The 215310-nt window shown below is 62.3% G+C and carries 255 protein-coding genes, 3 tRNA genes and 2 pseudogenes (2 of these 260 cut by a window edge); 125 read left to right on the top strand and 135 right to left on the bottom strand.

The annotated features are described in order from the left end of the window. Positions 1 to 178: the 3' end of a vitamin B12-dependent ribonucleotide reductase gene (locus tag NKJ72_RS12905; RefSeq protein ID WP_352477396.1), read on the top strand. The gene continues 3587 nt to the left of window position 1, outside the view; the window shows 178 of its 3765 coding nt (coding positions 3588–3765); the start codon falls outside the window, past its left edge; the stop codon is at positions 176 to 178. A 127-nt stretch (positions 179 to 305) separates the two neighbouring features. On the opposite strand, the gene NKJ72_RS12900 is transcribed toward NKJ72_RS12905, so the two are convergent. After that, positions 306 to 1316, bottom strand: coding sequence for an MBL fold metallo-hydrolase (locus NKJ72_RS12900; protein WP_254817680.1), 1011 nt, complete (start codon positions 1314 to 1316; stop codon positions 306 to 308). Positions 1317 to 1671: 355 nt separating this feature from the next. Between NKJ72_RS12900 and NKJ72_RS12895 the strand changes: the two genes are divergently transcribed. Then, positions 1672 to 1872 carry a type II toxin-antitoxin system HicB family antitoxin gene (locus NKJ72_RS12895; RefSeq protein ID WP_352477395.1) on the top strand — a complete coding sequence of 67 codons (201 nt, stop codon included), beginning with the start codon at positions 1672 to 1674 and terminating at the stop codon, positions 1870 to 1872. 170 nt (positions 1873 to 2042) lie between these two features. Here NKJ72_RS12895 and NKJ72_RS12890 read toward each other — a convergent pair whose 3' ends face one another. Continuing rightward, positions 2043 to 3062 (bottom strand): GH25 family lysozyme, encoded by a 1020-nt coding sequence (locus NKJ72_RS12890; RefSeq protein WP_352477394.1) that lies wholly within the window; start codon positions 3060 to 3062, stop codon positions 2043 to 2045. A 258-nt stretch (positions 3063 to 3320) separates the two neighbouring features. Here NKJ72_RS12890 and NKJ72_RS12885 point away from each other — a divergent pair, with 258 nt between their 5' ends. Beyond that, positions 3321 to 4235 carry a hypothetical protein gene (locus NKJ72_RS12885; RefSeq protein ID WP_352477393.1) on the top strand — a complete coding sequence of 305 codons (915 nt, stop codon included), beginning with the start codon at positions 3321 to 3323 and terminating at the stop codon, positions 4233 to 4235. 13 nt (positions 4236 to 4248) lie between these two features. On the opposite strand, the gene NKJ72_RS12880 is transcribed toward NKJ72_RS12885, so the two are convergent. From NKJ72_RS12880 to NKJ72_RS12860, 5 genes are all read right to left on the bottom strand, one after another. After that, positions 4249 to 4461 (bottom strand): hypothetical protein, encoded by a 213-nt coding sequence (locus tag NKJ72_RS12880; RefSeq protein WP_023717422.1) that lies wholly within the window; start codon positions 4459 to 4461, stop codon positions 4249 to 4251. A 118-nt stretch (positions 4462 to 4579) separates the two neighbouring features. Then, complete coding sequence (locus tag NKJ72_RS12875) at positions 4580 to 4978, bottom strand: GFA family protein (RefSeq protein WP_352477392.1); 399 nt, start codon at positions 4976 to 4978, stop codon at positions 4580 to 4582. Between the two features lie 194 nt (positions 4979 to 5172). Continuing rightward, on the bottom strand, positions 5173 to 6129 hold the full coding sequence (locus NKJ72_RS12870) for an alpha/beta fold hydrolase (protein ID WP_352477391.1): 957 nt from the start codon (positions 6127 to 6129) through the stop codon (positions 5173 to 5175). Positions 6130 to 6170: 41 nt separating this feature from the next. Next, positions 6171 to 6656, bottom strand: a complete 486-nt coding sequence (locus NKJ72_RS12865) for an SRPBCC family protein (RefSeq protein WP_352477390.1) — start codon at positions 6654 to 6656, stop codon at positions 6171 to 6173. Between the two features lie 123 nt (positions 6657 to 6779). Then, on the bottom strand, positions 6780 to 7028 hold the full coding sequence (locus tag NKJ72_RS12860) for a ParB N-terminal domain-containing protein (protein WP_023674751.1): 249 nt from the start codon (positions 7026 to 7028) through the stop codon (positions 6780 to 6782). Between the two features lie 156 nt (positions 7029 to 7184). Between NKJ72_RS12860 and NKJ72_RS12855 the strand changes: the two genes are divergently transcribed. Genes NKJ72_RS12855 through NKJ72_RS12835 form a run of 5 tightly spaced genes read left to right on the top strand, consistent with a single transcriptional unit; the run spans position 7185 to position 12684 of the window. Beyond that, complete coding sequence (locus NKJ72_RS12855) at positions 7185 to 8825, top strand: N,N-dimethylformamidase beta subunit family domain-containing protein (RefSeq protein WP_352477389.1); 1641 nt, start codon at positions 7185 to 7187, stop codon at positions 8823 to 8825. 1 nt (position 8826) lies between these two features. Further along, positions 8827 to 10194: an aminotransferase family protein gene (locus NKJ72_RS12850; RefSeq protein ID WP_352477388.1), complete on the top strand. Its 1368-nt coding sequence runs from the start codon at positions 8827 to 8829 to the stop codon at positions 10192 to 10194. A 10-nt stretch (positions 10195 to 10204) separates the two neighbouring features. Beyond that, positions 10205 to 11134 (top strand): 3,5-dioxohexanoate:acetyl-CoA acetone transferase, encoded by a 930-nt coding sequence (gene kce, locus NKJ72_RS12845; RefSeq protein ID WP_352477387.1) that lies wholly within the window; start codon positions 10205 to 10207, stop codon positions 11132 to 11134. Between the two features lie 9 nt (positions 11135 to 11143). After that, positions 11144 to 11656, top strand: a complete 513-nt coding sequence (locus tag NKJ72_RS12840; RefSeq protein WP_352477386.1) for a GNAT family N-acetyltransferase — start codon at positions 11144 to 11146, stop codon at positions 11654 to 11656. After that, the gene (locus NKJ72_RS12835) at positions 11653 to 12684 is read left to right on the top strand and encodes a histone deacetylase family protein (RefSeq protein ID WP_352477385.1); all 1032 of its coding nucleotides are present in this window, start codon (positions 11653 to 11655) and stop codon (positions 12682 to 12684) included. Before NKJ72_RS12840 ends, NKJ72_RS12835 begins: the two co-directional genes overlap by 4 nt. Before the next feature lie 18 nt (positions 12685 to 12702). Here NKJ72_RS12835 and NKJ72_RS12830 read toward each other — a convergent pair whose 3' ends face one another. Both NKJ72_RS12830 and NKJ72_RS12825 read right to left on the bottom strand, forming a co-directional pair. After that, a complete protein-coding gene (locus NKJ72_RS12830; RefSeq protein WP_352477384.1) occupies positions 12703 to 13968 on the bottom strand; it encodes a cysteine desulfurase-like protein in 1266 nt (421 codons plus the stop codon). A gap of 48 nt (positions 13969 to 14016) precedes the next feature. Then, positions 14017 to 15084, bottom strand: coding sequence for an aldo/keto reductase (locus NKJ72_RS12825; RefSeq protein WP_352477383.1), 1068 nt, complete (start codon positions 15082 to 15084; stop codon positions 14017 to 14019). A gap of 385 nt (positions 15085 to 15469) precedes the next feature. On the opposite strand from NKJ72_RS12825, the gene NKJ72_RS12820 reads away from it, so the two are divergent. After that, positions 15470 to 15634, top strand: coding sequence for a hypothetical protein (locus NKJ72_RS12820; RefSeq protein WP_023674744.1), 165 nt, complete (start codon positions 15470 to 15472; stop codon positions 15632 to 15634). A gap of 51 nt (positions 15635 to 15685) precedes the next feature. Here NKJ72_RS12820 and NKJ72_RS12815 read toward each other — a convergent pair whose 3' ends face one another. Next, positions 15686 to 16192 (bottom strand): DUF1993 domain-containing protein, encoded by a 507-nt coding sequence (locus tag NKJ72_RS12815; RefSeq protein WP_352477382.1) that lies wholly within the window; start codon positions 16190 to 16192, stop codon positions 15686 to 15688. Between the two features lie 123 nt (positions 16193 to 16315). Between NKJ72_RS12815 and NKJ72_RS12810 the strand changes: the two genes are divergently transcribed. Then, complete coding sequence (locus NKJ72_RS12810) at positions 16316 to 17353, top strand: DUF1176 domain-containing protein (RefSeq protein ID WP_352477381.1); 1038 nt, start codon at positions 16316 to 16318, stop codon at positions 17351 to 17353. Here NKJ72_RS12810 and NKJ72_RS12805 read toward each other — a convergent pair. The 6 genes and pseudogenes from NKJ72_RS12805 to NKJ72_RS12780 all read right to left on the bottom strand — a co-directional run bounded on the left by NKJ72_RS12805 (position 17350) and on the right by NKJ72_RS12780 (position 21676). After that, entirely contained in the window at positions 17350 to 18207 is an 858-nt protein-coding gene (locus NKJ72_RS12805; protein ID WP_352477380.1) for an alpha/beta hydrolase family protein, read from the bottom strand. The genes NKJ72_RS12810 and NKJ72_RS12805 overlap by 4 nt on opposite strands. Before the next feature lie 92 nt (positions 18208 to 18299). Continuing rightward, positions 18300 to 19910 carry an NTP transferase domain-containing protein gene (locus NKJ72_RS12800; RefSeq protein WP_352477379.1) on the bottom strand — a complete coding sequence of 537 codons (1611 nt, stop codon included), beginning with the start codon at positions 19908 to 19910 and terminating at the stop codon, positions 18300 to 18302. Further along, positions 19907 to 20611, bottom strand: a complete 705-nt coding sequence (locus NKJ72_RS12795; RefSeq protein ID WP_352477377.1) for an XdhC family protein — start codon at positions 20609 to 20611, stop codon at positions 19907 to 19909. The genes NKJ72_RS12800 and NKJ72_RS12795 overlap by 4 nt, the downstream gene beginning before the upstream one ends. Before the next feature lie 6 nt (positions 20612 to 20617). Next, complete coding sequence (locus NKJ72_RS12790; RefSeq protein ID WP_352477376.1) at positions 20618 to 20956, bottom strand: XdhC family protein; 339 nt, start codon at positions 20954 to 20956, stop codon at positions 20618 to 20620. 62 nt (positions 20957 to 21018) lie between these two features. Continuing rightward, positions 21019 to 21114, bottom strand: a pseudogene (locus NKJ72_RS12785) (AAA family ATPase); the annotation flags it as partial. Positions 21115 to 21181: 67 nt separating this feature from the next. Next, positions 21182 to 21676, bottom strand: coding sequence for a flavin reductase (locus tag NKJ72_RS12780; RefSeq protein WP_254817660.1), 495 nt, complete (start codon positions 21674 to 21676; stop codon positions 21182 to 21184). 180 nt (positions 21677 to 21856) lie between these two features. Here NKJ72_RS12780 and NKJ72_RS12775 point away from each other — a divergent pair, with 180 nt between their 5' ends. Further along, complete coding sequence (locus NKJ72_RS12775) at positions 21857 to 22930, top strand: branched-chain amino acid ABC transporter substrate-binding protein (RefSeq protein WP_352477374.1); 1074 nt, start codon at positions 21857 to 21859, stop codon at positions 22928 to 22930. Between the two features lie 14 nt (positions 22931 to 22944). Further along, entirely contained in the window at positions 22945 to 23964 is a 1020-nt protein-coding gene (locus NKJ72_RS12770; protein WP_352477511.1) for a P1 family peptidase, read from the top strand. 47 nt (positions 23965 to 24011) lie between these two features. On the opposite strand, the gene NKJ72_RS12765 is transcribed toward NKJ72_RS12770, so the two are convergent. Further along, positions 24012 to 24266: a DUF2171 domain-containing protein gene (locus NKJ72_RS12765; protein WP_254817658.1), complete on the bottom strand. Its 255-nt coding sequence runs from the start codon at positions 24264 to 24266 to the stop codon at positions 24012 to 24014. A 245-nt stretch (positions 24267 to 24511) separates the two neighbouring features. Here NKJ72_RS12765 and NKJ72_RS12760 point away from each other — a divergent pair, with 245 nt between their 5' ends. The 4 genes from NKJ72_RS12760 to NKJ72_RS12745 are packed head-to-tail and all read left to right on the top strand — an operon-like array spanning position 24512 to position 27688. Next, positions 24512 to 25237: a DUF2259 domain-containing protein gene (locus NKJ72_RS12760; RefSeq protein ID WP_352477373.1), complete on the top strand. Its 726-nt coding sequence runs from the start codon at positions 24512 to 24514 to the stop codon at positions 25235 to 25237. A gap of 11 nt (positions 25238 to 25248) precedes the next feature. After that, positions 25249 to 25749: a hypothetical protein gene (locus NKJ72_RS12755; protein ID WP_352477372.1), complete on the top strand. Its 501-nt coding sequence runs from the start codon at positions 25249 to 25251 to the stop codon at positions 25747 to 25749. Positions 25750 to 25808: 59 nt separating this feature from the next. Next, positions 25809 to 27116 carry an adenylosuccinate lyase gene (gene purB, locus NKJ72_RS12750; RefSeq protein ID WP_352477371.1) on the top strand — a complete coding sequence of 436 codons (1308 nt, stop codon included), beginning with the start codon at positions 25809 to 25811 and terminating at the stop codon, positions 27114 to 27116. Beyond that, on the top strand, positions 27116 to 27688 hold the full coding sequence (locus NKJ72_RS12745; RefSeq protein WP_254817654.1) for an RBBP9/YdeN family alpha/beta hydrolase: 573 nt from the start codon (positions 27116 to 27118) through the stop codon (positions 27686 to 27688). Before purB ends, NKJ72_RS12745 begins: the two co-directional genes overlap by 1 nt. Positions 27689 to 27693: 5 nt before the next feature. Here the strand turns inward: NKJ72_RS12745 and NKJ72_RS12740 are convergent, their stop codons facing one another. Beyond that, positions 27694 to 28506, bottom strand: a complete 813-nt coding sequence (locus NKJ72_RS12740; protein ID WP_352477370.1) for a VOC family protein — start codon at positions 28504 to 28506, stop codon at positions 27694 to 27696. A 271-nt stretch (positions 28507 to 28777) separates the two neighbouring features. Here NKJ72_RS12740 and NKJ72_RS12735 point away from each other — a divergent pair, with 271 nt between their 5' ends. Then, positions 28778 to 29326, top strand: coding sequence for an RBBP9/YdeN family alpha/beta hydrolase (locus NKJ72_RS12735; protein ID WP_352477510.1), 549 nt, complete (start codon positions 28778 to 28780; stop codon positions 29324 to 29326). Here NKJ72_RS12735 and NKJ72_RS12730 read toward each other — a convergent pair. Beyond that, complete coding sequence (locus NKJ72_RS12730; RefSeq protein WP_352477369.1) at positions 29323 to 30096, bottom strand: HpcH/HpaI aldolase family protein; 774 nt, start codon at positions 30094 to 30096, stop codon at positions 29323 to 29325. The genes NKJ72_RS12735 and NKJ72_RS12730 overlap by 4 nt on opposite strands. 118 nt (positions 30097 to 30214) lie before the next feature. After that, positions 30215 to 30535, bottom strand: coding sequence for a DUF1476 domain-containing protein (locus NKJ72_RS12725; RefSeq protein ID WP_254817651.1), 321 nt, complete (start codon positions 30533 to 30535; stop codon positions 30215 to 30217). A gap of 270 nt (positions 30536 to 30805) precedes the next feature. Here NKJ72_RS12725 and purC point away from each other — a divergent pair, with 270 nt between their 5' ends. From purC to NKJ72_RS12695, 6 genes are read left to right on the top strand one after another with little or no spacing between them, the layout of a single operon-like run. After that, complete coding sequence (gene purC / locus NKJ72_RS12720; protein ID WP_023674725.1) at positions 30806 to 31600, top strand: phosphoribosylaminoimidazolesuccinocarboxamide synthase; 795 nt, start codon at positions 30806 to 30808, stop codon at positions 31598 to 31600. A 40-nt stretch (positions 31601 to 31640) separates the two neighbouring features. Beyond that, positions 31641 to 31883 carry a phosphoribosylformylglycinamidine synthase subunit PurS gene (gene purS / locus NKJ72_RS12715; protein WP_352477508.1) on the top strand — a complete coding sequence of 81 codons (243 nt, stop codon included), beginning with the start codon at positions 31641 to 31643 and terminating at the stop codon, positions 31881 to 31883. Between the two features lies 1 nt (position 31884). Continuing rightward, the gene (purQ, locus tag NKJ72_RS12710) at positions 31885 to 32553 is read left to right on the top strand and encodes a phosphoribosylformylglycinamidine synthase subunit PurQ (RefSeq protein WP_352477368.1); all 669 of its coding nucleotides are present in this window, start codon (positions 31885 to 31887) and stop codon (positions 32551 to 32553) included. A gap of 31 nt (positions 32554 to 32584) precedes the next feature. Further along, entirely contained in the window at positions 32585 to 33250 is a 666-nt protein-coding gene (locus NKJ72_RS12705; protein ID WP_352477367.1) for a glutathione S-transferase family protein, read from the top strand. A gap of 2 nt (positions 33251 to 33252) precedes the next feature. Beyond that, complete coding sequence (locus NKJ72_RS12700) at positions 33253 to 33663, top strand: hypothetical protein (RefSeq protein ID WP_352477366.1); 411 nt, start codon at positions 33253 to 33255, stop codon at positions 33661 to 33663. 4 nt (positions 33664 to 33667) lie between these two features. Beyond that, entirely contained in the window at positions 33668 to 34387 is a 720-nt protein-coding gene (locus NKJ72_RS12695) for a Pr6Pr family membrane protein (protein ID WP_352477365.1), read from the top strand. Here the strand turns inward: NKJ72_RS12695 and NKJ72_RS12690 are convergent. Beyond that, a complete protein-coding gene (locus NKJ72_RS12690) occupies positions 34323 to 34568 on the bottom strand; it encodes a DUF1127 domain-containing protein (protein ID WP_352477364.1) in 246 nt (81 codons plus the stop codon). The genes NKJ72_RS12695 and NKJ72_RS12690 overlap by 65 nt on opposite strands. Before the next feature lie 92 nt (positions 34569 to 34660). Here NKJ72_RS12690 and NKJ72_RS12685 point away from each other — a divergent pair, with 92 nt between their 5' ends. From NKJ72_RS12685 to NKJ72_RS12675, 3 genes are all read left to right on the top strand, one after another. Then, positions 34661 to 36073, top strand: a complete 1413-nt coding sequence (locus NKJ72_RS12685) for an aminotransferase-like domain-containing protein (RefSeq protein WP_352477362.1) — start codon at positions 34661 to 34663, stop codon at positions 36071 to 36073. A 148-nt stretch (positions 36074 to 36221) separates the two neighbouring features. Continuing rightward, positions 36222 to 38459, top strand: coding sequence for a phosphoribosylformylglycinamidine synthase subunit PurL (gene purL / locus NKJ72_RS12680; protein ID WP_352477361.1), 2238 nt, complete (start codon positions 36222 to 36224; stop codon positions 38457 to 38459). Positions 38460 to 38543: 84 nt separating this feature from the next. Continuing rightward, positions 38544 to 38777 (top strand): BolA/IbaG family iron-sulfur metabolism protein, encoded by a 234-nt coding sequence (locus tag NKJ72_RS12675; protein WP_023674714.1) that lies wholly within the window; start codon positions 38544 to 38546, stop codon positions 38775 to 38777. A 12-nt stretch (positions 38778 to 38789) separates the two neighbouring features. On the opposite strand, the gene NKJ72_RS12670 is transcribed toward NKJ72_RS12675, so the two are convergent. After that, entirely contained in the window at positions 38790 to 39596 is an 807-nt protein-coding gene (locus tag NKJ72_RS12670; RefSeq protein WP_352477360.1) for a phosphodiester glycosidase family protein, read from the bottom strand. Positions 39597 to 39758: 162 nt separating this feature from the next. Between NKJ72_RS12670 and grxD the strand changes: the two genes are divergently transcribed. Both grxD and NKJ72_RS12660 read left to right on the top strand, forming a co-directional pair. Next, on the top strand, positions 39759 to 40094 hold the full coding sequence (gene grxD, locus NKJ72_RS12665; RefSeq protein ID WP_023674712.1) for a Grx4 family monothiol glutaredoxin: 336 nt from the start codon (positions 39759 to 39761) through the stop codon (positions 40092 to 40094). Positions 40095 to 40301: 207 nt separating this feature from the next. After that, complete coding sequence (locus NKJ72_RS12660) at positions 40302 to 41501, top strand: multidrug effflux MFS transporter (protein ID WP_254817732.1); 1200 nt, start codon at positions 40302 to 40304, stop codon at positions 41499 to 41501. A gap of 18 nt (positions 41502 to 41519) precedes the next feature. Here the strand turns inward: NKJ72_RS12660 and NKJ72_RS30965 are convergent, their stop codons facing one another. The 4 genes from NKJ72_RS30965 to rpsD all read right to left on the bottom strand — a co-directional run bounded on the left by NKJ72_RS30965 (position 41520) and on the right by rpsD (position 44449). Then, complete coding sequence (locus NKJ72_RS30965) at positions 41520 to 41927, bottom strand: UCP034077 family protein (protein WP_502901846.1); 408 nt, start codon at positions 41925 to 41927, stop codon at positions 41520 to 41522. 49 nt (positions 41928 to 41976) lie between these two features. Next, positions 41977 to 42804 carry an inositol monophosphatase family protein gene (locus NKJ72_RS12650; protein WP_352477356.1) on the bottom strand — a complete coding sequence of 276 codons (828 nt, stop codon included), beginning with the start codon at positions 42802 to 42804 and terminating at the stop codon, positions 41977 to 41979. Next, positions 42794 to 43681: a tRNA 2-thiocytidine(32) synthetase TtcA gene (gene ttcA, locus NKJ72_RS12645; protein ID WP_023674708.1), complete on the bottom strand. Its 888-nt coding sequence runs from the start codon at positions 43679 to 43681 to the stop codon at positions 42794 to 42796. The genes NKJ72_RS12650 and ttcA overlap by 11 nt, the downstream gene beginning before the upstream one ends. A 150-nt stretch (positions 43682 to 43831) precedes the next feature. Further along, positions 43832 to 44449 (bottom strand): 30S ribosomal protein S4, encoded by a 618-nt coding sequence (rpsD, locus tag NKJ72_RS12640; RefSeq protein ID WP_254817640.1) that lies wholly within the window; start codon positions 44447 to 44449, stop codon positions 43832 to 43834. Positions 44450 to 44830: 381 nt separating this feature from the next. Here rpsD and NKJ72_RS12635 point away from each other — a divergent pair, with 381 nt between their 5' ends. Then, on the top strand, positions 44831 to 45043 hold the full coding sequence (locus NKJ72_RS12635) for a hypothetical protein (RefSeq protein ID WP_352477355.1): 213 nt from the start codon (positions 44831 to 44833) through the stop codon (positions 45041 to 45043). A 90-nt stretch (positions 45044 to 45133) separates the two neighbouring features. Here the strand turns inward: NKJ72_RS12635 and NKJ72_RS12630 are convergent, their stop codons facing one another. From NKJ72_RS12630 to NKJ72_RS12615, 4 genes are all read right to left on the bottom strand, one after another. Continuing rightward, entirely contained in the window at positions 45134 to 45322 is a 189-nt protein-coding gene (locus tag NKJ72_RS12630; protein ID WP_023674705.1) for a DUF3008 family protein, read from the bottom strand. Positions 45323 to 45398: 76 nt separating this feature from the next. Continuing rightward, positions 45399 to 46211 carry a glutamate racemase gene (murI, locus tag NKJ72_RS12625; protein ID WP_352477507.1) on the bottom strand — a complete coding sequence of 271 codons (813 nt, stop codon included), beginning with the start codon at positions 46209 to 46211 and terminating at the stop codon, positions 45399 to 45401. 158 nt (positions 46212 to 46369) lie between these two features. Further along, positions 46370 to 47014: a DUF805 domain-containing protein gene (locus NKJ72_RS12620; protein WP_352477354.1), complete on the bottom strand. Its 645-nt coding sequence runs from the start codon at positions 47012 to 47014 to the stop codon at positions 46370 to 46372. Between the two features lie 78 nt (positions 47015 to 47092). Next, entirely contained in the window at positions 47093 to 47959 is an 867-nt protein-coding gene (locus NKJ72_RS12615; protein ID WP_352477353.1) for an RNA methyltransferase, read from the bottom strand. 206 nt (positions 47960 to 48165) lie between these two features. Between NKJ72_RS12615 and NKJ72_RS12610 the strand changes: the two genes are divergently transcribed. Next, entirely contained in the window at positions 48166 to 49377 is a 1212-nt protein-coding gene (locus tag NKJ72_RS12610; protein ID WP_352477351.1) for an NADP-dependent isocitrate dehydrogenase, read from the top strand. 9 nt (positions 49378 to 49386) lie between these two features. Next, a complete protein-coding gene (locus tag NKJ72_RS12605; RefSeq protein ID WP_352477350.1) occupies positions 49387 to 50013 on the top strand; it encodes a glutathione S-transferase family protein in 627 nt (208 codons plus the stop codon). A gap of 278 nt (positions 50014 to 50291) precedes the next feature. Here the strand turns inward: NKJ72_RS12605 and NKJ72_RS12600 are convergent, their stop codons facing one another. The 3 genes from NKJ72_RS12600 to recA all read right to left on the bottom strand — a co-directional run bounded on the left by NKJ72_RS12600 (position 50292) and on the right by recA (position 55154). Then, positions 50292 to 51071, bottom strand: coding sequence for a PhzF family phenazine biosynthesis protein (locus NKJ72_RS12600; protein ID WP_352477349.1), 780 nt, complete (start codon positions 51069 to 51071; stop codon positions 50292 to 50294). A 58-nt stretch (positions 51072 to 51129) separates the two neighbouring features. After that, on the bottom strand, positions 51130 to 53796 hold the full coding sequence (alaS, locus tag NKJ72_RS12595) for an alanine--tRNA ligase (protein WP_352477348.1): 2667 nt from the start codon (positions 53794 to 53796) through the stop codon (positions 51130 to 51132). Between the two features lie 260 nt (positions 53797 to 54056). After that, on the bottom strand, positions 54057 to 55154 hold the full coding sequence (recA, locus tag NKJ72_RS12590) for a recombinase RecA (RefSeq protein WP_023674696.1): 1098 nt from the start codon (positions 55152 to 55154) through the stop codon (positions 54057 to 54059). Positions 55155 to 55431: 277 nt separating this feature from the next. Here recA and NKJ72_RS12585 point away from each other — a divergent pair, with 277 nt between their 5' ends. Continuing rightward, positions 55432 to 56364, top strand: a complete 933-nt coding sequence (locus NKJ72_RS12585) for a PfkB family carbohydrate kinase (RefSeq protein ID WP_352477347.1) — start codon at positions 55432 to 55434, stop codon at positions 56362 to 56364. A 34-nt stretch (positions 56365 to 56398) separates the two neighbouring features. On the opposite strand, the gene NKJ72_RS12580 is transcribed toward NKJ72_RS12585, so the two are convergent. After that, positions 56399 to 56722 carry a TfoX/Sxy family protein gene (locus NKJ72_RS12580; protein WP_254817632.1) on the bottom strand — a complete coding sequence of 108 codons (324 nt, stop codon included), beginning with the start codon at positions 56720 to 56722 and terminating at the stop codon, positions 56399 to 56401. Between the two features lie 90 nt (positions 56723 to 56812). Between NKJ72_RS12580 and NKJ72_RS12575 the strand changes: the two genes are divergently transcribed. Further along, positions 56813 to 57310: a GFA family protein gene (locus NKJ72_RS12575; protein ID WP_352477346.1), complete on the top strand. Its 498-nt coding sequence runs from the start codon at positions 56813 to 56815 to the stop codon at positions 57308 to 57310. A gap of 35 nt (positions 57311 to 57345) precedes the next feature. Here the strand turns inward: NKJ72_RS12575 and sufA are convergent, their stop codons facing one another. From sufA to NKJ72_RS12535, 8 genes are all read right to left on the bottom strand, one after another. Then, on the bottom strand, positions 57346 to 57726 hold the full coding sequence (gene sufA / locus NKJ72_RS12570; protein ID WP_006206001.1) for a Fe-S cluster assembly scaffold SufA: 381 nt from the start codon (positions 57724 to 57726) through the stop codon (positions 57346 to 57348). 109 nt (positions 57727 to 57835) lie between these two features. Then, positions 57836 to 58231 (bottom strand): SUF system Fe-S cluster assembly protein, encoded by a 396-nt coding sequence (locus NKJ72_RS12565; RefSeq protein ID WP_352477345.1) that lies wholly within the window; start codon positions 58229 to 58231, stop codon positions 57836 to 57838. A gap of 5 nt (positions 58232 to 58236) precedes the next feature. Then, positions 58237 to 59478 carry a cysteine desulfurase gene (locus NKJ72_RS12560; protein ID WP_352477506.1) on the bottom strand — a complete coding sequence of 414 codons (1242 nt, stop codon included), beginning with the start codon at positions 59476 to 59478 and terminating at the stop codon, positions 58237 to 58239. A 124-nt stretch (positions 59479 to 59602) separates the two neighbouring features. Then, the gene (gene sufD, locus NKJ72_RS12555; RefSeq protein ID WP_352477344.1) at positions 59603 to 60871 is read right to left on the bottom strand and encodes a Fe-S cluster assembly protein SufD; all 1269 of its coding nucleotides are present in this window, start codon (positions 60869 to 60871) and stop codon (positions 59603 to 59605) included. Positions 60872 to 60914: 43 nt separating this feature from the next. Then, entirely contained in the window at positions 60915 to 61670 is a 756-nt protein-coding gene (gene sufC / locus NKJ72_RS12550) for a Fe-S cluster assembly ATPase SufC (protein ID WP_254817628.1), read from the bottom strand. Between the two features lie 102 nt (positions 61671 to 61772). Beyond that, positions 61773 to 62114 carry a GIY-YIG nuclease family protein gene (locus tag NKJ72_RS12545; protein ID WP_352477343.1) on the bottom strand — a complete coding sequence of 114 codons (342 nt, stop codon included), beginning with the start codon at positions 62112 to 62114 and terminating at the stop codon, positions 61773 to 61775. A gap of 295 nt (positions 62115 to 62409) precedes the next feature. Next, entirely contained in the window at positions 62410 to 63927 is a 1518-nt protein-coding gene (gene sufB / locus NKJ72_RS12540; protein ID WP_352477341.1) for a Fe-S cluster assembly protein SufB, read from the bottom strand. Between the two features lie 187 nt (positions 63928 to 64114). Next, complete coding sequence (locus NKJ72_RS12535) at positions 64115 to 65293, bottom strand: cysteine desulfurase family protein (protein WP_352477340.1); 1179 nt, start codon at positions 65291 to 65293, stop codon at positions 64115 to 64117. Positions 65294 to 65547: 254 nt separating this feature from the next. On the opposite strand from NKJ72_RS12535, the gene NKJ72_RS12530 reads away from it, so the two are divergent. Together NKJ72_RS12530 and NKJ72_RS12525 are read left to right on the top strand one after the other, a co-directional pair. Further along, a complete protein-coding gene (locus NKJ72_RS12530; protein ID WP_023674683.1) occupies positions 65548 to 66222 on the top strand; it encodes an alpha/beta hydrolase in 675 nt (224 codons plus the stop codon). Positions 66223 to 66228: 6 nt separating this feature from the next. Next, on the top strand, positions 66229 to 66897 hold the full coding sequence (locus tag NKJ72_RS12525) for an FMN-binding negative transcriptional regulator (protein WP_352477339.1): 669 nt from the start codon (positions 66229 to 66231) through the stop codon (positions 66895 to 66897). 37 nt (positions 66898 to 66934) lie between these two features. Here the strand turns inward: NKJ72_RS12525 and NKJ72_RS12520 are convergent, their stop codons facing one another. Further along, positions 66935 to 67267, bottom strand: coding sequence for a lipid-A-disaccharide synthase N-terminal domain-containing protein (locus NKJ72_RS12520; RefSeq protein ID WP_023674681.1), 333 nt, complete (start codon positions 67265 to 67267; stop codon positions 66935 to 66937). Further along, the gene (locus tag NKJ72_RS12515) at positions 67260 to 67988 is read right to left on the bottom strand and encodes a glycosyltransferase family 2 protein (RefSeq protein WP_352477338.1); all 729 of its coding nucleotides are present in this window, start codon (positions 67986 to 67988) and stop codon (positions 67260 to 67262) included. Before NKJ72_RS12515 ends, NKJ72_RS12520 begins: the two co-directional genes overlap by 8 nt. A gap of 287 nt (positions 67989 to 68275) precedes the next feature. On the opposite strand from NKJ72_RS12515, the gene tyrS reads away from it, so the two are divergent. After that, a complete protein-coding gene (gene tyrS / locus NKJ72_RS12510) occupies positions 68276 to 69529 on the top strand; it encodes a tyrosine--tRNA ligase (protein ID WP_352477337.1) in 1254 nt (417 codons plus the stop codon). A 477-nt stretch (positions 69530 to 70006) separates the two neighbouring features. Here the strand turns inward: tyrS and NKJ72_RS12505 are convergent, their stop codons facing one another. Then, complete coding sequence (locus tag NKJ72_RS12505; protein ID WP_352477336.1) at positions 70007 to 70669, bottom strand: FMN-dependent NADH-azoreductase; 663 nt, start codon at positions 70667 to 70669, stop codon at positions 70007 to 70009. Positions 70670 to 70767: 98 nt separating this feature from the next. Here NKJ72_RS12505 and NKJ72_RS12500 point away from each other — a divergent pair, with 98 nt between their 5' ends. Continuing rightward, entirely contained in the window at positions 70768 to 71631 is an 864-nt protein-coding gene (locus tag NKJ72_RS12500; RefSeq protein WP_352477335.1) for a LysR family transcriptional regulator, read from the top strand. A 262-nt stretch (positions 71632 to 71893) separates the two neighbouring features. Here the strand turns inward: NKJ72_RS12500 and NKJ72_RS12495 are convergent, their stop codons facing one another. Then, a complete protein-coding gene (locus NKJ72_RS12495; protein ID WP_352477334.1) occupies positions 71894 to 75268 on the bottom strand; it encodes a hypothetical protein in 3375 nt (1124 codons plus the stop codon). A gap of 96 nt (positions 75269 to 75364) precedes the next feature. On the opposite strand from NKJ72_RS12495, the gene NKJ72_RS12490 reads away from it, so the two are divergent. The 8 genes from NKJ72_RS12490 (at position 75365) to NKJ72_RS12455 (ending at position 82983) form a co-directional block, all read left to right on the top strand. After that, entirely contained in the window at positions 75365 to 75832 is a 468-nt protein-coding gene (locus NKJ72_RS12490) for a peroxiredoxin (RefSeq protein ID WP_352477333.1), read from the top strand. Between the two features lie 138 nt (positions 75833 to 75970). Continuing rightward, the gene (locus tag NKJ72_RS12485) at positions 75971 to 77263 is read left to right on the top strand and encodes a M23 family metallopeptidase (RefSeq protein ID WP_352477332.1); all 1293 of its coding nucleotides are present in this window, start codon (positions 75971 to 75973) and stop codon (positions 77261 to 77263) included. 134 nt (positions 77264 to 77397) lie between these two features. After that, the gene (locus tag NKJ72_RS12480) at positions 77398 to 78564 is read left to right on the top strand and encodes an ROK family transcriptional regulator (RefSeq protein ID WP_352477331.1); all 1167 of its coding nucleotides are present in this window, start codon (positions 77398 to 77400) and stop codon (positions 78562 to 78564) included. Continuing rightward, positions 78561 to 79325: an ATP-binding cassette domain-containing protein gene (locus tag NKJ72_RS12475; protein ID WP_352477330.1), complete on the top strand. Its 765-nt coding sequence runs from the start codon at positions 78561 to 78563 to the stop codon at positions 79323 to 79325. The genes NKJ72_RS12480 and NKJ72_RS12475 overlap by 4 nt, the downstream gene beginning before the upstream one ends. A 39-nt stretch (positions 79326 to 79364) precedes the next feature. Then, a complete protein-coding gene (locus NKJ72_RS12470) occupies positions 79365 to 80405 on the top strand; it encodes a sugar ABC transporter substrate-binding protein (RefSeq protein WP_352477329.1) in 1041 nt (346 codons plus the stop codon). Between the two features lie 162 nt (positions 80406 to 80567). Beyond that, entirely contained in the window at positions 80568 to 81563 is a 996-nt protein-coding gene (locus tag NKJ72_RS12465; protein WP_352477328.1) for an ABC transporter permease, read from the top strand. Next, positions 81560 to 82330, top strand: a complete 771-nt coding sequence (locus tag NKJ72_RS12460; protein ID WP_352477327.1) for an SDR family oxidoreductase — start codon at positions 81560 to 81562, stop codon at positions 82328 to 82330. The genes NKJ72_RS12465 and NKJ72_RS12460 overlap by 4 nt, the downstream gene beginning before the upstream one ends. Then, positions 82327 to 82983, top strand: a complete 657-nt coding sequence (locus NKJ72_RS12455; protein WP_352477325.1) for a GNAT family N-acetyltransferase — start codon at positions 82327 to 82329, stop codon at positions 82981 to 82983. Before NKJ72_RS12460 ends, NKJ72_RS12455 begins: the two co-directional genes overlap by 4 nt. Before the next feature lie 201 nt (positions 82984 to 83184). Here NKJ72_RS12455 and NKJ72_RS12450 read toward each other — a convergent pair whose 3' ends face one another. Together NKJ72_RS12450 and NKJ72_RS12445 are read right to left on the bottom strand one after the other, a co-directional pair. After that, complete coding sequence (locus NKJ72_RS12450; RefSeq protein ID WP_254817609.1) at positions 83185 to 83511, bottom strand: hypothetical protein; 327 nt, start codon at positions 83509 to 83511, stop codon at positions 83185 to 83187. 739 nt (positions 83512 to 84250) lie between these two features. After that, positions 84251 to 84326, bottom strand: a tRNA-Val gene (locus tag NKJ72_RS12445). Positions 84327 to 84543: 217 nt separating this feature from the next. Here NKJ72_RS12445 and NKJ72_RS12440 point away from each other — a divergent pair. Further along, positions 84544 to 84620 (top strand) — tRNA-Asp (locus NKJ72_RS12440). Positions 84621 to 84833: 213 nt separating this feature from the next. On the opposite strand, the gene rbsK is transcribed toward NKJ72_RS12440, so the two are convergent. The 3 genes from rbsK to NKJ72_RS12425 are packed head-to-tail and all read right to left on the bottom strand — an operon-like array spanning position 84834 to position 87323. Further along, positions 84834 to 85775, bottom strand: a complete 942-nt coding sequence (rbsK, locus tag NKJ72_RS12435) for a ribokinase (protein WP_352477324.1) — start codon at positions 85773 to 85775, stop codon at positions 84834 to 84836. Between the two features lie 4 nt (positions 85776 to 85779). Beyond that, complete coding sequence (locus NKJ72_RS12430; protein WP_352477323.1) at positions 85780 to 86232, bottom strand: RbsD/FucU family protein; 453 nt, start codon at positions 86230 to 86232, stop codon at positions 85780 to 85782. A gap of 32 nt (positions 86233 to 86264) precedes the next feature. Beyond that, entirely contained in the window at positions 86265 to 87323 is a 1059-nt protein-coding gene (locus NKJ72_RS12425; protein ID WP_352477322.1) for an ABC transporter ATP-binding protein, read from the bottom strand. Between the two features lie 293 nt (positions 87324 to 87616). Between NKJ72_RS12425 and NKJ72_RS12420 the strand changes: the two genes are divergently transcribed. The 3 genes from NKJ72_RS12420 (at position 87617) to NKJ72_RS12410 (ending at position 91461) form a co-directional block, all read left to right on the top strand. Next, complete coding sequence (locus NKJ72_RS12420) at positions 87617 to 89281, top strand: ABC transporter substrate-binding protein (protein WP_352477321.1); 1665 nt, start codon at positions 87617 to 87619, stop codon at positions 89279 to 89281. A 127-nt stretch (positions 89282 to 89408) separates the two neighbouring features. Continuing rightward, a complete protein-coding gene (locus NKJ72_RS12415) occupies positions 89409 to 90530 on the top strand; it encodes a carbohydrate ABC transporter permease (RefSeq protein ID WP_352477504.1) in 1122 nt (373 codons plus the stop codon). A gap of 13 nt (positions 90531 to 90543) precedes the next feature. Beyond that, the gene (locus NKJ72_RS12410; protein WP_352477320.1) at positions 90544 to 91461 is read left to right on the top strand and encodes a carbohydrate ABC transporter permease; all 918 of its coding nucleotides are present in this window, start codon (positions 90544 to 90546) and stop codon (positions 91459 to 91461) included. Between the two features lie 60 nt (positions 91462 to 91521). On the opposite strand, the gene NKJ72_RS12405 is transcribed toward NKJ72_RS12410, so the two are convergent. Then, positions 91522 to 92265, bottom strand: a complete 744-nt coding sequence (locus tag NKJ72_RS12405) for a creatininase family protein (protein ID WP_254817603.1) — start codon at positions 92263 to 92265, stop codon at positions 91522 to 91524. A gap of 5 nt (positions 92266 to 92270) precedes the next feature. After that, positions 92271 to 92837 carry a 6-phospho-3-hexuloisomerase gene (gene hxlB / locus NKJ72_RS12400; protein ID WP_352477319.1) on the bottom strand — a complete coding sequence of 189 codons (567 nt, stop codon included), beginning with the start codon at positions 92835 to 92837 and terminating at the stop codon, positions 92271 to 92273. A 184-nt stretch (positions 92838 to 93021) separates the two neighbouring features. Between hxlB and NKJ72_RS12395 the strand changes: the two genes are divergently transcribed. Further along, positions 93022 to 94044, top strand: a complete 1023-nt coding sequence (locus NKJ72_RS12395; protein ID WP_352477317.1) for an aldo/keto reductase — start codon at positions 93022 to 93024, stop codon at positions 94042 to 94044. Positions 94045 to 94118: 74 nt separating this feature from the next. On the opposite strand, the gene NKJ72_RS12390 is transcribed toward NKJ72_RS12395, so the two are convergent. The 4 genes from NKJ72_RS12390 to NKJ72_RS12375 all read right to left on the bottom strand — a co-directional run bounded on the left by NKJ72_RS12390 (position 94119) and on the right by NKJ72_RS12375 (position 99488). Continuing rightward, positions 94119 to 94391 (bottom strand): HU family DNA-binding protein, encoded by a 273-nt coding sequence (locus NKJ72_RS12390; RefSeq protein ID WP_006201846.1) that lies wholly within the window; start codon positions 94389 to 94391, stop codon positions 94119 to 94121. Positions 94392 to 94587: 196 nt separating this feature from the next. Next, entirely contained in the window at positions 94588 to 96999 is a 2412-nt protein-coding gene (lon, locus tag NKJ72_RS12385) for an endopeptidase La (RefSeq protein ID WP_352477503.1), read from the bottom strand. 280 nt (positions 97000 to 97279) lie between these two features. Further along, positions 97280 to 98554, bottom strand: coding sequence for an ATP-dependent Clp protease ATP-binding subunit ClpX (gene clpX, locus NKJ72_RS12380; RefSeq protein WP_006332719.1), 1275 nt, complete (start codon positions 98552 to 98554; stop codon positions 97280 to 97282). A 304-nt stretch (positions 98555 to 98858) separates the two neighbouring features. Continuing rightward, positions 98859 to 99488: an ATP-dependent Clp protease proteolytic subunit gene (locus tag NKJ72_RS12375; protein WP_254817601.1), complete on the bottom strand. Its 630-nt coding sequence runs from the start codon at positions 99486 to 99488 to the stop codon at positions 98859 to 98861. 346 nt (positions 99489 to 99834) lie between these two features. On the opposite strand from NKJ72_RS12375, the gene NKJ72_RS12370 reads away from it, so the two are divergent. After that, a complete protein-coding gene (locus NKJ72_RS12370; RefSeq protein ID WP_352477314.1) occupies positions 99835 to 100425 on the top strand; it encodes a hypothetical protein in 591 nt (196 codons plus the stop codon). Positions 100426 to 100429: 4 nt separating this feature from the next. Here the strand turns inward: NKJ72_RS12370 and NKJ72_RS12365 are convergent, their stop codons facing one another. Then, on the bottom strand, positions 100430 to 101533 hold the full coding sequence (locus tag NKJ72_RS12365) for an NAD(P)/FAD-dependent oxidoreductase (protein ID WP_352477313.1): 1104 nt from the start codon (positions 101531 to 101533) through the stop codon (positions 100430 to 100432). Positions 101534 to 101629: 96 nt separating this feature from the next. Here NKJ72_RS12365 and NKJ72_RS12360 point away from each other — a divergent pair, with 96 nt between their 5' ends. Further along, positions 101630 to 102877 (top strand): cytochrome P450, encoded by a 1248-nt coding sequence (locus tag NKJ72_RS12360; protein WP_352477311.1) that lies wholly within the window; start codon positions 101630 to 101632, stop codon positions 102875 to 102877. A gap of 34 nt (positions 102878 to 102911) precedes the next feature. Here NKJ72_RS12360 and NKJ72_RS12355 read toward each other — a convergent pair whose 3' ends face one another. From NKJ72_RS12355 to NKJ72_RS12335, 5 genes are all read right to left on the bottom strand, one after another. After that, positions 102912 to 103262 (bottom strand): cupin domain-containing protein, encoded by a 351-nt coding sequence (locus NKJ72_RS12355; RefSeq protein WP_254817597.1) that lies wholly within the window; start codon positions 103260 to 103262, stop codon positions 102912 to 102914. Positions 103263 to 103267: 5 nt separating this feature from the next. Beyond that, the gene (locus NKJ72_RS12350; RefSeq protein WP_254817596.1) at positions 103268 to 104548 is read right to left on the bottom strand and encodes an O-acetylhomoserine aminocarboxypropyltransferase; all 1281 of its coding nucleotides are present in this window, start codon (positions 104546 to 104548) and stop codon (positions 103268 to 103270) included. A 136-nt stretch (positions 104549 to 104684) separates the two neighbouring features. Beyond that, positions 104685 to 105206 (bottom strand): CoA-binding protein, encoded by a 522-nt coding sequence (locus NKJ72_RS12345; protein WP_352477310.1) that lies wholly within the window; start codon positions 105204 to 105206, stop codon positions 104685 to 104687. 77 nt (positions 105207 to 105283) lie between these two features. Beyond that, positions 105284 to 105706: a VOC family protein gene (locus NKJ72_RS12340; protein WP_352477309.1), complete on the bottom strand. Its 423-nt coding sequence runs from the start codon at positions 105704 to 105706 to the stop codon at positions 105284 to 105286. Between the two features lie 9 nt (positions 105707 to 105715). Continuing rightward, positions 105716 to 106537: an enoyl-CoA hydratase gene (locus tag NKJ72_RS12335; RefSeq protein ID WP_352477307.1), complete on the bottom strand. Its 822-nt coding sequence runs from the start codon at positions 106535 to 106537 to the stop codon at positions 105716 to 105718. A 156-nt stretch (positions 106538 to 106693) separates the two neighbouring features. Between NKJ72_RS12335 and NKJ72_RS12330 the strand changes: the two genes are divergently transcribed. From NKJ72_RS12330 to rpsI, 5 genes are all read left to right on the top strand, one after another. Next, entirely contained in the window at positions 106694 to 107149 is a 456-nt protein-coding gene (locus NKJ72_RS12330) for a PaaI family thioesterase (protein WP_352477306.1), read from the top strand. A 33-nt stretch (positions 107150 to 107182) separates the two neighbouring features. After that, positions 107183 to 107386 (top strand): type II toxin-antitoxin system HicA family toxin, encoded by a 204-nt coding sequence (locus tag NKJ72_RS12325; RefSeq protein WP_352477305.1) that lies wholly within the window; start codon positions 107183 to 107185, stop codon positions 107384 to 107386. Positions 107387 to 107413: 27 nt separating this feature from the next. Further along, positions 107414 to 107812 carry a type II toxin-antitoxin system HicB family antitoxin gene (locus NKJ72_RS12320; protein WP_352477304.1) on the top strand — a complete coding sequence of 133 codons (399 nt, stop codon included), beginning with the start codon at positions 107414 to 107416 and terminating at the stop codon, positions 107810 to 107812. A 278-nt stretch (positions 107813 to 108090) separates the two neighbouring features. After that, positions 108091 to 108555, top strand: a complete 465-nt coding sequence (rplM, locus tag NKJ72_RS12315; protein WP_023674645.1) for a 50S ribosomal protein L13 — start codon at positions 108091 to 108093, stop codon at positions 108553 to 108555. Position 108556: 1 nt separating this feature from the next. Next, the gene (rpsI, locus tag NKJ72_RS12310) at positions 108557 to 109039 is read left to right on the top strand and encodes a 30S ribosomal protein S9 (RefSeq protein WP_023717316.1); all 483 of its coding nucleotides are present in this window, start codon (positions 108557 to 108559) and stop codon (positions 109037 to 109039) included. A gap of 110 nt (positions 109040 to 109149) precedes the next feature. On the opposite strand, the gene NKJ72_RS12305 is transcribed toward rpsI, so the two are convergent. Further along, on the bottom strand, positions 109150 to 110043 hold the full coding sequence (locus NKJ72_RS12305; protein ID WP_254817589.1) for a LysR family transcriptional regulator: 894 nt from the start codon (positions 110041 to 110043) through the stop codon (positions 109150 to 109152). 94 nt (positions 110044 to 110137) lie between these two features. Here NKJ72_RS12305 and NKJ72_RS12300 point away from each other — a divergent pair, with 94 nt between their 5' ends. Next, positions 110138 to 111022: an aldo/keto reductase family oxidoreductase gene (locus NKJ72_RS12300; protein WP_352477303.1), complete on the top strand. Its 885-nt coding sequence runs from the start codon at positions 110138 to 110140 to the stop codon at positions 111020 to 111022. Between the two features lie 30 nt (positions 111023 to 111052). On the opposite strand, the gene NKJ72_RS12295 is transcribed toward NKJ72_RS12300, so the two are convergent. Continuing rightward, positions 111053 to 112111, bottom strand: coding sequence for a glycerophosphodiester phosphodiesterase family protein (locus NKJ72_RS12295; protein ID WP_352477302.1), 1059 nt, complete (start codon positions 112109 to 112111; stop codon positions 111053 to 111055). Positions 112112 to 112416: 305 nt separating this feature from the next. Here NKJ72_RS12295 and speB point away from each other — a divergent pair, with 305 nt between their 5' ends. From speB to NKJ72_RS12280, 3 genes are read left to right on the top strand one after another with little or no spacing between them, the layout of a single operon-like run. Next, the gene (gene speB / locus NKJ72_RS12290; protein ID WP_352477301.1) at positions 112417 to 113424 is read left to right on the top strand and encodes an agmatinase; all 1008 of its coding nucleotides are present in this window, start codon (positions 112417 to 112419) and stop codon (positions 113422 to 113424) included. A 29-nt stretch (positions 113425 to 113453) separates the two neighbouring features. Continuing rightward, positions 113454 to 114380, top strand: coding sequence for an N-acetyl-gamma-glutamyl-phosphate reductase (gene argC, locus NKJ72_RS12285; RefSeq protein ID WP_352477300.1), 927 nt, complete (start codon positions 113454 to 113456; stop codon positions 114378 to 114380). After that, on the top strand, positions 114381 to 115220 hold the full coding sequence (locus NKJ72_RS12280; RefSeq protein WP_352477298.1) for an aminoglycoside phosphotransferase family protein: 840 nt from the start codon (positions 114381 to 114383) through the stop codon (positions 115218 to 115220). On the opposite strand, the gene NKJ72_RS12275 is transcribed toward NKJ72_RS12280, so the two are convergent. Continuing rightward, positions 115210 to 116304, bottom strand: coding sequence for a COX15/CtaA family protein (locus tag NKJ72_RS12275; RefSeq protein ID WP_352477297.1), 1095 nt, complete (start codon positions 116302 to 116304; stop codon positions 115210 to 115212). The genes NKJ72_RS12280 and NKJ72_RS12275 overlap by 11 nt on opposite strands. A 151-nt stretch (positions 116305 to 116455) precedes the next feature. Here NKJ72_RS12275 and NKJ72_RS12270 point away from each other — a divergent pair, with 151 nt between their 5' ends. Beyond that, the gene (locus NKJ72_RS12270) at positions 116456 to 116683 is read left to right on the top strand and encodes a DUF2842 domain-containing protein (protein WP_254817582.1); all 228 of its coding nucleotides are present in this window, start codon (positions 116456 to 116458) and stop codon (positions 116681 to 116683) included. Here NKJ72_RS12270 and NKJ72_RS12265 read toward each other — a convergent pair. Then, positions 116680 to 117738, bottom strand: a complete 1059-nt coding sequence (locus NKJ72_RS12265) for a polysaccharide deacetylase family protein (protein WP_352477296.1) — start codon at positions 117736 to 117738, stop codon at positions 116680 to 116682. The genes NKJ72_RS12270 and NKJ72_RS12265 overlap by 4 nt on opposite strands. A gap of 89 nt (positions 117739 to 117827) precedes the next feature. Between NKJ72_RS12265 and NKJ72_RS12260 the strand changes: the two genes are divergently transcribed. Next, a complete protein-coding gene (locus NKJ72_RS12260) occupies positions 117828 to 119057 on the top strand; it encodes a GNAT family N-acetyltransferase (protein WP_352477295.1) in 1230 nt (409 codons plus the stop codon). Positions 119058 to 119078: 21 nt separating this feature from the next. Here NKJ72_RS12260 and NKJ72_RS12255 read toward each other — a convergent pair whose 3' ends face one another. After that, the gene (locus NKJ72_RS12255; protein ID WP_352477294.1) at positions 119079 to 121325 is read right to left on the bottom strand and encodes a GumC family protein; all 2247 of its coding nucleotides are present in this window, start codon (positions 121323 to 121325) and stop codon (positions 119079 to 119081) included. Positions 121326 to 121580: 255 nt separating this feature from the next. Between NKJ72_RS12255 and NKJ72_RS12250 the strand changes: the two genes are divergently transcribed. The 4 genes from NKJ72_RS12250 (at position 121581) to NKJ72_RS12235 (ending at position 126219) form a co-directional block, all read left to right on the top strand. Beyond that, positions 121581 to 122144 (top strand): polysaccharide biosynthesis/export family protein, encoded by a 564-nt coding sequence (locus NKJ72_RS12250; RefSeq protein WP_254817578.1) that lies wholly within the window; start codon positions 121581 to 121583, stop codon positions 122142 to 122144. Between the two features lie 12 nt (positions 122145 to 122156). Next, the gene (locus tag NKJ72_RS12245) at positions 122157 to 123281 is read left to right on the top strand and encodes a glycosyltransferase family 4 protein (RefSeq protein ID WP_352477293.1); all 1125 of its coding nucleotides are present in this window, start codon (positions 122157 to 122159) and stop codon (positions 123279 to 123281) included. A 116-nt stretch (positions 123282 to 123397) separates the two neighbouring features. After that, entirely contained in the window at positions 123398 to 124933 is a 1536-nt protein-coding gene (locus NKJ72_RS12240; RefSeq protein WP_352477292.1) for an undecaprenyl-phosphate glucose phosphotransferase, read from the top strand. Further along, positions 124930 to 126219 (top strand): O-antigen ligase family protein, encoded by a 1290-nt coding sequence (locus NKJ72_RS12235; protein WP_352477291.1) that lies wholly within the window; start codon positions 124930 to 124932, stop codon positions 126217 to 126219. The genes NKJ72_RS12240 and NKJ72_RS12235 overlap by 4 nt, the downstream gene beginning before the upstream one ends. Before the next feature lie 129 nt (positions 126220 to 126348). Here the strand turns inward: NKJ72_RS12235 and NKJ72_RS12230 are convergent, their stop codons facing one another. From NKJ72_RS12230 to NKJ72_RS12075, 32 genes and pseudogenes are all read right to left on the bottom strand, one after another. Further along, positions 126349 to 126855 carry a GIY-YIG nuclease family protein gene (locus tag NKJ72_RS12230; protein ID WP_352477290.1) on the bottom strand — a complete coding sequence of 169 codons (507 nt, stop codon included), beginning with the start codon at positions 126853 to 126855 and terminating at the stop codon, positions 126349 to 126351. After that, positions 126852 to 127889: a tyrosine-type recombinase/integrase gene (locus NKJ72_RS12225; RefSeq protein WP_352477288.1), complete on the bottom strand. Its 1038-nt coding sequence runs from the start codon at positions 127887 to 127889 to the stop codon at positions 126852 to 126854. Before NKJ72_RS12225 ends, NKJ72_RS12230 begins: the two co-directional genes overlap by 4 nt. Positions 127890 to 127894: 5 nt before the next feature. Continuing rightward, positions 127895 to 128200, bottom strand: a complete 306-nt coding sequence (locus NKJ72_RS12220; protein ID WP_051406079.1) for a helix-turn-helix domain-containing protein — start codon at positions 128198 to 128200, stop codon at positions 127895 to 127897. A 16-nt stretch (positions 128201 to 128216) separates the two neighbouring features. Beyond that, positions 128217 to 128657: a hypothetical protein gene (locus tag NKJ72_RS12215; RefSeq protein ID WP_352477287.1), complete on the bottom strand. Its 441-nt coding sequence runs from the start codon at positions 128655 to 128657 to the stop codon at positions 128217 to 128219. Next, positions 128654 to 128860, bottom strand: coding sequence for a hypothetical protein (locus tag NKJ72_RS12210; RefSeq protein WP_352477286.1), 207 nt, complete (start codon positions 128858 to 128860; stop codon positions 128654 to 128656). Before NKJ72_RS12210 ends, NKJ72_RS12215 begins: the two co-directional genes overlap by 4 nt. After that, complete coding sequence (locus NKJ72_RS12205; RefSeq protein WP_352477285.1) at positions 128857 to 129189, bottom strand: hypothetical protein; 333 nt, start codon at positions 129187 to 129189, stop codon at positions 128857 to 128859. Before NKJ72_RS12205 ends, NKJ72_RS12210 begins: the two co-directional genes overlap by 4 nt. Beyond that, positions 129186 to 129452 carry a hypothetical protein gene (locus NKJ72_RS12200; RefSeq protein ID WP_352477284.1) on the bottom strand — a complete coding sequence of 89 codons (267 nt, stop codon included), beginning with the start codon at positions 129450 to 129452 and terminating at the stop codon, positions 129186 to 129188. Before NKJ72_RS12200 ends, NKJ72_RS12205 begins: the two co-directional genes overlap by 4 nt. Then, positions 129449 to 129694 carry a hypothetical protein gene (locus NKJ72_RS12195; protein ID WP_352477283.1) on the bottom strand — a complete coding sequence of 82 codons (246 nt, stop codon included), beginning with the start codon at positions 129692 to 129694 and terminating at the stop codon, positions 129449 to 129451. The genes NKJ72_RS12200 and NKJ72_RS12195 overlap by 4 nt, the downstream gene beginning before the upstream one ends. Then, entirely contained in the window at positions 129691 to 130872 is a 1182-nt protein-coding gene (locus NKJ72_RS12190) for a vWA domain-containing protein (protein ID WP_352477282.1), read from the bottom strand. The genes NKJ72_RS12195 and NKJ72_RS12190 overlap by 4 nt, the downstream gene beginning before the upstream one ends. Next, on the bottom strand, positions 130839 to 131123 hold the full coding sequence (locus NKJ72_RS12185) for a hypothetical protein (protein ID WP_352477281.1): 285 nt from the start codon (positions 131121 to 131123) through the stop codon (positions 130839 to 130841). Before NKJ72_RS12185 ends, NKJ72_RS12190 begins: the two co-directional genes overlap by 34 nt. Beyond that, the gene (locus NKJ72_RS12180; protein WP_352477280.1) at positions 131114 to 131746 is read right to left on the bottom strand and encodes a hypothetical protein; all 633 of its coding nucleotides are present in this window, start codon (positions 131744 to 131746) and stop codon (positions 131114 to 131116) included. The genes NKJ72_RS12185 and NKJ72_RS12180 overlap by 10 nt, the downstream gene beginning before the upstream one ends. Before the next feature lie 2 nt (positions 131747 to 131748). Further along, positions 131749 to 132084, bottom strand: coding sequence for a hypothetical protein (locus tag NKJ72_RS12175; RefSeq protein ID WP_352477279.1), 336 nt, complete (start codon positions 132082 to 132084; stop codon positions 131749 to 131751). Next, entirely contained in the window at positions 132081 to 133067 is a 987-nt protein-coding gene (locus NKJ72_RS12170; RefSeq protein WP_352477278.1) for a P-loop NTPase family protein, read from the bottom strand. Before NKJ72_RS12170 ends, NKJ72_RS12175 begins: the two co-directional genes overlap by 4 nt. Beyond that, positions 133064 to 133570, bottom strand: a complete 507-nt coding sequence (ybiA, locus tag NKJ72_RS12165) for a riboflavin biosynthesis intermediates N-glycosidase (protein ID WP_352477277.1) — start codon at positions 133568 to 133570, stop codon at positions 133064 to 133066. The genes NKJ72_RS12170 and ybiA overlap by 4 nt, the downstream gene beginning before the upstream one ends. Further along, positions 133567 to 133932, bottom strand: coding sequence for an HNH endonuclease (locus NKJ72_RS12160; protein ID WP_352477276.1), 366 nt, complete (start codon positions 133930 to 133932; stop codon positions 133567 to 133569). The genes ybiA and NKJ72_RS12160 overlap by 4 nt, the downstream gene beginning before the upstream one ends. Beyond that, positions 133932 to 134399 carry a single-stranded DNA-binding protein gene (ssb, locus tag NKJ72_RS12155; protein ID WP_352477274.1) on the bottom strand — a complete coding sequence of 156 codons (468 nt, stop codon included), beginning with the start codon at positions 134397 to 134399 and terminating at the stop codon, positions 133932 to 133934. Before ssb ends, NKJ72_RS12160 begins: the two co-directional genes overlap by 1 nt. After that, complete coding sequence (locus tag NKJ72_RS12150; RefSeq protein WP_352477515.1) at positions 134399 to 135781, bottom strand: ATP-binding protein; 1383 nt, start codon at positions 135779 to 135781, stop codon at positions 134399 to 134401. The genes ssb and NKJ72_RS12150 overlap by 1 nt, the downstream gene beginning before the upstream one ends. A gap of 180 nt (positions 135782 to 135961) precedes the next feature. After that, positions 135962 to 136099 (bottom strand): annotated as a pseudogene (locus NKJ72_RS12145) (helicase HerA domain-containing protein); the annotation flags it as partial. An 8-nt stretch (positions 136100 to 136107) separates the two neighbouring features. Next, a complete protein-coding gene (locus NKJ72_RS12140; protein ID WP_352477273.1) occupies positions 136108 to 137229 on the bottom strand; it encodes an ATP-dependent DNA helicase in 1122 nt (373 codons plus the stop codon). Further along, positions 137222 to 137437 (bottom strand): HTH domain-containing protein, encoded by a 216-nt coding sequence (locus tag NKJ72_RS12135; RefSeq protein ID WP_352477272.1) that lies wholly within the window; start codon positions 137435 to 137437, stop codon positions 137222 to 137224. Before NKJ72_RS12135 ends, NKJ72_RS12140 begins: the two co-directional genes overlap by 8 nt. Then, a complete protein-coding gene (locus NKJ72_RS12130; protein WP_352477271.1) occupies positions 137430 to 137687 on the bottom strand; it encodes a hypothetical protein in 258 nt (85 codons plus the stop codon). The genes NKJ72_RS12135 and NKJ72_RS12130 overlap by 8 nt, the downstream gene beginning before the upstream one ends. Then, the gene (locus NKJ72_RS12125) at positions 137687 to 138478 is read right to left on the bottom strand and encodes a hypothetical protein (RefSeq protein ID WP_352477269.1); all 792 of its coding nucleotides are present in this window, start codon (positions 138476 to 138478) and stop codon (positions 137687 to 137689) included. Before NKJ72_RS12125 ends, NKJ72_RS12130 begins: the two co-directional genes overlap by 1 nt. Beyond that, entirely contained in the window at positions 138471 to 138626 is a 156-nt protein-coding gene (locus NKJ72_RS12120; protein WP_352477268.1) for a hypothetical protein, read from the bottom strand. Before NKJ72_RS12120 ends, NKJ72_RS12125 begins: the two co-directional genes overlap by 8 nt. Beyond that, a complete protein-coding gene (locus tag NKJ72_RS12115; protein ID WP_352477266.1) occupies positions 138623 to 138928 on the bottom strand; it encodes a hypothetical protein in 306 nt (101 codons plus the stop codon). The genes NKJ72_RS12120 and NKJ72_RS12115 overlap by 4 nt, the downstream gene beginning before the upstream one ends. Before the next feature lie 2 nt (positions 138929 to 138930). Then, positions 138931 to 139953, bottom strand: coding sequence for a recombinase RecT (locus tag NKJ72_RS12110; RefSeq protein WP_352477264.1), 1023 nt, complete (start codon positions 139951 to 139953; stop codon positions 138931 to 138933). A gap of 91 nt (positions 139954 to 140044) precedes the next feature. Then, positions 140045 to 140821: a hypothetical protein gene (locus tag NKJ72_RS12105; RefSeq protein WP_352477263.1), complete on the bottom strand. Its 777-nt coding sequence runs from the start codon at positions 140819 to 140821 to the stop codon at positions 140045 to 140047. Then, a complete protein-coding gene (locus tag NKJ72_RS12100) occupies positions 140805 to 141761 on the bottom strand; it encodes a YqaJ viral recombinase family nuclease (protein ID WP_352477262.1) in 957 nt (318 codons plus the stop codon). Before NKJ72_RS12100 ends, NKJ72_RS12105 begins: the two co-directional genes overlap by 17 nt. Next, the gene (locus NKJ72_RS12095) at positions 141758 to 142006 is read right to left on the bottom strand and encodes a hypothetical protein (RefSeq protein ID WP_352477261.1); all 249 of its coding nucleotides are present in this window, start codon (positions 142004 to 142006) and stop codon (positions 141758 to 141760) included. Before NKJ72_RS12095 ends, NKJ72_RS12100 begins: the two co-directional genes overlap by 4 nt. Beyond that, positions 142003 to 142176, bottom strand: a complete 174-nt coding sequence (locus NKJ72_RS12090) for a hypothetical protein (protein WP_352477259.1) — start codon at positions 142174 to 142176, stop codon at positions 142003 to 142005. Before NKJ72_RS12090 ends, NKJ72_RS12095 begins: the two co-directional genes overlap by 4 nt. A gap of 368 nt (positions 142177 to 142544) precedes the next feature. Next, on the bottom strand, positions 142545 to 142862 hold the full coding sequence (locus tag NKJ72_RS12085) for a hypothetical protein (protein ID WP_023674593.1): 318 nt from the start codon (positions 142860 to 142862) through the stop codon (positions 142545 to 142547). Between the two features lie 65 nt (positions 142863 to 142927). After that, the gene (locus NKJ72_RS12080) at positions 142928 to 143191 is read right to left on the bottom strand and encodes a hypothetical protein (protein ID WP_352477257.1); all 264 of its coding nucleotides are present in this window, start codon (positions 143189 to 143191) and stop codon (positions 142928 to 142930) included. Between the two features lie 371 nt (positions 143192 to 143562). Beyond that, positions 143563 to 144018 carry a helix-turn-helix domain-containing protein gene (locus NKJ72_RS12075; protein ID WP_352477255.1) on the bottom strand — a complete coding sequence of 152 codons (456 nt, stop codon included), beginning with the start codon at positions 144016 to 144018 and terminating at the stop codon, positions 143563 to 143565. A gap of 75 nt (positions 144019 to 144093) precedes the next feature. Between NKJ72_RS12075 and NKJ72_RS12070 the strand changes: the two genes are divergently transcribed. The 14 genes from NKJ72_RS12070 (at position 144094) to NKJ72_RS12005 (ending at position 154789) form a co-directional block, all read left to right on the top strand. Beyond that, entirely contained in the window at positions 144094 to 144312 is a 219-nt protein-coding gene (locus tag NKJ72_RS12070; RefSeq protein ID WP_023674590.1) for a transcriptional regulator, read from the top strand. A 258-nt stretch (positions 144313 to 144570) separates the two neighbouring features. Further along, on the top strand, positions 144571 to 145098 hold the full coding sequence (locus NKJ72_RS12065) for a hypothetical protein (protein WP_352477253.1): 528 nt from the start codon (positions 144571 to 144573) through the stop codon (positions 145096 to 145098). A gap of 56 nt (positions 145099 to 145154) precedes the next feature. After that, positions 145155 to 145655 carry a GcrA family cell cycle regulator gene (locus NKJ72_RS12060; RefSeq protein ID WP_502901845.1) on the top strand — a complete coding sequence of 167 codons (501 nt, stop codon included), beginning with the start codon at positions 145155 to 145157 and terminating at the stop codon, positions 145653 to 145655. Then, entirely contained in the window at positions 145639 to 146097 is a 459-nt protein-coding gene (locus NKJ72_RS12055; RefSeq protein WP_352477249.1) for a hypothetical protein, read from the top strand. Before NKJ72_RS12060 ends, NKJ72_RS12055 begins: the two co-directional genes overlap by 17 nt. 218 nt (positions 146098 to 146315) lie before the next feature. Next, positions 146316 to 146936, top strand: coding sequence for a hypothetical protein (locus tag NKJ72_RS12050; RefSeq protein WP_352477248.1), 621 nt, complete (start codon positions 146316 to 146318; stop codon positions 146934 to 146936). Beyond that, on the top strand, positions 146936 to 147301 hold the full coding sequence (locus tag NKJ72_RS12045) for a hypothetical protein (RefSeq protein ID WP_352477247.1): 366 nt from the start codon (positions 146936 to 146938) through the stop codon (positions 147299 to 147301). The genes NKJ72_RS12050 and NKJ72_RS12045 overlap by 1 nt, the downstream gene beginning before the upstream one ends. Next, positions 147301 to 148065: a winged helix-turn-helix domain-containing protein gene (locus NKJ72_RS12040; protein WP_352477245.1), complete on the top strand. Its 765-nt coding sequence runs from the start codon at positions 147301 to 147303 to the stop codon at positions 148063 to 148065. The genes NKJ72_RS12045 and NKJ72_RS12040 overlap by 1 nt, the downstream gene beginning before the upstream one ends. A gap of 2 nt (positions 148066 to 148067) precedes the next feature. Beyond that, on the top strand, positions 148068 to 148655 hold the full coding sequence (locus NKJ72_RS12035; RefSeq protein WP_352477244.1) for an MT-A70 family methyltransferase: 588 nt from the start codon (positions 148068 to 148070) through the stop codon (positions 148653 to 148655). Then, positions 148652 to 149134 carry a hypothetical protein gene (locus tag NKJ72_RS12030; protein WP_352477242.1) on the top strand — a complete coding sequence of 161 codons (483 nt, stop codon included), beginning with the start codon at positions 148652 to 148654 and terminating at the stop codon, positions 149132 to 149134. The genes NKJ72_RS12035 and NKJ72_RS12030 overlap by 4 nt, the downstream gene beginning before the upstream one ends. Then, complete coding sequence (locus tag NKJ72_RS12025; protein ID WP_352477241.1) at positions 149131 to 150882, top strand: DNA cytosine methyltransferase; 1752 nt, start codon at positions 149131 to 149133, stop codon at positions 150880 to 150882. Before NKJ72_RS12030 ends, NKJ72_RS12025 begins: the two co-directional genes overlap by 4 nt. Beyond that, complete coding sequence (locus NKJ72_RS12020; RefSeq protein WP_352477240.1) at positions 150879 to 151163, top strand: hypothetical protein; 285 nt, start codon at positions 150879 to 150881, stop codon at positions 151161 to 151163. Before NKJ72_RS12025 ends, NKJ72_RS12020 begins: the two co-directional genes overlap by 4 nt. A 538-nt stretch (positions 151164 to 151701) precedes the next feature. After that, complete coding sequence (locus tag NKJ72_RS12015) at positions 151702 to 153921, top strand: AAA family ATPase (protein WP_352477239.1); 2220 nt, start codon at positions 151702 to 151704, stop codon at positions 153919 to 153921. Then, positions 153921 to 154322 (top strand): hypothetical protein, encoded by a 402-nt coding sequence (locus NKJ72_RS12010; RefSeq protein ID WP_352477238.1) that lies wholly within the window; start codon positions 153921 to 153923, stop codon positions 154320 to 154322. The genes NKJ72_RS12015 and NKJ72_RS12010 overlap by 1 nt, the downstream gene beginning before the upstream one ends. Then, entirely contained in the window at positions 154322 to 154789 is a 468-nt protein-coding gene (locus tag NKJ72_RS12005) for a hypothetical protein (RefSeq protein ID WP_352477237.1), read from the top strand. Before NKJ72_RS12010 ends, NKJ72_RS12005 begins: the two co-directional genes overlap by 1 nt. A gap of 16 nt (positions 154790 to 154805) precedes the next feature. Here the strand turns inward: NKJ72_RS12005 and NKJ72_RS12000 are convergent, their stop codons facing one another. From NKJ72_RS12000 to NKJ72_RS11940, 13 genes are all read right to left on the bottom strand, one after another. Further along, the gene (locus tag NKJ72_RS12000) at positions 154806 to 155636 is read right to left on the bottom strand and encodes a hypothetical protein (RefSeq protein ID WP_352477236.1); all 831 of its coding nucleotides are present in this window, start codon (positions 155634 to 155636) and stop codon (positions 154806 to 154808) included. Positions 155637 to 155715: 79 nt separating this feature from the next. After that, positions 155716 to 157116 (bottom strand): helicase HerA-like domain-containing protein, encoded by a 1401-nt coding sequence (locus NKJ72_RS11995; protein WP_352477235.1) that lies wholly within the window; start codon positions 157114 to 157116, stop codon positions 155716 to 155718. Beyond that, on the bottom strand, positions 157103 to 157459 hold the full coding sequence (locus NKJ72_RS11990) for a hypothetical protein (RefSeq protein WP_352477234.1): 357 nt from the start codon (positions 157457 to 157459) through the stop codon (positions 157103 to 157105). Before NKJ72_RS11990 ends, NKJ72_RS11995 begins: the two co-directional genes overlap by 14 nt. A 20-nt stretch (positions 157460 to 157479) precedes the next feature. After that, positions 157480 to 157713 (bottom strand): hypothetical protein, encoded by a 234-nt coding sequence (locus NKJ72_RS11985; RefSeq protein ID WP_352477233.1) that lies wholly within the window; start codon positions 157711 to 157713, stop codon positions 157480 to 157482. A 188-nt stretch (positions 157714 to 157901) separates the two neighbouring features. Beyond that, positions 157902 to 158396 carry a hypothetical protein gene (locus tag NKJ72_RS11980; protein WP_352477232.1) on the bottom strand — a complete coding sequence of 165 codons (495 nt, stop codon included), beginning with the start codon at positions 158394 to 158396 and terminating at the stop codon, positions 157902 to 157904. A gap of 47 nt (positions 158397 to 158443) precedes the next feature. Next, positions 158444 to 158884, bottom strand: a complete 441-nt coding sequence (locus tag NKJ72_RS11975) for an XkdD/Y8K6 family phage-associated protein (protein ID WP_352477231.1) — start codon at positions 158882 to 158884, stop codon at positions 158444 to 158446. 15 nt (positions 158885 to 158899) lie between these two features. Beyond that, positions 158900 to 159022, bottom strand: coding sequence for a hypothetical protein (locus tag NKJ72_RS11970; protein ID WP_352477230.1), 123 nt, complete (start codon positions 159020 to 159022; stop codon positions 158900 to 158902). Between the two features lie 163 nt (positions 159023 to 159185). Beyond that, entirely contained in the window at positions 159186 to 159443 is a 258-nt protein-coding gene (locus tag NKJ72_RS11965; RefSeq protein WP_352477229.1) for a hypothetical protein, read from the bottom strand. A 2-nt stretch (positions 159444 to 159445) separates the two neighbouring features. Then, on the bottom strand, positions 159446 to 159832 hold the full coding sequence (locus NKJ72_RS11960) for a hypothetical protein (RefSeq protein ID WP_352477228.1): 387 nt from the start codon (positions 159830 to 159832) through the stop codon (positions 159446 to 159448). A gap of 130 nt (positions 159833 to 159962) precedes the next feature. Continuing rightward, complete coding sequence (locus NKJ72_RS11955; protein ID WP_352477227.1) at positions 159963 to 160151, bottom strand: hypothetical protein; 189 nt, start codon at positions 160149 to 160151, stop codon at positions 159963 to 159965. Then, the gene (locus tag NKJ72_RS11950; RefSeq protein ID WP_352477226.1) at positions 160148 to 160360 is read right to left on the bottom strand and encodes a hypothetical protein; all 213 of its coding nucleotides are present in this window, start codon (positions 160358 to 160360) and stop codon (positions 160148 to 160150) included. Before NKJ72_RS11950 ends, NKJ72_RS11955 begins: the two co-directional genes overlap by 4 nt. Positions 160361 to 160551: 191 nt before the next feature. Next, on the bottom strand, positions 160552 to 160797 hold the full coding sequence (locus NKJ72_RS11945; protein WP_352477225.1) for a hypothetical protein: 246 nt from the start codon (positions 160795 to 160797) through the stop codon (positions 160552 to 160554). A gap of 1 nt (position 160798) precedes the next feature. Continuing rightward, positions 160799 to 161014, bottom strand: a complete 216-nt coding sequence (locus NKJ72_RS11940; RefSeq protein ID WP_352477224.1) for a hypothetical protein — start codon at positions 161012 to 161014, stop codon at positions 160799 to 160801. A 912-nt stretch (positions 161015 to 161926) separates the two neighbouring features. Between NKJ72_RS11940 and NKJ72_RS11935 the strand changes: the two genes are divergently transcribed. From NKJ72_RS11935 to NKJ72_RS11835, 21 genes are all read left to right on the top strand, one after another. Then, positions 161927 to 162511, top strand: a complete 585-nt coding sequence (locus NKJ72_RS11935) for a phage tail protein (RefSeq protein WP_352477223.1) — start codon at positions 161927 to 161929, stop codon at positions 162509 to 162511. A 91-nt stretch (positions 162512 to 162602) separates the two neighbouring features. Continuing rightward, positions 162603 to 163061: a hypothetical protein gene (locus NKJ72_RS11930; protein WP_352477222.1), complete on the top strand. Its 459-nt coding sequence runs from the start codon at positions 162603 to 162605 to the stop codon at positions 163059 to 163061. Beyond that, positions 163051 to 164877, top strand: coding sequence for a phage terminase large subunit family protein (locus NKJ72_RS11925; protein WP_352477221.1), 1827 nt, complete (start codon positions 163051 to 163053; stop codon positions 164875 to 164877). The genes NKJ72_RS11930 and NKJ72_RS11925 overlap by 11 nt, the downstream gene beginning before the upstream one ends. Positions 164878 to 164884: 7 nt before the next feature. Next, on the top strand, positions 164885 to 166579 hold the full coding sequence (locus NKJ72_RS11920; protein ID WP_352477220.1) for a phage portal protein: 1695 nt from the start codon (positions 164885 to 164887) through the stop codon (positions 166577 to 166579). A 4-nt stretch (positions 166580 to 166583) separates the two neighbouring features. Then, positions 166584 to 166871, top strand: a complete 288-nt coding sequence (locus NKJ72_RS11915; protein WP_352477218.1) for a gpW family head-tail joining protein — start codon at positions 166584 to 166586, stop codon at positions 166869 to 166871. After that, complete coding sequence (locus NKJ72_RS11910; protein ID WP_352477217.1) at positions 166868 to 168130, top strand: S49 family peptidase; 1263 nt, start codon at positions 166868 to 166870, stop codon at positions 168128 to 168130. The genes NKJ72_RS11915 and NKJ72_RS11910 overlap by 4 nt, the downstream gene beginning before the upstream one ends. Positions 168131 to 168177: 47 nt before the next feature. Continuing rightward, on the top strand, positions 168178 to 168849 hold the full coding sequence (locus NKJ72_RS11905; protein WP_352477216.1) for a head decoration protein: 672 nt from the start codon (positions 168178 to 168180) through the stop codon (positions 168847 to 168849). Positions 168850 to 168947: 98 nt separating this feature from the next. After that, on the top strand, positions 168948 to 169991 hold the full coding sequence (locus tag NKJ72_RS11900; protein ID WP_352477215.1) for a major capsid protein: 1044 nt from the start codon (positions 168948 to 168950) through the stop codon (positions 169989 to 169991). 14 nt (positions 169992 to 170005) lie between these two features. Next, positions 170006 to 170407 carry a hypothetical protein gene (locus NKJ72_RS11895; RefSeq protein ID WP_352477214.1) on the top strand — a complete coding sequence of 134 codons (402 nt, stop codon included), beginning with the start codon at positions 170006 to 170008 and terminating at the stop codon, positions 170405 to 170407. Continuing rightward, positions 170404 to 171204, top strand: a complete 801-nt coding sequence (locus NKJ72_RS11890) for a hypothetical protein (protein WP_352477213.1) — start codon at positions 170404 to 170406, stop codon at positions 171202 to 171204. Before NKJ72_RS11895 ends, NKJ72_RS11890 begins: the two co-directional genes overlap by 4 nt. Beyond that, entirely contained in the window at positions 171201 to 171758 is a 558-nt protein-coding gene (locus NKJ72_RS11885; RefSeq protein ID WP_352477212.1) for a phage baseplate assembly protein V, read from the top strand. The genes NKJ72_RS11890 and NKJ72_RS11885 overlap by 4 nt, the downstream gene beginning before the upstream one ends. A gap of 9 nt (positions 171759 to 171767) precedes the next feature. Next, positions 171768 to 171953 carry a hypothetical protein gene (locus NKJ72_RS11880; protein WP_352477211.1) on the top strand — a complete coding sequence of 62 codons (186 nt, stop codon included), beginning with the start codon at positions 171768 to 171770 and terminating at the stop codon, positions 171951 to 171953. Between the two features lie 2 nt (positions 171954 to 171955). Beyond that, complete coding sequence (locus NKJ72_RS11875) at positions 171956 to 172336, top strand: GPW/gp25 family protein (RefSeq protein ID WP_023674545.1); 381 nt, start codon at positions 171956 to 171958, stop codon at positions 172334 to 172336. 9 nt (positions 172337 to 172345) lie between these two features. Beyond that, a complete protein-coding gene (locus NKJ72_RS11870) occupies positions 172346 to 173200 on the top strand; it encodes a baseplate J/gp47 family protein (protein ID WP_352477210.1) in 855 nt (284 codons plus the stop codon). Further along, positions 173200 to 174288 carry a phage tail protein gene (locus NKJ72_RS11865; protein ID WP_352477208.1) on the top strand — a complete coding sequence of 363 codons (1089 nt, stop codon included), beginning with the start codon at positions 173200 to 173202 and terminating at the stop codon, positions 174286 to 174288. The genes NKJ72_RS11870 and NKJ72_RS11865 overlap by 1 nt, the downstream gene beginning before the upstream one ends. A gap of 4 nt (positions 174289 to 174292) precedes the next feature. Then, positions 174293 to 177487, top strand: a complete 3195-nt coding sequence (locus tag NKJ72_RS11860) for a DUF4815 domain-containing protein (protein ID WP_352477207.1) — start codon at positions 174293 to 174295, stop codon at positions 177485 to 177487. A gap of 11 nt (positions 177488 to 177498) precedes the next feature. Further along, positions 177499 to 178575: a hypothetical protein gene (locus NKJ72_RS11855; protein ID WP_352477206.1), complete on the top strand. Its 1077-nt coding sequence runs from the start codon at positions 177499 to 177501 to the stop codon at positions 178573 to 178575. Then, on the top strand, positions 178572 to 179075 hold the full coding sequence (locus tag NKJ72_RS11850) for a DUF4376 domain-containing protein (protein ID WP_352477205.1): 504 nt from the start codon (positions 178572 to 178574) through the stop codon (positions 179073 to 179075). Before NKJ72_RS11855 ends, NKJ72_RS11850 begins: the two co-directional genes overlap by 4 nt. Then, positions 179072 to 179419 (top strand): hypothetical protein, encoded by a 348-nt coding sequence (locus NKJ72_RS11845; RefSeq protein WP_352477204.1) that lies wholly within the window; start codon positions 179072 to 179074, stop codon positions 179417 to 179419. The genes NKJ72_RS11850 and NKJ72_RS11845 overlap by 4 nt, the downstream gene beginning before the upstream one ends. After that, entirely contained in the window at positions 179412 to 181514 is a 2103-nt protein-coding gene (locus tag NKJ72_RS11840; protein WP_352477202.1) for an SGNH/GDSL hydrolase family protein, read from the top strand. The genes NKJ72_RS11845 and NKJ72_RS11840 overlap by 8 nt, the downstream gene beginning before the upstream one ends. A gap of 15 nt (positions 181515 to 181529) precedes the next feature. Further along, positions 181530 to 182366 carry a hypothetical protein gene (locus NKJ72_RS11835; RefSeq protein ID WP_352477201.1) on the top strand — a complete coding sequence of 279 codons (837 nt, stop codon included), beginning with the start codon at positions 181530 to 181532 and terminating at the stop codon, positions 182364 to 182366. Between the two features lie 60 nt (positions 182367 to 182426). Here NKJ72_RS11835 and NKJ72_RS11830 read toward each other — a convergent pair whose 3' ends face one another. Beyond that, complete coding sequence (locus NKJ72_RS11830; RefSeq protein ID WP_352477199.1) at positions 182427 to 183215, bottom strand: class I SAM-dependent methyltransferase; 789 nt, start codon at positions 183213 to 183215, stop codon at positions 182427 to 182429. 242 nt (positions 183216 to 183457) lie between these two features. On the opposite strand from NKJ72_RS11830, the gene NKJ72_RS11825 reads away from it, so the two are divergent. The 18 genes from NKJ72_RS11825 to NKJ72_RS11740 all read left to right on the top strand — a co-directional run bounded on the left by NKJ72_RS11825 (position 183458) and on the right by NKJ72_RS11740 (position 195149). Then, complete coding sequence (locus NKJ72_RS11825) at positions 183458 to 184954, top strand: phage tail protein (RefSeq protein ID WP_352477198.1); 1497 nt, start codon at positions 183458 to 183460, stop codon at positions 184952 to 184954. Positions 184955 to 184986: 32 nt separating this feature from the next. Continuing rightward, complete coding sequence (locus NKJ72_RS11820) at positions 184987 to 185526, top strand: phage major tail tube protein (RefSeq protein ID WP_023674536.1); 540 nt, start codon at positions 184987 to 184989, stop codon at positions 185524 to 185526. Between the two features lie 9 nt (positions 185527 to 185535). Next, complete coding sequence (locus tag NKJ72_RS11815; RefSeq protein ID WP_352477197.1) at positions 185536 to 185871, top strand: phage tail assembly protein; 336 nt, start codon at positions 185536 to 185538, stop codon at positions 185869 to 185871. 147 nt (positions 185872 to 186018) lie between these two features. Further along, positions 186019 to 188157 (top strand): hypothetical protein, encoded by a 2139-nt coding sequence (locus tag NKJ72_RS11810; protein WP_352477196.1) that lies wholly within the window; start codon positions 186019 to 186021, stop codon positions 188155 to 188157. Next, positions 188154 to 188576: a phage tail protein gene (locus NKJ72_RS11805; protein ID WP_352477195.1), complete on the top strand. Its 423-nt coding sequence runs from the start codon at positions 188154 to 188156 to the stop codon at positions 188574 to 188576. The genes NKJ72_RS11810 and NKJ72_RS11805 overlap by 4 nt, the downstream gene beginning before the upstream one ends. Then, a complete protein-coding gene (locus tag NKJ72_RS11800; protein WP_352477194.1) occupies positions 188573 to 188806 on the top strand; it encodes a tail protein X in 234 nt (77 codons plus the stop codon). Before NKJ72_RS11805 ends, NKJ72_RS11800 begins: the two co-directional genes overlap by 4 nt. Positions 188807 to 188809: 3 nt before the next feature. Next, the gene (locus NKJ72_RS11795; RefSeq protein WP_352477193.1) at positions 188810 to 189829 is read left to right on the top strand and encodes a phage late control D family protein; all 1020 of its coding nucleotides are present in this window, start codon (positions 188810 to 188812) and stop codon (positions 189827 to 189829) included. Between the two features lie 22 nt (positions 189830 to 189851). Beyond that, positions 189852 to 190367, top strand: a complete 516-nt coding sequence (locus tag NKJ72_RS11790; protein ID WP_352477192.1) for a TIGR02594 family protein — start codon at positions 189852 to 189854, stop codon at positions 190365 to 190367. Position 190368: 1 nt separating this feature from the next. Next, positions 190369 to 190704 carry a hypothetical protein gene (locus NKJ72_RS11785; protein ID WP_352477191.1) on the top strand — a complete coding sequence of 112 codons (336 nt, stop codon included), beginning with the start codon at positions 190369 to 190371 and terminating at the stop codon, positions 190702 to 190704. Then, the gene (locus NKJ72_RS11780) at positions 190701 to 191177 is read left to right on the top strand and encodes a hypothetical protein (protein WP_352477190.1); all 477 of its coding nucleotides are present in this window, start codon (positions 190701 to 190703) and stop codon (positions 191175 to 191177) included. Before NKJ72_RS11785 ends, NKJ72_RS11780 begins: the two co-directional genes overlap by 4 nt. Positions 191178 to 191380: 203 nt before the next feature. Beyond that, positions 191381 to 191701, top strand: coding sequence for a hypothetical protein (locus NKJ72_RS11775; protein WP_352477189.1), 321 nt, complete (start codon positions 191381 to 191383; stop codon positions 191699 to 191701). Next, positions 191698 to 192234 (top strand): hypothetical protein, encoded by a 537-nt coding sequence (locus NKJ72_RS11770; protein ID WP_352477188.1) that lies wholly within the window; start codon positions 191698 to 191700, stop codon positions 192232 to 192234. The genes NKJ72_RS11775 and NKJ72_RS11770 overlap by 4 nt, the downstream gene beginning before the upstream one ends. A 46-nt stretch (positions 192235 to 192280) precedes the next feature. Continuing rightward, positions 192281 to 192493, top strand: a complete 213-nt coding sequence (locus NKJ72_RS11765; RefSeq protein ID WP_352477187.1) for a hypothetical protein — start codon at positions 192281 to 192283, stop codon at positions 192491 to 192493. Between the two features lie 135 nt (positions 192494 to 192628). Continuing rightward, positions 192629 to 192946: a hypothetical protein gene (locus NKJ72_RS11760; RefSeq protein WP_352477186.1), complete on the top strand. Its 318-nt coding sequence runs from the start codon at positions 192629 to 192631 to the stop codon at positions 192944 to 192946. A gap of 200 nt (positions 192947 to 193146) precedes the next feature. After that, complete coding sequence (locus tag NKJ72_RS11755; RefSeq protein ID WP_352477185.1) at positions 193147 to 194025, top strand: ATP-dependent DNA ligase; 879 nt, start codon at positions 193147 to 193149, stop codon at positions 194023 to 194025. A gap of 101 nt (positions 194026 to 194126) precedes the next feature. Continuing rightward, a complete protein-coding gene (locus NKJ72_RS11750) occupies positions 194127 to 194288 on the top strand; it encodes a hypothetical protein (RefSeq protein WP_352477184.1) in 162 nt (53 codons plus the stop codon). A 253-nt stretch (positions 194289 to 194541) separates the two neighbouring features. After that, a complete protein-coding gene (locus tag NKJ72_RS11745) occupies positions 194542 to 194916 on the top strand; it encodes a hypothetical protein (protein ID WP_352477183.1) in 375 nt (124 codons plus the stop codon). 156 nt (positions 194917 to 195072) lie between these two features. Further along, a tRNA-Pro gene (locus NKJ72_RS11740) sits at positions 195073 to 195149 on the top strand. A 386-nt stretch (positions 195150 to 195535) separates the two neighbouring features. Here NKJ72_RS11740 and NKJ72_RS11735 read toward each other — a convergent pair. Beyond that, complete coding sequence (locus NKJ72_RS11735; RefSeq protein WP_352477182.1) at positions 195536 to 196033, bottom strand: hypothetical protein; 498 nt, start codon at positions 196031 to 196033, stop codon at positions 195536 to 195538. A gap of 785 nt (positions 196034 to 196818) precedes the next feature. Here NKJ72_RS11735 and NKJ72_RS11730 point away from each other — a divergent pair. Together NKJ72_RS11730 and NKJ72_RS11725 are read left to right on the top strand one after the other, a co-directional pair. Next, the gene (locus NKJ72_RS11730) at positions 196819 to 197052 is read left to right on the top strand and encodes a hypothetical protein (RefSeq protein WP_352477181.1); all 234 of its coding nucleotides are present in this window, start codon (positions 196819 to 196821) and stop codon (positions 197050 to 197052) included. A 121-nt stretch (positions 197053 to 197173) separates the two neighbouring features. Beyond that, positions 197174 to 197365, top strand: coding sequence for a hypothetical protein (locus tag NKJ72_RS11725; RefSeq protein WP_352477180.1), 192 nt, complete (start codon positions 197174 to 197176; stop codon positions 197363 to 197365). Positions 197366 to 197403: 38 nt separating this feature from the next. On the opposite strand, the gene NKJ72_RS11720 is transcribed toward NKJ72_RS11725, so the two are convergent. Then, positions 197404 to 197862, bottom strand: a complete 459-nt coding sequence (locus NKJ72_RS11720) for a YbaK/EbsC family protein (protein ID WP_352477179.1) — start codon at positions 197860 to 197862, stop codon at positions 197404 to 197406. 119 nt (positions 197863 to 197981) lie between these two features. After that, positions 197982 to 198260, bottom strand: coding sequence for a helix-turn-helix domain-containing protein (locus NKJ72_RS11715; RefSeq protein ID WP_254817571.1), 279 nt, complete (start codon positions 198258 to 198260; stop codon positions 197982 to 197984). A gap of 317 nt (positions 198261 to 198577) precedes the next feature. On the opposite strand from NKJ72_RS11715, the gene NKJ72_RS11710 reads away from it, so the two are divergent. Next, entirely contained in the window at positions 198578 to 198772 is a 195-nt protein-coding gene (locus NKJ72_RS11710; RefSeq protein WP_352477178.1) for a hypothetical protein, read from the top strand. Positions 198773 to 198900: 128 nt separating this feature from the next. On the opposite strand, the gene NKJ72_RS11705 is transcribed toward NKJ72_RS11710, so the two are convergent. The 7 genes from NKJ72_RS11705 to NKJ72_RS11675 all read right to left on the bottom strand — a co-directional run bounded on the left by NKJ72_RS11705 (position 198901) and on the right by NKJ72_RS11675 (position 203831). Further along, positions 198901 to 199242 (bottom strand): hypothetical protein, encoded by a 342-nt coding sequence (locus NKJ72_RS11705; protein ID WP_352477177.1) that lies wholly within the window; start codon positions 199240 to 199242, stop codon positions 198901 to 198903. 71 nt (positions 199243 to 199313) lie between these two features. Continuing rightward, the gene (locus NKJ72_RS11700) at positions 199314 to 199856 is read right to left on the bottom strand and encodes a MerR family transcriptional regulator (RefSeq protein ID WP_023674511.1); all 543 of its coding nucleotides are present in this window, start codon (positions 199854 to 199856) and stop codon (positions 199314 to 199316) included. A 242-nt stretch (positions 199857 to 200098) separates the two neighbouring features. Further along, the gene (locus NKJ72_RS11695; RefSeq protein ID WP_023717292.1) at positions 200099 to 200422 is read right to left on the bottom strand and encodes an integration host factor subunit alpha; all 324 of its coding nucleotides are present in this window, start codon (positions 200420 to 200422) and stop codon (positions 200099 to 200101) included. Between the two features lie 104 nt (positions 200423 to 200526). Then, a complete protein-coding gene (locus tag NKJ72_RS11690; protein ID WP_352477176.1) occupies positions 200527 to 201498 on the bottom strand; it encodes a beta-ketoacyl-ACP synthase III in 972 nt (323 codons plus the stop codon). Between the two features lie 9 nt (positions 201499 to 201507). Then, positions 201508 to 202578: a phosphate acyltransferase PlsX gene (gene plsX / locus NKJ72_RS11685; RefSeq protein WP_352477175.1), complete on the bottom strand. Its 1071-nt coding sequence runs from the start codon at positions 202576 to 202578 to the stop codon at positions 201508 to 201510. Between the two features lie 123 nt (positions 202579 to 202701). Continuing rightward, on the bottom strand, positions 202702 to 203250 hold the full coding sequence (locus tag NKJ72_RS11680; RefSeq protein ID WP_352477174.1) for a YceD family protein: 549 nt from the start codon (positions 203248 to 203250) through the stop codon (positions 202702 to 202704). Positions 203251 to 203291: 41 nt separating this feature from the next. After that, positions 203292 to 203831, bottom strand: coding sequence for a ubiquinol-cytochrome C chaperone family protein (locus NKJ72_RS11675; RefSeq protein WP_352477173.1), 540 nt, complete (start codon positions 203829 to 203831; stop codon positions 203292 to 203294). 114 nt (positions 203832 to 203945) lie between these two features. Here NKJ72_RS11675 and NKJ72_RS11670 point away from each other — a divergent pair, with 114 nt between their 5' ends. After that, a complete protein-coding gene (locus NKJ72_RS11670; protein WP_352477172.1) occupies positions 203946 to 204479 on the top strand; it encodes an outer membrane protein assembly factor BamE in 534 nt (177 codons plus the stop codon). 128 nt (positions 204480 to 204607) lie between these two features. Here NKJ72_RS11670 and NKJ72_RS11665 read toward each other — a convergent pair whose 3' ends face one another. Further along, complete coding sequence (locus NKJ72_RS11665; RefSeq protein WP_352477171.1) at positions 204608 to 206749, bottom strand: sodium-translocating pyrophosphatase; 2142 nt, start codon at positions 206747 to 206749, stop codon at positions 204608 to 204610. Between the two features lie 252 nt (positions 206750 to 207001). Further along, positions 207002 to 207502 carry a DUF2165 family protein gene (locus tag NKJ72_RS11660; protein ID WP_352477170.1) on the bottom strand — a complete coding sequence of 167 codons (501 nt, stop codon included), beginning with the start codon at positions 207500 to 207502 and terminating at the stop codon, positions 207002 to 207004. Between the two features lie 79 nt (positions 207503 to 207581). Between NKJ72_RS11660 and NKJ72_RS11655 the strand changes: the two genes are divergently transcribed. After that, positions 207582 to 207815 carry a hypothetical protein gene (locus NKJ72_RS11655; protein ID WP_254817560.1) on the top strand — a complete coding sequence of 78 codons (234 nt, stop codon included), beginning with the start codon at positions 207582 to 207584 and terminating at the stop codon, positions 207813 to 207815. A gap of 26 nt (positions 207816 to 207841) precedes the next feature. Here the strand turns inward: NKJ72_RS11655 and NKJ72_RS11650 are convergent, their stop codons facing one another. The 9 genes from NKJ72_RS11650 to ribD all read right to left on the bottom strand — a co-directional run. Then, positions 207842 to 208606 carry an ABC transporter permease gene (locus NKJ72_RS11650; RefSeq protein WP_352477169.1) on the bottom strand — a complete coding sequence of 255 codons (765 nt, stop codon included), beginning with the start codon at positions 208604 to 208606 and terminating at the stop codon, positions 207842 to 207844. Continuing rightward, positions 208603 to 209541, bottom strand: coding sequence for an ABC transporter ATP-binding protein (locus NKJ72_RS11645; RefSeq protein ID WP_352477168.1), 939 nt, complete (start codon positions 209539 to 209541; stop codon positions 208603 to 208605). The genes NKJ72_RS11650 and NKJ72_RS11645 overlap by 4 nt, the downstream gene beginning before the upstream one ends. Beyond that, positions 209538 to 210713 (bottom strand): ABC transporter permease, encoded by a 1176-nt coding sequence (locus tag NKJ72_RS11640; protein WP_254817557.1) that lies wholly within the window; start codon positions 210711 to 210713, stop codon positions 209538 to 209540. The genes NKJ72_RS11645 and NKJ72_RS11640 overlap by 4 nt, the downstream gene beginning before the upstream one ends. A gap of 43 nt (positions 210714 to 210756) precedes the next feature. After that, complete coding sequence (osmF, locus tag NKJ72_RS11635) at positions 210757 to 211668, bottom strand: glycine betaine ABC transporter substrate-binding protein OsmF (protein ID WP_352477167.1); 912 nt, start codon at positions 211666 to 211668, stop codon at positions 210757 to 210759. A 159-nt stretch (positions 211669 to 211827) separates the two neighbouring features. Then, positions 211828 to 213045, bottom strand: coding sequence for an MFS transporter (locus tag NKJ72_RS11630; protein ID WP_352477166.1), 1218 nt, complete (start codon positions 213043 to 213045; stop codon positions 211828 to 211830). After that, positions 213042 to 213542 carry a transcription antitermination factor NusB gene (gene nusB / locus NKJ72_RS11625; protein WP_352456584.1) on the bottom strand — a complete coding sequence of 167 codons (501 nt, stop codon included), beginning with the start codon at positions 213540 to 213542 and terminating at the stop codon, positions 213042 to 213044. The genes NKJ72_RS11630 and nusB overlap by 4 nt, the downstream gene beginning before the upstream one ends. Next, entirely contained in the window at positions 213539 to 214033 is a 495-nt protein-coding gene (gene ribH / locus NKJ72_RS11620) for a 6,7-dimethyl-8-ribityllumazine synthase (RefSeq protein WP_352477165.1), read from the bottom strand. The genes nusB and ribH overlap by 4 nt, the downstream gene beginning before the upstream one ends. 130 nt (positions 214034 to 214163) lie before the next feature. Then, complete coding sequence (locus NKJ72_RS11615; protein ID WP_254817552.1) at positions 214164 to 214781, bottom strand: riboflavin synthase; 618 nt, start codon at positions 214779 to 214781, stop codon at positions 214164 to 214166. A gap of 30 nt (positions 214782 to 214811) precedes the next feature. Continuing rightward, positions 214812 to 215310, bottom strand: partial view of a bifunctional diaminohydroxyphosphoribosylaminopyrimidine deaminase/5-amino-6-(5-phosphoribosylamino)uracil reductase RibD gene (ribD, locus tag NKJ72_RS11610; RefSeq protein WP_352477164.1) — the final stretch only. 632 nt of this gene lie beyond the right edge of the window; only the last 499 of its 1131 coding nucleotides appear in the window; the start codon falls outside the window, past its right edge; the stop codon is at positions 214812 to 214814.

The following is a 215310-nucleotide window of genomic DNA, read 5'->3' as shown; positions in this document are numbered from 1 at the left end:
CGACGAGGCCGCCAAAGAAGCCGCCGAAGCCAAAGCGCTCGCCGCCAACCGGCGCCAGCAATCATTGATGCAGGGCTACACCGGCAACGAATGCTCGGAATGCCATAACTTCACGATGGTGCGGAACGGGACTTGCGAGAAGTGCGATACCTGTGGGGCGACGAGCGGGTGTAGTTGAGATAGCTGATAGGCAAGTTCATCGCTTGGAGGTGGGTTGACGGCAACCCACCTCTAACGGCCAAAGCTCGCGACGTTGCTCGTGCGGTCGTTCAAACGCTGTGCTCGGCCCTAACCCAATACGCGGGTCAGTAGTCCCAGACAGCCGGCACGCAACGAAAGACATCGCCGTCCACCGCCACATGGCAGATAGACGGGAACGGCAGGTGAGTGGCCACCAGCGGCTCGCGGGTCGCCGCCAGCTCCCGCAAAAGATTGATCCGGACGCGGGCTGCCTCCTCGGGGTCGTGTTCGAAGCCGTTGTGCCAGTCGGGTTGGTCGAACCCGACCTGGAACACGGCGTCGCCGGCGAAGGTCAGCCGATCGCCGCCGGACGCTAGGCGGACCACGCTGTGCCCGGGGGTGTGGCCGCCGGTGAGCGTGACGACCACCCCCGGCGCCACCTCATGCTCCGTCTCAAACGGCCGCAACTGGCTGTGGTAGTCGTTCACGAACCGCTTGGCCGCCCGCCGCAGCGCATCCGGGAACCCCGTTGGCATGGAGACGCGGGAGAAATCGGGCGACTCCCAGAACTTGAGCTCGGCGGCCGCCACGTGAATCCGCAGATCCGGACGCAGCCGGTCCTTCACCCCGTCGATGAGGAGCCCGCCAATGTGGTCCATGTGCATATGGGTCAGCACCACGTCGGTGACGGATGCGAGATCGATGCCGGCGGCCTCCAGTCGCGAGACCAACCGCCCGGCCCTCGGCAAGTGCAAGTCCGGGTCCATCCCCAGCCCGGCGTCCACGAGTATGGTCCGGTCGCCGCTGCGTACGACGACCACGTTCAGCGGCCACTCGAGCACGTCCGGCGGCAGGAACATGTCGTCCAGCCAGGCCGCCCGGAGGGCCGGGTCGACGTTGTATGCCATAACCGGCGCTGGTATCGGCAGCACTCCATCGCTGACCACCAGCACGTCGATGTCGCCGACCTGCAGCGCGTAGCGCGACGGAACCAATTCGGGCTCCGGTCTACCGTTGCTGTGCTTGGCGTTCAGGCTGTCGGCGCAGTGCTGGATCGAGGGGTGTGAAATGTTGTCCAAGCTCATGTTTGTCTCCTGCTGACCAGTCGTGCGGGTTTTTGTTTCTGCCTGCGACATGATGCGCTCCTGTTTTGCGTGATCGAGACGTGTGGGTCACAAGCCACGTCGGGGACCCTATGGGGAAGCGTGTCGGCTATCGAGCTACACCTGAGGATGGGTCAGCCTGTGCTCTCAGTGGACCGCAGCGAGGATTTGGTGGTGAAGAGGCTGGCATGAGGGAGTAGACGCTCTCGCCCACCGAACCGCGCCCCGCGCTCAGCGTTGACTCGAAGCCGTCCTCAATATCCGTGACGATGTGCTCATTAGAGCAGGAAAGATCTCAGGAGGAGCTGCTGTTCAACTACGTCGGTGTAGATGATCGGCCGCTGGCCATAATGACATTTCCAACCGAAGAGGTCGCGCAATGCGTTACGTGGCAGTCATCGAAAAGCCGGAAACAATTTTTCCGCTTAGCTGCCGGACCTACCCGGCTGCATTGCGATCGGTGCTCGAGGTGGAAAAACCGAAATTCGCGACGCAATACGCTTTCACATCGAAGGCCTCGCGCGCCGATGGACTGGATGTGCCCAAAGGTGTCAGCCTGGCGGAATATGCGGAATATATTGAGGCGTAAAAGCTGCGCCTCCCCTTCTCCCCTTGTGGGAGAAGGTGGCCGAGCGAAGCTCGGTCGGATGAGGGGTGCTCCAGCTTGGCACGGCGGCACTCCGTCCAACACCCCTCATCCGGCTCGGCGCTGCGCGCCGATCCGCCTTCTCCCACAAGGGGAGAAGGCAAGAGCTGCCGCTACTCCGCCTCCGCTACCATCTGCCGGCCGCCAACCCAGTCGCGCCATGCCCGCTCATCGCCATGGAACACGTTGAGGTCGATGCGGCCCCTCACCCCGTGCGACAGGCCGGAGCCGGAATATTGCCAGAACAGCCATTTGCGGCCGGGATAGACCTTTGACGGATGCGCGGCCACGGCGCGCAGCCAGAATGGATAATCGGGGAAGGCGCCGCGCAGATTGTCACGGTAGAAATCGGGCGCGGTGTAGATGATCGGGCGCTGGCCGTAGTGGCGCTCGAGCTTGTCCATGAACACCTGCATCTTTTCCAGCACCTTTTGCCGCGACGGGCGGCGCTTGCAGCTGGATTCGCCGTTCCACTCGACGTCGATCACCGGCGGCAGCGCGCCCTCGACCCTCGGCACGTTGCGGATGAACCAGTCGGCCTGCTCGCCGGCGGTGCGGCACCAGTAGAAGAAGTGATAGGCGCCGCGCTTCAAGCCGGCGGCGTCGGCATTGCGCCAGTTCCTGGTAAACATCGGGTCGATATGATCGCCGCCGTCGGTCGCCTTGATGTAGGCGAAGTTGGCGCCCTGGGCGCGCAGCTTTCCCCAGTTCACATTGCCCTGCCAGCGCGAAACGTCGACGCCATGGACGGCAAGGCGCCTCGGCGAGGAGGACTTACCGAAATTGATCGGCTTGGCGTCGCGAAAACCATAGCGCGTGACCGGCTCGGCAAGCATCGCCGGTGCTGCGCGTGTCAGGCGCTTCGACGGCGACATCAGCGCGATGACCTCGGCCGGCGGTTCGACGTCCTGATCGGGTACGCCCATCGCGACCGGCTGTTCGTCCTGCTCCTGTTCGGCAAAAGCGGGCGCAGCATCAGTTTTCGCCACGGATGCCACTGGCGCGGGTGGCCGCACAACCGAGCTGGTGGTCTCGCTGGACGGCACTTGCAGCGCATCGACGCCGGAGGTCGACGTACAGCCGGCAAGGCACAGCGCTGCGATCGAAAAGATGACGACGCCTGATAACCGCATCTGGACCTGTACGCAAAACACAACAGACCGAAGGCAGGACAACGCCGCCGGACAAACCAAGCTGGATTCCTAACAAGAAACTACCAACAAAGTTTGAATCGAATTGTTAGGGGGTTTGCATCGGGACGTTCGCCCGGACGGGGTGCGCTATCCCCAACGTTCGACCACGTGGCTGCCTCGCAATCCCGCTTGACAACTCACTGCATGAGATTAGTCTCCACTAATCTTACGGTGTAAGGCCATACTTGGGAGGAAGTCATGCAGCCCGCCGCCCTGTCAGAATTGCAGCCCGTAGCCCCGCCCGAGCCACGCTCGCCCGCCATCGGGATCGACGAGATATCTGGCGATCTCAGCCGCGTCATCGAACGCGCCGAGGTCAATGCCTGGCTCGATCTCTATCGCGCCGCCCCGGCAGACTTTGCCGCAAGGCAGGGCCTGGCGATCGCCGAAGATGGCGATCTCGTCTGGACCACCTGCACGACGATCCCGTTCATCCATTTCAACTGCGTCAAGAATCTCGGTGTCGATAGCGCTGCCACCGAGAGCCGGCTCGACGCGCTTCTGGCGCATTATCGCGAGGCCGGTATTCTGCGGCCCTGGTTCTACACCAATCCGCATACCGAGCCCGCGACGCTCAGCTGCTGGCTCGAGGCACGCGGCCTGCAGCGTCAGGGCGGCTGGGAACGCATCTTTCGCGATGCCACGCCATTGCCAACGGAGCCGCTTTTCCCGTCGAAGGGTGTCTCGGTCGAGCGGGTAACGTCGGCAACGGCAAGGGAATGGGCTGGGTTCATCGACAGCCAATATCGGTTGCCGACCTCACCGTGGTTGCGGGCGCTGGCCGGCCGACGCGGCTGGCATCATTACATGCTGCGGCGGGACGGCGCGGTGGCGGCGGTGCGCTCGATGTTCATCGGTGCCGACGGCATGGCCTGGAGCGGCATCGACGCGCCGGTTCCCGGCATCATGGCGCCGAGCTTCGACCTCGATGCAATGCTCGGCGAAGCGATGGTGCGCGACGGACTTGCGGCCGGTGCAAAACTGTTCGTGGCCGACATCGAGGCGCCGCAGTCCGAACGCGACGGGCCGGCGTATCGCAACTATGCGCGCCTCGGCTTCAGGCTCGCTTATTTCCGCAGCCATTACAGCTATTTGCCGGCAAATTCCGGCTGACCGCTTCAAGACCCTAGCCGCACAGCCACAGCTTGTGGCAGGTCGTGGCCATAAGGTGGGCCGGCGGTACAAAACGATCGTTGACCGCCACATCATCGTCCGCCCGGCGGACCTTTTCCTCGAGCAGCGTGCGAAGTTCTGCCGGCTGCACGCGGTCGCGCTCCATCACCAGCTTGATCATCGGATCACTCAAGAGCTCGTCCAGGGTGTTGATGCTGTCGTTCATTCCGTCGCCTCCTCGACTGCCGCCCGCACGCAATAGATAGGCAGCAATGATGGCCCGCCAATGACGCTTTGCCGGCTATCTCGTGTCGCTTTGGATTAAATTTTATCCAGACTTCACCTCAAGCCGGAGGTGGCGCGCCTTCATATTGCGGCAGGCCGTCGTCGATCTGGACCCAGGGCTGCTTCGAGGCGGTCCAGATATGCATCTCAGGCCTGAACACCGAAGGATCATCGAGCGAGCCGGTCGTGATGCCGATGATGCCGGCGGAATCGCGCCGAGAAAACATCGTCGTGCCGCAACGCGGGCAAAAGCCGCGCTTGAGATCGGGCGAGGAATTCACCGTCGCCAGCGGACCGTCGACCGTCACATCGTCGATGCGGAACAGCACGCGCGCGTTGAAGGCGGCACCCAGTGCCTTCTGGCAGAGCCGGCAATGGCAGACGCGCTCATTGATCGGTGTCGCCTCGACATGGTAGCGCACCGCACCGCACAAACACCCGCCCTGATATCTTGCCATCGCCCATGTCCCTTCCTGCGAGGATAGGCGATACCTATCGATAGGCGTGGCACCGTCAATTGAAAAGCTTTGATGGCGTTATCTAAAGCTGTGATCCGGCCGATGGGCGATCGGCTGGATGCGCCGAGCCAAGGCCTCATCAACGAAATGCCGGCCATCTCGCGGGAGACGGCCGGCAGACAATTGACTGAGCGTCAGTTCGTTTCGTTGACCACCTCATCCCAAGTCTTGACCTTGGTCTCGCCATTGAGGAACGGCAGCGTGGCAGCTGTCAGTTCCGGCGCGAAGAACACGTCATAGTGCGTGCGGTTCGGCAGGATCGCCAGGCGGTTTTGCGACAGGTTCTCGCGCATCCAGCCGGCGTCCTTCAACCCGCCGCCAAGCATCTGGTAGAACTTGATCTCGTGCTCGGGCCGGTACATGTCACTGTCGCCGAACAACAGCATGACCGGCATTTTCAGATTCGGCACGTCGGCAGAATAATCGTAGTCCTTGCGCATATAGGCGCCGAGTTGGTCGAGCAGTTTCGGAAAATCCTCCGGATGCGGCGCGACCGCGACGTAGGATTTGTACATCGGCGTGTCCTTCATCATGTCGGCCATCGCCGCGCCGACTTGTGCCTGCTGGCCACGCATCTCGGCATAGAAGCCGTCCGCGGCGTAGCCGGTCGAGACCAGGACGAGCCGGCGCACCACGTCGGGATGCTGCACGGCCATGCGGAAGGCGACGCCCCCACCCAGCGAATATCCCATGACGTCGACCTTGTCGTAGCCGAGCGCCTTGACGATCGCCGCCATGTCGTCGCCCATCGCCTCCAAGCTGAGCGGCCGGTCGCCGAGCGCGGTGCGGCCATGGCCCTGCAGGTCGACCCCGATGACGGTGCGGTTTTCGGTAAGCTTCGGCAGGATCGGCGCGAACATGTCGGTTGTGCCGAGACCGCCATGCAGCAGAAGCAACGGCTCGCCCTTGCCATAGACGGCGTAATAATAGTTCAGGCCGTTGATCGGCAGCAGGCCGGACTTTTGCGGCTTCGGCAGTGTTGCGGTTGCGGTCGTCATGGCGGGCTTGGCCTCCTCTGCGTTGATGGTGCCCGGCGCGGCAAAGAGCGCGGCGGCCGAGGCGAAAATGGCAAAAAATATCGATCTGGACATATCAGTCTCCCTCTCTCGTTTGCATCAAAGTCGCTTGTGCATCAAAGTAGCTTGGCGACCTCCTCGAGCTGTTCGGCGCACTGGCCCCAGCCGTCGTGAAAACCCATTTTCTCGTGCTGTTCGCGGTCGGCGACCGACCAATGCGCAACCCGGGCGATGTAGCGGGTCTTGCCCTCGCCCTCGTCGTCGAAGGTCAGCACGACCGTCATGAACGGCTTTTCGGACGGCTCCCACGCCTTGGTATAGGCATCGGTGAAGACGAGCTTTTTGCCTGGTACGACTTCGAGGAAGATGCCTGGATTCGGGAACTCCTTGCCGTCGGGATCGGCCATGACGACAAGGGTGGAGCCACCGGTCCGCACATCCATTTCGGCGCGCGGCGTCGTCCACGGCTTCGGCGAGAACCATTGCGTCAACAGGTTCGGCTCGGTCCAGCAGCGATAGACGTTCTCGCGCGGCGCATCGATGATGCGGGCGAGAACCAGCTCGCGGTCGGAGTTGGGGGCGATGTCCAGCTTGGTGGTCATGGTGTTCCCTCACATGTCGGTTTTGGCTTTCGTGTCTAGGACGAACCAACAAGACGCAAGCCGACACGGTCCGCGAGAAAAAATCCGCGGGACCGGAGATTCGAACGAAGGAACTGAGTGGCTTCAGTGGCGCTTGGCTTGCACCAGATAGGCGTCGATCTCGGTCTCGCCGAGCCACTTGGCCGCTTCCAGCCGATGCAACCCTTCGACCAGGATATGGCGCTTGCCGTCATGGCGCACCTGGATCGGCATCTTCATGCCGTTTTCCAGAATGTCCTCGGCCAGATGGCGGACGGTCTCGGGATGCAGCGTCTTCTTGCGCGCGGTCGGCACGTAGATATCGTTGACCCTGACCTTTTGCACTCTCAGCATATCGACTCCCGTGGCGGACAACGCCGCCCTTTGTGAGATAGTCTGTTTGTCAGGCAAGGCCAAGTGAGCAGCCCGGCAATGGCTGGTCCGATCGTTTCCAATTGACGCTTGGCCGGCGGATGGCCGAAATGGCGGCCTTCGACCTTAGCGGTGTCCATGAACCATCTGCCGACCGAGTTTCCCGATTTCGGACTGACGCCGGAGCAGCGACGCCAGGCGGTGCGCAGCCATTACTGGGAATGGCCCGGTATGGATGGCGGGCGTGGCGAAATCTGGTGCTACAGCGACCGTTTTTCCTATCGCCCCGGCGAGATGGTGGCGCTGCATGTCAGTTCGACGGCCACCAGTTTCGGCATCGCGATCATCCGCGACGGCGGCGCGGAAACGACAATGTTCGAAAGGACCGGAATCGCGGCGCGCTGGCAAGATACGCCGGATCAATGTTCGGTCGAAGGCTGCGGCTGGCAGGCGTCGTTCGAGTTTCGCATCGGCGACGACTGGCCATCCGGCGCCTATCGCGTCACGCTTGAAGCGGACGGTCGCGACGGCAAGCCGATCCGCTGTCATCACCTTTTCATCGTCTCGCCGCAGCCCGGCAAGAAACCCGGCCGCGTGCTGCAGGTCGCGGCCACCGGCACCTGGCTCGCCTACAACACATGGGGCGGTTCCAACCATTACGAAGGCATCACCGGGCCGGCCCGCGACCAGTATGCACGAATGGTGTCGACGCAGCGGCCTTGGTGCCGCGGCTTCGTCGTGCTGCCCAAGGATGCGCCGCGCGTGCCGCTCGAAGTTGCGGTGCCGCCGAAAACCGTGCCGCGCTATCCGCACATGGAATGGGCCTTTGCCACCGGCCATTCGAAGAAATACGCCTCAGCCGGCTGGGCAAGCTACGACAGCCATTTCTTCCGCTTCGCTGAGCGTTCCGGCTACGCCGTCGATCTCGCCAGCCAGCACGATCTGCATTTTTCGCCCGACATTCTCGACGGCTATGACTGCGTCGTCTTCGTCGGCCACGACGAATATTGGACCTGGGAAATGCGTGATGCGGTCGACAGCTATGTCGAGCGCGGCGGTCATGCGGCGCGCTTTGCCGGCAACTTCATGTGGCAGACCAGGCTGGAGGACGAAGGCCGCCGGCAGGTCTGCTACAAATACCGCGCCCGCGCCGAGGACCCGGCCTATCGCGGCGGCGATATAAGGCGCGCCACCAATTCCTGGGAAGCGCCGGAAATCGGCCGGCCGGGTGCGGCGACCTTCGGCCTCAACGCGACAAGAGGCGTCTATGCCGGCTGGGGCGGCTGTGCGCCGCGCGGTGTGCGCGGCTTTCCGGTCTACCGGCCGGAGCATTGGGCCTTTGCCGGTACCGGCATCTACTATGGCGACCTGCTCGGCGCCGACAGCCATGTCTATGGCTATGAGGTCGATGGGCTCGATTTCGAGATCCGCGGCGGCCTGCCCTACCCCACGCCCGACAGCGGCGCACCGGACGGCCTGCAGGTGCTCGCGGTCGGCATGGCTGCCCAGGTCGAGGAAAGCGCCGACATTCCGTTCGAGGACCAGTTCCTCGGCGACGAGGACGGTCGCTTCACCGCCGAAACGCTGTTCGGCGAGGCAAGCGATGCCAATCTCGACAAGGTCAAACGCGGCAACGGCATGATCGTCAATTTCCGGCGCGGCAAAGGCGAGGTGTTTCACGCCGGAAGCTGCGAATGGGTTGCCGGCCTGCTAGGGCAGGATGCGATGGTCGAGCGTGTTACCAGAAATGTCCTCGACCGCTATCTCGGAAAGTCATGACATGCTGAAGTCCCCTGCCCCGGAAGCCCGCGAAGCCTCGCATCTGTTCTATCTGTCCAGCCTGCGCCGGCCGCTGATCGACCGCGCCGAAGGCATCTACATGTGGACGCAGGATGGCCGCCGCTTCATCGACGGATCGAGCGGCCCGATGGTCGCCAATATCGGCCACTCCAATCGCAACGTGCTCGACGCGATGAAACGGCAGATGGACCGCGCCACCTTCGCCTACCGCCTGCATTTCGAGAACGAACCGGCAGAGGAGCTCGCGCGGCAACTGGCGGCCAAACTCCCCGAGGGCCTGGACCGCATCTTTTTCGTCTCCGGCGGCTCTGAAGCGACGGAATCCTGCGTCAAGCTGGCGCGGCAATGGGCGGTCGCCACCGGCCAGCCCAGCCGCTGGAAGGTGATCACGCGCTTTCCGTCCTATCATGGCGGCACGCTTGGCGCGCTCGCCGTCACCGGCGACGATGCGCTGGCCGAAACTTTTGCGCCGATGATGCAGCTCATGCCGACGGTGCCGGCGCCTGCCGCCTGGCGCGACCGCGACAATCTTTCGATGGAACAGCGCGGCACCCGCTACGCCGACATGCTGGAGGAAAAGATCCTCGCCGAGGGACCGCAGAGCGTGCTCGCCTTCATTTTGGAGCCGGTCGGCGGCGCTGCCACGGCTGCATTGGTGGCGCCCGACAGCTATTATCCGCGCATCCGCGAGATCTGCAATCGCTACGGCATCCTGCTCATTCATGACGAAGTGATGAGTGGTGCCGGCCGCACCGGAAAATTCCTTGGCGGCGACCACTGGAACTGCAAGCCAGACATCGTCGCGCTGTCGAAGGGGCTGGGCTCGGGCTATGCCCCGCTCGGTGCGCTGGCGGCACCGATGCGGCTGGTGCAGCCATTGCTCGCGTCGGGCGGCTTCCAGCACGGCCATACCTATGCCGGCAATCCGCTCGCCTGCGTCGCCGGGCTCGCCGTGCTCGGCGAGATGGACCGTCTCGGCCTGATCGCCAACGCGGCTGTCATGGGCGAGCTATTGATGGCCGAGCTGAAGGGATTGGCGAAGCGGTTTCCGTTCATCGCCGACGTCCGCGGCAAGGGCCTGCTCACCGGTGCCGAAATGGTCGCCGATCCGGACACGCTGAGGCCGATCGAGCCGGCGAAAAAGGCCACTCAGCGCCTGCTCGACCTCGCTTATGAGCGCGGCCTGATCATCTACGGACGCAAGGTCAAGGGCGGTGTCGACGGCGACAATTTCATGGTCGCGCCGCCGATGATCGTCACCGCCGCGCAGATCGGCGAGATCATATCCATCATCGGTGACGCGCTCGAGGTGCTGGCCGGCGAGCTCGACCTGCCGGTCGAAGGCTGAGGAACGAACCATGGCACCGCGCAAAGTCATCATCACCTGCGCCGTCACCGGGTCGGTGCACACCCCGTCGATGTCGCCGCATCTGCCAGTGACGCCGGACCAGATCGCCGCAGACGCAATCGCCGCCGCCGAGGCGGGCGCTTCGATCCTGCATCTTCATGCCCGCGACCCTAAGGATGGGCGGCCGACCGCCGACCCCGAGGTGTTCATGCAGTTCCTGCCGCGCATCAAGCAGGCGACCGATGCGGTGATCAACATCACCACCGGCGGATCGTCGCTGATGACGCTCGACCAGCGGCTGGCCGCGCCGCTCAGGGCCGAGCCGGAAATGTGTTCGCTCAATATGGGTTCGATGAACTTTGCGCTGTTCCCGATGCTCGAGCGGCCGCGGGAATGGCAGCACGAATGGGAGCCGAAACTGCTTGAGGCCACCCGCGACACGATCTTCAAAAACACCTTTGCCGACATGGAGACGGTGCTCGAGAACCTCGGGCGCGGTTGCGGCACGCGCTTCGAATTCGAGTGCTACGATGTCGGCCATCTCTATTCGCTGGCGCATTTTCGCGATCGTCGGCTGGTGTCTGGACCTTTGTTCATCCAGTTTGTTTTGGGCATCCTTGGCGGCATCGGCGCCGATCCAGAAAACCTGATCCACATGAAGCGCATCGCCGACAAACTGTTCGGCGATAGCTACCAATTTTCGGTGCTGGCCGCCGGACGCCACCAGATGCCGATGGTCTCGATTGCGGCGGCGATGGGCGGCAATGTCCGCGTCGGGCTGGAGGACAGCCTCTACGACGGGCGCCAACTCGCCAAGTCCAATGCCGACCAGGTGCGCCGCATCCGCAGCGTGCTCGACGGATTGTCGCTGGACGTCGCGACGCCGGCCGAGGCGCGGCAGATGCTGGCGCTCAAGGGCGGCGACCGCGTGGCGTTCTGAGATGCGGCCGTGACCAACCCACCGTCAAGAGACATTGTCATCCGGCCCGGCCGGGTGGAGGACGTCGAAACCATCCACGCCGCGCTCCTACGGCTCGGCGCGCATGTCGGCGCACATCAGGAGATCACCTCGACAGCTCGGGATCTCCGCACCTATGGCTTTGGCGAGAAGCCTGCCTTCTCGACCCTGATCGCCGAGGTCGGCGGCGAGTTTGCCGGGCTTTGCCTGCATTTTCCAATCTTCTCGACATGGATGGGACGGCCCGGCGTCTATGTGCAGGACCTCTATGTCGAGGACCGTTTTCGCGGCCGCAGGATCGGCGAGCGCCTGCTGCGCCAGGTCGCGGCGCAATGCCGGAAGGACGGCGGCGTCTATCTCAAGCTGTCCGTCGATACCGACAACGAGACCGCCAAGGCTTTTTACGAACGGTTGGGCATTGCCTGGTCCAGCTACGAGCAGGTGCAGAAGATCGTCGGCGACGCCTTTTTTGCTTTCGCCGATGCACCGGAGGAGCCAACATGAAAGCCTTCTATGCCGAAGAACAGAAGCGCCACGACCCGAAGGCGTTCCTCTCCAGCGGCACGCCGCAGCCCAATCCGGAAAAGCCGGAACGGGTCGAGCGATTGTTGGCCGGCGCAAAGGCTGCCGGCTGCACGATCGAACGGCCGCGGGATCACGGACTCGGCCCTATTGCCGCGGTACATACGCCGGAATATCTCGATTTCCTTCACCATATCTTCGCGCGCTGGCAGCGCATCGAGGGCGCCTCGGCCGAGGTCATCCCCAACATCCACCCGATCGCGCGGAACGGCTCCTATCCGGCCTCGGCGGTCGGCCAAGCCGGCTACCACATGGCCGACACAGCCTGCCCGATCTCCGGCGAGACGTGGCAGAGCGCGCTTTGGAGCGCCTGGAGCGCGGTTGAAACCGCCGAGGCGGTGATGTTGGGAGCGCCGGCCGCCTACGCGCTATGCCGGCCGCCCGGCCATCACGCCTTTGCCGACGTCGCCGGCGGCTTCTGCTTCATCAACAATTCGGCGGTCGCCGCACAGGCTCTACGCAAGCAGGCAGCGCGGGTGGCGATCCTCGATGTCGACCTGCATCACGGCAACGGGACGCAAGGCATCTTCTATGCCCGGCCGGACGTGCTCACCGTGTCGCTGCATGCCGACCCGGTGCGGTTCTATCCGTTTTTCTGGGGCTATGCGGACGAGCGCGGCGAAGGCGCCGGCCTCGGCTACAATCTCAACCTGCCGCTGCCGCGCAAATCCGGCGATGCGGCTTTCCTCGAAGCACTGGCGGCAGCGTTCCAGCGCATCAACGCCTTCTCGCCCGATGCGCTTGTGGTCGCGCTGGGGCTGGACGCCTTCGAAGGTGATCCGTTCGGCGGGCTGTCGGTGAGCACGCCTGGTTTTTCGCGCATCGGCGAGGCGATCGCCGGGCTCGGGCTGCCGACGGTCATCGTCCAGGAAGGCGGCTATCTCTGCGACGAGCTCGGCGACAATCTCACCGCCTTCCTCACCGGTTTTGGCGGGGCCCACAAGCGATGATCCGTCGGCGTGGCCCGCTCAGGATCGCTCGTGCCTCAGCATGGCGACAACGCGGTGCACGCTCTCCAGCGTCTCGTCGATCTCGGCTGCAGTGTTGTAATGGGCGATGCCGATGCGCACCACGCCCTGCTCGGCCGGGATGCCGAGCTGGTGGACGATCTCCCAGGCGTAGTTGTGGCCGGACCACAGGAAGATGTTTTCCGCATTCATCTGCCGCACGATCGTCTCCGGCGCTATGCCTTCGACAGTGAACGACACCGTCGGCACACGCTCATTGATCCGCTTCGGATCGGTGATGCCGTGGATGGTCAGGCCGGCAATATCCGACAGACCGTCGATCAACTGTTGCGTTAGCGGGTTCTCGTAAGCGATTGAGACTTCGAAGGCCTTGGCGATTTTCCGCCGACGCGACCCTTGCGCACCAGCTGCCGCTCCCAACTCGGCAAAATAATCGACAGCCGCCGACAGGCCGGCCATCAATTCAATTTGCGGCGTGCCGAGCTCGAAGCGCTCCGGCAAGGCATTGGACGAGCAACGGCATTTATACGGCTTAAGCGCATCGATAACGTCCAGCCTGCCCCACAAAATTCCCATATGCGGGCCGAAGAACTTGTACGCCGAGCAGATCAGGAAATCGCAGCCGAGGTTTTGGACGTCGATGAGACCATGCGGCGCGAACTGGACGGCATCGACGTAGACCAACGCACCAGCCCGCCTGGCGATGCCGGTCAACGCCTTCACCCGGTTGATCGACCCGGTGAGATTGCTGGCGTAGTTGAGCGCGACGAGCCGCGTCCTCTCGGAAAGCAACGCGGCGAGCGCCGCCTCCTCGATCTGCCAGCTCTGCTGGTCGAAAGGCAGCCAGCGCACGACAAGGCCAAGGTCTTCAGCCAGCTGCAGCCAGGGTGAGACGTTGCCCTCATGGTCCATGCGGGTGAGGATGATCTCGTCCCCGGGCTTCATCGTGCGGCCGAGCGTTCGCGACATGTGGTAGGTCAATGTCGTCATGTTGGCACCGATGATAATTTCCTGCGGGCTCGCAGCGCCGAGGAAATCCGCCATCGCCAGATGGGCCTCGTCGACAATGTCCTGTGCCGCAATACTGGTCTCGAAGAAGCCGCCGAGATTGGCATTGGTGGTCAGCAGACAGCGTGACACCGCGTCCGCCACCGCCTGCGGCACCTGCGTGCCGGCAGGATTGTCGAGATAAATGCGCCGGCGGCCCTTATCGGTCAACGACAAGGCCGGAAATTTCGCGCGCACCGCATCGATCCGGAAGCCCATGGCTGTCCCCCTCTCCTTATGACGATCGGACAACCACGTCCCGACGCATCAAGGGCACGGATTGCCGACGCGCTGATGGATCGCATCAACGGCCTTCTGCATCTCCTCGGTCCAGACCACGTCGGCGGAAGAGAGCGCCATTTCGAGTTGCGAAATGGTGGTGGTGCCGATGATGTTCGAGGTGACCAAGGGCCGGTTCGAGACATAGGCATTGGCAAACAGCGCCGGCTCCATGCCGAAGGTGCGCGCCAACCGGTTGTATTCGAGCTGCACCTCGGCAGCATTCGGCGTCTCGTAGCGCTGGCCGCGGTTGAACAACTGCGAGCGCGAGCCCTGCGGCCGCGCGCCATGATCGTATTTGCCGGTCAAATAGCCTTGCGCCAGCGGTGAATAGGCAAGCAGCGACACCTGCTCGCGCTCGCAGACTTCGGCAAGGTTCACTTCGAAGGTGCGATTGACGAAATTATAGGCGTTCTGCAGCGAGGCGACGCGCGGGCCGAGGCCCTTGTCGGCTTCGGCAATGAAACGCATGACGCCCCAGGAATTCTCGTTCGACAGGCCGAAATGGCGGATCTTGCCGGCCTTCACCAGTTCATCGAATACGGCAAGCGTCTCGGCGATCGGCGTCTCGCCTTCCGGCACGCCGGTGGCATCGGAGCGTCGCGGCAAGGTGCCGATGCGGTTCGGATTGGCACCCCACGGCACGTCGCGTTCCGGCCAATGGATCTGATATAGGTCGATGTAATCGGTGTTGAGCCTAGCGAGTGACTTATCAATAGCGTCGAAGATATCGGCGCGCACCAGTTTAGACGGGCGGTCGCCGCGAAACCAAGTGTTGGCGGTGCGACCAACTACCTTCGAGGCGATGATCACTTGGTCCCGATTGCGCTTCTCCTTCATCCAATTGCCGATGATTGTCTCGGTACGGCCTTGTGTCTCCGCCTTGGGCGGGATCGGATAGAGTTCGGCGGTGTCGATGAAATTGACGCCGCGAGCAAACGCCAGATCCATCTGGGCGTGACCGTCCGCCTCGGTGTTCTGCTGGCCCCAAGTCATCGATCCGAGGCAGATTTGCGACACGAAAAGCTCGGTCTGGCCGAGACGGCGTTTGTGCATGGAGTTTCTCCGGCGGGAATTTTGCGCGGCTGCGCGAGGAGGAAGCAATAGCATACAGGAAAGCGCCGCCCGCTTCCAAGCCCACCGACGGCAGGCCAGGCGACTTTCCCAGGATGCCGGCGAACGGAGTTTTTCGCCGCAGCTAACAAAAAAGACCGGACTGCATGTGAATGCAGTCCGGAAGTTCGCCAGGAATGGCGAGGAAAAACCGGCCAAGTGCCGGCACTGAGGCCTACGGTCGAAGCACCGCAGAAGTTTCGCCGGAACAGCCGAATTATGTCAAAAAAGATCAGGGCAGCATGGCTGCCATGCGAATGCTGCACTGCACAATTGTCATGATCTGCCTATATTGACGGCCGTGGAGGTTCCATAAGGGGCTTGAATCGTGGGATTCTTCACTGAAATGTTCGCCCGTCCGCGTCCGCGGGAACAGCTGCGTTATCGTGCGGCACTGGCGCTGCTCCATTCGATGAGCAATGCCGATCGCGCCGATATCGGCGTCAAGCCGGCCGATTTCCCGCGCATCGCCCGGGAAATGTCCCTGCGCTAAACAGCGCGCCGTGAGATATCCCGCCGCAGCAGGATATCTCACAAGCTGATCTCAACGCAATCCGAGGAAGATCGACTTGCCCAATGGCACGCCGTTGTGGCGCAGGATGTCGTAGGCGGTGGTCAGGTGGAAGTAGAAATTGGGCATGGCGGCATGCAGCAGATACTGCATTCCCGGCATCGAAACCTCGCGCCCCGCAAGCCGCAGTTCGACCATCCTGTCATCTGAACCATCGAATTCGGCCGCCGAAAATCTCGCGAGATAGTCGAGCGTTTTGGTAAGGCGGGCCTGCAGATCAACGAAACTCGTCTCATTATCCTCGTATTTTGGCACCTCACGCCCGGCAAGCCGCGATGGCGCGCCCTTGGCGTGATCGGTGGCAATCTGTACCTGCCTGGTCAGCGCAAACATGTCCGGCGCCAGCCTCGCCGTCAGATACACCTGCGGATCGATCTTGCGATCAGCCGCATTTTGCTCGGCAATGTTCAGCACATTGGCCAGTGACTTCAGCCTCGCCGAAAATACCGGCACGGATGCTTCATACATTGATATGGTCACAAGAAATCTCCACGCAGCCCTACTGCCTATGGCGAGAGGTAGCGCTTTCGCAGGCGATTGTTCAAGCGTCACCACGTCGCCGCAATCGATATGATAGGATTTTTTATCGAGTGGAGGTTCCCCATGAGACGCGCCCTTTTTGCAGCGACCGCCTTTATCTCTCTTGCCGTTGCCGGCCAATCGGCGCTCGCCGCAGACGCGCCTTATATCGACGACAGGTCGAATGCCGAAGCGGTGATCCGGTCGCTTTATAGTGCCATCAGCCGGCACGAATTCGCGCGCGCCTGGGACTATTTCGGCGACACCAAGCCGGCCAAGGATTTCAATTCCTTCGTCAAAGGCTATGACGGCACGGACACGGTCGAAGTCAAAACCGGTGGCGTATCCGAAGACGGGGCTGCCGGCAGCATCTACTACAGCGTTCCGGTCGCCATCCGGGCGACGGCCAAGGACGGCAGCGAGAATGTCTTTGCCGGCTGCTATACGCTGCGCCAGATCAACGCCTCGATCCAGGAACCGCCATTTCGCTCGATCTTCATCGACAAGGGTGCGCTGAAACCCTCAAAGGCCGATTTCGAGGATGCCGTGCCGGCAAGCTGCGGCGAAGGACCGCCGCCGCCGAAGAAGGACGCAGCGCTTGAGCAGGCCAACAAGGCGTTTGCCGCGACCTATGGCGACCAGTGCGACAAGGATCTTTTGGCGCAGAAGCCGGATATTTTCTCGATCCACTATAAGGACAAGGATGCGGCTACCAGCGATCCCGAAAGCGAAACGCGGCTTTTCCATTTCGCCTGCTCGGCCGCAGCCTACAACGAAAACTCGATCTATTACATGAGCGACGACGTGCTTGGCGTAAGACAATTGCAGTTCGCCGAACCTGAAATGGACATCCGCTACGAGAACAATGACAGCGACGGCAAATTGCTGGGCATGACCATAGTTGGCTTCCAGACCTCCGGCTGGGCAACCAATTCCGATTACGACGAAGAGACCAAGACGATCACCACCTTCAACAAATGGCGCGGCATCGGCGATGCCTCTTCGTCGGGGACCTATCTGTTTCGCAACGGCGATTTTTCCCTGGTCCAGTACGACGTCGACGCGTCTTATGACGGCGAGGAAAATCCGCAGACGGTCGTCGACTACAATACCGCGCCTTAAGGGGCCTCCGACAACATCCAGTTGAGCGTGCCGCGCCAGTCGGTCATGCGGATGGGCGTGCCGTGCGTGCCGGTCTCGAAGCGGACGAAGCGTGTGGGATAGCTCTTCGATTTGGCCAGGATGGAGCGGAAGAAGGCTTCCTGTTTCTCGATTGGAAACACCGGGTCCTTGCTGCCTTGGCCGAAGAAGACCGGCACACGACGCTTGAAGGCGGGGCTTGAGAAGAAACTCTCGTCCCATAGCGAGCCGAGCAGCAGCAGCCCGTCGATGCGCCGGCCGGTATCATTGCGGGCGGCCAGCTTCCAGCATAATGAGCCGCCCATCGAGCCGCAGGCGACGAAGATTTTTGCGCTCGGCGATTGTTCGGCATAGTGGTCGATCAGCGCGGCGATCTGGGCGGCACCTGTGTCGCCGAAATCGGAAAAGTCCGGCGATAGATAGAGACCGCCATTGCCCGCCATCAGGTTCTTGATGCGGTTGAAATTACCGCCGAAGGTGAAGTCGTCGGTGCCCTGCTTACGGCTGCCGCCCTGCCCGTGCAGATAAAGCACGATGATGCTGGCGCCCCCGGTCTTGCCGACGGCAATGTGGCGGACATCGCCGGCGTCGGTCTTCAGCAAGAGATCCTGCTGCACCTTGCGCACGCCGGTTTCGGTGTATTGCGCGTGCACACGACGCTCAGGCACTTCGTCACGAGCGTTGATGTCGCGCAGCTCACGATAATCGACCACCGTATAGGCGCCGTTGCTCTCGGACGAGAGGGTGACCGGATAGGCGAACAGATCGTCCTTGAAGGGTTTGAGTTCGAGAGCGTTGGCATAGGCGACACAAAAGAGCTGCAAAAGAATCGCCATCAGCAGGGCCGGGAGGCCCGAGGGGGGCAAGCGGAACCGGAAGCAGGAACGAAAGGCCATCCCTCAGCCATGCGTTTTTCGGCTTCGGTTTGTCAATCCTGCAGCACGCCGCCGGCGCCTTCCAGCGCCTCGCGCGTGTCGACATCGATCGCTGCCCCTTCGCCGATCTCGACATCGATGACGTCGAGCCCTTCGGCCTCGACCAGATGGCGGGCGCCGGTATCGCCTTGGAGGTGAGCGATCGCGGCAAACAGCGGACGCGGCAGCAGCACCGGATTGCCGCGCCGCCCAGCGTGCGAGGCCCGCACCACCGATCGGCCTTCTGACCTGCGGAACGCCTCGATCAGCCTGTCGAGGTCGGCCGAGGCGACGCCGGGCATATCGCCGAGGACAATCATGGCGCCGGCGGCGTCGCCGGAAATCTTGGCGATGCCGGCCTTTAGCGACGAAGACAGACCCTCGGCGAAATCCGGATTGTCGGCGAAGGTCACATCGAGGCCAGACAGTGCACTGCGCACGCGCTCGCTCTGGTGGCCGGTGACTACGATGGTGGCCGCGGCTTTCGAACCGACCGCGCGTTCGGCGGTGCGGCGGACCAGAGGCTTGCCATCGAACAGTGCCAAGAGCTTGTTCGGCCCGCCCATGCGGCTGGAGCGGCCGGCGGCCAGAAGCACAATCTCGACCTTTGGTTCGGCTTTGGCCGGCAACGGCTCGCGCGGTTGCGGCCGCGTCGGAATTTCCATCAACAGACCGCCGACACCCATGCCGGCAATATCCCTGGCGGTCACGTCGAGACCGGCGATCAGCCGGTCGAGCACCCAGTCGAAGCCGTTCTCCTTGGGACTGCGGGCGCAGCCCGGCGCACCGATGATGCGCTTGCCGCCGAGTGTGCCGAGCACCAGCAGATTGCCGGGATCGACCGGCATACCGGCGCGGACGACAGTGCCGCCCGCCCTTTCGATCGCAGCAGGAACGACGTCGCCGAAATCGGCCATCGCCGAAGCGCCGAAGATCACCACCATATCGTTGTCGCGGATCAGCGAGGCCGCAGCCTCGGCGACGGGGATAATTTCATGCGGCGTTCGACGCTCCGCCGTCAGCCTGCCGCCCGAACGCGCCAGGCGTGCTTCGGTGACGCGCAGCGTCTTGTCGAGCACGCTGGGTTTGATGCCGGGCAGCACCGTCTGGATGACGCCGACGCGCACCGGCTGATAGGCGTTGACCGCAAAGATCTCGCCGCCCGCGCAGATCCTTGCCACCGCATCGACCAAAACGGAGGCGGCCGCAAACGGAATGATCTTCACCGTTGCTACCATCTGACCTTTTTCGACCGGCGCATGCTGCGCGAGCGTGGCGATGGTGATCGTCGGATCGACGGCGTTGATGGCGTCGATCATCGCCGCGTCGACGGTGAACATGCCGGCAGCCTGCGCGTGGAGGTTGACCCTACCTGTCGCGGCAGGCTTCGCCTCGATGTTGCGATGGATCATACATGCGGCGATCTTTTCAGCGGCGACGTCCTCGCTGAGATCATCGGGCGCCAGCACCGCCGCGACGACCTCGGAAATGCCAGCGGCCTTCAACAGGGACACATCTCCGGCGCTTAACCGGTGCGCCTTGCGGAAGCGGCGCTCTCCGGCTGTAGTGGCGTGCGCAAGCACTGCCCCTTCGGCCGCATCGATCGCAACGGGACCAAATTTCACGCGACTGCGCCTTTGGATTCGAGGCCGCGGGAGCGAAAGGCGTGGATCGCTTGCGCCAACACCGCGACGGCTATCTCGGCCGGGCTGGCAGCTCCAATGTCGAGGCCGATCGGCGCATGAATGCGGGCGATCTGGTCGGCTGTCGCCCCCGAAGCCAGCAGGCGTTCCACACGTTTGGCGTGGGTCTTGCGGCTGCCGAGCGCGCCGACATAAAAGCAGCCGGCGTCGAGCGCCGCCTTCAACGCGAAATCGTCGATCTTCGGATCGTGGGTGAGAGCAGCCAGCGCCGTATAGTTATCGAGCGGCTGACGCGTCAGCACATCCTCTGGCCATTCGGCATGCAGCGCGATATCGGGAAAACGATTGGGCGTGGCAAAGGCCGTGCGCGGATCGATGATCTCGACAGGATAGCCGGCGATCCTAGCCATCGGTGCCAGCGCCTGGCTGATGTGGACGGCGCCGATCACCACCAGGCGCGGCTGCGGCAGATGTGCGTTGAGGAAGAACGTGCGCCCCTCAGCTTCGACCGAACCGGAATTGCCCGTGCGAAATGCCTTGGCGACGGCCGCCCCGAGTTCACCGGCTACCCGGTCTCCCTCGCGCACGACACGGTCGCGGCCGTCGCCGAGATCGGTGACCAGGATTGCCGCGCGGCGGGCGCGGCGTTCGGCGTTGAGTGTCTTCAGCGCATAGGGATCCATTCGAGATCAACCCAATCTTTCTACATAGACCTTGATGCGGCCGCCGCATGACAGGCCGACTTGCCAGGCGGTCTCGTCTGCGACGCCGAATTCGAGCATTTTGGCCTTGCCGCTGTCGATAACCTCGACCGCCTCGGTGACTACGGCGCCTTCGACGCAGCCGCCCGAGACGGAGCCGTGGAAATTGCCTTGGGCGTCGATGACCAGGTGGCTGCCGACCGGGCGCGGCGCGGAGCCCCAGGTCTCGACCACGGTGGCAATGGCGACATCCTTGCCGTCCTTCATCCAGCCCTCCGCGATGATTAGCGGGTCGCGAGCCTCATCGAGATAGATACTGCGTTCCATGATTCCTCCTTGGGAGACATGTGGTTACGCGACGCGCTTCACGCCAGCCTCGATCCATCGGCGCGGGTCGACCGAACCCATAAAAACAGCACGGTTGCCAGCGACCGGTCCGCCACATAATCCGCACGGGTCAACAGATCGAGCGTCTCGTCGATCATCCGCGGCGCCGGACGCGGTTTTCCACTCGGTCATTCTGTCTCCGCGGGCGCGGCCACCTGAAAGCCTCTACAAAGCGTGGTAGCCGCGGTTGTGATAGATCAGCGGCCGCAAGTTATCGCCCATACGCAAACCTGTAACCTTGCCAAAAAGCACACGGTGGGTGGCCAGATCCTTGGAGTCGATCAGTTCGCAGTCGAAGACGGCGAGCGCGCCCTTCAGCGTCGGCGCACCAGTCGAGATCACATCCCATTCGGCCAACGCGAAACGCTCCTCGACCGGCAGGCCGGTCATGCCGGAAAAGCCGATCGACAGCGGCTCCTGATCCGAAGCCAGCGTGTTCAGGGCAAATTTGCCGTTTTCCACGAACGGCTCATTCTTGGGATTTTCGCGATTGAGGCAGACCAGGATGGTTGGCGGCGTGTCCGACACCGAGCAGGCCGCGATCACCGTCGCGCCGCGCCTGCCGGCGGGGCCATCGGTGGTGACTACATGCACATGACCGGCAAAATGGGCCATCGCGTCGCGGTAGGCCTGCGGCCCGATGTCATTCTTCTTCAGCACCGATGATTTTCCACTAGTCAGAACCAACCGTTATATATGGGGGGATATTGCAGCCCACAAGCGAAGTGCTTGACGTATATCCTGGATTCCCGTGTTGCGCCAAAGCTGGCCAGCCTTTAGGTCTTGACGGCATTGGCGCCGGCAGAACACGCGACCGGCGCGGAGGAATTCTTCGCTCGCATGCGACCTTGGACAACCACAATAGCGGTGCTGGCCTGGCTCTCGGTCGCCGGGGGTGCGAGCGCCGAGAGGCTGCTGGTCGGCGTCGCGGCACCGCTGTCGGGGCCGTCGGCGATCCTCGGCAAACAGATCGAGGCAGGCGCGACAATGGCGGCTGAAGCGAACGACGCCGAAATCACGACGATCGATGACGCCTGCACGGCCGATGGTGGCGCCGCCGCCGCGCGGGAGTTCGCCGCGGCCAAGGTCAACGTCGTCATCGGGTTTTTGTGCACCGACGCAATCGAGGCGGCTCTGCCGATCCTCAAGGATGCCGGCATACCGGTGATCACAGTCGGCGTTCGCACGGAAAGCCTGACCGACCGGCGCGCCAAGACGGGATGGCCGATCTATCGTCTCGGGCCGCGCGGCGACGACGAGCGCAATGCCGTCGCTGCCATCCTCACCCGCCTATGGCAGACCGAGCTGTTCGCCATCGTCGACGACGGCACGATCTATGGCCGCGAAATGGCCGAGACGTTTCGGGCAGCCGCCGAGCAAGCGGCCCTGAAGCCGGTGTTCGTCGACACGTTCCGGCCGCAGCTCGACAACCAGATCGGCCTGATCGGCCGACTTAAGAAAGCCGGCGCAACGCATGTCTTTGCCGGCGGCGACGGCGATGATGTCGCCATTATGGGCCGGGATGCTGGCCAGCTAAATACCGGCATGGTGTTTGCGGGCGGCGAAGCGTTGCGCGCGCCGCTCGGCGATGTGCCTTATGCCATCGGCACGCTGATGATCGCGCCGCCCGAATGGGCCGATGTCGCCGACCCCAAGGTGCTGCAGAGCTTTGCCGGGCAAAACATCGTGCCGGAAGGTTACACCCTGCCCGCCTATGCCGCGGTCGAGATCGCCAAGTCGGCTTCGGCATTGACGCAAAGCTCCGGCGAGAGACTGGCCAACGTGCTGACCGCGCATGACTTCGCCACGGCGATCGGACCGATCCGCTTTGACGAAAAAGGTGACCTGACGCAAAATCCTTATCGAGCCTACCGTTTCGACGGCGGCCGTTTCGTGCCGGCGGAGAGCCAATGATGTCCAGCACGGGGATGTTCCGTACGGGTCCGCGCAATCTCATCACCGACGTCGCCGGCCTGCGTGTCGGCAATGCGGCGAATGCGAAGCTGAAATCCGGTGTGACCACCGTCATCTGCGACGAACCGGCCGTGGCCGGCGTGCAAATCCTGGGCGGTGCGCCAGGCACCCGCGAAACCGACCTGCTCGAGCCGCACAATTCGATCCACGCCATCCATGCCGTGGTGCTTTCGGGCGGCTCGGCTTTTGGCCTTGACGCCGCGTCGGGGGTGCAGGCGGCCTTGCGCGAAAGAGGCATCGGCGTCGAGGTCGGCGGCTTTCGGGTGCCGATCGTGCCGGCGGCGATCCTGTTCGACCTGCGCAATGGCGGTGACAAGGATTGGGGCCGGTATCCGCCTTACCGCGACCTTGGCTACGAAGCCGCGCAAGCCGCCGCGATCGACTTTGCGCTCGGCACTGCCGGCGCTGGTAGTGGGGCTTTGAGCTCCGGCCTGAAGGGCGGGCTCGGCTCGGCCTCGACAGTGCTGGACAGCGGCGTCACCATCGGCGCGCTCGCCGCCGTCAACCCGACGGGCTCGGTGACGGTCGCCGGGACCCGCCATTTCTGGGCGGCGCCGTTCGAGATCGGCGACGAGTTCGGCGGCTTAGGCTTTCCCCACCCAATGCCTGACGATGCCAGAAAGATCCTGCTGAAGTTCCGTGACAAGCATGCCGCAGAGCAGGCGGAAACCGGCGCCAATACGACCATCGCCGTGATCGCCACCGACGCGGTACTCACGAAGGCCGCCGCCAAACGCCTGGCGATATCAGCGCATGACGGCTTTGTCCGTGCCATTTGGCCGACGCACACGCCCGCAGACGGCGATCTGGTCTTCGCGCTGGCAACGGGCAAGAGTGGCATCGAGCTCAGGCCCAACGATGCGATCGATCTCTACGCCGCCGCCGGCGCCACGATGGCGCGCGCCATCAGCCGCGGCGTCTTTGCCGCGACGCCGGCCGAGAGCGATCTGTTCCCGGTCTGGTCGTCGCGCTGACCGCGCAGGGCTCATTCGGATTTGCCGTAACCGGACTGGACTTATGATCAAGTGGGGTCGGATTTTTCTTCCTCGAACGTGACCGCAACGTCCGAGTTTGCCGACAGCCGCACCTTCTGGCCCTCGACCTCGGCGACAAGGCTGAGAGGAATGAAGTGGTGATGACCCCTGTGAGCGCCCTCACCGCTGTCGCGCTTGGTCAGCTTGATGCGATCTCCGTCAACCTTGTCGACGGTACCGACATGGACCCCGTCGGCGCCGATCACTTCCATACGTTCGCGAATCTTGGCTGCATCTGTCATGGGGGTCTCCCTTATAGCGCCGCGCGCTTTTGGACGCGCAAAGGACGCTCTAAAACATTTTGAATCAATGCGCCGTACCTTCCGAAATCGATCCTGATTTTCGGAAGGCACGATGCGGTGAAGCTGCCGACAATAACAAACGACAGCCGGATTGGATGCATCGACTTTGTGTTTCAGTCAGCACGATCTTTTGACGGCATCGTGATAGGAATTTAACGGCGTCCACCGCCTGAATGGAATTCCCCATGCGAAATCTTGCTCTGTTTGCCGTCTGCCTGCTTGCCCAGCTTGCAACTTTGGCCGCCGCCCACGCAGGCGATGTCGCCGAGCTTGAGATCCTCGGCTTCAGCCGCGATGGCGGGGTCTTTGCCTTCGAGGAATACGGCGTCCAGGACGGATCGGGATTTCCCTATGCAAACCGCTATTATATCGACACGGCCGACGACAGTTTCCTGAAGGGCTCGCCGATCCGTGTCCGGCTCGACGACGAGAATGCCCCGGTGGACGCGGCGCGGCTGCAGGCCCGGCAAAAGGGCGAAGCGATCGTCAGTCAAGCGGAACTGAAGGCAAATCGCGGCATCACCGCCGGCTTCAACCCGGTGACCGAGCTTTCCGCCGATCCCTTCCGCATGGTGGTCAATCCGCGCCCGATCTTTTCGCCGGTCGACGAGCCGCTCGAGTTCCGGCTCGACCAGATCGGCATGAATGACACCGAGCGCTGCCAGAGCCAGGGCGAGATCAATGGCTTTCGCCTGCTGCGCATCGATGCGAAGGACGGCGGTCAGACGAGCATTATTCACGAGGACAAATCGATCCCGCAAAGCAGAGGCTGTCCGAATGGCTACCAGATCGGCGCGGTTCAGACATTTTCACTGGATAGCCTCAGCGCCTATGCCGTGCTGATCGCAGTGCGCCAATACGGGTTCGAGGGGCCGGACTATCGCTGGATCGCGGTAACCGGTCGCCTGTGACGTTCCCCGCCATGCGCTATCGCGCCCTGTATCGTCTCCGCCGCGCTCTGCCGTCGCTGCGCACGGCATTTGCCGGTGCCTTGCTGTGGGCCATGGCGATGGGCGCCAGCGCGCTGCTCAATTTGCTGCAGTACAATTGGGAGACCCCGGCAAAGATCCGCTTCGTCTCGCTGCTTTATGCAGCCGGCGGTGCGCTCGCTTTCCCGATTGGGCTGTTCCTGGCGCGGCTCGTCTCGCTCGGACGCCACTGGGAGATCGCCCTCGCCGCCGCCTTCGTCTGCCTTCTCGCAGCGACGATTGTCTTCACCGGCGGCCTCTTTGGGCTGCAATACCGCTCCTACTATGTCCAATGGCATGCGCCCGCGTTCACCATCACCTGGGTTTTCCAGTTCGTGTTCACGATGTTGACGGCACTCTACCAGTTCGTCGTCCTTGGCATCCGGCTGTATTTTCCGCTCGGTTTCATTGCGCTCGCTGTCGCCAGTGTCTGGTTTGCGCGCCAGCAACGTTGAGCATTTTGCCTGCCTCTGTTAGGACGCGGGCAAATGCTCTCGCAAGTCAGGACCGACTGATGATCCCTCGCTACTCCCGGCCGGAAATGGTGGCCATCTGGTCGCCCGAAACCCGGTTCCGCATCTGGTTCGAGATCGAGGCCTACGCCTGCGACGCATTGGCCGAGCTCGGCGTCATCCCGAAGGAGGCCGCTAAGACCATCTGGGAGAAAGGCGGGGCGGCGAAATTCGATGTCGAAGCCATCGACGAGATCGAGCGCGTCACCAAGCATGACGTCATCGCCTTCCTCACCCATCTTGCCGAATTCGTCGGCCCGGATGCCCGCTTCATCCACCAGGGCATGACATCCTCCGACGTTCTCGACACCTGTTTTGCCGTGCAACTCACCAGGGCCAGCGATATCCTCCTGGCCGATATTGACGGGCTGCTTGCGGCGCTCAAGCGCCGCGCCTTCGAGCACAAGGATACGATTACCATCGGCCGCAGCCACGGCATCCATGCCGAGCCGACCACCTTCGGCGTCAAGCTGGCGCAGGCCTATGCCGAATTCTCGCGTTGCCGCGAGAGGCTGGTGCACGCGCGCGAGGACATCGCCACCTGCGCCATATCCGGTGCGGTCGGCACCTTTGCCAATATCGACCCATATGTCGAAGAATACGTGGCCAAGAAACTCGGACTGAAGCCGGAGCCGGTGTCGACGCAGGTGATCCCGCGCGACCGCCACGCGATGTTCTTCGCCACGCTCGGCGTGATCGCCTCGTCGATCGAGCGGCTGGCGATCGAGGTGCGCCATCTGCAGCGCACGGAGGTACTCGAAGCAGAAGAGTACTTTTCACCCGGCCAGAAGGGTTCGTCGGCGATGCCGCACAAGCGCAACCCGGTGCTGACCGAGAATCTAACCGGCCTTGCCCGCATGGTGCGCTCGTTCGCATTGCCGGCAATGGAGAATGTGGCGCTGTGGCACGAGCGCGACATCTCGCATTCCTCGGTCGAGCGCATGATCGGGCCCGACGCGACGGTGACGCTCGATTTCGCGCTCTCACGGCTGACCAGCGTTGTCGACAAACTGCTCGTCTACCCCGACAACATGCTGAAGAACATGAACAAATTCCGTGGCCTTGTGCATTCGCAGCGCGTGCTGCTGGCGCTGACGCAAGCTGGCGTTTCGCGCGAGGACGCCTACCGGCTGGTGCAGCGCAACGCGATGAAGGTGTGGGAGCAAGGCGCTGATTTTCTTGAGGAACTTTTGGCCGACAAGGACGTTGTCGCTGCCCTGCCCGAGGCCGAGATCCGCGAGAAATTCGACTTGGGCTATCATACCAAGCACGTCGATACGATCTTCAGCCGAGTGTTCGGAGAGGCCTGATGATTTCGTCGGCCGGAGATTTCGATTTCCTTGCCCTGCCCGGGCGCGGCAACTCCGGGCCGGATCATTGGATGTCGCATTGGTGCCGGGTGTTCCCCAATTCGAGCCGCGTGCTGCAGGCCGAGTGGGACCGGCCTAAGCCCGGGGACTGGATCGGCCAGGTGGATGCGGCGGTGGCCGCCGCACCGCGCCGCGTCGTGCTACTTGCGCATTCGCTGGCGGTGGCGACGGCGGTGAAGTGGGCTGCTAGTGCCAGTCAAAGCCAACTCGACAAGGTCGCGGCGGCATTCCTGGTTGCCGCGACCAATGTCGAGGATACCGATCCCTCATTCGACGCGGTGCGCCCGTTCGCGCCGATGCCGCTGAAGCGCCTGCCCTTCCCGGCATTGGTGGTGGCGAGTCGCAGCGACCCGCGCGTCACTTTCGACAAGGCGACCGCTTTTGCCGCAGCCTGGGGCGCGGATATCGCCGATGCCGGCGATCTCGGCCACATGGGAAACGAGGCCGGCCTCGGCCTATGGCCGGCGGGCCTGCTGATGCTTGGCCGCTTGCTTGAAAAGGCCAAGCTCTAACCGAACTACGCCTTGCCGGGAACGGTCCTGATCACCGTGCCCCACGGATCCTCGCGGGTCGTTGCATCAGCCACATTGTCCGAACGCATCTCGACCCAGGCCAAGCCGGAGCGGGCGGGATCGCGGCGACCGGCGCTCGCGCTCTGCCACGCATTTGCGCCAATGTGGTGATGATAGCCGCCGGACGACAGGAACACCGCCGCGCCACCGTATTTTGCCACGGTGTCGAAACCGAACTCCTGATGCCACCATGCTTCGGCTTCTTCCGGCCGGCCGACCCGCAGATGGACGTGGCCGATAATGCTGTTTTCCGGCGCGCCCTGCCAGCCGACGTCACCGGCCGGCACTTCGGCAATGACCGACGGAATGTTCAGCCGCTCCGTCGCCATCGCGATCTTGTCGCCATTCCATTTCCAATCCTGGGGGCGGCGGTCGGCATAGATCTCGATGCCGTTGCCTTCCGGGTCGGTAAGATAAAGCGCCTCGCTGACCAGATGATCGGACGCGCCCTCGATGCCAATCTTGCCCGCGATGGCGTGGTTGATCCAGCGGCCGAGATCGACCCGGCTAGGGAGCAGGAAGGCGGTGTGGAAAAGACCGGCGCTGCGCGGGTCATCGGGTTTCGCAGCCGGATCCGCTTCGATGTCGAGCAAAGGGCGATTGACTGCGCCGAGCGTAATCGTGCCGCCGGCGCGGCTCAGTTCCTGTAAACCGACGACTTTGCGATAGTAGGCAGCGAGATTTTCTGCATCGCGCGCCCGCAAGCCGACGCGGGCAACGCTGACCGGGGTCGTTGCGGCAAAAGGCAGTTCGCTCATCAAAGTGCTCCGTTCAGCCGGCGCTCGACAAGCTTCCAACGGAGGAACCCGGCGCCATCGATCATTCTACGCCGTGTCCGTGCCAAAATCTCGGAACAGCCATTCTTTCCTGGCGACAGATCGTCGATCGCTATCGTTCACACAAGAGCGCAAGAAGCGAACAAGGTGTTCACAATGGCGAGCAGACCGGGCTCATGAGAGGTGCGTTTGCATGTCGCTGTTGAGTTTATACCCGGTTGCACCCGACAGCGCCTCTCGCTACATGCGCGCCATGAAAGTCAGGGAAGCAGATATTCTCATCGTGCCGGGCTACACCAATTCCGGCCCCGATCATTGGCAGAGCCGCTGGCAGTCGAAACTATCGACAGCGCGCCGCGTCGAACAGACGGAATGGTCGAAGCCGGTGCGCGAGGATTGGACGGCCGGTGTCGCCAAGGCGGTTAACGAGGCCGAGCGGCCGGTCGTCATTGTCGCTCACTCGCTTGGCGTCGCCGCGGTCATCCAGGCATTGTCTCGGTTCGAGCGACCGGTCGCCGGCGCTTTCTTCGTGGCGCCGCCCGATGTCGCCAATCCAAAGATAAAGCCGAGGCACCTGATGACCTTCGGTCCCTATCCGCGCGATCCTCTGCCATTTCCGTCGGTGGTGATCGCCAGCCGCAACGACCCGTTCTGCGCCTTTGGCGTCGCCGAGGACATTGCCGCGGCCTGGGGCTCGCTATTCATCGACGCCGGCGATGCCGGTCATCTCAACGCGGATTCCGGCTTCGGCCCCTGGCCCGAAGGTTCGATGACGTTCGCGAAATTCCTGACGGATCTCTAGGAAGCGATCGAATCCCTGACGCTGCTCAGCAGAGTCTTTGCCCCAAGCGAAATCAGCGAATGCTCCGAACCCATCGCCAGCAGCCGGTAACCCATCGACACCACACGACCGGCAATGGCCGGTTCCATCACATAGATCGCCGCATGCTTGCCGGCCTTGCGGGTGCGCTCGGCGATCGAGGCGACGGTCTCCATCATGCTCTCCAGCGTCGAACTGACGGTGGTCCCCTTCGACCAGGCGATCGAGAAATCCGACGGGCCGAGGAAGATCCCGTCGATACCCGGCGTGTCGAGGATGCCGTCGAGTGCATCAAGCGCGGCGCGCGTTTCGACCATGGCGAACGCCATGGTGCGCTGGTTGCTGTCGCGCAGCCAGTCCGCATGATCGCCCTTGTCGTGGCGCGGAAAGGCATAGGTGGGGCCCCAGGAGCGCTCGCCGAGCGGCGGGTATTTCATGGCGGCGGCAAACAGCCTTGCGTCCGCCACTGAATTCACCATCGGCGCAATCACAGCCTCGGCGCCGAAGTCGAGCGCGCGGCTGGCCATGTCGAAGCGGCCGACCGGGATGCGCACCAAAGCCGGCTTGTTGGCGGCCAGCACCGGTACAAGCCCGCGTAGCACGCTGTCCTCGTGATGGCCACCATGCTGCATGTCGAGCGTAACCGCGTCGAATCCTTGTCTGGCCAGTATCTCGACCGTCAAAGCATCCGGCACGCCTGACCATGCGGTGAACAGTGTCTCGTCGGCCGCAAGGCGTGACTTCAGGGACATTGGCGATTTCCTCTTTGGTTGCAACAATTCAGCCGGAAATGACCGCAAAGGCAAAGAAAAACCGCCCGGTTGGGCCGAGCGGTCGATTGGTCCAGCATTCGATCGGTATCGAAAAGGGTCAGGTGTTCTTGATCTGCTCGATCGCCTGCGCCATCAATTCATCCATGGTGCGGCGGATCTGATGGTCCGATTGGTCAATGCCGGCCGCATCAAAATCCTTGCGTATCTTGCGGAAAACGTCGTGATCGCCGGCTTCCTCAATGTCGCTGACGACCACTTCCCTGGCATAAGCGTCGGCATCGGTGCCTGACTTGCCGAGCTTTTCGGCAGCCCACAGGCCGAGCGCTCTGTTGCGGCGTGCCGCGGCCTTGAACCGAAGTTCCTCGTCGAATGCGAATTTGCGCTCAAAGCCCTCTTCGCGGTCTTTCATGCTGCTCATGGCATCCCTCCGTGAAATCCGATTCGTCGTGCCAATATGTGTTGCCGGAGCACAAACCAAAAGGGCGCCGGCCGGTCAATATGCTACATTGCTTGCTGCGCTGCGGCATTTCGGTCCCCGAAAGCGGTTGATTGGAAGGATTTGCCGATTGAGCAAACAGTGCGATTGGGATAGACACCGGCATTGAACCCCACCGTCGCCATCTTATTTTAGGCAGACGGACAGGAACTGGTCGCTTGCCGCCTGCCCGCAAATCCAGAGAAAAATCAGATGAAAAATCGCCGCCGCATTTATGAAGGCAAGGCCAAGATCCTTTATGAGGGACCGGAGCCTGGCACGCTGATCCAGTTCTTCAAGGACGACGCTACCGCTTTCAACAAGAAGAAGCATGAAATCGTCGATGGCAAAGGCGTGCTCAACAACCGCATTTCCGAGCACATCTTCAATCATCTCAACCGGATGGGCATTCCGACCCACTTCATCCGCCGGCTCAACATGCGTGAACAGCTGATCAAGGAAGTCGAGATCATTCCACTCGAAGTGGTGGTGCGCAACGTCGCCGCCGGCTCGCTGGCCAAGCGTCTCGGCATCGAGGAAGGCACCGTGCTGCCGCGCTCGATCATCGAATTCTATTACAAGGCCGATGCGCTCGACGATCCGATGGTCTCGGAAGAGCACATCACCGCCTTCGGCTGGGCGAGCCCGCAGGAGATCGACGATGTCATGGCGCTGGCCATTCGCGTCAACGACTTCCTTTCCGGACTGTTCATGGGCGTCGGCATCCAGCTCGTCGATTTCAAAATCGAATGCGGCCGCCTGTTCGAAGGCGACATGATGCGCATCGTCGTCGCCGACGAGATTTCGCCGGATTCCTGCCGGCTGTGGGATGTGGCGACGCAGGACAAGCTCGACAAGGATCGTTTCCGCCGCGACATGGGCGGGCTGGTCGAAGCCTATCAGGAAGTTGCCCGCCGCCTCGGCATCATGAACGAGAACGAACCGCCGCGTCCGGCCGGGCCGGTGCTGGTCGCATCGACCGACGGCGTCAAAGGCAAGCCGCACTGATGGCTTGCCCGCTCAACAGGTGAACAGGAGCATGTCCAGCGTGATCAAGGCCCGCATTACCGTAACCCTCAAGAACGGCGTGCTAGACCCACAAGGCAAGGCAATCGAGCATGCGCTGTCCGCAATGGGTTTCGGCGGCGTCGGCCAGGTGCGGCAAGGCAAGGTTTTCGATGTCGAGCTTGCCGAGGGCGACAGGGCCAAGGCCGAGGCCGATCTGAAAGCCATGTGCGACAAGCTTCTGGCGAATACGGTGATTGAGAATTACGCGGTGGAGATCGCCTGAGGTGAAATCAGCCGTCGTCCTGCTCCCCGGCCTCAATCGCGACCGCGACATGATCGCGGCGCTGACCAAGATTTCCGGCACGCCGCCGGTCACCGTCTGGCAGACGGACACCGAAATTCCCGATGTCGACCTGATCGCCATTCCCGGCGGCTTTTCCTTTGGCGATTATCTGCGCTGCGGCGCCATTGCCGCGCGCATGCCGGTACTGCGGGCTGTCGCCGAAAAGGCAGCCAAGGGCGTCATGGTCATCGGCGTCTGCAATGGCTTCCAGATCCTGGTCGAGGCCGGCCTGCTGCCGGGCGCTTTGATGCGCAACACCTCGCTGAAATTCGTCTGCCGCCAGGTGAAGCTGCAGATCGCCAATGCCAACACGATGTTCACCCGCCGCTACCAGCCGGGCCAGATCATCCGCGCGCCGGTGGCGCACCATGACGGCAATTATTTTGCCGACGCCGAAACTTTGGCCCGCCTCGAAGGCGAAGGCCAGGTGGTGTTCCGCTATGCCGAAGGCACCAATCCCAACGGCTCGATCAACGACATTGCCGGCATCGTTAACGGCCGCGGCAACGTGCTCGGCCTGATGCCGCATCCCGAGAACCTGATCGAAGTGGCGCATGGCGGCAGCGACGGCCGGGCGCTGTTCGAAAGCGCCTTGGGCATCGCCGCTTGATGCCTTCAATTTTCCTCCTGGAGCGACGGTCATGAAACTCTATTCGCGGCCGTTGTCGCCCTATTCGTCGATCGTGCGGGCGCTGGCCTACATCAAGAACGTGCCGCTGAAGGTCATTGCACCGCCGCCTGGGTTTCCCATCCCCGAGGCATTTCGTGCCATCTCGCCGCTGAACCGGATTCCGGTGCTGATCACCGGCTCGGGCGAAACGATCGTCGAATCGGTGGTGATTGCCGAATATCTGGAGGAGCGCTTTCCCGAGCCAGCGCTGCTGCCCAAGGATTCGAAGGACCGGGCACTGGTGCGCATGTTCGCTCGCATCACCGACCTTGACGTGCTCGCCCCCACCATGAAGCTGTTTGAGCTCTATTTCGTGCCGCAGCGCAACGAGGCCGAGATCAAGGCACAGTTCGCCCGACTGCATCACGGGCTTGCGGCAATCGAGGCCCGCATGGCGCATGGCCCGTTTGCACTCGGCGACGACATCTCATTCGCCGATGCGTGGCTGACGCCGACCCGCTTCGTCTTCAACAATTTTAGGGCGACGATCGGCCGCCCCGACCTGCTTGATGCCTATCCGAAATTCGATGCCTATGAGCAAATCGCCTTGCAGCATCCGGCGCTGTCGCGCGTCTGGGGTGAGATGACAGACGGTCTGAAGATCTTTCTGTCCGAACTCGAGATGGGCGCCGCTTGACCATGCGATCGACACTGGCCCGCCTCGCCCTCGCCGCTTCCGCCGGTCTTGTACTCGCCTCCTGCCAGTCAGGCCCGAAGAGCACGCCAGCGCCGGCGGGCAAGAGCGCGTCACTGCTTGCCATGGAGCAGGTGGCAATAGCTGCCCACAAATGCTGGATCGCCAGCAAGGACCCTGCGTTCAAATCCTACCAGATGGCCAACGAACTGAATTCGTTCAGCGGCACGCCGCGCTTCCTGCTGGTGCCGGCCAAACACTATGGCGGAAAGCCGTTGCTGGTCGTGCAGGCGCAAGGCAATTCGAGCCGCGTCGACGTGTTCGGCCCATTGATGTCGGAACCGCTCGGCGCCCGCATCGGCTCGGACATTGCCCGCTGGCAGGCGGGCAATCCGGCCTGCGCTGCTGCTGCCTAGCCCAATGGGTCGCTTGCTGCAGATCACCGGTCTGGTCGTCGGCCTGGCCGGGCTCGTCCTGCAGCTCTGCATCACCGTCCCGGCATCAATGGAAGCCGGCCGCGGCTTTGTCGGCTCGCTGGTCTTCTATTTCAGCTTCTTCACCATCCTGACCAATATCGGCGCGGTGCTCGTCCATGCCTCGTTGCTGTCGTCAGCGGGTTATGCCTGGTTTCCGGCTTTTGCCGCCCCACGGATGCGGGCGGGCGTAGCCGTCGCCATAACGCTGGTTCTCATCGTTTATGCAACGGTCTTGGCGCAGCTTTGGCAGCCGCGAGGGCTGTTCCTGCTCTGCGATGTGCTCTTGCACTATGTGACGCCGGTGTTGTTCGTGCTGTGGTGGCTTGTGGCGGGCGCCGACGGCTCGACGCGGTGGCGTGACATCTCCTGGTGGATGATTTATCCGATCGCGTATCTGGCCTACGCGCTGCTGCGGGCGCCGATTGCCGGTGAAGTGCCCTACCCGTTCCTAGATCTCGCCAAGAACGGCGCGACCAGCGTCGCCGTCTCGGCCGTGGCCATCACGGGGCTTTTTCTCGTGCTATGTATTGTGGCGGTGCTTGTGACCGTGGCGTCGCGCGGCTCAGGACGGCGAGCGTCCGCTGAAGCGCTCGAACGCATCAGTCCCAGAACGGCCTCAGACCTTCACGATGGGCATCGCAGCGCGAGATACCGATGTCCTTGAGCTGATCGTCGGTCATCTCGAGCAGGACCAGCCGACTGCGCCGGCGCTCCAGCAGACCGTCGATCCATCGGACGAATGACGTGACCACTTGCGCGATCCGGCGAACATAGGATCTCCGGCCCGACGAGCGGCTTCCGGTCAATTCAACTGCCGCGTAGCGGATTGTCTCTATTGCGCCCATTGTCTTTCTGCCAAGATTGCAATTGTGCCTTTCGTGCGGCCCGCTTCATATGTATTGACTCTCATTTCGGTGCAATGTAAAAAATTGTCACCATGACAAGTTGGCTTCCAGACCTGACCGCCCGCACCGGCCCGCTCTATCAGCGGCTTGCCGATTCCATCGAGACGGACATCGACCGCGGCCTGATCGGTGCAGGGGCAAAGCTGCCGCCGCAGCGCGATCTGGCATACGACATCGGCACGACCGTCGGCACGGTCGGCAGGGCCTATCAATTGCTGCGCGAGCGGGGATTGGTCAGCGGCGAGGTCGGCCGCGGAACCTACGTTATCGCTCAACAGTCGGAGAGCGCAAAGCCGGATTTCCTAGGGCCGGTCGAACAAGGCACACGCTATATGGATGCGCCCGGCGACAAGCTGCGCTTCGATAGCACGGCCGCACCGGATGTCGGCCAGGGTGCCATCGTCGCCGACGTGTTGACACGCACGGCGCAAGACCATCCGCATGAGATTTCAAGCTATACTCGTGATTTCCCGGACCGCTGGTTGGAAGCGGGCAGGCGCTGGCTGTCGCGCAATTCCTATCGCCCGGCGGCGGATGCAATCGTTCCCACGCTCGGCACCCACGCCGCGGTGATGGCAACCATTGCGGGACTCACCGCCCCAGGCGACTATGTCGTCTTCGAGCACCTCACCTATTCGCAGATCTCCCGCAGTGCCGGCCTGATCGGTCGCCGGACCGCACTGGTGGCGGCTGACGACGAGGGCATAGATCCCCAGGATTTCGAGCGCGTCTGCGCACAAAAGCATCCGAAGATGATGTTTTTGATGCCGACGGCCAAGAACCCGACGCTGACAACGCTGTCGGCATCGCGCCGCGAAGCAATCGCGCATGTCGCCCGTCAATATAACGTCGTCCTGATCGAGGACGATCTCTATGGCGGACTGACCGATGACCCAACGCCTTTAATGGCCGAATATGCTCCCGAACGGACCATCGTTGCCGGCGGCCTGTCGAAATCGGTCGCGGCGGGTGTTCGCGGCGGTTGGCTCGCTTGCCCGCCGGCCTACCGTCACCGCATCCGGGTCGCCCATAAGATGATGACGGGCGGCCTGCCCTTTCTGCTGGCGGAGGTGGGCAGCCGGCTGGTGCTGTCCGGTCAGGCCGCCGAGATGCGCAAGCGCAGCATTGCCGAGATCGGTGCGCGCATCGCGATCGTGCGCGAGACACTCGACGGCTTCGACTTCCAGGCGCTGGACAATGTGCCGTTCGTCTGGCTCACTTTGCCCGACCCGTGGCTGTCCGGCACTTTCAAACAGGCTTGCCTCGAACATAGCGTGCTCATCGACGACGAGGATGAGTTCAAGGCAGGGCGTTCCGAACAGGCCTTTCACGGCGTGCGGTTTGGCATCTCGCAGCCGCGACAGCGGGACGATATCGCGCACGGCGTCGCGGTGATCCGGCGGCTTCTGGACGAGGGCCGCGCCGGCTACGACAGCTTTTCCTGAACCGGCTTGAAACCGGCGGGTCGAGTGGCGATCTTTCGCTACTTGCCGTCAGCTGTTGCTTTCCATCGTTTTAGTCATCCGACGGGGTGTATCGGCTGCAAAGCTTGCGATAAGACGAGACTCGATCCCGAGGACACAATTGCCGATCATGACCATTTCCAATTCCGTGCCGATCACTCCTGAACTCATTGCCGCGCACGGGCTGAAGCCCGACGAGTACCAGCGCATCCTCGACCTGGTCGGGCGCGAACCGAGCTTTACCGAACTTGGTATTTTTTCGGCTATGTGGAACGAGCATTGTTCCTACAAATCCTCGAAGAAGTGGCTGCGCACGCTGCCGACCACCGGGCCGCAAGTCATCCAGGGCCCGGGCGAGAATGCCGGTGTGGTCGACATCGGCGACGGCGACTGCGTCGTCTTCAAGATGGAGAGCCATAACCACCCCTCCTATATCGAGCCTTATCAGGGAGCTGCGACCGGCGTCGGCGGCATCCTGCGCGATGTCTTCACCATGGGCGCGCGGCCGATCGCGGCGATGAACGCGCTGCGCTTCGGCGCGCCGGATCATCCCAAAACCAGGCACCTCGTTGCCGGCGTCGTTTCTGGCGTCGGCGGCTATGGCAATTCCTTCGGCGTGCCGACGGTCGGCGGCGAGGTCAATTTCGACGCCCGCTACAATAGCAACATCCTGGTCAATGCGTTTGCCGCGGGCCTCGCGAAGACAGACGCAATCTTTCTGTCCGAGGCCAAGGGCGTCGGCCTGCCGGTGGTCTATCTCGGCGCCAAGACCGGCCGCGACGGCGTCGGCGGCGCCACCATGGCTTCGGCTGAGTTCGACGACAAGATCGACGAGAAGCGCCCCACCGTGCAGGTTGGCGATCCGTTCACCGAAAAATGCCTGCTCGAAGCCTGCCTCGAACTGATGGCGTCCGGCGCCGTTATCGCCATCCAGGATATGGGTGCGGCCGGCCTCACCTGCTCGGCGGTCGAGATGGGCGCCAAGGGCGACCTCGGCATCGAGCTCGATCTCGACAAGGTGCCGGTGCGTGAAGAGCGCATGAGCGCCTATGAGATGATGCTTTCGGAGAGCCAGGAGCGCATGCTGATGGTGCTGCGCCCCGAAAAGGAAAAACAGGCCGAGGCGATCTTCCACAAATGGGGCCTAGACTTTGCCATCGTCGGCAAGACCACCGACGATCTGCGCTTCCGCGTGCTGCACCAGGGCGATGAAGTCGCCAATCTGCCGATCAAGGATCTCGGCGACCAGGCGCCGGAATATGACCGTCCCTGGGTCGAACCGAAGAAGCCGGCGCCGCTGGTCGGCGATGCACCTCAAGCCGATGTGGCCGACGCACTGCTCAAGCTGCTGGGGGGACCGGACCTTTCCTCGCGCCGCTGGGTGTGGGAGCAGTACGACACGCTGATCCAGGGCAATTCGCTGCAGCTTCCCGGCGGCGACGCCGGTGTCGTGCGCGTCGATGGCCACCCGACCAAGGCGCTCGCCTTCTCCTCCGACGTGACGCCGCGCTATTGCGAGGCCGACCCTTACGAGGGCGGCAAGCAGGCCGTTGCCGAATGCTGGCGCAATCTTACCGCCACCGGCGCTCTGCCGCTCGCGGCCACCGACAACCTCAATTTCGGCAATCCGGAACGGCCGGAGATCATGGGCCAGCTGGTTGGTGCCGTGAAAGGCATCGGCGATGCCTGCCGGGCGCTTGGCTTTCCGATCGTCTCCGGCAACGTCTCCCTCTACAATGAGACCAACGGCCAAGGCATCCTGCCGACACCAACCATCGGCGGCGTCGGGCTGATTGCCGACTGGTCGAAAATGGTGCGGATCGGCTTTGCCGCCGAAGGCCAGATGATCGTGCTGGTCGGCGCGCCGACCATGTGGGGCAGGCATCTTGGCCAGTCCGCCTATATGCGCGACATCCATGGCCGCGCCGACGGCCCGCCGCCGCCGGTCGATCTCGACCACGAGAAGCGGGTCGGCGACCATGTGCGGGCGCTGATCGGCTCCGGTGTCGTCAGCGCGGCGCATGACGTTTCCGACGGCGGCATCGCGGTGGCGCTGGCCGAGATGGCGATGGCCTCCGGCATCGGCGCGACCATTCCCGGCCTGATCGGTACGGATCCGATCCCCGTCTGGTTCGGCGAGGATCAGGGCCGCTACCTGCTGACGCTGTCGATCGATCCGCAGAGCGAGGAATGGGACGCCATTCGCGAACAACAAAGCAAACTCGGCATTTTTGCACCGTGGATCGGCTCGACCGGCGGCAGCGAATTGAAGCTGGGCGAGGCGCGTGCGATACCGGTCAGCGAATTGACCGCCGCCCACGAATCCTGGTTCCCTCGCTTCATGGCAAATGAGGTCGTGGACCCGTGATGTGATCAAGCGGGGCCGTTTCGGTGTGGTTCATCCGCCTTTTCGACCATATATGAGATCACGACCTGAACAAGGAATCCTCATATGGCAATGGACGCCCACGACATCGAACGGCTGATCAAGGAAGGCATTCCGGACGCCAAGGTGACCATTCGCGACCTGGCCGGCGACGGCGACCATTATGCGGCTGAGGTTGTGGCCGAAAGCTTTCGCGGGAAAAGCCGCGTCCAGCAGCACCAGATGGTCTATGACGCGCTGAAGGGCAACATGGGCGGCGTGCTGCACGCGCTTGCCCTGCAGACCAGCGTGCCGGACTGAGCTCTCTTGCAGTTACCGGCTCGCAAGCTTCTTACCGGTCACGGCGATGATCGGCCCGGCTGGATAGTTTCCACCCACAATCATCCGCTCGCCGTTCGACAGCGCCGAAACGGCCCCGTCGAAGAAAAGCGCGCTGGGACAATCGAGCGCGTCTCGAAACAGTCGGGCGAAGCTGCCGAGGCTGACCTCAGAGCGCGAGATCGCCAGCACGACAGTGTTTTCGTCACGCACGCCGACGCCATTGCGGATATAGCGCGATGTGCCGTTTTGCTCGAAGCGGGGATGAAGCCGGCCGTCGATCACCAGCATCGGGCCGGATTGCGTGGCAAACATCACGTCCAGTCTGGTCGCAACATAGGCGCTTGTCTCGATGACCGCCGCCTTGCCATCCTTCCGGACCAGGAAGACGCCGTTCGGTTTCAGGAAGAAATTGCCTTCGCTGTCGGCGAGGTTGATCGGCGCCTTCTCCCGGCCGTCCTCGACGAGAAGGCCGACCGGAGTCAGGTCTTGGTGATACATGCCGGCGTTCATGGCGAGCAGCACCGGCCGGCCCTGATCCGCCATCGCCTTGTCGAATTTGTCCAGTGAACCGAAAGCCTTGCCGTCAATGCCTGCGTGGAACACACCGATGTCATAGCGGCGCAGATCGATTTCGCAGACGACATAGGCGACCGCCTCGAAGCTCGCGTCGCGGCACGGCGCCGGTAATCCACCGCCGACGACGAGAGGTGGCTGCCTCGGCGACTTGGCCCACCAGATCAAGGACAGTGCGGCGAACAGAACGGCGAGGACGACCCCGGCGAGATACCGTCTTTTCATCACGCCTCGGGACAAATGGTGGCCAACGGCTTGGCCCAAGATCAGACCTTCCTTTGCGCCATTTGCATGGCAAGGCGGCAAACATCTTGTTTCGCGCAACCCATGGGTTTATTTGAAGGGTAATGTTCGAGCCTGACTCCCACAGGCATGAAAGGGTATTCCATGAGCGGCATCAACGATTACATTGACAATGAGGTGAAGGGCAACGACGTCGTTCTCTTCATGAAGGGCACCCCCGGCTTTCCGCAATGCGGATTTTCCGGCCAGGTCGTGCAGATCCTCGACTATATCGGCGCCGACTATAAGGGCGTCGACGTGCTGACGTCGGCCGAACTGCGGCAAGGCATCAAGGACTACTCCAACTGGCCAACCATCCCGCAGCTCTACGTCAAGGGCGAGTTCGTCGGCGGCTGCGACATCATCCGCGAGATGTTCCAGGCGGGCGAATTGCAGACCTTCCTCGTCGAAAAAGGCGTCAGCGTCAAAGGCGCCGCCTGACTTCTGTTTCTGCGTATGACCTTCCGACTGCGATTTTCGGGGGTCAAGCGATAAGCGCCGGGGCAGCCCCCACCTTGGCAAAAAGTTCTGCCCGACATCGGGGCAATCAACGAATGGATGCGTCGGCCAGCCGGCGCATTTTCGTTGAGGATCGGACTGGCCGTGGATCAGCAAGCACAAGCGCAGCAAAAGGCAAGCACCTTGCCCATTCCGCGCTGGGAATTCATTGCGCTGTGCGCGGCGCTGATGGCGCTCAATTCGCTGGCCATCGACATTATTTTGCCGGCGCTGCAGCAGATCGGCGCTTCGCTTGGCGTCGAAAATGAAAACCACCGGCAATATGTGGTCACCGCCTATATCCTTGGCTTTGGGGGCGGACAGCTGTTCTTCGGGCCGATCTCGGACCGTTTCGGGCGCCGCGCGCCTCTTGTCGCAGGGCTGGTGATCTACGTCGTCGCGGCCGGCGCTGCGGCAATCGCCCCGTCATTCGCCACGCTTCTGCTATGCCGGGCCGTGCAAGGCATCGGCGCGGCGGCGACGCGCGTCATTGCCGTCTCGATCGTGCGCGATACGTTCGACGGAAGGCGCATGGCCGAAGTCATGTCCTTGATCTTCATGGTGTTCATGGCCATTCCGGTGGTCGCGCCCGGTATCGGCCAGTTCATCATGCTGTTTGCGACCTGGCATGTGATCTTCGTCACCATGGCAGCCGGCGCGCTGATCGTGTCCGCCTGGTCGCTGCTGCGCCTGCCCGAGACATTACATCCCGAATATCGCCGGCCGCTGACGCTGTCCTCCATCATCGGCGGCTTCCGCATCGTTCTCACCAACCGCATCGCGCTCTGCTACGCCTTCGCCAGCACCTTCATCTTCGGCGCCATGTTCGGCTTCATCGCCTCGGCCCAGCAGATCTATGTCAGCGTGTTCAATGTCGGTGAGATGTTCCCGGTCATCTTCGCGGGGGTTGCCGGCGTGCTTGCGTTTTCGAACTACCTCAATTCGCGCCTCGTCGGCCGTATCGGCATGCGCCGCCTGTCGCAAAGCGCGCTGCTGCTGTTTCTGGCAATCAGCCTTGCCTGGCTGGTCGTTTCCATCGAAATGAAGATGCCGCTATGGCTCTTCATTGCCTTCTTTGCCTGCGCCATGGTCCCGTTCGGCGCGCTCGGCGCGAACTTCAACGCGCTCGCTATGGAGCCGCTGGGGCACCTGGCCGGCACTGCGTCGTCGATCCTTGGGTTCATGCAGACATTTCTTGGCGGCATTCTCGGCACGCTGATCGGCCAAGCCTTCAACGGCACGGTGACGCCGCTGGCCGCCGGGTTCTGCAGCGTGTCGGTGGCGGCGCTGCTGATGATCCTGCTGGCCGAGCGCGGCAGACTATTCCAGCCGCATAACCCGCCGGTTTAATGCACATTGCGCGTGCGCCTAGGATGCACCCTCATTGACCGCGGTGAAGCGAGGGAACAGCGTACGTCCTGCGATTGCTCCACCCATGCTGTCGGAAACGGGCAGTGGAAGAGCCTTGTCGAGCGCCTCGAGGACGGAAGCCACGAAGGCCCGGTTGAGCGGACCATCGTCCCCTAGATGGGAGAAAGTGGCGCGCGGCTTGCCAATAAGCGTGCCGTTTCGGCGAATTGAGAACTGCAGCGTCAGGGTCATGCCCGCGGTTCCGGGCGGCGGCTTCCAACAGGCGAAGATCGCGGAGAACATCTCGTCTATGGTGTCGACGGAGTCGGGACTGCGACATGCGCGTTCCCCAGCTCTTGCTTCATTGACACCGGCAACCAAGGCAAGGGCAAAGGCCGTTGCAACAATTGCGGACCGAGGTTTCATTCGAGATCTCCGGTTTCGCACAAGATTGGACACCTTTGGCAGCGAAGAGCTATTCCGCCCAGAGCTCGCGGCGCAGCTCCCGCCAGCTCTCACGGTCCGGCGCGACCAGCAGGCCACCCCCGACATGCGACGGCAGATAGGCGCTGCCGTCGAAGCGCGCGGCATGGCCGCCGGCCTCCGCATGGATCAGCACGCCGGCCAAGTGGTCCCAAGGCATCAGCTTGTTGTAGACGACGAAATGGCCGTGGCCGCTGGCCAGCAGGCGGTATTCGTGGGCGGCGCAGCGATAATTGAACTGCGATAGCGACTTGGTCTGGTTGCGCGCCAAACGTGAGCGGTCCGGCTCCGGCACATAGTGCCATGAGACCGCACCGGTCATTTCCGACATCGGCGCCGGTTTGGCGACATGGACCTTTTCCAGATTGCCATGGGCATGGCGGATATGGCTGCCGGCGCCACTAACGCCGATCAGCCAATCCTTGCCGACGGGATCGTGAATGATGCCGGCGACCGTCTCGCCCTTGACCACGACGCCAAGCATGACGCCGAACAGCGGCACGCCGGAGGCGAAGTTGAAAGTGCCGTCGACCGGGTCGATAACGAAGGCGAGTTCGGCATCGCCGAGACCGTCGAGCAGCGTCGGGTCGTCGGAGCAGGCCTCCTCGCCGACGATCATTGCGTGGGGATAACGCTGGCGCAGCATGGTGGTGATGAGCCGTTCGGCATTGACGTCGGCCTCGGTGACGAGATCGGCGGCCGAGGTCTTGCGACGGACGTCGCTCTCGCTCAACCGGCGAAAGCGCGGCATGATCTCGGCGACGGCGGCTTCCGACAGAAGGGCGGCAAGCCAGTCGACTGCGCTATCGTCAAATGTCATCGGGACGCCTGGTGGTGAGGGTTTCGTTGAGGGCGGCGAAATCGAACAGTTTCCTGTCGAGCAGATGCGAACGCCGCACATTGGTCATGGCGCGGATCATCGTGTCCTTGCGGCCGGGCATGCGCTTCTCGATGTCGTCGAGCATCGCCTTCATGGCGTTGCGCTGCAGACCTTCCTGGCTACCGCACAGATCGCACGGAATGATCGGGAATTTCATGGCGCCGGCGAATTTCTCGAGATCGGCTTCCGCACAATAGGCGAGCGGCCGCAGCACCATGACATCGCCTTCGTCATTGAGCAGCTTCGGCGGCATGGCGGCCAGGCGCCCGCCATGGAACAGGTTCATGAAGAAGGTTTCCAGTATGTCCTCGCGGTGGTGGCCGAGCACCAGCGCCGAGCAGCCCTCCTCGCGGGCAATGCGATAGAGATGGCCGCGCCGCAGCCGCGAGCACAGCGAGCAATAAGTGCTGCCCTCGGCCAGCTTGTCGGTGACCACCGAATAGGTGTCCTGATATTCGATGCGATGCGGAATGGCATAGCTGTCGAGATAATCGGGCAATATGTGCTTGGGAAAGTTCGGCTGGCCCTGGTCGAGATTGCAGGCCAACAGCTCGACCGGCAGCAGCCCGCGCCATTTGAGATCAAGCAGCACGGCAAGCAAGCCGTAGGAATCCTTGCCGCCCGACAGAGCGATCAGCCAACGGTCGCCGGGTCTCACCATGGCGAAATCGTCGATCGCCTGGCGGGCAAGCCGCAACAGCCGCTTGCGCAGCTTGTTGAACTCGACGGAGGACGGCACATCGGCAAACAGCGGATGAAAGCCGCCTTCGGCGTCGGCGATCGGGTCAAGCGTTTTGGCGTCTGGCTGCATGTTCACGGCGCGTCGGCCCTAAAGTCCTGTTGCCGCCCGCAGTAGCGCATCGGATCGAAAATCGAAATCGATTTCCGACTCACGTCCCTGAAAAGGACGAAGAAAGAAAAGGCCGCCTGGAGGGGCGGCCTTCGGTTGTGTCGTGGCGAACGCCGATCAGCGCGAATAGAATTCGACGACCAGATTCGGTTCCATCTGCACGGCAAACGGAACATCCGCCAAGCCGGGGATGCGCGTGAAAGTCGCGGTCATCTTGTTGTGGTCGGCCTCGATGTAATCGGGCACGTCGCGCTCGGCCAGGCCCACCGATTCCAGCACGATGACCAGCTGCTTCGACTTCTCGCGCACTTCGATGACATCGCCCGGCTTGCAACGGTACGAGCCGATGTTGACGCGCTTGCCATTGACGTTGACGTGGCCGTGATTGACGAACTGGCGCGCCGCAAAGATGGTCGGCACGAATTTGGAGCGGTAGACGACGGCGTCGAGGCGCGATTCGAGCAGGCCGATCAGGTTCTCCGAGGTGTCGCCCTTGCGGCGGTCCGCCTCTTCATAGACCTTGCGGAACTGCTTCTCCGAAACGTCGCCATAGTGGCCCTTCAGCTTCTGCTTGGCGCGCAGCTGCAGGCCGAAATCGGAAAGCTTGCCCTTGCGGCGCTGGCCATGCTGGCCGGGGCCGTATTCACGCTTGTTGACTGGGGACTTCGGGCGGCCCCAGATGTTTTCGCCAAGACGGCGGTCGATCTTGTACTTCGCGGATTCGCGCTTGCTCATCGCATTCCCTTTCAAAACAACGCACCCGGAACCTTATGGTCCGGGTGAAGGAAACGCGCCCTCCTCTGGCCTCCGTTTTCGAGACCTGACAGGGTTTTCGACGCAACGCGACGGAAAACCCACGGGACACGTCATTTCAAACAAGACATAGGGAAAGTAAAACCGGCTTCCCCAAACGTCTTGCACACATAAAGAAAACCACCGGGCATTGCGGCCCGGTGTTGATGGGCTGGTTAAACGGAGATTTAACCGCTGTCAAGCTTCTGGCTGGCGCGAGTCGCCGAACCGGATAGTGTTACGGTTGTAGAACGTGCCGGATGTGGCGGGAGGTTGCGCCAGCGGCATCAGGAAGGGACTGAAGTCAGAGGAGCAGGAATTCGCATGAAGAAGTTCTTCCTTACGTTGGTGGGAGCCGCGGTGATGGCCGGCACGATGGCGGTTGTGCCCGAGCCAGCGCAGGCCCGGCATTGGCATGGGCACAGGCATCACCAGGTCTGCCGCATCGTGGTCAAGAAGAAGGTGGTGTGGCGCCACGGTCATCGCAAGGTCATCCGCTACAAAGTGCGGCGCTGCGGGTGGGGCTGGAACTGGTAATTTTCGCCCTCGCCCGTTGAGACGTCATGGCCTGCGGCTCAGCCGCGGGCCTTTTATTGACCGGCATCCGCCGCCAGAATGGTCAGTCGATCAGTGTTTCGACTTCTTTTCCGGCAGGCCTTTGCGCTTGGTCTCGGCGAACTCCTCGAGCTGTTTTTCGCTCATGGATTTATACATTCCCTTCGACGCACCTTTGAGCGCGCCCTTCTTGGTCTCGCCGCGCTTGGCTGACAATGCCGCGCCGGCCGCTTTCTGCTGGGCTTTTGAGGTGGCTGGCATGATGGTTTCTCCCGTTTCCGATGAGAGGAAAACGCATTGTCTGGTGTGATGTTCCCAAAGCGAAAATTGCTTGCGGTCAGGATATCGCCAGGCCAAATCCCTGCATCAGCCGGCGCGTCGGAAAATCGGCGCTGTTCGAGGTGAAGAACGCAAGGTCGGCCCCTTCCGGCAGTGCCTCTCTGCGATAAGCGGCCTCGGTATCGGCAAGCAGCGACAGCGCGCGGCGTGCGATCGCCTCGGCCGGGTCGAGCCAGTCGACCGGCCAAGGTGCTGTCTTGCGCATGCGGTTGGCCAAAAAAGGATAATGGGTGCAGGCAAGCACGACGATGTCGGTGCGCAGCCCGTCATGCTCAACGAAGCACGGCGCGATCTCGGCGCGCACGGCGTCCTCGTCGACAAAACCATCGCGCATATAGGCTTCGGCCAATCCAGCCAGCCTGTCGCTGCCGACCAGGCGGACGTGGCATTTCTGCGCCCATTTGCTGATCAGGTCGCGCGTGTACTGGCGCTTGACGGTGCCGGGCGTCGCCAGCACCGAAACGAGGCCTGAGCGCGTGCGTTCCGCCGCCGGCTTGATGGCCGGCACGGTGCCGACGAAAGGGTGGCCGGGAAACCGCTCGCGCAACGCATCGATGACCAGTGTCGAGGCGGTGTTGCAGGCGATGACCGAAATGGCCGGCGAAAACCGTTCGAGCAGCCTGGCGAACAACTCCAGAATATGTGTTCTCAGCGCCGTTTCCTCCCAGGCGCCGAAGGGGAACGCCGCGTCGTCGGCGACATAGATGAAGCGGCGGTCAGGCATCAGGACGCGCGCCTCACGCAGCACGGTGAGGCCGCCAATGCCGGAATCGAACATCAGGATCGGACGGGCGCTCGACGGATCGGTCATGGTCATTGAGTCACTAAGGGCTGGGAATCACTAAGGGCTGGGGAATTACAAACGAGATCACGAGAGAAGGCCGGCCTATGCATTTTGCTTCGGCCAATGATGCTTTGTCCCGGCCGCTTCTATGTGGAACCATCATGGCCTTGATGCGGCGAGACAGGTCACACAAGGCCCCGCTTGCCGAAGCCGCCGGCCCGCGGCCGGCCGGTTGCCGGAGATGCAGGTTGAGATGCAGCATGGTTCGACGGCACCGGCGCGGCGCGCATGGCGTAGGCTGGAGCCAGGGCCGTCACGCCCGCGGCTGACGCTGAATGGGGCGCCGCGGTGCGGCGCAGCGGCCCGGGCGGGTCGAAATCGTCGAAACTCAGGGATGATGCCATATCCGAAGAGCCACCGCCCGCCGGCCTGGCCGCCAAGATGACGGCCCACAGCCCGACAAGAGCTAATCCCAGCAGGTTAAGACCGGAATGCGAATCTTCGCCGTCGAATTTTACGACAAGAACAGTGCCGGCCTGCAGGATCGCGAACAGGGTCGAGAACACGATATACGACCAAAGGATCCAACCGGACCCTTGCGCGTCGCGGCTTCGACGCCAGGCGAAATTCGCGCGGAACAGAACGATCACCAGCGAGGCGACGAGAACGGCCGCGGCCAGCCCTTCCCTGGAAGGACCTGGTTTCGAATTGGCCAAGCCCTCGATGCCGATGGTCAGCACGACACACAGCACAAAGGTCGCGATTTCCGCAACCAGCAGAGCCACGGAATAGAAGAAAAAGCGAAGACGACCGATATTTGAGCTAAACATCCGAGATCCATCGTTTCGAAAACCATGGATCAAACCAAATAAAATTCGGTTACTGGTAAGACAGCTGCATTTGCGCGCCTAGTCTTTGTCTTTCGCCCTCGCAGCGCGTGCCGCGGCCGCCGGGAGCCGCCTTGGATCGTCGCCGGGCGATCCGTCGCCGCGCGGCATGGCCGGCGAGAACCTGTCCAGCGATGATATTATTCCGCGCAGCACCTTGAGCTCCGGCTCGGCAAAGCCGGGGCGGGTCAGAACAGCGCGCAAATTGTCGACCATCTTCGGCTTCTTCGCTGCCGGGCGGAAATAGCCGCGCGCCTCCAGTGCACCTTCCAGATACGCAAACAGGCCGTGCAATTCTTCCTTGGCAGCCGGCGGCATTTCAGGGCCGGAAAAGTTGGTCATGGTCTCGTGTTCCAGGCCGGACTTCATCCATTCATAGGACATCAGCAGGGCGGCCTGGGCGATGTTGAGCGAGGAGAAGGCTGGATCCACGGGGAAGGTGACGATCTCGTCGGCAAGGCCGACCTCGTCATTATAGAGGCCGAAGCGCTCGCGGCCGAACAGGATGCCGGTGCGCTGGCCGGCCCGCTGCCGCGCCCGCAGCGCCCTGCCCGCCTCGACCGGACCGCGCACGGGCTTGAAATTGTCGCGCGCGCGCGCCGTGGTGGCGAAGACGAAGTTCAAATCGCCGACCGCCGAGGCCAGGTCGTCGAACACCGTGACGGCATCGATGACGTGGTCGGCGCGGCTTGCGGCGGCACGCGCCTTGTCGCTCGGCCAGCCGTCGCGCGGATTGACGAGCCGCAGCTCGGCAAGGCCGAAATTGGCCATGGCGCGCGCAACCATGCCGATATTCTCGCCGAGCTGCGGCTCGACCAGGATGATCGCCGGTCCGGACGCAGGCGTTCCGGAGGCAAGAGGGGTGTCGGGATCCTGGGTAGCGGCCATGGTTGTCAGTGAACTGCTGTTTGCGGCATTTCGCAGTCCCCTGCCACATTTGGCGGCGAAAATGAAGCTTTGGCAAAGAATGCCGGCACTACGGCGCGGTTCGCCGTTTGCGCGGCCAAAAAGCCTTTGATATACGGGCCGCATCCCAGGGCCGGCAGCCGTGCGGGCAAGGCCGTTCCGTTCCCCAAAAGCGAGGCATTCTTTCCATGGCGAAGATCAAGGTGGCGAACCCGGTCGTCGAACTCGACGGCGACGAGATGACCCGCATCATCTGGCAGTTCATCAAGGACAAGCTGATCCACCCTTATCTCGACCTCAAGCTCGAATATTACGACCTCGGCATAGAGCACCGCGACGCCACCAACGACCAGGTGACCATCGATTCGGCCAACGCCATCAAGAAATACGGCGTCGGCGTGAAATGCGCGACGATCACACCCGACGAGCAGCGCGTCGAGGAATTCAAGCTGAAGAAGATGTGGAAGTCGCCGAACGGCACCATCCGCAACATCCTCGGCGGCACCATCTTCCGCGAGCCGATCATCATGAAGAACGTGCCGCGGCTGGTGCCCGGCTGGACCAAGCCGATCATCGTCGGCCGCCACGCCTTCGGCGACCAGTACCGCGCCACCGACTTCCGCTTTCCCGGCAAGGGCAAGCTGACGATCAAATTCGTCGGCGAGGACGGCCAGGTGATCGAGCACGATGTGTTCGACGCACCCAGCGCCGGCGTCGCCATGGCCATGTACAATCTCGACGAATCTATCCGCGAATTCGCCCGCGCCTCGCTGAACTATGGCCTGCTGCGTAATTACCCCGTCTACCTCTCGACCAAGAACACAATCCTCAAGGCTTATGACGGCCGCTTCAAGGACATCTTCCAGGAGGTCTACGAGGCTGAGTTCGAAGCCGAATTCAAGGCGAAGAAGCTCTGGTACGAGCACCGGCTGATCGACGACATGGTGGCCTCCAGCCTGAAATGGTCGGGCGGCTATGTCTGGGCCTGCAAGAACTATGACGGCGACGTTCAGTCCGACACGGTGGCGCAAGGCTTCGGCTCGCTCGGCCTGATGACCTCGGTGCTGATGACGCCGGACGGCAAGACCGTCGAGGCGGAAGCCGCGCACGGCACCGTTACCCGCCACTATCGCCAGCACCAGAAGGGCGAGGAGACCTCGACCAATTCGATCGCCTCGATCTTCGCCTGGACGCGCGGCCTCGCGCATCGTGCCAAGCTCGACGACAATGCCGAACTGAAGCGCTTTGCCGAGACCCTGGAAAGGGTCTGCATCCAGACGGTCGAGTCCGGCTTCATGACAAAGGATCTGTCGCTGCTGATCGGTCCCGACCAGCCATGGCTTTCGACCACCGGCTTCCTCGACAAGATCGACGAGAATTTGCAGAAGGCGATGGCCTGAGCCCGCGACATGGGCAAGCCCGTCGTCTACGGCGCGGACTACAGCGTCTATGTGCGCATCGTGCGGCTGGTGCTCGAGGAAAAGGGCGTCGGCTACGAGCTGGTGCCCGTCGACGTCTTTGCCGCGGACGGCATTCCCGGCTGGTACTTCGAGCACCAGCCGTTCGGCCGCATCCCGGCCTTCGAACATGACGGCTTTCGCCTCTACGAGACCGGCGCGATTGCCCGTTATGTCGACGAAGCCTTTGACGGCCCGGCGCTGCAGCCGGTCGAAGCCCGGCCTCGATCACGCATGAACCAGATCACCGGCCTGCTCGACGCCTACGCTTACAGGGCCATGGTCTGGGATGTCGCGGTCGAGCGGCTGGAGAAAACGCCACCCGACGAAGCCGTGATCGCCAACGGGTTGCGGCAGGCGAGAACGGCATTGCAGGCGCTGTCGTCGCTGAAAGCCGAAGGGCCTTGGCTGTTGGGGACGGACCTGACGCTGGCCGATCTGCACGCTGCGCCAATCATCAGCTATTTCGTCAAGGCCGCCGAGGGGCATGCCCTGCTGGCGGAGTTTGCGCACATTCAAAATTGGTATGCGCGCATCGCCGGGCGCGAGAGTTTTGCGAAGACCGAAAAGGCAGAGTGAGGAGATAAGCATTCGGCAATAGGCCTTCTGGTGATTAGCGAAAGCCGAAGTGACATCCAATCTCCCCCCTTGCGGGGGAGATGTCCGGCAGGACAGAGGGGGGTGTGAAGGATCTCTAACCTTCGACTGATCCTTTCCAATTGGGAACGGCCTGAGAACGTGGCTCCGATTGGGCTGGCAGTCGGAGGGACAGCACCCCCCTCTGCCCTGCCGGGCATCTCCCCCGCAAGGGGGGAGATCGGCAGCTTCGCCGAAGGCGACCCACTGCGAAATACCGCTCAATCGGGAAGGTAAATCTCCGCCTTCATGTAGGTCTTCGCACGGCCTGTGATCAGCACGCGATCTCCGGCCAGCTCGCATAGCAAATGCCCGCCGCGCTGCGAGCATTGGAATGCCGACACATGCGTCTTGCCGAGCTTTTCAGCCCAGTACGGCACCAATGTCGCATGAATGGAGCCAGTCACCGGGTCCTCGGGAATGCCAGCTCCGGGTACGAAATAACGCGAGACGAAATCATGGGCTCGCCCAGGCGCGGTAATGACCAGGCCGAGAGGATGAAAACGTCCGATCCTAAGCAGATCGGGAACGAAAGATCGCACGGTTGTCTCGTCGGCAAGCTCGACAAACAGGTTCTCGAAATTGCGGAAGCTCGCAGCCGGCCGCTGAGGCAATATCGCTTGCAGCGCCGAGTTCAGCTCGTCCTCGACGGGCTGCGGCGGAAAACACGGCAGATCGAGCTGATAGGCGCCTTCCCGCCGGGAAACCCGCAGCGCGCCCACCCGGGTGGCGAAGGCCATTTCGCCCTGACCATTGTATTCCGTAGTCAGCACATGGGCGGCCGCAAGTGTAGCATGGCCACAGAAGTCGACTTCATGAACCGGTGTGAACCAGCGCAAATCCCAACCCTCGCCACTCGGCCGCGCAAACGCGGTTTCAGCAAGATTGTTCTCGTTTGCGATGGCCTGCATCACGTCGTCCGATAGCCAGTCCTCCAAAATGAGAACGGCAGCAGGGTTGCCCTGGAAAGCCCGTTCGGCAAAAGCGTCGACTTGATACATAGTCAACGTTGCCACATCATCCCCGCTGCCACTTCGGTCTGGCCTTACTGGTGCAGATTCACGCAGCTTCCAGCGCCGCCTTCACCGCAGCGATCGCGTCTTCGGCCTTCGACGCGTCCGGGCCGCCGGCCTGGGCCATATCGGGTCGCCCGCCGCCGCCCTGCCCGCCCAATGCCGCGGACGCGACACGCACCAGATCGATGGCGCTGAAGCGGCCGGTCAGATCATCGGTAACGGCGACGACGACGCTCGCCTTGTTGTCCTCGCCGGCGCCGACAAAGACGACAACGCCGGAGCCGAGGGACTTCTTGCCGGCATCGGCCAGCGGTTTCAGATCCTTTGGCGTGACGCCCGATACCGCCTTGCCGAGAAAACCGACACCGGCAATGGTTTCGTTTTCCGCAGGCACACCAGCTGGCGAGCGATCGCCCAGCGCCAGCTTCTTGCGCGCCTCGGTCAGCTCCTTTTCGAGCTTCTTGCGCTCGTCGAGCAGCGCCTCGACGCGGGCCGGCACATCGGCCGCCGAAATCCTCAGCGCGGCGGCGGCCGCCTTCAGCCGCTTGTCCTGTTCGTCGAGATGCTTTCTGGCGGCCTCGCCGGTCAACGCCTCGATGCGGCGCACGCCGGCAGCGACCGCGCTGTCGGACACAATGCGCACCAGGCCGATATCGCCGGTCGCCCTGACATGCGTGCCGCCGCATAGCTCGACCGAATAAGGCCGGTTGGCCTTGGCGCCATGCAAGCCCGTGCCCATCGAAACGACGCGCACTTCATCGCCATACTTCTCGCCAAACAGCGCCATGGCGCCCTCGGCGATGGCGTCATCGACAGACATCAGTCGCGTGATCACCGGGCCGTTCTGAACGACGATCTCGTTTGCCATGCGCTCGACCTCTTCGAGCTCGTCCGGCGAGATCGGCTTGTTGTGCGAAATGTCGAAGCGCAGACGCTCGGGCGCGACCAGCGAGCCCTTCTGCGCCACATGGGTACCCAGGACCTCGCGCAGCGCCTCATGGATCAGATGTGTGGCGGAATGGTTCGCGCGCAGCCTGGAGCGCCGCGCGTGGTCCACCTTCAGCTCGACGGTCGCGCCCGTCTTGACAGTGCCATTGGCCACCCTGCCGAGATGGACGAAAAGCCCATCGGCCTTCTTCTGGGTATCGGATATCTCGATCGAGAACCCGTCGCCCGAAATGACGCCGGTATCGCCCACCTGGCCACCGGACTCGCCATAGAACGGCGTCTGGTTGACAACCACGGCAACGGCGTCGCCTTTGCCGGCACTGTCGACGGTCTTGCCGTCCTTGACCAGCGCCTGGATAAGGCCTTCGGCCTGCTCGGTCTCATAACCCAGGAATTCGGTGGCGCCGGTCTCCTCACGCACCGCGAACCATACCGTCTCGGTTGCGGCCTCACCGGAACCAGCCCAGCTTTTGCGTGCCTCCGCCTTCTGCCGCTCCATTGCCTCGGTGAAGCCGGCAAGGTTGACCGAGATGTTGCGCCGGCGCAGCGCGTCCTGCGTCAGGTCGAGCGGAAAGCCATAGGTGTCGTAGAGCTTGAACGCTGTCTCGCCATCCAGCATGTCGCCGGAGGCCAGCTTTTCCGTCGCCTCCGAAAGCAAGCCCAAGCCGCGCACCAGCGTCTTGCGGAAACGAGTTTCCTCAAGCTTCAGCGTCTCGGTGATCATCTGTTCGCCGCGCACCAGTTCCGGGTAGGCTTGCCCCATCTCGCGGACCAGCGCCGGCACCAGGCGCCACATCAGCGGATCGCGGGCGCCGAGCAACTGCGCGTGGCGCATGGCGCGGCGCATGATGCGACGAAGCACGTAGCCGCGTCCTTCGTTGGACGGCAGCACGCCGTCGGCGACCAGGAAGCAGGACGAACGCAAATGGTCGGCGATGACCCGGAACGATGCGACGATGTCCGCATCCGGACCTTTGCCGAGCGCCGACGATGCAGCGTCGATCAGGTGGCGGAACAGGTCGGTTTCGAAGACGCTTTCAACCCCTTGCAGGATGGAGGCCATGCGCTCGAGGCCCATGCCCGTGTCGATCGACGGACGCGGCAGGTCGACGCGCTGTTCCTTCGTCACCTGTTCATACTGCATGAACACCAGGTTCCAGAATTCGAGGAAACGGTCGCCATCCTCCTCGGGGCTGCCGGGGGGGCCGCCCCAGATATGCTCGCCACGGTCGATGAATATCTCCGAACACGGCCCGCAAGGCCCGGTGTCACCCATTGCCCAGAAGTTGTCCGAAGTCGCGATGCGGATGATGCGATCGTCCGAAAGGCCGGCGATCTTCTTCCAGTACGAGGCCGCCTCGTCGTCGGTGTGGTAGACGGTGACCAGCAGCTTGTCCTTCTTCAGCCCGAACTCCCTGGTGATCAGGTTCCAGGCAAGCTCTATGGCGCGCTCCTTGAAATAGTCGCCGAAGGAGAAATTGCCGAGCATCTCGAAGAAAGTCAGGTGGCGCGCAGTGTAGCCGACATTGTCGAGGTCGTTGTGCTTGCCGCCGGCGCGAACACTCTTCTGGGCAGTCGTGGCGCGCGAATAGGGCCGCTTCTCCAGACCGGTGAAAACGTTCTTGAACTGCACCATGCCAGCATTGGTGAACATCAGCGTCGGGTCGTTGCGCGGCACCAGCGGGCTTGATGCGACGACCTCGTGACCTTCCTTGCGAAAATAGTCGAGAAATGCCGACCGGATCTCGTTGACGCCACTCATGAATACTGCCTTTTCGAGAGAACCGCCGGCTGCCGGCGGAAAATAGACATGGCCTTTTAGCGGTCGCACCGCAGCCTGTCCAGAAACACCAAATGGGCTCAAATCCCCGCTTTCACCAGCGCTTTGAAATGGCTTCTGCCCCGCCGTCAAACGCAAACCGCCGGCACGGGGCCGGCGGTTCGAAACGCATCGATTACGCAAACTCAAAATCAAAACATCAAATCGAAACCCGGCTGAGGCTCGGCGAGGCGTCGCCTGCCCTACATCACCCCGGCGTCGTCCTCGAAACCGTCGTCGCTGCTTTCGGAGCCGCCGTTTTCAAGGAATTTCTCGGCGATCAGCCCGGCATTCTGTCGCAGCGCCAGCTCGATCTCGCGCGCCGTGTCGGGATTATCGCGCAGGAACAGCTTTGCGTTTTCGCGGCCCTGGCCAAGACGCTGCGAATTGTAGGAGAACCAGGCGCCCGACTTTTCGACCACGCCGGCCTTGACGCCGAGATCGACCAGCTCGCCGGTCTTGGAGACGCCCTCACCATACATGATGTCGAACTCGACCACCTTGAAGGGCGGCGCCAGCTTGTTCTTGACCACCTTGACGCGGGTCTGGTTGCCGACGACCTCGTCGCGATCCTTGACCGAGCCGATGCGGCGGATGTCGAGGCGAACCGAAGCATAGAATTTCAGCGCATTGCCGCCGGTCGTCGTCTCGGGCGACCCGAACATGACGCCGATCTTCATGCGGATCTGGTTGATGAAGATGACCATGGTGTTGGAGCGCGAGATCGAGGCGGTGAGCTTGCGCAGTGCCTGGCTCATCAGGCGCGCCTGCAGGCCGGGCAGCGAATCGCCCATCTCGCCTTCGATTTCCGCCCGCGGCGTCAGCGCCGCCACCGAATCGACCACCAGCACGTCGATGGCGCCGGAGCGCACCAGCGTGTCGCAGATCTCCAGCGCCTGCTCGCCGGTATCGGGCTGCGAGATCAACAGGTTTTCGAGATCGACGCCGAGCTTGCGGGCATAGACCGGGTCGAGCGCGTGCTCGGCATCGACGAAGGCGCAGATGCCGCCCTTCTTCTGGGCTTCGGCCACCGTGTGCAGCGCCAGCGTCGTCTTGCCCGAGCTTTCCGGCCCGTAGATCTCGACGATGCGGCCGCGCGGCAGGCCACCGACGCCAAGCGCGATGTCCAGCCCAAGCGAGCCGGTCGGCACTGTTTCGATCTCGACGACCTGCTCGTTTGCGCCGAGCCGCATGATCGAGCCTTTGCCGAAGGCACGCTCGATTTGCGACAGCGCCGCATCCAGAGCCTTTGATTTGTCCACCGCTTTGTCCTCTACAAGCCGCAAAGAATTCTGAGCCATGATACATCACCCCGTGGTCGTCAATGGAGGCCGGACAATCCCGCAATCCTTAAAAGAATGTACCTCGTTTGTTCTCATTTGTCAATGAGCGGCAAGGATTTGAAAAATAACGGATATCCATATTTGTTCTATTTTTGTTTCGTAAATTTGCTTCCCAATGCCTCCCGCCTCGCATGCGGCGCCGCTGCCGTCACCAACCGAATCGCACCCGCGATTGCAGGGTTCCGCCCAGCGACCTAGTCTCCTCCCGGGCAACAGCAAAGGGCATTTTGCCGGCATGATGAACTCCCCGACGATCCTGGCCGTGGGCGGCGCCTATATCGAGCGGCGCGGCCGGGTTGCCGGCGCCTTCGTGCCAGCCGCCTTGAACCCCGGCACGATGCGCGAGCATGTTGGCGGCGCCGTCTTCAACGCCTTGCGCTTTGCGGTGCGACGCGGCGCCTCGGCCTCGCTGCTTTCGGTGCGCGGCGGCGATGCCCTTGCCGACACGGTTTTACACGCCGTCACCGAGGCCGGCATTGCCGACCTGTCGGCGGTGTTCCTCGACCGGGCAACGCCAAGCCATACGATGCTGATCGATAGCGATGGCGGGCTGATCGCCGGCCTTGCCGACATGGTGCTCTACGAGCTGGCGCTTCCCAAGCAAATCCGCCGCGCCAAGGTGCGCGAAGCGATCGGTTCGGCCAACGCGGTGCTGTGCGACGCCAACCTGCCGTCTTCCGCGTTGGAGCGGCTGGCGGCACTCGCCGCCGGCAAGCCGGTGTTTGCGCTTGCCGTCTCGCCCAGCAGAGCGGCGCGGCTGACGCCGGTGCTCGGACTTCTAGCGTTGGCCTTCATGAACCGGCACGAGGCCGGCGTGATCGCCGGCGTTGACATCGATGCTGACGATCAAGGCGTCGTCGACGGGCTGAGACGCGCCGGCCTGAAGAGCGGCGTGGTGACCGCCGGCGACGGACCGGTGCTCGGTTTCGACCAAACCGGCGCCTTTTCGGTCCTGCCTCCGCCACTGCAAAAGCGGACCGATGCCACCGGCGCCGGCGACGCTCTGGCCGGCGCCACGGTCGCCACCCTGCTGCGCGGCCTGACGCTGCGCGAAGCGTTGCGTGAAGGCGTCGCCGCCGCGGCGCTCGCCATCGAGAGCGCCGCCTTCACCAGTGCCAGCTTTGTCGAGGCGCTGGCGCTCGTGCCCGAGGCGCGGGACCTGGCATGAAGTGCGGCGCGGAATTGCCGAAGCATAACGCAGCCTATTTTCCGGCGCGCCGTCCTGCCTCGTAGGCGCGGCGTGCCCAGATCGCCATCTCATCCGGATCATCGAAGGCACTGTCGGGAACGCTCCAATACGGCATAGACACCAGCTTGCCGTGCCGTGAGCCGGTATAGGTCCATTGCCGGCAGCCGGCCGCTTCGAATTCAGGCGCGCTTTCCGCGTCGGCCTTCAGCATCAATTCGTCACGGATGACGACGGCGACGATCACGCCGTCGAAATAGATGCCCTTGCCGCCGAACATCTTGCGGATGCTAACCGGGCCAAGGCCTTCGAAAAGCTCTTCGATGCGCTCATTGTCCATGCGGCGATCATGTCATCCGGATTTCCCCTTGTCATCGCCGCAACCGGCACCATCCTGACAAGTTCGGAACCAGTTTCGTCGGAGTTTCTCATGCCGCTTCTGCTCAAAGGGTCCTGCCGGTGCAATGCCGTGCGTTTCGAGGTGGAAAGCCACACGCCGGTGCCGTTCATGCTGTGCTACTGCTCGATCTGCCGCAAGCAGCAGGGCGGTGGCGGTTTCGCCATCAATCTCGGCGCCGATTACAAGACGTTGAAAATCCGGGGCAAGCGCCATCTCGGCGTCTACCGCGCCGAGATCGAGGACGACGAGCACCCGCACCGCGAAACCTCGACGGGCGAGCGGAACTTCTGCACGAAATGCGGGACGGCGCTCTGGCTCTACGACCCGACCTGGCCGGAGCTGGTGCACCCCTTCGCCTCGGCGATCGACACAGACCTGCCAAAGCCGCCGGAGAAGGTGCATCTCATGCTGAAATACAAGGCGAACTGGGTCGAGCCGGAGATCGGCAAAGGGGACAAGGTCTTCGACGTCTACCCGGAAGAATCGATTGCCGACTGGCACAAACGAACAGGAATGTGGGTGGATTAGGTCCTTTCTCCCCGTGAACGGGGGAGAAGGAAAAATCAGGCCGAAGCGCGCGCTTCAGCCAAGGCCTTCAAATCGGCCGGCTTCAGTTCGACCGATTCGCCGCAGCCACAGGCCGAACTCTGGTTTGGGTTGCGGAAGGTGAAGCCGGTGCGCAGCGTCGTCTGCTCGAAATCCATCTCGGTGCCGAAAAGGAAAAGTGCTGCTTCGGGCGCGACATAGACATGGGCGCCGTCGCGCTCGATGTGATCGTCCTTGGTGTTGGGTTCGGTCACCAGGTCGACCGTATATTCCATGCCGGCACAGCCGCCCTTCTTGATGCCAAGGCGAATGCCATGCGCGTTTTCACGCGTGGCGACGATCTCGCGCACCCGGTCGGCGGCCTTTTCGGTCATCGTGATGACGGCAAAGCGTCCCATGTTTTCCTTCTCCATTCTTGCAGGTTCAAGGCCTGCCGAATGATTCCTCACCTAAAATGGTGAAGTTTTGTACCCGGCGCAAGTGCGCCAGTCTCTGTCTGGTCGGATGCTAGTACCAGCCAACCGCCACCTGTGCCTCTTCCGACATGCGGTCAGGCGACCAGGGCGGGTCGAAGGTCATGTTGACCTCGACACCGGAAACGCCTTCGACGGCGCCGACGGCATTTTCCACCCAACCCGGCATTTCGCCGGCCACCGGGCAGCCGGGTGCAGTCAACGTCATGTCGATCTTGACCGAGCGGTCGTCCTCGATGTCGATCTTGTAGACGAGGCCGAGCTCATAGATGTCGGCCGGGATTTCCGGGTCGTAGACCGTCTTCAGCGCCGAGACGATATCGTCGGTCAGCCGCGCCAGTTCGTCGGCAGGAATAGTTGACCCGGAAACCGCCGCGTTGGTGGTGGAATCCGGAACTGTGCTCTCGGCGGTGTGGCTGGCATCATCCATAATCGTCACCCGAAGAACTTTCGCGCCTTCTCCAGCGCATCGGCCAAAGCGTCGACTTCGGCCCTGGTATTATACATGCCGAACGATGCCCTGCATGTGGATGTTACGCCGAAGCGTTTCAACAGCGGCTGGGCGCAATGCGTGCCGGCGCGGACCGCCACGCCCTGCCGATCGATAACCATCGACACGTCATGAGCGTGGATGCCCTGCAGCTCGAACGAGATGATGGCGCCCTTGCCAGGCGCATCGCCGAAGATGCGCAGCGAGTTGATGGCGCGCAGTCGCTGATGCGCATAGTCCTTCAAATCGGCCTCGTGCGCTGCGATGCGCTCACGGCCGATCTTTTCCATGTACTCCAGCGCAGCACCAAGCCCGATCGCCTGCACGATCGGCGGCGTACCGGCCTCGAAACGGTGCGGCGGGTCGTTGTAGGTGACGATGTCTTGCGTCACCTCCTCGATCATCTCGCCGCCGCCCATGAACGGGCGCATGCGCTCCAGAATATCCTTCTTGCCGTAGAGCACGCCGATGCCCGACGGGCCATAAAGCTTGTGGCCGGTGAGGACGAAGAAATCACAGTCGAGGTCCTGCACGTCGATCGGCATGTGCACGGCGCTCTGGCTGCCGTCGACCAGCACCGGAATGCCGCGGGCATGGGCAATGCGCACGATCTCCTTGATCGGCGTCACCGTGCCCAGCGCGTTCGACATATGGGTGATGGCAACCAGTTTTGTGCGGTCGGTCAGCCGCTTCTCGAATTCCTCGATGTGGAAGACACCGAGATCGTCGACCGGCACCCAGACCAGTTTCGCGCCCTGCCGTTCGCGGATGAAATGCCACGGCACGATGTTGGAATGGTGCTCCATGATCGAGAGCACGATCTCGTCGCCTTCGCCGATATTGGGCATGCCGAAACCGTAGGCGACCGTGTTGATCGCCGCCGTGGTGTTCGAGGTGAAGACGATGTTGTCGGTGCTCGGTGCGTTGAGGAAACGGCGCACCGTCTCGCGCGCCTTCTCATAGGCGTCGGTCGCGGCATTGGACAGGAAATGCAGGCCGCGGTGGACGTTGGCATATTCCTGGGAATAGGCGTGCTGGATAGCGTCGAGCACGGCCTGCGGCTTCTGCGCCGAGGCGCCATTGTCGAGATAGACCAGCGGTTTGCCGTAGACTTGCCGCGACAGGATCGGGAAGTCGCGGCGGATCGCCTCGACGTCGTAAGGAATGTTTTCGACTTTCTGGTCCATCGTCTCGACCGTCATCCTTGGGCTTGTTCCGAGGATCTACTAGCCCTCGGATTTTGCCAGTTCCTGGTCCCACGCGGCAGATCCTCGGGACAAGCCCGAGGATGACGCCGGAATCTTAAGCCACTCACCCGTGCGCCACGAACCAGTTGTCGAGCCGTGCTTCCAGCGCCTCGACGATGGCCTCGTCGTCCAGTTCCTCGATCACTTCGGCGACGAAGGCTTTGACCAGCAGGCCGCGCGCGGTCTTCTCGTCTATGCCGCGCGCCATCAGATAGAACAGATGGCCGTGGTCGATCTCGGTGACGGTCGCGCCATGGCCGCAGACGACGTCGTCGGCGAAGATTTCAAGCTCCGGTTTGGTCGAGAACTCGCCGTCATCCGACAGAAGCAGCGTGTTGCAGGCCATCTTGGCGTTGGTCTTCTGCGCATATTGGTGGACATTGATGCGGCCTTGGAAGACGCCGCGCGCTCTGCCGGTTACCACGTTGCGGATGACTTCGGTCGAGGCGGTGTGCGGCACGGCATGGTCGAGCACCATGGTGACGTCGGTATGGGTGTCGCCGGCGAGCAGATTGATGCCGCGCAGCGTGAAGTCGGCGCCCTCGCCGGTCGTCTTCACAACGACCTCCTGGCGGACCAGCTTGCCGCCGGCATTCATCACAAACAGCGTCAGTTTCGAATTCTTGCCGAGATGCGCCTTGAACTGGGCGAGATGCGTCGCCGTATCCGGCTGCTCCTGCACGACCAGCCATGTCACTTCGGCTCTCTCGCCAAGCACAAGCTGGCTGACCGAGCTGACCAGTGCTGCCCCCTCGCCCGTCTGGCGCTCGACGACGATAGCCTTGGCGCCGGCGCCGACGCGGACGGTCAGCCGCACATGCGACTGTCCGCCGGCCTGCAAATTCTGCAATTCGACCGGCTTATCCAGTTGAGCATCTTCGGCGATGTCGACGAAATAGCCGTCGGCGACAAAGGCGGTATTGAGCGCGCCGATGGCGTCGTCGCTGCCATAAGAATCAAGCCCAGATGCTGCGCTGCCGTCGGTCAGCTTGTCCGACAGGCGCTGCACGGCAACGCCTTCGATATCGGGCAGTTTCATACTCGAAACGCCGTTCAGCACCGGCAAAACGCTGGAGCCCTCGACGATCGGCGCAATGGCTTTCGCAACCGCTGCCGGATCGAAGTCCGGCACCGAAATCAGCAGCCGGCGCAGGTCCGTATAGTGCCAGGATTCGACGCGCCGCGTCGGCAGGCCGCTCTTGATCGCTTCGATGGCGTCGTCGCGCTTCAGCATCACCGCGCCGTCGCCGGGCAGCAGCGACAGCCGCTCGCCAAAGGCGTCGATCAGCGCCGTTTCGGCCGGTGTCCGCTGGGGTGTCGTGTGCATATTCATCAGTATCGCCTTGTTTGGCTTGCCTTCCGGGCCTGCTGGCATCTCACGCGGCTTGCCCGATCACGCCGGCATAACCATTGGCCTCGAGATCGAGCGCAAGCGACTTGTCGCCCGACTTGATCACCTGGCCCCTGTAGAGCACATGCACCGTATCCGGCACGATGTATTGGAGCAGGCGCTGGTAGTGGGTGATGACGACGATGGCGCGGTCCGGCGAGCGCAGCGTGTTGACGCCGTCCGCGACGATCTTCAGCGCGTCGATATCGAGGCCGGAATCGGTCTCGTCGAGGACGCAAAGCTTCGGCTCGAGAAGCTTCATCTGCAAGATCTCGGCGCGCTTCTTCTCGCCGCCGGAAAAGCCGACATTGAGCGGCCGCTTCAGCATCGCCATGTCCATGTTGAGCGAGGCGGCAGCTTCCTTCACGCGCTTCAGAAATTCCGGGATCTTCAGCGGTTCCTCGCCGCGCGCCTTGCGCTGCTCGTTCATCGCCACTTTCAGGAATTCCATCGTCGCCACGCCCGGTATCTCCATCGGGTACTGGAAGGCGAGAAAGATGCCGGCGGTAGCGCGCTCGGCCGGATCCATGTCGAGGATCGACTGGCCGTTGTAGAGGATGTCGCCCTCGGTGACCTCATAATCCTCGCGCCCGGCAAGGATATAGGACAGCGTCGATTTTCCCGAGCCGTTCGGCCCCATGATGGCGGCGACCTCACCGGCCTTCACCGAAAGATTCAGGCCGCGGATGATCTCGGTGCCGTCATCGACGATACGGGCATGGAGGTTTCTGATTTCAAGCATTCCATTCGTCCTATCCGTAGCCGTCTGCCCGGCTAAACTCGATTTAACAACTGCTCCAAGGCTTCGGCGCCCGGCCGCAGTACTCAAACATCCACCGGTCTTTTAATTGTAGTTACTCCACATCATCGTGCTCGGATGAGGCTGATAGACATTCTCAATCTCATCAATGCTCTCATACAAATCCAGCCAAGTCGGGTTTAGACCTTCAATCAGATTCGTCTTCCATTCGCGGAGATAGCGCTTCAAAGACTTTTCGCGCTGAATCGCGAGAACGATGTTCGGGTGCCGCTCAAACCAAACCAGATTCTTTGCCTTGTATTTCGAGGTAAAACCCCGGTGCACAGCATTACGGTGTTCCCACACTCGCGCATGCAAATCACTGGTTACGCCAGTGTAGATAACTCCACGCGGCTTATCGGACATCATGTAAACAAAGCCGGTCATTTTCCTGCTGACGACCTACGCAAGGCACCGCCATCCTTAAAATTTGTGCGGTCATCTTTGAACTTCGCGCCGACGTTACTGAGTTTCGCTCCGTCATCCTCGGGCTTGTCCCGAGGATCTACCGGCCTCTCAATACGGATCGCGCCACACCTCTGTTGGACAGCGGATCCTCGGGACAAGCCCGAGGATGACGGCGCAAAACTCAGTGACGACGGCGCCAAATCCGAGGGTGACGGCGCAAGGCCCGAGGATGACAGTGCCAAGCTCAGAGATGACAACGCAAAGCCAGAGCTCATCACCCCACGCTCCCCTCGAGGCTGATGCCGATCAGTTTCTGCGCCTCGACGGCGAATTCCATCGGCAGCTGCTGGATGACGTCCTTGACGAAACCGTTGACGATCAGCGCGATCGCCTCTTCTTCCGGAATGCCACGCTGCATGACGTAGAATTTCTGATCCTCGGAAATCTTCGACGTCGTCGCCTCATGCTCGAACTGTGCGGTCGAATTCTTGGCTTCCATGTAGGGCACGGTGTGCGCGCCGCACTGGTCGCCGATCAAGAGCGAGTCACAGTTGGTGAAGTTGCGGGCGTTGGTCGCCTTGCGGTGCGCCGAGACCTGGCCGCGATAGGTATTCTGCGAGAAGCCGGCGGCAATGCCCTTGGAGATGATGCGGCTCGACGTGTTCTTGCCGAGATGGATCATCTTGGTGCCGCTGTCGACCTGCTGGTAGCCGTTCGACACCGCGATCGAATAGAACTCGCCGCTGGAATCGTCGCCGCGCAGGATGCAGCTCGGATATTTCCAGGTGATGGCCGAACCGGTCTCGACCTGCGTCCACGAAATCTTCGACCGATGGCCGCGGCAGTCGCCGCGCTTGGTGACGAAATTATAGATGCCGCCCTTGCCTTCGGCGTCGCCGGGATACCAGTTCTGCACCGTCGAATATTTGATCTCGGCATCGTCGAGCGCGATCAGTTCGACCACCGCGGCGTGAAGCTGGTTCTCGTCACGCTGCGGCGCCGTGCAGCCTTCGAGATAGGAGACGTAAGCCCCCTCCTCGGCGATGATCAGCGTGCGCTCGAACTGACCGGTGTTCTTCTCGTTCATGCGGAAATAGGTCGACAATTCCATCGGGCAGCGCACGCCCTTGGGCACGAAGACGAACGAACCGTCGGTGAACACGGCTGAATTCAGCGTGGCGTAAAAATTGTCGGTGGTCGGCACCACCGAGCCGAGATATTTCTTCACCAGCTCCGGATGCTCGCGGATCGCTTCCGAGATCGAGCAGAAGATGACGCCGGCCTGCGCCAGTTCCTTCTTGAAAGTGGTCACGACCGAGACGGAATCGAACACCGCATCGACGGCGACGCGGCCGGACTTGTAAACGTTGTCGCTGCCTTCCTCGAGCTCCGACGCATCGGTCTTCTGCACGCCGGCGAGGATTTCCTGTTCCCTGAGCGGAATGCCGAGCTTCTCGTAGACCTTCAGCAGTTCGGGATCAACCTCGCTGAGCGAAGTCGGGCCGGGCGTGCTCTTGGGCGCCGCGTAATAATAGATGTCCTGGAAATCGATTTTGGGATAGTGGACGCGCGCCCATTTCGGCTCGTCCAGCGTCAGCCAGCGGCGATAGGCTTCCAGGCGCCATTCCAGCATCCAGGACGGCTCGCCCTTCTTCGCCGAAATGAAGCGGATAATGTCTTCACTCAGGCCCTTGGGGGCCTTGTCCATCGCGATTTCGGTCTGGAATCCATATTTATACTGGTCGACATCGATCTTTCGAACTCGATCGATCGTCTCCTGCACAGCAGGCATCAGCGTTCTCCATCCACGCCGGGGTCAAGGCCCGACAGTTTTCAAACTATGGCACCGCGAACGAGCACCCTTGGGCACCCGCGGCGGCGTAAGTTTCATATAGTGCGTTCATGCCGGAAATTCACCCGGCCAAATTCGAACGCACGGCTCTACCAGGCCACAAGGCCCAAATATTCCTTCGCCGCGCTCAGGCGGCCTTTTCCCTGTTCGCCTTTTCCCTACCGCCTTGCCGTGCAACGATCGTCGCCAGCGCCGCGCGAAACAGCTCGATATCCTCGGTGCTGGTCGCGTGGCCGATGGACACGCGCAACGCGCCAACGCCATCGCCGTAATCCATGGCTTTCAGCACGTGACTCGGCCCGACTTTGCCCGACGAACAGGCCGATCCGGCCGACAGCGCCACACCGGCGAGGTCGAAGGCGATCTGCGCCGTCTCGGCCTTGATGCCGGGAATAGCGAAGAATGTGGTATTGGCAAGCCTTGCAGCGCCGGTCCCGAAGATTTCGGCGTCCGGAACAAGCGTTTTAACGATCGCCTCGATTTCGTCGCGACGCTGCCGCACCGCTTCGATCGTTTGCAAGCCGGCAGACGCCTCGCTAGCGGCCGCGCCAAACCCGGCAATCGCCGCAAGGTTTTCGGTGCCGCCGCGATGGCCTTTTTCCTGGCCACCGCCGCTGACCAGCGGTTTTGGCATCATCAGATCCGACGCCGCGACCATGGCGCCGACGCCCTTGGGGCCGCCGATCTTGTGCGAGGAAAGAATCAGATAATCACCGTAACCCGCCGAGATATCGAGCGGAATGCGGCCGGCTGCCTGCACGGCATCGACGACCAGGATGCCACCCGCCGCCTTGACGATTTCGGCAATGCGGCCGACCGGCTGGATCACGCCGGTTTCATTGTTGGCAGCGTGGATGGCCACCAGCGGCAAGCCTTCGGCCTTGTCATGCTGGGCGAGAGCCTCGGCCAAAACGTCGAGCCTGACGACGCCGTCGGCGTCGACGCCGATCCGTGTCACCTGCGCCGCTGGGAAATGCCCACCGTTCAGCAAGCAAGGATGATCGGCCTCGGACACATAGAGCCGGCTCATACGGACAGCACCGCGCCCCATCTGCCAGTCCGGCGTCAGCAGCGTCGAGGCCGCTTCCGTCGCGCCGGAGGTGAATACGACATGCTCGGCCCTGGCGTTGACCAGTCGCGCCACATTGCGCCTGGCATCCTCGATCAGCCGCCGCGCAGCGCGGCCCTCGGCATGGACGGAGGACGGGTTGGCGGCGACGTCGAGCGCGGCGACCACCGCCGCGCGCGCGGCGGCAAGCAGCGGCGCGCTGGCATTGTAGTCGAGATAGGCGCGTGCTCCGGCCATTTCCGTCCAACTGGTCCCTTCAAAAGCCGTTCCGCGAAGATAGCGCGTTATTTCCTTGAAATTGCAAGGCAAGACGTCCTATTTACGCGGCTTGCGGCGCGGGTGGCCGAGCCACAGTTTTGGCCGCCCAGTTTTGAACAATTCTAAACTAGCTTCTAGAAAGACGCTCGCCCTGCGTCAAGGCCTAGGGAAAACTGGGGCCAGAGGAAAAGTTGTTCCGGGCGCCGCGCAATTTATGCCAAGTGGAGTATTTCATGCCTGAGGTCATTTTCACCGGTCCGGCCGGCCGTCTGGAGGGTCGCTATCAGCCCTCGAAGGAAAAGAGCGCGCCGATTGCCATCGTCCTGCACCCGCACCCCCAGTTCGGCGGCACGATGAACAACAAGATCGTCTACGACCTCTTCTACATGTTCCAGAAGCGCAATTTCACCACGCTGCGCTTCAATTTCCGCGGCATCGGCCGCAGCCAGGGAGAGTTCGACCACGGCACCGGCGAGTTGTCCGACGCCGCGGCGGCGCTCGACTGGGTGCAGTCGCTGCATCCCGATTCGAAGAGTTGCTGGGTTGCCGGCTATTCGTTCGGCTCGTGGATCGGCATGCAACTTCTCATGCGCCGGCCGGAGATCGAGGGCTTTATCTCGGTCGCGCCCCAGCCCAATACCTATGATTTCTCGTTCCTGGCGCCATGCCCGTCGTCCGGCCTGATCATCCACGGCGACGCCGACAAGGTCGCGCCGCCCAAGGACGTGCAGGGCCTGGTCGACAAGCTGCACACGCAAAAAGGCATTACCATCACCCAGAAGACCTTGCCCGGCGCCAACCATTTCTTTGCCAACCATGCGGAGCTTCTGATCGAGGAATGCGCGGACTACCTCGACCGCCGGCTGGCGGGGGAACTGTCCGACCCACGGCCGAAGCGGCTGAGATAGTCGGCGATGTACCAACCGCCCCACTTCCAGGAAACCCGGCAGGACGTCCTGCACGGGCTGATCCGGTCGCATCCGCTTGGCCTGCTGGTCTCGAACGGCGCCGAGGGGCCAATCGCCAACGCAATTCCCTTTCTTCTAGATGCGCCCTCCCTGCTCAACGCGGATGTGCCGCCGAACGGCAGGCTGCGCGCCCATCTGGCCAAGGCCAATCCGCAATGGCGGCTTTTGGCCGACAATCCCCTGGCGCCGGTGCTGGTCGTCTTCCAGGGCGCCGATGCCTATGTGACGCCGTCCTGGTATGAGACCAAGCGTGAAACCGGCAAGGTGGTACCGACCTGGAACTACGCCATCGTCCAGGTGCGCGGCATCGTCACGGTGATCGAAGACCAGGATTGGCTGGCCGGGCAGATTTCCGATCTGACGATGTCGCAGGAGGGCAGCCGCTCGGCGCCATGGGCGGTGACCGACGCGCCGGCACCCTTCATCCAGTCACAGATCAAGGGCATCGTCGGCCTGGAAATCGAAATCACCGAAATCAGCGGCAAGTGGAAAGTCAGCCAGAACCGCCCGGCCGCCGACCGCATCGGTGTCGCCGAGGGGCTCGAGAGCGAGACCGCCAACTCGGCCGACATGGTCCAGCTGGTAAGGTCCTACGGCGGGCTGGACGGCAAGTAGTCTTGCTTGCTCGACCGGGTGCAGGCCGGTGGCGGGCTCAATCGACCTTGGTCATCGCCGCCTTGCGCTCGTTGGCGATCAGCCAGAGATTGCGGATATAGATCAACAGGCCCATGGCCTGGCCGGCGATGAACACCGGATCCTGACGCTGGATGGCGTAGATCAGCAGCAGGCCGCCGCCGAACAGCGAAAAGAACCAGAAGGCAATCGGCACGACGCTGCGCTTGGCTTTTTCCGACGCCACCCACTGCACCAGAAAGCGCATGGTGAAGAAGAACTGGGCGACGAAGCCGAGCAGCACCCAGGCATCGAATTGCTTGACGAAAACATCGTGAAGCCAGGTCGCCAATTCCTGAAGCACGTTACCCATGCCTGATTTCCTCTACTTTGGGCATTCTGCGGCGCCTGCGGCGCAGCCACCAGACGCCGGCAAGATCGAGCACGCCCTGAAGGCCGCGATCGAAGATGCCGTAATTCGATTTGCCGTGACGGCGGGAGCGGTCGACGACATCGCAATGGACGACGCGGTAGCCCTCCTGGATGACCAGCGCTGGAACAAAGCGATGGGTGCCGTCGAAGAAGGGCAATTTCCGCAAAATGTCGGTGTGAATCGCCTTAAGGCCGCAGCCGGTATCCCGCGTCTCGTCGTGCAGGATGGCTTTTCTCAGCCCGTTGGCAAAACGCGACGCCAGTTGCTTGATCTTGCTGTCGCGGCGCTTCAGACGCTGTCCCTGCGCGGCCCCGACTTCGGGACCAGCCTGCCGCAGCGCGTCGATCAACACCGGAATGTAACCGGGGTCGTTCTGACCGTCGCCGTCAATGGTGGCGACGATATCGCCACGCGCCGCCCAGGCGCCTGAGCGCACCGAGAGCGACTGTCCGGCGGATTTTTCATGCCTGAGATGGCGCAGCGGAAACCGGCGAAGCGCTGCCTCTGCGGCAAGCACCGAAGGCGTGTCGTCTGTCGAGCCATCGTCGACGACGATGACCTCGAAGTCCCGCCCGGCCATGGCAGTGCCGATCTCGTCGAGCAGAAGCGGCAGGTTCGCCGCCTCGTTCCGGCAAGGAATGACGATGGATATCTCCGGCATCTCGACTCTGTCACAGGATATGGCATTCGATCGATGCCGCGCGGTCCAGAGGAAAAGCCCTGCTGGCGCGGCGCCTCATTACGCCAGCCGAAACAACGACGCAAGCAGGCCCCACGCTATCCGCGCGGACGCAAATCCTGATTCCACTTTTGCTGATCGCGCAAAGCCATCCAAAGCGCGATCGGACGCAAAACCGGATTCCACTTTTGCTGATTGCGCTTGAGTGCTAAACGCCGGCCTTCACGCATACCGTGCCGCGTTCGGCCGGAAGCTTTTCGGGAAAGAAAATGTCCGCCTTCAAATCCGATTTCCTGCGCACCATGAGCGAGCGTGGTTTCATCCACCAGACCTCGGACGATGCCGGCCTCGACCAGCTTTTCGCCACGGAAACGGTGAGCGCCTATATCGGCTTCGACGCCACCGCGAGGAGCCTGCATGCCGGGTCGCTGATCCAGATCATGATGCTTTACTGGCTGCAGCAGACCGGCCACCGGCCGATCGCGCTGATGGGCGGCGGCACCTCGATGATTGGCGATCCGTCGTTCAAGGACGAGGCGCGCAAGCTTTTGACGCCGCAGGATATCGAGAACAATCTCGCCGGCATCCGCCGCAACTTCACGCCCTATCTCAAATTCGGCAGCGGCCCGAACGACGCCGTCATGATCAACAATGCCGACTGGCTGATGGATATCAACTACGTCAATTTCCTGCGCGATGTCGGCCGGCATTTTTCGGTCAACCGCATGCTGGCCTTCGATTCGGTCAAGCTCCGGCTGGATCGCGAGCAGTCGCTGTCGTTCCTCGAATTCAACTACATGATCCTGCAGGCCTACGACTTCGTCGAGCTCTACAAGCGCCTCGGTTGCCGGCTGCAGATGGGCGGCTCCGACCAGTGGGGCAACATCGTCAACGGTATCGATCTCGGCCATCGCATGGAAGGCGCGCAGCTCTATGCGCTGACGACGCCGCTGCTCACCACCTCCTCTGGCGCCAAGATGGGCAAGTCCGCCTCGGGCGCGGTCTGGCTCGATGCGGAGATGTTGAGCCCGTACGCGTTCTGGCAATATTGGCGCAACACCGAGGATGCCGATGTCGGCCGTTTCCTCAAGCTCTACACGACCTTACCGCTCGCCGAGGTCGCGCGCCTCGAACGGCTCGGCGGCTCGGAGATCAACGAAGCCAAGAAGATCCTCGCCACCGAAATCACCGCCATGCGACATGGCCGCGAGGCGGCAGAGGAGGCCAGCGAAACGGCGCGCAAGACGTTCGAAGAAGGGGCGCTCGCCGAAACACTGCCAACAGTCGAGGTGGGCAGGGCCGATCTTGAAGCCGGCGTCGGCATATTGTCGCTGTTCGTCACCGCCGGGCTGGCTGCGTCCAACGGCGAGGCACGGCGGCATATCCAGGGCGGCGCCATGCGCCTTAACGATCAGCCCGTGTCAGACGATCGCAGGATGGTGACGCTGCAGGATCTGGGGCCGGAAAACGTCGCAAAGCTGTCCCTCGGCAAGAAGAAGCACGTTCTGGTGCGGCCGGTCTGACCAGGGCCCGCCCTTCCTGTTAGATCTTTTCCGAAACCGGTTTCATCTTGCGGCGCTGGACCTTAGGTTCGGAATCACGGCCGAGGTTAATCAGCTAGCTCCCGAGAATGGCCGAGATGCCATTCGTCTCATCGATCGGAAGGAGCAGGTAGCGCAAATTGCGGACGTTCTGCGGCGCTTCGATGAACGTCTTGTTCGGGGCCGGAAGCGGACCGCCTGCTCGTAGAAGCGAGATTTATACAAGCTGACATTAAGTTCCGCGCGAGCAGCCTCCTGATCTGATCCAAAACGGTCCTTGCCGGGACTGATCCATTGCCTGAAAGCGGACGTAGGTAGAATCGGTGCGCCTGCCCCGGCTTAGGCGACGTTGCGGACGTCCGTTCTCCAAAGTTGTTATGCCGGGTGGACGGGGATGCACGTGCAAGCTGGGGTCAGAACGGGTTATCAACGCGCTTGTCCGCAGCAAGCGCTTCATAATCATGCAATCGCCTCTGTTGTGCGTGACAGGAGGTCTTCCGCCAGCCGTGACGCGGCCTCTCGCGCATCCTGGCGAGCCGCATGATCAATATCGGGTCCAAAGAGGGTCTTCTGGATAATTAGACTGCGGACATCTTCGATACCGATGAAGCGCAACCACGCTTCTATATAAGGTTTTTGAAAATCGAAGCGCTGCGCCGGAGTGATAGATTGCGCTGCATAGTCGAGACCTCGCGCGTAGACGACCACTGCGATCTTATCCCGGAGCAGTCCTCCGAACCCGCGTTCAGGATCGAACGAGAAAAGGATGTCCTTCTGCGATACCAGGTCGATGAAGTGCTTGAGCTTGTAGGGAATGCTGAAATTCCACAGAGGCGTCGACAGCAGGACAATATCCGCCCAGTGCAGTTGTTGCGCCAACTCTTGCAATGTGGCCCATGCCTGCTGTTGAGAAGGGGTAAGCGGCGCGCCGCTGAGCCCCGCATATTTGGCCAACATCGCGTCCTCACCGAATTCGGGGAGGTCGACATCCCATAGGCTGAGCGTTGAAATCTCCAAGTCGGGTCGCCGAGCACGATAGGTTTGAACAAAGGCGTCGGCGACCTCACGCGAGGCGGAACGCTCTTTGCGGGGCGAGGAAACGATATGCAGTAGCTTGGTCATGGACCACCCTTGCTCATTGTGATGAACCACATTGCGTCATATTTCAATTCGATATAGAAATTGAGATTATCGACGATATTCATCATGGATCACAATATATGTTGGAATTGGTCCTGCTCAGGACGTTCGTCGCCGTGTCCGACGAAGGCGGCTTCAGTCGGGCAGGAGCGCGACTGAACCTTACGCAGTCGGCCGTCAGTGGGCACCTGCGCCGTCTCGAGGAGCAGGTCGGAAAGCCCTTACTCAACAGGACGACGCGCTCGCTGGAGATGACACCCGATGGCGAGCGCCTGCTCGCCTATGCCCGGGCGATGCTCGCCCTTAACCGGGATGCTTTGGCCGATCTGGCGCAGGCACCCTTTCACGGCAGAGTTCGCGTCGGCCTCTCGGAAGACTTCGCACAGGTCCCCATCCTTCGCGCCTTGCAGGCATTCGGCGCTGATCGCCCCGGATTGCAGGTCGAGGTGCAAGTCGGGATTCCGAGTGCGCTCCTCTCGAAGATGAAGGAGGGCAACATCGAACTGGTGCTCGGATCACAATGTGAGGGTGAGGAGATGGGGCGCCTCCTGTGGCGCGAGCCTCTTGTCTGGGCATGGGCGGATCGTACCGGCGTGAATCTTCCGGACCCGCTGCCGTTGGCTGTGTTGCCGGAACCTTGCCCCTACAGGGAAGTTGCTCTTGAACGGCTTGCCAAGGCCGGGATCAGCCAGCGCACGGTGATGATCTGCGCAAGCAACTCCAGCCTGAGGGCGGCTGCCATCTCAGGCTTTGCTGTAGCGCCGATGATCGCCAGTCAGCTGAGAAACGGCCTGGTCAGGGTACCCGAAAGCCACGGTCTGCCAGAGTTACCAGAAGCGGAGTTCAGGCTATTTGCCGCATCGAACGGCGATACCTCCGTCCTCGAAGAACTGGCGGAGGCCATCATGAATGCCGTTCCTCGAAGGCACGCTGGCGAGGAGTGATCTGAACTCGCACCGACGTCTGCTTTATGGCTAGTTCCGAATGTCCAGAAATGGCGCAACCGCGACCTCCATCATGGTCACTAACTATGTCTGCTGTCAGGCAATGGTAACAGTCACCTCAATGGCCGAGATTGCGGCGCAAAGCAGCCATTTAAGCCCGGGCTGACGTCAGTCGCCTTTGGATCATGGGCGTGAATTCGCGGGCGGACGAGCGGCCGGTTGAGATCAAAACTCGGTCGCTCGAGGTAATTGGGTTTTGACCTCACCGATACTCGAAGATCGACCTGAAAATCCCGGGCGCTATCACCGATAGCGGATTGACCTCCAGGTTAGGCTTGTTGGCGTTGCCCTTGAGCCTGTAGGTGACGCCGATCAGGCCGCGGTCGCGGCCGTTGCCGAGCAGCGCACCGATCAGCGGCAGTTCGCCGAAGATGCGGTTTACGCCGTACGCCGGCATGAACGTGCCGGTCATATCCATGTTGTTGTTCTGGTCGTAGAGCGTGCCCTGGAAGGTGGTGCCGATGCGCGAGCCGCGCAGCACGCCGTTGCGCAGCTTCAGATAGCCACTGCCCTTGTCGATCTCGCTGAAGCCGCGCTCGAATTTCACCCTCGACGTGTCGAGATTGCCTTTGACCGCCTCGTTGAGGCTGCGGCTGTCGCCAGCCGGCGTCGTCGACACGATCGAGGCGAGCTTCGGCTCATTGACGACAACGAAATTCCTGGCGTCGACCTGGCCTTTCATCGGCCCGTCGGCAGCCCCGGTGAGCGCCAGCGTGATCGAGCCGCCTTCCATGTGCTCGTAGATGTTGAGGAAGCGCAGTATGGCGCCGGCGTCGGCCGACTTCATGTTGAGCGTTCGCAGGCCGCCGCCGGTCGTGTTGCTCACGGTGATCGCGGCTCCCGAACTTGCGGTGGCGCTCACCTTGAGCCCGTTCACTCTGGAGCCGGCGGCGCTGTAGTCGAGCTTCAAATTCGACAGCACCTCGTCGTGGAAGCCGGTCAGGGAGCTGACGTCGGCGCTGACCGAGATCGCATCGACGCCGGTGGTCTTGGTGGCGGTATCGACATCGGACGTGAATTGCTTGATCAGCGAGCGTGCGTCCAACGCGCTGCCGCTGACCTCGACCGCATAGGCCTTGCCCGACCGCTTCACCGAGACGGCGACGTCGTCGCCCCTGTTCAACGTGACCTTGCTGAAGCGGGCCGAGGACAAGGTGCCGTTAACCAGCACGGCGCTGCCGTCGATGGAGAAGGTCTTGCCGTCGAGTTCGAAATTGGACAGCGTCGTGGTGTCGCCGGTCTTCGCCATGGCGAAGACGACCTTGGCGGGAATGCCGGGGCCCTTGCTCCAGCCGGCCCAGGGAATGTCCAGCCTGGCATTGGTCAGGTCGGCCGACACGTTCTGGTTGCCGGCGCCGCTCTTGTCGATCGCCACCTTGATGGTTCCGGAAAGCAGCGTCGACAGGCCAGGCATGGCGCTGGCGCGCGTCTTGTCGTCGAGCACCAGCGCTACTTTACGACTGCGCGGCGGGCCGCCATCCCGCAGCGGCTCAATCAGGTCGAGCTCGGCCGGAATCCCGTTGAGCAGTGCCTTGGCCGAGATCACCGCCCGGTCGGGCGCGACCGTGATCGAGCCGTCGGCTCGGCTGACCGTCTGGCCCTCGAACGGCTTGCCCAGCGACAGGTCCTTGTAGTCGAGCGCCACCAGCCAATCGAGTTTGGACGAGTCGACACCGGACTGCAGCGGAATATCAGCCTTGACGTGGCCGGTCACCGTGCCGGACAGGTCGTCCGGCAGCAGGCCGACATGGCGCATGGCGTTGATCGGGTCAAACGATGCCAGTTCGGCGATTGCCGGCGCCTCGCCGGCGACATCGATGTCGAGCGCGCCGATCACCGGCGGATGGTTCGCCGCCTTGACGGTAAGCGTGCCGTTGCTTGCCGCCACGGTGCGGCCGCTCGGCATATAGACGCTGCCCGAGGACAGCGCGACGTCGACGTCGTTGCCGTGGAAGCCGACAACGCCGACGGCATCGCGGATCGGCGGAATGCGGCCGGCCGTATCGAAGCGCGATCCTTCGACCTGGAAACGGCCGAACACTTCATCGGCGGAAAGCGGCACGCCGTTGCCGAGCCGTCCGGGCACGACCTGGAATTGCAGGCTGCCATTGGCGACGCGGCCGCCGAACAGGTTCTTAAGCACCCACAGCCTGGCATTGCGCGCCGAAAACCACGGCCATAATTGCTTGACGTGCGAGACCGGCATGTCGTGGACATTGAGCGCCAGCGATATGCCCGGCGCCTGGTTGGCGACGAATGAAACCGAAGCCGTGCCCAGCACTTCGCTGCCGGGTCCGGACCGGACGCCGATCTGCTCGGCGATCAGCTTTTGGCTCGTCGGCTGGTAGACGCCGGCAATACGGGCGATGAAGCTGAGCGCCGGCTCCGGCGAATCCGAAGGCGCCAGGGTCGAACCGTCGCTGGTGAGGTCGTAACGATAGGATGGCTCCTCGCCGGCTGTGCCGGTAGCCGGCTTCGGCCCGATCGAACCGGCGAAATCGAAGGTCGAGCGGCCGGTTTTCAGCAGCAAACTGTCGACCTGGATCTTGTTCGACCCGGCGACGAGCGTCGCATCGAGATCGATATCGGCCGGAAGCAGGCCGCGCGAACCGAGATCGAGCACCGATCCGGTCAGCGACAGGGCAGCGGTCAGCCGCGAACCGTTGTCGCCGGTTCCTTCCGACCCCGCCAGCTTCAAGGCGATCGCACCCAATTTGCCACCTGCCGCAGTGTCGGCGTCCGCTGCCTGGATGCTGGCGTCCAGCGTGGTGATGCGTCGCGTCGCCGGATCGCGGGTGGCGGAAGCGGCGATGGTGAGCGCCCTGCCGTCGACATCCGCGTCGGATGAAAACTCCATGCTTCCCGGTCCCGATTGCGAGACTGAGGCGTCGGCGATGGTGACCGACTCGACCGATCCGGCCTCGGGCAGTGCCAGCTCGACGTTGCGCAGATCGATCTGGCGCATCGAATCCTCGCGCACCGCATCGAGCGCACGGTTGAGGTTGGCGAAGACGGCGGCGGAAAGTTTTTCCGGATCGATGAGGCCGTCCTGGTTGCGCAGCTCCGCCGTCCAGTCACCGCCGGACGGCATTGCCGCCATGACGATGTGCGCGTCGGAAATCCGGGCGCTGGTCAGCCGCACCTCGCCCGAAAGCAACGGGATCAGCCGGATGCCAAAGCGGACCCGGCCGGCGTCGGCCATCGGTTTTCCGTCGGCGGTCTTGAGGCTGACGTCGCTGACCTGCAGCGCAATGAAGCTCGACCCGTCAAGCGTCAGCCGGGCCGGCCCGACGGCAACGTCGACATCGAAGCCTGCCAACTTCTCGATTGCCGTTTCGGCTTCCGCGCGAAGCCGCTCCGAGCCGAAGCCGGACACGCCGATCGCGTAGACGCCGGCGGCAACCAGCAGCACAAGGGCGACGAGGCCGGCAAACAGCCGCGCCATCAAACGGACGCCGCGACCGATCGACGCCTGGCCGAGCGGCGGGACGCGGCACGCGGACGGAAAGGTTCCCAGGTCGGTGATCTCGTCACGCCTGAACCTGATCTTCTCGTGCTGCGGTAGCTCCTGATCCACGCAATCTTCCGTTGAAACGAATTCGATCGTGGACGAATCCCCGCTCGACATTATATCGGTGCAGCCTGGCGCGTAACTTCAAACAAGGGCATCGGTATGGCTGACCTCGACGTGGGCGATGTTGCGCCGCAATTCGATCTTCCGCGCGACGGCGGCGGTTCACTCAGCCTCGCCGCATTGCTGGGAAAACCCATCGTACTCTATTTCTACCCACAGGACGACACCACAAGCTGCACCAACGAGGCGATCGGCTTTTCGCAGTTGAAGCCAGAGTTCGAAAAGGCCGGTGCTGTCGTCATCGGGCTCTCGCCGGACAGCGCCAAGAAACACGACAAATTCAAGGCGAAGTACGATCTGAGCGTCGATCTTGTTGCCGACGAAGAGCGCAAAGTGATCGAGGCTTACTATTTGTGGGTGGAAAAGAAGCTCTACGGCCGCACCTATATGGGCGTCGAGCGGGCGACGTTCCTGATCGGCCGCGACGGGCGCATCGCCAGGATCTGGCGCAACGTCCGCGTCAAGGGGCACGCCGAAGAGGTGCTGAACGCGGTTCGCGCTCTTTGATATCTGCGCCAGGCCGCCGCAATTCGATACCCGTTTTGCGCGAAGACCTTTGCCTGTCGTTCGATCCGGCAAAACTTTGTTAACCCTAATAATGTGTAATCAGGCTCGTCGTTGGTGTCGTAACGAAAGCTTGGTCCCGTGAACGTAGCCAGTCAGTCAGCGGTCTTCGGCAGACGCAAAGAGCCCCACACGGTCATCATCGCCCGGGGCGACCAGATAAGGCATTTCACCATACGCCCGTGGCTTGCGGCATTTTGCGGCTCGGCGCTGGCGGCGATCGTCATTGGCTACCTGCTGGCGACGTCTTATCTGGTGCTGCGCGACGACCTGATCGGCGCCACGACGGCGCGGCAGGCGCGCATGCAGCAGGCCTACGAAGACCGCATCTCCGCACTGCGCAGCCAGGTCGACCGCATCACCAGCCGCCAGCTACTCGATCAGCAGCTGATGGAAACCAAGGTCAGCGAGCTGCTGGAACGACAGAGCCAGCTCAGCCTGCGTCACGGCCGCCTCGGCCCGATCCTCGAACGAGCCGAAAACCAGGTCGCAACGCCGCCCGTGCCGACGGCAAAGCCGGACGAACATGCCGACGCGACAGGCAGCATCCAGCCGATGGCCTATTCCGTCGCCAGCCTTGCTGCCCCCCTTGCCGCTCCTGTGGGCGTTGACGACACCAGGCCGTTCTCACTGTGGTCGACCCGCGCCGATCCGCTGCCGAGCGAAAGCGCGGCCGACCGGGCAGACAAGCTCTTCGTCTCGATCAACAACTCGCTGAAGGCCATCGAGAGCCAGCAGCTTACCCGCATCGCCACACTTGCCGACAATGCCTACAAGAGCGCCGACGCGATCTCGCAGGCGCTCGAGGCCGCAGGCCTGCCCGTCGACAGCGAATTCGAAAAGAGCGACGTCGGCGGCCCGCTGATACCACTCGACAGCTCGTTGGTCTTCGACAGCAAGGTCAAGGAGTTGGACGAGGCTCTTGACGCGCTGGATCATCTTAAAAAGGAAGCGCGGCGGCTGCCGCTCGCCAACCCCGCGCCCGGCCATAGCGTCACCAGCCCGTTCGGCGTGCGCACCGATCCCATCCTCGGAACGGCCGCCTTGCATTCCGGCATGGATTTCAGGGCGCCGGTCGGTATGCCGGCCAAGGTCACGGCAGCCGGCGTGGTCGTCAAGGCCGGCTGGAACGGCGGCTACGGCCGCATGATTGAGGTCGACCACGGCAACGGTTTTGTGACGCGTTACGGGCATCTCAGCGAAATCGACGTCGCCGTCGGACAGAAGCTCGATACCGGAGACATCATCGGCAAGACCGGCAACAGCGGCCGCTCAACCGGCCCGCATCTGCATTACGAGGTCCGCCACAACGGCGAGGCAATCGATCCGCTACGGTTTCTGACCATCGGCAAGAAGGTCGAGCGGTACCTCTAGGGAGCCGGGCTGCTCCCTTCGGGCTCGGCATGACGCCAGATTCGCTCTGCACGGGCTGGTCAATTTTATTTTTGAATTCCATTTGACTGAATAAATCTTCGGTGCCAGTCTAGCCTCTCTCGGGGGCACAAGGCATGGCACTGCGGGGAACCAATCAGGAGTTCGGGCGGCCATATAATCGGCGTATCGTGCTCGAATCCATCCGCCTTCACGGACCGATTGCCCGCGGCGACATTGCAAGACGCGTCGGGCTCACCGTGCAGACGGTGTCGACTATCGTTCGCGAGCTGGAAGAGCACGGTTACGTGTTGTCGCTCCGCGAAGAGCCCAAGGGGCGCGGCCTGCCACCGGCGACGCTGCGCATCAATCCGGAAGGCGGCTATGCCGTCGGTATCCACGTCACCCCGCTGGGCATCAATGCCGCCCTGATCAACCTAAGCGGCGATGTTATCGAGAGCACCTACCGCGAAGCCCCAAATGCAACGCCCGACCACGCTTTCGAGCTGATCGGCGCCATGGTGCTCGAATTGACGGCATTGCGGCCCGGTGGCCGCGTTCTCGGCATCGGCATGGCGCTGCCCGGACCGTTCGGCGTGGAGTCCATGAGCTTTGTGGGGCCGACCACCATGACCGGCTGGAAGGATGTGGCGCTGCGCGAGCGGCTGGCCGCCTCAACCGGGCTGCCGGCCTTTTTCGAAACCGACATGGCGGCGGCGGCTATCGGCGAGCGCCTCTACGGCCTCGGGACGGCGTATTCCGAATATTACTATCTCTATTTCGGTGTCGGCCTCGGCGGCGTCATGGTGCATGATGGGGCCGCATTGCGCGGCGCCTGGGGAAATGCCGGCGAGATCGGCCACATTCCCGCTGTGCCGGGCGGCGAGCCGTGCCCGTGCGGCAATCGCGGCTGCCTCGAACGGTATCTCTCGCTCGAGGCGCTGCGGCGCCGCAAAATCGCCGACGCCGCGTGGGTGAGCGAGATTGCGCCGATCTTCCGCAACGCCGTCACCATCATCGAAAACCTGTTCGACCCCGAAACCATCATCCTCGGCGGGCTGGCGTCCACCGACCTGCTCGAAAGGCTTGCCGGCGCGGCCGCGCACCTGCCCAATTCGGTCTCGGCGCGAAGCGATCGCACGACGCCCCGCGTCAGCGTCGCACGCGGCGGCCAGCATGCGGTGTTGCGCGGCGCCGCCGCACTTGCCGTTTCGGGGGTGCTTTCGCCGCGCTTCGGCCAGATCTTCACCGCCGAACGCGAACGCGGTCGGGATCTCTTGCATAACAAGGGGATCGCGGCATGAGTGAACCGCTGCTGGTGCTCGACAACGTCGCCAAGAATTACGGCGCCATCGAAGCGCTGAAAGGCATCAGCTTTTCGATCGGCAAGGGCGAAGTGGTGGCGCTTCTGGGCGACAACGGCGCCGGCAAATCGACGCTGGTCAAGATCATTGCCGGCGGCCTCGAGCCGACCTCCGGCCGCATGCTGTTCGAAGGCAAGGAATTCCTGGCCAAATCTCCCGCCGAGGCCAAGGCCGCTGGGATCGAGACGGTCTACCAGGACCTGTCGCTTTGCACCAACGTCGACGTGGTCGCCAATTTCTTCATGGGCCGCGAGATCACCAGGAAGGTTCTCGGCATTCCGGTACTCGACGAGCGCGCGATGGAGCAGGTGGTACAAAAGGCACTGGCCAGCGCCGGCACTCGCATTCCCTCGCTTCGCACCAATGTCGAGCATCTTTCCGGCGGCCAGCGGCAGGCCATCGAGCTCAATCGGTTCGTGCATTTTGGCGGCAAGCTGGTGCTTCTCGACGAGCCGTTCGCGGCGCTCGGCGTCGAGCAGACGCGGCGCGGCCTTGACATGATCCGCCAGGTGGCGAGCCAGGGCATCGGCGTCGTCATCATCACCCATATCATGCAACAGGCCTTCCAGGTCGCCGATCGGATCGTGGTGATCCGGCAAGGTGTCGTGGCTGGCGATGTCGCACGCAACAAAACAAGTCCCGACGCGGTGATCAACATGATCACCGGAGAGACGCTCGCCGGTGCCGGACCGGCGAACTGAGGGACAAATGAGGGGTCCGGCGCAAGAGGAGCGAACGACATGAAGAAAATACTTCTTTCCGTCTTCGGTATCCTGGCACTGGCCTTTGCCACGCTCACGCCGGCATTCGCTCAGTCGAAGGGCACCGTCTACTACATGGTGCCGACATTGCTCGATGAGTTCCAGACCGGCTCGGTGAGCGCGCTGGAACTGTTCCTGAAGCAGGTCGGTTACGAGATGAAGACGCTGAACGCCGACAACAAGACCGACGCGCAGCAATCGCAGATGAACGACGTCATCGCGCTGAAGCCGGCGGCGATCATCCTTGCCGCCGTCGATTTCAATGCGCTGAAGCCGTCGGTCGAGGCGGCCCGTGCCGCCGGCATCCCGGTCGTCGAGTTCGACCGCCAGATAACCTCGACCCCGTCCGACTTCACCTCGGTGGCCGGAACCGTCGAGATCGGCTACGTCGCCGCCGATCAGGCGCAAAAGCTCCTGACCGCGAAGAACGGCTCGGTGAAGGGCAAGATCCTGCAGGTGCTCGGCGATCCGGGCGACCCCTACACGCTCGACATCCAGAAGGGTTTCGAGGAGAAGATGAAGGCGTTCCCGGACGTCAAGATCATCTCGCTGCCGGCCATGCAATGGGAGGCCAGTAACGCCGGCACCATCGTTGCCGACCAGATGCTCGCCAACCCCGACATCGACCTGATCTTCAGCCACGCCGCGCATCTTTCGGTCGCCGCCGTCGCCTCGCTCGAGGCCGCCGGCAAGAAAGCGGGCGACGTCATGCTGATGAGCTCGAACGGCGCTCCGGTCGGCCTCGACCTGATCCGCAAGGGCTGGCTCAATGTCGAAGTCGAGCAGCCGCTCTACGCTCAGGCTGCGGCGGTCGCGATGTTCATGGACAAGGTGGTCAGCAAGCAGGAGATCAAGCCAGGCGAATATGATGTGCTTGGCCTGAAATCGACCCTGACCAAGGAAGCGTGGGGGCCGAACATCAAGATCCCCGGCGCTGCGATCACCAAGGAAAACGTCGATAACCCGGCCTTCTGGGGCAACATGAAGCCGCCGACCGAAACCATAAAGCCGGTCGAATAGCGAACTCACCAGAAGCTCCGGGCCATGCCGGCCCGGAGCCCTGCCCTGCAGCTCCGGTGCGTTCGAATGGACGCGCACGGGAATGCTGCAGCAATTTTCAACCGCGCCTGATAGTCCGAAAACCGGGTGGTTTTTCGGGGTCGGCGCCAACCGGATCCTGAGATGAACCCCCGCACGCGCCAAACCCTCGAGTTCATCCTCGACAATCTCGTCTGGTTCATGCTGGTCTTCGTGCTGGTGGTCTTTTCCATCCTTATCCCGAACTATTTTCAGCTCGGCATTTTCGCGAACATCATCGAGGCGTCGAGCGTGCTCGGCGTCATGTCGATCGGCTTGGCGCTGGTCATCATCGCCGGCCATATGGACCTGTCTGTCGAATCGGTGGCGGCGCTCAGCGCCATGGCGGTCGGCATTCTGTTCTGCTCGTCGGGCATCGGCCTTGGCATCCAGTTGCAGCCGCAATGGCTGATGGTTCCGGTTTCGCTGCTCATCGCCCTTGCCGTCGGCGGCCTCATCGGCGTCATCAACGGCTACCTGGTGGTCAAGGTGAAGATGAGTGCCTTCATCATCACGCTGGCCTCCTACATCTGGGTGCGCGGCCTGGTGCTGGTCATTTCCGGCGGCCGGTCGGCACAGGACCTTGCGCCGGCAATCCGCTGGTTCGCCATCCAGCGCCTGGGCGGCCTGCCGCTGACCGCCTGGATCGCCATCGCCTGTTTCATCGTCTTCTCGCTGATCATGGCCAAGACGCCCTTCGGCCGGCACCTGGTCATGATCGGCGGCAACGAGACTGCGACCTTTCGCGCCGGCATCCGCGTCAACCGCAACCTGGTCATAGCCTTCGTTCTCGCCGGCGCCATTGCCGGTCTTGCTGGCTGGCTGCTGGTAATCCGCACCTCCGGCGCAACCGCCAATCTCGGCGTCGGCCTGTTGTTCAATGCCTTCGCCGCGGTCGTCATCGGCGGCGTCAGCCTGAAGGGCGGCGTCGGCACCTTGCCCGGCGTCTATGCCGGCGTGCTGCTGCTCTCGGCCATCAACACGGCGATCAATTTGATGGGCCTGCCGGCCAACTTCACCCAGGTGATCCACGGCCTGCTGGTGCTCGCCGCCGTGCTGCTCGACGCATTCAAGCAGACCATTCGCCAGAGGCTGGCATGACCGGCCGTCTGGAAGATAAGGTCGCGCTGATCGTCGGAAGCGCACGCGGGATCGGCAAGGCGATCGCACAGCGCTTTGCCGAGGAGGGCGCGAAGCTGGTCCTGGCCGATACCGAGGTTGAGGCCGGGCAAGCGACTGCGGACGAGCTTGGCGCCGCCTTCATTCGCACCGACATCTCGCAGATGGCCGATGCCGAGGCTGCTGTTGCACTGGCGCTCGACCGTCACGGCCGCCTCGACATCATGGTGCAGAATGCCGGAATCTATCCTTGGCAATTGCTGGAAAACACGAGTCCCGACGATTGGGACCGGGTCATGGCGGTGAACTTGCGTGGCAGCTTCATCGCCGCACGCGCGGTGCTGGTGCCGATGAAGGCACAGCATTTTGGCCGCATGCTGTTCACCTCCTCCATCACCGGCCCGCACGTCACCAGCCCCGGTCATGGCCACTATTCGGCGACCAAGGCCGGTATCAACGGCCTCATCCGTTCGGCGGCTCTCGAATTCTCGGGGTACGGCATCACCGTGAACGGCGTCGAGCCCGGCAACATCCTCACCGAAGGCATAGAGCAGCATCGCGGTGCGGCCTTCATCAAGAACATGGAAGACGCCATCCCGCTCGGCCGTCTCGGCAGCCCACGCGATGTGGCCAATGCCTTCCTGTTCCTGGCCTCGGATGACGCCGGCTACATCACCGGCACGACCATCATCGTCGACGGCGGGCAGCTTTTGCCCGAGGGCAAGGATTTCCGGCTGCTACCGCCATGATCCTCGATTTCGGCGGCGGTTTCTTCCTGCGCCGGGCGACCGCCGCCGATCATCCGGCACTTGCGATGATCTGTCTCAAGACCGGCGATGCTGGCAAGGACGCCAGCGGCCGACAGGACGACCCGGACCTGCTCGGCCTGCTCTACACCATTCCCTACCAGGCCCTCGAACCCGATCTGGCCTTTATTATCGATAGCCCGACAGGTGCGGCCGGCTATCTGCTTGGCGCAGCCGAAACAGCCGCTTTCAATGCCAGCCTGGCATCAGACTGGTACCCGGACCTACAGCGGCGCGTGGCAGACCCGGGACCCGACAGCTCGCGCTGGCGTGGCAGCGACTGGGCGCGGCACCGGGTCCATCATCCCGATTTCGCTGTCCCGCCTGCGCTGACCGCCTATCCGTCGCACGGCCATATCGACCTGTTGCCGCAAGCGCGCGGGAAAGGCATCGGCAGGCGCGCGATGGCGTTCCTCGAGCAGCGCCTTGCCGCGAGCGGCTCGACCGGCATTCACCTCGAAGTCATGCCGGAGAACGATGCTGCGCTGAAGTTCTATAAGGCGATTGGATTTGAGGTGGTGCAGGACGCTGATTCATCGAAGCGTTGTGTTTATGTGGCGAAACTGATTGCTCACGCTCCGGCGATTGCAGGCTGATCTGCGACAAGCCAATCGCCCAAGTTGCAAAGAACCGGGAGGCCGATGGAAGTACAATGCTGCCGTTCTGCAGCAGCCAGTTGCCCCGTGTGAACACCTTTGCCGCGGGAACGAAACCTTCCTCGCGTGCTCCACCGCAGACACGAAAGTCACCAGCATCAACACAGTGCGGGGCTAATTCGAGTGTTGGCGGAGCGGCTACTAGTTCACTGTGGGCGGCAGGGGAACATTCGCAACCGTTTCCCCGGCCACGATCGAGAACACATAAAGCAGATAGATCGCTAACACCAACAGCGCGAGGAATGAGCCGCTGGCCAAGATTCCCGCAATCGTGGCGCGGCGATACGGTTCGCCTTTTTCCTTCTTGAAGGTGTCTTCTGCGCTACGGGTTGTCTCCACAACCCGTTCGCCCGGAAGCCGGTTTCCTTCAGCCTCCTTAGATATCTTATCGGCGAGATCTCCTGCGATCACCGCATCATCCGGAAGATGACTCGCAAGCCATCCAGGAATATTTTCGCGCCCACCCATGCCCATGTGCAGTAAGATTTTAGCTTTCTTTTGTGCTCCCTTAAATTACTGTAAGCTTTAACTTTCGGCAATCGTTTGCCACCCAAGGAGCCAGCAGATCAGACTTAGGTCCCATGGCAAAGACAAGTTCGATCAGACCAAAGTCCTACTGTTTATGCGCCCACCCCGGACTGTGAAGCGTTTGGCAGCGGAGATACCGCAACAACCACGAAACCACTAGTTGCGTCGATCGCTGGTTTGTTTGCCGGGACAACTCAGTATCGAAGGGTCCATCTGCACTACGGGGGGACCTTAGCGTCGACAGACCACGTGCCTGTTAGCCAATCTCGATACCATCACTCTCGAGAGGCCTGCCCTGGCTCTGCGACCTCTTCACCAGCGAATGTGACGCCTCGATCAGCCGACGCGATAGGGCGATCGTGTAGCGAAGCTCTTCAATCAGCGCGGTTCCGTGTTCAGTGGCCTGACGAGCACGTGCTACTTGGTTATTGTCGGGCTTCCGAGGGAATTCTTTCACGCTCCGACCTCCAAACCACGCCGACATTATCGCGAAGACCAGTGCCTGGCAACGAAGAAGCCCGCCGCGTCTTTCCGATGCGGCGGGGCGATCAAGCAGAAATGATAAGGGATGCCAGATAGTTGCGTCTACCAACCGCCAGTTGGACGATTTCTGACAGTGCAGGCGTGTGAACCGGACATTGCAAAAAGACAATGCCTGAATGAACACGTCGATGGAAAGTGGTGGGCGATGACGGGCTCGAACCGCCGACATCTTCGGTGTAAACGAAGCGCTCTACCAACTGAGCTAATCGCCCGCTCCGGGCCGGACCTTTAAGCAGTTAGGACCGGCTTCGCAAGGCCAAATGAACGGCCAGTGGCTTGGCCGGGAGCCGGTTTCGGCAACAAAGTTCGGCTTGTCAAAAAACCTTCTCCTGTTTGCTGTTATGCTGTCCGGGTCCGCTTGACACCCGGTGGCTTACCCCTTATCCACCGCCCCAACGACGAACACGGCTGACACGTGCTCGTCTATGCGCGGGTGTAGCTCAGTTGGTTAGAGTGCCGGCCTGTCACGCCGGAGGTCGCGGGTTCGAGCCCCGTCACTCGCGCCATTTCTCCTTAGGGCCACGTGCCCTTGATGTCGGAGAAATGTCGACGTTGATTTGTCAAAAATCATCTTCTTTCGTGACCCAGTCCAGGTCCATTCCTTTCGAATTCTGGCATTGATCCTCATCCATCGACCTGCCCGCCTGTTGTGGTCAAGCCAGAAGACAATAGCTTCTCGGACAAGAGCCGGGTCTAACCCATTCGCTCCCGCTCGGGCTTCACCCCTTGGCGAGCAGTGCCTCGACTTCCTGCAGCGTCGGCATGGACGGCGCGGTGCCCGGGCGCGTCACCGAAATGCCTGCGACGGCGCAAGCGAAGCGCACCGCCTGCAGGGGTTCGATCCCGCTCGACAGCGCTGCGGCCAGGCCGCCATTGAAGGCGTCGCCCGCGCCGGTGGTCTCGATGACCGGGCCGGCGGCGACCGCAGCGACATGCTCGGAACGGTCGGCCGTGTGCAGCAGCGCGCCCTTTTCGCCGAGCGTCACGACGACAGCGCCCACGCCCTTCTCGAGCAGGCTGTCGGCGGCACGGCGGGCATCGTCGATGGAGGATACCTTGATGCCGGTCAGTTCCTCGGCCTCAGTCTCGTTCGGCGTCACATAGTCGCAAAGTGTATAGATGCGGTCCGGAAGCTTGGCCGCCGGCGCCGGGTTGAGAATGGTGGTCACCCCTGCCCCGCGCGCGATCTCCAGCGCCCGCATCGCCGCCTCGATCGGCTGCTCAAGCTGGGTGACGAAGACGCCGGCCGCGCGGATCAGGCCGGCATTTGCCTCGATATCGGCGGGCGAGATCAGCATCGCCGCACCGGGGCTGACGATGATCGCGTTGTTGCCGCTCGTCTCCTCGATGAAGATATAGGCGGCACCGGTGTAGCTTTCCGGCGTGTCGATGACGGCGCTCTTCACGCCGGCCTGCGACCAGGTCTGTCTCGCCATATCGGCAAAGGGGTCGACCCCGAGGCGGGTAAGGAAGGTGACATCGGCGCCGAGCCGGCCGGCTGCCACCGCCTGGTTCGAGCCCTTGCCGCCGGGGCCGAGCGTGAAGGACGTGCCCAGGATCGTCTCGCCCATCCGCGGCTGGCGGGCGGCGCGGTAGGCCGTGTCGGCGACGAAGACGCCCAATATGACAACCGGCTTCATGACGATCGGTTTCGCCGGCATGCCCCTACTCCGCATCCGGTGGCACGACGCCCTTGCGGAAGGCAAAACAGCCATAGAAGCGGCGCTCGCCGGTCTGGATGACGCAATAGGCCTTCTTGGCGCGTTCGTAGAAGGCGTAGCGCTCGACCGAGATCATCGGCCAGGCCTTGCCCTCGGCGGCATCGATCTCTTTTTGCACTTCCTGCTGCACGGCGGGAATGTCGTCCGGCTTGCCGACGATCTCCATGCGCGCGGCCGCGTCGTCGACGAAGGTGTCCAGCGGATAGAGCGAAAGCACCGCCTTGACCACGTCGGCCGCCGGCGCATCGATGCGCAGCAACCGGCCAAGCACGGTCTGGCGCGCCACCGAATCGGACGGGAAATTGGTGTCGGCGATAATCAGATCGTCGCCGTGGCCCATCGCCCGCAGCGCCTGCAGCACATCGGCATTGAGCAGGGGATTGATTCCTTTGAGCATGGTATTCCTCGCGAAGTTTTGCTGGGGCGAAATCAGAGACGCTTGCCGGTCTCTGCGTCGAAGAGATGCACCTGGTCGAGCCGCGGTTTCAGGTGCAGTGTGTCGCCCGGCTTGAAGTCGTGGCGCTCACGGAACAGCGCCACCATCTCGCCCTCGCCGAAGCGCAGGAACACCAAAGTCTCGGAACCGGTCGGCTCGACCACCGAAATCTTCGCCGGAACACCATCTGGATGGATTTCGAGATGCTCGGGCCGCACGCCGTAGACGACATTGCGGCCATCTTCCACGGCACTCTTGGCAGCAATCGGGAACGGCGTCCCGGCGATCTCGACGACGGGCTTGTCGCCCTTGCGCACGACCCCCCTGAGCAGGTTCATCGAGGGCGAGCCGATGAAGCCGGCGACAAACAGGTTGGCGGGCCGGTCGAACAACTCCAGCGGCGCGCCGACCTGCTCGATGCGACCGTCGCGCATCACCACGATCTTGTCGGCCATGGTCATGGCCTCGATCTGGTCGTGGGTGACGTAGATGGTGGTGGTCTTCAGTCGTTGGTGCAGTTCCTTGATCTCCGTGCGCATCTGGACACGCAGCTTGGCATCGAGATTGGAGAGCGGCTCGTCGAACAGGAACACCTGCGGGTTGCGCACGATGGCGCGGCCCATGGCGACCCGCTGGCGCTGGCCGCCCGAGAGTTGGCGCGGATAGCGCTTGAGGTAGGGATTGAGGTCGAGGATGTCGGCGGCCCGTTTGACCCGCTCAGTGACCACCGCCGGGTCGGTTTTGCGCAGCTTGAGAGCAAAGGCCATATTCTGCTCGACCGTCTTGTGCGGATAGAGCGCGTAGTTCTGGAACACCATGGCAATGTCGCGCTTGGCCGGCGGCAAATGGTTGACGACGCGCTCGCCGATGGCGATGGTGCCGCCGGAGACTGTCTCCAGCCCCGCTACCATCCTCAACAACGTGGATTTGCCGCAGCCGGAAGGCCCGACCAGCACCACGAACTGCCCATCGGCGATGTCGACGCTGACATCGTGCAGAACCTTGACGGTTCCGAACGCCTTGGCCACATTGCGGATCGCGACTTGAGCCATCATTCCCCCTTTGGTTGCCGTGAAGCTAAACAACGCAAACGGCGAGGGCAAGTCGGTCTCTTATAGATAAAAAACCCATTCACGTTGACACCGCACTTCGTTGTGCGAATAGTGACAGTGTCCGGCTTATGACCCTGTTCCGGGCGCACCGGTACGCTTGTCCGGTACTGAATGCCAAGCGTCGCGGGAGGGAGAATTCGGGCCGCTATTTACGGAGTCGCTGTCGTTGGGGAACATAATCGGCGCTCCATCATCTGAACCAAATTCACGATTGACCTTCTGGGAGGAACGAGATGAAAGTCAGCCTTTATAACCAACTTGTCCGCGCCGGGGCCACCCGCCGCGACGTGCTGAAGGGAGCGGCCAGCATGGCCGCCCTCGCCGCGGCGTCTGGCGCCGGGCTTGGCGCCCTGACGCGCCCGGCCGCGGCCGCGGATGACCTGCGCGCGCAGATCCTGCAGATTCCGGGCGTCGGCAAGGGTCAGCCGACCGATGCCGATTTCCAGCAGGTCGGCGAGCTTTGCCTGGGAGCCACCAAGGCCAATGTCAAGGAAGGCGAATTCGCCGGCGTCGAACTCACCTTCATGGGCCTCAACAACCAGAATCTGCACAATGTGCTGTTTCGCGGCTTTCTGAAGCCGTGGGAGACCTATACCGGCGCCAAGATCAACTGGATCGACCTGGCGCAGGCTGACTACAACGCCCGCCTGCAGCAGTCGATCGCGACAGGCACCGTCGATTTCGACATAATCGAGATGGGAGCACCGTTCGAAGGCGACGTCTGCGGCAAGGGTCTCACCTCCGAAATGCCGGACTGGGTCAAGGACCAGATCGACATGAAGGACGTCGTGGCCTATCTGCAGCCGCCAGTCGGCACCTGGGAGGGCAAGCAGTACCGCGTGACCGTCGACGGCGATGCACATAATTTCAACTATCGCACCGACGTGTTCGCCGATGCCGACCTCGCCAAGGCCTGGAAGGACGGCGGAGGTGAAGGCGAATGGGGCGTGCCGAAGACCTGGCAGCAGGTGCAGGCGGTGACCAAGTTCCTCAAGGGCAAGCAGGTGAAGGGCCAGGACGTCTTTGGCTATCTCGACGCGCCGAAGCCCTGGGGCGGCTTCGGCTTCTACTTCCTCGGCAGCCGCGCCAGCGCCTATGCCAAGCATCCCGACGACAAGGCCTGGCTGTTCGACGCCGACACGATGAAGCCGCGCATCAACAATCCGGCATGGGTGCGGGCGATCCAAGACGTCATCGATGCGCTGCCATCCGAGCCTGCCGACCAGATCAACGCCGACCCGAACACCACCGCCTTCCAGCAATTCCTGGCAGGCACCGGTTCGATGGTCACCTGGTGGGGCGACGTTGGTTCGAACGTCAAGACAAACGACTCCTCGGTCGTCGGCGACGTCACCGGCTTCTCGATCCTGCCGGGCTCGGACGATGTCTACAACTCCAAGACCGGCCAGTGGGACAAGCTGGCCAGCGGGCCGAACCATGCGCCGAACTGCGCCTATCTCGGCTGGGGCGTTTATGTCATGGAGCGTGTCGACAGCGACGAAAAGAAAAAGAAGGCGGCATGGTCGGCCGCTGCCCATCTCGGCGGCAAGGACCTGTCGCTCTGGTGCGCGGCCTATCCGTCGGGTTTCCAGCCCTATCGCAACTCGCATTTCAACATTCCGGAATGGGTGGCGGCGGGCTACGACGAGGCGTTCATCACCTCGTATCTGAAGTCGGAAGCCGACAGCTACAACCATCCCAACGCCGCGATCGAGCCACGCATCCCCGGCATCTTCCAGTACTACAGCGCCGCCGAGGACATTTTGGCCAACACTTTTGCCGGCAAGATGAAGGCGCAGGAAGGCGCCGACGCCATCGCAGCCGCCTGGGAGAAGCTGACCGACCAGATCGGCCGTGACAACCAGATCAAGCTCTACAAGGCCTCGCTCGGCGTGTAGGCTGAGATCGTGAACCTGGTTCGGCGGCGCACAGCCGCCGGACCTCCCCTTGACCGACTTGGCCTCGACCGGCTCGGCCGGTCATCGAGCCTCCTGTGAACAGGCAAGACGCGTGGCTGACCGGACCCTGGCTGACCAGACTTTGTCGACAAGTGAATGGCCGGCAGGCGCCGTGCCATCCGACCTGATATCGCGGAGCCGCAAAAGGCTTGGCTGGGCGCTGATGGTTGCTGCGACGCTCGGCCTTCTGGCGGGGATTACGCTGCAAATCCTCTACAAGAGCGAGGTCGACACCGTCGGGTTCGAGAACTGGCGGCCGGTGGTCTACGCCTATGTGCTGTGGGGTGTCGCACTCGGCATCGGCCAGGTGCTGACGCGCGGCGAGGACGGCCAGCGCGCGCTGTTCCTGCTGCCGGCGCTGCTGTTCACCATTGCCATGGTAATCTTCCCGACATTGTTCGGCTTCTACATCGCGCTGACCGACTGGAACCTCAGTTCCTTCAGCGGACGGCAGTTCAACGGGCTCGACAATTTCTGGCAGATGCTGAACGACGCCTATTATCGCAACGCGCTGTTCAACATGGTGCTCTACGTGCTGGCGGTGTTGGTCGAATATGTCATCGCCTTCGGCCTGGCGCTGCTGCTCAACGCGCAGATTAGGGCACGAAAATTCTTCCGCGTCGTCTTTCTCATGCCCCTGATGCTGTCGCCGGTCGCGGTGTCGTGGATGATCGGCAAGTCGCTGATGGAATACCGCTTCGGGCCGGCCGCGACGCTGGCGCGCCATCTCGGCTGGGAAAACCCGGCCTTCTTCTCCAACCCGATCACCGCCCGCATCTCGATCATGGTGCTCGACGCCTGGACCTTCATCCCGTTCATGATGATCATGCTGCTCGCCGGCCTGCAGGCGATGTCGCGCGAAGTGCTCGAGGCGGCGCGTGTCGATGGCGCCACCCCATGGCAGACCTTCTGGCAGGTCACCTTCCCGCTGATGCTGCCGGTGTCGGTGACGGCAGTCATCCTGCGCATTATCTTCAAGCTGAAGCTCGCCGATATCATCATCACCGTCACCTCCGGCGGCCCGGGCGGCGCGACCGATTCAGTGTCGAGCTTCATCTACCGCGAATATCGCGATCGATCGAATGTCGGCTACGGCACGATGCTGGCGATGGCCTATTTGATCATCATCATTGTGTTCGTGACCTGGCTGCTGAAATTCGCCAGCCGCTTCGTGCGCAACGTCAACTGATCGGGCCGGCAAGATGAGCGTTCAGACCACGGACTATGCAGCTTCCGAAATTCGTTCGCCGGCGAGCTTCGTCGCCCACCGCGTCTTCATCTACGGCGCGCTCATCTTCTGGGCCTTCATCTGTCTGTTCCCGATCTATTGGACGATAACCACTTCGTTCAAGACCGCGGTCGACGTCACCCAGGGCCATCTGATTCCGTTCGTCGACTTCCAGCCCGACTGGAAAGGCTGGCGGTCACTAGGCCTCTCTCCAGACTCGATCTTTCGGACGTCGACGGTTCGCGACGAATTTATCAAGCGCTTCATGAATTCGGTCATCACTTCGGTCGGCGCCTCGAGCCTGGCGATCGTCATTGGCAGCCTCGCCGCCTACGGGCTGACCCGCTATCGTTACAAGTTCGCCTGGTTCAGGAACGAGGACATCTCCTTCTTCTTCCTGTCGCAGCTGATCCTGCCGCCGGTGGTACTGGCCTTGCCCTTTCTCGTGCTCTACCGGGAAGTCGGCCTGCTCGACACACGCGTCGGGCTGATCCTGCTCTATACGCTGATGGTGCTGCCGATCGTCATCTGGATCATGCGCGACCAGTTCAATTCCATTCCCGTAGAACTGGAGGAAGCAGCACTCGTCGACGGCCTGTCGATTTGGGGCGCTTTCTTGCGCATCGTCATGCCGATCGCCCTGCCGGGCATGGTAGCCGCTTTCATCCTGGCGATGGTGCTGTGCTGGAACGAGTATTTCTTCGCCGCGCTTCTGACCTCGACCGACGCCAAAACCATCCCTGTCATGGTGGCGAGCCAGACCGGCTCACAAGGCATCAATTGGTGGTCGATGGCAGCGCTCGCCACCGCGGCCATCACACCGCTCGCCGTTATCGGCATCGCGCTCGAGCGTTACCTGATCATGGGCATGACGGCGGGCGCGGTGAAATAAGTGCGCCAGCCTTCCCTTCTTCCACAACAAGGGAACAACAAGGGGAGAGGGAAAACCGCGCTAACCCGAAAGGGTTGCCCGCAAATGATCGAGGATCATGGCGATCCCTTTTTGCCCCAATTCGGCCGAGGCTTCGGAAGCACTTGCCGTGTACCAGCCGGTGTTGTCGGCGAAGCGGTCGGCATCGACCGCTTCCGGGCACAACGCCAGCATCAGCGACGTCTCGCCGATGCCGGCATGGTCAAACGGGTATTGGGTGTGCATTGAAGCCGGCATCAGCGGATGCACCTGCACCCAGTTGAAGAAATTGCTGCCCTCGGCGTGCTCGGCATAATAGTCGGCCATCGCCGCAGAGCCCCACCAGCCTTCGCCACGTTCTTTCTCCAGGAAGCGGAAGATCGCCTGCCGGCCGGCGGCCTTGAAGGCGAGATCGGTTGGCATGCCGGCAGCAAAATTTTCGGTCTGGTGGTGAATGATGGCGTGGATGTTGCGGAAGCCGATACGCAGCAGGCTGTAGAACAATTCTTCCGCAAATGGCGCCAGCACATTGCCGCCGACCTGCACCGAACCACTGCCCTCCGGTGCTGCAACCGCATAGCTCGCCGCGCCGTAATAGAAGGGCGGCAGAATGACGATCTCGGCTTCTTTTTCGAACAGCTCCAGGCTCTTGATCACCGCCAGCGTGTCCATGCCGACGGCCATGTGCTCGCCATGGTATTCAAGCACACCGAGCGGCAACACGACCGGCCGGTTCTCGACGATCGCCTTGCGGATCTGGTGCGGCAGCATCAATTCGTACCGCATGACAACTACTCCATATTGGTGTGGCGGGCGCGCATCGCTTCAGGCGAGACGCCGGTCAGGTCCCGGAGCTTCAGCACCATCACTTCGAAGAGAACGAACAGCGCGCCTTCGAAGACCGAGCCCATCGGCAGCACGGACGTCTTTTCCGGGCCCTGGTCGTTGGCCATAGTCTGAGCCGGGATATGCAGTGTGAAGTCGGCCAGCTTCGCGGCAGTGCTGTCGGATTGCGCGGTGAGCAGCAGGACTGTGGCACCGGCCTCGCGCGCTACCCGCATCAAAGTCAGCACCGTCGAGGTCTCGCCCGGGCCGGAACTGGCGAGGAAGACATCGCCCGCGCCCAGCGGCGGCGTCGTCATATCGCCGACAACCGAAACCGGCAGACCGAGGTGATAGAGCCGCATGGCAAAACCCTTGACCTGCAGCGCCTCGCGGCCGCAGCCATAGGTGACGATCTTTCTCGCGCCCGCCAAGATGGCGCAAGCGGCGTCGATGCGGCTTTCGTCGATACGTTCCAGAACGGTACCAAGCTCGTTCAGCGCAATCCCAAACAGGTTTTCGCCGGCGTCCCTCATGACATTTGCACCAGCTTGCAGTTGCCGGAGAACCACTTGAATATGTCAGTCACATCGGCCCCGAACAGCTTGTTTTCATTCATGCTATCACCGCGAAAATCGGTGTCCAACGACACGCAGTGCTTTTGATGTGCCACAGCCGTGATAGTGTCACGGCAAATCGCAAATGAGGAAACGACTGTATATGAAGACACGGCATTTCGACCGCATCGGCAATGGCGGCATCATCTTCACCGAGCTCGGCTTCGGCACCGCGCCGCTCGGCAATCTCTACCGCGCCGTCTCAGACGAGGATGCCAATGCCACGCTGGAGGCGGCATGGCGGGTCGGCTGCCGCTACTTCGACACCGCGCCGCTTTATGGGCTAGGCCTAGCCGAAACGCGGCTCAATCCGTTCCTGCGTTCGAAGAAGCGCGACGACTACGTGCTGTCCAGTAAAGTCGGACGCATCATGCGCGCCTGTCCGCCGGATCAGCGCACCGGCGTCGGCAAATTCTTCGACACCCCTTCGCGCCGCGAGGTCTACGACTATAGCTATGACGGTATCATGCGCTCCTTCGAGGCCTCGCTGGAACGGCTCGGTGTCGACCGCATCGACATCCTCTTCGTGCACGATGTCGACATCTTCACGCATGGCAGCAAGGAAGCCTCGGACCAGCGCATCCAGGAATTCATGAGTTCCGGCTACTATGGATTGCTGGCATTGCGCGACCAGGGCGTGGTCAAGGCGTTCGGCGGCGGCATCAACGAGTGGCAGGTTGCCCAGACGCTGGCCGAGCGCGGCGATTTCGATCTGTTCCTGCTTGCCGGGCGCTACACACTGCTGGAGCAGGAGGCGCTGCAGTCTTTCCTGCCGCTATGCCAGCAACGCGGCATCGGCATCGTTCTCGGCGGGCCTTACAATTCCGGCATCCTGGCAACCGGGCCGAAGCCCGGCGCCTACTACAACTATTCGAAGGCGCCGCAGGACATCATCGACCGCGTCACCCGTATCGAGGCCGTCTGCAAGCGCCACGGCGCGCGCCTGATCGAGGCGGCGCTGCAGTTCCCGCTGCTGCATCCTTCCGTCGTCTCGGTAATCCCCGGCGGCCAGCGGCCTGGCGAAGTCGAAAGCAATCGCTCGCTGCTCGACGCGAAGCTGCCATCGGCGCTTTGGGCCGATCTCAAGAAAGAAGGCTTGATGCGCACGGACGCGCCGACGGCGTAGCGCCGCCCTTTCCAACAGAAAAGAAAAACCGGATATGCCGGTTCTTCTTTTCTCTGAAAGACTTAAGGAGGCGCTTAGTTGACCGCGTCCTTGAGGCCCTTGCCGGCCGAGAACTTCGGCACGGTGCGCGCCGGGATCTTCACTTCCGCACCGGTCTGCGGATTGCGGCCGGTCGACGCGGCGCGTTTTGACACGGTGAAATTTCCGAAGCCGACAAGCCGGACATCGCCGCCCTTTTTCAGTTCGCCGGTGATGACGGAAAACACCGCATCAACCGCCGACTGCGCGTCACCCTTCGAAATACTCGCGGCATCGGCGACAGCGGATACCAGTTCGTTCTTGTTCATAAAAATTCCCTTCCATGAGAAAACCGGAACACTCGACTCATCCGGCAGGAAACGGACTTTAGAAAGAAGCGCCCCGGCAACCAAGTCGAAAAGCGCCAAGAAAGTTGAAAAAAGCCCGGAAATCTGCGGTTCTTCACATGAAAAAGCCGGGCTCAAGGCCCGGCTCTCTCTTTGTGCATTGCAACTTTAGCAAGCGCTAATGCGCCAGCGATTTACCAGCTTCGTCTGCGACATCGACCACGGCCGGCGCATTAACGGGTTCGACCCACTGGATCGGTTCCGGCATACGCACCAGCGCATGGCGCAACACTTCACCGACGCGTGAGACCGGAATGATTTCCATGCCGCTCTTCACGTTTTCCGGAATCTCCGCCAGATCCTTGGCGTTCTCTTCCGGGATCAGCACCTTCTTGATGCCGCCGCGCAGTGCGGCAAGCAGCTTTTCCTTAAGGCCGCCGATCGGCAGCACCCTTCCGCGCAGCGTGATCTCGCCGGTCATCGCCACATCGGCCCTGACCGGGATACCGGTCAGCACCGAAACGATTGCCGTCGCCATCGCCACGCCAGCAGACGGTCCGTCCTTCGGGGTTGCGCCCTCCGGCACGTGGACGTGGATATCGCGCTTGTCGAACAGCGGCGGCTCGACGCCGAAATCGATGGCCCGCGAGCGGACGTAAGAGGCCGCCGCAGAGATCGATTCCTTCATCACGTCGCGCAGATTGCCGGTCACGGTCATGCGGCCCTTGCCGGGCATCATGACGCCTTCCACCGTCAACAGCTCGCCGCCGACTTCCGTCCAGGCGAGCCCGGTGACCACGCCGACCTGATCGTCGCTCTCGACCTGGCCGAAGCGGAAGCGCGGAACACCAAGGTAATCGGCAAGATTGTCCGCCGTGATGTTGATCGTCTTCTTCTTCGTCTTCAGGATCTCGGTCACCGCCTTGCGCCCGAGCTTCATCAGCTCGCGCTCCAGGCTCCTGACGCCCGCTTCACGGGTGTAGGTCTGGATGATGCCGCGGATCGCGTCCTCGCCGACGGAGAACTCCTTCGGCTGCAACGCGTGGTCGCGGATCACCTTGGGCATCAGGTGACGCTTGGCGATTTCGATCTTCTCGTCCTCGGTATAACCGGCGATACGGATGATCTCCATGCGGTCCATCAAGGGCGCAGGGATGTTCAGCGTGTTCGCCGTCGTCACGAACATCACGCTCGACAGGTCGTATTCGACCTCGAGGTAATGGTCCATGAACGTCGAGTTCTGCTCGGGATCGAGCACCTCGAGCAAAGCCGATGACGGATCGCCGCGGAAATCCTGGCCCATCTTGTCGATCTCGTCGAGCAGGAAGAGCGGATTGGATTTCTTCGCCTTCTTCATCGACTGGATGACCTTGCCGGGCATCGAGCCGATGTAGGTGCGCCGGTGACCGCGGATCTCGGCCTCGTCGCGCACGCCGCCCAGCGCCATGCGGATGAACTCGCGACCGGTCGCCTTGGCGATCGACTTGCCGAGCGAGGTCTTGCCGACACCGGGAGGTCCGACGAGGCACAGGATCGGCCCCTTCAGCTTCTTCTGGCGGCTCTGCACGGCGAGGTATTCGACGATGCGGTCCTTGACCTTGTCGAGGCCGAAATGATCCGTATCGAGCACGTTCTGGGCAAAGGCCAGATCCTGCTTGACCTTGGAGTTCCTGCCCCACGGGATCGACAGCAGCCAGTCGAGATAGTTGCGCACCACGGTCGATTCAGCCGACATCGGCGACATCGTCCGCAGCTTCTTCAGTTCGGCTTCCGCCTTTTCGCGGGCCTCCTTGGAAAGCTTGGTCTTCTTGATACGCGCCTCGATCTCGGCGGCCTCGTCGCGGCCGTCCTCGCCCTCGCCGAGCTCCTTCTGGATCGCCTTCATCTGCTCGTTGAGGTAGTATTCGCGCTGTGTCTTCTCCATCTGGCGCTTGACGCGCGAGCGGATGCGCTTCTCGACCTGCAGCACCGAGATTTCGGCTTCCATGAACCCCATCGCCTTTTCCAGCCGTTCCTTGACGGACAGCGTGGCGAGCATTTCCTGCTTCTCGGGGATCTTGATGGCAAGATGCGAAGCGACCGTGTCGGCGAGCTTGGAATAGTCGTCGATCTGGCTGGCGGCACCCACCACTTCGGGCGAGATCTTCTTGTTCAGCTTGACGTAGTTCTCGAAGTCGGTGACCACCGAACGCGCCAGCGCCTCGACCTCGACCTCTTCCTCATCCGGTTCGACCAGCGCCGCAGCACGGGCTTCATGGAAGTCGGGACGGTCGGTGAACGCGACGATCTTCGCGCGCGAGGCACCTTCGACCAGCACCTTCACGGTGCCGTCCGGCAGTTTCAGCAATTGCAGCACATTGGCGAGCGTGCCGATGTCAAAGATCGCATCGGGCTCCGGATCGTCGTCGGCAGCATTCATCTGGGTCGCGAGCAGGATCTGTCTTTCCTGACCCATCACTTCTTCCAGCGCCTTGATCGACTTTTCACGCCCGACAAAGAGCGGAACGATCATGTGCGGGAACACCACGATGTCGCGCAGTGGGAGGACTGCGAAGACGCCGTCGCTGGAAGCCTTGGATAATTTGGCCATTGTCCAACCTTTCATGTCGCGGCCGCCAATCGGCCAACCGCGAATCTCATATTAACGACCGAGGATCGTTCCGCCTACCACCGTTTGTGACGGGAGTTTTACAGCACAGAATTCGGCACCACGGCCTTCTGCCTCTAGTTGGAGGCACTGAGGGTAAAGATCAAGGGTCAACACGGTCCGTACCTCCAATCCGCACTCAGCACGCGGCGCCATGCGCGGTATGCGACAGCAAAACGGCGCCCCGCGGCGCCGTTTCAGAAAAATCCATTGCCGGCTCACGTCAGGCGCTGACGTTGCCCTTCTTCTCCTTCTGCTCGGAATAGATGTAGAGCGGCCTGGCGTTGCCTGACACCACCTCTTCCGAAATAACCACTTCGCGCACGCCTTCCAGTGCCGGCAGCTCGAACATGGTGTCGAGCAAGATCGCTTCCATGATCGAACGCAGGCCGCGTGCGCCGGTCTTGCGCTCGATGGCGCGCTTGGCGATGGCCGAGAGCGCGTTCTCGTGGAAGGTCAGGTCGACATTTTCCATCTCGAACAGCCGCTGATACTGCTTGACCAGCGCGTTCTTCGGCTCGGTCAGGATTTGGATCAGTGCCGGCTCGTCGAGATCCTCCAGCGTCGCCAAGACAGGCAGACGGCCGACGAACTCGGGAATGAGGCCAAACTTCAAGAGGTCCTCAGGCTCGACCAGGCGGAAAACATCGCCGGTGCGGCGATCCTCGGGCGAAGCGACGATAGCGCCGAAACCGATCGAGGTCTTCCTGCCGCGATCCGAGATGATCTTGTCCAGCCCGGCGAAAGCGCCGCCGCAGATAAATAGGATGTTGGCGGTGTCGACCTGCAGAAATTCCTGCTGCGGATGCTTTCTGCCGCCCTGCGGCGGCACGGAGGCGACAGTGCCTTCCATGATCTTCAAAAGTGCCTGCTGCACGCCCTCGCCCGATACGTCACGGGTGATCGACGGGTTGTCCGACTTGCGCGAGATTTTGTCGATCTCGTCGATATAGACGATGCCGCGCTGGGCGCGCTCGACATTGTAGTCGGCCGACTGCAACAGCTTCAGGATGATGTTCTCGACGTCCTCGCCGACATAACCGGCTTCGGTCAGCGTCGTCGCGTCGGCCATGGTGAAGGGGACGTCGATGATGCGGGCCAGCGTCTGCGCCAGCAGCGTCTTGCCGCAGCCGGTCGGGCCGATCAGCAGGATGTTCGACTTCGCCAGCTCGACATCGTTGTTCTTGCCGGCATGGGCGAGGCGCTTGTAGTGGTTGTGGACGGCCACCGACAGCACGCGCTTGGCGTAGGGCTGGCCGATGACGTAGTCGTCGAGAACCTTGAGGATTTCCTGCGGTGTCGGCACGCCCTCGCGCGACTTCACCATCGAGGTCTTGTTCTCTTCGCGGATGATGTCCATGCACAGTTCGACGCATTCGTCGCAGATGAACACCGTCGGCCCGGCGATCAGCTTGCGCACTTCGTGCTGGCTTTTGCCGCAAAACGAGCAATAAAGCGTGTTCTTGGAATCACCGCTGTTGTTGCCGACCTTGCTCATTTTCCTGTCCTTTCATGGCCGCCCGCCGATGGTCTGGTTGAAAGGGCGCATATTCAATCTATCGCGGGAATCCGCTGCCGCCAGTGCCCCGGCTCCCGCAACGCATTCCGTACGAAACACAAATCGGAAAACGGGGCAATGATTCGAACAACCCCACGCAAAGCTAAGCCGTCGAAAATCAACATAGCCTTAACGTAGGCAATTGCACCCGTCGAGGGAACAGCCAATTGTGGCCGAAATGCCGCAAGCTGCGCCAAAAGCGCGTAATCCCGCCACTCATTGCCACCGCAGGGCCACCGCGGGACTATAAGGCAATACCTTCGACCGGCTCACGTGACGAAATGACCTTGTCGATGAGGCCGAAATCCCTGGCCTCGTCGGCAGTCATGAAATGGTCACGGTCGAGCGTTCTTTCAATCTCATCGTAGCTCTTGCCGGTGTGCTTGACGTAAACCTCGTTGAGGCGGCGCTTCAGCTTGATGATATCCTGGGCATGGCGCTCGATGTCGGAGGCCTGGCCCTGGAAGCCGCCGGAAGGCTGGTGGACCATGATGCGGGCATTCGGCGTAGCAAAGCGCATGTCCTTGTGGCCGGCAGTCAGGAGCAGCGAACCCATCGATGCGGCCTGGCCGATGCAGAGCGTCGACACGGCGGGCTTGATGAACTGCATGGTATCGTAGATCGCCATGCCGGAGGTGACGACGCCGCCGGGCGAGTTGATATAGAGGTTGATTTCTTTCTTCGGATTCTCCGCTTCGAGGAACAGCAGTTGCGCGCAGACCAGCGTCGCCATGCCGTCCTCGACCGGGCCGGTGATGAAAATGATGCGCTCCTTGAGGAGCCGCGAGAAAATGTCGTAGGCCCGCTCGCCGCGATTGGTCTGTTCGACCACCATCGGAACGAGGTTCATGTAGGTTTCGACGGGGTTCTTCATGGACTATCCCTTTTTGAGGATGGGATTCCGGCGCCGGAGATTTGCAATCGGGCAGAATCGGTTCTGGATCGTTATTGTGTAAATAGGATGCCGGCTCACCCTAGCGCAAGGCCGCCTCTCCTAGCCATCCGGTTAAGTCGAATCAAGGTTTCCAAGGCAAGTTTCGCCCGTCGCCGTGCCGGCAGCCCTCTCCTGCCGTCGGAAGGTCGCTCATGCCTGGCCGGCGTTTAGCGTTTTCTTAACCGCATCGCTTAACGAAAAGTGGTGAAACCGCTTTTTCCAGCCACGGCTTACCCTACAATTCAACGTTGAACTCGCTTCATGCAGTTCAAACAGGGGGAGTGCGATGATCAGGAAAGCTGCTTCCTCGGCCCTTACCGGCATTACCGTTCTCGGCATGGCGTCCGAAACGGCTGCCGGCGGACGCGCGGTCGAATGCTACGAGCAGGTCAACCGGCCGGCCGTCTACGACACGGTCTATGAGGACGTGCTCGTCAGCCCAGCCGGCCAGCAGGTGGAATACGAGGCGCCAATCTACGGAACGCGCGAGCGCGTGGTGCAGATCGCGCCGGTGCGTGTCAGCTACGAGATCGTGCCCGCCATCACCCGCACCATCTACCGCGCCGTGAGGGTTGCTGACGGCGGCTATTCCTGGGAATGGCGCATCATCCACGGCCGCAAGGTGCTGTGCAAGGTCAGGCACAAGGCACGCTATGAACGAGTGGCCGAAATCGTCGTGGTTGAGCCGGAACGCCGGCGGCGCGTTGTCCTCCCCGCCGAATACGAGAGCGTCGCCGAAGAGGTTCTGGTGCGGCCGGAGCAGCGGCGCATCATCGACATTCCGGCGTCATATCAGACAGTGGCTCGCCGCGTGGTGGTCAGGGAGGGTTCGTCGAGCTGGCGGCGCGTGCATATTCCGAGGCATTGCCGATACTAGGCGCTCAGGGCGCCTCGGCCCTGAGCCATTTCTTCAGGCCGTCGACATCGCCATTGCCGACGCAGGCCGCAACCTTTCTGCCGACTGCCGCGCCGAACTTGTAGCCGTGGCCGGAGCAGGCCGAGACGACCAGGCATTTGCCTTTCTGGTGGGCCAGGAACTTCTCGTCGACGGTGAAGGTGTAGGCGCAGGTGACCACTTCGGTAACCTTATACTCCTCGATACGGGCAATCGGCGGCGAAAACAGGTTGCGGATCGCCTCGCCTTCGCCCGGCACCGGCTGGCGGTTCCAGTCGGCATCGCTGGTCGGCACCCTGTGCAGGCCCGAGCCGAATTTCATGCCGGCGCCACCTGTCGGCGGGATTGCATAGCCGTCGACGCTGCCGCCGATGTCGAGGACGACGGGCGCTGCCTGCCACGTTTCTTTCAAATCCGCCGGCGGTTCGACATAGGCGAGCGCGGTGCGAAAGGTTTTCAGTTCGCCGTCCAGTTCCGGGAACAGTTTCAGGACCCAGGCGCCGGCAGCGACGACGATCCAGTCGGCCTGCATCGTTTCGCCGCTCGCAAGCACGACCTGTCCGGCGTCGGCGTCGATCTCGGCGACCTTGCTGTTTTCGTAGACATTGGCGCCGTTCGCGCGCAGCCACCTGGCGAGGCTAGAGGCGATCTTGCGGCAGTGCAGCGCGCCGCCGTCCGGCGAAAAATATGCATAGCGGAATGAACCAGGTTCTAGGAACGGCCAGCGTTCGACCGCGGCGTCCGGCTCGACCAATTCGAACGGATAATTTCTCGCTTCCATGCCCTTGCGGTATTCCTCCGCCTCATCTCCCGGCTTGCGCGAAATACAGATGAAGCCGCGCGGATCGAGATGGCTTTCACCGAGATCGGCCCACATCTCGTCCCAGGCCTCATAGGCTTCGGTGATCAGCCGGCCGTAGCCCGATCCGGCCCGGTAGGCGCGGCGGATGATGCGATGGCGGTCGCCGGAGGCGGCGAGCGGATTGGGGATCGATCCCTGCTCGACGATCGAGACGAGGTGACCAGCCTTGACCAGCGACCACGCCGTCGAAAGTCCAGCAATGCCTGCACCGACCACGATCACATTCATGAAAACTGTCCTTCCGCAACCGCTTCGGCGGCTCACTCACGGCAGGGCCAACATACGGTCTGGCACCAGACTGGCAAGCCGCGCTAATGATCTGGCATGACCGAATTGAAGCCGCCCTACCTTGCCTTTGATCCAGCCACGCGCAGCCTGCGGCTCGATCCGCACGAGCCGGCTTTCTTCCAGAATCCATACGAAGCCTACGCCTTACTGCATGGCGCATCGAACGCCTTCTTCTGGGAAGAATTTGGCTTCTGGTGCTTTGGCGGCTTCGACGACGTCAACCGTCTGCTGCGCGATCGCCGCTTCGGCCGCCAGAACCCGGCCGGCATTCCGGACAGCCGAGGCATCGGCCAGGACCGCACGCATCTCAGCGCATTCGACGGCGTCGAGGCCAATTCGATGCTGGAGCTGGAGCCGCCTGTCCACACACGGCTCAGAACGCTGGTCAACCGCGCCTTCGTCTCGCGCCAGGTCGAGCGGCTCAGGCCGCGCGTCGAGGCGCTGGCCAACGAATTGATCGACCGTTTCGAACCAGGAGAAGTCGACCTGCTGCCGGCGCTCGCCGCTCCCTTGCCGATCACCATCATTGCCGAGATGCTCGGCGTGCCGGTCGATATGGGGCCGCAGCTGCTCGACTGGTCGCATCGGATGGTCGCTATGTACATGCACGGCCGCACCCGCGAGACCGAAGAAACGGCCAATCGCGCGGCGCGGGACTTTTCGAATTTTTTGCGCGGCTACGTCGCCGAGCGGCGAAAGAGGCCGGGCGAGGATCTTCTGTCGCTGCTGATTGCGGCACAGGAGGACGGCCAGAAACTGTCGGAGGACGAGCTGGTGTCCTCGGCCATCCTTTTGCTCAATGCCGGCCATGAGGCAACTGTCCACCAGACCGGCAATGCGGTGCGCTCGATCCTCGCACAAGGCGGCGACCCACGCCGCTTCTTCACCTCGCCGGAAGCAACAGCCGCGACGGTCGAAGAGTGCCTGCGCTTCGACGCGCCGCTGCACATGTTCACGCGCTACGCCTATCAGAAGGTCGAGGCCGGGCCTGGTATCGTCGTCCAGCCGGGCGAGACGATCGGTCTGCTGCTCGGCATGGCCAATCACGACCCGGTGGCCTTTACCGAGCCCTTCGCCTTCAGGCCGGGCCGCGCCGACCAGAAGAACGTATCGTTCGGCGCCGGCATTCATTTCTGCATCGGCGCGCCGCTCGCCCGGCTCGAATTGCAGGTGTCGCTGAAAACCCTGTTCGACCGGCTACCGCAGTTGCATCTTGCCGAACAGCCGCGCTTGCGCGACACCTATCATTTCCATGGGCTGGAAACGCTCGCCGTGCGCTTTTGAGCATTCGGTCCGGCAGGCTCAGCCGCAGGGGTGATCAAAGCTTGATCACATACTCCTTGCGAGTCGTTTCAAGCACTTCCCAGCTGCCCTTAAAGCCCGGCCTCAGCACGAAGCTGTCGCCGGCCCTGACGGTGCGCGCATCGGCGCCGTCTTCGGCGATCACCGAAACCCCTGACAGGATGTGGCAGAACTCCCACTCATCATATTCGATGCGCCATTTGCCTGGCGTCGCTTCCCAGACGCCGGCATAGAGGCCGCCGTCCTGTTCCTCGACATTCCAGGTGCGGAATTTCGGATCGCCCGAAATCAGGCGATCCGGCGCCGGCGCGCCAAGTTCCGGTTGGACGGTGTCGACGTCGACGGAAAGAAATTTCGGCGCGGTCATGGCGATCAAACCTTGGCGAGAGCCTGTTCCAGATCGGCGACGATGTCGTTGACGTCCTCGATACCGACCGAAAGCCTGACTGTGTCCGGCCCTGCCCCCGCGTTGATCTTCTGCTCGTCGGAAAGCTGGCGATGCGTGGTCGATGCCGGGTGGATGACCAGCGACTTGGTGTCGCCGACATTGGCCAGGTGCGAGAACAATTCGAGCGCTTCGACGAATTTGATGCCCGCCGCATAGCCACCCTTCAACCCGAAGGTGAACACCGCGCCGGCGCCAAGCGGCGAGTACATCTTCTGCAGCGCATTGTTCTTGTCGCTGGGCAGGCCGGGATAGGACACCCAGGCGACCTTGGAATGGTTGGAAAGCCATCCGGCGACTGCGGCCGCATTGTCGCAGTGGCGCTGCATCCTCAGCGGCAAGGTTTCCAGGCCAGTCAGGATAAGGAATGCATTGAACGGCGAAATCGCCGCGCCGATGTCGCGCAGGCCGAGCACGCGGGCAGCGATGGCGAAGGCGAAATTGCCGAAGGTCTCGTGCAGGACCAGGCCGCCATATTCGGGGCGCGGCTCCGACAGCATCGGATATTTGCCCGACTTCGACCAATCGAACGTGCCGCCGTCGACGATGGCGCCGCCGATGGAATTGCCGTGACCGCCGATGAACTTGGTCAGCGAATGCACGACGATGTCGGCGCCATGCTCGATCGGCCGCAGCAGATAGGGCGAGGCCAGTGTGTTGTCGACGATCAGTGGCAGGCCGTGCTTGCGGGCAACGTCGCCGATCTTCTCGATGTCGACGAAGACGCCGCCCGGATTGGCCAGGCTTTCGATGAAGATTGCCTTGGTCCTGTCGTCGATCTGGCTCTCGAAGCTCGAGATGTCATTGGTGTCGGCCCAGCGCACCTGCCAGCCGAAATTTTTGAAGGCATGACCGAACTGGTTGATCGAGCCGCCGTAAAGCTTTGTCGCTGAAACGAAATTGTCGCCGGGCTGCATCAGATTGTGGAAGACCAGCACCTGCGCGGCATGGCCGGAGGCGACCGCAAGGCCTGCCGTGCCGCCTTCGAGTGCCGCGATGCGCTCTTCCAGCACCGCCTGTGTCGGGTTCATGATGCGGGTGTAGATGTTACCGAACGCCTTCAGCCCGAACAGCGAGGCGGCATGGTCGGCATCGTCGAAGACGAAGGAGGTGGTCTGGTAGATTGGAGTCGCTCGCGCGCCGGTCGCCGGATCCGGCTTGGCGCCGGCATGGACGGCGAGCGTGTTGAAACCGGGCGTGCGGGCCATCGAAAACCTCCCTTTGAACCTTCTGAAAAGCGCGCCGCATTCTTGGCGGAGCCCGGTTCCGAATGCAAAGAAGAAAATGCCCTTCCCCGTGATAACGGCGGGCGGGCTGGCGGAAAAATACGGCAGAACTGGAAGATTATTTCTGGCGAACGCCGAAACTCTGGAATCCCGGGCGCATCAGCGGTTTCTTCGACGACAAGACGCCGGAATTGACGCCGGTCCAGCCGATCTCGCCGGACAGCTTGCCGTATTCGATCTTCGGGCAACGGTTCATCACCACCTTGATGCCGGCGGCCTCGGCGCGCGCGGCGGCCTCGTCATTGCGCACACCAAGCTGCATCCAGATGACCTTCGGCAGCGGATCGAGCCGCAAGACCTCCTCGACGATGCCCGGCACTGCCACGGAGCCGCGAAAGACGTCGACCATGTCGATTGGCTCTGGAACATCGGCCAGCCTGGCATAGGTCATCCGCGCGAGGATTTCCTTGCCGGCCTGGCCCGGATTGATCGGGAACACCGAAAACCCCTTGCCGAGCAGATATTTCAGCACAAAGTAGCTCGGCCGCACGTCATTGGCCGACGCGCCGACCATGGCGATGGTCTTCACCGAATTGAGGATGCCGGTGATATAGGCGTTGTCGTAGGCGTCGTGGTTCATGCCTCGTCATACAGCGCTTCGGAGTGAGGTGCCAACAGCCGAGCAAGTGGCTTGCAATGGGCCAGAGGGGAACCTCGTCAGCCGGGCAGCGAGATCGTTCCGTCTTCCGCAATCGGAAAGGCCGGATTGTGCGCGACTTCCCAGACATGCCCATCGGCATCGGCGAAATAGCCATACCAGCCGCCCCAGAAGGCGCGCTGCGCCGGCTTGACGATACGGCCGCCAGCTTTCTCGGCCATCGCCAGCATTTCATCAACCTCGGTGTGGGAGCGGGTGTTGTAGGCGAGATAGACGGCCGACGGCGCCTTGGAGAAGGTAACGCCCGAATCCTCTTCGGCGCTTTGCCGTGGGAACAGGCCGAGAATGGCGCCGCCCATCTGGAAGAAGGCAACGCCCTCGGTGATCCCGGCATGGCGCTTCAGACCCATCGCCTCGTAGAAGCGCACGGCGCGGTCGAGATCGTCCGTGGCGATTGTGATGATGGAGATGCGCGGTTCCATATCCGCCTCCTATTCCTCCGGCCATTCCGCCTGGCGCTTGCCGATGAAGGCGCCGATGCCCTCTTCCGCATCGCGCGCCAGCATGTTCTCGACCATGACGCGCCCCGTGTAATCATAGGCCTCGGCCAGCCCCATCTCGGCCTGCTCATAAAACGCTTCCTTGCCGATCTTGACGACCAAGGACGATTTGGAGGCAATGGTTTGCGCGTATTTGGTGACGATTTGATTCAGATATTCGCGCGGCACGACGCGGTTGACCAAGCCGAATTCCTTGGCGGTTACCGCATCGATCGTCTCGCCGGTCAAAAGCATCTCCATGGCGTACTTGCGCGAGATGTTGCGCGACAGCGCGACCATCGGCGTCGAGCAGAACAGGCCGATATTGACGCCAGGCGTGCAGAAGGTCGCCTCGTGCGAGGCGATGGCGAGGTCGCAGCTGGCGACCAGCTGCAATCCGGCCGCTGTCGCCAGGCCATCGACTTCGGCGATCACCGCCTTAGGATGGCGAACGATCGCCTGCATCAGGGAAGCGCAGGCGGAAAACGTCTTTTCGAAGAAGGCCCTGCCGCGATCGGCATCGTCGCGGTGCGCGCTCAACTCCTTGAGGTCGTGCCCGGCGCAGAACACTTTGCCGGTCGCCCCAAGCACGATGACACGGACGGATTTGTCGGCCTTGGCGCGGTCGAGTTCCGCCGTCAGCGCCGCCATCGTTGCAAGCGAAAGAGCGTTGGCCGGCGGATTGGCGAGCGTCAGGCGCACCACGCCGTTGTCCAGCCTGGAGACGACCGGCCCTTCGGCAACGGCAGGCTTGATGGCGACGATTTCGGCCATGATCGTTCCTCTGCGATTCCGGATCGGTGATGAACCAATCTAGTATGCCGGCTCGCTTCGTCCAACTCCCTCGTCCGCTTCTGCCCTAATGAATGGCCGTTGCCAGAAACGCCACGTCGCGTTCATACAAGCAGGGCGCAAAACCGGGAGACTGAAATGCCTGCCCAAAGCAATCTCCAGCCGGTGCTGACGGCTGCCGAAATCAACACGCTGATGGCAACCGTTTTCCCGCAGCTCAACGACCAGTTCACCTTCTATGAGGCGTTGGAGGTGTTTCCAGGCGGTTGTATCGTGCGACTCAATGCCGACGAGCGCCATTTGCGCCCCGGCGGCACCGTGTCGGGTTCGGCGCTGTTCACGCTGGCCGACATAGGCGGCTATGTCTGCGTGCTATCGCATGCCGGACCGGATGCGCTTTCGGTCACCACCAGCCTCAACATCAATTTCGTCCGCAAGGCCGAGGCCGGGCCGATCGACGGCCATTGCCGCATCCTGAAGCTGGGCAAGAGCCTGATGGTGTTCGACATCGACATCGTCGCCGGGCCTGAGAGACACACGGTAGCGCACGCAACGGGCACCTATTCGATCCCACCAAGGCGGGTACCGGCCTGATGCTTCTATTGAATTTTTTGTTGATGTGTATATATGTGCGCACAGGGATCTTTGTTTGAGCGTGACAGCCGCAAAATCGTGAAGCGTCTCGAGGATGATGGTTTCGAGCTGGTTTCCGTACGCGGCTCGCATCACAAGTTTCGAAAGGGCGAGATCGTGTTGATCGTTCCGCATCCGGAGAAGGATCTACCAACCGGTACAGCTCGCGCCATCTCCAAACAAGCGGGCTGGATATAGGTGACCTGAAGCGTCTTGGAGGCTGAGATGAAGAACTATTTCGCGTTGGTCGATAAAGATCCCAACAGCGCGTTCGGCATTCGCTTTCCCGACATTCCCGGCTGCTTTTCAGCCGCGGACGAGGCGGAAGACATCGTTCCGAATGCAGTCGAAGCGTTGCAACTGTGGGCGGAGGACATGCCTGTTCCCGAACCGTCCAGCCATGAGGCGATCGTCGCGCTTGCGGATGTACGCAAAGCACTTGCTGAAGGAAGCTATCTGGTCTCGGTACCACTCATCGACAATGACAGCGCCGTCGTGAGGGCGAATGTAACTTTCGAGCGCGGCGTCTTGCGGGCGATCGACGCCGCAGCGCGCGACCGAGGCATAACGCGATCGGCATTCCTCTCCAGCGCAGCTCGCAAGGAAATCGAGGCAAAGCACTGAACTCACCTGACACAGGGCCAAAATCGCGATGTGGTAAAATCATACCTTTAACTCAAATCCTTGTTTTCATTTAAGTTTATCTTCCAGCAATCATTTCATGCGCCTTGACGCGATAACCACCCTCCCCTATAAACCGTGACGAAGCAGCGGCCCGCAAAGGCCGCCGTTTTGTTATTGGCGACAGCAAGTGCCTTTTGCCAATCCAAGCAACAAGAAACGCCTTCCCTTGTCGTTCTCGTTCGTGAATGGGGGAAGGTCCGAACCGAAAGCAACAATCCATGGCAACCTTTTCGCAGAAGCCTGCGGATGTGGTGAAGAAGTGGGTGCTGATCGACGCCGAGGGTCTCGTCGTCGGCCGTCTCGCCACTGTCATCGCCAATCATCTTCGCGGCAAGCATAAGCCCACCTTCACCCCGCACGTCGACGACGGCGACAACGTCATCGTCATCAATGCCGACAAGGTGGTGTTCACCGGCAAGAAGTTCACCGACAAGGTCTATTACTGGCACACCGGCCACCCCGGCGGCGTCAAGGAGCGCACCGCGCGCCAGCTGCTCGAGGGCCGCTTTCCCGAGCGTGTCGTCGAAAAGGCCGTCGAACGCATGATCCCGCGCGGCCCGCTCGGCCGACGCCAGATGAAGAATCTCCGCGTCTATGCAGGCACGGAACATCCGCATGTCGCCCAGCAGCCCGTTGTCCTCGACGTGGCCAAGCTGAACGCCAAGAACAAGAAGGTTTCGTAAGATGGCTGAGCTTTCCTCGCTCGCAGAACTCGGAACTGCCACCGGCAACACCAACACCCAGCCGGCAGCACCCGTCCATGTCCAGAAGCTCGACAAATCGGGCCGCGCCTATGCCACCGGCAAGCGCAAGAACGCCATCGCGCGCGTCTGGGTGAAGCCCGGCTCCGGTAAGATCGTCGTCAACGACAAGGTGTTCGCCGAATATTTCGCGCGTCCAGTCCTGCAGATGATCCTCAACCAGCCGATCATCGCCGCCAACCGCGCCGGCCAGTACGACATCGTTGCCACTGTCATCGGCGGCGGCCTTTCCGGCCAGGCTGGTGCCGTGCGCCACGGCATCTCCAAGGCGCTGACCTATTACGAGCCGGCGCTGCGCGCCGTACTCAAGAAGGGCGGCTTCCTGACCCGCGACAGCCGCGTCGTCGAGCGCAAGAAGTACGGCAAGGCGAAGGCCCGCCGGAGCTTCCAGTTCTCCAAGCGCTAAGCGCTGCGCAGTTACACGCTATCGAAAGGCCGCCTCCGGGCGGCCTTTTCCATGAATGGCGGCAACCAATCACCGGCGGCAGGCGCGGCTCGCTCGCATCGTGGCAGACTTCAGGCCTTGATGAAGTCGATAAACGCCCGGAGCGGCGCCGGCACGAGGCGCCGGCCGGGATAATAGAGGAATGGCCCGGAGAAGCTCTGCCACCAGGGCTCAAGCAGCGGCTCGAGCGCCCCGCTCTCGAAATGAGGGCGTAGCCAATCCTCGAACAGGCTGATGATGCCGGTGCCGGCGATGGCTGCATCGACTTTGAGGTCCGTCGCCCCGCCCAGGGTCACGAGAAGCGGCCCCGTCGGGTCGACCCGCACCACCTCGCCGTCGCGCTCGAATTCCCACGGCGGCATCGCACGGCTGGCAAAGCGGCCGCGCAGGCAGGCGTGGCCGAGCAGGTCGCTCGGGTGTTGCGGCCGGCCATGACGATCCAGGTAGGCAGGGCTGGCGGCGGTGGCGAAACGCTGCACGCGCGGTCCGATCGGCACGGCGATCATGTCCTGCTCCAGGCGCTCGTCGTAGCGGATGCCGGCGTCGCAGCCGGCCGCCAGCACATCGACGAAGCTTTCCTCAGCGATCACCTCCAGCCGGATGCCGGGATAGGCGGCAAGGAACCGCGGGACGATGCTGGGCAGGACCAGCCGCGCCGCGCTGACCGGCACGTTGAGGCGCAACAAGCCAGCCGGCCTGTCGCGAAAGCCGTTCACCACGTCGAGAGCCGACTCCACCTCGGTCAAGGCTGGACCGAGCCGCGCCAGCAGGCCTTCGCCGGCCTCCGTCAGGACGACGCTGCGGGTCGTCCTGTTGAGCAGCCTGACACCGAGCTGCGTCTCGAGGCGGCGCACGGCCTCGCTCAAGCCCGACGCGCTGCCACCGCTGGCGCGGGCGCCATCGCGAAAACCCTTGGCGCGCGCCACGGCCACGAAAGCGTTCAGATCCCCGAGATCGATCTTCATTGTTCGTCATTCCGCACAGCCTGTGCGGATTGTACCCAATTATCATGGGATCGGACAGCGTCTATCTGTGCGCCATCCCTGAAGGAGAAAGACCATGTCCAGTATCGACCAGTCCGGCACATTCATCCTCGGCGACCGCAAAGTCAGACGGCTCGGCTACGGCGCCATGCAGCTCGCAGGGCCCGGCGTCTTCGGCCCACCAAAGGACCACGACGCGGCATTGGCCGTACTGCGCGAAGCCGTTGCACAAGGCGTCAACCACATCGACACCAGCGACTTCTATGGCCCGCACGTGACCAACCTGTTGATCCGCGAAGCGCTCGCACCCTATCCCGACGACCTCGTTATAGTCACCAAGATCGGCGCCCGGCGCGGCCAGGGCGGATCGTGGCTGCCGGCCTTCTCGGCCCAAGAACTCACCCAGGCGGTGCACGACAATCTGCACAATCTCGGGCTCGACGTGCTGGAGGCGGTCAACCTTCGGATCATGTTCGACGCGCATGGCCCCGCCGAAGGGTCGATCGAGGCGCCGCTTGCGACGCTCGCCGAGCTTCAGCGACAGGGCCTCGTGCGCCACATCGGGCTGAGCAACGTCACCGCTGCGCAGATCGCCGAAGGCCGCAGGATTTGCAAGATCGTCTGCGTGCAGAATCAGTACAATCTGGCGCATCGGGGCGACGATGCCTTGATTGACGATCTCGCCCGCGACGGCATCGCCTATGTGCCGTTCTTCCCGCTTGGCGGCTTCAATCCGTTGCAGTCGTCGACCTTGTCCAAGGTCGCCGCACGCCTCGGCGCCACGCCCATGCAGGTCGCGCTCGCCTGGCTGCTTCGCCGCGCGCCCAACATTCTTCTGATCCCAGGCACGTCTTCCGTCGCGCATCTCAGGGAGAACCTCGCCGCGGGCGATCTCGCGTTGCCCGAAGATGCGATCGAGGAATTGGACAGTATCGCCGGCAGTGTCCCCGCTCACGCGTAGCGCCGCAATCGCTCTGGTTCGTGCCCGGCGTTAGTTAATGCTGGCCGTATTCGCCGGCTCGGCCGGGCGCTTCTCACCGGCGTAGGGCACGCGAAAACCGTTCGCCGCCAGCCAACCGATGGCCGCCTTCGGTTCGTCGGTCTGGATGATGGTGGCGCCGCGCTCGACCCAGAAGCCATAAGTCTCGCGCGGCAGGCTGGCCGCAACCGCCAGCTCGTCGCCGCGACCGCCGGCGAGGAAGCCGCCCGGCTTGTTGACGATGGCATAGGTGTCGGCCCAGATGTGCCAGTCGCCCCTCACCGCCAGCGCGCGCATGCGCGGGCTGAACAGCGGGCCGCCGGTCTCCGTCAGCGTCTCTGATCCCATGCGCCAGTTGATCATCTCGACTGCGCGCATCGGGAAGGCCCGGCTCAGTTCCTCGGCAAACATGGCGTCGCGAACCGCGTCATCGGCGATGATCGGCATGAACTGGAAGCCGCTGCCGATCTCGGCCATGGCAGCCTTGACCCTGGCGATCCTCTCCGCATTCCACAGGTTCTCTTTGACGATCACCTGTTCGGCCATGCCGAGATCGCGGGCGACGGCGACCATGCCGGCGAGGCTTCCGGTGTCGAGCTTGTTGTCGAGGTTGACGAGAATCCTGTCCCTGGTCGCCACCAGCATCTCGCGCAACGTCGAGACCGTCTCGCCCGTAACGGCGCCGGTGCCTTCGATCACCAACCGGCAGGTCTTGAGTTCGGCCAATGTGCGGTTGACCACCTCGCCCTTGCAGGTCGTGGTGCGGTCAAGCCAGCTGTCGTGCATGATGACGAATTCTCCGTCCTTCGAGCGCCTGATGTCGACCTCGACGATTTCGGCGCCCATTGCGATCGACGCCTCGACGGCGGCGATAGAGTTTTCGGGATAGAGCGTCTTTCCGGCCTGCATGCCGCCGGCGCGGTGCGCGGCCACCATCACATGGTCGCGCCATTGGTTGGCGTGCTCGAAGCGGTCGAGAATCTGCCTGGCGCGCGTTTCGCCTGCCGATGCCTGGCAAAGGGAGACCGCCATAGCCGCGGAAAGCAGAAGGCTCAGCCAAATCGTTCGCATGAGACAAGTCGTTCGCACGAGAATCGCTCCGTACCGGGATCGCACCCCGGTTAAGCGATGCCCGTGACAGGCAGGTGAACGAAGCCGGCTTCGCAAACGAAGGAAAATCAGATCAATGCCGGCCGAAGCAGCCGTTGGCGGCTACTTTCGGTTATTTACCAGGCAATCTCCGGGCCGGCCATGCGGGGTTCGCCTGGCGAGCAAGGATTTGTGACCGGATCGAATGGCCGTGATCCTCCGCAGGGGTCGCAATTCTGAGAATTATGTCCAATAAGGTTGCGCGTCGACGCACAGGAGATCGCTTCATGCCGCCAAGGACCATCGATCACGCCTTCACCACCCGCTCCAGGACGGGCGCGTCGTTTGAGCCGACCTACGCCGGCGCGCTGTCGTTCATGCGGCGCAAATATTCGAAGGACGTGAAGGGCGCCGATGTAGTGGTGTGGGGCATTCCCTTCGATGCGGCGGTCACCAATCGGCCGGGCGCTCGTTTCGGACCGCAGGCGATTCGCCGCGCCTCGGCCATCCTCGACAACGATCCGCAATATCCGTTTTCGCGCGACCTGTTCGAACAGCTTGCTGTGATCGACTTTGGCGACTGCCTGCTCGACAGCGGCAATCACCAGAAGACGCCTGCCACGATCGAGCGCGAAGCGGCGAAGATCCTGAAATCCGGCGCCTTTCTGCTTTCACTCGGCGGCGACCATTTCGTCACCTGGCCGCTGCTCAAGGCGCATGCCGCCATCCACGGCCCGTTGGCTCTGGTGCAGTTCGACGCACATCAGGACACCTGGCCCGACGATGGCAAGCGCATCGATCACGGCTCCTTCGTCGGCCGTGCGGTCAAGGAGGGCATCATCGATCCCGACCGCTCGATCCAGATCGGCATCCGCACCCATGCACCCGACACGTTCGGCATCAAGATCCTATATGGCCATGAAGTGGAGGAAATGCGGGCGTCCGACATCGCCTATGCCATCGTCGACCGTACGGGCGGCAAGAAGACCTACGTCACTTTCGACATCGATTGTCTGGATCCAGCTTTTGCGCCCGGCACGGGAACGCCGGTCGCGGGAGGCCCGTCTTCGGCAAAGATCCTGTCGGTGCTGCGCCAGATCAACCAGGTCGATATCGTCGGCGCCGACGTCGTCGAGGTTGCGCCAGCCTATGATCACGCCGATATAACGGCAATTGCCGGCTCGATGGTGGCCATGCACTATCTCGGGCTGCTGGCGGAACGAAAGGCCCGGCTCGAGGACATGAACCAGAGCAACCACAGCGTTGCCGGATTGAATCAGGCAAGCGGCATATAGCTTTGAGATAACAGGAATTTTGGCAGGCAATGAAACCGAAAATCTTCATCGACGGCGAGCACGGCACCACCGGTTTGCAGATAAGGGCGCTGCTTGCCGAGCGCGGCGACCTGGAAATCATCTCCATCCCGGCCGAACGCCGCAAGGAAACGGCAGCGCGCGCCGAGTTCCTCAATGCCGCCGATGTTGCGATCCTCTGCCTACCGGACGCGGCCGCTAAGGAAAGCGTTTCGCTGATCGCCAATGACACCACCAAGGTGATCGACGCCTCGACGGCGCATCGCGTCGCCGAGGGCTGGGAATATGGTTTCGCCGAAATGGACAAGGAACAGGCGAAGAAGATCGCTTCGGCGAAGCGCGTCGCCAATCCGGGCTGCTGGCCGCAAGGACCGATCGCGACGCTGCGGCCGCTGGTTGCGGCGGGGCTGTTGCCGGCCAATTTTCCGGTCACCGTCAACGGCATTTCCGGCTATTCCGGCGGCGGCCGGCCGATGATCGAGGATTATGTCGCCAAGGGCGAGGATGCGCCGGAATTCCTGCCCTACGGGCTGACCCTGCAGCACAAGCACGTGCCTGAGCTCAGGACCTATGCCAAGCTTTCGCACGATCCGATCATGCAGCCGGCAGTCGGCAATTTCGCGCAAGGCATGATCACCGTGGTGCCGCTGCAACTCGGCGGCCTCGACCATGTGCCGACCGGCGCGGAGCTTCATGCGGCAATCGCCGATCATTTCGCTTCCATCGATGGCGGCGTGGTCGAGGTGGCGCCGTATCTGCATCAGGAACGCATGCCCGACATCGATCCGGAGATCTACAACGGCACCAACCGGATGAAGCTCTATGTCTTTGCCAATGATAACAGGGCGCAGGTGCTGCTGATTGCCGTCTACGACAATCTCGGCAAGGGCGCCTCGGGCGCCGCTGTGCAGAACATGGATCTGATGCTCGGCCTTTGAATGGATGCGCCGAGATTTCCAAAGCGCTGGAAGGTCGGCGCGCCGGAGCTCATTGCCGAAACGTTCAGTAGCCGCATCTGGAAAGTTGTTCGCGAGGACGGCTCACCGGCAATCGTCAAGGATCTAAAGCCTTTCGACGATGTGGAGGACGAGTTGCGTGGCGAGCATTTCCTCGCCTGGCGACGCGGCGAAGGCGCGGTGCGGCTGCTCGGCCGCGACGGCCACCGCATGCTGCTCGAATACGCCGGCGAAATCTCGCTGTCACAGATCATTGCGGATCAGGACGACAATGCCGCCACCGCCATCGCGGCCGAGGTGATGGCAAGACTGGTCTCGCCGTCGAAGCACGCCGCCCCGCCGGACCTTCAGCCGTTGCGGAGACGGTTTTCCAGCCTGTTCAAAAAGGCGAAGGCCGATCGCGCCGCCGGCGAAAAGAGCCTGTATGTCGAAGCTGCCGAAATCGCGGAACGGCTGTTGTCCAATCCGCACGACGTACGGCCGCTGCATGGCGACCTGCATCACGACAACATCATGCACGGTCCACGCGGCTGGCTGGCGATCGATCCGAAGGGCGTCCTCGGCGACCCGGGTTTCGACGCCGCCAACATGTTCTACAACCCACTCGACCGAGATGATCTTTGCCTCGATCCGAGGCGGATCGCCCATATGGCGCAAGTCTTTGGCGCTACGCTCGGCCAGACGGGACCTGCCGTACTGGACCACGCCGTTGCCTATGGCTGCCTGTCGGCTGCATGGCACCATGAAGATCGCAATGCGGTCGACGAAAACCGCGAGCTGGCGATTGCCGCGGCAATCCGGCGGGTGCGGCTCAGCCTCTGAGAGCGATCTTGTGGGGCAGCGGGTAAGCGCCCTTGGTACCGCGCCAATGCGCGGCGGCGAAGCCCAGCAGAACCAGCGCGAATGCCTGATGCGTCAGGGCCATGTGCAGCGGCACCTGCATCAATAGGGTGCCGATGCCGATCGATGCCTGCACCACGACAATCAGGAACAGCAGCGTCGCGCGTCGGGCATGCGTCGTGCCCGGCAGACGCCGGCGTGTCGCAATCATGTGCCAGAGCGCGACCGCGAAGATCGTGTAGGCGCCGATCCGGTGCACGAACTGCACTGTCTTCGGATTTTCGAAGAAATTGCGCCACGCCGGCTCGAGCAGCAGCAGGTCGCCAGGGACCAGCTTGCCGTCCATCAGCGGCCAGGTGTTGTAGCTCAAGCCGGCGTCAAGCCCCGCGACCAGCCCGCCGAGATAGATCTGGACGAGCGCCAGCAGCACCAGAAAGCCGGCCAGACGTTGCGTCGAGCGGTCGGCGGCAGGTTCCGAGTGCGGCGCCAGCCCACGCGCGACAACCATGGTCGCCGTGAAGATCAGCGCCGCCAGCGTCAGATGCGTCGCCAGCCGGTATTGGCTGACCGAAACCCGGTCAACCAGGCCGGATGCCACCATCCACCAGCCTATCGCGCCCTGCAGCCCGCCGAGCAGGAGGATGCCCGACAATCTCGTGCCGAGGCCCCGCTCGATGCGGCGCGTCACCCAGAAGAACAGCAGCGGCAGGGCGAAGACCACGCCGACACTACGCGCCAGGATACGATGCACCCATTCCCACCAGAAGATCGACTTGAACGCCTCGATGCTCATGCCCTTGTTGAGTTCGGCATATTGCGGGATCTGCTGGTAGCGCAGGAACTCCTCCTGCCACTCGGAATCGTTGAGCGGCGGGATGACGCCGTGAATCGGCTGCCATTCGGTGATCGACAGGCCGGAATCGGTGAGCCTCGTAGCGCCGCCGACCACCACCAGCGCAAACAGCACGAGCAGCACGACATAGAGCCAACCGCGCACCAGTGCACGATTGCGAAGGTCGCGATCGCGGGCGGCGAAAGGCGCGTCGTCGGATATGGCAGCAGCCATGGGTTTGTCCCGGCAGTTGAAGTCGCGGATTGGTGAACCATCGCAACCCGGCTTGCAAGGCCGGGCGACGCGGCACGCCGTCGCGCCGTTTCTGGCGGGTTGCGCGCATTCGCCGTTCGGCCTAAGCGATAGCGGTCAACGAGATCGCGCCATGCCCATTCGCCTGAAAAAGCTGATCGGAAGCTTCCTGCTGGTAGTGCTGGTCGTCGTCTATGCGCTGGTCGCCTCGATCGTCGCGGTCGCCCAACTGTCGCAGTCCGGGCCGCTGGCGCACTTCATCTTCTTCCTGCTGAGCGGGCTTTTGTGGGTGCTGCCGGCGATGGGCATCATCAAGTGGCTGATCCTGGAGCCGCGGCCGAAGGGCCGAGGCAACAGTTAAATCGTCACCACCGTCTTGCCGGCATTGGCCAGCGGCGTCGTCACGCCCGACAACATGGTTCGGATGTGGGCAATGCTCTGATAGCGGCCGTTGACTGAAATGCGCGGCAGGGCATGCAGGAACCCGGCATGCTCGGCGCGCAGTACGCCGTGGCGGGTCGTCACCGCGGACGCATAGCCGGCATCGCGGACAAGGCCCACTTCGCGGCGGCCGACTGCGCTGGCATGACCGTAGGGATAGGCGAAATGGCGCGGCTCCTCGCCGAGTTTGGTCTGCAATATGCGCTTGACGTCGCCGATCTCATGCCGCGCGTCGCTCTCGGAAAGCCGCTTCAGATTGCAATGATTGACGCTATGCGCGCCGATCGTCACCAGCGGGTGTCCGGCCATGGTGCGGATCTCGTCCCAGTTCATCAGCGTGCTCGGGCGCGGACCGCCCAACTCGATGTCGTTCGAGCGCGCCAGATCGCGCAACACCGCACGCTGGTCCTGCTCGTGCACCTTCAGCGTCAGATAGGCGTGCAGGCGCGCATTGGCCTGGACCTTTTTTCCCCGATTCGAGCAGTCGATCGTCACCGGGCCGTCCGGCGTCGTCAGCGTCAGGCGATCGCGCGCATTGACGATATCCTCAACCACGTCCCACCACAGATCGGCAGCGCCGTCGATCAGTCCAGGCGCGACGTAGATGGTGATCGGCGTGCCGTGCTTCTCCAGCACCGGCAGCGCCTCGGTCATGTTGTCTCGATAGGCGTCGTCGGCGGTGATCGTCGCGAACTGGCCGTCCTTGTCGCCGGCCTTGATGCGCTCGATCGCCTCGTCCAGCGTGACGAACCTGTAGCCGTTCGCCTTCATGTCGGCGATCACGATATCGAGGAACCCAGGCGCGATGTTCAAGTGGCGGTTGACGCCGTTCGGCTTTTCCGGCGTCGCGGTAACCCGATGCAGCATCAGGATGACGCCAACGCCGCCGATAAACGGCTTGGCCAGCGGCGCGAGACCGGAATAGCGGGCGAGATTGAGCGCCAGTTTGCGAATTGCCTCGCCCCCGTCGATCATTCATTCACCTTTTGCGCCTAAGCTCATCAAGCATGGAATGCGCCTGCGCGGACCCCCAATCGCGACGAATACGCCCTAAGGATTGAGGTATGGTTGACGCCACCGCGTCATTTGACGGCAATCGGCTGGCAAGCAGCGAGGCGTCGCCGTATACCTTGCCGGCCGGCAAAGCCGGCTTGTCGATCTCGGTTGCCGATAGTGCGGCGCTGGCGGCGTACGCCGAATTCTGCCGTTCGGCGCTTTTTGCCCCGGCGCAGAGCGCAGGCTGGATCCTGAACTGGGCCGCACATACCGGCGCCGACGTTGTCGTTGCGACGCTGCGCGCCGACAACAGGCCGGTTTTCTCGTTGGCGCTGGAGGTCACTCGCAGTGGAGCGTTCCGCGTCGCCCGGTTCATGGGCGGCCGCCATGCCAACGGCAATTTTGCCGCCGCCGACCCGCAATGGCTGGCGAATGCCGATAGCGCGGCGATCCGCGCTATGCTGGCTGCGATTGCCAAGGTGCGGCGTGATATCGATCTTGTCGCGCTAGAGCGGCTGCTGCCCGATCTCGACGGCGTTGCCAACCCGCTCTCCGCCTTGCCGCATTTTTCGAGCCCCAATCTGTCTCTGGCCGCCGGCCTTGCAGGAGGGTTTGATGCATTGCTCATCCGCGTGAGCGGCAAGCGCAGGCGCAAGAAGCATCGCTCGCAGGCGCGCAAATTCGGGGCCGTCGGCAGCCATTGCCGCATCGAGGCGAGGACTGCGGACGAGGTGAACAGGCTGCTCGACGCCTTTTTCGAGATGAAGGAATTCCGCTTCCGCAAGATGGGCATCGCCAATGTTTTCGGTGAAGCGGAGGTGCGCGCTTTTTTTCGCTCGCTGTTTACCGACGCGCTCCAAGAGGAAGATCCGTCCTTCGTGCTGCATGGGCTGGAAGTCGCCGGCAAGCTTCGTGCGGTCACCGGATCGAGCCGCTCGGGCAAGCGGCTGATCTGCGAATTCGGGGCGATCGCCGAGGACGAGCTCGCGCACACCAGCCCCGGCGACTTCCTGTTCTTCGAGAACATTCAGGAAGCCTGCGAGACGGGTTTTGAAATCTATGATTTCTCGGTCGGTGACGAACCCTACAAGCGATTGTGGTGCGATGTCGAAACGCAACATTTCGAGGCGCTGGTTCCGCTGACGCTGAAAGGTCGCGCGCTGGCGCTTGCGCTCAGGCACGGCGCAAGCCTGAAAGCATTCATCAAGCACAGCCCAATGGTCTGGAAGCTGACCAAGCTGCTGCGCCGCAAGGCCGTGGGCCAGACAGCACCGGCCGCAGGCGAAGACGACAGCTGATTTCGATTTGAGAAAAATGCCTCAGGCCGCCGAGCGCCGTCCCGGCATTGGCCCCGGCGCCACATGGCCGATTGGCGTGACCAGCGTCAGGTCGGGATAACCGCTCTCGATGAGCGCGACTGCGGCTTGCGTCACCTGGTCGTCCGGCTCCAGCATGGAGAGCAGCACCTCGGTGCCCTCGCCCACCAGGCGGCTGATGCCTTGCGCGTCGGCCGGCCCGCATTCGACCACGACCAGATCATAAGCCGTGGTTAGCGACTGCATGATGATCGGCAGCCGGTCGGCGGCGCGCATGGCACGGACCGGATCGGCTGTGCCGACGGGAATCACGTGGCAGTCCGAATAGAGATCGGGGTGGATCACATCGCTGAACTGCGCTTGCGAGGCGAGCAGATCGGTGATGCCAGGAAACAGCCCGCTGTCCAGCATCGGCCGCGAGGCAGCACCCGAAGCGGTGAGATCAAGCAGCAGCACGCGTAGCCCGGCGTCGGAGACTGCGCGCGCCACCAGCACCGCCGAGGCAGCCGCCTCGTCGCCTTCCGGCGACACGAATATGGCCCGGGCTGCACCGGTGGCGATCAGTTTTTCCGCGGCCTTGTCGATGTCGATCTCGCCGAGGATAGAACGTGCCGGTTCAATGTCTCCAGCGGCCATTTCAGAGTACTCCGGTTCGATTTTCTCGGCAGCCGCTTCCGCCACCGCGACGGGTTCCGGCTCCACTTTGGTTTCAATGATGCTGTCGTCGGTCCCATCGATCTCGGCGACTGCCGGTTGGGACCGGGCAACCGGCGGGTCGGGCTCGGCCAATGCGCGGTCGGCCTGGACAGCCGGCATCGCAACCTGCTCGATGTGTTCGAAATGGGCACCGGCGGCCGGACGCATGGCGCGGCCGGAAAACAGTTCCTGCAGCAACGTGACCATCGCCATGATGAGCAACGAGCCGACAAAGGCCGCGCCGACAATCGGACCGATCTTGGGGAAATAGGGTTCGGTCGGCGCCCGGGCCTCCGAAAATAGGCGAGCGTCGACAGGTAGGTAGTTGCGATCCTTGCGTGCGGCCGCCTGGAGATAGCTGGACGAGTAGAGATCGAGTTGCTGGCGCTTGGTCGCGGCATCGCGCTGCAGCGCATCGAGTTCCACCTGCTCTTCGCCGGCGCGGGCGGACGCCGCCTTCAGCGTGTTGACGTCGGCCACGAGTTGAGCCTCGCGCGCCTTTGCCGTCTCGGCCTGCGCCATCAGACCCTTCATGATCTTTTCCGCTTCGTTGCGGATCTGGCGGTCGAGATCGGCGAGTTGCGACCTCAGCGCCCGGATGCGCGGATGGTTGTCGAGCAAGGTGGTGGAAAGGTCGGCGATGTTGTTCTTGAGTTCGACTTGGCGCTCGCGCAGGCGCTGGATCAGTTCGGACGACAACACCTCCGGAACGGCATCCAGTGAGCCGCCACTGCGCAATGCCCTGCGCACGCTGTCGGCGGTCGCTTCCGCTGAAGCGCGGTTGGCGCGCACCCGTGACAATTCGCTCGACAATTCGGACAGCTGCTGGGTGGCAAGCACGGAATTGTTGCCACCCATCAAAAGATCGGACTGGGCACGGAATGCGGCAACCTTGGCTTCCGCCTCCTTCACCCGATTCTGCAGATCCGCGATTTCCGGCGCCAGAAAGTCGGTGGCAGCGGAATTCGATTCGAGCTTGGCGTTGCCCTTGGATGCGATATAGGCGTTTGCAATGGCGTTCGGGATCGCGGCGGCAAGCTGTGGATCCTCCGACGAGAACTCGATTGCTATCGCGCGGGTTTTTTCGACGCCATAGACGTTGAGCTTCTCATGCATTGCGTCCAGCACGCGCTCTTCCAGCGGGATCTCGAAGGGATCGCTTTTCAAGCCAACGAGGACAAGGGCGCGGCTCAGCGCCGACATCTTCAGCGCCTCGTCGAATTCGGGCAATTTTGCGAGGTTGAGCTTCGCCGCTACCTGCTTGAGGATGTCGGGGGACGAGATGATCTGGACCTCGGTGGCCACAGCCTCTTCGTCGGGAATCGACCGCTCGTTGCCGTTGGCCCCGGCTGGCCGCGTGAACTCCGATTCTCGAGGCCCGATCTCCAGCTTGGCTGCCGCCTTGTATTCGGGCGTTGCAAGCCAGGCGAGCGCAAAGGCCAGGCCGGTTACAACCAGCGCGACGACAAGGATGCGCAACCAGTTTCGCGCCAGGCTGGCGAAAAGCTGCCTGAGATCGATGTCGACATCTGCGGCCGCGGATTGAACGGACATGCATCCCTGCTCCGGTACTGAGTCAGCATGCACCGTAAACAACTATGGTAACTCAGCCGTTAATATCGCGGTAAGAACCTGTTAGGCTCTACTAACAAGCCGCAAACAAGAGGCTGAAAACGATCTGCATTTGTCGATCCGGCCCGTATCGGCCGTGCGCCTTTACCGGCCATTAACCCTAACAGGATGATAACCGAGCTCGATCGTTAAGGTTTGCCGCAGAGTCGCCGGCTATTCAAAGGTACGTGTCCGCTCATGAAAAGCACTGCTCCCCTTTTCCGCGCGCTGCTTGCCGTATCGATGCTTTCGGGCTGCTCCAGCTACCGGCCGACGCCGGCCGCATTCCATGAAGTTCTCGACCAGCCCTATCGCCTCGGCGCCGGCGACCGCGTCCGTGTCACAGTGTTCGAGCAGGAAGGATTGACCAACACCTACAGTGTCGACCAATCCGGCTATCTCTCGCTGCCGCTCGTCGGCAACGTGCCGGCGCGCGGCCACACCGCCCAGCAGCTCGAGGGCGAGATCGCCGAGAAACTGCGCCAGGGCTATTTGCGGGATCCTGACGTTTCTGTCGAAATCGATCGCTACCGACCGATCTTCGTCATGGGTGAAGTGGGTGCGGCGGGCCAGTATTCCTATGTTCCGGGCCTGACCGTGCAGAAGGCCGTCGCCATCGCCGGCGGGTTCACGCCACGCGCCAACCAGGAAAGCGTCGACATTACCCGCGACATCAACGGCAAGGTGATAACCGGACGCGTGGTGACCTCCGACCCGCTACTGCCCGGCGATACAGTCTATGTTCGCGAACGCCTGTTTTGATGTGCTGACCAAGTGGCGGACACACTCAGGATCGTCCACTGCTTTCGCTCACCGGTCGGAGGCATCTTCCGGCATGTCCGCGACCTGACCGAGGCTCAGGTCGCCGCCGGCCATGCCGTCGGCATCGTCTGCGATTCGACGACGGGCGGCGATTTCGAGGAACGGCTGTTCGAACAGATGAAGGGCAGCCTGGCGCTCGGCATTCACCGCACGCCGATGCAGCGGCATGTCGGGCCAGGCGATCTCGCCTCGGCCCGGCGCACCTATAGAATCATAAAAGAATTGCGGCCGGACGTGCTGCACGGGCATGGCGCCAAAGGTGGCGCCTATGCCCGTCTGTTCGGCTCATTGTTGCGGGTATCCAGGTCTCGCGTAGCCCGCCTTTATTCGCCGCATGGCGGCTCGCTTCACTATGACGAGACCACCGCCATGGGGAAGCTGTTCTTCGCGCTCGAGCGCTTCATGGCTCGCTTCACCGATTGCCTGCTGTTTGTTTCCGACTATGAGCGACGGACTTATCGCAGGAAGGTCGGCGAGCCGCCCATTCCGAACGCTCTCGTCCACAACGGCCTGCGCGCCGCCGAGTTCGAGCCGGTGCGGACCGAGCACGATGCGGTTGATCTCCTCTATATCGGCATGATGCGAGACCTCAAAGGCCCGGACATCTTCATCGATGCGCTGGGGCTTGCCGCAACACGGCTCGGCCACCCATTGAAGGCGCTGATGGTCGGCGACGGCGACGACCTGCCGCGCTATCGCGCCCAGGTGAGTCAGCGCGGCCTGGACGTCGGCTTCCTGGCGCCGATGCCGGCCAGGCTGGCCTTCACGCTGGCCAAGCTGGTCGTCGTTCCGTCGCGCGCGGAAGCCATGCCCTATATCGTTCTGGAAGCGCTCGCCGCCGGCAAGCCGATCATCGCGACGTCGGTCGGCGGCATACCGGAAATCTTCGACACCAGCTCGCCTGCCCTGATCCGGCCCGACCCGCGCGAACTTGGCGACAAGATAAGCGCCGCATTGGCCGATCTCGACGCCTACAAGGGCCTGATGCCCGGCATCGCCGACCTCAAGGCACGATTCGGCGCCGATGTAATGGCCGCTGAAATCGAAAAGGCTTATTTCGCCGCGCAAAAAAAATAGGGGCAACGGGTTCCACCGGGCTGCACCTGGTGAAAGCGTCTCCAAAGCCATCTGTTGTTTCAAGGGTTTCTTAGCTCTCTTTTGCTATTCACCTGAGGGAAACCTGCGGACACCCCATGAACGAAATCGACCCCGCGCGCCGTTTTTCGCTAGACGCGGTGCGCAAATTCAACGCCCCTGCCGAGAACAACACGGCCGGCGGCATGAACGACGTCGCCCGCCAGGTCGCCTCGCAATACCGGCGCGATACGATGTCGCCGATCATGGTGAGCGGCGTGCTGCGCATGGTGGAATTCGCGCTGCTGTTGGTGTCAGGTCTTGCCGTCTATTTCTATTACGTCGGCTTTTTCAACTATCTTGCCTGGCAATATTCACTGACGATCGCCGCCACCTCGTTCCTCGCGGTCGTTCTGCTAGACGTCACCGACTGCTACCAGATCGTCGCGCTGATGCGGCCGATCGCCAATTTCGGCCGGCTCCTGCTGGTCTGGGCCGGAACGTTCGCCTTGATGGCGCTCACCGCCTTCACCATGAAAATGTCGGAAGACTATTCGCGCCTGCTCTTCGGAACGTGGTTTGTTGTTGGCTTCGTGCTGATCCTGGGTCTCCGCCTGGTGATGTCGAAGCTGATCCGGCGCTGGGCGCGCGATGGGCGGATGGAGCGCCGCGCCGTTATCGTCGGTGGCGGCAAGGCGGCGGAAGTACTGATCCGCTCGGTCGAAAGGCAGCCCTACAACGACATCCGCATCTGCGGCATCTTCGACGACCGCGGCGATAAGCGGTCGCCGCCGGTTGTAGCCGGTTATCCCAAGCTCGGCACAATTTCCGAACTCATCGAATTTGCCCGCATCGCGCGCATCGACATGCTGATCGTATCACTGCCGCTGACCGCCGAATCGCGCGTGCTGCAGTTATTGAAGAAGCTGTGGGTGCTGCCGGTCGACATCCGGCTGTCGGCGCATTCGAACGCGCTGCAGTTCAGGCCGCGCGCCTATTCCTACATCGGCTCGGTGCCGATGCTCGATATCTTCGACAAGCCGATCAACGACTGGGATTCGGTCGCCAAGCGCGCCTTCGACATCGTCTTTTCGATCATCGGCATCATCGTGTTCTCGCCGGTGATGCTGGCGACCGCAATCGCGATCAAACTCGACAGCAAGGGGCCGGTGCTTTTCCACCAGAAGCGGCACGGCTTCAACAACGAGATCATCGAGGTCTATAAGTTCCGGTCGATGTACACCGACAAGGCGGACCCGACGGCGAAGCAGACCGTGACAAAGAACGATCCGCGGGTCACCCGCGTCGGCCGCTTCATCCGCAAGACCTCGATCGACGAATTGCCACAGTTCTTCAATTCGCTGTTCGGGTCGCTGTCGCTGGTGGGTCCGCGCCCGCACGCCATTGCCGCGCAGTCGCACAACCTCCTCTACAATGAGGTGGTCGACGGCTATTTCGCCCGTCACAAGGTCAAGCCCGGTGTGACCGGCTGGGCGCAGATCAATGGCTGGCGCGGCGAGATGGACACCAACGAGAAGATTCGCATGCGGACGGAATACGACCTCTATTACATCGAGAACTGGTCGCTCCTGTTCGACCTCAAAATCCTGTTCCTGACGCCGATCCGCCTGCTCAACACGGAAAACGCATATTGAGCGCGACCACCTATGAATTGCCGGCGGCGGCGGTCAACGCCAAGCTGATCGCACTGATTGCGTCAGGGGCGGTTTTCCTCGGCGTCTTCCTGTCCGGCTTCGTCATTGCCGAGCCGGCGCCGTACGACGTCTATATGATCGGGCTGATCATGGTGTGGCCCTTGTTCGGAATGCGCATACAGCGCGCGGGGGTGCCGCTTCTGGTGCTGCTGTTGATCATGAACATCGGCGGCATGATCTCGATGACGCAGATGTCGGACCTCGCCGGCACGCCGCTCTATCTCGCCGTCTCGCTGTTCCTGGCCTTAACCGCGGTTTTCTTCGCTTCGGTAACGGCGGTCCGGCCCAGTCTCTATCGGGTGATCTTCGTCGCCTATGTGGTGTCGGCGGTGCTGACTTCGCTGGTCGGCATAGCCGGCTATTTCCATGCCTTTCCGGGAGCCGAGATCTTCACCAAATACGACCGCGCCGCCGGCGCCTTCCAGGACCCGAACGTGTTCGGGCCGTTCCTGGTGCTGCCGGGCATCTACCTGCTCTATCTGCTGCTTACCGGCTCGGTCGCGCGCATGCCTCTATTGGCTGTGCCGCTGCTGATTATCACCGCCGGCATCTTCTTTTCCTTTTCGCGCGGCGCCTGGGGCATGTTCGCCGTTTCGGCGATCCTGCTAACCGGTGCCTTGTTCCTGCAGAGCGCCAGCGGCAAGTTCCGGCTGCGCGTGGTCGTCATGACCATCGCCGCCGTCGGACTGCTGGTCATCGCAATGATCGTCATCCTGCAACTGCCGGGCGTCGCCGAGATGTTCTCGAACCGCGCACAGCTTGAACAAAGCTACGACACCGCCCGCCTCGGCCGCTTCGCCCGCTACACGATCGGCTTTCAGATGGCACTGGAGCATCCGTTCGGCATCGGCCCGCTCGTCTTCGGCAAGATGTTCGGCGAGGACACGCACGACATCTGGCTGAAGATGCTGATGGATTACGGCTGGCTCGGCTTCGTGTCGTTCCTGACGCTGACGTGCTGGACGATCGCCGCCGGCTTCCGCATTCTGCTGCGCGACCGGCCGTGGCAGCCTTATCTTCTATGCGCCTACGTCGCCTTCATCGGCAATATCGGGCTCGGCACCTTCATCGACATCGACCACTGGCGCCATGTCTACCTGCTGCTTGGCTTGATCTGGGGTGCCATCGCGCTCGAGTACCGCCACCAGTGGCAGCTGCGGGCGGCGCAGCGACCGGCAATGCCCGTTGCCGTTGCTTCAGGCAGGACAGCAACCGAATTCGGTTGACCGGAGCCGGTCTATCACGATACATCGCGACCGGTCCGGAGTGTAGCGCAGCCCGGTAGCGCACTTGACTGGGGGTCGGGTGCTCTGGGGACAAATCCTCGTTACCCACCAAAGCCTTAGCCCGATCTGTCATGCTTTCCGTGGGATTTCCCGTGGGGCGTTTGGTTCGAGCGCGACTGCGCTGACTTCGATCTCAGAAACGAATTGTTTGAGCTTCCCGCAGAGGAAGAACCACTCCCGTTTGTGGTGGCAAGCTTCAAACTCCGCGTGAAGCTTTCGCTCCAGTCGGACCGTTCCTGGTATGCAAAACAAAAGCTCGCAATCGTCAGGCGTAGCCGTGCTGATCGATCGAATGCGCTCGACAGGATCGTGCGAGTGGCCGATCTTGATGAAGTAACCGCTCTGCAGCATGTAGACGTAGCCGTTCTTAGAGCGTCGGCCCTTTGCCTTGTGCCTGGCCCTTTTCAGGATGGCTCGACAGAAGATGCCCAAGGACATCGCGTCGCTTCGGATCGCCCGTTCGAATGCCCGCGCCTCGTCGACGTCAGTCTTTCCGGTGGACCCAGAGTGGCGTTTGCCATCCAGTTGGAAATCGTAGCTATAGACGCCGCTGTCGGCTCGTAGATACACGGTCACTTGGCTTTTCCTTCCTTCGGAACGCCTAGTGTAGCGGGCGATTGTTGAGGCGGAGTTGCGCCTTCCATCGCCCTCAACACATCGTCCATCATCGCATGAGCGTATTTGGTCGTCGTCTTGATGTCCTCGTGACCGAGGAGCTGCTGCACGACCTTCAAATTGCTGTTGCGCAGCACGCGCGTTGCGGCGGTGTGGCGGGTGTCGTGGAAGTGGAAGTTCTTCACCCCGGCCTTCGGCACGGCGCGGCGCATGGCGATCTTCAGCCCTGCCTCGGTCAGCGGATAGCGGTTGCCCTTGATCAGCCCGCGATTGCCCATCTTGACCGTGCGCGCGGCGACATAGGTGAAGACCTTCTCGGCGTGGTAGTTCTGCTGCGCCCATAGGATCTCGAACGTCCGCTTGGTCATTGGTATGACCCGGCTTTTGTTGCCCTTCCCGATCACGGTGAACTGGCGGCCGAAGAAATCGACCCGAGACCATTCCAGCCCCAAGATCTCCATCCGCCGACAGCCATTTACGAACGCGAACTCGACCGCGACGTCATAACCGCGCGCCAGCTCCGCCATGATGGCGGCTTCTTCACCGCTGCTGGCCTCTCGAACGCGCTCTTTCGGCTCCGGCAGAAGGTGCTTCGACCAGTCGATGGTCGCGGTCCGAGCGCCCCATAGGGCGCCCGCGCGCAAGATGATCTCCCTCAAAGGCTGCGTTACGGTGCGGTTTACCGTGGCGGCGCTGACCCGCTTCCTGGACTCCAGCGTCTTGTACTTCCGGCCAGGCTTGCGCTGCGAAGGGACGAATTCGCCACGGCGCTTCGCCACCATCGTGGCAACCTTGCTGTCGTCGATCTCCTGCAGCAGGATCGATTCGCCGAAGTGATCCTTCAGCCAACCCATCGACCAAAGAGTGTTTGAGGCATTCTCGTGATGCTGTCCGACTTCCTGCCAGTATCGCGCCGTGGCGTTCAGCAGGGTCAGATCCGGCGCAAATAGTGCCGCTTCGGCCTTCACGATCGCGCGAGCCTCCTCGCGCTTCAAGCGTTCTACCTGTTCGGCTTCCCGCTTCGTTTTGCGTTCAGTGCTTCCAGAAAATCGGCGACCGCCGAGCTGGAAGTCGTACGAGAACGCACCGTCCTTGGAACCGGGCCTTCGATAGACGGACATTCTGCGACCTTCTTTCTCTTCGCCTTCCAGGCATTGAGATCGTCGAGCTCATACCGCGGCGTCTCGCGCTTCTTCCCCTGCCCGACGTTGATATACGGGATTTCGCCCGCCTTGCGCATAGCGCGCAAGGTGTCTTCGCCGATCCCGAGTTCCGCGCAGGCCTCCTCTGGCGTCAATAGCGGCATGGCTGATGTCCACCGTTCATTGGTCCGGCATCTCCAACCAGACCTGATACTCGAGGCAAAGCTCGCGGAACTTCGCCGCCGGTTCATCCTCGTGGTCTAGGTCAATGCGGCTGTCGACGCCGCAGCGCTTGTAGATGAAGGCCTTTGCGGCATCTGGCGTCCGCACCTCCGCCCAAAGCTGGAATGCGCCCTCATTGCAGAGGATGCCCGCCTTCTGGGCGAGCGCACCGCCCTTGCGCTCGGGCTGTGATGGCGGCGGCTCGGGCGCCGGGGGCGGCTCTTCGACCTCGGCGAAGTCGGCCTTATCCTCAGTCGACCCGGCCGGCGCGATGACGTCGACGACCAGGTTCTCGCCGACCAGGACTGCGTCGATCTTCTCGCAGTCGCCGACGTCGAGCAGCGCCTTGATCACCTCGGCGAGCGGGATCGAGTAACGGTGGATGATCATCGGCGTCATGGTGCGATGCCCTCGTCCCATTCGAGGCCGTCACCGAAAGCGCCCTCTTTGACGCTTTCGCGGAAAAGCTCATAGTTTTCCGGGCCGACTAGGATCCGAACCATCTGATCTATGACCCACATTTTGTGGTGCCCACCATCGGTCGTTCCGTGTTTGGCTGCGAATATGCAGGCTATCCCGATACGAAACTGTTCGTTTGTCACAGCCCGACCTCCTCGAGGAAACTGTCGAGCCCGGCCGGCTTGTCCGGCTGCTCGATCGATCGGCGGATTTCCACCCACCCGACGTTGAGGCGGTCGACCCATTCGTTGCAAATGACGCGTAAGCGCTGGGCTTTGAGCGGGTCGGCGGTGCGCAATATCCTCCGCTCCCACTTGTTGATCTCGCGCCAGCAGCGGCGGTGCTCGGCGCGGAACGCCGCAGGCAGCACCCGGAAGCACTTGCCGCAGATGATCTCGTGGCTATCCGGGAATTTCTCCTGGGCGGCCGTCCGCCGGCAGCGCGGATTGATGCAGGGGATGCGGTCGCTCATATTACCCTCCCCGGCTGCATTTGGGATCCCGGAACTGCGATGATCGGGATGTACCAGTTGAGCGCGATCGTCTTGCCGTCCTCGCTGATCTCCCCGAATTCGCCGATCATCCACTTCGGCCGGCCACCGCCGGCGATGAACTCCTGGTCGAATGCGCCGTCGTGGCGCTTCCAGCGCTTCCCCGGCGTGGTGCCCGTTGGCAGCGTCGCGCTATACTCATCCAGCGCGTCGAACTCGGCCTTGGTGAGGATGAGCGATTTCAATGCCACACCGCCTTCTCGACAGCCGCTTTGCAGCCGTCCAGTGTCTCCATCGCGCCCGTTCGGCCGTCAGCCCAAGTGCCGTAGAACGAGCTGCCCTCGTGGAATTGTTGAACCATGCCGCTCGTGCCGTTGAGCAGCCATAAGCTTCCCTTGATCTCGTCGGTGCAGTGGCAAGTCTCGCCCTTTTCGCAGATTATGCAGACCCGCGAAAACCGCCAACGAGAGAACGCTACAACGCTCACGGCACCCTCCCTTCCGTTAAGATCTTGATCCCCTCGCCGAACGGCGTCTTCTCGATCAGCGCGTCCATGCCACGGCTGTCGCCGTAGACGGCCCAAAGCACCGGTGACGTCGGCTCCTCGCCGAAGTCGTAGACGCAGAGATCGGTGAAGTAGATGATGGCCGAGGCGTCCGGAACGTTCTTGGCAATCCAGCGGAAGGTATCCGAGAAAGCCGTCCCGCCGCCGCCTTCCGGCCGCATGTCGAGCTCGTCGCCGGCTTCGAACTCCTCGACTCGAGCGACCTCGGCGTCGGCATAGATCACCGTCACCTTGTCGATCATCCCGTCACCGAAGGCTCCATTGACCTCGCTCGCGAACGTGACCAGCGCCTTGTCGTCGATGCTGCCGGACGTGTCGATCGCGACGACTAGGTGAGTGATAGCCTCATCCGCTCGCATGGAGGGCAGGACGAAGCCAGATTGAAGGAAACGCCGGTTCGGCCGCATCCAGGAATAGTCGCTCGTCCGAATCCCGTCGATGAAGCGCCGAAGCACAGATCGCCAGTCGACGACCGGCTTGGTCAGCCGGTCAACGAGGCGTTGGATGCCGCCCGGCAGCTTCCCGATCCCCTTGGCGATCGCGGCTGCCTGGCGCACCTGCATCTGGATCTCGGCGCGAAGCTGGGCGATCTCGGCCTCGTCGTGCGCGCCGCAGCCGTCTATGACGGCGCCGCATCCGCCCGGATCCCCGCCGCGCGCCTTTGCGCCCTCGTCCTGCAAGATCCGGTAGATTTCTTCAGCCGACAGGCCAGTGAAGCGTTTGTCCAGCAGCCCCACCTTGGGCATGGTGAGCTTCGCCTCGACCAGCTCGCCGTTGATGGCGTAGTCGCACGCCATATTCCACAGCCCGGGCTCGCGGCTCTGCCGGCGGATGTGATGCTCGAACGCGTTGTGCAGCACCTCGTGGGCCATGACGAAGACCATTTCCGGCTTGGAAAGCTTCATCACGAATTCCGGCTTGTAGAACAGCCGCCGGCCGTCTGTCGCCATCGTCGGTGGGTCTAGGTCAGGCTTCTCGATCACATCGAGCTGGACCGCCAGAGAACCGAAGAACGGATGGTCCCATAGCAGCGACGTGCGCGCGATCAGGATCTTGTCTGCCAGGGTCATAGCGGCACCTTCAACGCGGCGGCTGTGCATGCGGCGATGTCGGCCGGACACAGCATCCCGCGGAGCTTAGCGATGTCCTTTTCGGACAACGTACGCTGCGACTTCCCATACCCGAACGTCTCGGTGCGCCAGCCTTTGAATTCGCGATTGTGAGCGTCGAATTCGATCTCGTAGTATGGCCAAGCTTCCGACCGGCCTCGCGCGTAGAAGCGCCAGATGAAATCGCGCAACTTCTGCGCCGGTTTATGTGTCGCAATGAAGCGATCGGTGATTATAGCCATGCCTGCTCCTCCGTGTAGGAGATGCTGGCCGCGCTACAGCGAGCGACGTGCTCGGGCTTCAGGACAGACCTGAAGACTTTGATGATTTGTTGGTCGTCGATATCGCGGAACGTTGGCCGAGCTGAGGCCTTCACCTTGAAGCCCTGCATCAAAAGAAAAACGCGGCGTCCAAGGTCAAAGGTCAGACGGTAGCTATGCCGGGGGTAGCGCCGCCCCTTTTGATACCAGCGGAAAGTCACATGGGTCTGCGCATAACGGTCCATGCTGAATCGATAATGAGTTTGCAGCGTTTCCGGCGTCACTTGGCGCCCCCGTACTTCAGCGCCAGCTTGGTTGCCTTCAGCGATGTGCTCGGGCCGCAGTTGGGCGCGGAGCATCGGGCCGACCTTTCCCTCCATCGGCTTGCCGCTCGTGAATTGTGGAAACAAGCTCGGCTCGGAAAGCTTTTCATCGCCAGGCTTCGGGGAAACCCGGAACGTCTTAAAGCTGCGCTTCTCAGCATCAAACCACAGCACCCACCGGCAGAACTCGCCACCCTCGCGAATCCCGGTGAACGACCATGAGATGCCGTGGCCCTTGTTCTTGGTTTTCAGCGGTCCGAAGATCTTCATGATCTTGGGCATGGTCACCTCGGCCAGTGAATCGATGCGGCCGTCGCCGACGCAAAGTCGGCGTTGGACAGGCGCTTTCTCAGGATCTCGACGTAAGTCTTGCCGTGGACCATCGGCCTGTCGGGCACGAAGGCGTCGGGGTTCTCCAGCGCATCTCGGGTCTGTTTTGACAAACAGCCCGACAAGAAGCACACGAATTTGCGCTTCTGCACGTCGAAGCGCAGCGTCCAATGCCCCATAGAGTTGTCTTCCCGCACACCGAAGAAGTGCCAGTCGATCGCCGAAGTTCGCGGGTGGCCGAACTCCGTTCGATCGAACGGACCATAGACGGCGCGCAGGAACACGGTCATAGCATCGTGACATCCTGGTTCCTCACTGCCCAATCTTGGAAGGCTTTCGTCTCGGCCAGCTTCGCGTCTCGCCGTACCGCGTCGACTGCCATCATCACTTCAAACTCGCGTGGCAGCCGGCGGATGTAAGTCATTATGGCCGCGAAGTTTTCCGTCTTCGCCTTGCGCCCGAGCCCGGCGGCGATTGCGAATCGAGCCGCCGGTTCCGATGGGACCGGCGTCGTCTCCGGATGGGCGATGACCTGGTCCAATGATGGCAGGGTCGAGTACACCCGGACGAAGCCCTCGAACTCGGCCGCGGCGCCCTCGCCGACCAAGCCAGTGACGAGGCCGAGCCGCAGGCTCGACGGCGCTGATGCATGCTTCGACACGCTCGCCCACGACCGGGGAGTAGGGAACGCCCGAAGGTCGGAACCGGCCATGACGTGCAGCATGGTGGGCCGGAACCGGATGAACGCGATCACGATCGGGCTGATGTCGTTTCTGTTCGCCCAATTGGTGAAGGTGTCGACGTCTGGTTCGATGTCGACATGGGCCAGACGGTTGGCGAGAGCCGTTGGCATCCGCTGCGCGGCCGCCCGGTCGGCTTGGCGGTTGCCTGCGGAGATGATGCGCCAACCAGGTGGGAGGCGATACTCGCCGACCTTCCGATCGAGGACGAGGCCAAAGCAGGCCGCCTGGACGGCCGCCGGCGCCGCATTCAATTCATCCAGAAACAGGATGCCCTCATCCCCGTCCCTTGCGGCATTCGGCAGGTCCGATGGTGGCAACCAGCGAGCCTCACCACCGACGATCGCCGGCAGCCCTCGCATATCGACTGGGTCGCGTAGCAAGGCACGGAAGTCGATTAGCGGCAGCGCCCGCTCGGTCGCTATGTCACGCACCATGTCGGACTTGCCGACGCCCGGCGGGCTCCAACAGAAGACGGGCTGGTCAGCATCGAGATAGGCGGTGACCATCGCTCTGGCGTTGTTGAGGTTCAAGACTGAGCCTCCGCGATTTCAGCGCGGATTTCCATCCAGAGCTTGCCGAGCATGTTCTTGCCGTCCCGGTTCGGCCCCCATCCCCAGAAGTCGTCACGCCAGCTATCCTCGACCAATTCGCGATCGCCGGTCGCCAGCAACTTGCGTTTCACATACTCATGCTGATCGACTTTGGCACGGAGGATGTCGCGCATGACATCGACCTTCACGTCATCCCAATCAGGGCGGCGAAGATGCTTATTGCGCTCGGCGAGCTTGAAGGCCTCGTGGGCGGAAGGGGCGCTCCGTATACGCTCCATAAGCTGAAACTGCTGGGCAGTCGGCACGTTCGCCTTGAATTTCAGGAAGTGATAGACGGCTTCTGACGTATCGAAGCGGACCACTCCCACGAGGGGTGTCCACTCCCACATGATGGTGAAAGCCGAGAAGTTCGATAGGACATAGAAATCCTGCTCGTAAAAACAGACGCGATCTGCGGTGTCGACCTTGTGATATGCCGTCATGCTGCAATCTCCATTGGGACTTGGGCCAAGATTTCGGCGCGCGTCGCCCAACGGAGGTTCGCCTCTACGTTGTCGAGCGTGTTGCCATTGCGGTGAAGGACGTCGGCGTTCTCAAGCGGCTCCGGGCCATGGAACGCCTCGCAAACGAGGCGGTGAACCTTGTGGGTGTTGCCCCGGAAGCGGAAGACCCGGCGCGGGCGGCTCGCATCGCGGGCGATGTTGCCGAACCACGCATGGCCGCCGTACCAGCGCAACCCGCCGTGGGGCATCTCCTTTGTATAAGGGACGACGCGGATGCGGCCGAGGCTACTGACCTCGAGTCCGTCGACCGACGACGGCAGCCATCTTTCGACCTCGGCCATCAGAATGGGATCTCCGAATCAAGGTCGTCGTTGCTGCTGCGATTATTGCTCTGCCGGCTATTCCCCCCGCCGCTCGACCGGCTCCCGCCGTCATCACGGCGCTCGCCGTCGCCTTGCCCCTTCGCGTCGAGCATCTGCAGCTCACCGCGGAACTTCTGCAGCACGATTTCCGTGCTGTAGTGATCCTGACCGTCCTTGGTCCACTTACGGGTCTGAAGCTGGCCTTCAATGTAGACCTTCATCCCCTTCTTCAAATATTGCTCCGCCACCTTCGCGAGCGAGTCATTGAAGATGACAATCCGGTGCCATTCGGTCTTTTCCTTCCGCTCCCCGGAATTCTTGTCGCGCCAGCTTTCCGACGTGGCGATGCTGAGATTTACGACTGGGTCGCCGGAATTGAGCCGCCGGATCTCCGGGTCCTGGCCCAGATTGCCCACTAAAATCACCTTGTTTACGCTACCGGCCATTATCGAATGCCTCCTGGAAAGAGCAGGTCGGCAGCGCGCACCTGGCCGGACGACGGGTAGTCGATCAAGCCAAGCGAGCGGAGGCGCCCGCGATTGTTTGCAAATGCAGATGAGGTGGGAGATGCACCGGCGGCCTCAGCGAGATCAGCCGTGCTGATCGCGCCGGGATAAACCGCCACGGCCGCGTCCAGCATGCGCCGAAGCGCCGGTGTTAGTTTGCCAGCGACGAGCCCCATGATGTGCTCGTGCGTCGGTGCATTGCGTTCGGGGACAGCGTTGCGGCCAACATCGGTCAGGGCCACAGTGCCCTGTCCGGGGTAGTCGATGACGCCAGATGATCGGAGTGAGCCGAGATTGTTGGCGAAGGCCGAACTTTTCGGGCTGGCATCAGCGAACCACGCCACCACTTGCTTGTCCGGCGCCGTCTGGCCGATCGCCTCGAGGTCGCGAAGCGCGACGAGGATCCGCCAGCGTGCCGGGGAGATCGACACGTTCGCCGGCTGCGGCGGCATTTCAGTTTTCGGGACGATTGTCTCAGGACGCTTCGGTTGCTTCTCGGCGGCTATCGCCACCGTGAGGGTCTGCTGCGCATACGAGCGCGTAAAGACGCTTGCGCCTTCAATCTCCCGCCAAAGCGAGGTTCGAAGATCCTCGATCAGTTCATCGTGCCGGCGAGCAAGTATCTTGCGAGCCTTGTCCGAGGCAGCGGCCATTTCCGTGAATGCCTTGTCGTAGCCTCGTGCCTCTGCCTGCTCGATCGCCTTCGGGTCAATCGCAGGCTTCGCGCGTTCCAACTCAGCGATGCGTGCCTTCAGGATCTTCGGGTCGTTGGCTTTGGCCTCCTGGCGGATGCTCTCGAGTCGAGTGCCCATCTCCTCGACGTCAATCGGGTGCAGCGCCTGCTGCTGAGCCGTCGGCTTCCCGCTGTCGAAGGTCGCAGCGAGCGGAAACTTCACCCGTTTGAGGAAATCGATCTCGGGTGACCACACCCACGCCTCGCCGGTCGGCAGCGACGGCAATGAAGCCGTGATCTCTTTCCCCTTGCCGGCGTCGGCCCATTCGCCGACCCACTCCTCGATCGCCTTGCGGTCCTGCGGCGCGATCAGCCGCATCGCGATCAGGGTCTCGACCTGCGTCAGGCTGTCCTTATGGAGCTTGGCCGGCCGCTGGCTAATCAGGATGATGCGAAGGCCGATGCCGCGACCAAGGCTGACCAGGTTATTGGCGGCGTGAAGCATCGCGCCGGATTGCGGGTCGTTGACCCGGCCCTGGGGCGCGAAGAGGTGCGCCTCGTCGATGATCAGATGCAGCGTACCGCTGTTCGACCGCAACAACGCCTCGCCAAAGGCCGTGAAGAACCTGGTCCTGGCGCCGACGGTCATCGTTCGCGTGTCGATGATGGCCGAGCTCGATGCGGTGGCGATGGCCTCACCAACGGTCGCGCCATGCTCGCCGGAAATCGGAATGTCGGCGTGATGTCCGCCGAAGATGACCGGCTTGAAGATCGATTGTTTCTTCCCGTCTGGCGCCAGGCGAACGCCCCACCATGTTCCGGTGGGGTCGATGACGCAGACGCGGCCGCCTTCGTACATAATCCCCTCCGCGACGACCTTCGCGAGGTTCGATTTTCCGGAGCCGGTTTTTCCGAGAATGCCGATATGCTGGGAAAGTGCTGCTGCAGGGATCAAGGTTTGGGACACGGATCCTCCTATATGACCAGGGTGAGGTGGGCGCTCGCGCGCGTAGCGGCGGTGTAAAGCCAGCGGTCCGCGTCCTCACGGAACGCGCGGCTTTCGTCGAACACACACACTCGTGGCCAGCCGCTTCCCTGCGCCTTGTGGCAGGTCAGCGCATAACCGTAGTCAAACTCCTGGGTGCCGCGCTTGGCCTTCCAGTCGAGTTCCTTCCCTTTGCCCTGGAAGAACTGCTCGCGGACCTCGACCGGGATCGGTGCGCGGCCTTCCACGTCCGGTTCGACGACGGTGAAGCGGGCCTTTCGGCCGAGAGTGCCAGCAACCGGCTTCTTCACTTCCGTGACGCGGAATAGTTCGCCGTTCGAGATCGCCTTGTCGCGATCGTTGCGCAGGCAGATGACCGTCTCGCCTTCGCTCGGCAGGTCACTCGTAAAGCCGTTGATCTCACGAAGCCGGCGGTTGAAGTTGAACCGGGTATCGTTGCGTCCGACGATGACGGCATCTGCCCCAGTCACCTCGGCCGGATCGAGATCCGGCTTGCGCGTGATGTTGAGGCCGAGCTGGCTTGTGACCTGGCGTTGGTAGCGTCCTTCCCGAATATCGGTCGCCAGCCGGATGATCGAACTGTCCCGCGCCTGGCGATGAACCTCGGTCAGCATCGCGCTGGGTTTGCCAGCCGTAAAGAAGCCGGCGCCCTCGACGGGCGGCAGCTGGAAAGGATCACCGAGGACGAGGATCGGGATGCCGAACGATAGAAGGTCTCGGCCTAGCTCTTCATTCACCATCGACACCTCGTCAATGACGAAGAGTGCAGTGCCGTTATAAGTATCCGGAGGCAGAAGGTGCCGCTCGACCTTGCCCGTCGCGACGTCGAACTCGGTTCGGTAGATCGTCGAGTGGATGGTGCCGGCGCTCCGGCAGCCTGCCTGTCGCATCACCTTCGCAGCTTTACCCGTGAATGCCATGTAGGCGACCAAGCCGTTCTGCAATTCGGCGATATGCCTCGCCAGCGTCGTCTTGCCGGTGCCGGCGTAGCCAGCCAGGTAGAAGAACGGCGAATATTTGATGCGCAGCCATGCCGCGACCTGGGCGATGGCATCCTGCTGGCCGGGCGACCATGTGCGAGCGTCACCCATTGAACAGCCCCACACCCTTGCGCAGCCGCATGGCGTAGCCGAAGCCGGCCTCACCCTCGATCGGTAAGCCGATCTTCTTCAGCGTGGCAATGTCGCGATAAATCTGGCGCGCGGATGCGCCAGTCTTCGCGGCCAACTTGTCGGCCGTCGAGATTTCGCGTTGGAGCACTTCGACTATGGTCGCCATGCGAGAGATTGCCTTAGCCACGGCGGGGATCCTTCACGATGTCGAAGAACGCTTCGCCCGGGCCGGGGCGCTGCCGCACAGTGGCGAGCTTGTGCAGCGCGTACCGCTTGATGGTCTGGACGAATTCGGGGGCCGTGTAGATTGCCACCCAGCGCTCGCCGTGCTCTTTGACCATATGGGCCGTGGCCGCATGGCGGTTCTCGGCGATGATCTCGACATAGCCGCCGGCGTATCCCCAGCCGGTTCCGAATGTGGCGTAAAACGTCTCCATCAGAACGTCTCCATCTGCTTGCGCCAAGCGTCGGGGTCGCCCGGGTCTGCCGCATGCGGCTTCGCAATTTTCGCTTCAGTGGGGCTTTCGGCGCGGCGGACGAGCTCAAGTCGCGCGGTGTGGACAACATCCTCGCGCTTCGGGTCGCTCGGCATGTTCGATTTATTCACAATCCAGTCGAGGTAATCCCACGGGATTTCTGAGAAGCGCTTTCCGGCGTGTTCGCCGAAATCGATCTTCAGCAGGCGAAGCGGGTTCGCCGATATCTCAATCATCTTCTCGACAGTCAGGACGCGGAGCAGATCCAGCAGAATGTGCGCGGTCGTCCAACTATCGGGACCGGCGCGATGGACGGGCTCCATTTGCTTCGCGCCGCCGCCGAGGCCTAGCGCGTACCAGATCGCGCCATTCTTGTGGCTTTCGAGATCCGGATAGACCTCCTTCGCACATTTGAACGTGCAGATCCCGGGCTTGCCGGTCCTCAGCAGCGGCGCGTCATAAGCTAGATTGTGGCAGCAGATGTAATCCGGCCCGGGAGAAATGAGAGCGCGCGCGTGATCCGGAGTCATGCCGCTCGCCGCTTCTTCGTCGGTGATGTGATGCGCGGCACGCGCGCCGGGGGTGATCGGCATGCCCGGGTTGACGAGACGGGCGTGCGGGCCGCTCTCGATCGCCCAGCCGGTCGGGAAAAGGCGGACGTCAGTCCAGCCGATCTCGACAAGCTCCTTCGGGTCGGTGATCCCCGTAGTCTCGGTGTCCGTCACGCGGATGAGGGTGAGCGGGTCAGCCATGCGCCACCGCCCTCTCCTGCTTCAGGACCTTCACCTTAGTGATGATGACGTCGCTGGTTTCCCGAACCTTCTTGGCGGCCTCAGCCGGAGTTGCAGCTGGCACGTCGCGGTGCGACGCGTCGGCGAAATGGACACGGAAGGTCGTCATGCGCGTTTTCCAGCCCAGTCGGTCGGAGGCTCCGGAACTTTCGCGCGCGGGACGAGACGCCCGACCTTGTCGGTCAGGTTGCCTTCGCCTTCATATTCAGCCCGCTTGGCCGCATCCGCGGCTTGGCCGAATGCGCCAGCCTCTTCGCCGCGGCGGTCGAAGCCGAAGGTGCCGGCGACCGCGCGGCGGACGCCCTGCAACAAAGCAAGCTGAGCGCCCAGCTCGTCGATGCTCTTATCGAGTTCGGCGAGGTATTGCGATGAGGCTGTCCTGGTCGCCTCGACCCGGGTGATCTCGAACAAGGTCAAGCCTCCTCGCCCGGCTCGCTCTCGTCGACATCGCCGTTGTCCTCGGCGTCGCCGTCGAACCCTGCGAGGTACGCCTCGAGCAGCTTCTCGTCGGTCTTGTATTTCGCGGGCACCGCCTTCCGGCTGCGGCCATCCTCACGGGCCGACGCGCCGGCCTTGCGCGCGGCGTCGACGGTGATCGCAGAAGTTTCGGCGTCCGAGGATTGGGGGTTGGAACCCTCGGACGCCTGGCGCGACGTGTCAGCTTGGTCGTCGCGCTGATCCGCATCGGCGGGGGACGAGCCTGATGCGGATTTCTTGGATTTCTCGTCGACCTGGTGGTCGATCGTCTCTTCGTCACGCATGTCGGCGAGCGCATCGAGCTTCTGCTCGAGTCCACGCGGACCGGTCACCTGCTTGTCGCTGGCGCCGTCGATGTCATACAGACCGTCATCGCGACGCATCAGGTCGTCCAAGTCGCTCGACATGGGCAGCACCTTGGAATGCCGCTTTGCGACCGTCTTCTTTGCCATTTCTGGGTAGAAGATCGGGTCGTGCCACGGAGTCTTCTTGCCGCGCGATTTCGTGCGGATCTTTTCCACCGCGCTGACCGACATGACATCCCGGCTGATCTCGCCAGACTTCATGGTGGCGATTGAATAGACCGCGACCAGCTTGCCCGGCTCGCCGAGCGTCGGCTTGTGCTTGATGTACGGGCTGTCGCCGAGCTCGAAATCGAACTCGTCATTTTCGAAGACGGCGTGCACATCCCATGTGGCGATCTCGCCCGAGTTCCGCGCCTTCTTGCGAATGCCGCCCACCATCGGCAGCCACTGCGCCTCGTCTCCATAAGGGACGATCGCGCCCTCCCGGCTATCCGGTAGCAAGCCGTCCTGGGCGGCCTTCATCGCCGAATTGAACAGCGAGCGACGAGAGACCTTCAACAGGTCTGGGTTATTCTGGATTGCGGTCATGACCACCCGAACGAACCGCTCGACCGGGATGTGCGCTGGAAGCGCCGCCTTGAACTGGACCTCCATGTCGCCAAGATTTTTGCGAACAACGGCGATCTCGCTTGGCGCTTTCGCTTGTGTGACTGCATTCATGGCAAAACTCTCCTGTCGTCCGCGATCAGCCGCGGAACCGGGTTTTCTCGTCTTGGAAAATGCGGACGCCCTTGAGCGGCCGGGTGTTCTTGAATTTCCGCACATGAGCGCGGATGGCCTTCTCGATCTCGGCAGCGGAGAACTGGTCGCGGATCTCGGTGATGTCGATTTTCGACCAATCCTCAATCGAGCAGGTCCAGGGCGCCGACGACGAGATGGTCCCGGCCTCAGTCTTCGTCGGCCCGGTGCCTGCGCTGGTCGCTTGCGCGGCGAGACGGTCAGCACGCTGCTCGGCGACGATCGCCTCGTTCACGATGACATCGGCCTCGACTCTACCTTGAGCGGCTTGCGCCTCGGCCAGCTTGCGGTCGGATTCTTCTTGCGCCAGGCGGGCCGCCTCGGCGGCCTTGCGCCGTTCCTCGTCGCGTTTCTTGCGGTCGTAGACGCCGACGATCTCCTCGAACCGCGTCTTGATGCGATCCATTCGGTCTTGGAGGGCCTGGAAGAACTTGTTCGTCTCAGCCACTTCGTCACGCATAGGCTGCGTCGTCATCAATCGCGTGGCGTCGAGGGTCTTCGATAGCTTGCCAGCGTCGATGCCGACCTGGACAAGCGGATCGCGCTGCTTGTCATCATCTACGGCTCCGGCCTCGCCAAGCGCCTCCCGAGCCTTGTTCGCTCTTTCGGCAATACGGTCGACTTCCTTTATCGCGTCCGCAAAACGGTCGCGCAGGATGTCGGTGGTGGTCGCGAGGTTGTGGCCCGGCCCGACGATCGATGGGGCGTCAGAAATGGTTGGCATGGTCCTGCTTTCTTGGCTTGATCCGAAGTGGTCGCATGGTCGAGGCCCTGACCTCGTAGGCCGCCCGATCTTGGGTCCGCGCGGTAATCTCCCAGCCGGCGGTGAAGCCGGCTTCGGAATTGCCGAGCGCGTAGATGATCTGAGGTTTGAGGACGTCAGCCTCGCGCTTTGCCTGCGCCTCGGCTTCTTTCAGCGACTTGTATTTGCCGACCAGGACATCCAGATCGCGCTCGGCCGAGAGGTCGCGCCGATCGAGGAACGAGTTGCTGTAGACTTCGAGCACGGCAGCGCCGTCGCGCTTCCAGTCGATGTCGGGCTCGCTGCCGTCTTCGACGATCGACCAGAAGTGGTCGACGGCCACGGTCAGCCGGCGCCAAAGCTTTTCGTGCAGCGGGATGTCGACAAGGTGGAGTCGGAGGTTCCCGCGCCAAGTGACGACCACGACCGCTACGATGGCGTAGTCGCAGCCAGTCAGCTTAGCCTCGGTGATCGCCTGGACGGCGATCCATGTCGGCGGGACGATGTCGCCTGTGTCCGAATCCTGCCAGAAGTCGCGGAAGGCAGCCTCAGAGGCGGTCTTTATCTGCATGTTGCCGCGACCTGGTCGGCCGGGAATCTCGACGAAGGCGTCGGGCGTCGCGCCGATCCGCAGATCCGGGTCGCGATAATAGGCTCGGTCGTTCGCGTAGAAGACCCTCCAATCGGGCTCCCGCTTGTTGACCATTGCGACCGCAACCGGCTCGAGCAGGTTGCCCCGCTCCATGGCCTCTGTCTCGTCGACGTCGCCGGACACGCGTCCGGTCTTCTCGGCCCAAAGGCCATAGGGCGTGGTGTATGGATGCGCACCGAGCACGGCGGCAGCGACCGAAGCGGTCACGTCCTGCTGGCGGAACTTTAGCCACTGCTCACGATCGGATGGGTAAAGGATCTGGACGGTCATGGCCGTCCTCTCCTCGCGAACTGCACGACGTTATCGGCGGCAACGCGCTCCGTTGGCGGCAGGTACGAGAGGATTGCCTCCAAGACCTCCAACATGTTCGGAGAGGCGGTCCAGAGGTTCGCGTTCGCGATGCGCTCAGCCGTCGGTCCCCAGCATGTTCCGACTTTCCGCTCGTTGGCGTCGACGATGTAGATGAAGCCGTTGGCGTTGCCGTCCCAATCGATCGGCTGGGTGAAGGTGCTCATGCGCGCACCGCCGAGGCAAGCTGCTGCGCCATGTTGACGGCGCGAAGGCGGAGCAGAAGCCCCTCCTCAGCCGGCGTCAATTCCTGACCGGCCATCCATTTCGAGACGACGGCTTTGGCCGTCTCTCTATCGGTCGGCTGTCCTGGTCGAGGAGTTGGAGAAGCTGGCATCGGTTCCTCATCTGGTGTGATGTGGAACCTAAGTGGGACTGAAAAGTAAGTCAAGGTGAAAAGTAAGTGACACTGAATTTATTTTGATCCCGGGGAATGATGGGCGCAAAGAGGCTCCCCGCGAGGCACACCGGCCAGAGCAATTCCTACGCTCGCGCGCGGATGCCGAGTCTCGAACGTAGGGCGCTATATGAGGGGTGCTGACAGCGCCCCGTCTCGACGGTCGGCGCTCGTCACGTGTGGTGCAGGGTCGAGCTCAATGTTGAACGTAGAGTGTAACCACCAACGTAGAGCTATGTTGTTGGAGAGTTATATCTGTCCTCCGCGCGAACGCGCTGACGCGCTCGCGCGTGCTATATCCGGGAAAATCACTCGACGATTGTGCTGCCTGTCCACAGGCATTCAATATCGCCCTTTGGCCTGACACAAATCCTGCCGCTACCAGACGTGTTCTCGAGGAAGACACTCTGGCCTTTGTGGAGAGAACGGCAGTCGCCGGTCTCACCTTTCTGCTCGACGAACTTCTTGAAGGCCTCGGCATCGTCCTGGTCGGCAAACTGGACGGCGCGCTCAAAATCGCGCAAGGCAAGGCAGCCGAAGCCTTCGGTCGCGATCGTTTGAGGTTCAGCAGCGACGGCGGGCAGTGCCAGCGCCGCCACGACGATCCCAGCCCATATGCGTCGCATGTCCCAGTCCTCCTAGGGGTGAAGGAGCATTGCGCGCCACGCGAGAGGGTGCAAGCGGGCCATGCCTATTTGCGTTTTCCAGCCCGGGAGAGGATTTCCAAAGCGGAAATGGCGCGCGCGACGAACATACCTCGGTCCTCCTCGCTCAGTGAGGCTAGAACCGGACGCAGGGCGTCGGCGAGCTGATCGGCGTGATCTCCCCTAGCCTTACTCCAAAGCCAGTCGGTGATCTGATTGTTCTTGCTTCGGTCGCCCCTGGCATCATCGATGATGGCCATGAGTTCCGGCGGAATTCGTATCTTGAACTCGTAGAGCTTCGGCTTTGGCATGCCTCGACTTATGGCCGAAACATTAAGCCCTCGAAATCGCCCCAAAAATGTAAAATGTGGGGCTAGTTTTCCCCGCTATTCACAGACCACCATTACAAGTCGAAACAATTTGGTGATCGCTCATAAATGGTTGTATTCGTACAAACGTATCAAAACGGCACACCACCTACGTGCAGCGGGTATTGACAGAAGGGAAGGAAATTGTTCCTATTTGCGGCGTCCCTCGGGGCTCGGGAATCCAGAAATGATCCATTACATGCCGCGTGAGAAAACGCGGAGCGATGAAACACTGCAAAGGTTGCGCGCAATAGCGTCTGGCGTCTGGCCGCTGGATCCGGCAACGCGAATCGAACGGGATGCAGCTTCAATCGCTACCGCGATGGCGACGATTCACGGCGGGGATTGGCGAATTGAGATCGACCATCAGCACCAGCTTGTTCTGATCCGGCCTTGTTAACGTTCAAGGCATTCGAAATCACAGCGAAAGCCACATCGATATCTCTGTCTGAAAGACCCTCAATGCGCTTCAGCACCGCCAAAATTTCCTGATCGTCGCGGATGGGGGCAGTTAAGGGCTCGACCTTGTCGGGCCCCCACAAGAGAAGATCACCAGGCCGGCACTCAAGTGCCTTAGCAATTGCGGCCAGAGTTGAGTCGGTGAAGCCCTGTTTCCCGTTCTCAAGCTGAGATATCGAGGGCGCTCTAAGCCCAACCTTCTCCGCAAGCTCCTCCTGCGTGAGGCCACGGTGCTTCCGCCACTCACGAAAAAAGTAAGTCGTTTGCGCTTGGTTTGCGGGATTTGCTGCCATGCTGAAATTATCGCGCATCGGCCAGATCCACTCCATTCGGCCCTACTGACAAAATCAGCTTGACTTAATTTCAGTGGGACTTATGTTGGCGGCATGGAAAAGCTGCTGGCCTATCTCGACGAAGAACGCGGACGCCGTAACAAACTGGCGGCTGCGCTCGGAATCTTCCCCGGTGCGATATCGCAGTGGAAGAAGGTCCCCGCGGAGCGCCTGGGGGATATCTCCCGCTTTACCGGCATCTCGCCGGAGGAACTTCGGCCCGACATCTTCGCGAAAGCGGATCTCTCTACCGCCAGCGAGACGGCGGGCTGACGAAAATGCTCACGCTGTCACCGTTCGCGCCCAGCAAGGCCAGCCCTGTTTATCAGGGTGCGCTCGGTTTCTCGCTTTATTGCCATCGAATTCTTGTGGCGCAGATCTCCCAAATCTGCGCTGGCCGGCTCGTCGCCCGATCGTGGGCTGAGCCGGCCATGGTGGGCCGGTCTGCCCTGGGGCCGGCCCCCCTCCCTTCTTCGTTCGCTTGTTCATCGCTGTCTCCGTTCGTTTCCGTCGCTGGAAATGGAGATAGCAATGTTCGATTCCAATCTCTCGGAAAAGCCTTCCAAGAACTCGGAATTTTGTTCCGAGCGAAGGCGACGGGGTACGCTCATGACTAGCGTCACCGCCGTACAAAATCTGACGAGGGAACTCGGCAGGATGCTGGCACCAAGCGGTGGATGGCAGCAGCAGATCAGTGCAGTTCACACCAAGCTCGTCGACCCAAAATTTGAGTTGGCGATCAAGGATCTTTCCTGGAACCGCGTGAAGACATGGTTCTACGCCGAGGCGCGCCGTGTCGATTACGACCACATGGTTGCCCTCCGCGAACTCAAGGCCATCGAGGAGGCCAAACGTGATCACAGAGACTTCATTGCCACAACCAACCGTCTGGCTGCGGCCCTTGCCGCTGAAGGTGCGTCGCTCTCTCGCGACCAGGTGGAAGCGCTGGCGCGCATCGCGAGCAGACCAGTTGATGTTCCGAGCGATCATGATGCGCGATCGAGCGGCCCGGTTCGCGGCATGGCTGGCGCCCGAGCTTCGATTGGAGCCGGCCAGTGAGACGCGGGCCAGCACGCCCATTCCACCCACGGTGGACGCCGGAGCGGGACGAGGCATTGAAGCGCCTCGTCGCGGACGGAAAGAGTTCCTCCCAGATCGCAGCGCTTTCCGGGATATCTAGGAACTCCGTCATCGGCCGCATCCACCGGCTCAAGCTCACGCTGGCGCGTCGGAAGGGCTCTTCCAACCCACGGGCACCGCAGGCACCGAAGCCACCGGCCGATAAGCCTCGTCGCGCCCCACGCCGCAAGCTGATTGCCGGCGTCGAGCAGATCGTGCTCAGCCAAAAACCGGTGGCGCCGAGGACATCCGTTCCGGCTGTCATCCCGACCTTTGTAGACCGCGATTCCTATTTCCTGCCGCTGGCCGACACCCCTCCCGTGGATCTCATGGGTCTGCAAGGCGGCCGATGCCGCTGGCCGGTCAACGGGCTCTATGGGCGCGATCCGATTTACTGCGGCCGCCACGCTGACGGAACCTATTGCCGAGTTCACCATCGCATCGCCTACCAACCAGCCTCATCCCTGAAGGAGAAGCGCCATGGCGCGAATACTTGAACAGGGGCGCAATCGTGCGTCCGCTGAAGAAGCCGGCTCGTTCGTCGACAAGATCGAGGAATGCGAGGAGCGGTTCCAGACGCTGCGCTCGAAATTCATGTCCGACGCGAAGAAGATCCGCGATGAGCAAAAGGAAGTGCTCGACGACGCCAAGTCGCAGGGCATTCCCAAGAAGGTCGTCAAGACCATCGTCGATGCTCGAGCCCTCGAGGGCAAGGCCAAGGCGAAGCTCCTCGAGCTCGAGGACGACGACAGGAAGCTGGCGATCGATATCCGGACAGCGCTCGGCGATTACGCCGACCTGCCGCTCGGCGCCGCTGCTGTCGCTGCTGACGGCCAGGACGGTACGACCGCGGCCATCGTCGATGCCGCCACCAAGGCGTGGGACAACGCGGACCCGAAGAGCAAGGGCAAAGGCAAAGCGGCTCCGGCCGCTCACTGAATTCCGCGCAAGCGGATAGGGGCGGCGGTTTGAACGACGCCATGGATGCTGCTGGCAAAGCCGAGAAACGTCAACGTGCAGCGCCTGACCGGGCTTCGCCCCGGTCGCCCCGACCAGATGGAGTGACGGCTTGTAGGTAGCTGCCGACCAAACAACGACAGGCAACCTTCTGACCAGCCCGGGAAAGCAGCGGGCGCCCTCCTCCGAGGCCGGCCGACATGAGCGACGCACCACCAAAAATCCTCTTCATCGACGCTGCCAGCCGGTTTGGCTGGGCGCGCGGCCGACCAGGTGAGCAACCAGAGTCCGGGAGCGCCCACTTCGCTTCCGAAGGCGCTTCGCAAGGCGCCATCGCGTGGGGCGCCATGCGCTTCATCGCCGACCAGATACAGACCTATAGGCCCGACGAGGTCGTGATCGAGGCACCGCTGCCGGCCACGTTGGTCAATGGCAAGACGTCGCTGGCGACGCAAGAAATCCTCATGGGCCTGCCATTCGCCATCCAAGGCATGGCCTTCGGCTTGCAGATGTACCGGGTATCGGTCGCTCGCGTTTCGAAGATACGCACGCACTTCATTGGCAAGAATTCCAAGGGAGAGATCGCGAAGCCCGCCGTTTGGCGCAAATGCCTGGCGCTCGGCTGGATCTCGGCCGACGACGAGGACCTTTCCCACGACCGCACCGACGCCCTCGCTGGCTGGCACTACGCCGGCGCCGTCCTTTGTCCGCAGCTCGCGCAGCCGATCGACGACCTGTTCGTCAAAGCCGAGGAGCGCAAGCGCAAAGAACGCGCGGCGGCAAATTCGAAACTTCAACCATCGTTTGCGGAGAGTTTCTGATGCGCCCGTCGAACGGCCGCATGCGCGGCTACCATTCCATGAGCTTGGCGACCTCGATCGCCCTGCTGCTTGCGGCCGTCGCCGTGGTCATCTTCGTCATGTGCGGTGCCGCCAGCACGCACGATGCGCCGACCGGCTGGTCTTACCCGTTCTCATGCTGCTCGGGCTACGACTGCCGAGAGGTGCCGGACGACTGGATCACCGAAAGCTCGGATGGCTACCACATCGTCATCACCGGAGAAGTGATCCCGATGACGGACCCAAAGGTAAAGCAGTCGCCCGACGGTCGCTTCCATTGGTGTTCGGTTGCCGGTGCCAATGACGGGAAGACCATCTGCCTGTTCGCTCCGCCGAGGAGCTTCTGATGCGCGTCCTGATCCTAGCGACCAGCACAAACCCAGCGCTCGACGCCGACATTGTTGAGATGCTTGCCGACTACGCGGCCGAGGGCGGTTTCGAGGCCGAAGCGATCCTTGAGCCGCAGGATCTCTGCTCGGCCCTCTACCGGGACCCGCAGGCAATGGGCGTCATCTGGACGGACTCGGCCGGCATCGCCAGCGTCATCTGCCGCAACTGGCGGCAGGCGGCAGTCAAGAACATCCTCTTCTTCCTGCTGGTTCCGGTCGCCAATCCGAGGACAATCGGCGAAGAGGTCATCCGGCGCGTCGGGATCCTCCTACACGGCGCAGACGACGTACAGCCGGCGCCGATCGACAAAGTCGAGTTTGTCGCCCGCCTGGCGGCGCTGGCGCGGCGCGATCGCGGACCATCCGTCGAGCGCCTGGTGAAACTGCCATGTGAAGCTGTGTTCGACGCCGTCCGCGGGACGGTTACGCATCCTGGCGGGACCGTTCTGCTCACGCAGACGGAGGCGAGCGTCCTCGAACTGCTCACGCTGCGCCAAGGCTCGATCGTCACCAAAGAGATGGTGATGAATTTCCTCTACAGCGGTCGGGACGAACCCCAGATCAAGATCATCGACGTCCTGGTCTGCAAAATTCGCCGCAAGCTTCATGCCCCGCTTGGCGGCATTGATATCATCCAGACGGCGTGGGGACGCGGCTACCAATTCGTCCCGGAAGGCTTCGTTCCGGCGCTGTCCGACGCGCGCGTGAGGGCCGTCGGGTGAGATTGTTTGCGCATGCCGGCCTCGCGAACTGGCCGTTCGAGCAACTGGACCCACACTCGTATTCGTGGATCGACGCGGACTGCCCTTGGGATTTCTCCCTTTTCAGCGTCAAGGGCGGGAACAAGAGCGCGCAGAAGCATTATCGATGCCTGCCGCTCGACGAGATCATGGCGTTCCCGGTCCAGGATCTTGCCGCTGAGAATTGCGTTCTGTCGCTCTGGGCAACCGCCCCGATGTTGCGGCAGCAGATGCGCGTCCTCGACGCGTGGGGCTTCACCTACAAGACTGAGATGATCTGGCGGAAGGTTACTGCTCTCGGCAAGCAAACCTTTGGACCGGGGTACATTGTGCGCGGCTCGCACGAGCCGGTCCTGATAGCGACGCGAGGCAAGCCACCGTTCGCCGCAAAAAACATCCGCTCTTGCTTTGACGGGCTGCGGCGGGAGCACAGCCGCAAGCCGGAGGAATTCTACGCGCTCGCCGATCGGATGCTGCCAAAGGGGCGCCGCGTCTCGCTTTTCAGTAGGGCCAACCGCGCCGGCTGGGAGCAGTGGGGCGATGAACCCGGCAAATTCGCGGAGGCGGCATGACGCGCGGCCTCAGAGACCGCGTCGCCGAGGCTATGCGCGAGTCCCGCATCGGCCGCACCCGCTTCGGCTGGGACCAATGCGACCAAGAGGAGTGGCGTAGGAGTGCCGACGCCCTCATGCGCTACAGCCGCCAATTGGGATTCGAAATCGTTGAAACTGGCAAGGTCACGCATCGGCCGGCCCCGCCGGTCATCGCCGTGATCTATGCGCTTGATGACGCTCGGGACGCCAGTGTCGAGCGTGCTGTTCGCTGCGACGGTGCCGGCAACTGGTCGATCGTGTCGACGAAGCGCGATGCCCGCAGAGCCGCGGTCGACAGCAAGACCCTGCTCACCTTCACCCTCGCCGAGGCCGACCTGGACTGCGATCGCATCCTCGCCGGAGACCCATCGGCGAAAGACATCAAGGGCGTGCTGACCAAGGTCGCCGCCGCCAACATCATCCGCATGCTGAATGCCGAAACCATGGAGCCCTCGTGACCCGCAAAATGCTTGTAGCCGACCTGCTCTGTGGCGCCGGTGGGTCTTCCACCGGTGCGCAACGCGCGCTTCATGAGCTCGGGCTCGGCATGGAGCTGGTCTGCGTCAACCATTGGGATGTCGCGATCGACACTCACCAGCGGAATCACCGTGAGGCCCGGCATTACGTGCAGGACATTGCGACGGTCCGGCCTCACCTGATCGTACCCGAGGGCTATCTCGACCTGCTGATGGCCTCGCCGACCTGCACGCATCATTCGGTAGCGCGCGGCGGCAAGCCGACCAGCGACCAGCAGCGCAGCGACCCGTGGCACATCATCACATGGCTCACCGAGCTGCGGGTAAAGCGCATCATCATCGAAAACGTATGGGAGTTCGTCGGATGGGGTCCGGTGGACCACCGGACCGGCAAGCCGATCAAATCCCGCAAAGGCGAATATTTTCACGCATGGATCGAGACCATCAAGAGGCTCGGGTTCGAACCGGAATGGCGCAAGCTCAACGCAGCCGACTACGGCGATGCGACGACCCGGCAGCGCTTCATCCTCATGGCGCGATCCGATGCCCGGAAAGTCTCCTGGCCGATGCCCACACATGGGCGTCGGAACGAGGCCAAGGTTGACCTTTTCGCGGACACCAAGCCTTGGCGGCCGGCGCGCGAGATCATCGACTGGAAGATCAAGGGCAAGTCGATCTTCAATCGGAGGAAGTCGCTGGCGCCAAAAACGTTGGCCCGAATCTACGCCGGCGCAGTCAAGTTCGAATGGCCGGAACCTTTCCTCGTCATCCTGCGCAAGCATATGGACGGACGGAGCCTGGACGAGCCGATTCCTGCCCTCGCAACTGGCGGGCACATCGGCATTGCAGAGCCGATCGTGCTCTCCCAGCGCAGCAGCGGCGCGGCGCGCTCGACCAAGCAACCGCTGCCTACGATTATGACTGGCGGCGCTGCTGTCGAAGAGCGACCTGGTTGCGCGCGCCCGATGCTAGTCGAGCCGTTTGTCCTCTCCGCTGCACACGGCGTCGATACTGGCGAACGAGATCCGCATTCGCGCCGCGTTAAGAGCTTGGACGATCCCATTGGCGCGGTGCACGCCGGCGGTGGCAACTTCGGTGTGGTCGAGCCGTTCGTGTTATCGCGGCAGGGCGGCGGCGCTCCTCGGTCTGTCGATCACCCGACGCCGGCCCAAGTGGCTAAGCACTCTCACGTCCTGATCTCGCCCTACTATGGTTCGGGATCAGGGGAGACATGCTCAACCTCAGAGGAGCCGCTGCCGACGCTGACGGCAAAGGCACGCTTCGGCATGGTGGTGCCGATCACCCACTCCGACGGCAGCAATCGTGCCAGAGATGTCGACAACGATCCGTTGGCGACGGTCACCGGAGCGAACCGTGGCGAGTTCGCTTTCATCGCCGCGCAGTTCGGCGAGCGCGAGGGCCAAGCCCCACGCGTTCACGAAATTGACAATCCGGCGCCGACCATCGCCGCGACTGGTCACATCAACCTGGTTGAGGCGACAGAAACCTACGACATCCTCTTTCGCATGCTCGAGCCGCATGAGCTGGCCGCCGCCATGGGCTTCACCACAGATGAGGCGACTTATGAATTCGCCGGCACAAAGACCGAGAAGATCAAGCAGATCGGCAATGCCGTCTCGGTAGCGAAGATGAAGGCCTGCGTGGCCGCCATCATGGCCGACGCCGCCCCAAAGCGCTCCCCGGTCACCTTCCGGGAGGCGGCAGAGTGAACGAGGTCAATGCCCGCTCCGTCCCGGTCTACGGCGGCTACCATGGGGAATTCAGGAAGGTCCACAAGGCCGGCTGGGAGAAGGTCTGCGAGGGTGGCACACCGCGCGTCTACGATACTGAAGACCAGGCAGAGGTGGCAGCATGGCGCGCGCTGAAAGCGCACTTGTGCGGCGACATCGTCGGCACTGGCATGGAACGCACGTCCGCTCGATCGAAAGCCGAGAGCCTGTTCGGCGCCATCTTCCGCAAGGGCCGCAAGATCCCGGTGGTGCGGCGATGAGAGGTCGGCCGATCAACATGACTGGAAAGAAGCTTGGTCGTCTCACGGTGATGGATCAAGCGCCAGGCCGATCTGGCAAAAAGCTCCTCTGGAACTGCCGGTGCGAATGCGGCCAGACGGTTGTGGTGCCGAGCGACAAGCTACGCGGCGGAATAACCCGCAGTTGCGGGTGCCTGCGACGGGACACCAACGCGGAGCGCAATCGTGTGGCCGCTCTCCATGGCGAATCTGACAAGACTCCCGAATATCGGGCGTGGGCGCACATGCGCGAACGATGCACGAACCCCGACCACAAACAGTTTTCCTCCTACGGGGGGCGGGGCATCACCATCTGCGATCGGTGGTTACATGGCGAGGATGGGCAGCATCCCTATAATTGCTTCCTAGCCGACATGGGGCGACGGCCATCTGAAACGCAATCGATCGACCGGTTTCCCGACAATGATGGCCCATACGAGCCGTCGAACTGTCGGTGGGCAACGAAGTCCGAGCAGGTGAACAACCGACGCTCGTGGAAGAATCGCGTGGGGGCTGCCGCGTGAGCGACGACTTCCCAAACTGCATTGAGGCTGTAGCCCTCAAGATCATGCCCGAATTTCTTGGCGAGCCCAATCGCGCATTGTCGTCACCGGGCAACGAATGGCGCTGGGGTAAAAAGGGTGCGTTCTCTGTCGATTGCCGGAAAAACACCTGGCACGACCATGAGGATCAAACCGGCGGTGGTGTTCTCGACTTGCTGAAGGCGTATCGCGGTTATGAGAAGCCGGAGGCGATCGAATGGCTTCAGGAACAGGGATACCTCGAAAAGCGAGATCGGCCGAACGGTGCCGGCGCCAATGGAGCTCAAAAAGGCAAGTTCGCCGGCTTTATGGACGATCACCCGATCGCGACGTTCCAGTATTTCGACGACAAAGGGAAGCTCGCCTACGAAGTCCTGAAGTTCGCCAAGACAGCGCCGCGCCGCTATATGCAGCGCCGGCCGCATCCGGCCGGCGGCTGGATCTGGGGCCTGCAGGCTGGGCTCTACGGCAAGACGAAGAGCGGTGACTGGTTCAAGGCCAAGGCCGGCAAGCATTACGAAGACGAGAAGCAGTTCGAGGACACCAAGTGGGTCCTCTACAACCGCGCCGAGGTGCTGAAAGCGATCAAGGAAGGCAGGCCGGTCGTCCTGGTCGAAGGCGAGAAGGACGTCGAGACCTTACGCGAATGGGGCCAGGTGGGCACCACGAACCAGGGCGGAGCTAAGAACTGGCACCCGGAACTCAACGCCGACCTCGCCGGCGCCGATCTCGTCATCTGCTCGGACTTGGATGATGCCGGAAAGGCGCGGACGATGTTGCGTGGCGCTGATCTTCGGCCGATCGCCAAGCGGGTTCGATCGCTCGACCTGGCGCTGCACTGGAAGGATGCGCCGGAGAAGTCCGATGTCACCGACTGGAAAGAACACGCCGGCGGCACCGGCGAGAAGTTCGAGATCTTGGTCAAGAAAGCGCCGGCTTGGGTTCCTGAGCGGCCGCGCGCGTTCGGCGCCTATTATCACGACGAGCTCGACGGACCGGGACTCGAGTACGACTACATCATCGACGGGCTGATCACGACTCGAGGGCGCTCGATCATCGGCGGGCCATCAGGATCCGGCAAATCGTTCCTTGCCCTGCACGCGGCCTATTGCGTCGCGCGCGGGCAGGATTTCTTCGACTATTCCGTCGAGCGCGGCGGCGTCATCTACCAGGCCGGCGAAGGCGGCCTAGGCATGAAGAAGCGCCAGAAGGCCTATCGCAAGCACTTCAACGTTTCCGAGGATGAAGACATTCCTCTCGTCGTCCTGCCGGCGAAGGTCGATCTCTATTCTCGTGAGGGCGACACCGATCGGCTGATCGAGGCGATCAAGTCGATCAAGATCACCATGTCGATGCCGCTGCGCGTCGTCTTCATCGACACGCTGGCAACGGCGACCGTCGGCGCCGACGAAAACAGCGGCAAGGACATGTCGGTGGTGCTCGCCAACATCGCCCGCATCGAGCATGAGTGCGGCTGCCACGTCTGCCTCGTCCACCACATGAACGCCGACGGCAAGAAGCTGCGCGGGCACACCTCTATCCACGCCAACGTCGACACCGTCATCGTCGTCAACCAGGACGAAGAGACCAGGATACGCACCGCCCGTCTGGCCAAGCAAAAGGACGACGAGGATGGCATCAAGATTACCTTCTCGCTCGCGTCGGTCCCGGTGGGACTCAACCCAAAGACGCAACGCGAGATCACTTCATGCGTGGTGCTGACCGTCGGCGAGAAGGAGCGGCTGAAGAAGGAGCAGGAACGACAGGGCTTCTACGTCAACCCGACCGAGCGGCGCATCATGATGAACCTGTTCGACACTGTCGATCGGCATGGCAAGTTCATCGCCAACGACAAGGAAGGCCCGAAAGCGGCCGTCGGCCGCGTCGTGGTCGACTGGAAAGACTACCTGGTCGTCGCCCTCGAGAAGATGCTCGAGGTCGAGGATAAGGCCAAGGCCACCGACCAGATCCGAAAGGAATTTGCCCGCGCGAAAGATGGCCTGACCAAGTATGGGCTGATCAAGATGGTGAAGCCCTACATGTGGTGGGACGGCAAGCCAATTCGCGGGTTCAAGCGAACCTTCCCAAAACCCGAAATTTCGGACGAGGACCGGACGAACACCGGACAAACACCGGACGAACCCGTTTCCGAGGGAATGCGCGAGTTGTTCGAAACTGGCGGGGACATCGTCCTCTGATGGCCCGCCGCAAGCTGCAGAAACCGGCGCCAACCAAGCGCCATTTCACGGAAAGATTCGGGCATCCGGTCGTCATTCGCTGGACGATCGCGAAAGGCGCATTCATTGGATTTCTGACCGGACTTGGCTACTCCTCCGCTGATATCGAGCGGCGCATGGCGGATGGCACAAGCAGGGCGACCGTGCGCCGGCAATGGAAGAATTGGGGCCTGCCGTTGAACGAGGTCGGCGGGCCGAAGCACCGTCGGATTTCGGTCAATCTCACCTTCCATGAGCGCGCCAAGCTCGCGCGCCAGGCCAAAAAGCGTGGATTAACGGGCGAGGAATATCTTCGCCGAATCAACGTCTGCGCAATCCGGGACGATATGTACGATGCAATCACAGATGGTGAGTTCGACTGATGGCCGGCTGGGATCCAACGCTCGTTAAAAACGCGATGGTCCACGCGTTCGAGGTGCTGTTCGACACCACCGGCCAAGTTGGTCCGGACTGGTTCAAGAACAATTGGCCGGAATACCGCGTGACCTTCGAGGACGAGGTGGGGCAGATCGCCCAGGGCACCGAGCGGCAGATCGAACGCGTGCGCGTCCAGCGCACGGCCCGCGAGATCACCATCATGGAAAAGGTGCTGATCGGCAGCAAGGGACCGGAAGGTCAACAGCTACCGAATTGGGGCAAGTACGTCGAGGACGCGCCGGCTGCGCGCCGGGCGCTCGTGACCTGGTGTTTCTGGGAAATCCGCGGCCGCCACACCGAGGTCGAGTGCGAGCGCCGCGGCTGGGCCTATTCGACGTTCCGGCGCCGGCGAGATTTGGCCGCCAAAGCGATCGCGTCTTGCTTGAACGAGGCCGGCCTCCCGTCATGGTGACGGTGCAACCGCTGCGCTAATCTTTGTCTCGATTGGTGGCGCTCAGGCTGCCGTTACGAAGAAAACCTTGTTGGAACTGAGGGTCGATAGGACCGTCATGGTTGGGCGAGACAGAGAAGTGGGAGGTCTGCTTTTGTCCAAAGACATCCTGATAAGTCAGAATGCAATCAATCCACAACATGCCAGCGCCGGTCGCGATGACGGCATGAGCATCCCCTTCGAAATCCGTATGGTTCCAAGTGAGGAAGATCGATCCTTCGCCGCCAGCCATGATGGGACCACAAACATTTTCGGACGGCGCACTATTGCGTCTGACGGGGCGGCTGCCGCCATCAAAAGAAGCGAAGCCGGTGATGGTGGCTTGCAGGAATATGCGGAAAGCGGGGGATTGCCCGTAGTTCTTCACATTGACCCAGCAATGGAACCAATCCTCATCCATTCCAAAACTGCCGCTGACGCCGCTAAGGTAAGCTCGGATTTGAGCGTGGCCGATCTCGCTGGCAACTTTGACGCCGTCCTGAGCAGCCCGCGTGGCATCCCGATTCAATACCAACGTGTCGCGCACGAGACGGACGGCCCAGATGCTAACGCCTACGCTGCCAAAGGCGGCGAAGGCTGCGATCCACTGTGCGTACGTATCCGTAGGCGAAGTGTAGGTTTCCCAAATGCTGGGCCTAATGACTGGATTGTCCTCCCCGGTCTGGCCATTCTTGGCGTTTTGGTATCTTTCTTGCTGATAGGTTGGATTACGAAACCCGGGGAAAGCCCAAACAAGAAACAGTAGGGCAATCCCGACGCCGCCAACTACGCCAAGTGCAGTGTCTGTGAACCGATTGCGGTTAGACATTAAGTAAAAAACCCACCCCGAATTTGCCCCCAGTGAGCTTACTCCGCACGTTTACCTTTTCTCGTCAATGCCAATCGGATTAGAAGAGTCCGGCCATCTTTAGGCCGACAGCTGCCACAGCACCCCACGCGGCGATCTCGAAGAGCCGACGTTTTGCACCCTTGCCAGGCTCGGCGCTGATGTCGATCGACGGGACGTGCCTCAGATAGAGGTTCGCCTCCGGCGCCGCGGTGCCTTCTGGACCTGGATCAATCCCCCTCGCCTCCATCATGCGCCGGCTGAACGCCCGCCCTGCGGCGTTCTCGTCCAGCCCTGCGTGATACTTCTTCCGCAAAGGTGTCGACTCAAGGACGACCTGGCGCTCTTCATCTGAAATCGATCCGACCTGCCCGGCCGGCATGATCACCTGGACCTTCTCGACCTCGCTCGGCACGTTGTCCTCGCCGATCACCGAGATCAGCGCCTCGCCGATCTTCAGCACCGGCAATTCCTCGCGCGTCTTGAAGCCCTTGCGCGGGCGAATTGTATCGGCTGCAGCCTTGATCTTCTTCAACGACTCCGCCGTGTGCGCGCGCATCGCGTGCAGGATCCTCGTTCCGAGCTGTTCCAGGACTGCGGCCGGCACGTCGGTCGGCGATTGCGTGACGAAGAACACGCCAACGCCCTTGGATCTCACGAGGCGAACAAGCCGTTCGATTTTCTGCAGCAGGTGCTTTGGTGCATCGGCGAACAGCAGGTGTGCCTCGTCGAAGAAGAACACGAGCTTGGGCTTGGGCAGGTCTCCGGCCTCGGGCAATTTGCGGAAGAGCTCGGACAGCAGCCAGAGCAGGAACGTCGCATAAAGCTTCGGTGCCTCGAGCAATTGGTCGGCATGCAGCAGGTTGATTGTGCCCCTGCCCTCGCTGTCGACAGCCATCAAATCGAGGATATCGAACGGCGGCTCGCCGAACAGGCGATCGCCGCCTTGCGCTTCGAGCGCCAGCAAATTGCGCTGGATGGCTGCGATTGAAGCAGCGGTGACATTGCCGTACTTCCGGCAGACGTCCTCGCGCTCCTCGATCATGTCATTCAGCGACCAACGCAGATCGTCCAGCGTCAGCATGTAGGCCTGCTCGTCCTCCGATTTCTGGAAGACGATATCCATCGCCCCTTCCTGCGCCTGGTTGAGCCCGAGCATGCGCGCCAGCAGGCCAGCGCCCATGTCCTGCACGCTCGTCCGCACCGGCAGTCCGTGGCGGCCAAAGATATCCCAGAGCGCCACAGGGAAGCGCCCGCCGGCGGCAACACCGGAAAGATCGCCCTTGATATCCGCCGCGAAGACAGGGACGCCGGCGGCGCTGAATTGCTCGGCAAGGCGCTGCAGCGTGACGGTCTTGCCGGTACCCGTGGCGCCGGTGACCAGCCCGTGACGGTTAGCCAGGCGGAGCGGTAGGGCGACAATTGCACCGGTCGAGGTCTTGCCGATTTCAATCGTCGTCATCGCCGTTGCCCTCCGTGATCTCGTCAGCCCGTTCGAGGAACGGGAATTCGCCGGCACCTGGTCGCTGGTTGTCGCGGATGATGTGCTCTGCCGCGAGCTGGCGCGCTTCGCTCAGCGCGCCCTCGAGTCTCAGCAGGCCAACAGCCACATGCACCCATGGCGGGATATCGCCCTCCTCCCGCAGCCATTTCTTGACCGTCTGGGGTCTCACGCCGAAGATCCTGGCGAAGGCAAACACCGGCATTGCCATGTCCAGCAGCTCGGCCCGGAGCTCTTCCCCGGTCATTCTCTTGTATTCGAATCGCGGCATGTTCTTCCCCGGCATCGTCGCGCCGAGGAGCATAGACATAATCTGGTTCATGGTCAGCTTGCCCCTACCGCGAATAATTGAGCAGACGGCAACAGATCGCCCCACATATGAAGGTTCGTGCACTGCACATCGTTGTCGGCCATCCATTGAAGGCATTGCTTCTTGGTGCCGAAGAACAGCCCAAATCCCATCAGCCTGTCCTCTCGGACCTCGTGCGTCATGCCCTTGATGGCGCTGTTGCTGTAGTTGAGCAGCAGAACTCTCTTACGCTTTGAATTGTCGGACATGTCGATTTCCTTTCGTGAAGCCCCACGATCGGGGCGGTTTCAATTCTCTTTGGTCAGGCGGGCATGGCAGGGCAATTCCCGTCTTGCCCATGCGCGCCAGGCGCAGGCATCCCCGCGCTTCTCGAAGTCCTGATACAGCAACGGCGACGGCGGTAGGGTGAGCGCGAAAAGGGTAACGCGGTGCATGATTAAGCCTCGCCCTCGCAGTCCGTCGCCTCAGACAGGAAATCCCAATGGGGCAGTTCGACCGTGTAAAACGCGGTGTAGAGATGAGCCGCGATGCGGCGCCATCCATCGGTCTGGGGCGTATAGAATTCGAAGTGAACGAAACGTGGGCGGCGACCGGCAGCACAAAAGTCCCACGCGACGCGGGTGCTCCAACACATTTCGGCCGGTATGGCGTCAGGGTGTGGCGTTTCCCACGATCTCCCGCGCTCGCGGTGCTTCGTTGGCGGGAATTGCAGATTGTGCGCGGTGCGCGCGGCGTCAGCCAGCGCGTCGACGTCGACCTCGTCGCGCTTTAGCAGCCATAACGCGTATTCCAGAGCCTTTGAATCGGCCTCTGGGCCTGGTTTGGCTGTCGATCGCATGGGCTTTGCCATCGTGCGAGCGTGCGCAGCGCGGTCGGCAACATACCATTTGCTTTCGTATTTCATTTTCGGGGTATTGCTCATGGCGGGCATGTTTTCTCCTTTAGAATTGGGCCCACGATCGGGCCGTTGCTGGTTGCTTAGACGCGCTCCGCGCCGGCGGGCAAAGCCCCGTCGCCGTGGTGCACGCGAAAGACGCCGGGCGCGTCTTCAGGGAAGCGGATTTTCTGCCCGGGCTCTGCCTTGGCGATGGCGGCGCGCAGGCTGCGCAGTTGGCCAACGGTTATTGTCGCGTCGTTGTCGATGAAAAAGCCATCGTCGCAGTCGGCGTAGTTATCAGCCGCCTTCGCAATTGGCTTTGCCGCCGCCAGCATGTCAGGCGCGGCAGCAAGCAGCGCGCGCCATTGCTCCGGCGACGGCTCTTCGCCGATGCGATAGCCGGAGAGCGTCACGACGGCGATTTCGCGCCCGTCGTCCGAGCGGATGGCCGGCAGATCGTTCAAGTTGCGGCCGCCGCGCACCGTATCAGCGGCGGAGGCAAAGACGGCCGGGAATGAGCCGGCATAGGTCCTAAGTTTCATCGGTTTACAATCCTTTCAAACAGGCAGCGGCGCCGGGGCGGCTGCAATTGCGATTGTGGCGACGAACGCGAGGAACGCGGCCACGGCGAGGAATGCGGCGAGGTCGTGGGCCAGGTCGAGAAGGAAGGCGCGCGTCATCGGCGCGGCTCCAACTTTGCCAACGTTGCAGCATCGATTGTTCGGGCCTTACGCTGGTAGCCGGGCCAGAGCCGACCCACTGCCACGCATGTGGCCGTCCCGTCGGTGTGCACGATGCAGCGGACGAGCGCGCCTTGCGGCGTTCGGTAAAGGGCCGGCGCGGTCATTCGTCGAACTCCTCGACGGCATCGGCCGGCGCCCAGATATAGAAGTGCTTGGAGTCATGGCCGAAGATGGACCATGTTCCGGCCTTGCCCATCTGCCCGGCGTCACAAGCTGCCGGCGGGATGGCAAAGCCCGGCGTTTTCAGTCCGCCGTTGTGGGGGACGTGCTCGAGCACCGTGCCGGCCTTGGCCGTCACGTCATAGTCACCGCGAAAGCGAACGACCACGTCGCGGGAGAGGCGATAGCGCTTGACCATGGTCAGACCCCCCACACGCCGCCGCCGAACGAATTCGAACGGCTGGACGCAAGGCGGAAGGTCAGGACGAAACCTCGCGGATCACCATGGGCCTTAATGTCGGTTGCACCATATGGCTGCAGGACTTTGGCCGCTTCGGCTTCGATCCGCGCCACCGCCTTGTCGGCGCGCTCCTCGTCGGCGTCGGTCCAAGATGCCAACACGCGACGTGCTGTAGCGTCGTAGCGTTCGATCCCGTTGCAGCGCTGGACAGCTATTCGGGCGGCGCGTTTGCCGAGCCGCACGAGGGTTTCCGCCGCCACCGCGTCACGATAGGAACTGGTTCCGGTGCCGGCTTCGCTCGCCAACGTGGCGGCCAGATACACGGCGGGCTTAGGTTCTTTGTGCATTTTCATTCCCTTTCGAGTGCCCACAATCGGGCAAGGCTGGTCACGATTGACCATCGGGGCGGCGCGCGTGTCGCCGGCCGGAAAGGCAATCGAGGAGAGAGGCGCGGGCCGAAGCCCGCGCGATGGACTATTACCGACCCATCTTCTCGAGATGGCGTAACGCAGAAAGCCCCTCACGCAAACGCCGCAGCACCTCGGCTGATTGGTCCGCTTCACCTTCAATTCGCACCAGGTGGGCAGTAATGCGCTTGAAGGTCTTGGACTCCGGTTTGCCCTTCAAGACGTCAGCAACGTCGAAGATGTCGTCTTGAATAGTCATTTTTGTGCCTCACCCTTCGGCAGCTTAAACCCGTCCAGCCACGACGGGCCGTGGGTGTTGCGAAGGGTGCGCAGTGTGCCGCCGTCGTCATAAGGCGCGTGGCCCATCCATGCGCCCCGGAGCACGCTTTTCCAGCGCCGGCCATGCTTGGCGGCGTAGCGTTGCAACGCGGCCAGTTCTACGGCGCTGAGGGGTGGAAGCTTCTCCATTTTCACAGCTCAAGCCAGGCGCGCTTTGCAGCGCGGGCGCTGCGGCGGACATCGCGGCGGACGCGGCCTTCGATACGGTCGGAAAACTGGCGCTTATCGGTCTTCATGTTCGTTCCTTTCATGTTGCCCACAATCGGGCGGTTGCGGTCTAGCGACCATCGCAGCGCCCATCGCGGGCGCTGAAAAAGGCGCTAGTCGTCGCTCTCGTCGAACTCACATGACACGACCGCGCCGAACAGGTCGGGCGCGACCGCTGGCACGTCGCCCATGCCGTCGGGCTTCACGCGCTCATCACGGACCGCCTGCACGTCCGCCGGCGTAATGCCGACCTGCATGCGGGCAATGCAGTCTTCGCCGGTCAGGCTGTTATCCAACACGTAAACAACCGGCCCGTGCGAGGTGTAGACGGTCGCGAGGAAAACGAAGGCTTTCAACATGTCACGCCACCACGTTGGAAAAGCGCGCGTCGCGGCGCTTGGCAGCGGCCGCCGCCGCCGGCGTGAGATAGACGACGCCGCAGCAATGGTTACCGTCGACGCGCTGCCAACGATAGCGGATGACGCGTTCGCCCTTGCGCGTGGTCTTGAAGGCGACGACATGCGCGGGAACCGGGCCGGCCCAGATGTCGTGAAAGGTTGCGGTGGGGGTGTTCATCGTGTCTGCCTTTCGATGGGCTCACAATCGAGCCGTTTTGCAAGAACACTCTCTCAAAACCCGGGCGAAATGTAAAGCAAATAATGCGCTATGAGCATGAAAACACGCGCTTTTTCTTCGTTCCCTACTTGGCCTTTGGAGTGACACCGCCCCGCTATACGCGCCTTGTCATAGTCGAAACGGTTCGCGTTGCTTGCACCTGGCCTACGCATGCTGCCGCATGCTGGCCTGCTCTACTGCACAACCCTGCGACTCTGCCCACAACTTGACCGAGTGAGCACTTTTCAGCGAAAAGCGCACCCATACCCGATAGCGTCGAACACCATGCCCGCCGAGCTGCTACCCCAGCCGGCGCCCTGCAGCTCTGCTCGAGCATGATGTTGCATGCTCACAGCGCCTCACCAGCACGCGCCCACCCTGCCCCATCTCGCCCCTCATCCCGCATGTGTGGTGCTCATGGTGCGCTGCGCCTGGCTCGAGCTGCTGCCAGCAAAAGCGACTTAGGGACCGTATCAGGGGGTGAGCGCCAGCGGAGCGCAGCCCCGCGGTATTTTACCGACCTTATGTCCTATAGGGGCCTTCCGCTGCTCTGGGCCGGTTTTCTGTCAAGCGAAATCGCCTTTGGCGCGCTGGTCGGCTGAAAATTCTTCAGAGCGGGAATTCGGACAAATCCCGGACAATTCCGGGACAAACTCGGGACAGGTCGGAAACGGTAACGAAGTAGCAAGCCTGTTCGAAAGTCGGGGGATTGACCGAAGCTCGAAAGAGCAGCAGTTTCTCGCGACCTCCCCCTCGCGTAGACGCTTCTTTCTGACCTGATGAGGTCTTCGGGCGGCGGCGTAAGCCCGCCGGCCAACGAAGAGCACTTCATCTCAGAACTATCCCTGTCCTTAACAATCGCGGCGGACCCCCTTGAAGATCACCGCGACGTTTCACCAGGATGCGGAGCTCATCCGCTTCCTGCAGAAACTCGAAGGCCCGGAGATGCAGCAGGCTGCCGCGCGCGGCCTGAATGAGCATGCCGGCGAGCAGGCTCGGCAGTCTGTCGTCCGTATCGCAGCGACCACCGGTGTTCCGGCCGGGCGCGTAAGATCGAAGACCCGGGTCGTCAAGGCGGCGCCCGGACCAAGCATGACGGCCGAGGTCGTCACCGCCGATGTCGCCATTCCGCTCGCCGAATACGGCAACCCGGTGTGGGTTCGAGATCTCAATCCGATGTCGGACGGGAAATTCGGCGGGTCGGTCAGCTCGATGCGCGGCGCCGAGGCGACCGGCTGGAATGTGAGGCGGCAATTTCCGCACTCTTTCATCGCCAACGGCCAGGTGGTCGTCCGCACAACGAAAGACAGGTTCCCGTTGAAAGTCCTCTCCATGGCGGTCCTTGCCAACGAATTGGCGAAACCGACCAGGCCGAATGTGCCGGCGTCTGAACGGTTCGCCGCGCTTGACCTCGAAAAGCGCGTCGTGCGGCAGGTAATCAGGACGCTCGGGCTGTAGCATCGTGGGCAGGCCAGTCGGGAAGAAGCCGTCTACGGCGACGGCTATCCCGCCTACTTGCTCGAAAGCCGATCTCGCAAACCTGGTTGGCGTGTCGATCCGTTCGATCACGGATTGGGATCAGAAGGGTGTCTTCCGGCGGGCGGTCGGCCGCGGGCGGTACGAGACTGTCGCTTCGGTCAACGGATACATCGCCGCGCTGCGCGAGCAGGCTGCCGGCAGAGCATCGGCGACCGGCCAATCGCTGACTGACGAGCGCGCCCAGACTGAAAAGGTCATCCGGCAGATCAAGGAACGCGAACTCGCCAAGATGACCGGCGAGTCGATGACGCTGTCGGAAATCGAGGCGAGCTGGTCGCTGTTTGCGCAGACCGTAAAGGCGGCTGTCCTGTCGATTCCAGGCAAGGCGCGATCGAGCATTCCGCACCTGACGCCACATGACGCCGACGTCTTGAAGCACATGTGCCGCGATATTCTGCTGGATATGGCCGAAGAGGTCGAAGCTTCGGTCATTTCCGGCGATCCCGGGGAGATGTCGGGTGAAAAGTGATGCTGTGAAGCGCCTTTTTGGCGCTCTCGGCAAGGCACTTCGACCACCTGAGATCCTGTCGTTTTCGCAGTGGGCGGCCAAGCATTTCCGCCTCTCGGCGACCTCTTCGGCTGCGCCTGGCCGTTTTCGGCCATGGAAATTCCAGCGCGGCATCCTGGACGCGATGGGCGACCCGCTGATCGAGCGGGTCTCGGTCATCAAGAGCGCCCGAACTGGCTACACTGTCAGCCTTATCGCGACGATCGGCGCATTTGCGGTCAACGACCCCTGCCCGATCATCTTGTTGATGCCGACGGACGACGACGCCCGCGGTATCGCGGTCGACGAGCTCGACCCGGCCTTCCGGGAGACGCCGGCGCTGCGCGACGTCATGCGCATCGGCCGGTTCGACGGCCGCAATACGCTGACGCAACGCATGCTGCTCGGCGGTGGGTCGCTGAAGATCCTGTCGGCCATGGCGCCGCGCAACCTTCGCCGTCACACGGCCAAGGTTCTGCTGTGCGACGAGGTCGACGGCATGAAGGTCACCAAGGAAGGTGACCCGATCAAACTGGCCGAAAAGCGCACGACCTCGTTCGCCGATCGCAAAATCGTCATCGGGTCCACCCCGACCGACGAAGCGACGTCGATCGTCATCAAGCGCTACGAGGAATCGGACAAGCGGGTTTTCGAGATTCCCTGCGTGCACTGCGACGTGCCGTTCGAATTGATGTGGGAGCATCTGGACTGGAAGCCAGGGCAGCCCGAAACGGTCGTCTGCATGTGCCCGAATTGCGGCACCGAGATCGAAGAGCGGTTCAAGCCGCAAATGGTCGAGAACGGCGAGTGGCGCGCGACCGCGCCGCACGTCAAGGGCCACGCCGGCTTCCGGCTGAACGCGCTGATCTCGCAGTTCGCCAATGCGTCGTGGCCGAAGCTGGTCGAGGAGTATGAGAAGGCGCTGAAGGCCGGCGCTTCCGACATGCAGGTGTTTTACAACACCGTGCTCGGCAAGGTTTGGTCGTCCGCGATCAACTATGTCAACGAGAACCAGCTTCTCGCGCGCTGCGAAGACTTCGGCATCGCGTGGGATCACGAGAAATCAGGCTGGCGGCAGGACATCCCTGAAGACGTCGCCTACATCACGGCCGGCGTTGACGTCCAGGTCGACCGCCTCGAGGTGGTGCTGGTCGGCTGGTCGCGTAACCATCGCTATGTGCTCGGCCACCTCGTCATTCGCGGCTCGGCGCTGCTTCAGACCACATGGGACGAGCTCGATTCGCTCCTCATGACGGTCTGGAAGCATCCGCTCGGCGGCGAGATCGGGGTCGAGGCGGCCTGCGTCGACTCCGGCGACGGCAACATGACCCAGCGGGTCTACGACTACTGCGAACGGACACAGGGCCGGAAGATCGTCGCCATCAAGGGCGACGACGGCCCTCGCCCGGTCCTGAAGGCGAGCACGACACGGCGGCGCAACCGCTCGGCGACGCTCTACATCGTCGGCGTCGACCAGGTGAAGACCGACATTTTGGTCTCGCTGCCACTCGAACCACATGAACAGCAGTCGTTTCGCTTCGGCAACGCGCTGACAGAACAGTACTTCATCCAGCTCACCGCGGAGCGGCGCGAACTGAAATACCGGAAAGACGGACGCCCCGAGATCATTTTCGCCCGCATCGGGAAGAGAAAGGCTGAGGCGCTGGACTGCACGGTTTATGGGATCGCGGCAAAACACCTTTGTCGCTTCGATTTTGACAGCCGCTACGAAGATCTGAAGGGTAAGCCGATCGCTCGGCCGAGCCTGAAAGACAGCGTAAAGCGGCTCCACGGCTAGGATCATCATGGGTATGCTCGAACGTCTCAGCCGGCCATTTCGGTCGAGCGCGGCCGTTCCGAAGCCGAAAGCGGCGTATTTTCAGAGCGAGAGAAGCCCGTTCCTCGTCGGCTGGAACCCGCAATTGCGGGAGCAGCAACAGGATGTCCAGGCTTCTTGGGAGAAGGCCGCGGCACGGTCGATATCAGCAATTCAGAACTCCGGCTTTATGGCCGGCATCGTCGAGGTCTCATCCGGCGGAGTCGTCGGCTCCGGTTTGCGCATGGCAAGCCGCCCTGACGCGGATGTGCTCGGCTGGAAACCGGAATACGCAACCAAATGGGCTCGCAACGTCGAGACCCGATTCCGCGCGTGGGCGAACAATCCGCGCGAATGCGACGCCCAAGGCCAGATGAACTTCAGCCAAATGCAGCAGGCGGCTTACGCCTCCTACATGGGGCATGGCGAGATCCTGGCGCTGATGCCGATGATACGCCGCGAAGGCAGTGCGTCATTGACCAAGGTCCTGATGACGCCGCCGACGCGGCTGGTCAACTGGACCGACTACACCGGCGGCATGATCCAGGGCGTCAAGGTCGACGCGTGGGGCCTACCGATCGGCTATCGGCTGCGCGAGCGTGAGAATCTGCTCGGCTGGCGCGAGCGTGACATCCGCGCGCTCGACGCAGATGGCCGGCCGAACGTGCTGCACATCAAAGACCCGACGATCGCCAGCACCCGCGGCATCGGTCCGTTCGCGTCGGTGTTGAAGGTCGTCCGCCAGGTCGACCAGTACTTCGACGCCAACCTAACCTCGGCGATGATCCAGACCATCTTCGCCGCGACGTTGAAGACAAACATCTCTGGCGTCGCCGCCTACGACGGGCTGTTTACCCAGCAAGATCGGGTGAACGGCGGCTCGGTCGACATGTCCGCCTCGGCATTCTCGAACATCAAAGGCGAATGGTACGATGGCGCCAGCATTGATCTGTCGCAGCACGGCCGCATCGCCCACCTGTTCCCGGGCGACGAACTCAATTTCACCGAGGCGAAGCAGCCTGGCCAGCAGCTCGACCATTTCCTCGGCTGGCTGCTGCGCGAGATCGCTCGAGGTGGCGGCGTCACCTATGAGAGTGCGACCGGCGACTATCGCGGCGCCACCTATTCGTCAGTCCGCATGGCTGGCGCCGTCGAATGGCTGACCGTCATGCGCCGGCGCAACAACCTGATCGTGCCGTTCTGCAACATGGTGTTCCTGTGGTGGCTGGACGAGGAGATCGCCACCGGGCGCATCGAATTCCCGGGCGGGTATCACCGCTTCAAAGAGATGATGGCCTTCGCCGCGCGCGCGACATGGACCGGGCCGGCCAGGCCGCAGGCCGACGATTTCAAGACCGCGCGCGCCTACGAGGTCCGCAAGGGCATGCAGGCAACGACATTGTCGGAGATCGCCGAAGAATACGGCCGCGATTGGGATGACGACGCCCGCCAGCGCGCGGCCGAAAATGCGCTGCACGACGAGCTCAACCTGCCCAAGCCATGGGCGGCAACCGACATCTTGCAGGTCAAGGGCGGCGAGGAAGCTGCGCTGGAAGAGGCGAAAAACGCCGGGGCGCCGCCGGATCAACCCAAGAAGACTGGCGCCGCGGCTGAAGACGACCCGGATTCGTCACTGGCCGCGGAACTCGACGACGATCTCGAAGCAAAACTGGACGAGGAATAGGGCCGTGGCGATCGACTTCGACCTGATATTCGGCGTCGAGGAGTTCGACCCTTGCGTCGCACTGGTCGCACTCCGCCCCGCCTATATGAAAGCCTCGGTCGGCGGCCAGGTCACGGAAATCACCTTCCGTGACCGCACGGTGAAGTACAGCGCGGCCGACTTCGCGATGTTCGGTGCTCTGATTGCCCGTCTCGAGTCGGAATGCGCAGCCAAACGCGGTCGCGGGCCTACCCGATTCGCCATCACCGGCGGCTATCGCCAGGACACGTGGCCTGGGCGGAGGATCAGATGAACATCGTCGAAGCCGCGATTTCGGCGCCATGGGCAATGCTGCCCGAGCGCGTCGAGGAACTTGTCGCCATCGCATCACGCGAAAACTCCACGACGCCGGAGGCGCTGGAAGCCTATCGATCTGCCCGGGCGGACAACGGAGAGAGGCTGAAGATCCGCGACAATGTTGCGATCCTCGACGTCTCCGGTCCGCTGTTCAAGAAGGCGAACCTGTTCGTCGCGTTCTCTGGCGCAACGTCCTACGAGATCCTTCGGCGGGATCTGCAGGCCGCGCTCGACGACAAGGCGGTCGATGCGATCATGATCAATGTCGACAGCCCGGGCGGAGAGGCCAATGGCTGCGACGAGCTGGCCGCGGCCATCTTCGCCGCGCGGGCCAAGAAGCCGGTCACGGCCTATGTCAGCGGCATGGCGGCGAGCGGCGGGTATTGGATTGCGTCCGCGGCCGACAAAGTCGTTGTGAGCGACCTGGCCGTCCTCGGCTCGATCGGCGTCGTACTCGGCATCACAGACCGCAAGAAGGCCGACGAAAAGAACGGCATCAGCCGGCTCGAGTTCGTCTCGTCGCAGTCGCCGGGCAAACGGCCGAATGTCGAGACCGATGAGGGCAAGGCTCGCATTCAGAAGATGGTCGACGACCTCGCCACTGTTTTCGTCTCGGCTGTCTCCAAGCACCGCAACGTCACGCCCGACACAGTCATCAAGAAATTCGGCGGCGGAGGCGTTGAGGTCGGCGCCAATGCCGTCGCCCTGGGAATGGCCGATGAAGTCGGCCAGTTCGAAGCGGCGTTCGCCGCACTTTCCACCCGCGGCAAAAACCGCCGCTTTCAACGCTCCGGAGGATCCTTCATGAGCACTACCGAAACGGCTGACATTGCCAAGATTCAGGCGGAAGCCGCAGCCAAGGCCAAGTCAGACGAACGCACCCGCATCTCGGCAATCACCGGCACCGAGGCGGCCAAGGCGCATCCAAAGCTGGCAAAGTTGCTGGTCGACGCCGACCTCTCGTCCGAGACCGCGATTTCCTTCCTGAATGCCGCTGCCGAGGACACCAAGGCGGCTGTTGACGCCAAAACACCGGCGATCGACCCCGCCAAGGCGGCCGCCGATGAAGCCGCCGCCAAGGCCAAGGCATTCGAAAAGAAGAAGGCGGAGGCCGGAGCTCTCGGCCTCGGCACCCAGGACTCGACCGAGGCCAGCGCCACGGTCGCCGCCGGCTGGGGCAAGGCTGTCACCAACGCAAACCGCCGCGTGAACTGAAGCCCGTTCCACCCGGTAATTCCCAACTTCCATAACGGAGTTTTCAAATGGTAACCGTGCTTACGGAAGGCCTCCATCCCGGTGAGGCCATCATGAGCGAGGCTCACTGGCACCGCTCGCGCGAGGCCGTGAAGATCGCGTTCTCGCAGACCATCCTCGCCAACAGTCTGATCGCGAAGAAGGCAGTTGTCGCCGATGTCGTCGCCACTGCGGCGGCCGACGCGGGCAACACTGCCGGTGGAGGCGCGCTCACGCTCGCCAACCCGGCGGTCTCTTCGAAGGTGAAGGACGGCGTCTACGCTGTCATCTGCACCGAACCCGCGACCAACGCCGGAACTTTCGAGGTGTTCGACCCCTCGGGCAAGTCGATCGGCAAGGCCACGGTTGGCGTCGCCTTCACCAAGGAGATCAAGTTCACCATCGCCGATGCGACGGACTTCGTGGCTGGTGACCGCTTCACCGTCACTGTGGCGGCCGACGGAGTCGACTATGAATGGGTCGCGTTCGACCCGACGGCCACCGACGGCGCCGAGATCCCCGGCGGGTATGCGATCTACCCGGCCACCACGCCGGCAGACGCGAAGATCGCCATCGCGGCGATTGTCCGCGAGGCCGAGCTGAACGGCAACTGCATCGCCTGGCCGGCCGGCATCACTGCTGGCCAGAAGGCCGATGCGACGCAGGAACTCGAGAAGCTTCAGATCATCCTCCGCAACTAGCGTTCCCGGCGGGGCAGCCCGCCGGTTCTTAACCGCGGCGCCGCCGCATCGGTCCATCAGCCCTGCCATCCGCAGGGCTTTTTTGTGGGAAAAACACAATGTCTGTGCTCGATATCTTCGACCAAGACGCATTTTCGGTCACGACGATGTCCGATGCGATGCGTGAACTGAAATACGTGCCGAGCTTCATCAGCAGCCTCGGTCTCTTCCAGACGACCTCGATCGACACCCTCGACGTGGTCATCGAGAAGGACAAAGACCAGAACGTCTTCCTCGTGCCAGCCTCACCTCGCGGCGCGCCCGGCAAGACGTTCGGCAGGAATCGCCGTGCCATGCGCAGGCTCGGCGTACCTCACTTCCAGGTCGACGACGCCATCTACGCCGACGAGGTGCAGAGCGTGCGCGCGTTCGGCCAGGAGAGGGCTGTCGAGACCTTCCAAAACAAGATCGCCAATCGCGGCGCCGAGGTCCGGCAATCGTTCGCGCTGACCGAGGAATACCATCGCCTCAGCGTCATCACGAAGGGCCAGCTCCTCGATGCCGACGGCTCCATCCTCTTCAACTACTATACCGAGATGGGTGAGGCGGTGGCAGCGGAGGTCGATTGGGACCTCGACAATGCCGCGCCTGTCGACGGCATCCTTCGCAAGAAGGCGACTGCCCTGACCCGCTCGATGGGAACAACCCTGGACGGCCTTCCCTACTCCGGTGTCATGGCACTTTGCGGCGACGCGTTCTTCGACGATCTCATCGCGCACAAGGAAGTTCGCGATACCTACAAGAACATCGCCGAAGCGATCACGCTCCGCCAGGCCTACATCCAGAACAACAATGGCAGCGTCCAGCAGGGTGTCTGGGGTTCCTTCACCCTTTTCGACATCACCTGGGTCAACTACCGCGGCGGGCAGACGATCGGCATCGACACCAACGAGGCGAAGTTCGTTCCGCTCGGCGTTCCCGGCCTCTTCCGCTCGGTCTACGCTCCGGCCGATTATATCGAGACCGTCAACACGATGGGACTCGAGATGTACGCCAAGCAGTGGCAGATGCCGAACGACAAGGGTGTCAACCTGGAATTCCAGTCGAACGTCCTGCACTACTGCACCCGCCCGCGCGTGCTCATGCGCGCCCGCCGGACCTAAGTCGTCCTCCCAAGATGACAACCCCGTTCGCGGATCTGGAAACGCTGGTTTCGGCCGAGGTCGACGCGCTCATGGGCGAGCCCACGCGCGTGGTTCGAAAGGTCGCAGGCCAGTATTTCTCCCGGTCCGCGGACGGTGGTCGCGCCGACATCGATGTCATCGGCGTGGTCGACTTCAACCCGATCATGGCCCGACCGAAAGATCAGGGCCAATACGACGGTTTCCAGCCCGGTCTCGCCACCGATAAGATCCACGTCTCCTACACGGCCTCGCGCTTCGCTTCCCGCGATGCCTGGCCGGTCGACGGCGACGAGATCCTGCTGCTCGACCCGACTCGCTCGGGCGCCAAGCTGCGCGTCACTCGCACGGATCCGGACGAGCTCGGCCGCATCGTTTGCATCTGTGTGCCGGCATGAGTCTGATCAGCCTCGCCACCCGCATTGTGCTGGCGCGCCTGCTGGCCGGCAGGACGTGGGCGCAAGACCAGATTTACGATCAGCCTCTCGACCCAATCACCGAGACCCTGCGCGCGGCCAATGCGAAACCAAGGCCGGTGATTGCCATCTACACCGGCGAGGCCAAGGGCAAGCCGGTGGGACTCGAGACGCAGGGCGGATGTCAGAACATCCGCACTAACGTCTACGTCTATCTGCCGCCGTCCAAGATTGAGCTCCCGGACACGGTTGAGTTCTCGATCGACAATGTGGGAGCGGGCCTGGCGCTCAACACGATCGGCCGGCAGATCGACGCGGCGATGCACTATGGCGTGCCAACTTGGGTGAAGATCTGGCGTCGGTTTGTGCTGAAGATCGACGACAAGGTGAGCCGCTTCGTGCTCGTCGAGATCCAGGGCGGGGTGAAGATCCCCTGCATGGAGATCATCTATGAACTTGATTGCGTCGCCGACGCCGACTTCGGCAGGCCTCTCTACGGTGCATGGCTGGAACTGGACACGCTGCTGCGCGCCGACGGCGCGGGCTCGGAAGGCGAGATGCTGGCCGAACACATCAAAGGTCTGATCGAGAGCCCGGCCGGCTTGCGCGACTACGAGCTGTTCCAGACGAATTTCGGCCTGACCGATGCGGCATTCGAGGCGACCGGGCTCGCGCCGCTGTCGGGTTCAGTGGACGAAGGCGATGGCAGCGTGCCGGACCTCGAGGACGTCGACGCGCCGCAGCAAGGCGAGATCGTGCCGCCACAGCAGGTGCCATGAGCCTGCATCGCGTTCTGCGCTCCGTCTTCGAGCGGCTGCAGGAACATGAGCGGCGGCTCGCCGGCGGTCATTGGGTCGGCAAGGTGAAGCAGGTCGACGCCGAGAAGCACCTCATCCGGATGGTGCTGGGCAAGGATGACGACGGCGCCGACGTGCTGTCGCCATGGGTGCCAGTCGGGCAGGTCGCGGGTGCCTTGAAGCTGCACAGCATGCCATCAGTCGACCAGGTGATGGTGATCCGGTCCGAAGCCGGTGATCTCGAGCAGGGTATGGCCGAACCTTACCACTGGACGGACGAGAATCCCTCGCCGTCACAAGACGGTGGCGAGCACAAGCTCACGTTCGGGGACGTTACTATCACCCTGGTGTCCGGTGGCCTGAAGTTTCAGGTCGGCGACACGACGGTCGAGATATCGGGCTCGAAGCTCAGCGTCCAGGCAGACGAATTTGTCACGCACGGCGCGTCGATGAAGCACAATGACAAGGAAATCGGCGACACCCACAAGCACGGCGGCGTCGAATCTGGCGGTTCGGACACTGACGTGCCCGTATAGGAGGATCACATGAAAAAGGCCTATTATCCAACTGCTCTGGCTGGCAAAACGGTCGCCGGCGTTCCCAACCCCGGCGAAGGAATACCGATCGCGCTGACCGAGGCGCAGGCCGAGCACGCTCTCCGGCAGGGCTACCTGACCGAGGAAGCCCCCGCAAAGTCGGATGACGCTGCCAAGAAGACGAAGAAGGCCTGACCGTGGCAGGCATCGACGCGACGAGCGGAGCCGTCCTGGATGGCTTCCCGCACGTCGAGCAAAGCCTCGGCAAGATCTTCACCACCTTTCAGGGCGAGCGCGCGATGCGCGAATGGTTCGGCAACCCCGGGCTGCGCCTCTTGGGCGAGAATGCGACATCGCGGACCATCCTGCTCTGGTTCAACGTCCTGTGGATGCTGGTCGAGCTGTTCGAGCCGCGCTTCAAGGTCGTCCAATTCGTCGTCAACGACGTCAACCGGCTCGGCTACGGCGATTTCACCATCAACGGCAAGCACCTGCCGTACGGCCATCTCGATTGGGAGCAGGCCAGGCTCTTCGTCTCGATCGACGGCGGCACCGTCACCCTGAAACCTTCGATCTGAGGCTCATCAATGTCGCTCGACTTCTCGACGCTGCCGGCGCCAGCGATCATCGAGATGTTGGACTTCGAAGCTGTCGTCGACGCTCTGATCGCCGATGTGACCGTCCGCTTTGCTGCCGCCGGCGTCGACTACGACGTCGGCAACCTCGAAACGGACCCGGTGAAGATCATCCTCGAGGCGGCGGCCTATCGTGAGGTTCTTCTGCGCGCCCGCATCAACGACGCGGCGCGCGCCAATCTGATCGCCTTCGCCACCGGTTCGGATCTCGATCACCTGGCCGGCTTCTATGATGTCATCCGACTGGCCGGAGAAACAGACGAGGCTTTGCGCTCGCGTGTTGTCCTGGCGATCCAGGGCCGGTCCCCGGCCGGACCGGAAGAGCGCTATATGTTCGTCGCCCGATCGGCCGACGTGCGGGTCAAAGAAGTCAGGGTGTACCGGGTCGATGGCGGTCCGAACATCCGGATTGCTTTGCTGGCGTCGGACAATGGTGGCGTTCCGGATGCCGCGATGCTGGCGGCCGTAACCTCAGCAGTGTCAGCGGCAGGCGTGCGCGTGGTCAGCGACGTGGTCGAGGTTCTGGCGGCGACGCAGGTCACATCGAACATTGCCGCGAAGGTCTGGCTGCTGCCCGACACGCCAATGGCCGTCTTTGACGGCCTCGAGGCAACGTTGCGAGCGGCATGGTCTGCCGAGGGCGGCATCGGCTTCGATCTCAATCCGTCGTGGATCGCGTCGAAGCTGCACGCCGTCGGTGTCGCAAAGGTTGAGGTGACGGCGCCGGCAGCCTCCGTCGTTGTCGACGGAAACACCGCCATTGCCGTCGGCACCGTCGCGCTCACATTCTCGGGTCGCCAACGTTGATGGCCGACCACCTGTTGCCAGGCAATGCTACCGCGCTCGAGCGGTCGGTCTCAGAATCGCTCGATCGTATCGGCTATTTCGGACCGACGATCGACGCCAGCCGCGGCCTGAAATACCAGCCGGTTCTGCCGGCCAGCTTTGCGCCGTGGATCGTCGCCCAGTATGGGCTCGGCCCGATATCGTCGTACTTCAACGACGCCAACATGCTGATCGCCGCCGGCATTCCGTGGCAGCGGATCCGCGGCACGCCGCTTGCGGTAGCGACCGCCCTTGCCTGGCTGCAATATATCGATCTCGACATTGACGACCAGAAGGCGGCGCGACGGAAGTGGAACCGTTACCAGATCGGCATGGGACGCGTCCCCGACGTTGAGTTGCCGGTCCTGCTCGACGCCGAATACCTGGCTGGCCTTTCGGATCCTGCTCGCTCGGTCTTCTTTAGAGGCTGGCACGGCTACGACTTCCGCACCCTTGAATGGGCGCAGGGTCGCTGGGGTGATGTGATCTGGGGCGACGACAGCGGCGCTCGAGTCGACGGCGGCTCGGTGAAATGGAGTCACGGTGAAGATGACGCCGGCTCGATCGTCGCCGGACAGCCGCAGCGCATCGCGCTCGACGTCGACGTGCACGAAGGCGACGAGCTCGAATGGGGCGATTTCCCTTGGGATGCGCCCGGCATTTCGTGGGACGGCGTCGAGGACGTTGCCGCGTTCAAGGCTTTTCTGATGCTGCGGCTGCCGGTCTATGTCGGCTTCTACAACGGCGCAGGCGCGGCAATAGGCTATCGCCGACCACTTTCGTTCAAAGACGTGACGAGCATCGACGCGGTGGGCGAAACGATCACGCTGCAGGTTGAATGCCGCACCGGCTTCGGCGATGGGGAAGGCCAGGCGGCGGCGACTTGCGCCCTCGTCTTCCGCGCACGCAACGCCAACATGGCCAAACCCGGCAAGCTCTGGCTGGCACCGGGGGAGATCGCTTTCGAGGACGGCTACGACGCGGCCGACATGAAAATCGGCTCAGTGCCGCTCGACTTCACATTCCGCCGCACCGTGCGGCAGCACGTAACGCTCACATTGGAAATCTGAACCCATGGCGCTTGACGACTATCGTCCGCTCGAGGCCTTCCCGGACATCTATGACCGTTCGCGCGCTTCGGCGCTGCGCGATCGCGTCTACATCCGCGAAGGCAAGTTCGCGCAAGGGGCGGAGATCAACGAGGCGTTCTCGATCGAAGGGCGCAAGCGGACCAGCATCGGCAACCTCATCGCCCATGATGGTGACCGGGTAAGCGGTTCCGATATCATCGTTGACATCGACGCCACCACTGTCACCCTCGCCGCCGGCCAGATCTATCTTCGCGGCGACGTTCGCTTGGTCCCTGCCGCCGTTCTCACGGCCGTTGCCATGACCGGCGACGTCGTCATCGGCGTCAGAGCGCTGTCGACCGTGGTCACGCATGAAGAGGATCCGACGCTGCTCGGCCTGCAGGAGGGCACGGCTTCGTTCGAAGAGGATGGCGCCGTTCGCGAGGTGCTGACCCTGTCATGGGGCTGGGACGGTGACGGCGAGGATGGCGACCTCTACAGGGTCTACCAGCTGCGCGACGGCTTCGTCGTCGACCAGGTCGCCCCGCCCAGCCTGTCTGGCTTCAATCAGGCGATCGCCGTCTACGACTACGACGCCCACGAGAATTACGTCGCGCGCGGCTGCCGGGTGACGCCGCTCGGCCTCACCGCCGGTAAGCAGTGGTTTTCGATCGAGGAAGGCACGGCCAACATCCTCGGCTACAAGCGCACCCGCAACACAGCGACGCGCTATGGCGAGCTAGAGGCGCCCGACGTGCTCAACATCGCGTCCGAGCCGCATACCTTTGCCGATGCTGGCAGCGGCACCGCCGTCATTGCGCTCAACCGGACGCCGATCAATTCGGTGTCGACCGTGATCGTCGAGAAGGAAACGACCGAAACGGTCCTTCGCGGAGCAGTGGCCGGAACGACCGATCTGCTCGGCCACGCCGGCGTCACTTCGATATCTTTGGTCGAACAGGGCGCCACCACCTATGCCGTGACGGCCGACTATCTCCGGACGGGAGATCGTGTCGATTGGGCACCCGGCGGCATCGAGCCGGCCGGCGGCTCGTCTTACGACGTGACCTATCGCTATCTCGAAGCTGTGGTTCCGGACGCGGTCAGCGCCTCCGGCGTGACGATTTCCGGCGGCGTCACCGGCGGCGCCGTCTTCGTGACCTATAGCTACAAGCTGCCGCGCTTCGACCGCATCTGCCTCGACCGCAACGGCCTGGTCGTCTACCTCAAAGGCGTCGCTGCGATCGAGCAGCCGCAGCCACCGGCCACGCCTGCGACGCTGCTGTCGCTTTGCGTCGTCGAGAACGACTGGTTCGGCACGCCGATCGTGCTCAACAACGGCATCCGCGCCTATCCGTTCTCGACGATCGACCGCATGTACAATCGCCTGGTCGACGCGCTCGACCTGATCGCGCTCGATCGCCTGCAACTCGACATTTCGTCGCGCGAGCCGGTCGCCAAGAAGGGCGTCTTTGTCGACCCGTTCAACGACGATCGCTATCGAGATGCCGGCGAGGCGCAGAACGGCGCCGTCTTCAGCGGATCCTTCCAGATCCCGATCATCCCGGCCTTCGAAGAGATATCGCTTGCGGGAGCGCAATATCTGAACTTCACCGAGGAGGTCGTGGTCTCGCAGGAAGCCGTGACCGGCTGCACCAAGATCAACCCCTACCAGTCCTTCGCGCCGCTGCCGGCGAAGATGGCCATCACTCCGTCGCAGGATTTCTGGACCGAAACGCACACCGACTGGCTGTCTCCTGAGACGCAGGTCTTCGGCCAGGGCAACCGCAGTCGCGTCACCACGACCGAGATCATCACGTCGACGCGCGAGGTGACGGCGCGTTTCCTGCGGCAGATATCGGTCGCCTTCGTCATCGACGGCTTCGGCACCGGCGAGACGCTGGCCAGCCTCACCTTCGACCATTTGAATGTGACGCCGGCGGGGCCGCTGGTCGGCGACGCCAACGGGCGCATCGCCGGGTCCTTCACCATCCCGGCCAATGTCGCCTCCGGCACCAAGGATGTTTCGGCGGTCGGCGGCGGCGGCTCGACGGCGCAGTCGCAGTTCACCGGCCAAGGCCGGATCGAACTCATCACCAACCAGCAGCTGACCACGGTCCAGCGTTTTCAGGAAGCGCCTGCTCGGGGCGGGCAGAGGCAGGATAGCGGCAGCGGCGGCCGCAGCACGGACCCGGTTGCGCAGTCCTTCCAGTTCACCGAAGGCCGCCACATCGCATCGATCGAGGTGAAATTCTGCGCCATCGGCGATGTCGACCAGCCGGTGCTTTGCGAGATCGTGGCGATGGACAATGGCTATCCGACCACGGATGTCATTGCCCAGACCGAGACCGACATGAATTCGGCGCTGATCGGCACTTGGCACAAGTTCACCTTCGACCCGCCTGTTTTCGTGCCGCAGGGGCAGGAAACCGCCTTCGTGCTGAAGACCAACGATCCCGACCATTCGGTCTCGCTGGCGGCGCGCGGCGGCTTCGATGCTGCCCGGCAGGAGTTCATCGGCGCCCAGCCCTACACGGTCGGGGTGCGCTTCTCCTCGTCGAACGCATCGACCTGGACCGCACATCAGGACGAGGATCTGACCTTCCGCATAAACGGCGCCAAATTCTCGCCGGTCACGAAGACCGTGGCGCTCGGCACGATCGCCGCCTTCGACCTGTCCGACTTCATCGCCGAAGCGCAGGTCTTCCTTCCGACCGGCGACACGCGACTGCTGTTCGAGATCGAGCCGGAAGGCGAGCAGCCGGTCCGGGTCGAGCCCGGGCAGGTGTGGGAGCGCCAGAGCTTCTTTTCCGGCAATGTCGCGCTGCGCGCCATTTTGACCGGAACCGAGAAGGTCTCGCCAATCATGGGGCGCGACGTGCTGGCCATCCTCGGCACCATGCAGGCGAGCGGCGTCTACGTCAGCCGCGCCTTCGCCATGGGCACGGCGGTCAGGCTCGATGCAGTGATGAAGACCAAGCTGCCGGTCGGCTCGACGCTGGTCGTTGACAACGACGCTGCGGACGACGTGTTCCAGACGTTGCCGCAGGTCTCAGCCGAGGCGCTTGCCGACGGCACTCTCGAAAGGACGTTCTCGGATGCAAGCTACACCGCAGTCCAGGGCCGCATCCGCTTGACGCTGACCGGCACCCCGGCGGCGCGGCCGTCGGTCAACGACCTGCGCGCGTTCTCGATCTGAGGTTTTTGACAATGGCAAACACCCCAAATCGTGGCTACCAGCTGCCGATCAAGCCGGATCTAAAGGATTCGTACGACCGGCTCGTTTCGGCCCTTGGCGCGATCGACATCGACGTCGCCGCCGCGTTCGCTGCGCTGGCGCTGCGGGCTTCACTCGCCAGCCCGGCGTTCACCGGAACGCCGACAGCGCCGACGCAGGATCCCGGCAACAACAGCACGCGGCTTGCGACCACCGCTTTCGTCGCGGCAGCCGTGCTGTCGTTCTCGCCTTCGATCGTCAACGCCTCGAGCATCGTCGGCACGATCGACGACGCTCGCCTGTCGTTCCAGGTGTCGTCCTTTATCCGAACGCTGCTGCTCAACAACTCGGCGGGTGCGGCGCGCACGACGCTGGACGTCTTCTCTAAGGCGGAAGTCAGTGCCGCCATCGCCGCCCTGGTTGATGCTGCGCCTGGCACGTTGGACACGCTGAACGAGCTGGCCGCTGCACTCGGCGACGACCCGAACTTTGCCACCACCATCGCGGCGACACTGGCGGGCAAGGCGACCAAGGCCGACGGAACGCAGGCGCTCGCCCTCGCCGGTGTCGAGACGGTTCAACGGACCTGGACAGCAGCTATGCTCCGCGAGGGGGCGCTTGCAGCCGGTGGCACTTTGGACGCCCTGTTAGAGGATCAGAAGCTGTCCGGAGTAAATGGCAGCGGGGCGATTACCGGCGGCGTCTGGAATATTCGGACGCTCAATAGCAAAGTTTTCGACCCATTCGGCTTCGTGACGTTGAGCGGCAACACATTTACCGTTTCCGCAGCCGCACGTTGTTGGTGGCGTGCGCCCGCTTGGGGCGGAGTTCACCACAAGACTCGACTTTATGATGTCACCGCCGGTGCCGTAGTCGCGGTCGGCACGTCCGCTGTTGCCGAAACGTCCCCCACGATGCAATCCGATTCAAGTGGCATCGGTACGCTCGTGGCTGGGCACAATTACAGGCTTGAGCACGCGCTTACCAACAACTCAAACCCCGGGTTTGGAGTTGCTACCGGCATTGGCGAAATCGAGCTTTACTCGCAGGTTGGGATTTGGCGGATATGACAAACCACGTCCTAATTTCCGGCGGGGTTGTCGTTCAGTGCGACCGCTCGGGCGTGCCTCCGGAGGGCTTCATACCCGCACCGGAAAACATCGTTCCCGGGTATCGCTATAGCAACTCGGCTTTTTCGCTTCCGACCGACACGCTGGCTGTGCTGCGCACGAAGAAGCTCGCTCTGCTCGCAGCCCGTCGCTGGAAGGCTGAGACGGGCGGCATCGCCATCAATGGCGTCGCCATTTCAACAGACCGGGAGAGCACGTCAATGCTCATCGCGGCCTTCGTGACCGCGAGCAGCGACCCTGACTATTCGATCCGCTGGAAGGTGCAGAATGGCGTCTTCGTGACCCTTGCGGCGGCGGACATCATCGCCATTGCGGCAGCGGTTCGAAATCATGTCCAGGCATGTTTCGACCATGAGGATGAGCTCAGCGCGGCGATCCTCACGGCCGGCAGCTCCGCCGCGCTGAACGCAATCGACATCGAAAGTGGGTGGGCGCCGTGAGGGTTATCATCACGAACGTGGAGCCTATCAAGGTCGGCTTCTCAATCACAATTTTGGTCGGTTTTGGCCAGGCTTTATGGGACGCGGAGCAAATGGAAACCGGCCGTATCCGGGCCGGCTTTGCCCAGGGTGGAACAACCTTTTGGACCGCAGATACGCTTGACGGCACGATCATCCGGCCAGGCAGCCGAAAGCTAGAAATTGCACTTCCGGCATCTGCCACGGCACTCATGGCGCCGAAGCCGGTGACGTTCGACTTCGTGAGGGGGCAAGGCGCTGATGCCCGCGCCATCCCCGGAAAATTCCATTGGCCCGTTGATATCCAGGTGACCGCAAATGCCTAACGCGATCTACGAAAACGGCGACAGTGGCGTAGAGGTCGACCCGACCGCCGCATCTGGCCTGCGCGGCTACAACGGCTGGTCAATGGTTACGGCACTGATCGCTGATGGCGAACGGCGGGTGCGGCGCGTTGTCGACTGGACCGGCGGCGAAGGCACTAAGCCGGACGTCGGCGGCTATCTTGGTCCGCTGGGGCTCGTCGATGACATCGCTGATGCGACCGACGACCGCGGCACCAAGGGAGATAAGGGTGACGACGGCGACCAAGGTGCCACCGGAGCGGACGGCAAAAGTGCCTACCAGGTGGCGGTCGACAATGGCTTCGTCGGGACCGAGGCGGAATGGCTTGACGCCTACGTGAACGAGACTGCCGCCGCCGCGACAGCGAGCGCAATCGAGGCGCGCGATGTCGCCTCGACCAAGGCGACGGAGGCTTCGACCAGCGAGACAAATGCAGCGGCATCTGCCGGGCAGGCCGCCGCTGCTGCCGGCGGCGTGATCTACGACACTACCGCCGCTGGCATCGCCGCTACGGTCAACGGCCAGTTTTTCCTGATCAAAGGTGACGGCGTCGCGACCTACGCGTTGATGTACAAGAACGTTGCCACGGTCGCGACGCTGATCGCTAGTTATCCGAGCAAGACCGCGCTTGATGCTGCCCTGGCAACGCTCGCCGCCACCTATGACCAAGTCGGTTACCTCACAGTCAGCGATATATTCATATGGAAGGACGCCGCTGGCAATATCGTCGGTCGGGTCAAGAAGGATACCGCCGCCTGGGATATTTTGCTGCTGACGATGCGGACGGCTGGCTTTGAGGCGTCGATATACGAGACTGTTGGAGACGGCGCAACTTTCTATGTCACGGATGCCAACAATTACATTCTGTTCCAATCCACCGCGCCGGGACAGGATTTGAGCACAGAAATGGTCGCCGCGCGAGGCGATCGCACCACGCTTACGACACGCCTTGACACGTCTCTGAATGCCTATGGTCTTCCGAATGAGGCAAAGCCGTGGGGCCAGTACCTGTTGCGGGAGACACGCGGCAGGCTTGCAATGATGCTGTACGGTGGGGTGCGGCAACTGAGCATCGCGGCGATCGGCGACAGCTACACCCAAAGCGCAACGCGGTGGATACAGAGCTTCGCCGCTCGCCTGATGACCCATGCCGACTACGGTGCTGCCGGGCCGGGATGGTGCGGCTTCGGGCGATTCACGACGGGCACGCCGTCGACGGTCAACGGCAACGTCAATCCAGCCAGCTATCCGGTAACTCGCTCTGGCACATGGGCTGATGTCTACAACACGTCCAAGAACTCACCAGACCGCTCGCACAACGTGTCGTCTGAGGCTCTTGCGGCGCAGCGCGTGACCGGCGTGGCGCTCCCCGTCCTATCTGCCGCTACGCTCTTCTGGATCAACACGGCTGACGGCGTGATGGAGTATCGCTGGAACGACACCGGCGCATGGACGACGATCAACGTGCAGGGCACTGTCGATCAACTCGGTTTCGGCTCAGTAGTTACCGGAATGCCGGTTTCTGGGGCTTGGACCTTCGAAGTGCGTGTTGTCTCCGGGACGTGCAAGCCTGCCGGTGTTCATTTCGCCTCAGCCGCCAAGGGTGTCACCGTGAACAAACTCGCGGGGTCCGGCGCTCGTCTTTCGCAATGGCTGGTCTCCGACAATTGGGGAGCAGGTCTAGCGCAGCTTGCACCAAATCTGATCATCTTCATGGAAGGGCCGAATAGCCAGGGCAACAATGTCGTACCGTCCATATGGGGAAGCGATTTCGCAACGTGGGTCGACATCGCGCGAGCGGCCTGCCCGACCGCCGACATCCTGATCGCCATGCCACCGGACAACCAGCGGGTAAATCTCTATCCGATGCCGCTATACGCCTACGAGGCATACAAGGTGGCAAAGACCAAGGGTTGCGCCTTCGTCGATATGCAACAACTATTCGGTGTTAACCCGGCTGACTATGCGTTCGGCTCGACGCGGCCATGGTTCGATGTTGATACCATTCATCCTGATCCCGCAACTGGCGGCAAAGTAATCGCCGGGGCCGTCCTCTCCATCGTCAATCCTTATTAAGAAAGGCCCGCCACCATGGGCAACGCAATCGTATTCAAGACCGCCGCTACTACGACAGCGGTCGGGCTGACAAAGCTAAAGCGCGACGAACTGCTTTCCGGTCTCGGCGCTGGCGCTGTGCCCTTCCTGTTCGATTTCGGCTTTCCCTGGTGCTGGCCGGCGGGGGTCAATCCCGTAAACGGCAACACCGTCAAGGATATCTCAGAGACGGCGGACGGCAGCTGGAATGTTGCAGGCGCTTCGCCGGTCTTTGCCGGCAATGGCATCGATTTCACTGGGCTGCTGGCGCGGGCCGATGTCCGGGGGCCTGTGGGGTGCCTGACAGACATCAACACGACAGAGCGCTTCATGGTCGTGCTCTATGCCAAGCTGCCGGCATCTGTCGATTGGGCGTCTGCGTCGATCAAGACCATGTTTCAGAGTGCGGCCAGTGCCTACACTACCGGGGCCGACCTGCTGACGATCTCTCAATCTCACCCGACGACGGACTTCATAAGCGCACGTCGCCAGACCAATGGCGGCAGCACGGTGAGCGAACTTCAAGTGGCGATGGGCGCGAACTATTACGGGCAGGTTTGCCAGATCGGTTATTGGCGAAACGCCGCTGGCACTGGTTTACGGGTCAAATCGGCTCTTGGGGCCGTCATATCGACCTCGGCTATCGGGTCGGACAATACCGGCGACTTTTCGGCGACACAGCCGAAATGGGGCAATCCGCCAGCCTTCGCCGCAGCGAACAACCATCGTCTTTATCGTGGCTGGGTCGAGAATCTTTCGATCTCGGGCCGTGATCCGCTGACGGTGCTTGATGCCGACTGGACGCGAGTAGCGGCACGAGCGGTGTTTTCCTAAGCATCCAACCATTTTTGCTTGTCTCGTACGAGGCCGCCACATTGTAGGGATGTGTTTTCACTAGCCACGGCGGTATTTCGCCGGATCATATACCGTCTCCATCCAAGCGAGATTAGGCAAGACTTTATCGCTATCTAGCTTGATCCACGGCTTCACCGCCTCTGTCTTTCTGCAAATGCAAGCAAACCTGTTCCCTTGCCGTGGAGCAACTGCTTTTAAAAATGGCACCAGCGCTTTCGCTGCATAAACGGCAAACCGAACGAGGGCTTTTTTCGACATCGCGATGCGCTGCAATGGAAGCCTCCAACCATACGCAAATGATATATCGTGCTCGTAAGCAGGTTCGAAAGAAGAGATAGTTTTTCTGAATTCTCGCTCGGTCCAACGATATACATAGTTGGGGATATTCGAGTTTCGAACACCTCCCAACTGGCCTTTGGAGAGAAGCACAGGTTCTATTTCGAAATCAGGAACCAGACCGAGCATACCAGCTATCGAGTTGAGTAGACTATCTCTTGCCTCGATGACGAGTATGCCCTTTCGAGCCACCCGCAACATTTCGCATAATGCCCAATGCGGCGAAGCGCAGTGGTGCAACCCGGCGTGGACGAATACCCAATCGAAGCTGCGGTCATCCAGGCTGAGTTTCTCCGCGTCCTGATATTGCCAATCGAATGGCGCATACTCAGACTGATTGTTGTGAAGAGTAACGTTGGAAATAACAGCTCGCTTGACGCCGATGCTTTGAACAACATTTCTGTCATGTCCTCCGCCACATACCACCAGCACCGTGTCGTCGGGGTCGATGGAAAGCGCCGCAGCAACCTTTAAGTAGAAGTCCTCTTGCATAAAATCCCCCTCGGTTCACGCACGTCTGATGCCTACCTGGTTGGAGCGAATGCTCGTTCCGAAGGTAATGGCAGCTAAACGCAGGGTGGTCCCCTAAACCCGCTGCAACCATAGCCTTTTGTGATTGAAGACCGCAAGCCCGCCGCGAGGCGCTTCGACAGGTCTTGGTTGCGAAGCGTCAAGTATCCAGCGTCCCGCCCTTTGGCGGGTTTTTCTTTTTGCAACCACAGGAGACAGCCGAAATGGCATCGGAACTCATCGTAGGCGTGAAGCATCTTCGCGACGGCATTGAAGCGCAGGCAGTGCTTGGCGCTGATATGAGCGTCATCGGTATCATCGGCACTGCGCCGGCTGCCGACGCCGCCGCCTTCCCGCTGGACACCGCCGTCGTCCTCTACACCAACGACACGGCGCTGCGGGCGCTGCTCGGCACCACTGGCACGCTGGTCGATGCCCTCGCTGGCATCTCCGCCCAGCTCGGCGGTGGCGTCGGGGCAGCTCGCTGCGTGATCGTGCGGGTCACCGACAACGCCTCGGCCGCCACCGTCATCGCCAACATGATCGGCGTTGAAGCCAACGGCACCGGCGTTTGGGCGTTCCTCGATGCACCGGAAGAACTCGGCGTCACCCCTCGCCTGCTGATCGCGCCTGGCTACACCTCGCAGACCGTCAGCGGACTGGTCTTTGGGGCAATCACCGCACCGGGCGCCGGCGGCACCAACGGCACCTTCGCACTCGCCTTCACAGGCGGCACAGGCTCCGGCGCTGCCGGCACATTCACGGTCGCCGGTGGTGCCTTGACGGCAGTGGCAATCACCAACCCCGGCAATTACACGGTCGCGCCAACGCTGTCCTTCGCGGCTTCCGCCAACCTGGTCGGCGCTACGGCGACGGTCACGCTCGAGCAGCTTGCCAATGGCGTCTGCGCCATCATGCCGACCATCTGCGAGCGGCTGAAGGCGATGTTCCTGCCGGAAGGCCCGTCCAACACCCGCGCGGCGGCTGTCGACTGGTTGGAAACTCTTGCGCGCTCGCAGCGGATTCTTCACCCGTTGCGCCAGGATGCGAAGATCCTCGACGCAACCGGCGCTGTCGTGACCAAGCCCCTGTCGCCTTACATCGTCGGTCTCTACGTCCGCCGGGATGCACAAAGCGACGGCGTGCCCGGTCATTCGGTCGCCAACCAGCAGGTGTTCGGCATCGTCGGGGTCACGCCGATCATCCCGTTCTCGATCACCGACCCAGCCGTGGTCGGCCAGGACGACCTCGCCATCTCGTTCGGCATCATGTTCCGCGGCGATACCGGCGTCGACGGTGCGCTGACCGACGGGGGCTTCACCTTCTGGGGCACCGACACGCTCAGCCAGGAATCGGAATGGCTGTTCGCGAACGTCTGCCGGATGCGCGACTACATCGAACTGATGCAGGTCCGTGCCGTCCGCACCTATCTCGGCCGCTACAATCTCACAGCCCAGACGGTGCAGGCGATCATCAACACGCTGGACACCCAGCTTCGCGGCTTCAAGGCGAACGGTGACATCCTCGACTACCGGATCGAGTTCGACCCGGACGTCAACACGCCGTCCGAACTGCGCCTTGGCAACATCGACCTGACCTTCAAGGCCGAGGAGCCGCCGGTGCTGCGCAAGATCACCATCCGGTCGCGGCGCTATGCCGAGGCGCTGGACGGTCTCGTCCGCAGCATTTCCATCCAGCTCGGCAACCAGGAAGTCGCGTAAGCAGCCTCCTACAATAGACCGGAGACACTTTCATGCCCAACACACTTTTCAACCTGGACTCGGCCAACTTGTTCATCGGCGACGATGATCCGACCGAGTCGCAGTTCCTCGCCCTGAAGACCGTCAAGATCCCGGGGATGGAGGAGCAGACCAAGGATCACATGGGCGGCGGTGCCGTCGCGTCGATCAAGCTCGGCATGCGGTCCTTCACGATTGCGCCGCTCGCCTTCTCGCTCGAGGGTTATAACCCGACCGTCATGCCGCGGTTCATGCCGGCCGGCGCCGCGCGCATCAAATACACGATCCGCGGCAACATCCGCGACATCCGCACCCACGAGGACATCCCCCTGAAGGCGATCGTCGAGGGGCGGATGACCAAGGCGGAAATCTCGGAATTCAAGAAGGATGACGGGATCTCGAGCGACTACGAGATCAACGAAATCCTGTTCTACCACCTCTATTTCGGGGCGGCCGAGAAGATCTACTTTGACTATTTCGCGGGTCCGAACGGGCTGCGCATCGACGCCGTGTCGACGCTGCAGGCCGTCTCCCGCAATCTCGGCCTTTCGTAAGGGTGACGCATGGCTGACCAGGTGAAGGCCGCTCGGGTCATAAGCACCGCCGAGCGGGAGAAGATGGTGCCGCTCGAATTCCCGATTGAGTTCGAGGAGAAGACGTGGACGGAAGTGAAGATCCGGCGCGTCAGCGGCAAAGAGGTCGAGCAGTATATGGATGCGCTCGGCCGAGGCGAGCGCCCCATCCCGCCGATGTTCGACTTCCCGCTCGAGGTATATGAGGCGATGGACGACGACGATCGCTTTGCGATCGACGAGGCCGTCATCCCTTTCTTACCCCGCCGTTTGAAGGCGGCGGCCGAGCAAAACCCTCCCGCTGCCGGTCTTACGTCGGACTCGTAGCGCACACCTTCAACACCCCTCTCCCGCAGGTGCTCGACATGGAGTGGCTGCGGATCCTGCAATTCTACTGCGACGCACTGAACCTCGAACGCGAGAAGGCCGAGTTCCAGGCCAAGATTGCGGGCGCGAAAATCCGTTGAGGCATTGATGGCACGTACTCTCGTTGGCCGGCTGCAGCTCATCGTCCAGGCGATGGGTCTCGGCGAGGCCAAGAAGGTCGAGGGCGCGATGTCCTCGATCGAGAGGGCGGCCAAGCGGCTGTCGACTGCCCAATGGGGGCAGAACTTCCAGCGTCAACTCGAGAAGATGGCGCTCGGCGCCCGAGAGATCGACGTCGTCCGCCGGTCCTGGGACAATCTGCAGAAGGACATCGCCGGTCGCGGCCTGACCGCCGCGCTGAAGAAGTCCGAAATCTCGGCCTGGAAGTCGGCTACACTTGGTCATTTCGCCCAGGTCCGCGCCGGCATGCGGGAGACCGAGCGCGAGGCCAACCGGATCAGCCGCGGCATCCAGAAGGCTCTGCGGCCCGCCTACGTGATGCTCGGCGGCTATACCGGCGTCTATATGACAGGCGTGCTCGGCCGCGAGGCGATCGGCGCCTCGGCCGAGCGCCAGCGGGAGTATTTCCGGCAGCGCATGGCTGGCATCCCGCAGGGCGAGCAGGACACGATCTTCCAGCGCTCGCAGCAGCTCTCGCAGAAGTATCCGTCGGTTAACATCACCGACATCATGGAAATGGCGCGGACGGCGCGCAACACCATGGGCTCCACCGAACGCGGCATGGAAGTGCTTGACCGCATGGTGCAGGGGTTCGTCACCCTGCAATCTGCCAAGGGCATCGAGGCTGCCACGACCAGTCTTATGGGCTTGATGAAGGGCCTCGACAATCTGGGCACGAACGCAGCCGGCGCTGAAGGCGTCAAGAACGTCAACACGCTGATCGACGCCTTCGTGAAGGCATCGCAGATCGAAGGCAACGACTTCGATGTCGGCTCGATGTGGTCTTTCGCCCGGCGTTCGCGCATTGCCGGTCCCGGTCTAAGCCCCGAATTCCTTGCCACAGTCGCTCCGGCGATGATCCAGGACATGGGCGCCGACGGCGCCGGCACCGCACTCGCCATGGCGTACAAGTCGTTCGTGATCGGCGCCGGCGATAACGCCAGCAAGCCGAACCTTGCCGAGCAGCGGCGGATGGGACTGCGCACCGGCGAGGGCAAGGGCAACCTGGTCGACTCCGACCTGTTCGGCACCAACCCATATGCATGGGTCAAGAAGTACCTTGTACCGGCCCTGCAGAAAGATGGCGTCGACATCAACAACGATACGGCTGTCGCCAAGGCTGTGTCGGGCCTGTCACGCAATTCCAGCGCCACCGGGTTGCTGACGCGGCTGATCACCCAGATGCCCCAGATCGAGCGGCTGATCGGCCTCTACAATCGCGGCATGGGCACCGAGGCGGCCGATGCTGCCGCCGGGCAGGATCCCTTCGTCGCCTATCGCGGCCTTCAGGAATCACTGCGCAATCTCTCGGCTTCCGTCGGCGAGACTGTGATGCCGGTGATCGTGCCGGCGCTAAACGCGCTGTCGGGCACCATCAACTCCTTCGCCGAGATGGTTGCCAAGGGCGACCCTCGCGTGCTGGGTGGCATGGGCGTGCTGGGTGCCGGCGTGGCCGCCTATGGCACATGGAAGGTCGCGGCGGGCATCTACGGTCTGATCACCGCCGGTGCTGCCCTCAACAGCGCAGCGGCGGCCTTGACGGCAGCGGCGATCGCGCAGGGCGGCGGTGGCGTAGTCGGCGGTGCAGCTGCAGGCGCCGCCGGCAAGAAGGGCATTGGTGCCATGCTGATGAACCCGTGGGCGTTAGGCGCTCTGGTGGGTGGCGCTGCCGTCTGGAAATTCATCCGCGACACCTCGGCTTCGAATGCGAGGGACAATCGCTTGCCGCCACCGAAGGTCTATTCGCAGGGCGCCACGCAGGACCGTGACAACTATCACCGGATGTTCGACGGCGTTCCCTTCGAGGGCGGATGGCACCGCGTCGGCCGGGGCGCTGCGCCGCCGCCTGGCGTGGCGGAAGCGAAGCAGGCCGGTGCCGAAATGAAGGACGCACTTTCCGTCACGGCGATGCCGACCGTCGATCAGTCCTCCATTCAGGCTGCGCTTGCTGCCGCCAGGCAGCTGGTAGCCACCCTGACGCAAGCCGCAACGGCTGCCGCCAACGCCCACTCGGCCGTCGATGCGCAGATCCGCCGTGCCCACTCCGATTTCGGAGTCGTGCCATGACCGCCTTAATGTCGCTCGGTCCGGTCGTTTTCGACCTGGTGACCAACTTGACCGAGACGGAGAGCAAGACGGCATCGTCATTCGCCAAGCATGAGGTCGTCGGTGTCGCTCCGGTCTACGAAAGCATGGGTGACGACGAAAGCAGCTTCACGCTCACTGGGGTCATTCATCCCGAGCACTTCGGCGGGCTCGGCACTCTGGCGACGCTCGAGGCAGCTCGAGCAGCATCGATTCCCTTGCCGCTCATGCGCGGCGATTTCACGCCGCTCGGCTGGGTGCTGATCCAAGGCATCACCAACCAGAGCGGCTACCTCGATCACAAGGGTGTCGGCCGCGAGGTCCAGTTCACGGTCGAGCTCATTCGTGTCGGCTCGCCCGGGATCGGCATGGCATCCTCTATCCTGAGGCTCTTCCAGTGACCGAGAAGTTCATCGCCGAGACGATCAAGTCCGAGCACATGACGCTGTCGCAGGTCATCTGGCGCCTGCTGCGCCGGCAGCCCGTCGGCTATTTCGAGCGCGTGCTGGCCTTCAACCAGGATCTCTCCCTCCAATCCCCATTCCTGACCGTCGGCAGCATCGTCAAGCTGCCGGTCGAAGAGATCAGTGACCAGGCGAAAAAGAGCGACGTGATCAGGCTATGGGACTGACCGGTGAACTTCTTCATCCAGGGCAACTACAAGGTCACGATCGCGGGCCAGGACGTGACAAGCCGCTTCCGACCGCTGCTGAAAAGCGTCGAGATCCAGCGATCGGCTGGCGAGGCCTCCGATTCCTGCAGCATGGTTCTGGCCGACAAGGATGGCCTTGTGCTGTTGCCGCGGGAGCGCGCCACGGTCACCGTCGAGATCAACGGCAATTGGGCATTCGAAGGTTTCGTTTCCGACGCCAACAGCACCGGCAGCAAAGGCTCCGGGCGTGAGATCAAAGTCACGGCCAGCTCGATCGACCATGGCGGCAAGGCCAAGCAGCCATCGTTGCGGCACAAGGACCATGCGACCCTGCAGAGCGTCGCGTCGGAATGGGGCGAGAAGGCCGGCATTCAGATGCAGGTTCTCGGATCGCTTGCGTCGGTCGAGCGCGATTACTGGATCCAGCAGAACGAAAGCTTCGTCTCGTGGGGTCAGCGCATCGCGCGCGAGGTCGGCGGCACGTTGAAGATCATCGGCTCGCGTGGCTTTCTCTCGCCCCGCAACGAGGGCATCTCGTCCTCTGGCCGCCCGCTGACGCCGATCGCCGCTCGGTGGGGCGACAACCTGCTGGAATGGGACATCTCGCCGATCATCAGCCGGCCGAAGTTCAACAAGGTCGCCCTGTCCTACTTCGACCGCGCCAAAGGCCAGCGCGTTGAGGTCGAGGTCGACACCGGCATAGCCGACGTCGACAGCAAGCTCCGGGCGCTGGTCACCGTCGCCAACAAGGCGCAGGCCAAGAAGAAGGGCGAGGCGCACGGCAAGGAATCGGACCGCGAGAAGGGTGGCGGCAACGTCACGATCATCGGCAATGCGGTCGCCGAACCCGAGGCAATCTGCACCGTCTCAGGCGCCCGCCCGGGGATCGACGGCTCCTACCAGATCGATACCGTCGGCCATAGCATTTCGAAGGGCGCCGGCTTCACGACTTCGCTCGGGCTGAAGCAGCCCAAGGGCGGCGCTGGCACGGACAGCCGATAACTCACTCAATAGGAGAACTGCCATGATGCCGGATCCCCTCTGGCTGCAGAAAGCGCGCGCCTATGTCGGGCAGCGCGAAATCCACGGCCCGCACCACAACCCGAACATCCTCGACTGGTTCAAGGATGTTGGCACCGGCATCAGGGACGATGAGACGCCTTGGTGCGGAGCGTTCGTGGGGGGCGTGCTCGCGGAAGCCGGCATCAAGCCGGTCGCCGGCGGCGCGTCTTCGCAAGCCTGGCTGCACCTTCCCGTGAAACTCGACAGGCCCGCCCTCGGCTGCATTGTCATTTTCTGGCGCAATTCACCGAACAGCGGCCTCGGCCATGTCGGTTTCGTCGTCGGCAAGGATCAGCACGGCAATATCATGGTGCTGGGCGGCAACCAGGGTGACATGGTGTCGATCAAGCCGTTCGCCCTCTCCGGCCCGAATGCACGCATCAAGGGCTTCCGCTGGCCGGGCACGGCGCCGCTGGCCGAGCGCTACAACCTGCCGCTGCTCAACAGCGACGGCACGCTGTCGAGGAACGAGGCGTAGCATGGCGCCCCAGATCGAGCGGCGGAAGAACGGCGAACCGTCGTGGCTGTGGCGGAGGGTTATGCTCTACGCGACGCTGGTCTGGGCCTGCTACCAGCTTTTCATCCTGATCAACGCGCCCGATACGCGCGTCAACGAGACGATCGCATGGGGATGGCAACTGATCATCATGGTGCTGGTCTTCGGCTATACCGGCTTCGCCACCATGCAGGACGTCGTCGCCATCTACACGACTCGAGCGGCCCGGCCATACGCTGACCCGCCAGTCGATCCCACGCCGGGGCCAGCCCAAATCATCACGGTGCAGACTGACCCTCCCAAGGGAACTGGCGAATGATTGCCCTCGCTCCGTTCTTGGCGATCTTCGGCCCGATCTGGACTTTCGCCACTTCCCGCGTAGGACTGCCACTGGTCGTCGCCGGCGGCATCGTCTTCACCTACGAAGGCGTGCCGATCGGCCCGCTGCGCTACATCCCCTATGCCGGTCCGGCGCTCGCAAGTCTCGTCGACGGCCGCGTCGATCGCCAGTATGCGGCCGGGCAACTGAACGAGCGCCTGGTCTGGCAGGAACAGCAGCGCAAGGCGCTCGCCGCGCAAACCGCCAAGGCCGCCGCGGAGCAGGCCGAGCTCGATGCCATCTCCCAAAACTATTTCGACAAGCGCGTCCTGGACAAGGTCGCGATCGCATCTCTGGAAGATGCTCTGAAAGCCGAAAAGGAAAAGACGGATGCCGATCCCAAAGGCGCTGGCGCTTGCCGCGTTGCTATTCCTGGCCGGGTGTCAACACAGCTCGATGCCGTCGGTCGTTGACCCGCCGAAGAGGCATGTCGATGCTGGGCTGCTCGCGGACTGCAACGCGGTCGTTGCGGTTCCGCATCGGGACATGTCGCTTGAAGAAACGACACGGCTTTGGTCGCAAGATCGCCTTTCCCTCGGCGATTGCGGAAAGCGCCACAAGGCGTTGGCCGGAAACGTCAAAGTGTTGACCCGGTAAGGCGGACGAGGGAGCTGAAATGAATGATGCCGAAGACCGGAAGGTGCCACGCAGACTCCTCGACATCGACACGGAGACAGTGGGATGGCTGGACAGGCTAAACTCGGCCGAACGGGACAACTTCATCCGCCTCGGCAAATTGCCGAAGTGGCAGTTGGACCGGCTCGAGCTGTTCCTCGCCCTCGAGGAGGAGAAATTCAAGGCCGGCTTTCAGGTCGTCGAATTGTGGACGCGGGTGAGTTGGATCGCCAAGACGGCCGTCAAGTTGCTCTTGATCGTTGCGGGGGCGCTCGTGGCCCTCAACCAGGTCCTGGCCTATTTCTCCGGAGGCAAGCAATGATGCTGCAGCGATCGTTTGTGGCCTTCTGGCGCAAGATGAGCGCGCCGGCGGCCATTGTCTTTCTCATGACCATCTTCGCCGCTGTCGGCCTCGCCAGCATGATTTCGTCGGTGCTCGACAGAGAGCCGCCGACCATGTTCGAAAGTGCGATGGTCCTGACGCCTGAGGTGCCGCAGGGCGGCGTGCTGGATATCCAGTACACGGTCATCCAGAACCGGATCTGCGCCTCGATGGTCGAGCGCTATGTGACCGATTCGGCTGGCATCGTGCATGTTCCATCCACCTATACGGTCGGCCGCCGCCCGCTGATCGACAGCTATCCGCCGGAAGGCCGCGAGACCTATCAGCGCTCGGTCACCATTCCGCTGGCCACCGCGCTCGGCCGAGCGCATTACGACGCGCGCTTCACGTACATCTGCAACGTGCTGCACAAGCTGGCCTTCCCGATCGAGGTCTCGGCGCCGACGGTCTTTTTCGACATCGTGCCGGCGCCGGCGACGCTCATGCCGCTGACGCCCGAGCTGACGCCTTAAGTCCGCGCCCGGCGGTTCCGGGCAATCTCCCAAAGGGAACACTTACATGACCACGACCATCAAGGTGAACACCAACGGCAACTACGTTTCGACAATCAAGATCAACGGTATCGAGGCGGGTTCGGTCGGTCCCGGCTTTCCGGCTGAAAAGTCTTTCGGCCTTCCGCACAACAACGGCGGCCCATCTGTGTTCGAGGTGTTCGAGCGCCAAGCCACGTCCGAGGAGATCGAAGCGGCGAAGGCCGCCGCGACCAGCTGATCATTCCCCCGACACCAGCACTATGATGATCGCCCGCCGTGCCGAAAGGCGCGGCGGGCTTTTTGCGTTTTTGGGCAGGGTTGACTTGCACTGCCGACCATGAACGGAATGAGAACATCCAATCGGGGGTTTCTCATGCATTCCGCCATCGACATTTCCGGCATGCCTGCCGGGGACGAGGTCGACAGCTTCGTCATCCTGGCGCCGACCGGCTCTCGCTCCGCAGCGGCCTTGCGCCAGGTCGAGGCGTTCCTGAAGGGCTGCTTTCCGGAATATGACTTCCTTGCCAATGGCGAGAGCTCCCCTTTCGAAGGCGATTATGCGGTCCTGCCCATTTGCGGTGTCAGTGACGAAGGCGGCGAGCCGCGCACGCTGCCCTATCCCGACCAGTCCCTGGGCATCGCTGCCGCCTTGAAGGGTTTTAAGCTCGGGCTGCCGCCAGCCTTCAACTAATCAATTGGAACAACCGGGCTGTCCCGACCGTTCGACGAACGCAGCAAGTCCCTCCTGAACGATTGCTGCCAGATCGGGTAGCACCGATCGGCCCGCGCTCTTCTCCCGGAAGGCGCGGGCTCCTTCGTTTAAAGGTTGCTCCGCGTTCACGGAACCGAAACGATCAAAGTTATTGATCGGGTTGGTTGCGTGGAGTTTGTATGGCCGAAAGGCTGGCGTTTATTCCCCCGATGAAGCCCAAACTGGTTTCCAAACCACCCGAGGGTGAAGGCTGGATTCACGAGATCAAGCTCGACGGCTACCGCAGCCAGATCGTCATCAATAGCCCCGATGACATCCGCGTCTTCACAAAATCCGGCGCCGACTGGACGAGCAAGTACACCGGGCTCGTCGAAGCTGCGAGGGAACTCGAGGTCAAGAACGCGATCTTTGAGGGCGAGGCGGTCGTCACTAATGATGCCGGCCTGCCTGACTTCAACGCCCTGCAGAAGGCTGTCCACAGCGATCCCTATGCCATGATCCTCGGCGCCTTCGACATCATGCACCTCGACAGCCACGATTTGCGCGACATCGGCTGCAAGGCACGCAGGGAGCTTCTTTTCGGCATCATCAAGCCGAACAGTAGGATCCAGTTCAGTGAGGCCATACCAGGCGACCCCAAGGCGATATTCTACCTCGCCGACCAGGCGGGGCTCGAAGGGATCGTCTCGAAGCGCGCCGACAGCCCGTATCGGAGCGGCCCAACATCGAATTGGCTGAAGACGAAGAGCTTCACCATCGACGAATTCGAACTACTCGGCATCGAGCGCGAGCGTGGCAAGGCAGCATTCGCACTGCTGGCAGAGCCCGGCACCGGGAAATATGTCGGTTCAGCCTTCATCACCTTAGGTCGCGACATGAAGGACCGGCTATGGAAGCGCGTCAAGGAACGTGCAGGGCCGCCGCCGAAGGAGATGCGCAAGCGACCGGATACGGAGTGGGTGGAGCCGGGGCTGAAGCTGCGGGTAAAGCATCTTCGCGGCGACCACAGCCACATACGCCATGCGTCACTGCTGGGTTTTGGGGACGAGGATAGTTGAAGCTCCCAGGAACCTAACGCCTCGTCCCGCCTTATGGCGATATGAGCACACGCGGGATCAACTTCCTCGACAAATGGATTGCAGAACACCTGCCGGATGCAATGACAGACGATCCAATCGCCATCAGCGACCTTGCCGACCAGGCGATGCAGGCCGCTCATAGGCAGGGCATCGGCGATGAGGAAATCTACCAGGAGGTCGGCAGCGTGGTCGAGGTAATCTTTGAAGCGATGGAGAACCGCGAAGGCGGCATAGCTGCCTAAACATCGCGGCCATTGCATCCGCTTCAATGTCTCGCCCACAGTGCCACGACGGCGAAGATGTAAGAAACGGCGAGCATTGCGTAGGCAATTTGGAGCAGGGTCACGTGCGAATCCTTTAGCAGATTTCAGATGACCACCTTCATATGCCTATCGGGGCGGGAACAAACCATGAAGATATAGAAAACGACTTTCATACCCGCGATTCACAGGTGAGATTTTTCTCGGCAAAAACGCGCCTGTTGGTGCGTACCTGGTGATCGTCAAGGACCGGCCCTATATCGGCGCCATGCTCCGCCTGCCCGAGATCACCTTCCCCCTGTCGATCGACACGATCGGCAAGGCCTTGGCCATGGGCGAGGAATTCGACATCCACTGCCTCAACACCGGCTGCCATCATTCGAGCCGGCTGAATCTGGTAGCGCTCGGCCAGCGCATCGGCTTTGACCATTCCTGCTTGGTCCAGGATATCGCGTCTTATTTCTTCTGTCCGAAATGCCGAGCGGCGGGCCGCCCCGACAAAAGAATCGGCCTGACCTGTCACACGTTGACCCGCGAGCATTCGGAATGGCCGCGGGAGCGCCAAGAATGGCGCCAAAGGGTTGGCCGGGCGCGCGCGGACCCAGCCTGACTTATCCACAGAACGACTCGCGAACGCTCGTGGGACTTTTCGTGGGACTTTTCGTCTGGTTCCCCCGATATTCACCCGGCTTGATCGGGTTCTGTTCTAATGCGCCGTTTTCCCTCTTGCGCGGCAACCCCTGAGAATATAGGGCTTTGCGCGGTCCGGAGTGTAGCGCAGCCCGGTAGCGCACTTGACTGGGGGTCAAGGGGTCGTCGGTTCGAATCCGGCCACTCCGACCATCAATAAAAACAAGGACTTACCCCCAAAGTCCAACTTCGTGCCGGTCTGGCCTTTGGGACCGTGCCGAAGGTCATCCCAATACCTCATCTCGACGCCATGGTCGCTACAGGTGGTTCCGGGGCTGATGATGCTAATGCTCTGCACAAGGCGGCCACCTTCGATGATCTACCGGGCGAACTCTCCCGGTTGAAGTGGATATGCGAGCGGCAGCTGGAGCCCCGATCCATTGGCCGAGATATCGTGCCTCGTCGATGCTCAGCGTGCAGATCCTTCCGTCGGCGGCTTCGCGCAACTGACCAGCGTGACGGCGGCGGGTATTACGACGCGAATTGTGAAGCGGTATTCGGATAGCTGGACATCAAGAAGCAGCGTCCTCTGAGGCTGCCTATGTTGGCGACACGCCCATCTTGGCGAGTTCCTTTTCCAGTATTGTTCGCCGACTGCACGAGGTGGTATCGCCAGCCAAGCAGCGGTTGTTTGCAGATCCCCAGTCCAGCATGATTGCAGACATTGCGGGATTTGACCTTGGCCTATTGTAGTTGGTGGTGGCCGCAGTTGCAGGCGTGATCTTCGCCGCCGCCACCTTAGCGTTCGGAACCTGCTTCCATCCCTGCATGACCATGCAGTTCTTCATGAACTCCGCCTGGCGGATCGCATTACCCAAGGCGTTGCCGAGTTGGGCGCCCGCCACATAGCTGGGCGTTCCCCAAGCAACCATGCCTTGCTGGGTTGATGAGGACATGATCGAGCATTGTGCATTTGCATACTCGTAGGTCGGACCGTAGCCGATCTGTTCCCAATGCGAGTTTGCGGATGTCTGACAGCCGGCGATCGCCAGCGCAGCGGCCAAAGCCGCGACCATTCTCCCCCTGCCCATTTCCATGCCCCTCCCGAAGGCGAGAGAATACAAGCACAGGTAGTTGTCCGAGTCGATAGAAGGGCGCTGCATTCAGCCGGGACGGGCTCAGCAACGATAAGGACGGTTCTCGCTACTGTGCTCAGGTCGCGGCGCTCACCCGTCATCAGCTACCGATCATCTTTCCCGAGAAACCGCGCGACAGTGGCTAGGCGACGTTTGCTGCGTACGCCAACCTTTATCGTGAGCCGTATTCCAGCTTCAATAAGAAAAGGTCCCGCCGCACATGCCAGAACGGCGGGACTCGATCAGGCGCCTTGCATCAGGCAGGGGTGACTCGGGGGTTTGGGCATGCCCGGTGCGCGCGGATCGTAGTAAACCCTAGGCCCATCAGCTGCAATGCGTCCACCAACCGTCGGTTGGAAAGAACTAATTCAATCCCGATGGCTGGCCTGGCCTGAACAGGCGCGCTCAAAGCTCAGTTTCTTCCCGGGGAAGAGCTTTTTGATCAGGACAATCAGGATAGGGCAATTCTTCACACGGAGAGGGCCTGTGGCCAACTCTGCCATAATGTTCCGCGAGTTTTGCGAAACCGTAGGCGAAGGCGAAGAGAAGCGCGAGGATAACCGCTATTCGGACGGCCATGCCGTATTGTAGCAGGATCCTGGCATTGGAGCGCGCGGCGTTTTGGTACGTTTGAATGTTGAGTTCGAAAAAGGTTGGCTTTATTTGAATTGCCGTCGTCCGCAGTTGTAAGGGCGAGCGGACGCTACGAAGATGCCACGCGCTTTCGCCCTTAGGGGAGAGATGCAATGTCGCTTCAAGGGGTTGCCTGTCCTGCCGAGCTGACCATGTTGACCAAGGCACTTGATGCCCGATGCCGTGAACTAGGCCTCGCTGACGGCGATCCAGGCAGAGAAGTGCTCGGCCGCAGGGTGATGGATTTGTTCGAAAGTGGTCAGCTCAGCGCCGAAGACCTGAGACTGGCTCTGAGCGGCGAGATCTTTAACGCCAAAAATCCTCCGGCCGGAGCCAGTGGGCTTTGATACGGCAAGCGGCTATCCGCGCAGCCATTTGAATTACTGGGCCAGCGTGTGAACAAATGTGATTTGGCCGTTGGTGCCAGACGGGCTAACTTTGCCCATCGAACGAACGAGGAGAATGATCATGAAGACATTCCTCGCAATAGCCGCGGCACTGACCATGTCCATATCAGTTGCCTCTGCGGATTGCCCCGCGCATTCAAAGGTCCAGGCATCGGTCGACACGCAGACGACAGCGAGCGTCGAGAAGGCCGATATGTCGACTGTCACGGACGCTCAGACGATCAAGAAAGAAGAGCCACAGAAGACCGAGTAGCGGTAACGCTCAGCGGATCCCACGACCCGGATAAACGGCTACTGGCACACATCCACCCACTCGGCGTCGACGAGTTCGGCCAGGCGTTGCGGGCTGAGCCGTACGGCGGCATTCGTCGCGCCTGCCGCCGGGACGACCTCGTCAAAGGCGCGCAGCGAGATGTCGCAGTAGACCGGGAGCGGCGCCGGTAGGCCGAACGGGCACACCCCGCCGACGGGATGACCGGTCGCGGCAAGCACCTGTTCGGCATCCAGCATTCGCGCCTTGCCACCCAACCGGTCCTTGAATTTGCGATTGTCCAGCCTGGAGATCCCGCTGGCCACGATCAGCATCGTCTGGTCGCCGACGCGCAAGCAGATCGTCTTGGCGATCTGCGCCGGCGCTACGCCATGCGCTTCGGCGGCCAGAGGCACTGTCGCCGAGCTGGCTTCCGTGACGATAACGTCGATGTCGGGCGCGTGTGCGGCGAAAAAGGCGCGAACGGATTCGAGGCTCATCTCCGGCAATTTCCGTCTGGCGTCGCCGTGGCGGCCGGCAAGTCCACTACGTGGGTGAAAAAACGAGGCCCGCCAGGGCGACCCATGGCGAGCTCGTGGAATAAAAGCATGACACGTCGCTACGACACGGATCGCCTTTTGGCAGGCAACACGGCTTCGTCAAACAGAGCGCTTTCCGGAAGTTGAAGCGCGGAGGCAATACGCCGACGTTTCGAAGGATCGGCATCCTTGCCGCTTTCGATGTCGGCAATCTCATAGGCTGCCAGCCCGCACGCCAGGGACAGCTCTTCGATGCTGTATCCACGGGCTTCCCGGGCAGTGCGGACGGCACTGCGTTCAGGCGTAACCGCGCTCGCCGCCAGGTCGGAGTAAGGTTCGCGTTTTGCTATTTGGGGCATTGGCAACTCCGTGGGATGAAAGAGTTAGATCAAATCATGTTGTTGCCTGAGACGATCCGGAGAATGCCCGCTCGCCGGTGATTTGCCAAGCATCAAAGATAGCGTCACGGCATCGTGAACCGACGCCGGAATCAATGGCGGATGCCGGTGCGCCGACATCCGGCCGGATCGTCGGCAGACACAGTTCGGAAACAAAATTCTACAGGCCGGAAAAACTGCCGAAAAACTCCAAGGCGATAGTCCCAACCGCACCGATCGGGTCACCGACCTGAATCGGTGACGCTTAAATTCCGCCTGCGCAAAAAGGAAACGATGTCATGAACAAGCCTCTTCTCTCCGCCCTTGGACTTGCAATCGCACTTGCCCTCTCGATGCCGATCATCGGCGCAAGCAGCGCGAATGCAACGACGATGCACGCCACCGTCAAGAAGCATCACCGCCATCACTACCATCACCGCGTCCACCACCACTATCGCCACCATCACAAGAAGGTTGTGGCGAAGAAGTACTGAAAACACCCTTGGGCGAACAACCCGCAAGCAGCCGTTCTGGTCCTGGGATCAAGGGCGGCTCCATTACCGGGTTTGCCGTGTCGGCGAAAAAATGGCGGCGGTCCGCTGACCGCCGCCATTTGCTTATCTCAACGTGCCGATCTTGAACGCGCCCGCGGTGCTTGTTGCTGCCGGCCGCCGAGGAACAGACTGGCGACGAGCCCGACCAGAACCAGCCCAACAGCGGCCGCCGTCGCCGGATGATCTCGGGCGGTCTTCTCGATCGCCCGGCCTTGCCTTCTGATTGCCGGCAAGGCGTCGCCGAGGCGCTCAGTGATATCCGAATAATAATCCGACGCGGTATCGCGCCCGTCTTCGTAAAAAGCGCCGCCCCGCTTTAACACGGCTTTCTTCAAGGTGGCCAGTTCCCTGGTCAGGGCCGCGACCTGCTTGTTCAGATCGGTGTCGGAGATGCTCGAAAGCGATGCCATGACGTGCTTCCTTCTGCAGAAGGAAGCCTAACGCATGACCCTGAAGACCGTTCCGGTCAGCCCGGCGGGCTCTAGCGAACCTGATCGAGCAGGCGCTTGCATTCCAGGAGGTCGAACAGCGCCTCCTGTAGCAATGCGCGATTGTCACGGGAAAGTTTTGACGTGTCCGGCGGAACCGGACCTTCCTCGTCGGTCTTGCCTATGCCGAAAAAACGACGGCTGGGTTTCACCCTCGGCTGGCCGACCAGCATTTCGTCGTCCGGGCCGCGCGGCTGCGCCGCTTGCGTCAGCGGTACCGTGTCGGCCTGTCGGCGCTGCGAGATCGCCTCGACCGCCGCCATGTCGCCACTGCCGACGGCGATCAGAAACTGGTTGCCGTTCTCGCGCAACAGCTTCTGCACCCCCTTGATCGTATAGCCCTGATCGTAGAGCATATGGCGGATACCCTTGATCAGTTCGACGTCCTGCGGGCGGTAGTAGCGGCGGCCGCCGCCGCGCTTCATCGGCTTGATCTGGTTGAAACGCGTCTCCCAGAAGCGCAGCACGTGCTGCGGCAAATCCAGATCCTCCGCGACCTCGCTGATGGTGCGGAAAGCATCAGGGCTCTTGTCCATGGGCGAATCCTCACGCTAGAGCATGATCGCGAAGGCGGGAACCGGGTTCGGGCGACGTCACGCTTGACAAAGAGAGCAGCTTTCCGTCCCGCCGGAGCGGATCACACCCAAATACGATCCGGCCTACCGAATCGCATCTTATTTCAGCGGTTTATGAAACAATATTCAAGCCCGGCGCAAAAGCAGGGCTCGTTTTTCAACCGAAGCCTGGAGCATGATTCTCGGCAAAGTGGATCGGGCGTCTACTTGCTGCCCTTGGCTTTGCTGTTTTGATGGGAGCGCAGGATACGGTTCTTCAGCACATTCGACGACTTGAAGGTCATCACCCGGCGCGGCAGGATCGGTACTTCCTCACCGGTCTTGGGATTGCGCCCGATGCGCTCGTTTTTGGAGCGCACGTGGAAGGTCGCGAAGGACGACAGCTTCACCGTCTCGCCGCGAACGATCGCCTCGCAGATCTCATTCAGCACCGCCTCGACAAGCTCGGCCGATTCAGTACGCGACAGCCCAACCTTGCGGTAAACGGCTTCGGCGAGGTCGGCGCGCGTAAGTGTCTTTCCCCCCATACGAACCGTCCCATCAGCTCAAAAACATAAATCGATACAAGCAACGGCAGAACCTAAGTAATTGATCCGTCAAGGTCAAGGACCCGAACCCGATAGTTCGGCACTTACCAGCGGAGCAGGACGGCGCCCCAGGTGAAGCCGCCGCCCATCGCCTCAAGCAGTACCAGGTCACCCTTTTTGATGCGACCGTCGGCGACGGCCGCGGACAGTGCCAGCGGCACCGAAGCAGCGGAGGTATTACCGTGCAGATCGACGGTCACGACCACCTTCCGCTCCTCTATCCCGAGCTTTTTGGCCGAAGCGTCAATAATTCGTTTATTGGCTTGATGCGGCACGAACCAGTCGAGATCGGCGGCGCTGATGCCGGCCTGTGCGAACGTCGCCTCGATAACGTCGGTGATCATGCCGACCGCATGCTTGAACACTTCGCGGCCTTCCATCCTGAGGTGCCCGACCGTCCCGGTGGTCGACGGCCCACCGTCGACAAAAAGCTTGTCCTTGTGGATGCCGTCGGAGCGCAGGCTGGCCGCCAGAACGCCTCGGTCGGCGATGCCGCCTGCTCCCGTGCCTGCTTCCAGCACCATCGCGCCGGCGCCGTCGCCGAACAAAACGCAGGTCGAGCGGTCGTTCCAGTCGAGAATGCGCGAAAATGTTTCCGAGCCGATCACCAGCACCCGTCTGGCCAAGCCGCCGCGGATATAGAGGTCGGCGGTCGTCACTGCATAGACGAAGCCGGAGCAAACCGCCTGCAGGTCGAAGGCAAAACCGTGGTGCATGCCGAGGCGGTTCTGGATCTCGACCGCGGTCGCGGGAAAGGTGTTGTTGGGCGTCGAGGTCGCCAGCACGATCAGGTCGATGTCGTCCGCCATCAGGCCGGCGCTGTCGAGGGCTGCGCGCGCCGCCGCCTCGCCCAGCGAGGCCGTCGTCTCGTCATCGGCCGCGATGTGGCGCTGGCGAATACCGGTGCGCTGGACGATCCACTCGTCCGACGTCTCGACCATGCCTTCGAAATCGGCATTCTTCATAATGCGGCGGGGCAGCGCGGCGCCCGTGCCGCGCACGACTGATCTGATCAATGCTCTTTCCTATTCCTTTGCGTCGATGACGACGTCGGATTTCCGGATTGTCTGGGCATTCGGATTGCGGGCATGGAACAGGTCGAGATCGGCTTCGATGCGGTCAAGCAGATTGTTGCGTACCATGTCGTAGCCAAGCTCGATCGCCGCCGCAAAGCCATCCGAATCAGCCCCGCCATGGCTTTTCACCACGATGCCGTTCAACCCGAGGAAGACGCCGCCATTGGAGCGGCCGACATCCATCTTCTCGCGCAGGCGATTGAAGGCGGTCTTCGCGAAGATATAGCCGATCCTGGCCATCAGCGTGCGGTTCATCGCCGCGCGCAGATACCCGGCGATCTGCCTGACCGTGCCTTCCGCCGTCTTCAGCGCGATGTTGCCGGCAAATCCTTCGGTAACGACGACGTCGACACTGCCCTTGCCGATATCGTCACCCTCGACAAAGCCATGGTAGTTCATCGAGGCCATGTTGGCCTCGCGAAGCATGCGGCCCGCCTCCTTGACCTCCTCCTGACCCTTGATCTCCTCGACGCCGACATTGAGCAGGCCGACGCTAGGCCGTTCAATGCCGAAAACCGAGCGCGCCATGCCGGTGCCCAGAATGGCAAAATCAACCAGTTGATGCGCATCTGCGCCGATAGTGGCGCCGACGTCCAGCACCACGCTTTCGCCGCGCAATGTCGGCCAGAGCGCCGCGATTGCCGGGCGATCGATGGTCGCCATGGTGCGAAGGCAGAACCTGGACATTGCCATCAGCGCGCCGGTATTGCCGGCTGAGATGCAGGCGTCGGCAGTGCCTGCCTTGACCGCCTCGACGGCCTTCCACATCGATGATTTCCAGCGACCATGGCGCAGCGCCTGGCTCGGCTTGTCGTCCATCCGGACTGCGATCTCGCAGTGGATGAACTCGCTCACGTCCGCCAGCTTGGGGAATTTGGCGAGTTCGGGCCGTACCACTTCTTCGCGCCCATAAATGACGAAGCGTATGTCCGGACGGCGGGTGGCGACAGTCATGAGCGCCGGGATGACCACGCTTGGCCCGTGATCGCCGCCCATGGCATCGATGGAAATCCTGATCACGCGGTGTTCATCTCACGGTTGCTTGGCCAGCGGGCTTGCCAAGGTACGGGGCTCGCGAAGGTTCGGCGAAAATAACGGTTTTGGGCTGCCGCACAACCAACTTTTCTCAAATTGGATCAGCTATCAGGATTTTCCCAACAGTGATCTGAGCTTTTGCTGGAACTCATTCTCCACAGGCTCGGCATCGCCGGCGGCCTCCAGCGACACACCGGGCTTGCGCGGATAGGGATCGATCGCCAAGCCAAAGAACTGTTCGGCAAGCGCTCCGACGTCGATGGCGTCGCCGGAAAAGGTCTCCGGGCTGTCCGGCCCTTCGGCGTCGAGTAGGATCTCACCGCCGCCGTCGAAACCTTGCCGGCCGAGCTTGGATTGCTCCGGCAGGAACAGCGCTTCGACCGGCTCGTCGATATGCGCCTTGACCGGGTCGAGGGTGACGATGCAGGCCTGCGTTACATCGGCCTCGACATGGCCGCTGACTTTCACCCCGTTGCGCTTCCAGGGCTCGACCAGGAGTTCGGCGCGATAGTTTTCTACCGAAAGCAGTTCGTGCTCGGCGGCCAGCAGGGCGCGCTGCCCGGCGTCGGCATCGATCACCACCGGCAGCCCCTTTTGCGGCAGCCGAGCGACATTTGCCCGGAATGACACTGGGCTGTGGATATCAGGACGTTTCATGTTCGCCTCCACTTCGCCATCTTCATTCGGCCTGCCGCCGCTCAAGCGTTGGCCACGGGAAATACCACCGTGCCGGAAACGATCGATTCGGTCGGCTGTTCCGTGAGTTGCCTGGATGCATCGGCGGCATAGAGTGCCAGTTGCGACGCTTGCGGCCAGGCGCCGGCATCGGGCCTGACATTGCGGGCAAGGGCGCCGGTAAGTGCATCATGGTCATTTCGTTGCAGTGCATCGTCATAGGCGGCGGTGCGGCCGTAGAACATCTTCGCCAGTTTCCGCATGCGCTTCGGCACGCCGACGTCGCCAATGCCCAATTCCCGCAACGAATGTTCGACATCCATGAAGAACTCGTCGATCAGCACCTGCGCAACCTCTGCCGCCGCACCACCCTCGCCGCGCAACCGGTGCTGGAACAGGAACATGTGCAACGACAGCATCTCGAAGCGGCCGAGCGGCGTGTCCGGCACGTTCCAGGCGGAATAAAACACCGTTTGCCGCGCCGCCGCCACGATTTGTGCGTAAAGCGCCTCGGTGATGGCGCGGTTGGCATGTCGTTCGCGGCCAAAGAGGCGCTGGAACATTTGAGGGTGGTCTCCCGGGACCGTTTGTTGAAGTGGCCTTGTTGCATCGGCAAGCAAGCTGGTTTACCGGTTTTGCGGCCCAGCGCAAGTTGCGGCCAGCTTATGGAGTTGTAGTTGCGCGCGCTGAAATTCAAGTCGACTTTCCTGCCCAGGCCCGCCGGTGCGGTTTCGCTACTGGTGATCGCTGCGGCGCTTTCCGCCTGCAATTCATCCAAGATGATCGGCGATCTCAATCCGAGCGAGACGCTGACGCAAGGCTACGTCATCGACCAGCAGGCGATCGACCTGGTGCCGGTCGGCTCAAGCCGCGAACAGGTGCTGCTGGCGCTCGGCACTCCCTCGACGAAAGCGACCTTCGACAACGAGGCCTTTTATTACATTTCGCAGACGCGCAAGCGCTACGTCGCCTTCGACAAGCCGCGGCTGGTCGACCAGCATGTACTGGCAGTCTATTTCGGCGATGACGGGCGCGTCACGCAGATAGCCAATTACGGGTTGAAGGACGGCAAAGTGTTCGACTTCATCTCGCGCACCACGCCGACCGGCGGCAAGGACCAGAACTTCCTCAGCCAGATCATAAATGGCGCCAGCAAGCTGGCGCCCGGTATTCCCGGCGGCGGCGGCGGCAGCACGCTCGGCGGCACCTGATCCATTCCGGCGGAGGTCGGCTCCTTCTTTCCTTTTACTTCCCTCCCCGGAAGCGGCACATCTCAGGCAATGGAAAACCCGCGGGAGCGATCCCGCGGGTTTTTGTCTTAAGGTCGTAGCGACCGAGCTTAGCCGTGCGCGAGAACGGCCAGCAACAGCAGCGCGACGATGTTGGTGATCTTGATCGCCGGGTTGACCGCCGGGCCGGCAGTATCCTTGTAGGGGTCGCCGACCGTATCGCCGGTCACCGAAGCTTTGTGCGCTTCGGAGCCCTTCATATGCTTGACGCCGTCCTTGTCGACGAAACCATCTTCGAACGACTTCTTGGCGTTGTCCCAGGCACCGCCGCCGGAGGTCATCGAGATGGCGACGAAAAGGCCGTTGACGATGACGCCGAGCAGCGAGGCGCCGAGGGCGGCAAAGGCGGATGCCTTCGAACCGGAGATCAGGAGGACGCCGAAATAGACGACCAGCGGCGCCAGGACCGGCAACAATGACGGAACGATCATCTCCCGGATCGCTGCCTTGGTCAGAAGGTCGACGGCGCGCGCATAGTTCGGCTTCGAGGTGCCGGCCATGATGCCCGGATCCTCGCGGAACTGCTTGCGCACCTCCTGGACGATAGCACCCGCGGCGCGGCCGACGGCGGTCATGGCGATGCCGCCGAACAGATACGGGATCAGGCCGCCGAAGATCAGGCCGGCGACGACGTAAGGATTGGAGAGGTCGAAGGAGACGTCGCCCATGCCCTGGAAGTACGGGTATTTGTCGCCATTGGCGGCAAAGAACTTCAGGTCGTTAGAATAGGCCGCGAACAGCACCAGCGCGCCGAGGCCGGCCGAGCCGATGGCGTAGCCCTTGGTTACCGCCTTGGTCGTGTTGCCGACAGCGTCAAGCGCGTCGGTTGACTGGCGCACTTCCTTGGGCAGGCCGGCCATTTCGGCAATGCCACCGGCATTGTCCGTAACCGGGCCGAAGGCATCGAGCGCGACGATCATGCCGGCGAGGCCGAGCATCGTCGTCACCGCGATCGCCGTGCCGTAGAGGCCGGCAAGCTGGTATGTCGAGATGATGCCGCCGACGATGACGATCGCCGGCAACGCCGTCGCTTCCAGCGAGACCGCGAGGCCCTGGATGACGTTGGTGCCGTGACCGGTGACCGAGGCCTGGGCGATGGAGTTCACCGGACGCTTGTTGGTGCCGGTATAATATTCGGTGATCACCACGATGAGGCCGGTCACCGCAAGGCCGACAAGACCGCAGATGAACAGGTTCGTGCCGGTAATAGCCATGCCGGCGACGGTGCCGATCTCCCCCCAGCCGATACATGCCGAAGTGGCTACGGCAAGGCCGACAATCGACAGCAGCCCGGTGACGATCAGGCCCTTGTAGAGCGCGCCCATGATCGAGCCGCTGGAACCAAGCTTGACGAAGAAGGTGCCGACGATTGAGGTGAGGATGCAGGCGCCGCAGATGGCCAGCGGATAGAGCATGGCCGCGCCGAGAACGGCGGTGCCACCGAAGAAGATGGCGGCCAGGACCATCGTGGCGACCACAGTCACTGCATAGGTCTCGAACAGGTCGGCCGCCATGCCGGCGCAATCGCCGACATTGTCGCCGACATTGTCGGCAATGGTGGCCGGATTGCGTGGATCGTCTTCGGGAATGCCGGCTTCAACCTTGCCGACGAGATCCCCGCCAACGTCGGCTCCCTTGGTGAAGATGCCGCCGCCGAGACGGGCGAAGATCGAGATCAGCGAGGCGCCGAAGCCGAGCGAAACAAGCGAGTCGATGACGACGCGATCGTTTGGCTGCAGACCCATGAACTGGGTCAGGATCAGGTAGTAGATGGAGACGCCGAGAAGGGCCAGGCCAGCAACCAGCATGCCAGTAATGGCGCCCGACTTGAAGGCGATCTCGAGGCCGGCAGCGAGGCTGTTGGAAGCCGCCTGCGCGGTGCGCACATTGGCCCGCACCGAGACGTGCATGCCGATGAAGCCAGCGGCACCCGACAGAACGGCGCCGATCAAGAAGCCGATGGCGGCGGTAATCGAAAGCAGCCACCAGGCGAGAAGCAGGACCACGACACCGACGATGGCGATGGTGGTGTACTGGCGCGCCAGATAAGCCTGCGCGCCTTCGCGGATGGCCGCGGAAATTTCCTGCATGCGTGCATTGCCCTGATCGGCCGCGAGAACCGAACGTGTCGCCCAGATGGCGTAAAGGACTGAAAGCAGACCGCAGGCGATGACAGCTGAAATTATGGTCATTGCCGAATTTTCCTCGATTGGTGGCCCAAAAGAACCCCTCCCCGGGCCGTTGAGACAGGGGACGAATTTCCGCAACCGGAATCCGTCCCTTCGCAGCGGCTTATGCGAAACAGGGCTCTGAACGTCAAGATATTGTTCGGTTCTTGTCCGGCTTTCGCCCAAAAGATCCCGGGTTTCGTCCAAAAGGCTGGACGGCAGTACGCCTGTCGACACCGCCATCCGGTTAGATCGACTGAAATCGGCGAACGGCCGTCAAGCTTTGCGCGGGTCGCCGTCCGGCTGGACGACGAAGACCAGCACCACCAGCATGGTCATGTAGAATTTGAACGCCGCCTCCTGACCATTCCATGTCGAAGACTGCCACATGGCAAACCACTCGCCGCCAACGACCATGAAGCCGAAATACCAAACGAGGAAGCCCATTGTGGCGGCAATGATGGCGAACTTCTTGGCATCGTTGAAAGCCTGTCCGCTGGCGTTGCGCGCCTGCCAGAGTTGCCAGGCGGCGATCAGGTAGAGCAGGCAGGTCAGCGCCTCGCCAAGGATGATCAGCCAGTAGCCTGCCGTCCACAAGGCCGGGTTGGTGATCGAGCGGTACATCAGTGCGTTGCCGGGAAAGGTCGTGTCCATGCTCAGCACATGCTGGACAAAGGCGAAGTTTGAGCCGTAATCGGTGATGTTGCCAAAGGCGACGAGGAAGGCGAAAGCCGCCAGACACAAACACATGACGATCTTGGAGAAACGCGCGGTCATGGCAAGAACTCCTGCTGAAAGATCGGGGCATCGCACTCATCAATCGCCGAGTCCCGAAGATCGCGCAACGGGTGGCCCAGTGATCATCGTGCTCACAGCCATTGCGAGACATTATGCCGGCAAGCAAGACATTGCCGAGACTGTCGAAGCCCTCGATCTCGATAGCGATTGCGCTGTGGGCGACTTGGTCTCTGTGGTTGGAGCCGGGACACAGCACGATTTCGCCGTCATCCGCCGCCGCTGGATCGCCAGCGGGACGGGTATGGCGCTCGAACTGACGCTTGATCATCCGGCGCGTTCGATCGGCCGCTGAAAGGAACGAAGCTCGCTCGGAGAGGCTTACTCCGCCTCGCGTCCCATGCGCCGCGCTGTGTAGCGCTCGATCGCCGACAGCCCGTCATAGATCAGTACGGCAAGGGCGGCGACGATCAGGCCGCCCTGCAGGATGAAGGCGAGGTTGTTCGACAGCAGGCCGGCGATGATCACCTCGCCCAATGTCCTCGCCGCAACTGTCGAGCCGATGGTCGCGGTGGCAAGGCTGATCACCACCGACAGCCGGATACCGCCGAGAATGATCGGCGCGCTGAGCGGCAGCTCGACCTTGACCAGCCTTTGCCAGCCAGTCATGCCGGCGCCACGCGCCGCCTCGACGACGTTGGCCGGCAGCGTCGTCAGGCCGGTCAGCGCGTTCTCGAAGATCGGCAGCAGGCCATAGAGAAACAGCGCAATCAGCGTCGGCTTTTCGCCGAAGCCGACCGCTGGCACGGCAAGCGCCAGCACCGCTACCGGTGGAAAGGTCTGGCCTATATTGACCAGGCTGCGCGACAGCGGCAGGAATTCGGCGCCGGCTGGCCTGGTGACCAGAATGGCGAGCGCGACCGCAACGATCGTCGCGGCAACCGTCGCGATCAGCACGGTCCGCAGATGCAGCAGCGTCAGCGTCAACAGGCTGCCCTGATTGTAGATTACCGGCGCATTGTTCTCTGTCAGCGGCTTCAGCAGCGGTTCGAACCAGCCGGGATTGGTGACGAAGGCGATAAGCAGCACCACCAGGGCAAGCCTGAGCAGTGATGGAAGCCAAGCCTTTAAGCCAGCCTCTTTCATGCCGGTCTCGCCGCGCGCTTAACCAGCCCGTCCACCGTGACGCGGCCAAGCGGCTTGCCGTCGGTATCTGTCACCGGCAGCGCAGGGCGGCCCGACCACAGGAGTTCGGCGAGCGCGTCGCGCTGGCTGGCGTCACCGGGGATCGCCTCGCCTTCGGCGGTGCCGTTTTCCACCGCGTCGCGGACCCGGCCAAGCGACAACAGCCGGAACGGTTTTTCGCTGGCACCTACCAGGGTTTCGACAAACGCGCTGGCCGGTCTCGCCAGTATTTCGGCCGGCTCGGCATATTGCACCACTTTGCCGCCGTCCATCACGGCGATCTTGTCGCCCATGTGAACGGCCTCTTCCATGTCATGGGTGACCAGGATGATGGTGGTGCCGAAGCGCTTCTGGATTGCCAGCAGATCCTCCTGCGCCTTGTTGCGGATAATCGGATCGAGCGCCCCGAACGGCTCATCCATCAACAGCACGTTGGGTTCCGCGGCAAGCGCCCGAGCGACGCCGACGCGCTGCTGCTGGCCGCCGGAAAGCTCGTGCGGATAGCGTGGCCCGTAGTCTTGCGGGTCGAGCTGGTATAGCGTCATCAGCTCGTCGACGCGGGCCTTGATGCGGTTGGCGTCCCAGCCGAGCAATACCGGCACAGTGGCGATGTTCTGCGCCACCGTGCGATGCGGAAACAGGCCGTGGCCCTGGATGGCATAGCCTATGCTGCGGCGCAGCTCATAATCCGGCACCGAGCGGTTGTCGACGCCGTCGAGCTTGATCACGCCCGATGTCGGCTCGACCAGCCGGTTGATCATGCGAAGCAGCGTCGTCTTGCCGGAGCCGGAGGTGCCGACGATGACGGCGATGCTGCGCGGCTCGATTACCATCGACACGTCGTTGACGACTGTCGTCTCGCCGTAGCGCTTGGTGATGCCTTCGATCTCGATCATGCCGTTTCAACCCTGCGCTTGCTGGCGCTCATTTCGATCACTGCATCGAGGATGATCGCGGCGGCGAAGGCCAGCGCCACCGTCGGCACGGCGCCGAGCAGCACCAGGTCCATCGCCGTCTGACCGACGCCCTGGAACACGAACACGCCAAAGCCGCCGCCGCCGATCAACGCGGCAATCGTGGCGAGGCCGATATTCTGCACCAGCACGATGCGGATGCCGGTGAGGATCACCGGGAAGGCGAGCGGAAACTCGACACCGAACAGCCGCTGGCGGTCGGTCATGCCCATGCCGCGCGCTGCGTCGTTGGCGGCACGCGGCACACCGGCAAGGCCGACCACGGTATTAGCCACCACCGGCAGCAGCGAATAGAGGAACAGGGCGACGAAAGCCGGCGCTGTGCCGATGCCGCGAATGCCGAGCGCGGCAGCACCCGGCACATGCGAAGCGACCCAGCCGAGCGGCGCGATCAAGAGGCCGAACAGCGCGATCGAAGGAATGGTCTGGATGATGTTCAGCACGTTGAGCACGCCGGCCCGCAATTTCTCGACGCGATGGCAGAGGATGCCGAGCGGCAGGCCGATAATCACCGCAGCCGCCAGCGAACCCAGCGCCAACGTCACGTGCTTGGAGCCTTCCGCCCAAAAACTATCGGAGCGATTGAAATATTCCTTGAGGATCGACAGGCTGTTCCAGCTTCCCGAGACGAGCAGCAGGCCGATTGCCGCTGCGGCGACAACAAGCACGCCGACCCGTGCCTGCGGCGACAGGTTCAGCCTTGTAAGCACGTCGGCGAGCAGAAGGGTGAAGGCGAAGATAAGCAGCCAGAATCCCGAAGCCGGCGAGATACGGGCGAAGGTGTTGCCGGCGGGCGTCAGGAAGCTGCCGGCAACGCCAATCAGCAGCGCCAGCGCCGCAAGTGCAACCACACTGGCGGCGAGGCGCAGAGCAAGCGGCGTTTTCAGCAGCGCAATGAGCGCCGCTGCGACAACAATCGCCATCAATAGCGGACCGACCGCCGCGGGCAAAGATTCGAGGATCGAGCGCGCCTCGCCGGGTACGATGCGATTGGCGCGGAAGGTGGCGAATGGCGCCGCGAAAGCCGCATAGGCCGATATCGCCGCGATGACCACGCCAAGCTTGTCGAACCGGATGCGCACGCCCTCCCCCATCGGCCGATCCGGCGCACCTTGAAGCGGAGCGCCGGAAATCGCCTTACTTCAGGAAGCCGTTCTTTTTCAAAAAGTCCTCAGCGACGCCCTTGACTGGCTCGCCGCCAACCTGCACGCGGCCATTCAACTCCTGCAGCGTAACGAGATCGAGCTTGGCGAAGACCGGCTTCAGCAGCGTCTCGATTTCGGGATGCTCCTTCAGCACCGCCTCCCGGATGATCGGCGCTGGCTGGTAGACCGGCTGCACACCCTTGTCGTCTTCAAGCACGACGAGGCCGGAGGGCGCGATGCCGCCGTCGGTGCCGTAGACCATGGCGGCGTTGGCGCCGTTGGTCTGGTTGGCCGCAGCGGCAATGGTCGCCGCCGTATCGCCGCCCGACAGCGTGATCAACTGGTCCGGCTTCAGCGTGAAGCCATAGGTCTTCTGGAAAGCGGGCAGCGCGGCCGCCGAATTGACGAACTCGGCGGAGGCCGCCAGCACCACCTTGCCGCCGCCCGAGACATATTTGCCGAAGTCGGAAAGGGTGACGAGCTTATTGGTATCGGCGACCTCCTTGCGCAGGGCGATCGCCCAGGTGTTGTTGGCCGGTGACGGTGACAGCCAGACGATCTTGTTGGCGTCGTAGTCGAGCTTCTTGGCAGTCTCGTAGGCCTTGGCGGCGTCTTTCCACACCGGATCGTCGGCCTTCTCGAAGAAGAAGGCGGCGTTGCCGGTGTATTCCGGATAGATGTCGATCTCGCCGGCTGTAATCGCCTTGCGGACCACGGGCGTGCCGCCGAGCTGGATCCGGTCGGTGGTCTGGATATTATTGGCGTTCAGCACCAGTTGGATGATATTGCCGAGCACGCCGCCCTCGGTGTCGATCTTCGACGACACCACCACCTGGGCACTCGCCGAGGCAAACGTGATTCCGAGCGCTAGTACAGCGCCGGCCAGAACCTTGATTGAAAACATCTCACAAATCCCTTGCTGTGAACCGGAATACGGCTGCCGCATATGAGCATGGCTTCGATGCCCCGTCGGGGTACACGGTTTCACAAGAGAGGGGATGGGCGCAATAATTTTGTTCGGATGTGAGTGAATCCGCTGCCGCGACGTCCCGACAGCGTGACGTCAGTTGGCCGCCCGCAAGCCCGTCATCTTCAACACGCCCAGTGCCACGAAGCACAGCGCGACGACCGGGAAAATCATCCAGTTCAGCATCTCCCAGCCCCAGGCATTGTAGACTGCGCCCGACATCAGCGAGGCGAAGGCGACGGAGCCGAACAGGACGAAATCGTGGAACCCCTGGACCTTGCCTTTTTCGGATGACTGGTAGCTGTCGGCCACCATGGCGGTGGCACCGATGAAGCTGAAGTTCCAGCCAAGGCCGAGCAGGATCAGCGTCGTCCAGAACTGCCACAGTGCCAACCCCGACAGCGCGACTATGCCGCAGCCAATGAGCAGTACCAGGCCGATAGCCACGATCCGTTCCGCGCCAAAACGATGGATCAGCGACCCCGTGAAGAAGCTCGGCGCGAACATCGCCATGACGTGCCAGGAAATGCCGAGCGTGGCGTCGTCGGTCGAAAGGCCGCAGCCGACCATGGCCAGCGGCGCGCCGGTCATCACGAAGCTCATCAGTGCGTAGCTGCCGATGGCGCAAAACAACGCCGCGACGAAGCGTGGCCTGGTGACGATTTCTGAGAGCGGCCTGGCGTCGCTGTCGGAAATTTCCACCTTCTTGGTTGCCTTGGCTGGGATACGCAACAAAGAGAGAATGGCGGCGCCGACCGCCGCCAGGACCAGGATGGACGCAAACGAGCCGGCAAACTTCACCGGCGAGAACAGATCGCCGGTGAAGATGACGATCTGCGGCCCGAGTATGGCGGTGACGATGCCGCCGGCCAGCACGAAGGAGATGGCACGCGCCTTGAATTCAGGCGGGGCATTGTCGGCGGCGGCAAAGCGGAATTGCTGGACGAAGGCGCCCCCGATCCCGATCACGGCCAAGCCGAAAGCGAACAGCCAGAAGCTGGGATGAAACAGCGCCAGCGTGGCGATCAGGCCGCCAAGCGCTGTCACCGCCGTTCCAGTCATGAAGCCGTCGCGCTGGCCGAGCCGGCGGATGATCGCCGCGGCCGGCAGGGAACCGAGTGCCACGCCGACATTGAAGCCGGTGATCGGCGCGGTTGCCAGCGACTTGTCAGCGTCGAGCAGATACTGCCCGGCCAATCCGCCCATGGAAATGGCGATGGGGGCGGCCGAGCCGATGATCGCCTGCGAGGCTGCGAGGATGAAGGCGGTGCGACGCGCTTCCTTGCCCGCCTCAACGGCGACGACGGCAGTCATGAGGCGTCCTTGCCGCGGCCCTCGCCACGCACCCGGCGCGACACGCGATCAAGCACGGCATTGACCAGTTTCGGCTCGTCTTCCTCGTAAAATGCCTTGGCGATGTCGACATATTCGGAGACGATGACCGCCACCGGCACGTCCTCGCGCTGCATGAGCTCGTAGACGCCGGCGCGCAATATGGCGCGCAATGTGGAATCGAGCCTCGACAGAGGCCAGTCCTCGGTCAGTGCCTGTCGGATGATCGGATCGATGGTCTTCTGGTGCTCGACGACGCCTGCAAGAATGGCGCGAAACCATTGCGCATCGGCTTCGCGATAGAGCGCGCCGTCGACTTCCTTGCCGAGCCTGAACGCCTCGTATTCGGCGGTGATCTCAAACACGCCGCTGCCGGCGACATCCATCTGGTAGAGCGCCTGTACAGCGGCCAGACGGGCTGCACCGCGCTTGTTGGCATGGCGAACCGCAGGCTGGCCGGGCGACGCGGGTTCGCTCACGTTCGCTCTCCCAGCTGTTCCTTTAGAGCGATCATGGTCAGCGCCGCGCGCGCCGCAAAGCCGCCCTTGTCGCCTTCCGAACGCCTGGCCCGTGTCCACGCCTGTTCGTCGTTTTCGGTGGTCAGGATGCCGTTGCCGATACAGACCGAATCCTGCACGGACAGGTCCATCAGGGCACGGCTGGATTCATTGGCGACGATCTCGAAATGATAGGTGTCGCCGCGGATGACTGTGCCGAGGGCGACGAAACCGTCATAGTTCGTCCCGCCTTCGGAGGCACCGTCGAGCGCGAAGGAAATCACGGCGGGGATTTCGAGCGAGCCAGGAACGGTGACGACATCGTATGTCGCGCCCGCTTCGTCGAGCGCGCTGGTCGCGCCTTCGAGCAGCGCGTCGGCAAGATCGTCGTGAAAGCGCGCCTCGATGACAAGAAGGTGTGCCTTCTTCTTCGGACGGATGAACGCTTTGCCGTGTTGGGATGTGCCTGCCATAGATGTCTCCGGGGATCGCCGGTGACTTAGGCCGAAGCCGGTTTGATCGCAAGCGGAAGATTGCCGAAGGAACTTTCAAGGCCAACCCGGTGGCGGTCGCATCAGGGAATGGGCTTTATGGACGACCGCCTCAAAGCCCCTCCTTCGCCGCCTCCATCAGCCGCGCGGCGTAGCGGGCCATGGTGTCGATCTCGAGATTGACCCAGTCGCCGACCTGGCGTTCGCCCCAGGTGGTGACGGTCAGCGAATGATGGATCAACAGCACGTCGAAGCGGGTGCCTTCGACCTTGTTGACGGTGAGCGAAGTGCCGTCGAGTGCGACGGAACCCTTGGGGGCGATGAATTTGGCAAGCCCGCGCGGTGCTTCCAGGGTAAAGCGCACGGCGTCACCCTCCTCCTTGCGGGCCACGATCTCGGCCATGCCATCGACATGGCCTGATACAATGTGGCCACCGAGTTCGTCGCCGATCTTCAGCGCCCGCTCCAGATTGATCCTCGTGCCGGATTTCCAGGCCATAGCTGTCGTCAGTCTGAGTGCTTCTTCCCAGGCCTCGACCTCGAACCACCGTGCGTTGGCGCCGTCTTCCGGCAGTCCCGTTACCGTCAGACAGACGCCGCCACAGGAAATCGAAGCGCCGATGGCAATGGTCCGCGGATCGTAGGCGGTGTCGATACGCAAACCGACGCCTTCCCTGAGCGGCTTCACGGCAGCGACGGTGCCGACATCGGTGACGATTCCAGTGAACATTAGTTTGGCCCCATGAACATCAGTTCGGTCCTAGATGTCTCTTATCCATTCGGCATATGTGTCTTCGCCGAAACGCATGCTGCGCAATTTGCGAAATCCCGGCGGGATATTGTTGGCATCGATTGGCGGTACAATGCCGCCCTCGCCGATCGCGTCCGGCCCCTGGAACAGCACGATACGATCAACCAGTTTTTCATCGAGGAACGCCTTGGCCACCCTGGCGCCGCCCTCGACCAAGAGGCTGGCCATGCCGAGCGCCGCCAGATCCTCGAGCAGTTCCGGCAGCGCAATATCGCCTTCATACGTCTCAGTGCCGATGAAGCGAACGCCGACGCGTTCGAGCGCGGCGCGCCGATGCGGATCGGCCTCGGCGCAGGCAGCGATATAGAGCGGCACACGGTCGACGCCGGCGACCAGTTTCGAAGTCTCGGCTAGCCTGATCTGACGGTCGAGCACGATGCGCGCCGGCGAACGGCTCTCCAGTCCCGGAAGCCTAACCGTCAGCGCCGGATCGTCCTCCAGTGCCGTG

The organism is Mesorhizobium sp. M0045 (genome assembly GCF_040323385.1).
Lineage (GTDB): Bacteria > Pseudomonadota > Alphaproteobacteria > Rhizobiales > Rhizobiaceae > Mesorhizobium.
The sequence above is the reverse complement of the archived record's forward strand: the minus strand, read 5'-3'. Positions and strand labels throughout refer to the sequence as shown.

What these genes read in the sequence shown, in the direction of transcription:
- NKJ72_RS12900 (WP_254817680.1), bottom strand. Translation starts at nt 1,316, where the DNA reads ATGTCGCAGGCAGAAACAAAAACCCGCACGACTGGTCAGCAGGAGACA.
- NKJ72_RS12890 (WP_352477394.1), bottom strand. Translation starts at nt 3,062, where the DNA reads ATGCGGTTATCAGGCGTCGTCATCTTTTCGATCGCAGCGCTGTGCCTT.
- NKJ72_RS12885 (WP_352477393.1), top strand. Translation starts at nt 3,321, where the DNA reads ATGCAGCCCGCCGCCCTGTCAGAATTGCAGCCCGTAGCCCCGCCCGAG.
- NKJ72_RS12880 (WP_023717422.1), bottom strand. Translation starts at nt 4,461, where the DNA reads ATGAACGACAGCATCAACACCCTGGACGAGCTCTTGAGTGATCCGATG.
- NKJ72_RS12875 (WP_352477392.1), bottom strand. Translation starts at nt 4,978, where the DNA reads ATGGCAAGATATCAGGGCGGGTGTTTGTGCGGTGCGGTGCGCTACCAT.
- NKJ72_RS12870 (WP_352477391.1), bottom strand. Translation starts at nt 6,129, where the DNA reads ATGTCCAGATCGATATTTTTTGCCATTTTCGCCTCGGCCGCCGCGCTC.
- NKJ72_RS12865 (WP_352477390.1), bottom strand. Translation starts at nt 6,656, where the DNA reads ATGACCACCAAGCTGGACATCGCCCCCAACTCCGACCGCGAGCTGGTT.
- NKJ72_RS12860 (WP_023674751.1), bottom strand. Translation starts at nt 7,028, where the DNA reads ATGCTGAGAGTGCAAAAGGTCAGGGTCAACGATATCTACGTGCCGACC.
- NKJ72_RS12855 (WP_352477389.1), top strand. Translation starts at nt 7,185, where the DNA reads ATGAACCATCTGCCGACCGAGTTTCCCGATTTCGGACTGACGCCGGAG.
- NKJ72_RS12850 (WP_352477388.1), top strand. Translation starts at nt 8,827, where the DNA reads ATGCTGAAGTCCCCTGCCCCGGAAGCCCGCGAAGCCTCGCATCTGTTC.
- kce (WP_352477387.1), top strand. Translation starts at nt 10,205, where the DNA reads ATGGCACCGCGCAAAGTCATCATCACCTGCGCCGTCACCGGGTCGGTG.
- NKJ72_RS12835 (WP_352477385.1), top strand. Translation starts at nt 11,653, where the DNA reads ATGAAAGCCTTCTATGCCGAAGAACAGAAGCGCCACGACCCGAAGGCG.
- NKJ72_RS12830 (WP_352477384.1), bottom strand. Translation starts at nt 13,968, where the DNA reads ATGGGCTTCCGGATCGATGCGGTGCGCGCGAAATTTCCGGCCTTGTCG.
- NKJ72_RS12825 (WP_352477383.1), bottom strand. Translation starts at nt 15,084, where the DNA reads ATGCACAAACGCCGTCTCGGCCAGACCGAGCTTTTCGTGTCGCAAATC.
- NKJ72_RS12810 (WP_352477381.1), top strand. Translation starts at nt 16,316, where the DNA reads ATGAGACGCGCCCTTTTTGCAGCGACCGCCTTTATCTCTCTTGCCGTT.
- NKJ72_RS12805 (WP_352477380.1), bottom strand. Translation starts at nt 18,207, where the DNA reads ATGGCGATTCTTTTGCAGCTCTTTTGTGTCGCCTATGCCAACGCTCTC.
- NKJ72_RS12795 (WP_352477377.1), bottom strand. Translation starts at nt 20,611, where the DNA reads ATGGATCCCTATGCGCTGAAGACACTCAACGCCGAACGCCGCGCCCGC.
- NKJ72_RS12790 (WP_352477376.1), bottom strand. Translation starts at nt 20,956, where the DNA reads ATGGAACGCAGTATCTATCTCGATGAGGCTCGCGACCCGCTAATCATC.
- NKJ72_RS12775 (WP_352477374.1), top strand. Translation starts at nt 21,857, where the DNA reads ATGCGACCTTGGACAACCACAATAGCGGTGCTGGCCTGGCTCTCGGTC.
- NKJ72_RS12770 (WP_352477511.1), top strand. Translation starts at nt 22,945, where the DNA reads ATGTTCCGTACGGGTCCGCGCAATCTCATCACCGACGTCGCCGGCCTG.
- NKJ72_RS12765 (WP_254817658.1), bottom strand. Translation starts at nt 24,266, where the DNA reads ATGACAGATGCAGCCAAGATTCGCGAACGTATGGAAGTGATCGGCGCC.
- NKJ72_RS12760 (WP_352477373.1), top strand. Translation starts at nt 24,512, where the DNA reads ATGCGAAATCTTGCTCTGTTTGCCGTCTGCCTGCTTGCCCAGCTTGCA.
- NKJ72_RS12755 (WP_352477372.1), top strand. Translation starts at nt 25,249, where the DNA reads ATGCGCTATCGCGCCCTGTATCGTCTCCGCCGCGCTCTGCCGTCGCTG.
- purB (WP_352477371.1), top strand. Translation starts at nt 25,809, where the DNA reads ATGATCCCTCGCTACTCCCGGCCGGAAATGGTGGCCATCTGGTCGCCC.
- NKJ72_RS12745 (WP_254817654.1), top strand. Translation starts at nt 27,116, where the DNA reads ATGATTTCGTCGGCCGGAGATTTCGATTTCCTTGCCCTGCCCGGGCGC.
- NKJ72_RS12740 (WP_352477370.1), bottom strand. Translation starts at nt 28,506, where the DNA reads ATGAGCGAACTGCCTTTTGCCGCAACGACCCCGGTCAGCGTTGCCCGC.
- NKJ72_RS12735 (WP_352477510.1), top strand. Translation starts at nt 28,778, where the DNA reads ATGAAAGTCAGGGAAGCAGATATTCTCATCGTGCCGGGCTACACCAAT.
- NKJ72_RS12730 (WP_352477369.1), bottom strand. Translation starts at nt 30,096, where the DNA reads ATGTCCCTGAAGTCACGCCTTGCGGCCGACGAGACACTGTTCACCGCA.
- NKJ72_RS12725 (WP_254817651.1), bottom strand. Translation starts at nt 30,535, where the DNA reads ATGAGCAGCATGAAAGACCGCGAAGAGGGCTTTGAGCGCAAATTCGCA.
- purC (WP_023674725.1), top strand. Translation starts at nt 30,806, where the DNA reads ATGAAAAATCGCCGCCGCATTTATGAAGGCAAGGCCAAGATCCTTTAT.
- NKJ72_RS12705 (WP_352477367.1), top strand. Translation starts at nt 32,585, where the DNA reads ATGAAACTCTATTCGCGGCCGTTGTCGCCCTATTCGTCGATCGTGCGG.
- NKJ72_RS12700 (WP_352477366.1), top strand. Translation starts at nt 33,253, where the DNA reads ATGCGATCGACACTGGCCCGCCTCGCCCTCGCCGCTTCCGCCGGTCTT.
- NKJ72_RS12695 (WP_352477365.1), top strand. Translation starts at nt 33,668, where the DNA reads ATGGGTCGCTTGCTGCAGATCACCGGTCTGGTCGTCGGCCTGGCCGGG.
- NKJ72_RS12690 (WP_352477364.1), bottom strand. Translation starts at nt 34,568, where the DNA reads ATGGGCGCAATAGAGACAATCCGCTACGCGGCAGTTGAATTGACCGGA.
- NKJ72_RS12685 (WP_352477362.1), top strand. Translation starts at nt 34,661, where the DNA reads ATGACAAGTTGGCTTCCAGACCTGACCGCCCGCACCGGCCCGCTCTAT.
- purL (WP_352477361.1), top strand. Translation starts at nt 36,222, where the DNA reads ATGACCATTTCCAATTCCGTGCCGATCACTCCTGAACTCATTGCCGCG.
- NKJ72_RS12675 (WP_023674714.1), top strand. Translation starts at nt 38,544, where the DNA reads ATGGCAATGGACGCCCACGACATCGAACGGCTGATCAAGGAAGGCATT.
- NKJ72_RS12670 (WP_352477360.1), bottom strand. Translation starts at nt 39,596, where the DNA reads ATGAAAAGACGGTATCTCGCCGGGGTCGTCCTCGCCGTTCTGTTCGCC.
- grxD (WP_023674712.1), top strand. Translation starts at nt 39,759, where the DNA reads ATGAGCGGCATCAACGATTACATTGACAATGAGGTGAAGGGCAACGAC.
- NKJ72_RS30965 (WP_502901846.1), bottom strand. Translation starts at nt 41,927, where the DNA reads ATGAAACCTCGGTCCGCAATTGTTGCAACGGCCTTTGCCCTTGCCTTG.
- NKJ72_RS12650 (WP_352477356.1), bottom strand. Translation starts at nt 42,804, where the DNA reads ATGACATTTGACGATAGCGCAGTCGACTGGCTTGCCGCCCTTCTGTCG.
- rpsD (WP_254817640.1), bottom strand. Translation starts at nt 44,449, where the DNA reads ATGAGCAAGCGCGAATCCGCGAAGTACAAGATCGACCGCCGTCTTGGC.
- NKJ72_RS12635 (WP_352477355.1), top strand. Translation starts at nt 44,831, where the DNA reads ATGAAGAAGTTCTTCCTTACGTTGGTGGGAGCCGCGGTGATGGCCGGC.
- NKJ72_RS12630 (WP_023674705.1), bottom strand. Translation starts at nt 45,322, where the DNA reads ATGCCAGCCACCTCAAAAGCCCAGCAGAAAGCGGCCGGCGCGGCATTG.
- murI (WP_352477507.1), bottom strand. Translation starts at nt 46,211, where the DNA reads ATGACCGATCCGTCGAGCGCCCGTCCGATCCTGATGTTCGATTCCGGC.
- NKJ72_RS12620 (WP_352477354.1), bottom strand. Translation starts at nt 47,014, where the DNA reads ATGTTTAGCTCAAATATCGGTCGTCTTCGCTTTTTCTTCTATTCCGTG.
- NKJ72_RS12615 (WP_352477353.1), bottom strand. Translation starts at nt 47,959, where the DNA reads ATGGCCGCTACCCAGGATCCCGACACCCCTCTTGCCTCCGGAACGCCT.
- NKJ72_RS12610 (WP_352477351.1), top strand. Translation starts at nt 48,166, where the DNA reads ATGGCGAAGATCAAGGTGGCGAACCCGGTCGTCGAACTCGACGGCGAC.
- NKJ72_RS12605 (WP_352477350.1), top strand. Translation starts at nt 49,387, where the DNA reads ATGGGCAAGCCCGTCGTCTACGGCGCGGACTACAGCGTCTATGTGCGC.
- NKJ72_RS12600 (WP_352477349.1), bottom strand. Translation starts at nt 51,071, where the DNA reads ATGTATCAAGTCGACGCTTTTGCCGAACGGGCTTTCCAGGGCAACCCT.
- alaS (WP_352477348.1), bottom strand. Translation starts at nt 53,796, where the DNA reads ATGAGTGGCGTCAACGAGATCCGGTCGGCATTTCTCGACTATTTTCGC.
- recA (WP_023674696.1), bottom strand. Translation starts at nt 55,154, where the DNA reads ATGGCTCAGAATTCTTTGCGGCTTGTAGAGGACAAAGCGGTGGACAAA.
- NKJ72_RS12585 (WP_352477347.1), top strand. Translation starts at nt 55,432, where the DNA reads ATGATGAACTCCCCGACGATCCTGGCCGTGGGCGGCGCCTATATCGAG.
- NKJ72_RS12580 (WP_254817632.1), bottom strand. Translation starts at nt 56,722, where the DNA reads ATGGACAATGAGCGCATCGAAGAGCTTTTCGAAGGCCTTGGCCCGGTT.
- NKJ72_RS12575 (WP_352477346.1), top strand. Translation starts at nt 56,813, where the DNA reads ATGCCGCTTCTGCTCAAAGGGTCCTGCCGGTGCAATGCCGTGCGTTTC.
- sufA (WP_006206001.1), bottom strand. Translation starts at nt 57,726, where the DNA reads ATGGGACGCTTTGCCGTCATCACGATGACCGAAAAGGCCGCCGACCGG.
- NKJ72_RS12565 (WP_352477345.1), bottom strand. Translation starts at nt 58,231, where the DNA reads ATGGATGATGCCAGCCACACCGCCGAGAGCACAGTTCCGGATTCCACC.
- NKJ72_RS12560 (WP_352477506.1), bottom strand. Translation starts at nt 59,478, where the DNA reads ATGGACCAGAAAGTCGAAAACATTCCTTACGACGTCGAGGCGATCCGC.
- sufD (WP_352477344.1), bottom strand. Translation starts at nt 60,871, where the DNA reads ATGAATATGCACACGACACCCCAGCGGACACCGGCCGAAACGGCGCTG.
- sufC (WP_254817628.1), bottom strand. Translation starts at nt 61,670, where the DNA reads ATGCTTGAAATCAGAAACCTCCATGCCCGTATCGTCGATGACGGCACC.
- NKJ72_RS12545 (WP_352477343.1), bottom strand. Translation starts at nt 62,114, where the DNA reads ATGACCGGCTTTGTTTACATGATGTCCGATAAGCCGCGTGGAGTTATC.
- sufB (WP_352477341.1), bottom strand. Translation starts at nt 63,927, where the DNA reads ATGCCTGCTGTGCAGGAGACGATCGATCGAGTTCGAAAGATCGATGTC.
- NKJ72_RS12535 (WP_352477340.1), bottom strand. Translation starts at nt 65,293, where the DNA reads ATGGCCGGAGCACGCGCCTATCTCGACTACAATGCCAGCGCGCCGCTG.
- NKJ72_RS12530 (WP_023674683.1), top strand. Translation starts at nt 65,548, where the DNA reads ATGCCTGAGGTCATTTTCACCGGTCCGGCCGGCCGTCTGGAGGGTCGC.
- NKJ72_RS12525 (WP_352477339.1), top strand. Translation starts at nt 66,229, where the DNA reads ATGTACCAACCGCCCCACTTCCAGGAAACCCGGCAGGACGTCCTGCAC.
- NKJ72_RS12520 (WP_023674681.1), bottom strand. Translation starts at nt 67,267, where the DNA reads ATGGGTAACGTGCTTCAGGAATTGGCGACCTGGCTTCACGATGTTTTC.
- NKJ72_RS12515 (WP_352477338.1), bottom strand. Translation starts at nt 67,988, where the DNA reads ATGCCGGAGATATCCATCGTCATTCCTTGCCGGAACGAGGCGGCGAAC.
- tyrS (WP_352477337.1), top strand. Translation starts at nt 68,276, where the DNA reads ATGTCCGCCTTCAAATCCGATTTCCTGCGCACCATGAGCGAGCGTGGT.
- NKJ72_RS12505 (WP_352477336.1), bottom strand. Translation starts at nt 70,669, where the DNA reads ATGACCAAGCTACTGCATATCGTTTCCTCGCCCCGCAAAGAGCGTTCC.
- NKJ72_RS12500 (WP_352477335.1), top strand. Translation starts at nt 70,768, where the DNA reads ATGTTGGAATTGGTCCTGCTCAGGACGTTCGTCGCCGTGTCCGACGAA.
- NKJ72_RS12490 (WP_352477333.1), top strand. Translation starts at nt 75,365, where the DNA reads ATGGCTGACCTCGACGTGGGCGATGTTGCGCCGCAATTCGATCTTCCG.
- NKJ72_RS12480 (WP_352477331.1), top strand. Translation starts at nt 77,398, where the DNA reads ATGGCACTGCGGGGAACCAATCAGGAGTTCGGGCGGCCATATAATCGG.
- NKJ72_RS12475 (WP_352477330.1), top strand. Translation starts at nt 78,561, where the DNA reads ATGAGTGAACCGCTGCTGGTGCTCGACAACGTCGCCAAGAATTACGGC.
- NKJ72_RS12470 (WP_352477329.1), top strand. Translation starts at nt 79,365, where the DNA reads ATGAAGAAAATACTTCTTTCCGTCTTCGGTATCCTGGCACTGGCCTTT.
- NKJ72_RS12465 (WP_352477328.1), top strand. Translation starts at nt 80,568, where the DNA reads ATGAACCCCCGCACGCGCCAAACCCTCGAGTTCATCCTCGACAATCTC.
- NKJ72_RS12460 (WP_352477327.1), top strand. Translation starts at nt 81,560, where the DNA reads ATGACCGGCCGTCTGGAAGATAAGGTCGCGCTGATCGTCGGAAGCGCA.
- NKJ72_RS12455 (WP_352477325.1), top strand. Translation starts at nt 82,327, where the DNA reads ATGATCCTCGATTTCGGCGGCGGTTTCTTCCTGCGCCGGGCGACCGCC.
- NKJ72_RS12450 (WP_254817609.1), bottom strand. Translation starts at nt 83,511, where the DNA reads ATGGGTGGGCGCGAAAATATTCCTGGATGGCTTGCGAGTCATCTTCCG.
- rbsK (WP_352477324.1), bottom strand. Translation starts at nt 85,775, where the DNA reads ATGCCGGCGAAACCGATCGTCATGAAGCCGGTTGTCATATTGGGCGTC.
- NKJ72_RS12430 (WP_352477323.1), bottom strand. Translation starts at nt 86,232, where the DNA reads ATGCTCAAAGGAATCAATCCCCTGCTCAATGCCGATGTGCTGCAGGCG.
- NKJ72_RS12425 (WP_352477322.1), bottom strand. Translation starts at nt 87,323, where the DNA reads ATGGCTCAAGTCGCGATCCGCAATGTGGCCAAGGCGTTCGGAACCGTC.
- NKJ72_RS12420 (WP_352477321.1), top strand. Translation starts at nt 87,617, where the DNA reads ATGAAAGTCAGCCTTTATAACCAACTTGTCCGCGCCGGGGCCACCCGC.
- NKJ72_RS12410 (WP_352477320.1), top strand. Translation starts at nt 90,544, where the DNA reads ATGAGCGTTCAGACCACGGACTATGCAGCTTCCGAAATTCGTTCGCCG.
- NKJ72_RS12405 (WP_254817603.1), bottom strand. Translation starts at nt 92,265, where the DNA reads ATGCGGTACGAATTGATGCTGCCGCACCAGATCCGCAAGGCGATCGTC.
- hxlB (WP_352477319.1), bottom strand. Translation starts at nt 92,837, where the DNA reads ATGAGGGACGCCGGCGAAAACCTGTTTGGGATTGCGCTGAACGAGCTT.
- NKJ72_RS12395 (WP_352477317.1), top strand. Translation starts at nt 93,022, where the DNA reads ATGAAGACACGGCATTTCGACCGCATCGGCAATGGCGGCATCATCTTC.
- NKJ72_RS12390 (WP_006201846.1), bottom strand. Translation starts at nt 94,391, where the DNA reads ATGAACAAGAACGAACTGGTATCCGCTGTCGCCGATGCCGCGAGTATT.
- lon (WP_352477503.1), bottom strand. Translation starts at nt 96,999, where the DNA reads ATGGCCAAATTATCCAAGGCTTCCAGCGACGGCGTCTTCGCAGTCCTC.
- clpX (WP_006332719.1), bottom strand. Translation starts at nt 98,554, where the DNA reads ATGAGCAAGGTCGGCAACAACAGCGGTGATTCCAAGAACACGCTTTAT.
- NKJ72_RS12375 (WP_254817601.1), bottom strand. Translation starts at nt 99,488, where the DNA reads ATGAAGAACCCCGTCGAAACCTACATGAACCTCGTTCCGATGGTGGTC.
- NKJ72_RS12370 (WP_352477314.1), top strand. Translation starts at nt 99,835, where the DNA reads ATGATCAGGAAAGCTGCTTCCTCGGCCCTTACCGGCATTACCGTTCTC.
- NKJ72_RS12365 (WP_352477313.1), bottom strand. Translation starts at nt 101,533, where the DNA reads ATGAATGTGATCGTGGTCGGTGCAGGCATTGCTGGACTTTCGACGGCG.
- NKJ72_RS12360 (WP_352477311.1), top strand. Translation starts at nt 101,630, where the DNA reads ATGACCGAATTGAAGCCGCCCTACCTTGCCTTTGATCCAGCCACGCGC.
- NKJ72_RS12355 (WP_254817597.1), bottom strand. Translation starts at nt 103,262, where the DNA reads ATGACCGCGCCGAAATTTCTTTCCGTCGACGTCGACACCGTCCAACCG.
- NKJ72_RS12350 (WP_254817596.1), bottom strand. Translation starts at nt 104,548, where the DNA reads ATGGCCCGCACGCCCGGTTTCAACACGCTCGCCGTCCATGCCGGCGCC.
- NKJ72_RS12345 (WP_352477310.1), bottom strand. Translation starts at nt 105,206, where the DNA reads ATGAACCACGACGCCTACGACAACGCCTATATCACCGGCATCCTCAAT.
- NKJ72_RS12340 (WP_352477309.1), bottom strand. Translation starts at nt 105,706, where the DNA reads ATGGAACCGCGCATCTCCATCATCACAATCGCCACGGACGATCTCGAC.
- NKJ72_RS12335 (WP_352477307.1), bottom strand. Translation starts at nt 106,537, where the DNA reads ATGGCCGAAATCGTCGCCATCAAGCCTGCCGTTGCCGAAGGGCCGGTC.
- NKJ72_RS12330 (WP_352477306.1), top strand. Translation starts at nt 106,694, where the DNA reads ATGCCTGCCCAAAGCAATCTCCAGCCGGTGCTGACGGCTGCCGAAATC.
- NKJ72_RS12325 (WP_352477305.1), top strand. Translation starts at nt 107,183, where the DNA reads ATGTGCGCACAGGGATCTTTGTTTGAGCGTGACAGCCGCAAAATCGTG.
- NKJ72_RS12320 (WP_352477304.1), top strand. Translation starts at nt 107,414, where the DNA reads ATGAAGAACTATTTCGCGTTGGTCGATAAAGATCCCAACAGCGCGTTC.
- rplM (WP_023674645.1), top strand. Translation starts at nt 108,091, where the DNA reads ATGGCAACCTTTTCGCAGAAGCCTGCGGATGTGGTGAAGAAGTGGGTG.
- rpsI (WP_023717316.1), top strand. Translation starts at nt 108,557, where the DNA reads ATGGCTGAGCTTTCCTCGCTCGCAGAACTCGGAACTGCCACCGGCAAC.
- NKJ72_RS12305 (WP_254817589.1), bottom strand. Translation starts at nt 110,043, where the DNA reads ATGAAGATCGATCTCGGGGATCTGAACGCTTTCGTGGCCGTGGCGCGC.
- NKJ72_RS12300 (WP_352477303.1), top strand. Translation starts at nt 110,138, where the DNA reads ATGTCCAGTATCGACCAGTCCGGCACATTCATCCTCGGCGACCGCAAA.
- NKJ72_RS12295 (WP_352477302.1), bottom strand. Translation starts at nt 112,111, where the DNA reads ATGCGAACGATTTGGCTGAGCCTTCTGCTTTCCGCGGCTATGGCGGTC.
- speB (WP_352477301.1), top strand. Translation starts at nt 112,417, where the DNA reads ATGCCGCCAAGGACCATCGATCACGCCTTCACCACCCGCTCCAGGACG.
- argC (WP_352477300.1), top strand. Translation starts at nt 113,454, where the DNA reads ATGAAACCGAAAATCTTCATCGACGGCGAGCACGGCACCACCGGTTTG.
- NKJ72_RS12280 (WP_352477298.1), top strand. Translation starts at nt 114,381, where the DNA reads ATGGATGCGCCGAGATTTCCAAAGCGCTGGAAGGTCGGCGCGCCGGAG.
- NKJ72_RS12275 (WP_352477297.1), bottom strand. Translation starts at nt 116,304, where the DNA reads ATGGCTGCTGCCATATCCGACGACGCGCCTTTCGCCGCCCGCGATCGC.
- NKJ72_RS12270 (WP_254817582.1), top strand. Translation starts at nt 116,456, where the DNA reads ATGCCCATTCGCCTGAAAAAGCTGATCGGAAGCTTCCTGCTGGTAGTG.
- NKJ72_RS12265 (WP_352477296.1), bottom strand. Translation starts at nt 117,738, where the DNA reads ATGATCGACGGGGGCGAGGCAATTCGCAAACTGGCGCTCAATCTCGCC.
- NKJ72_RS12260 (WP_352477295.1), top strand. Translation starts at nt 117,828, where the DNA reads ATGGTTGACGCCACCGCGTCATTTGACGGCAATCGGCTGGCAAGCAGC.
- NKJ72_RS12255 (WP_352477294.1), bottom strand. Translation starts at nt 121,325, where the DNA reads ATGTCCGTTCAATCCGCGGCCGCAGATGTCGACATCGATCTCAGGCAG.
- NKJ72_RS12250 (WP_254817578.1), top strand. Translation starts at nt 121,581, where the DNA reads ATGAAAAGCACTGCTCCCCTTTTCCGCGCGCTGCTTGCCGTATCGATG.
- NKJ72_RS12240 (WP_352477292.1), top strand. Translation starts at nt 123,398, where the DNA reads ATGAACGAAATCGACCCCGCGCGCCGTTTTTCGCTAGACGCGGTGCGC.
- NKJ72_RS12220 (WP_051406079.1), bottom strand. Translation starts at nt 128,200, where the DNA reads ATGCCGCTATTGACGCCAGAGGAGGCCTGCGCGGAACTCGGGATCGGC.
- NKJ72_RS12215 (WP_352477287.1), bottom strand. Translation starts at nt 128,657, where the DNA reads ATGACGCCGATGATCATCCACCGTTACTCGATCCCGCTCGCCGAGGTG.
- NKJ72_RS12205 (WP_352477285.1), bottom strand. Translation starts at nt 129,189, where the DNA reads ATGAGCGACCGCATCCCCTGCATCAATCCGCGCTGCCGGCGGACGGCC.
- NKJ72_RS12190 (WP_352477282.1), bottom strand. Translation starts at nt 130,872, where the DNA reads ATGCACAGCCGCCGCGTTGAAGGTGCCGCTATGACCCTGGCAGACAAG.
- NKJ72_RS12185 (WP_352477281.1), bottom strand. Translation starts at nt 131,123, where the DNA reads ATGGCTATAATCACCGATCGCTTCATTGCGACACATAAACCGGCGCAG.
- NKJ72_RS12180 (WP_352477280.1), bottom strand. Translation starts at nt 131,746, where the DNA reads ATGCCCAAGATCATGAAGATCTTCGGACCGCTGAAAACCAAGAACAAG.
- NKJ72_RS12175 (WP_352477279.1), bottom strand. Translation starts at nt 132,084, where the DNA reads ATGACCGTGTTCCTGCGCGCCGTCTATGGTCCGTTCGATCGAACGGAG.
- ybiA (WP_352477277.1), bottom strand. Translation starts at nt 133,570, where the DNA reads ATGACGGCATATCACAAGGTCGACACCGCAGATCGCGTCTGTTTTTAC.
- NKJ72_RS12160 (WP_352477276.1), bottom strand. Translation starts at nt 133,932, where the DNA reads ATGGCCGAGGTCGAAAGATGGCTGCCGTCGTCGGTCGACGGACTCGAG.
- ssb (WP_352477274.1), bottom strand. Translation starts at nt 134,399, where the DNA reads ATGGCCGGTAGCGTAAACAAGGTGATTTTAGTGGGCAATCTGGGCCAG.
- NKJ72_RS12150 (WP_352477515.1), bottom strand. Translation starts at nt 135,781, where the DNA reads ATGACCGTCGGCGCCAGGACCAGGTTCTTCACGGCCTTTGGCGAGGCG.
- NKJ72_RS12140 (WP_352477273.1), bottom strand. Translation starts at nt 137,229, where the DNA reads ATGGGTGACGCTCGCACATGGTCGCCCGGCCAGCAGGATGCCATCGCC.
- NKJ72_RS12130 (WP_352477271.1), bottom strand. Translation starts at nt 137,687, where the DNA reads ATGGAGACGTTTTACGCCACATTCGGAACCGGCTGGGGATACGCCGGC.
- NKJ72_RS12125 (WP_352477269.1), bottom strand. Translation starts at nt 138,478, where the DNA reads ATGGCTGACCCGCTCACCCTCATCCGCGTGACGGACACCGAGACTACG.
- NKJ72_RS12120 (WP_352477268.1), bottom strand. Translation starts at nt 138,626, where the DNA reads ATGACGACCTTCCGTGTCCATTTCGCCGACGCGTCGCACCGCGACGTG.
- NKJ72_RS12110 (WP_352477264.1), bottom strand. Translation starts at nt 139,953, where the DNA reads ATGGAGGTCCAGTTCAAGGCGGCGCTTCCAGCGCACATCCCGGTCGAG.
- NKJ72_RS12105 (WP_352477263.1), bottom strand. Translation starts at nt 140,821, where the DNA reads ATGCCAACCATTTCTGACGCCCCATCGATCGTCGGGCCGGGCCACAAC.
- NKJ72_RS12100 (WP_352477262.1), bottom strand. Translation starts at nt 141,761, where the DNA reads ATGACCGTCCAGATCCTTTACCCATCCGATCGTGAGCAGTGGCTAAAG.
- NKJ72_RS12095 (WP_352477261.1), bottom strand. Translation starts at nt 142,006, where the DNA reads ATGAGCACCTTCACCCAGCCGATCGATTGGGACGGCAACGCCAACGGC.
- NKJ72_RS12090 (WP_352477259.1), bottom strand. Translation starts at nt 142,176, where the DNA reads ATGCCAGCTTCTCCAACTCCTCGACCAGGACAGCCGACCGATAGAGAG.
- NKJ72_RS12085 (WP_023674593.1), bottom strand. Translation starts at nt 142,862, where the DNA reads ATGCGACGCATATGGGCTGGGATCGTCGTGGCGGCGCTGGCACTGCCC.
- NKJ72_RS12080 (WP_352477257.1), bottom strand. Translation starts at nt 143,191, where the DNA reads ATGCCAAAGCCGAAGCTCTACGAGTTCAAGATACGAATTCCGCCGGAA.
- NKJ72_RS12075 (WP_352477255.1), bottom strand. Translation starts at nt 144,018, where the DNA reads ATGCGCGATAATTTCAGCATGGCAGCAAATCCCGCAAACCAAGCGCAA.
- NKJ72_RS12070 (WP_023674590.1), top strand. Translation starts at nt 144,094, where the DNA reads ATGGAAAAGCTGCTGGCCTATCTCGACGAAGAACGCGGACGCCGTAAC.
- NKJ72_RS12065 (WP_352477253.1), top strand. Translation starts at nt 144,571, where the DNA reads ATGTTCGATTCCAATCTCTCGGAAAAGCCTTCCAAGAACTCGGAATTT.
- NKJ72_RS12055 (WP_352477249.1), top strand. Translation starts at nt 145,639, where the DNA reads ATGGCGCGAATACTTGAACAGGGGCGCAATCGTGCGTCCGCTGAAGAA.
- NKJ72_RS12050 (WP_352477248.1), top strand. Translation starts at nt 146,316, where the DNA reads ATGAGCGACGCACCACCAAAAATCCTCTTCATCGACGCTGCCAGCCGG.
- NKJ72_RS12045 (WP_352477247.1), top strand. Translation starts at nt 146,936, where the DNA reads ATGCGCCCGTCGAACGGCCGCATGCGCGGCTACCATTCCATGAGCTTG.
- NKJ72_RS12040 (WP_352477245.1), top strand. Translation starts at nt 147,301, where the DNA reads ATGCGCGTCCTGATCCTAGCGACCAGCACAAACCCAGCGCTCGACGCC.
- NKJ72_RS12030 (WP_352477242.1), top strand. Translation starts at nt 148,652, where the DNA reads ATGACGCGCGGCCTCAGAGACCGCGTCGCCGAGGCTATGCGCGAGTCC.
- NKJ72_RS12010 (WP_352477238.1), top strand. Translation starts at nt 153,921, where the DNA reads ATGGCCCGCCGCAAGCTGCAGAAACCGGCGCCAACCAAGCGCCATTTC.
- NKJ72_RS12005 (WP_352477237.1), top strand. Translation starts at nt 154,322, where the DNA reads ATGGCCGGCTGGGATCCAACGCTCGTTAAAAACGCGATGGTCCACGCG.
- NKJ72_RS12000 (WP_352477236.1), bottom strand. Translation starts at nt 155,636, where the DNA reads ATGTCTAACCGCAATCGGTTCACAGACACTGCACTTGGCGTAGTTGGC.
- NKJ72_RS11995 (WP_352477235.1), bottom strand. Translation starts at nt 157,116, where the DNA reads ATGACGACGATTGAAATCGGCAAGACCTCGACCGGTGCAATTGTCGCC.
- NKJ72_RS11990 (WP_352477234.1), bottom strand. Translation starts at nt 157,459, where the DNA reads ATGCTCCTCGGCGCGACGATGCCGGGGAAGAACATGCCGCGATTCGAA.
- NKJ72_RS11985 (WP_352477233.1), bottom strand. Translation starts at nt 157,713, where the DNA reads ATGTCCGACAATTCAAAGCGTAAGAGAGTTCTGCTGCTCAACTACAGC.
- NKJ72_RS11980 (WP_352477232.1), bottom strand. Translation starts at nt 158,396, where the DNA reads ATGCCCGCCATGAGCAATACCCCGAAAATGAAATACGAAAGCAAATGG.
- NKJ72_RS11975 (WP_352477231.1), bottom strand. Translation starts at nt 158,884, where the DNA reads ATGAAACTTAGGACCTATGCCGGCTCATTCCCGGCCGTCTTTGCCTCC.
- NKJ72_RS11970 (WP_352477230.1), bottom strand. Translation starts at nt 159,022, where the DNA reads ATGACGCGCGCCTTCCTTCTCGACCTGGCCCACGACCTCGCCGCATTC.
- NKJ72_RS11965 (WP_352477229.1), bottom strand. Translation starts at nt 159,443, where the DNA reads ATGGTCAAGCGCTATCGCCTCTCCCGCGACGTGGTCGTTCGCTTTCGC.
- NKJ72_RS11960 (WP_352477228.1), bottom strand. Translation starts at nt 159,832, where the DNA reads ATGCACAAAGAACCTAAGCCCGCCGTGTATCTGGCCGCCACGTTGGCG.
- NKJ72_RS11955 (WP_352477227.1), bottom strand. Translation starts at nt 160,151, where the DNA reads ATGACTATTCAAGACGACATCTTCGACGTTGCTGACGTCTTGAAGGGC.
- NKJ72_RS11950 (WP_352477226.1), bottom strand. Translation starts at nt 160,360, where the DNA reads ATGGAGAAGCTTCCACCCCTCAGCGCCGTAGAACTGGCCGCGTTGCAA.
- NKJ72_RS11945 (WP_352477225.1), bottom strand. Translation starts at nt 160,797, where the DNA reads ATGTTGAAAGCCTTCGTTTTCCTCGCGACCGTCTACACCTCGCACGGG.
- NKJ72_RS11940 (WP_352477224.1), bottom strand. Translation starts at nt 161,014, where the DNA reads ATGAACACCCCCACCGCAACCTTTCACGACATCTGGGCCGGCCCGGTT.
- NKJ72_RS11920 (WP_352477220.1), top strand. Translation starts at nt 164,885, where the DNA reads ATGGGTATGCTCGAACGTCTCAGCCGGCCATTTCGGTCGAGCGCGGCC.
- NKJ72_RS11910 (WP_352477217.1), top strand. Translation starts at nt 166,868, where the DNA reads ATGAACATCGTCGAAGCCGCGATTTCGGCGCCATGGGCAATGCTGCCC.
- NKJ72_RS11905 (WP_352477216.1), top strand. Translation starts at nt 168,178, where the DNA reads ATGGTAACCGTGCTTACGGAAGGCCTCCATCCCGGTGAGGCCATCATG.
- NKJ72_RS11900 (WP_352477215.1), top strand. Translation starts at nt 168,948, where the DNA reads ATGTCTGTGCTCGATATCTTCGACCAAGACGCATTTTCGGTCACGACG.
- NKJ72_RS11895 (WP_352477214.1), top strand. Translation starts at nt 170,006, where the DNA reads ATGACAACCCCGTTCGCGGATCTGGAAACGCTGGTTTCGGCCGAGGTC.
- NKJ72_RS11890 (WP_352477213.1), top strand. Translation starts at nt 170,404, where the DNA reads ATGAGTCTGATCAGCCTCGCCACCCGCATTGTGCTGGCGCGCCTGCTG.
- NKJ72_RS11885 (WP_352477212.1), top strand. Translation starts at nt 171,201, where the DNA reads ATGAGCCTGCATCGCGTTCTGCGCTCCGTCTTCGAGCGGCTGCAGGAA.
- NKJ72_RS11880 (WP_352477211.1), top strand. Translation starts at nt 171,768, where the DNA reads ATGAAAAAGGCCTATTATCCAACTGCTCTGGCTGGCAAAACGGTCGCC.
- NKJ72_RS11870 (WP_352477210.1), top strand. Translation starts at nt 172,346, where the DNA reads ATGTCGCTCGACTTCTCGACGCTGCCGGCGCCAGCGATCATCGAGATG.
- NKJ72_RS11865 (WP_352477208.1), top strand. Translation starts at nt 173,200, where the DNA reads ATGGCCGACCACCTGTTGCCAGGCAATGCTACCGCGCTCGAGCGGTCG.
- NKJ72_RS11860 (WP_352477207.1), top strand. Translation starts at nt 174,293, where the DNA reads ATGGCGCTTGACGACTATCGTCCGCTCGAGGCCTTCCCGGACATCTAT.
- NKJ72_RS11855 (WP_352477206.1), top strand. Translation starts at nt 177,499, where the DNA reads ATGGCAAACACCCCAAATCGTGGCTACCAGCTGCCGATCAAGCCGGAT.
- NKJ72_RS11850 (WP_352477205.1), top strand. Translation starts at nt 178,572, where the DNA reads ATGACAAACCACGTCCTAATTTCCGGCGGGGTTGTCGTTCAGTGCGAC.
- NKJ72_RS11840 (WP_352477202.1), top strand. Translation starts at nt 179,412, where the DNA reads ATGCCTAACGCGATCTACGAAAACGGCGACAGTGGCGTAGAGGTCGAC.
- NKJ72_RS11835 (WP_352477201.1), top strand. Translation starts at nt 181,530, where the DNA reads ATGGGCAACGCAATCGTATTCAAGACCGCCGCTACTACGACAGCGGTC.
- NKJ72_RS11830 (WP_352477199.1), bottom strand. Translation starts at nt 183,215, where the DNA reads ATGCAAGAGGACTTCTACTTAAAGGTTGCTGCGGCGCTTTCCATCGAC.
- NKJ72_RS11825 (WP_352477198.1), top strand. Translation starts at nt 183,458, where the DNA reads ATGGCATCGGAACTCATCGTAGGCGTGAAGCATCTTCGCGACGGCATT.
- NKJ72_RS11820 (WP_023674536.1), top strand. Translation starts at nt 184,987, where the DNA reads ATGCCCAACACACTTTTCAACCTGGACTCGGCCAACTTGTTCATCGGC.
- NKJ72_RS11815 (WP_352477197.1), top strand. Translation starts at nt 185,536, where the DNA reads ATGGCTGACCAGGTGAAGGCCGCTCGGGTCATAAGCACCGCCGAGCGG.
- NKJ72_RS11810 (WP_352477196.1), top strand. Translation starts at nt 186,019, where the DNA reads ATGGCACGTACTCTCGTTGGCCGGCTGCAGCTCATCGTCCAGGCGATG.
- NKJ72_RS11805 (WP_352477195.1), top strand. Translation starts at nt 188,154, where the DNA reads ATGACCGCCTTAATGTCGCTCGGTCCGGTCGTTTTCGACCTGGTGACC.
- NKJ72_RS11790 (WP_352477192.1), top strand. Translation starts at nt 189,852, where the DNA reads ATGATGCCGGATCCCCTCTGGCTGCAGAAAGCGCGCGCCTATGTCGGG.
- NKJ72_RS11785 (WP_352477191.1), top strand. Translation starts at nt 190,369, where the DNA reads ATGGCGCCCCAGATCGAGCGGCGGAAGAACGGCGAACCGTCGTGGCTG.
- NKJ72_RS11780 (WP_352477190.1), top strand. Translation starts at nt 190,701, where the DNA reads ATGATTGCCCTCGCTCCGTTCTTGGCGATCTTCGGCCCGATCTGGACT.
- NKJ72_RS11775 (WP_352477189.1), top strand. Translation starts at nt 191,381, where the DNA reads ATGAATGATGCCGAAGACCGGAAGGTGCCACGCAGACTCCTCGACATC.
- NKJ72_RS11770 (WP_352477188.1), top strand. Translation starts at nt 191,698, where the DNA reads ATGATGCTGCAGCGATCGTTTGTGGCCTTCTGGCGCAAGATGAGCGCG.
- NKJ72_RS11765 (WP_352477187.1), top strand. Translation starts at nt 192,281, where the DNA reads ATGACCACGACCATCAAGGTGAACACCAACGGCAACTACGTTTCGACA.
- NKJ72_RS11760 (WP_352477186.1), top strand. Translation starts at nt 192,629, where the DNA reads ATGCATTCCGCCATCGACATTTCCGGCATGCCTGCCGGGGACGAGGTC.
- NKJ72_RS11755 (WP_352477185.1), top strand. Translation starts at nt 193,147, where the DNA reads ATGGCCGAAAGGCTGGCGTTTATTCCCCCGATGAAGCCCAAACTGGTT.
- NKJ72_RS11750 (WP_352477184.1), top strand. Translation starts at nt 194,127, where the DNA reads ATGACAGACGATCCAATCGCCATCAGCGACCTTGCCGACCAGGCGATG.
- NKJ72_RS11735 (WP_352477182.1), bottom strand. Translation starts at nt 196,033, where the DNA reads ATGGAAATGGGCAGGGGGAGAATGGTCGCGGCTTTGGCCGCTGCGCTG.
- NKJ72_RS11730 (WP_352477181.1), top strand. Translation starts at nt 196,819, where the DNA reads ATGTCGCTTCAAGGGGTTGCCTGTCCTGCCGAGCTGACCATGTTGACC.
- NKJ72_RS11725 (WP_352477180.1), top strand. Translation starts at nt 197,174, where the DNA reads ATGAAGACATTCCTCGCAATAGCCGCGGCACTGACCATGTCCATATCA.
- NKJ72_RS11720 (WP_352477179.1), bottom strand. Translation starts at nt 197,862, where the DNA reads ATGAGCCTCGAATCCGTTCGCGCCTTTTTCGCCGCACACGCGCCCGAC.
- NKJ72_RS11715 (WP_254817571.1), bottom strand. Translation starts at nt 198,260, where the DNA reads ATGCCCCAAATAGCAAAACGCGAACCTTACTCCGACCTGGCGGCGAGC.
- NKJ72_RS11710 (WP_352477178.1), top strand. Translation starts at nt 198,578, where the DNA reads ATGAACAAGCCTCTTCTCTCCGCCCTTGGACTTGCAATCGCACTTGCC.
- NKJ72_RS11705 (WP_352477177.1), bottom strand. Translation starts at nt 199,242, where the DNA reads ATGGCATCGCTTTCGAGCATCTCCGACACCGATCTGAACAAGCAGGTC.
- NKJ72_RS11700 (WP_023674511.1), bottom strand. Translation starts at nt 199,856, where the DNA reads ATGGACAAGAGCCCTGATGCTTTCCGCACCATCAGCGAGGTCGCGGAG.
- NKJ72_RS11695 (WP_023717292.1), bottom strand. Translation starts at nt 200,422, where the DNA reads ATGGGGGGAAAGACACTTACGCGCGCCGACCTCGCCGAAGCCGTTTAC.
- NKJ72_RS11680 (WP_352477174.1), bottom strand. Translation starts at nt 203,250, where the DNA reads ATGAAACGTCCTGATATCCACAGCCCAGTGTCATTCCGGGCAAATGTC.
- NKJ72_RS11675 (WP_352477173.1), bottom strand. Translation starts at nt 203,831, where the DNA reads ATGTTCCAGCGCCTCTTTGGCCGCGAACGACATGCCAACCGCGCCATC.
- NKJ72_RS11665 (WP_352477171.1), bottom strand. Translation starts at nt 206,749, where the DNA reads ATGACCATAATTTCAGCTGTCATCGCCTGCGGTCTGCTTTCAGTCCTT.
- NKJ72_RS11660 (WP_352477170.1), bottom strand. Translation starts at nt 207,502, where the DNA reads ATGACCGCGCGTTTCTCCAAGATCGTCATGTGTTTGTGTCTGGCGGCT.
- NKJ72_RS11650 (WP_352477169.1), bottom strand. Translation starts at nt 208,606, where the DNA reads ATGAAAGAGGCTGGCTTAAAGGCTTGGCTTCCATCACTGCTCAGGCTT.
- NKJ72_RS11645 (WP_352477168.1), bottom strand. Translation starts at nt 209,541, where the DNA reads ATGATCGAGATCGAAGGCATCACCAAGCGCTACGGCGAGACGACAGTC.
- NKJ72_RS11640 (WP_254817557.1), bottom strand. Translation starts at nt 210,713, where the DNA reads ATGGGGGAGGGCGTGCGCATCCGGTTCGACAAGCTTGGCGTGGTCATC.
- osmF (WP_352477167.1), bottom strand. Translation starts at nt 211,668, where the DNA reads ATGTTTTCAATCAAGGTTCTGGCCGGCGCTGTACTAGCGCTCGGAATC.
- NKJ72_RS11630 (WP_352477166.1), bottom strand. Translation starts at nt 213,045, where the DNA reads ATGACTGCCGTCGTCGCCGTTGAGGCGGGCAAGGAAGCGCGTCGCACC.
- ribH (WP_352477165.1), bottom strand. Translation starts at nt 214,033, where the DNA reads ATGGCAGGCACATCCCAACACGGCAAAGCGTTCATCCGTCCGAAGAAG.
- NKJ72_RS11615 (WP_254817552.1), bottom strand. Translation starts at nt 214,781, where the DNA reads ATGTTCACTGGAATCGTCACCGATGTCGGCACCGTCGCTGCCGTGAAG.